Below are 230,686 nucleotides of genomic sequence, written 5' to 3'. Positions count from 1 at the left end.
CCAGCATGAGCGACCGCTGGATCAATTCGGCGTCGGCCATCGTCACCCCGAACCACGCCCGCGCGACGGAAGCGTCCGGATGTTCGACGAATGTCCGCGCGTCCAACATGTCCAGACGACGGGCCAGAACTCCGGCACGGCCGTCGAATCCCAACCGGACTGCTTCGCGGTTCACCAACGCCGCAGCACGCGCCCGGTCGCCCGCGTCGACGGCATGCAGCAATGCTTCGTCGATATCTCCCTCGCGTTCGAGTAGGTCCGCCGCACGGGCTGCCAGTTCCCGGAAACGCCCCGGCATCGAATTGCGCAACCGGGCGCACAGCACATCCCCGAAAAGGTGATGGTAGCGGTGCCAGCAGTGCTGCTGATCGAGGCAGACGAGGAACGGGTTGCCCGATGCCGACATGGACTCCAGCATTCCGGCGGAATCGTCCCGGCCGAGGACGGCATCGAGGTGCTCGGCCGTGAAACGTTCCAGCACAGACGATTCGATGAGAAATGTCGCCGCATCCGGCTCGAGCCGGTCGAGGACCTCCTCCAGAACGTAGTCGACGACGAGGTTGTTGCTGCCGGCGAGCGCCCCGACGGCGGCGCCGTCGCGCAACGCCATCGCGGTCAGGACGACGCCGGCCGCCCATCCCTCACACAGTTCGACGACCGCGGTCACGGTGGCGGGGTCGTGGGCCCCACTCACCGATTCCAGTGCAGCGGCCGCTTCGTCAGCCGAAAAGCGCAGCATCTCCTGGTCGATCTCGACGATGCTCCGCTGCAGGCGGCGACGTCCCATGTTCAATGGCAGCGCATATCGGCCCAGCAGAGCCACGGTCAGTGTCGCCGGTGCCGCGTCGACGAGCGCGCGCAGCGTGTTGATGGACTCGGGGCGGGTGAGCTTGTGCACGTCGTCGAGGAGCAGGACCAGCGGCCCACTGCCCTCCAGCAGCCGGGCTACGGCCGGCAGCAGGTGGGTGGCGGGAAGGCGACCCGGGGCACCGAGGTAGCGGAGGACGTCATGGTCCGGATTCCGCAGGCGCACCACCGCGGTCGCGATATGGAGCATCAGGTGGTTGGGGTCGTCGTCGAGGTGATCGATGCGTAACCAGGCGAACGCTCGGTCATCCTCGTCATCCCAGAGGGCTGCGGCGGTCGTCTTGCCGTAGCCGGCGGGCGCACTCATGACGACGAGGTCTCCGCCCTCCGCGGCCTTGAGGTGCCGCCCGACCTCCGGGCGCGGGATGACGCGACCGGCGATCCTCGGCCGGCCTACCGTGGCGGCCGGGATTATCGGCCGCCAGTCGCCCGCCACCACGCCAAGACCATAGTTCGTTTTCTGGCTGACCGGTCTGCTTCTGCAGAACTTGGTGCGGACGCGAATCGCGCGCCCTCGTCATGAAACGCGCGGTAGCCGGTCGGCGTGAACGGGCGTCAACCACCCTGCGATGTTGCGAACATAGTCGAGGAACACAATCAGCCGGGCAGGATCTTCCTTGATCCCGGAACCGGCGGGTTCGGTGACGAAGGCCGGTGCGCCCCGGTCCACATCCCAGTTGTAATCGGCGAAATGATGAAACGTCGAGCAGGCCAGCGCCCGCCCTAACAACGCGCCGTCGGCGGCACGTTCACCGACCAGCGCCACCGCCAGATTGAAGTCCCGACCCGATGCCTGACTGCGGCCTCGTGCCACCACCTCGGCACCTGGCACATTCGCAGATACCAGTCCCTCGTGCGGATGGGCCGGGAACCAGGCGATGTGGCCACCGGCCGTCGCGGCGGTCCGCAGCAACTCATGCGGAACACCGTCGGAGAGCACCGGCTGGTAGTCGCCGTTGGCGCCGGAATGATAGTTAGGCCAAGAGATGTGGGGGTTGTCCAGGTCATCGCACATCGTGGCCGGGTCGATGCTTGCGTCGTGGAACCGGTTGATCTCCCCCAACGATCCGAGGCGCAGCAGGCAGCTCCCGAGTTGCTGATGGTCCCGGGCGGTGAGCACTCCTCCCCCACCGCGCCGGAATCGCGAGATGGCCTGGCACTCGCGCTCCGTCAAACCGGCGCCGGTATCGACAGCCATCAGCCACAGCTGGTCGTATCCCAGCTCGTCGATCCGGACCAGAACCGGGTCATCGCCGTGGCCGGCGCGATCACGCGCGACCACCTGATGCCCCGCGGCCAGCAGTACGTCGGCCAGCATGGAGAACCGGTCGATCGCCCAATCCTGGCTGTCGAAGGGAATTGTGGTCTGCAGCAGTATTTTCGCCATCGACCTCACGCCTTCACGCGCAGGTGCGCCCGCGCGGCCAGCTCGTCGGTGTCGACCAGCGTCAGCATCGGCGTTCCAGGAACGCAGAACATGGTGACCAGAAATCTGCACGGGATGTCCCTGCGGTTGTTGGCATCCGAGTAGTGGATAACGTCCCCGCCGGGCTCCCAGAACGTCTCCCCGGCGCGCACCACGCGCGGCGCAGAGCCCTCCAACTCGAACAGCACCTCACCATCGAGCACATAACCGAACGCCGGCCCACCGGGATGCTTGTGCGGCGGCGCCCCGGCGCTGCCGGGCGGGTACTCGATGATGACTGTCATCGCGTGTGCCCCCTCGGGTATCGACGGTGGTGTTGCCTCGCCCACCACAGTCAGCGCGTCTTCCCAACCTGGGTCGTACTTCACAGTCATGTCCACTCCTCGTGCACTTAGAGCGCGCTGCCGCCGCCATCGGCATGCAGCGTCGAACCGGTGATGAAACTGGAACGCGGCGAAGCCAGGAACAACACCGCATGGGCGATCTCGGTCGGATCGGCCGTCCGACCCAACGGCATGGAACGCCCCAGCCGCTCGTTGGATTCACCCCATGCCTCCAGCACGCCGTCGGTCTTGGTCGGACCCGGAGCCACGCTGTTCACCCGGATACCGGCCGCACCGAATTCCACGGCCCAGGTGCGGGTCAGTGATTCCACGGCCGCCTTGGACGCGCTGTACGCCGAGGCACCGGCAACGCCCTTGGTGGCGACCATGGTGGTCACGTTGACGATGCTGCCGCGTCCCCGCGCCAGCATCCCTCGGACCACACCGGCGGTGAGGAAGTACAACCCGCGGACGTTGACACCGAAGGTCTGCTCGAAAGAGAGGACGTCTTGATCGACGGTCAACGCGGCCGGGAAGCTCGCCGCCTTGTTGATGAGGATGTCCACGTCCCCCGCCTGCCGCACAAGCCCTTCCACAGCATCGCGCCGGCCGAGGTCGGCCTGCACGAACCGAACACCCAGAAGATCCGCCACCGCCGCACCGCGGTCCGGATCGCGACCGGTGATGTCCACCGACGCGCCGGCGTCGACGAGCAACCTGGCCGAGGCCAGCCCGATACCTGCAGTGCCACCGGTGACCAGCGCGGTCTGCCCTGCCAGTTCCATCACGCCACCCGCTGCGCGGCGGGCGCCAGGACGTCACGCAGACGTCGCCGCGCGCGAGACACTCGCGACATGACGGTGCCCACCGGGATATCCATGATGGCGGCGGTTTCGGCGTAGGTGTGTCCCTCGACGAAGGCGTGGAAGAGCACGTCGGTGAACCCCTCCGGCAGCTTGGCCAGCGCATCGGTGAGCTGAGGGTCGGTCAGCGTGCTCAGCACCTCGGCTTCGGCCGACATGTGCACCGCCGACCGCGCCAGCACCCGGTCCGTGATCTCGTCGATAGCGGCCTCGGCCGGCCGACACTGCATGCGACGGTGGTTACTGACCCACCGGTTGTACATGATCTTGAACAGCCAGGCCTTGAGATGCGTGCCGTCCTGGAAATGCGGATAGCCCGTGTACGCGTGTAACAGCGTGTCCTGCAACAGATCTTCGGCATCGGCCTCAGATCGGGTCAGTCGGCGGGCACCGCGGTGCAGCATGTCCATCAGTGGTTGGGTCTGGGCCGCGAATCGCGCGGCGAGGTGGGCGTCGGGTACCGCCGTCAGCGTCATGTCGGTACTTTCCGGATCAGTGCGCGACAACGGAGTCGGCCAGCCAGTCGGCGAACCGGGTGCCGAAGACCGTCGCCGCGTCGCCGGCCACCAGCGTCTGGTCGTCGAGCACCACGCCGAAGTACGGCGCCGTGCGGTCGGTGACCACCTCGCGGTCGTCGCCGGTCGCCCGCAGCTGAAGGGTCACCAGTTCGTCGAGGCCGATCCGTTCCGGGCCGCCCACCTCGACGATGGTGCTCGCGGGCTCACTCACGGCGGTGCGTGCCACCGCGGTCGCCACATCGTCGGCGGCCATCGGCTGGCTCGGCGCCGAGGTGATGCGTACCGTCTCACCCTCGGTGGCCGAGTCCGCGATGCGGCCAACGAACTCGAAGAATTGGGTGGCACGAACGATCGTGAACGGGATGTCGCCCTCTCGGATCAACTGCTCCTGGGTCGACTTCGCGCGGAAGTAGCCGCTGTCCTGCAGCCGGTCGGTGCCCACCACCGACAGGGCGACGTAGTGCGACACCCCGGCGGCCTTGCCCGCGCTCAGCAGGTTCTTGGCGGCCCGGGTGAAGAACTCCAGCGCCGCTTCGTCCTCGAAGGACGGTGAGTTGGCGACGTCGACAAGGACGTCCGTGCCGGTCAACACCTCGGCCAGCCCCTTGCCGGTGAGGATGTCGACTCCCGATGCCGGGGATGCGGGTACCACTTCGTGGCCGTGCTGGTCGAGCTTGGACACCACCTTCGAGCCGATGAGTCCGGTGCCACCGATGACGACGATTTTCATGAGAATCTCCAGGTCCAAGGGTTGTTCGAGAACCAGCCTGGCCCGTGCGGTGCCGATGCGGACCCTTGGAAGTACGTGGTCTGAGAACTACGTGGTCTGAGAACTACGTGGTCACCACGGGAGGTCGCGCAACTGACGGCGCGATTTGATTCCGAGCTTGACGAAGACCTTGCGCAGATGCCACTCCACCGTGTGCGTGCTGAGGAACAGCTGAGCACCGATCTCGGAGTTGGTCAGCCCGCCGGCGGCCAGCCCGGCGATCTGCGCTTCTTGGGCCGTTAGCTCGTCACCCGCGCCGACCGGCTGCTTGCGCACTTTTTCACCGGTGGCCACCAGTTCGCGGCGGGCCCGTTCCGCGAACGCCTGCGCCCCCATGGTCGTGAACATGCTGTGGGCGATGCCCAGTTGGTGCCGGGCATCGTTGCGACGATTGGCCCGGCGGAGCCATTCACCGTAGGACAGCCGCGCCCGCGACAGATGCAAGGTGATATCGGCCTGCTCCAGCCGCTCGATCGCCTCGATGAACTTCGCCTCGGCGGCGTCGTCGGCAACCAGTGCCTGCGCCGCCGCCACCGCGCCCAAGCCCCACTGGGTGCCGGTGGAGGCGGCGCGTTCGGTGAATCGCGGTAGCGCAGCAGCGGCGGTCTTTCGATCGCCGAGGTGCACGGCCGCTTCGATGAGTTCATAGAGGCACCAGCTGAACAACCCGAGATCCTCGTACTCGCAGCCACGCCGGGCGGCGGTGAGCGCCTCCTCGTAGCGGCCGAGGCCGTTGTGCAGCACTGCGCTGCAGAACGCGGCCAATCCGATGAGTCGGCCTTCTCCGCGAGCCGCACCGTTTGCCGCGGCTGCCTCGATGAGCTCGACGGCCTCGGCGGCCGCACCGCCCCAGGCGGCCAGATTTAAGGTGTGGTAGCGCACCGGCTCCTGCCCCATGGCCGCGGTGATCGCCGCGGACTCCCGGAGGAGCCTTTCCGCCGAACCGAATTCACCTCGATAGAAATGGACCCCAGCCCGGTAGCCGAGGGCCGGCGGAAGCGCAGCCAGGGCTCCGGCGTCGCGGGCACGCCGTACGGTATCGGCGGCGATGCGTTCGAGCACGGCGTCATCCCACATCTCGTGGGCGGCGGACTCCTGGATCACCGGGAACGGCCAGTACAACCACTGGACTGGATCGTGCTCCGCATGAGCATTCCAGAGGTTGAGTGCAGCAAGAAGATCCGCAGCACCGGCGGCGGGGCCATCGATTATCCGCGCAGACATGCCGCCGAGCAACAGATCGATGGGCCGCGCCGGATGACCGACGCGGCGAACGGCCTCAGCACCCGCAGCGGCCACCTCCGCCAGCAGGGTGGGTGCGCCGAGACGCCCCGCGTACATAGCGGCCGCAAGGGCCTCCAGGTATGTCTCCCTTGCCAGTTCATCATCAAGGCCGTCCAATCCGCGCGCCGCATCGAGCAGTTGGGCAGCGGCCTGACCCACCGTCGGCGCGCCGGTCACCCCGGCCCGGCTGCGCACGAAATCCATCTGGGCCCGCATCCGCACCACCTGCGCCTTCTGCAAGGCATCCAGTGGTGCGGAATCCGTGATCGAGAGCAGCGCGTACGCCGAATCCGGCGCCGCGGCCTCACGTTTGGCCTGGGCCGCCGCGATGGCACGCGATCCGCGCAGCTTCGGATCCAGGGTGAGCACGGCCGCGCGTTCCAGAAAGGATGCGGCCGCCGCAATTCCACCCCGCCGTTGAGCGCGGTCGGCCGAGGCCTCCAAGTCGGCTGCCACCGCATCGTCAGGACCCACCGCCGCATTGGCGGCATGCCAGGCTCGGCGGTCAGGATCGGCCTGTGGGTCGGTTGCCTCGGCCAGCGCCCGATGCGCGGCGCGGCGCTCGCTCAGATCCGCGGCGCGGTAGGCGGCCGAGCGCATCAGTGGGTGGTTGAAGCGCATCCGCGCCCCGAACTCGATCAGGCCGGCGTCCTCGGCGGGACCGAGTGCCTCGACAGGCACAGCCAATTGCGCTGCGGCACGGAGAAACAGCGCCGCATCGCCGATCGGTTCGGCCGCGGCCACCAGCAGCAACTGCCGGGTGGGCCCGGGTAACGCCTGGATGCGCGCGATGAATCCGTCCTCGATTGCAGCGGTGGAGGAACGCCGCCCCGAGATCCAGAAGCCGCCTGTCAACTCGGCGGCCGAGACGCTGCGCGGCACATCGATGAGTGCCAGTGGGACACCGCGGGTCTCGGCGACGATACGGTCACGCACCAGTGGATCGATACCTCCGATCATGACCGACTCGAGCAACTCGCGCGCCGCGGCATCGCTCAGCCCCGTCACGGTATGTTCGGGCAGTCCGGCAAGCACGTCGGGGTGACCCTCGCGGAGGGCGAACACCATAGCCACCCGCTCGGCCAGCAGCCGCCGTGCGACGAACGCCAGTGTCTGCAACGACACCTGGTCCAGCCACTGCGCGTCATCGATGATGCACAACACAGGGTTCTCGGCCGATGCGGCGGCCAGCAGGCTCAGTACGGCCAGGCCCACCAGGAAGCGATCAGGTACGGGACCGGCGCCGTAACCGAACGCGACATCCAGTGCGGCGCGCTGCGGCGCCGGCAACGTCTCGCGATGGCCGAGTAACGGCGCGCACAGCTGCTGCAGTCCGGCAAACGCGAGTTCCATATCGGACTGGACGCCGGATATCCGCGTCAACGCGAAGCCAGACGTGTTCTCCGACAGATGGTCCAGGAGTGCGGTTTTACCGACACCGGCCTCACCTCGCAGGACCAGGACCTGGCTACGCCCCGCCCGGGCCTGCGCTGTCAGCTCATCGAGCACCGCGCAGTCGCTGTCGCGTCCGCGCAGCGTGCCTGACATAGCCGTCGATCGTAGCGGGGATGAGTCCCGGCACGGGTGCGCGTTCGACCGTCCGGAAGCGTGCAACCCGCACCTTCGTGAGGATTGGAGTATTCATGAGCGTGGACAACCTGATTCGCGGTGGTCACGGTCTCGACGAGTTGGTGCCGTCGCGGTACGCCCTCAAGGTCGGCGACATCGAGGTGCTGGTGATCAGCGATGGCGTACTACCCATCACGGCCTCGACGATGGCCACCAACGCCGAACCGGCCGCATACTCGGCCTGGCTCAGGGACATGTTCTTGCCCCCGGAAATTCTGGACTGGCCGCTGAACGTCGCAGTGGTGCGCAGCGCTGGCAGGACCATCCTGATCGATTCCGGCCTGGGCACCGAGTTTCCCGACTTTCCGCGGGCCGGTCAACTGGGCGTGCGACTGTCCGCGGCCGGAGTCGAGCCGTCGTCGGTGACCGATGTCGTGCTCACCCACCTGCATATGGACCATATCGGCGGGCTGCTCGTCGACGGACTGCGCAACAAGTTGCGCCCCGACCTGCGGGTGCATGTCGCCACCGCCGAGGCGGAGTTCTGGGAGTCACCGGACTTCTCGTGCACCGTCATGCCGGCGTCGATCCCGCCGGTGCTGCGACGAACCGCCGCCCAGTTCCTGGACCTCTACCGGGGCCAGTTACGCACGTTCGAGAACGAATACGAGGTCGCGCCCGGGGTGCTGCTACGCCGCACCGGCGGACACACCCCCGGACATAGCATCGTGCGCATCGAATCCCGCGGTCAAGCAATGACTTTCGCCGGCGACGCGGTCTTTCAACCCGGGTTCGACAATCCCGACTGGCAGAACGGTTTCGAGCACGACCCCGAAGAGGCCACCCGAGTCCGAATCCAGCTACTGACCGACCTGTCGGCGAGCGGCGAACAACTCGTGGCCACCCACCTGCCGTTTCCGTCGGTGTGCCATGTGGCCGCACTCGGTGGAGCGTTCCGGTTCATCCCGGCAGTCTGGGACTACTGACGGTCTGGGCGGCGGCGCGCCAAACGCCACCGACGCACTCTTGGTGCGTCCGCCGCCCGGTCACCGACCGACACCCGCAACAGTTGCGGCGACTCATCGTGGGTGATTCAACCTGGACGTGTGCGCCTCAGATCGCTCATTGCGTCCACGTTGTCACCCTTCGTCTCCCTTGCCACCTTCTGTCTCCTGTGGTGTCGCTGCTGCGCTAGCCGCGAGAGCTGTTGCGCAGGAGGCGAAAAGCGAGGTCGATGACCTCCTCGGGGGGCGGTCCGTCGGGGTTGGCCAACCACGAGAAGGTCAAGCCGTCGAAGAGCGCGGCGATGAGACTCGCGGTGACGTCGACGTCGAGTTGCGCTCCGCCGGCGTTGAGTTCGTCGACAAGAGGCGCAACGTCGGAGCGGGCCATGTCGTGGTAGTTCTGGTAGAGCTTCTGCGCCATCTCCCTCAACTCGGGGTTACGCAGGGCCATGGCGGTGAGTTCGTAGGCGCCGAGTTGACGGCCGGCCTCATCCTGACGGATCTTCTGAAAAGCCGCTTTCCAGTTGGCGGCTGGGTCGTCGCTGGACTCCGCCGGCGCGGTGGCGGTGGCGGCATCGGCCATGACCGCGTACAGCACGGCTTCGAGGAGTTCGGCCTTGCTGGCGAACCAGTAATGGAATATCCCCTGCGGCAGGTTGGCTTCGTCGGCGATCCGTCGGGTCGTCAATGCCGCGACGCCGTCTCGGGCCATCACCCGGACCGCCGCCGCAACGAAGGCATCACGCTTGCTCGTATCACGTCGCTCGGTGCTTCGTGGTGCAGAGCCCGTCATGGTGGCCAGTCTGCCAGACCATCAAAACTGCTGGTCATGCCTTCGCCCGATCATCCTACGCGACACACATCACAAATTAGGTCACTTGACCTAGTCGAATGACCTAGACATGATGGCGGTGTCACGCAGCAGCGTTCAGCGCCGCGCCAGTCAGAAAGAAGAACCTCGTGTCAGATCTGCTCGACAACATCTCGCTGTGGACGCTTCCGGCGTTCGCCGTGCTGATCGCCGTGGAGTTTCTCGCCTACTACGTCGAGAAGCGCCGGGAGCAGCCACCGCGGCGGCCGATGGCCGGAGTAAGCGCCAAGGACGCGGTGACGAGCCTGTCGATGTCGGGCATCGGCGCGTTCACCGACGTCATTTCCAAGGTCGTCCAGCTGCCGGTGCTGCTGCTCGCCGCAGCGCTGGCCCCGGTGCAGTGGTCAGCGGCGTGGTGGCTGCCCGCGCTGATCCTGGTCGATTTCGTCTACTACTGGGAACACCGAGCTCACCACCGGATCCGGATGTTCTGGATCGGCCACAGCGTGCATCACTCCAGCCGGCACTTCAATCAGACCACTGCGTTGCGGCTGGGCTGGTTGATGCCCACCGACATCCTGTCGTCGTTCCTGTTCTACGTCCCGCTGTTGGTGGCCGGCCTGCCGCTGTGGTTGCTGTTCGTGCTGCAAGCGGTCATCCTCACCTACCAGTTCCCCATCCACACTGAGCGTGTCGGGCTGCTTCCCCGCTGGATCGAGTTCGTGTTCAACACCCCGTCACACCATCGGGTACACCACGGCGTCAACAACCCCTACCTGGACAAGAACTACGGCGGCATCTTCATCATCTGGGACCGCATGTTCGGCACCTACGCCGAGGAAACCGAGCAGGTCTTCTATGGCCTGACCAAGCAGATCACCACCTACAACCCGGTCAAGGTCAACTACTGGGAACTCGCCCGCGCCGCCCGCGACGTCTGGAACGCCAAGACGTGGCACGGTCGCCTCAATTATCTGCTCAAGCCGCCGGGGTGGAGTGAAAAGCCCTCAACAGCAATCACACTCGGCGATCAACCACCCGCCCCGTCACGCGCCGAGGTTCCCACCGGTGCGACTGCGACAATTCAGCAAGGGAGCTGACCCACGATGTCCGCCATAATCCCGGCCGGCCCCCAGGAGCGCTTCGAAGCGATCTTCGACCCCGCCATCCGATCCGACCCGTACCCGGCCTTCCGCGCGGCCGCGCACGCCGCACCGTTCGCGCTCCCCGAACAGAATATGGTCGTCTTCGGCAGCTACGCCGACTGCGACCAGATTCTGCGCCACCCCGACGGAGCTGTTGACCGCCGCAAGTCGACTGTGGTGCGCAACGCCATCGCCGGTGGTGCGGACCCCGCGGGCTTCGACACCCACAGCTTCCTCATCCTTGATCCTCCCGATCACACCCGGCTGCGCAAACTGGCTCAGAAAGCGTTCTCCCCGCGCCGGATTCGACAGTTGCAGCCCGAGATCACCGCGATCGTCGACGGCCTCCTCGACCGCGTCGCCGACAGTGGTGATGTCGTCGAGGACCTCGCCTACCCGCTGCCGGTCATCGTGATCTGCCGACTGCTGGGCGTGCCCGTCGAGGACGAACCGCGGTTCGGACAAGCCTCCAAGCTCATCGCCCAGGGCCTGGATGACTTTCTCCCGGTGGTCGGTGACCTTGATGCGGGCCGCCAGGAACGTCTCGACGCTGCCACGTGGATGTATGAGTATCTGCGCGAGCTGATTCGCGAGCGGCGCACCGCACCGCGGGACGACCTGATGTCGGCCCTGGTCGCCGCCGAAGAGGCCGGTGAGCAGCTCACTGAAGACGAGATCGTGGCCACCTGCGAGCTGTTGTTCGTCGCCGGGCACGAAACCACGGTCAACCTGATCGCCAACGCTGCACTGGCCATGCTGACCCATGGTGGTCAGTGGCACGCTGCCGCCGAGAACCCCGGCCGGTTGCCGTCCGTGGTGGAGGAGACCCTGCGTTGGGATCCCCCGGTACAGCTGTCGGACCGCATCGCTGAACGCGACATGATCATCGGCGACACCGTGGTGCCCGCCGGTGATTCCGCGGTCCTGCTGCTGGGCGCTGCGCACCGCGACCCCGCCGAATACGTCCGCCCCGACGAATTCGACCCCGACCGGGCTGCGTTCCGCCATCTCGCCTTCGGCCATGGCGCGCACTTCTGCCTCGGCGCACCCTTGGCCCGGCTCGAAGCCGTCACCGCACTGACGGCACTGACCGCGCGGTTCCCGAACGCCCATCTCGCCGGCGAACCGATCTACCGGCCGAACGTCAGCCTCCGCGGCATGTCGCACCTTCCCGTCACTTTCAGCTGAGAGCCCACCTCATGACTACCCGACCGCGCATCGACGTCGCACCGGTCAAAGCTGGGTTGCGCGAATGGTCCGCCCTCGCCGTCCTGATGCTCGCCACCGTCCTGCTGGCCATCGACGGCACCGTGCTCTACCTCGCCGTCCCAGCACTGACCGCCGACATCGCCCCATCAGCCACCCAGATGCTGTGGATCGGCGACGTCTACTCCTTCGCCTTGGCCGGGCTCCTGGTCACCATGGGCAACCTCGCCGACCGCATCGGCCGCAAACGGCTACTGCTCATCGGCAGCATCGGGTTCGGCCTCGCTTCGGCGCTCGCCGCGTTCTCCACCACGCCTGAGATGCTGATCGCCGCGCGCGTGCTGCTCGGAGTGGCCGGTGCGACGATCATGCCCTCGACACTCTCGATTGCGCGCAACCTGTTCACCGACCCGGTGCAGCGCACCACCGCGATCGCTGCCTGGACCGCCGGCGCCACCGGCGGTGCCGCGCTCGGACCACTCGTCGGCGGCTTCCTGCTGGAGCATTACTGGTGGGGCTCAGTGTTTCTCATCAACGTTCCGCTGATGGTCCTGGTCGTGATCGCCGGCATCGTCCTCATCCCGGAGTCCAAGAACCCCGCCCGCGGAAGCCTGGACCTGATCTCCGCTGCCCTGTCTGCTACTGCGATCGTGTCGATCGTGTTTGCGGTGAAACACGTTGTCGGCACTGGGCTGGACTGGAGCGTACCGATCACTGTCGCGCTCGGCGTCGGCGCCGGGTGGGCATTCCTGCTCCGTCAACGCACCCTGTCGCAACCCCTGATCGACGTCAGCCTGTTTCGGTTGCCGGCGTTCAGCGGCGCCGTCGCCGCGGACACCATCGCCATCTTCGCCTTCATCGGCGTCATGTTCTTCTTCTCCCAGCACCTCCAACTCGTGATGGGCATGACCCCATTCCAGGCCGGCCTCGCAGAACTGCCTGCGTCCGTCGCGACCGTCGCGGTCGTCGGCATCGTCGGCTACCTGCTCACCCGGCTCGGACGAGGCCGCGCCATCGCCGCCGGCCTCGCAGTCTCTGCCCTCGGATTGGTCACGCTTGCCATCACGGAGGGGTGGTCGACCTACTGGGGAATCGGCCTGTCCCTGGGGGTCATCGGGCTCGGAGTCGGTGCCGCCATGACTCTGTCGACCGATGCCGTCGTCAGCGCCGCGCCTGCCGAACGGGCCGGCGCCGCCGCGTCGATCTCCGAGACCGCGTACGAATTCGGTGTTGCTCTCGGCATCGCCGTCCTGGGCACCCTGCACACCGTCCTCTACCGGGCCCGCCTGCACATCCCCGACAACGTCAGCGCGACTGACCGTGAAGCCCTGCACGACTCGTTGGCTACCGCGACAGGCCAGCTGACGAACGCCCCCGACCTACTCGCAGAAGCCCAACACGCCTTCACTTTCGGGGTCCAAGCCGTTTCGTTGGTCGCCGCAGCTCTTCTTGCCGTCGCAGCACTGGTGGCACTGAAAGTCATTCCGTCCAAGCCAGAGGCACGCACCTAGAGCGCGTGGTCCGAGAATTCAAGGGCCCGCGAGAGCTTTCCTGCCGCTGCCCGCAGAGGGGACGCCCGGCGGAGCCCGCATCGAGACCTCGTGCACGTCGCGTGTGCGCGCACCATTGAAAACGGCCCCCGGAGTTTCCTCCGAGGGCCGTTTCCTTTAGTAGCGGGGACAGGATTCGAACCTGCGACCTCTGGGTTATGAGCCCAGCGAGCTACCGAGCTGCTCCACCCCGCGACGGGTGAACGCTAGGTTACCGGGGCGGCCGCTCAGGCTCCAAATCGCCTGTTCATGACCGCATTGTCGGTGCCGAGCGTGCGCGAACTCAGGTTCTTCGGCGGCGTGGCGGCCGCAGACACGCACGGTCGCGGGAGAAGGGGGCTAGCTCTGTGTGCGGATCACCTGGCCCGTCGCCAGCACTCGCGCCGAGTCGTACCGGTCGGCCAGAGCCGCCAGCCAGTGCAGGGTGTCCTCGGAGTAGACCCGAGACGGTCGGACCGGGTCGTAGGACGGCGCGAAGTTCGGCATCTGCCCACCCGTCGACCATGGGCTCACAGACTGCGTCACCACCGACGCATGCTGCACGACCGCGTCGGCGATCTCGGGCATCAGCACGCCGATCACCGTCAAGGCATACGCGGCGTCTCGCTGGCAGAATGCGCTGCGGTGTCGGGGCTCACGCGCCAGCGCTCCGCCGAGCAGGCGCAGCTCGACAATGACCTGTGGCGAGCCGGAATTCGGCCCGGCAGCCGCCAGCAGCGCATCCACTGACTCCGCCGGAAGCTCGCGCACGAGCGCCTGATCCTCGTACACCGGCATGGGGTCCACCGGGTCGGCGTGGACCGCACCAATCGCTGCGTAGGGCAACACACCGACCGTATCCAGCACCGGCGTCGCAACGGCCCGCATAGGGGCCAGGATGCGCTCGGCCTCGTCGAAATCGCCGACGGCCGTGTAGCGCAGCGCCACCGTCATGCGACCGGCCAAGGGCTCCGGCACCCCAGGCAGCGGGGGCAGCTGCTGGATGGCGATCGAGGTGTTGACCGTCTCGGGGAGGCTCAGACTCCACGCCCGCCACGCGTGGAGCACCTCGGCGGCGTCTGAACCGTCGAAATAGATTGCTCCGCCGTAGAATTCGGCGATCGGGAGCAGGTCGATCTCGACCGCGGTGACGATGCCCAAGGTCGCCTTGCCGCCTCGCAGACCCCAGAACAGATCGGCGTTCTCATTCGGCGTCGCGCGCAGCAGCCGACCCTCACCGGTCACCACGTCGAAGGCACGAACATGATCCGACGACACCCCGACCGTCCGCACCAGCGGACCGATACCTCCCCCGGTGAGGAAACCGACGACGCCGACATTCGGTGCCGAACCACACAGTGGCGCAAGACCGTGCGGGGCGGCCACGTCGATCACGTCCTGCCACCGCGCACCGGCGCCGACCCATGCGGTGCGGTTCAGACCGTCGAGGACGACATGCTTCATCGCCGAGGTCTGTACGAGGAGGGTGTCAGCCCCCACACCGACGGCTCCGTGCCCTGTCGCCTGCACGGTCACGGTGAAGCCGTGCGCCGCGGCGAACCGGATCGTGCCGGCCACATCCTCCGGAGACGTGGCCAGGACCACCGCGGCCGGCGCCACCGACGCCGCCACATTCCAGGGCACACAGCGTTCGTAGCCGGGCTCCCCCGGCAGCGCTACATGGGTCGTCACCTGGTCGCGGAGCGAGCGCAGCGCGTCGCCGCGCGTCAGGTCCGTCGGAATCGTCATTGCAGTCCTTTCACCGCAGCTTCTGTCGACATGCAGAATCGCCGAGCAGGCTTGGCGGACCCTTGGGCCGGGGATTTAAGAATTATCCAAGTCGTCAGTCACGGCGGCCACCGGGGCGCACTGCGGCGGTGACGGCGCGCTCGATCGCCGCGAGCGCGCGGAAATGTACGGACAGTTCGGCGTGCCGCCGTGCAGACACGCGCGCTCGCGGTGCCGACACGCGCGCGGACTCGCAGACACGGACGGGCTTGCGATGCCGACGCACGGACTGGCGGTCAGGGAAGGGTGCGGGCCGCGTGCTGCACACTCGCCGTTCCCACAGCCTCGGCGTCCGCGGCGAGGGCGTGGGCCGCGGCGGAACGCTCCGGCGAGGGCTCCGCCAGCTGCAGCTCCAGCAGCCGGCAGCGCAGCAGCGCCGGCAGGCCAGACGTTCGCTCGGCGATCTGGCGGGCCAGCGCGATGTCGGCGTGCGCACGCTCCCGATCGCCCCGCAGCGCGTGCAGCCGCGCGGTCGCCAGCGCCACCGGACCCGCGATGCCCACCTGACCGATCACCGCGATCCTGTCCCGGAACGGGTCGAGCTCGGCCAGCAGAGGTTCGGCGAACTCCGGGAGTTCGTGATCGGCGGCCAGGTGGGCCAGCAGCGCATGATGACCCAGGGTGGTCCAGATGTGACCGCGGTCGGGGACTCCGGCCCAGGCGCGCAGGGTCGCGAGCGCCTCCTCCCGCGCCTGCGGGCCGGTCAACAGCGTCAGCACCGCGGTGCGGACGACACCCACCATCCCCATGCCGCCGGTCTCCTGGCTGGCACGCAGGTTGTTCCAGCTGGAGTCGACGGGCCCGCCCCTCTCTCGCAGCAGGGTCGCGGTCGCCAGCAACCCGCTGCCCGCCTCGTAGAGCTCGGTCTGTTCGTGCACATGCGCAGCGGTGGCGTGATGACGCTGCGCCTCGGCGAAGTCGCCGACCCACACCGCCAGCACCGCTTCCATCCACCGCAATTGCGCACGCAACACGGGCAATTGGAGTTCCTCGCTGCCGGCGATCCCGGCCTGCACGTGCGCGCGGACACCCGCGACGTCGCCGATATTCATCGCCGCCATCGTCGCCACGGAATGCGCGATCACCGCGTCCTCACGAGAACGACTGTGCTGCAAAGAGTTCAGCCGTGCCACCCAGTCGAGTGTCTGTTCGCTGAGCGTGGAGACCCCCGAGAAGGTGATGAGCCTGCCGACCAGGACATCGGCGATGACGTCGGGGTCACCGGTCGATTCCGCGAGGGCCTCGGCCCTGTCCAGCAATGCCGGCGCGACGGTCGAATCCGGGTTGTAACAGTGCCCTACCGCAAGGGCAGGCAGCACCCGTGCCGCCGACGCCGGGTCCGCCTCCGACAGGGCGGCTGCCCGGGCCAGCAGGTCCAGCAGCTCGCCGGGGTCGTGCCCGGGCGCCAGCCAAGGCCAACCGCCGCTGGCCCGCAGAAGGGCGCTCGCCACCCGGCCGGCCGACGCGATCCGGCCTGCGCGCAGCGCATCGCCGAGGTAGCGCTGGACGCTGTCGAGCACCAGCTGGCCGCGCCCCGCCCGCGAATGCGCCTCCAGCAGCTCCACGGTCAGCGCGTCGCGCTCGTCGTCGTCGCGGGCCGACGCCGGTTGCCGGTCGTAGGCGTCCAGCGCTGCCTGCCACCAGCGGGCGGCGATATCGGAACTCCATTGCGCCGCAGCATGTTCGGCAGCGAGCCTGCACGCCTGCACGACGACGGCGGGTTCGGCCAGCGGCTGGGCGGCCACCAGGTGCTGGGCGCGGCGCGTCAACGCGTCCTGGGCCGTGCTGTCGGCCAGCACCTCGGCGACCTTGGCATGGACCCGCTGTCGGCGCAGCGCCGGCATGCCCGCCAGCAACTGCTCGCGCAGGAGACCGTGGGCGAACTCGTAGCCGTCACCGGCGTGGCCCGCCACGATGATCCGTTCGTCGGCGGCCTCGTCGAGATAGTCCGCCAGCGTGTCGAGATCCAGCCTCGTCGCCTGCGCGAGCACCGGAACCGCTCCGGCGTCGATCGCGTCGCCGATCACGGCCGCGGCGCGCAACACCTGCACCACCGCGGGATCCAGGGCGGCCAGTCGCCGGTCGAGCACCGACCGCACCGCGTGCGGGATCTCGTTGCACGCCCGTTCCTCCCGGGGCAGCCGTGCGTACTCGGAGACGAAGAACGGGTTCCCGCCGGTACGGTCGGCTAGCTCAGCGGCTTCGGCCGCGGTGACCGTCTCCTCGGCCACCTCATTGACGAGCGTCTCGACATCGGCCGACGACAGTGCGGGCACCTCGATGTGCCGGTTGTCCTCCCCGCGGGCGATGGTGCTCAACAGGCGGGCGACCTCCGGTGCGTGCTCGCCGTCGCGCACCGTGACGATCACCAGCACGGGATGGTCCCTCAGCGACCCCGCGATGTAGGACAGACAGCTCGCCGACGCGGTGTCCGACCACTGCACATCGTCGACGACCACCGCGAGAATCCGCGGCGCCGCTTCGAGTAGACCCTGAACCCGTTCGTAGACAAGGAATCTGGCTGTGTCCGGGTCGGCATGCGGCGGCACTTCGAGGATTGCGTCGGCGTCGGCGCCCAGCGCCCGCACCAGATGACGCATCGGCCACCACGGCGGCGTGCCCCGTTCATCCGGGCAGTTCACCCACACCACGTCGCCGCCGTCGCCGGAGACGAGGCCGGCGATCTCTTCGGCGAAGCGCGTCTTGCCGATACCCGGCGGCCCGGACAGGACGAGCCACCGCGCCGCGCCCGCTCTCACCCGAGCCAGGACCTCGCGGGCCCTTACCAACTCGCGACCCCTGCCGATGAGGGGCGCCCGATGCGGCGCCGTCTCCGTCGGGGCCGCCGCCACCGGAGTCGGCTCCGGGGCCTGCGGTACCGCCGCCGCGCCCGTCCACTCCGGGGTCCGCGGCCAGCCCGCGAGTTCGGGCGCCTGACGCAGCACCGCGGTCTGCAGCTCGCGCAGTTCACGCCCGGGTTCGAGCCCGAGCTCGACATCCAGCACGCGGGCGTGCCGCGTGTAGGCCTCCAGGGCCTCGGCCGCCCGGCCAGCCCGGTACAGCGCCAGCATCTGCAGCCGACAGCCGCGGTCGGCCAGCGGATCGAGTTCCCGCAGCCGCGACACCTCGGTCAGCGCCGCGGACACCTTGCCGAGAGCCAGCAGCGAGATCGCCTTGCCGGCCAGGCATTCCACACGCATCTCGGCGATGCGCGCCGACTCCTCCCGTACCCATTCGGCATCGGCCATGTCCTCGAGCAGGCTGCCCCGCACCAGCGACAGCGCCGAGTCCGCCTCGGTGAGCGCCTCGGCCCAGCGCTCGGCGTCGATCGCCGCGGCAGCCCGTACGCACGCCGCGGTGAACACCGTGACGTCGACGTCGTCGGGTTGCGCGTCGAGGTAATAGCCGGGAGGTTGCCGCACGATCGGCGAGGCCATCTGGGACTCCCCGCGCAACGCCCGCCGCAGGTTGGAGATGTACACCTGCAGGCTCGCCGTGGCGCTGGCCGGGACGTCGTCGCCCCAGACGGCGTCGACGAGTCGATCCGTCGACACCACCCGACCCTGGGCCAGCAGCAGCGCAGCCAGCACCGTCCGTTGCTTGCGCGGGCCGACGTCGACCGGCGTTTCCCCGTGGACCACCTGCAGCGGTCCGAGCAACCGATAGCGCACCGCAGTGGGTGACTAGTTGGCGGCCTGGTAGTCGTTCATCGCGTCGTCCAGGCGTTGCAACGCTTCGCCGTATTGCGCGAAGTCACCGCTCTCCTGAGCGCCCCGCAGGGCATCCAGTGCCGCGTTGACGTTCTGCAGCGCAGCCGCTTTGGCCGCCGACAACTGCGTCGGTCCGGTCGGTGGCACCGCCACCGGAACCTCGGGCTGTTGCGCAGGCGGGGTCTGGCCGGGTCGCGTCGGCGGCACTGCGGCCGGCTGCTGACTACCGGTGGGCGGACGCTGCTGCGGCTGCTGACCCGCCGGCGGCTCGTTGGTGGCCGCGGGCCCCGTCGCCGTCGCGTCGGCACCCGGACCGAACAGGTCGGTCAGCGCCTCACGCACCGTGGGCCCGTACCCGATCTGGTCGTTGTACATCATTGCCACGCGGATGAGGCGGGGATAGGTGGACGCCGCATCGGTATTGCCCGGTGACGCATAGATCGGTGCGACGTACAGCAATCCGCCGGCGCCCATCGGCAGCGTCAGCAGGTTGCCCCACCGGATCCGGTTCTGGCCGTCGCGACCAATCTGACCCAGCTCAGTCGAGATCGCAGTGTCGGTACTGATCGCGTTGAACGCCAGCTTCGGTCCGTTGACCTGTCCCGGGACCGTCAGAACGGTGAGCCGACCGTATGTCTCGGGATCCGAGCTGGCGCTGATGTAGGCCGCCAGGAAGTCCCGTCGGAACCTGTTCATCGCGCTGGTCAGCTGGAACGACGTCGAATTGTTGTTCTCAGCAAGGTCTTTGGCCACGATGTAGTACGGCGGCTGGTAGCTGCTGGCCGTCGGGTTCGGATCGAGCGGGACGTCCCAGAAGTCCGAGGTCGAGAAGAACGTCACCGGGTCGTCGACGTGGTACTTGGCGAGCAGCGCACGCTGCACCTTGAACAGGTCCTCCGGATAGCGCAGGTGTTCCTGCAGCTCCGGGGTGATGTCGCTCTTGGGCTTCACCGTCTCGGGGAACACCTTCATCCACGCCTGCAGCACCGGGTCCTGCTCGTCCTGGGCGTACAGCGTCACGGTGCCGTCGTAGGCATCGACGGTGGCCTTGACGGAGTTGCGGATATAGGACACCTGCTTGTCGAGCTGCAGGCGATTCTGCGCCACCTCGTTGGAGTCGGTGGTCACCGACGACAACGTCGACAACTCCGAGTACGGGTAGTTGTCCAGCGTCGTGTAGCCGTCGACGATCCACACGATCCGCTCGTTGACGATCGCGGGATAGACCGACGTGTCGGTGGTCAGCCACGGGGCGACCGCCTCGACGCGGTCGGCCGGATCCCGGTTGAACAGGATCTTGCTGGTGTCGTTGATGACGTTGGAGAACAGGAAATTTCGCTCGGCATACTTCGCGGCGAACACGCTGCGGGTCAGCCAGTTGCCGATCGGGACGCCGCCACTTCCGGTGTAGGTGTAGTTGCGCGTGTCGGTGTTGGTTTCGTAGTCGTATTCACGCGGGGTACCGCTCTCGCCGACGATCGCGTAATCGTCGGCCGCACTGGCGATCACCGGACCGAAATAGATACGAGGCTGAGACAGCGGGGCAGGCCCGGGCGAGACCACCTCGCCGTTGGCGCCCACGACACTGGCCAGGAACTCCGGGTAGCCGCCGTTCTGGTTGGGGTCGTTGGCAATTCCGCGCACGGTGTTCGCCGGCGAGGCGATGAAGCCGTTGCCGTGGGTGAACACGGTGTGACGGTTGATCCAGTCGCGCTGGTTGTCGATCAGGCGGTCCGGATTCAGCTCACGCGCGGCGACCACGTAGTCGCGCAGATTGCCCTGCGCGTCGCGATAGCGGTCCATGTTGAGCCGCTCAGGGAAGTTGTAGAAGTTCTTGCCCTGCTGGAACTGCGTGAACGCCGGGCTGACGATGTTGGGGTCGAGGACCCGGATGTTCGAGGTGGTCGCCCTGTCGGCGGCCACCTGCTGCGCCGTCGCAGTCGCGTTGCCGGCATAGTCGCGGTAGGTGACCGTCTCCTCGGTCAGTCCGTAAGCCTGTCTCGTCGCGGTGATGCTGCGGCTGATGTACTCGCTCTCCTTCTGCGCCGCATTCGGCCGGACGCTGATCTGCTCCACCACCAGCGGCCAGCCGGCGCCGACCACCAGCGACGACAACAGCAGCAGCACGACGCCGATCGCGGGAATGCGAAGGTCGCGCAGCACGATCGCGGAGAACACCGCCACCGCACAGATGACCGCGATGGCCAGCAGGATCAGCTTGGCCGGCAAGACCGCGTTGATGTCGGTGAAGCCTGCACCGGTGAACGGCTTGCCGCCCCGGGTGTGGCTGAGCAGCTCGTAGCGGTCCAGCCAGTACGCGACGGCCTTGAGCAGCATCAGCAGGCCCACCAGGGTGATCAGCTGGATGCGCGCGGCTCGGCTGAGTGCACCGTTGCGGCCGGCCAGCCGGATGCCGCCGAAAAGGTAGTGGCCCAAGAGGTTCGCGACGAAGGCCAGGAAGGTGGCGACGAACAAGTAGGACAGGATCAGCCGGTAGAACGGCAGATCGAAGGCGTAGAAGCCGAGATCGATGCCGAACTGCGGATCAGCGACACCGAAGCTGCCGCCGTGCAGGAACAGCTGCACCTGCTGCCAGTAGCTCTGCGCCACAAAGCCTGCGAGCACACCGATGAATGCCGGCACCCCGATGCCCACGAGCCGCAGCCGCGACATCACCGCGGTGCGGTAGCGCGCGATCGGATCGTTGGGCCCGGCGGTGGGAACGAACACCGGGCGGGTGCGGTAGGCCAGCGCCAGCGCGGCGAACACCACCGCGCCCAGCAGGATCGCCACGACGAAGAAGATGATCACCCGCGTCACGAGCTGCGTGGTGAACACCGACCGATAGCCGAGCTCGCCGAACCACAGCCAGTCGACATAGGTGTCGACCAAGCGTGGTCCCAACAGCAACAGCACCACGAGGGCCGCGGCGATCGCGATCAGAACCCGGCTTCGTTGCGTCAGCTTCGGCATTCGTGCCGCGGGCCGCATACCCACTCAATTACTCCACTCTCGGAAATTCCCAGCAGATTTACAGGTGCTTCGACTCAGCCCTCACTTTACGCATCCGCCCGACACCCCCGCCTTAGCAGCGTGGAGGTTCGCCACCAGCGGAAAGGGTGCGCAGGCCGTCGATGGCGTGCTCGAGAGTGTCGACCTTCAGCAGATCGACGCCGTCGACGTCGGCGGTCTTGGCTTCAGCGCAATTGTCGGCGGGGACCAGGAACGTGGTGGCGCCCGCTTCCTGGGCGGCCACGATCTTGTGGGTGATGCCGCCGATGGAGCCCACCTTCCCGTCGCCGGTGATGGTGCCGGTGCCGGCCACGAACTTGCCGCCGTTGATGTCGCCGGTGGTGAGCTTGTCGACGACCGCGAGACTGAACATCAAACCGGCCGACGGCCCGCCGACGTTGGCCAGGTTGAAGTCGATGGTGAACGGGGCCCACGGCGCGTCGAGGACATTGACCCCGAGGAAGCCCTGCTCGCGCTCCGGGTGCTTGCCGAGCGTGATCTCGGTGGTTCCCGCCGGTTCGTTCTTGCGGCGGTAGTCGATGACGACCGTGTCGCCGGGCTTGGTGGGTTTCAGCAGGGCCTGGAACTGTTCCAACGTGGCGACGGGCGTGTTGTTCACCGCATCGATGGCATCGCCGGCCTGCAGCTTGCCTTTCGACGGGCCGGCGTCGTCGATGCTCTCGACGGTGACGGCCATCGGATACTCCAGGTAGTGCAGCGCGGCGTACTCGGCGCTGTCCTCGGACTGGCGGAAGTCGGCGGTGTTCGCCTCGTCGATTTCCTCTCTCGACTTGTCCGGCGGGTAGACCAGCTCGCGCGGGATCAGCTGATCCCGACCGGACGCCCAGAAGATCATCGCCTGGCCCAGGGTCAGCCCGTCACGCTGCGACACCGTCGTCATGTTCAGGTGGCCGGAAGTCTTGTGAACGTCGGCGCCCTCGATGTCGACGACCTGTCTGCCGTCGACTTCCCCGAGCGTGTCGAAGGTGGGGCCGGGCCCGAGTGCGACGTACGGGACCGTGACCGCAGACAGCAGTATCCCGAAGATCAGGATCGGCACCACCGCGACGATCATGGTCGAAATCCGCCTGTTCACGCCGCCCACAGTAGAGGTCCGTGTCCGCGGCGAGCCGCGAAGACCACCGGGTTCACTCTCAGCGTGACCCGCACAGCCGCACGCCGTGCCCGTCATGAGTACCGTTGGGGGCATGGCTGACCTGCCCTTCGGCTTCTCCGCCGGGGACGACCCCGACCGTGACAAACGTAAGGACAACTCCGGATCCGGACCAGGATCAGGGGGCGACCCCTTCGGCGCGGGCTTCCCGGGCGGCGAGTTCGACATGTCGCAGCTCGGACAGATTTTCTCCAAGCTGGGCGAAATGTTCAGCGGCGCAGGCACGTCGATGGCCGGCGGGCAGTCCGCGGGCCCGGTGAACTACGACCTCGCCCGTCAACTCGCCTCGAGTTCGATCGGTTTCGTCGCGCCCGTTCCCGAGCAGACCACGAATGCGATCTCCGACGCCGTGCGGCTCGCCGAGACGTGGCTCGACGGTGTCACCCCCCTGCCCGCGGGCACCACCCGGACGGTGGCGTGGACGCCGACGGACTGGATCGACCACACGATGGACACCTGGAAGCGGCTGTGCGACCCCGTCGCCGAGCAGATCTCATCGGTGTGGGCGCAGGCGCTGCCCGAGGAAGCCAAGGCGATGGCCGGGCCGCTGCTGGCGATGATGTCGCAGATGGGCGGCATGGCGTTCGGTTCCCAGCTGGGCCAGGCCCTCGGCAAGCTGTCCAAAGAAGTACTGACCTCCACCGACATCGGGCTTCCGCTGGGACCCAAGGGTGTCGCGGCGCTGATACCCGAGGCGGTCGAAGCGCTGGCCGAGGGTCTCGAGCAGCCCCGTAGCGAGATCGTCACGTTCCTCGCCGCGCGCGAGGCCGCCCATCACCGGCTGTTCAGCCACGTGCCGTGGCTGTCGAGCCAGCTGCTCAGCGCTGTCGAGGCGTTCGCCAAGGGCACCAAGATCGACATGTCCGGTATCGAGGAGTTCACCCGCGGCTTCAACCCCGCCTCGCTGACCGACCCGTCGGAGATGGAACAGCTTCTCAACCAGGGCATCTTCGAGCCCAAGGCCACCCCCGAGCAGACCGCGGCGCTGGAGCGGCTGGAAACCCTGCTGGCCCTGATCGAGGGCTGGGTGCAGACCGTCGTCTCGGACGCCCTCGGCGACCGGATTCCCGGAACGTCGGCGCTGAGCGAAATGCTGCGCCGGCGCCGGGCCACCGGCGGGCCCGCCGAGCAGACCTTCGCCACACTGGTGGGTCTCGAACTGCGCCCCCGCAAGATGCGCGAGGCCGCCGACCTCTGGCGCAGGCTGACCGAGACCGTCGGTGCCGACGCCCGCGACGGTGTCTGGCAGCACCCTGATCTCCTGCCCGACGCCGGGGATCTCGACGAGCCGGCGGGCTTCATCGACCGGATGATCGGCGGGGACACCAGCGGCATCGAAGAGGCGATCGCCGATCTTGAGCGCGATTTCCGCCGCGGCGACACCGGTCCCGAGGAACCCACCCCGTAGCCCTGCCGCACCCTGTGGATAACTCCGCTGGGTGTCGGCGCGCCGTGTCAGTGTCGACGCATGACGCGATACGCGCTCAGCCCCACGACCCCGGTGCTGTCCCGACCTGACGGCACCGTCCAGGTCGGGTGGGATCCGCGCCGCGCGGTGGTGGTCCGCCCGCCGACCGGACTGTCGGGCCCCGTGCTCATCGAACTGCTGCGCACTCTGCAGGACGCGGCGACCGCCCCGCAGTTGCACCGCCTGGCGGCAGGGCACGGTGTGGCCGCCGCCGTGGTCGACGAGCTGGTCTCACATCTGGCGCAGAGGGGCGTCATCACCAGCGCTCCCCGTGACCACATCCGCGCCGCCTCGGTACGGGTGCACGGCAGCGGCCCGCTGTCGGATCTGCTCACCGCGTCACTGCGCTGCTCGAACGTGCGGGTCAGCCAAAGCACCCGCACGAACGCCTCGACCGCCCGGCCCGACCTCGTGGTGCTCACCGATTACCTGGTCGCCGACCCCCGGCTGGTGCGCGATCTGCACGAGATCGGCATGCCGCACATGCCGGTGCGGGTGCGTGACGGCACAGGACTGGTCGGCCCCCTGGTGATTCCCGGCAAGACCAGCTGCCTGCGGTGCGCTGACCTGCACCGCAGCGACAGGGACGCGGCGTGGCCGGCGGTCGCCGCGCAGTTGTGCCACACCATCGGCACCGCTGACCGGGCCACCGTCCTGGCCACGGCGGCCCTGGCACTGCACCAGATCGATCACGTCATCCGCGCGGTGCGGGGCGAGTCGACCGAGACCCCGTCGACCATGGACACCACCCTGGAATTCGACGTCGCCCACGGCGCCATCGAGGCCAGGCGATGGTCCCGGCACCGCAACTGCTCATGTTGACAACTGGTGTTTCCAACTGGTTGGTGGAAGTTCAGTTCGGTCGTGGATGATGGACTGGTGAGCGAGATCAAGCGGGGTCGGGCAGCGCGCAACGCCAAGCTGGCATCGCTGCCCGTCGGCATGGCGGGGCGCGCGGCCCTCGGGTTCGGCAAGAGACTGACCGGCAAGTCGAAAGACGAGGTCAACGCCGAATTGATGGACAAGGCCGCACAGCAGCTCTTCACGGTGCTCGGCGAGCTCAAGGGCGGCGCGATGAAAGTCGGCCAGGCCCTCTCGGTGATGGAAGCCGCCATCCCGGAGCAGTACGGCAAGCCCTACCGCGAGGCGCTGACCAAGCTGCAGCGGGAGGCGCCGCCGATGCCGGCGGCCCGGGTGCATCGCGTCCTCGATCAGCAGCTCGGCACGAAATGGCGCGAACGGTTCCAATCCTTCGACGACAAGGCCGTCGCCTCGGCCAGCATCGGCCAGGTGCACAAGGCGGTATGGGCCGACGGGCGCGAGGTCGCCGTCAAGATCCAGTACCCCGGGGCCGACGAAGCGCTGCGCGCCGACCTGAAGACGATGCAGCGGATGGTCGGCGTGCTCAGGCAGCTCTCCCCCGGTGCCGATGTCCAGGGCGTCGTCGACGAACTGATCGAGCGCACCGAGATGGAACTCGACTACCGGCAGGAAGCCGACAATCAGCGCGCGTTCGCCAAGGCTTACGACGGCGACCCGCACTTCGTCGTCCCCCACGTGGTCGCCAGCGCCCCGAAGGTCGTCATCCAGGAGTGGATCGAAGGCATTCCGCTGTCGCACATCATCAGGGAAGGCACGCAGGAGCAGCGCGATCTGATGGCGACCCGGCTGTTCGAATTCTGCAACGAGGCGCCGTCACGGTTGGAGATGGTGCACGGCGACGCCCATCCCGGAAACTTCATGCTGATGCCCGGAGACAAGATGGGCATCATCGATTTCGGTGCGGTGGCCCCCATGCCGGGCGGTTGGCCGGTCGAGCTCGGCCAGATCCTGCGCTACGCGGTAGACAAGAACTACGACAAGCTGCTGCCGACGATGGAGCGGGCCGGCTTCATCCAGAAGGGCCAGCAGGTCTCGACCCGCGAGATCGACGACATGCTCAAACAATATGTCGAGCCGCTGGAGGTTCCCGTCTTCCACTACAGCCGCAAGTGGCTACAGCGGATGACGGCACTCGAACTCGACAAGGCCGCCGGACAGATCAAAACCGCACGGCAGATGGACATCCCGCCCAAGTTGGCGATCCCGATGCGCGTGATCGCGTCCATCGTCGCGATCTCCTGTCAACTCGACGCACATGTCGACACCCGACGCATCGCCGACGAGACGGTGCCGGGGTTCGCCAACCCGGACGAGGTGTGACGGTGGCCCTGCCGCCGCGTGAATCTCACGCGGCGACAGGGTCTTTCGCATCCTTACGGGGCCGTCCGCGCGGCCGCTTGCGGGCGATGACGGTACCCCGGTCGAGGATCTCCCCGCCCCAGACGCCCCACGGTTCCTGACGCTCCAGCGCAGCGTTCAGGCATTCCCGCCGGATCGGGCAGTCCGCGCAGAACGCCTTGGCGCGTTCCAGATCGCTTGGGTCCTCGGCGAACCACAGGTCGGCTTCCTCGACATGACACGGCACTGTCGGCTTCGTCATCTCGCATGTCGGCGAAGACATGTCCGGTCCTCTGCTTCCTGGTCGTTGATTCCTGTCGAACTTCTTCTGTCTGAACTCTTTTCGCGGGATCTGTGACCAGGTCGTCTTCTGTTCGGGACAAACAAGAAGGCCACGGATCCGTGATCGCGGGTCCGTGGCCTGTGGTGGCGGGGGGCTTGTTCCTGGCTAGTACCGGGAGTAGGCCCTCACGGACGCGACGATCGTGCCGGCGGCGGCGCGACGCTTACGCGGCGCAGCGGCGGCGCGGGCTGCGATGGGATGCACGGGGTGCTCGACAGTCGCCGGGGAGGCGACAGGGAGGGTCCAGGGCATGCTGACAGCAGCGCTTACGCCGACGACGTGGTTATTGCTGATCATGATTACGCACCCTCCTCTCACATGGCATCCGTCTGTGTGTTCTGAGGTTAGACGGTAGCAGGAAAAACCCACAACACATTTTTGACCAGCGCTTTTGGCACGATCTTTACGATTTCTGGCGGCCCTTCACCAGGGCCAGCACGTCGGGACCGAACTGCTCGAGCTTGCGCGCCCCGATGCCGGGGATCGCCACCAGCGCGGCGTCGTCGGTCGGAAGGGTCTCGGCGATGGCGATGAGGGTGTTGTCGGTGAACACCACGTAGGCGGGCACGCTCATCTCTTTGGAGATCCGCAGCCGCCAGTCCTTCAGTGCCCCGAGCAGGTCCTCATCGATGTCGGAGGGGCAGGTCTCGCAGCGGCGGAGCATGATCGCCGGCGGTGAGCTCAATGGGGCGTTGCACACCCGGCACCGGGGAGCCGGGCCCCGCGCCTTGCGCGGCTTGCTCGGACCGTCGTCGCGCTGCGATTGCGGCGCGATGCCGTTGAGGAACCGCGACGGCCGCCTGCCCTGCCGGCCCCCGGGATTGCGCGCCAGGGCCCAGCTCAGCGTCAGGTGCACCCGGGCCCTGGTGACGCCGACATAGAGCAGTCGGCGCTCCTCTTCGACCGGCTCGCTGTCGGGGCCGTGGGTCAGCGCATGCGAGATCGGCAACGTGCCGTCGGCCAGGCCGACCAGGAACACCGCATCCCATTCCAGACCTTTCGCCGCATGCAACGAGGCCAGGGTGACGCCCTGCACCACGGGCGGGTGCCGCGAGTCGGCGCGCTGGCGGAGCTCGGCGAGCAGTGCCCGCAGATCCAGCTGAGGTCGCTGGGCCACCTCGTCGTCGACCAGTTCGGCCAGGGCGACCAGCGCCTCCCACCGGTCGCGGGCTTGGGAACCCTGGGGCGGCTCGGCCGTCAGCCCCAACGGCTCCAGGGCGGCGCGGAAGATCTCCGGCAGGGCCCCGGTCGTGTCTTCCTGCATGCGCTCGGCGGTGCGCTGCAGCGCCAGCAGGGCCTGGCGGATCTCCTGGCGGCTGAAGAACCCCTCGCCGCCGCGCACCTGGAACGGGATGCCGGCCTCGGTCAGCGCCTCCTCGTATACCTCCGACTGCGCATTGATGCGGTAGAGCACCGCGACTTCCGATGCGGCGGTGCCGGATTCAATGAGCGTCTTGATGCTACGCGCGACAGCGGTGGCTTCGGCGACCTCGTCGGGATACTCCCTGAACACCGGGTTCGGACCGGGCGGACGCTGGCCCACCAGATGCAGCTTGCTACCTGCCATGCGGCCGCGGGCGGCGGAGATCACGCGGTTGGCCAGCGACACGACCTGCGGGGTGGACCGGTAGTCGCGTTCGAGCCGCACCACCGCCGCATCAGGGAAGCGCCGGGAGAAGTCGAGCAGGTAGCGCGGTGAGGCACCGGTGAACGAGTAGATGGTCTGGTTCGCGTCGCCGACGACGGTCAGGTCGTCGCGGCCACCGAGCCACGCGTCGAGCACCCGCTGCTGCAGCGGGGTGACGTCCTGGTATTCGTCGACGACGAAGCAGCGGTAGCGATCGCGGAACTCCTGGGCGACAGCCGGGTCGCTCTCGATGGCCGCCGCGGTGTGCAGCAGCAGGTCGTCGAAATCGAGGAGCGTCATGCCTTCCCGACGGGTCTTGAGCGCCTCGTAGGTGGAGTACACCGCGGCGATCTTGGCGGCGTCGAACGGGATGTCGCGCGCGGCGTCGGCCACGGCCTTGGCGTAGGTCTCCGGGGTGATCAGTGACGCCTTGGCCCATTCGATCTCACCGGCGAGGTCACGCACGTTCTCGGTGCCCGTCGGCAGCCCTGCCCGGTTGGCCGCTTGCGCGACGACGGCGAACTTGCTGTCCATCAGCTGCCAGTCGGTGTTGCCGACGACCCGGGGCCAGAAATACGCCAGCTGACGCCGGGCCGCGGCGTGGAACGTCTGCGCCTGCACCCCGCCCGTACCGGCACCCTCGTCGAGGGCCCGCAACCGGCCCCGCATCTCCCCGGCCGCACGCTGGGTGAACGTCACGGCGAGAACCTGGCCGGGGGCGACATGCCCTGCGGTCACCAGGTGGGCGATGCGGCGGGTGATCGTGCGGGTCTTCCCGGTGCCCGCTCCGGCGAGCACGCACACCGGACCCCGCGGGGCCAGTACCGCCTCCCGCTGTTCCTCGTCGAGGTCGCCCAGCAGCCGGTCGCGGGAGGCCGTGGGGGACATGGCGACCATCATGTCAGCGCGGCCCGACAAACGCGGTCCTCGGGACGGGCATGTTGGCGACGTCGACTACGTTGAAGGTCTTATGAGCACTGATGACGCCGCCTTGACCATGTACACGACCACGTGGTGCGGCTACTGCTCCCGGCTCAAGATGGCACTGAAGTCGGAGGGCATCGCCTGGACCGAGGTCGACATCGAAGCCGACCCCACGGCCGCGGAGTTCGTCGGATCCGTCAACGGAGGCAACCACGTCGTGCCGACGGTCAAGTTCGCCGATGGTTCGACGCTGACCAATCCGAGCATCAAGCAGGTCAAGGCCAAGCTCGCCGGCTGAGCCGGCGGTTCAGATGGCGATCTGCTCGTCGCCGTCCCCGCGCCACACCTCGACTGCGTCCTGAAGCGCAAGACCCAGGGCGTCGCACAACCCCACGACGGTTCCGAAGCTGGGGCTGGGCATGCGTCCGACCTCGATCTTGCGCAGTGTTTCCGGTGAGATTCCGGCGGCGCGGGCGATCGCCTCGGCGGGACGGCCGGCGCGCGCGGTTCTGATCAACGCGCCCAGCCGACGACCGGCTTGGAGCTGCTCGGGGCTGAGGGGTTCACGCACCATCCAACCAGCTTAGCCCTTTCGGTATTAAAGTACCGGCAGTGGTAGCGTCGGTACGGTATTTAAATACCGAGACCGCGGAGTTGCCGGATGATCGAACTGAAGAGCGCCAGGGAAATCGACAAGATGGCCGTCACCGGCGAGTTCGTCGCGCACACCCTGACCACACTGGCGCGGGAGGCCGAGCCGGGCGTGAACCTCCTGCAGCTGGAGCATCGCGCCCGCGATCTCGTCGCCGAGCGCGGAGCAACCTCCTGCTACTGGGACTACGCGCCGTCCTTCGGTAGCGGACCGTTCCGCAATGTGATCTGCCTGTCGGTCAACGACGGTGTGCTGCACGGACTTCCGCATGACTATGTGTTGCGCGACGGCGATGTGCTCACCATGGACTTCGCGGTCGAGATCGACGGCTGGACGGCCGACTCCGCGGCCACCGTGGTCGTCGGCCAGAACCGCGATCCCGCCGATTTGGCATTGGTCGACTCGACCCGCCGCGCCCTGGCCGCCGGCATCGCCGCCGCGGTCCCCGGCGGGCACCTCGGCGACATCTCGGCGGCCATCGGCGCCGTCGCTGCCACAGACGGCTACGCGGTCAACACCGACTTCGGGGGCCACGGCATCGGCCGGACGATGCACGAGGACCCGCACGTCCCGAACCGCGGAAAGCCGGGACGAGGGCTGCTGTTAAAGCCAGGGATGACCCTGGCGCTGGAACCGTGGTGGGGACGCGGGACGAACCGCCTGGTCGTCGACCCCGACGGTTGGACGTTGCGCTCGGCCGACGGGTCCAACACCGCCCACTCCGAGCACACGATCGCCGTCACCGAGGACGGCCCCCGGGTGCTCACCGCCGGTGTGCTGGCCGAGAAAGGTTGACGCGCAACCTAATCGAGCGCAGCCCAGGACTCGATGATCTCGCGGGCGATCGAGATGGACCCGGGCAGAAGCAGCCGGGAGCTGTTGTCCGATCCCCAATCGCCCTGGGCGAGCGCCTCGCGGATCTCCGCGCGGGTGAACCAGGCCGCCTCGGCGATCTCGCCGTCGTTGAACGCGAACGGCTGCTCCGGATCGCCCAGGGCATGAAAACCGATCATCAGCGACCGGGGGAACGGCCACGGCTGCGACCCCAGGTACTCCACGTCGGTGACGGTGAGGCCGATCTCCTCGGCGATCTCGCGGGCCACACACGTCTCGAAGGACTCCCCCGCCTCGACGAAGCCGGCCAGGATCGAGAACAACCGCGGTGGCCACACCGTCTGCCGGGCCAGCACGGCGCGGTCGTGCCCGTCGTGGACCAGACAGATGACCGCCGGGTCGATCCGAGGGAACTCCTCATGGCCCGTGACGGGATTGATCCGCGCCCAACCGCTCTTGATCGGCGTGGTCGGAGCGCCGTCCACCGGGCTGAACCGGGCGTTGTCGTGCCAGTTCAGCAGTGCGGTCGCCGTGGCGACCAGCTGCGCGCTGACGTCGTCGAAGACGTCGCCCGTGCGGCGCAGATCCAGAACCTGCGTCGGCGCCGACGAATCCTCCGGCGGTTCGAGTTCGGACCGCAATGCCCAGACGTGCCGGCCGTCGTCGAGCTTGCCGAGGAAAACGGCATTCTCCGGTGGCGCGTCCCCGGCTGCGCTCGCCCGGTTGAGCACCGCGCGACCGTCGCAGATCAGCACCTGGTTTCGCCGGTCCACCCGGAGCAACAGCGCGTCCGGCCAGCCGGCGACGGCGGCATCGATGTCGGTGCGCAGGGTGTCCGCACGGTCGGCGCCCACCCGGGACAGCAGCGGGACGTTGCGCAGCCGAAACGCCGTCATCGGTACCTTCTGCTCTTCGCGCAAGCGCTCATCGGTGCTGTCTCCTCTTCGCGCAAGCGCTCATCGGTGCTGTCTCCTCTTCGCGCAAGCGCTCATCGGTCCTCGTCCGCGGATCGGATGTACAACAACCTGTCCCCCAGCTCAAGCGCATCGACTTCCGGCTCGTCGACCCGGAACAGCTTGTTGCTGCGAACCACACCCAGCACGATGTCGCTCTGGTGACGGGGCGACCCGCCGGCCTCCTTCGGGGTGACCTCCCGCTCGGCGATGGCGAACCCCCGATCCGGCGTCAGCAGGTCTTCCATCATCTCGACCACACTCGGCGTCTGGACCGCGATGCCGAGCAGACGTCCGGCGGTCTCGGAAGTGACCACCGTGGAGTCCGCACCCGACTGCTGGAGCAGATGCTGGTTCTCCGCCTCGCGCACCGCAGCAATGATCTTGGCCCTCGGAGCCAGTTCCCGTGCGGTGAGCGTCACCAGGACAGCCGTGTCATCCCGGTTGGTCGCCACGATGATCGACTTGGCGTGCTGGGCGCCGGCCAATCGGAGCACTTCGGAGTCGGTGGCGCTGCCGCGCACGGTGACCAGTCCGGCACTCTTCGCGCGTTCCAGGGACGCAGCGTCCTCGTCCACGACGACGATGTCGGCCGGGGCGACCTCGTCGCCGACCATCGCCGCTGCCGCGGTGCGGCCCTTGGTGCCGTAGCCGACGATGATGATGTGGTTGCGCAATCTGTTCCTCCAGCGCTGGATTTGGTAGACCTGCCGCGATTGCGTCGTCAGGGTCTCGACGGTGGTACCGATCAGCACGATGAGGAATGCCACCCGAAGCGGCGTGATGACCAGGACGTTGACGAGCCGGGCTGACGGGGTGACCGGTGTGATGTCGCCGTAGCCGGTGGTCGACAGCGAGACCGTCGCGTAGTAGAAGCAGTCGAGGAACGACAGCGGATCGTCCGGGTTCGGCGAGCTGTCGATGTCGCGATAGCCGTGCCGGTCCAGGTAGACGATGATGACCGCGGCGAACAACGCTGACAGCGCATAGATCACGCGGACGGTAATTCGCCGCGCCGGGCTGACGAGCGTCGTCGGGATCTGGACGCGGTCGGTGAGCGCGTGGTCCGGCATGTCGGCCAGAGACTGGTCGAAGCGACGCAGCCGTCGCGTCAGGCGTCCCTTAGCCACGAGGGCCGGTCAGAGGGTGAGGCAGCCACACCAGCACAATGTAATCATGTCCTCTTCCTCCTCTGCATTACAGCGCATCTCCAAGTCGTCGCGCGGCGCCAAGATGGGTGCGTGGCTGGTCGGGATGGGAGTGCTGCATTTCGTCGCCCCCAAACCGTTCGACACCATCGTTCCGGAGGAGCTACCGGGCACCCAGCGCTTCTACACCTACGCCTCCGGCGTTGCCGAGATCGGCGTCGGGGCCCTGCTGCTGGCCCCCCAGACGCGCAAGGTCGGCGCGCTGTCGGCCATCGCTCTGTACGTCGGCGTCTTCCCCGGCAACGTGAACATGGTCCGGCTATGGAAAGACAAGCCGCTGCCGATGCGTATCGGTGCGATCGCTCGACTTCCGCTTCAGGTCCCGATGATCACCCAGGCCTGGAGCGTCTACAAAGAAAGCTGACCGGTCCGCTAGGCCGCCTCCTCGTCGCCGCCACCGTCGATGAGCAAAGCTTCCAACGAATCCTCGTCGGGCAACTCCTCCGGCATCAGCGTGCGACCGGGGCGCACGTAGTGGAATGCGGCGCGCACGTCCTCGGCCGGACAGCCGTGCAGCCTCGCCCATGCCAACCGATAGACGGCGAGCTGTAATGCGTTGTCCTGCAGGGCTTCCGGCATGGACGGCACCTCGCCGGTCTTCCAGTCCACCACGGTGAAGGTGCCGTCATCCTCGGCGAAGATCGCGTCGATGCGGCCGCGCACCACGCGTCCGGCGATCGTCATGTCGAACGGCACCTCGACGTCGATCGGAGTGCGCGAAGCCCAGGGCGACAAGGCGAACGCCGCCTGCAGGTCCTCCAGTTCTCCGTGGTCCTGACGGTCGGCGTCCACGGCGCCGGGCAGATCGTCGAGATCGAACAGCTTCTCAGCCTGGAAATAGCGTTGCACCCACTCGTGGAACGCGGTGCCCAACAGTGCATGCGCGTCCGGGCGCCGAGGCAGGCGGCGCTGCAAACGGTGCCTGACCCCGTCGGGATCCCGTCCCAGGTCGACCAGGGCGCTCACCGACAACTGCTGAGGCAGTGGCGGCGCCGGCCGCTCTGTCGCCCGCTGCCGTTCGGCCAGCAGCGCATCGACATCGGTGACCCAGCCGTGGACGTCGGATGCCGTCTCTGTCGGAGCGTTTCCGGACATCGCCGAGGCCACCAACTGCGCACCGCGGTCCACCGGCTCTCGTCGTCCGCCCGCCGGATCGACCGGCCAGACCGCCTCGACCACACGATCGCGCAGCGGGTTGGGTTCACCGTCGGCAGGTGCGTCGGCCCAGACGTCCACGGTGCCGCAGGGCGCGCCCGCCTCGACCGAGGCATCGATGACCTGCTTCAGTTCGGTCAGGAACGTCGACGGCCCCCTCGGCTTGGACTCGGTGGCCCCCCAGTGGTGGCCCGACACCAGCAGGGTCTGCTCGGCGCGGGTGATCGCCACGTACAGCAGACGCCGTTCCTCGTCGTTGCGGCGTTGCTCCAGGCTGCGTTTGTGGTCGTTGATCTTGTCGGACAGACTTTTTCGGTCGCTGACATCGGAGGTGTCCAGCACGGGCACACCGTGGTCGGACACCGTCGCGCAATCTCCCCGCAGCAGAGGCGGCAGGTCGGCGGCATCGGTGAGCCAGGTACGCGGCGACGCGGTCGAGGGGAAGACCCGCCCCGCCAGGTGGGGCACCGCGACGATCTGCCACTCCAGCCCCTTGGCCGCGTGCACGGTCAGGATCTGCACGCGCTCGGTGGACACTGTGACCTCCGCGGGGGCCAGCCCGTTCTCCACGTCCTCGGCGACGTCGAGGTACGCCAGCAGTCCCGAGACCGTCGCGGCGCCCTGCGCCGCGAAATTCGCGACGACATCACCGAAGGCGTCGAGGTGTTCGGTCCCCGACCATCCGGCTGAGACCGGCTGCGCGGCACGGGCTTCGGCGTCGACACCGAGAACGCGACGCACCTCGGTCACCAGATCGGGAAGCGGGCTTGCCAGGTGCGAACGCAGTGCGGTCAGTTCCCGGCCCAGCGCGACGATGCGGGCGTGGCCCGCCTGTGAGTACGCGGCCGCGGGGCCGGGGTCGCAGATCGCATCGGCCAGGCACGCGGTGTCGGACTCCGGCCCGAGCTGGGCGACGATGCCGGCCGCGGTCGACCCAGGATCCGCTACAGACCCGGTGTCCACGAGCGTGACGGCGCGCCGCCACAACGCTGCGATGTCACGTGCACCGAGGCGCCACCTCGGGCCCGTCAGCACACGCACGGCCGCTGCCCCCGCGGTCGGATCGGCGCACAGGCGCAGCATCGCCACGACGTCGGCCACCTCGGGGACCGCGAGCAGTCCGGCCAGTCCGACCACCTCGACGGCAACCCCACGCCGCGTCAGCGCCTCGGCCATCGGCGCCGCGTCGGCGTTGCGACGCACGAGGACCGCTGCCGTCGGTGCACCACCGGCTGTCGCGACCCCGTGGTGCCACATGCCTGCCACCTGGTCGGCGACCCACTCCCGTTCGGTCTCGACGTCGGTCAGCAGCGCGCACCGGACGGTGCCCGGTTCGGCGGCGGGCCGGGGTTGCAGGGACCGGACGGCAACCGATCGGCGTCGCGCGTCCACGGACACCGCGTTCGCCAGATGCAGCACCTCCGGCGGGTTGCGCCAACTGGTGCGCAGCTCCAGCGTGGGCGCCGGGGTGCCGTCCGCGAGCGGGAAGTCGGTCGTGAAGCGCGGCAGGTTCGTCGCCGACGCGCCGCGCCACCCGTAGATCGACTGGATGGGATCTCCGACGGCCGTCAGCGCGAGACCGTCGTCGGCGCCGCCGCCGAACAGGGACGAAAGCGCCACGCGCTGAGCGTGTCCGGTGTCCTGGTACTCGTCGAGGAGGACGACCCGGTAACGCTGCCTCAATTGCTCACCGACCGTCGGGTACTGGGAAGCCAGCCGCGCGGCCGAGGCCATCTGCATGCCGAAGTCCATGACCCGCTCCTCGCGCATCCGCCGATGGAGCGCATCGATCAGCGGGACCAGCATCGTGCGCTCCGTCTGCGTGGACAGCATGCGCAGCAGCCACTGGCTGGGCCCCCGGTCGCGCTGGTATCGACCCGCCGGCAGCGCGTGCACGAGCCGTTCGAGCTCGATGTGGGTGTCGTTGAGCTGCGCAGTGTCGACGAGGTGTTCGGAGAGCTGACCCGCCAGCCGCAGCACCATTCCCGTGATCGATGCAGGAGATTTGTCGGTGTCGAGGGCGGCGGGATGTTCGCACACCACACGGAACGCCAACTGCCACAACTCGGTTTCGCCCAGCAGCCTGGTGTCGGGCTCGACCGGCAGCATCAGCCCGTAGTCACGCAGCAGATTTCCTGCGAACGCGTGGTAGGTGCTGACCGTCACGGGGTCGTCGGCGAGATCAGCGCCGCCGGTGGGGATGGTGAGGCCCGCACCCGACAGCCGTGCCAGCCGCGCACGCACCCGCCGCAGCAGCTGGTTGGCGGCCTTGCGGGTGAAGGTCAGGCCGAGGACCTCGCCGGGACGGGCGTAGCCGTTCGCGACGAGCCACACCACCCTGGCGGCCATCGTCTCGGTCTTGCCGGCGCCGGCGCCGGCGATCACCACCAGCGGCCCGGGCGGTGCGGCGATGACGGCAGCCTGCTCCTCGGTCGGCGCGAAAAGGCCCAGAGCCGAGGCTAATTCATTCGGGCTGTACCGGGGTGTCGTCACGCGTCGCTCCTGGGGTTCTGCGCCGGGCACATCGCGCGCACCGGGCAGTGCGCACAGCTGTCGTTGACCCGTGCCACGAAGTCCGGGCCTTGGGTGGCTGCAGCAGCCTGCTGCACCTGGGCCTGCCATTCGGCACGGCGCTCGGGGGTGAGCGCGTCCTGCTGGCGTTCCGTGGCCCCGCCGGCGGTGGTCTTGCCGAGGTAGACCAGCCGGCCGCCGCCGGGCTCGTCGCCGTCGGCGAGCAGACCTGCTGCCACGGCGAGCTGATACATCGCCAGCTGCGCATGGGCCTGGGCGTCGTCCTTGCTGACCGGGCTTTTGCCGGTCTTGATGTCGACGACGACGAGCCGACCCTCGCTGTCGCGTTCGAGGCGATCGAGCCGTCCGCGCAGGCGTACCCCCGGACCGTCGGGGCTGTTGTCGCCCACCTGACCGTCGACGTCGATCTCGGTGCCCACCTCACTGAGGTGGGCACGCGTCTCGGTGCGCCACCGCAGGAAGGTCTCCACCATCTCGCGATGTCTGGTCAGCTCGTTGTCGGAGAACCACTGCGCCTCGAACGGCAGACGCTCCCAGACTGATTCCAACTCGTTGAGCAGTTGCGACTCCGTCTTCCCGGATTCGGCCACGAGCGCGTGCACCAGGGAACCGAGGGTCGAGCGGACGTCGCGGCCGCGGGCGCCGCCGTGCCGTTCCAGCAGCCACCGAAGGGGGCAGTCCGAGAGCATCTGCAGGGTCGACGGCGACAGGGTGACGACGTGGTCGTCGCCGTCCCAGAGAGGATCATCGGTCGACAGCGTCCGCGTGGCATACCACGAGCCCGGATCGGCGCCGTGCACACCCGCTTCCGCAAGGCGGGCCAATTGCGCTGCCGCACAGAGTCGCTCGCTGTCGGTGATTGCCCCCGGGGCTGCGCAGACGACCGATCGCAGCCGGCCCACCAACGCCGACGGAGCCAGCACGCGGGGCGCCCGGATCGGCGCGGCCTGCTCGGGCGCGCCGTCTGTGGCCGTTGCCTGGAGTTCGTGGCAGAACGCCGACGGCAGCATCGCCGCGTCGCCGGAGTCGCTGTCGACCGCGGTCACCAGCAGGCTGCTGCGTGCCCGTCCCATGGCCGCGATGAGCAACCGACGTTCTTCGGCCAGCAGCGGCGCTCGGCTCGACAGATGCTGCCCGGGTTCGACGACTCCGTCGAGCACATCGACGAGCTGCTGAGTGGCCAGCACACCACCGCGTGGTGAGACGTTCGGCCACAACCCTTCCTGCAGACCGGCGATGATCACGAACTCCCACTGGCGGCCGAGCGCGGAGTGCGCGCTGACCAGCGCAACCGCGTCACCTCCCGGCCCGTCACCGGTGACCGGCGGCAGCGAGAGGCCCCTGACGTGGTCGACCAGTCCGCGCAGCGAGGCGCCCGCGGTGCGGCTCACGTACTGCTCGGCGACGTCGAACATCGCCGTGACCATGTCGAGGTCGCGATCTGCCTGAGCCGCGGCGGTACCGCCACGTTCACTGGCCGCCAGCCAGCGCTTCTGCAGGCCCGAACGGTGCCAGGCCTGCCACAGGGTGTGGCGGGGATCGCTGCCTGCCTCGACACTGGCTCGCGCGGACGCCAGCACCGCACGGACCCGGCGCAGCCCGCGTGCCTGATCCTCGGGCAGGTGGCGATCCGGAGCGGCATCGCCGCTCAACGCGGCTACCAGCAGATCGCCGAACCCGTCGGAGGAACCCGGGGCACCGCGACGCAGGGCCCGTCGCAGCTGCCGCAGCGACACCGGATCGATGCGTCCGATCGGGCCAGTCACCAGAGCGAGAGCGCGTTCGGGATCGAGCCCGTCGGCGGTGGCTACCAAGACAGCCATCAGTGCCTGCACTGCCGGTTGGTCGGCGAGCGGTACCGCGGCCTGCGGCTCGTCGACCGGGACCCCGCTCGCCGTCAGGGCACGCGCCAGCGCAGCCCCCAGCCGCGGGACCGAGCGGACGATCACCGCCATCTGCGACCAAGGCACGCCGTCGACGAGATGGGCACGTCGCAGCGCATCGGCGATGAGCGCCGACTCCGCGTGCGGTGACGCCGCGATGCGGACCGCCACCGAGCCGAGCCGGTCCTCGCCACAGAAGTCGCGCGCCGCATCCGCCCCGGGCAGCCGTCGGGCGACCGCACTGATCGCCTCGGCGATCGGGGCGGCGCAACGGTGTGAACGGGTCAGCGTCAGCGCCGGCCCCTCACTGCGTAGGAGCGCCGGATCGGCTCCGCGATAGCCGAACACCGTCTGATGCGGATCGCCGGCGATCACGGTGAGCTCGGATCCGGCAGCCAGAACGGCGACCAGCCGCGCGGCTTGCGGATCGAGGTGCTGGGCGTCGTCGACCAGGAGGAGCTGAATACGCGCGCGCTCGGCGGCAAGCAGCTCCGGGTCGACCGCGAAGGCTTCCAGCGCAGCCCCGACGAGTTCCGCAGCCCCCAACGCGGGCACGGTGGCCTGCGGAGCCGCCATGCCCACCGCGGAGCGCAGCAGCATGATCTGCTCGTAGGCCTGCGCGAAACGACCCGCAGCCTGCCACTCGGGGCGGCCGCTCGAACGCCCGATACGTTGCAGCGCAACCGGATCGACGCCTCGTTCGCTGCAGCGGGCCATCAGATCGCGCAGTTCGGTCGCGAACCCCACGGTGCTCAGGGCCGGGCGGAGCCGCTCCGGCCACCGAACCGGCGAGGCGTCACCGTCCTCGAGATCTCCGGCGAGCAGTTCGCGGATGATGCCGTCCTGTTCGGCGCTGGTGATCAGCCGCGGAGGCGGGCTGCCGGCGCGCTGGGCGGCGAGCCGCAAGACCCCGAACGCATAGGAGTGCACCGTGCGAACCAGTGGCTCCCGCACCGCTTCCCGCCCACCGGCGCCGAGCAGCGCAGCCGTGATCGAAGCCCGGGCATGGGTGCGCAACCGGGCCGAACCCGTCAGCAGGAGAACAGATTCGGGATCGAGACCGTCGGCGATGTGAGCGACCGCGGTGTCCACCAGCAGGCTGCTCTTCCCGGTGCCCGGCCCGCCCAGCACGCGGACGGTGCCCCGCATCTCCCGCCGGCCCAGGGCCTCGGGGGTCAGTTCGGTGTGTGGCGCGGACATGCAGGCATGACATCACGCGGGTACGACAAGTCCCCCTGACCTGGTCGCAGGCGTACGAGCCTGGCAGCATCGGCACTGTGACCGACCTGTTGTGCACCTACCGCTTCGGACCCGCCGCGCCCGCGAAGGTCCTGGCCATCCACGGACTGACCGGACACGGCAAGCGGTGGGAGAGCCTGTTCGCCCAGCACTTGCCCGACGTGCCGGCCGTGGCACCCGACCTGCTGGGCCATGGTCGCTCGTCGTGGGACGCGCCGTGGACGATCGAGGCCAATGTGTCGGCGATGGCCGCGCTGATCGAGACGGAGGCCGACGGCCCCGTGGTTGTCACCGGGCATTCGTTCGGCGGAGCCATCGCGCTGAATCTCGCCGCGGCGCGTCCCGATCTGATTGCGGGCCTGGTTCTTCTGGACCCCGCAGTGGCCCTCGACGGCCGCTGGATGCGCGAGGTCGCCGACGACATGTACAACTCGCCGGACTACTCCAGCCGCGAAGAGGCACGCCATGAGAAGCTGGGCGGCTCCTGGGGCGAGGTCGCCGAGGAGGAACTGGAGCGTGAACTCGACGAGCACCTCGTCGACTCGGCGAACGGCAGGGTGGCCTGGCGCATCAGCATTCCGGCCATGCTCAGCTACTGGAGCGAGCTGACCCGCCCGGTCCCGGTGCCACGCGACGGCACGCCGACCACCCTGGTCCGGGCCACCCGCACCGATCCCCCGTATGCCAGCGACGAACTGATCGCCGCGTTGGACGCCGGCCTGGGGCCCAACTTCGCCCTGCTGGAATGGGATTGCGACCACATGGTGCCACTCGCCAAACCCGCCGAGACCGCCGCGGCCATTCGGGACCGGCTGGCCTGACCATGGCGGCGATCACCGAAGCGCAGGTCGAGGCGGTGCGTCGACTGGTCGCCTCGATCCCGCCGGGCTCAGTTGCCACTTACGGCGACATCGCCCACGCCGCAGACCTTTCCAGCCCGCGCATCGTCGCTTGGATCATGCGCACCGACTCCGCGGACCTGCCCTGGCACCGGGTCATCAGAGCCTCCGGCCGCCCCGCCCCGCACCTGACCACCCGCCAGCTCGAACGCCTACGGGCCGAAGGGGTGCTGGCCGCAGACGGACGGGTGCCGCTGCAGGAGTACCGCCACACCTTCTGACGCGCCGGGTGGAGGAAGATCTGCCGCGGCTGAGCTGCGCCTGACAGCGCTAAAGCGCGAGGCGCACCAGTGCGGCCGTACGAGCCAGACCCGGGAACGCCGCAGCGGTCGACCTCGGATGCAGCGCATGGACCGCCAGCCGGAACAGCAACGCCCGCAACAACATCTGCGGCCACTCCGGTAGCGCCGACCAACGTTCGATCAGTGCGTCATCGGCGTCACCCCAGGACAGCGCATCGACCACGACCACGCCGGCCGCCCACGCAGGGGGTCGCCAGTACGGCGTGATGTCGGTGATCCCCGGCGCCGCCGTTCCCGCGAAAAGCACTGTGCCGTAGAGGTCGCCGTGCACCAGCTGGCTGGGACTCTTGGTGGGCCGGCGCAGCGACGCCAACTGGTTGATCAGCTCGATGGACTTCTGCCCGTCCGAGGTCCCCGGGGCTACCCGGGCACCCGGGGGCAGGGAATGCAGCGGTCGTTCCTCCCAGGCCGCGCGGTCGGCGGCGATGAACACGTCGACGTCGCCCCACGGCGCGATCGGTGGTTGCGTGAGGAACCGCGGCCGCTCCAGCTTGGCCGTCGCCTCGTGCAACCGCACTGCGGCAGACACGACTTCGTCGTGGCGCGGTTCAGGAGTTCCTGCGACATAGGTGTCGGCCCGCCAGCCCGCAACCACATAGCGGCCGTCGGTCGAGCGCACCGGTCTGGCCAGTCTCACCCCGTCGACGAACAGGGTCTCGCGGACCTTCGCAGACCAGGCGGCCCTGGCGTGGTCGGCAACCATGGACAACACGACCTCACCGCAGCGCCAGCCGCCCTCCCAGCTGGAACCCAGCGGCGCCGGCTGCACCCCGGACAGCCCGAAGGCTGCGAGGACATGCTGTGGCGGGCGCTCTGCGGTCACCGCCACAGCCTAAAGGCAGCAACGCCCAACCTGGCGTTAGTACATGACCATGTCGGGTTCGAGTTGCTTGCCCCACGCCACGATCCCGCCCTGAACGTGCAGCGCGTCGGAGAACCCTGCCTGCTTGGCGATGGCGAGCACCTCGGCGGAACGGATCCCGGTCTTGCAATAGAACACCGGGGTGCGGTCGACCTTGAGCTTCGACAGCGCCTCTCCGGATTCGAACGCACCCTTGGGGATGAGTTCGGCACCCTCGATGTGGTTGATGTCCCATTCGACCGGCTCGCGAACGTCAATCAGCGCCAACGGCTTACCCGAATCCAGCAGCTCGCGCAGCTCGCGGGGTGTGATCGTCGACTCGGCGGCCGCCTCCGCGGCGGCGTCGGAGACGACACCGCAGAATTCCTCGTAGTCGATGAGCTCGGTGATCTTCGGCGTGGCGGGATCTTTGCGAATTTTGATGGTGCGGTAGGTCATGTCGAGCGCGTCGTACACCATCAGCCGGCCCAGCAGCGGCTCACCGATGCCGGTCAGGAGTTTGATCGCCTCGGTGCCCATCACCGACGCGATGGACGCGCACAGGATGCCGAGCACTCCGCCTTCGGCACACGACGGCACCATTCCGGGCGGGGGCGGTTCGGGATACAGGTCGCGGTAGTTCAAGCCCCGCGCGTTGCCGTTCTCGTCGACGGGGGCGTCCTCCCAGAACACCGAGACCTGACCTTCGAAGCGGTAGATCGAGCCCCAGACGTACGGCTTGCCCGCGAGCACGGCGGCGTCGTTCACCAGGTAGCGCGTTGCGAAGTTGTCGGTGCCGTCGAGGATCAGGTCGTACTGCTCGAACAGCTCCACTGCATTGTCGGGTTCGAGGCGCACCTCGTGCAGGTTGACGGTGACGAGCGGGTTGACCTCGAGGATCGAGTCCTTGGCGCTCTGGGCCTTCGAACGCCCGATGTCGGATTGGCCGTGGATGATCTGGCGCTGCAGATTCGACTCGTCGACGACGTCGAACTCGACGATGCCGATGGTCCCGACACCGGCTGCAGCGAGGTAGAGGAGCGTGGGCGAGCCGAGGCCGCCGGCGCCGATGACCAGGACGCGGGCGTTCTTCAACCGCTTCTGTCCGTCCAGACCGAGGTCCGGGATGATGAGGTGGCGGCTGTAGCGCGAAACCTCGTCGCGGGTGAGTTCAGCGGCTGGCTCTACCAGCGGCGGCAACGGTGACGACACCGACAATCTCCTTGGTTGGCTGTCTGACCATCTCAGCAGGTAAGGGTTGCAACAGCAACGAGGCCCATACGCTTCCCGCGCGCTCGGGCGCCGCGAACGCGCGTCGATGCACAGGTTTCGCGGCGCGTCGGTGTGCAGACACGCGCGCTCGCGGTGCAGGCCCGGGGGCGCTCAGGCGATCGGGTACGGCCAGGGGTTGAAACGGCACGTCAGGCCGTCGGGGGTGACGGTGCCCGGGTCGAACTTCGCGGCGTCGTTGTTGTTGGTCGAGAACGTCTGCTGCATCATGATCGGGGCCAGCGCACCGTTCTCCGGGCACTGCTCGTGCCGCTGGTACCCGATCGCGTGGCCGACCTCGTGGTTGATCAGATACTGCCGGTAGGAGCCGATGTCTCCTTGGAAGGGCACCGCGCCACGCACCCACCGCGCCTCGTTGACGAACACACGCGGCTGACCCTCGAAGGCGGGGTTGTAGCAGGACGCTTCGAGCTGGATGTCGTAGCCGCAGCCGTCGCGGATCGTCATGGGCGAGGTCAGCGACACCCGGAAGTCCGGAACGACCCCGGCGGCGGCGTCGATGCGGGTGAAGGCGAACTGCGGGTTGTGCGTCCAGCTCTTCGGGTTGGCCAACGTCTCGCTGACCATGCGGGCGAACCCTTCGTCACCGCCGAAACTCGTGGTGTCGACGCCGTCCTCCACCTCGACGGTGTAGGTGAACACCTTGGTGGTGCCCTGGCCGACCTGGGGCGCGGCCCCCGGAACGACATGCCAGGTGCGCGCGCCGGCCTCGGTGAAGGGCCCGCCCTGGGGCAGGATCCCGGTGGGCAGGCTCGCGTCGAACTGGGTCAGACCCTTGGGCGGCGCGCCGACGATGGATGTGCTCGGCACTCCGATCGTGGGTGGGCCCTGCACCGGCCCTTCCTCTTCCGCCGCCTGGGGCACGCTGGTGCCGGTCATCGTTTGATAGAGGACAACGACGGTCAGCACGACCAGCAGCGGCAGCGCGTAAGCGCGCCAGCCGTAGGTGGATACGAACCGTCCGATCCAGGTCTGTTTGCGCCATCGTTTGCGCTCGTCACGGTTGGATCGGACCCGGCCCGGCTGCTCGGCCAGCGGGTCTCGCTGCGCGCGCAACGGCTCGCGCCACTCGTCGCGCAGTACCGGCGCTTGTCCGGCGCCCCGGTGCTCGGGACCCATTTCTCCGCGCGCACGGGAGTCGTAGGTCACCGAAACAGGATGACACAGCCCGCAAGACTTGCCGTCCCGGCGCGCCACCGAACCGCAGGCGCAGCTGCGGTTTCGCCGCGTCGGCGCTGACCCGCCACCTGTCCTGAGGCGTATGGTCGGCCAACGGTAGTACTGTCATTCGCAGCGAATTCAAGAAGCCGGTCGCGCCGGCAGTAGATCTCGAGGTTCTGATGAGCGAACTGGCCAGGACGGCGCAGCGGCGAGGGGGCCAGCCGGCCAACGGCACCGCCTCCACCGGCGCAGCCCGGCGTGGCAACCGCCTGCCGCGCGACGAGCGCCGCGGGCAGCTGCTCGTCGCAGCCAGCGAGGTGTTCGTCGACCGCGGCTACCACGCCGCAGGCATGGACGAGATCGCCGATCGCGCCGGAGTGAGCAAACCCGTTCTCTACCAGCACTTCTCATCGAAGGTCGAGCTGTACCTGGCGGTGCTGCAACGCCATGTGGACAACCTCGTCTCCGGTGTGCGCCAGGCGCTGCGCACCACGACCGACAACCGGCAGCGTGTGCGCGCCGCCGTGCAGGCGTTCTTCGACTTCATCGAACACGACAGCCAGGGCTATCGGCTGATCTTCGAGAACGACTATGTCACCGAGCCGCAGGTCGCCGCGCAGGTCAAGGTCGCCACCGAATCCTGCACCGACGCCGTGTTCGACCTCATCAGCCACGATTCGGGGCTGGAGCCGCACCGCGCCCGCATGATCGCCGTGGGCCTGGTCAGCATCAGCGTGGATTCCGCGCGCTACTGGCTCAACAACGAACGGCCGATCGAGAAGGACGCGGCCGTCGAGGGCACCGTCCAGTTCATCTGGGGCGGACTGTCACACGTTCCGATGACCAGGTCCTGACCGACCCCGCCGAAATTGCGCTCCCGCGGGGCGGACGCCCGTGTGCCGGAGGGCAATTTCGGCGACGACGTCAGCTCTTGGTGACCTCAGCGCCGACGGTGGTCACGCCGAAGCCCACACGCCGCGAATCCGCCGCGCCGATCTCCACATAGGCGATCCGCGAGGACTGCACGAGGAACCGTCGGCCCTTCTCGTCGGTGAGACCCAGGACGGCCGGATCGCCGCTGAGCGCATCGGTGACCAACTTCTCCACCTCGGCCGGCGTCTGCGCGCTGGCGAAAATCAGCTCGCGTGGGCTGTCGGTGACACCGATCTTGACCTCCACGGTGGGAACCCTTCTGTTCGTGTGCTCGTACGTATTGGAGGCTAGTGGACGCCGGCCTGGCAGGGCGGCTCCGGACCCCCGACCCCGCGCCCGGCGGAACGACTTTCGCGATCGGCGAACGCTCGCCGGGGCGCCATAACGCCGTAGCGATCGAACCGAGTCCCGACCGTGACCGCCCAGGAGCCGCGTCAGCCCCATCTGTCACTCCTGTCTCAGTAGCATCGGGGCGAACGGATAGAGACGACTGGGAAAGCTTCGATGAACAGGCCTTATACCGCGCAATCGCCGTACTCTCTGACGCCCACCGAACGTATCCGCAGCCCGCGCGGCGGCGGACGCGGAGGCAGGTACGGCGCCTACGGGACCCTCGACGACTCGGACCCCTACGGCGATTCGGACACCGATGCGCTCCCGCCGTACAGCCACGACTACGACGGGTCCGACTACAGCGACGACTACGACGGGGCCGAGAACTATGACGACTACCTCGACGAAGCCCGCATCGACCGCCGCTGGATGTGGATCGCCGGCGTGGCCGGCGCGATCCTGTTCGTCGCGGTCATCACCGCCAGCATGATCCTGGGCGGCAGCGACAGCGGATCTGTCTCGGCGACCGTCGCCTCGCCGCTGCCGACCTCCAGCGCCCCGGAACCGTCTGCGGCGCCCGCCCCGCGGGTCGCGGCGCCGGTCACGCCGACGCTGCCGGCAGAGACCGTCACCACCGTGACGCCGACCGCCGAGACTCCTGCCCCTGCGCCCGTCGCCCCGGCCCCGGTGCTGCTCGCGCCGCAGGCCGCCCCACCGCCGGCCGCCGCGGTCCCGGGCACCGTCACCTACCGCATCACCGGCAATCGGCAGCTCATCGACCTGGTGACGGTCATCTACACCGATGCCCAGGGTGCGTTGCAGACCGACGTGAACGTGGCGCTGCCGTGGTCGAAGACGATCGTGTTGAACCCGGGCGTGAGCCTGAGCTCGGTCACCGCGACGAGCGTCGGCGGTCAGCTCAACTGCGCGATCGTCGATGCCAACGGCTCGTTGATCGCGGCGCAGAACAACAACTCGATCATCACCAACTGCACGCGCTGATCGCGCGCGCCGGGACCGATCAGGCCAGGCCGAGCTCCTGCATGCGCCGGTTGTGGGTGTTCTGCAGCCGATCGAAGAAGTCCGTCATCTGGGACAGTCCGCCGCCGGACATCACCAGATCGACCAGTTCGTCGTGGTCGGCCATCACGAACTGGGCCTGGGTGATCGCTTCGCCGAGCAGACGCCGCGACCACAGTGCCAAGCGGTGCCGCTGACGGTCGCTGGCGGTGACCGCGGCGCGCACCTCGGCGACGACGAACTGGGAGTGCCCGGTCTCGGACAGCACCGAGCGGACCACCTCCGCGACCTCGTCGGGCATCACGTCCGCGATCTGCAGGTAGAAATCGGCGGCCATCGCGTCACCGACATAGGTCTTGACCAGCGCCTCCAGCCAGGTGCTCGGCGTGGTGAGGCGATGGTAGTTCTCCAGCGCGGAAGCGTACTTCGTCATCGCCGGAACCACGTCGACGCCGCGCTGATCCAGCGCGTCGCGCAGCACCTCGTAGTGGTTCATCTCCGCGGCCGCCATGCTCGCCATGTTGATCCGGCCGTTGAGGTTCGGCGCCATCCGGGCCTCTTCGGTCAGCCGGTAGAACGCCGCGACCTCACCGTAGGCGAGCAGCGCGAACAGCTCGACGATCCCGGGATGATCCAGAGCCACGTGCGGTGTCGCGGGGCCGCCCGCCTCGCCGGCCGGGACGGATGCGGCGGCGTCGGGCGGCGTCGAGGTCATGGTGCAACCTTAAACGCCGGCGGCGCGAGCGCCGACCCCAGTGGAAATCCGCCAGAGTCCCCGCCGAAGCTCGGCGCCTCGGGCAGGTCAGGGGTATGCGGGCAGCGACGGTCCGTCGCCTCCGATACCGGCCAGGCGCGCGCCGCCGAGCGCGGAAACGGCCCGGCCCACAGGGCCGGCGGCCAGCCGTGCGCCGGCGTGCAACAGGCGAATCCCGCGGTGTGATCGCGGGTTTGCCAACCTCAGCACACGTTCCTTGACGTCGGGAGCTGTGGCGACGAACGGCATCATCGCTCGGCGGTAGGAGTTCAGTGCCGAGGGAACATCCCCCGCGGTCGCGACTTCGCCGGCCAGGATGTAGGCGCCGATCAGCGCGAGGCTGGTTCCCGCCCCGCCGAACGTCGCGTTGCAGAACGCGGAATCGCCGAGCAGTGCGACTCGTCCGTTGCTCCAGCGCCGCGGGCGCACTTGACCGACTGCCGAGAAATACATGGGCGCGCCGTCGTCGATCGCACGCGGGATTCGGGGTGCGGCACCGCCGACATCGGCGAACGTCGCGCGCAGAATCGTCCTCTGCGCCACGGGATCGAGGTCGTCGAGGCCGCGGACGTCTGAGATGAAGGTCAGGATGGCACGCGTGGTCCCGAGGTTGTCGGGCCGCAGGTGAACCGAACGATGGTTGGTCGCGTGCTGCCAGTTCCACCACTGGTCGTCGCCGTCGACGCGCGGAATCGTCGCGTAGGCGAAATACATTCCGAGCTCGTTGACGTCGGCCTCATCGACGAACCGCCGCGTCCGTGAGCGCAACCCCTCGGCGACCACGAGTAGGTCGGCGTCCAGCGTCGCGCCTCCGCTCAGACGAACCTGCACGCGGTCGTCCTGGTCGGTCACATCGACGATCTGCGTGCCGAACCGGTAGTCGGTGTCGAGCTGGGTGCGCTCGACCAGAATCCGGGACAGTTCGCCACGCAGGATCTCCAGCTCGGCAGTCGGGCCGTCCGCCTCGCCGGCCGACCCCACCGGAAAGGACGCCGCGGGCGACCCGTCGGCTCGGAGGAAGCGCGTGCCGATCTCGCCGGTCGTCGCCGCGCGAACGTCGCCGTCGATCCCCATCCGCCGGACAACTTCGCGCGCAGCACCGCGGATGTCGACGTTCTGTCCCTCGTCGCGGCGTTGCGGAAAGCGCTCGATGACCGTGGTCCGCCATCCGCGACTGTTGAGCTGGTGGGCGAGCGCAGGACCGCCGATGCCGGCGCCGGAGATGATCGCGTGCGGGGTTCTGGGGGCGGGTCCTGTGGTCATCGGAGGGAGCTGGTTGCCCCCGGGGCGGCGCCACGAAACCTGCATCTGACCTCGGTGACTACACCGGCCGGCAGCCAACCGGCTACCATGGACGTGGTGTCGGCGCATCTGCCGACGGATCTATCCAGGTCACGCCGGCAATCTCATGCCGCAGACACCTTGGAAATGTGCGTGCACGCGGCGGCCCGCCCCCTCAGCGCAGGGCCCGGCGAAGTTCTCTTCACAACTCGTGCGCGCGTGGAAACGCCATGAGGAACAAGTGAAAGGCTTCGTTTACCGAGCATGACTCCCGTCACCACACATCCCAATCCCACCTTCGCCCAGCTCGGCGTCCGCGACGAGATCGTCCGCGCCCTCGCCGAGAACGGCATCGAGCACGCCTTCGCGATCCAGGAGCTGACGCTGCCCCTGGCGCTGGCCGGCGACGACCTCATCGGTCAGGCCCGTACCGGCATGGGCAAGACCTTCGCCTTCGGCGTGCCGCTGCTGCACCGCATCACCAGCGACACCGAACGTCCGCTCACCGGCATCCCGCGTGCCCTGATCGTCGTCCCCACCCGCGAGCTGTGCATTCAGGTCTACGGCGACCTCGTCGGCGCCTCGAAGTACCTGATGGCCGACGACACCCGCAAGCTGACCGTCACCGCCATCTACGGCGGCCGCCCCTACGAGCCCCAGATCGAGGCCCTGCAGAAGGGTGTCGACGTCGTCGTCGGCACGCCCGGCCGCCTCCTGGACCTGGCTCAGCAGGGTCACCTGCAGCTGGGCGGACTGTCGACGCTGGTGCTCGACGAGGCCGACGAGATGCTCGACCTCGGCTTCCTGCCCGACATCGAGCGCATCCTCAAGCAGATCCCGGCCAAGCGGCAGGCGATGCTGTTCTCGGCGACCATGCCCGACCCGATCATCACGCTGGCGCGCACCTTCATGACGCAGCCGACGCACATTCGCGCCGAGGGCGTTCAAGGGTCGGCCACCCACGACACCACCGAGCAGTTCGCCTACCGCGCCCACGCCCTGGACAAGGTCGAGATGGTCGCGCGCATCCTGCAGGCCGAGGGCCGCGGCGCCACGATGATCTTCACCCGGACCAAGCGCACCGCGCAGAAGGTCGCCGACGAACTCGGCGAGCGCGGCTTCAAGGTCGGCGCGGTGCACGGCGATCTCGGACAGGGCGCTCGCGAGAAGGCGTTGAAGGCGTTCCGCAACGGCGACGTCGATGTTCTCGTCGCCACCGACGTGGCGGCCCGCGGCATCGACATCGACGACATCACCCACGTCATCAACTTCCAGATCCCCGAGGACGAGCAGTCCTACGTCCACCGCATCGGTCGCACCGGCCGCGCCGGCAAGACCGGCATCGCCGTGACCCTCGTCGACTGGGACGAACTTCCACGCTGGTCGATGATCGACAAAGCCCTGGGCCTCGACACGCCCGACCCCGCCGAGACGTATTCCAGCTCGCCGCATCTCTACGAGGAACTCAAGATCCCGGCCGATGCCGGCGGATCGATCGGCCGACCGAAGCGCACCGCCGACAAGGAACCGCGCGAGCCGCGTGAGCCCCGCGAACCCCGTGAGAAGCCGGCCCGCAACCGCAACCGCCGCCGCACGCGCGGCGGGCAGGCAGTCAGCGGCCATCCCGAAGGCTCTGCCGAGCAGGCCGACACCGACGCCACCGATTCGTCAGCGGCCGAGTCGGCCGACGGTGAGGCCCGGCCGGCCCGCCGCCGTCGTCGTCGCCGCCCCAGCAAGCCCGCGGCCGCAGGCACCAACTAACCGACTGCGTTGGTCAAACCCGAACGCCGCACTCGGGCGGACCTGATCGCCGCAGCCGCGATTGCGGTGGTCGTCGCCCTGGTGGCGGCGGTGGTGTGGTGGAACAGCGACGCCAGGGCGACCGTGAGCAGCCCTGCCTCGCAGCCCGTCCCCAGCCTCAAACCCGCTGTCGCCGTTCCGGATTCGCTGACACAACGGTGGAGCGCACGCAGCGCGGAGACCACCCAGCCGCTGGTGGTGGGTGGCGCCGTGGTCACCGGCGACGGTCGCGGGATCCAAGGGCGAGACCCGGCGACGGGCGACGCCGTGTGGAGTTACGCACGCGACCTCGACCTGTGCGGGGTCACCTGGGTCTACAACTACGCCGTGGCGGTCTATCCCGACGTGCGCGGGTGCGGGCAGGTCAGCACCGTCGACGCGAAGACCGGACTGCGCGGCCCGTCGCGCACCAGCTACGCCGACCCGACGGTGACGCTGTCTGCGGACGGCACCACGGTGCTGTCCGCCGGCGAGACCCGGCTGGAGATGTGGCGCTCCGACATGGTGCGGATGCTCAGCTACGGAGCACTCGACGCACCGATCAAACCGGGCATCCCGGCCTCTCCCCTGTGCCGCTTCGTCTCGGCGGGCGCCAGCTCCAGTTCGGTGTCGGTGCTGGAGGCCTGCGACAAGCAGGATCTGCGACTGACGCTGCTGCGGCCGTCCGATGAAGAGGACACCCCCGAGACGAAGTACGTCCAGCAGAAGGGTGTGCCCGACGGTGCGGGCGCCCGCGTGGTGGCAGTGAACGACACGTACACCTCGCTGTACGTGCCCACGCCCAAGCCCCGGCTCGACGTCATCGACGACACCGGCTCCACGATCGACACCACGGTGCTCGACGGGCCCCCGTCGCCGGCGGCGACGATGTCCCGTGCCGGCGAGGTCGTCACGTGGTGGACCGGGAACTCGCTGATGGTGTTCTCCGCCGGCGATCTTCGCTACAAGTACACCGTCGCCGCCTCGGGAACCGACAAGCCCGTCGGACCGGCGACGGTGATGGCGGGCAAGCTGCTGGTGCCGGTCACCACCGGCTACGACGTGTTCGATCCGCAGACCGGAGCCGGCGAGAAGCACATCGAGCTGCAGCGTCCGGCTGTCGACGGTCCCGTCGTGCCCGCGGTCGCCGGCGCCCTGCTGCTCGAACAGCGCGGCGACGAGATCGTCGCGCTGGGCTGACGAACCCGAGCGGTCAGACCTCGGGGGTGAACGTCGCGAGAGGCTTGCCGGTCTTCCAGTGCTTGAGCAGCGCGTCGGCGAATTCGCGGTAGGCCATCGCGCCCTTGTTCTTACGACCGGTCAGCACCGAGTTACCGGACGCGCTCGCCTCGGCGAAACGCACGGTGCGCGGGATCGGCGGTGCGAGCACCGGCAGGTTGTAGCGGTCGACCACGTCGAACAGGACGTCGCGGCTGTGCGTGGTGCGCGAGTCGTACAGCGTGGGCAGCGCGCCGAGCAGGGCGAGGTCGGGGTTGGTGATCGCCTGGATGTCGGACACGGTCCGCAGGAACTGACCGACACCGCGGTGGGCCAGCGTCTCGCACTGCAGCGGTACGACCACCTCGTGCGCGGCGGTGAGTCCGTTCAGGGTCAGCACACCCAGCGACGGCGGGCAGTCGATGATCACGACGTCGAAGTCGGCGCTGATCTTGTCGAGCGCACGTTTGAGGGCATGCTCGCGGCCCGCGCGCATCAACAGCATGGCCTCGGCCCCGGCGAGGTCGATGTTGGCCGGGAGCAGCGACATCCCCTCCGGCGTCTCCACTACCGCGGTGTCGGGTTCGACGTCGCCGAGCAGCACCTCGTGCACCGAGACCGGCAACTTGTCCGGGTCATGGCCCAGCGAGAACGTCAGGGAGCCCTGCGGGTCCAGGTCGACGAGCAACACCTTCTTGCCCTGCTCGACCATCGCCGCACCCAGCGACGCCACCGTCGTCGTCTTGGCGACTCCGCCCTTCTGATTGGCGACCGCCAGTACCCGCGTCACTTTCCCCATCCTGACGACCATAGCGACATTGTGAGTCCTCCCCTGCTGATGTCCACCCGCACCCGCGTTCCACACCGCGGCGTACGGCAGAATCGAACGTTGTGGGCCTTCTGCAGCACCGCCTGATCCTTCTCCGACATGGCGAAACCGAGTGGTCGAAGTCGGGCAAGCATACGAGCCGCACCGAACTCGAGCTCACCGAGCATGGCCGCGAACAGGCCCTGGCCGCGGCAGACACGCTCGAACAGATGCAACTCGACAATCCCTATGTCCTCAGCAGCCCCCGCATCCGCGCGCGGACGACCGCCGAACTGGCGGGCCTGACCGTCGACGAGATCAGCCCGCTGGTCAGCGAATGGGACTACGGCGACTACGAGGGCACCACCACCAGCGAGATCCGCAAGGCCGTCCCGAACTGGCTCGTGTGGACCCACGGGTGTCCCGGCGGCGAGACGTCGGCGCAGGTCTGCGCACGGGCCGATCAGGCCATCGAGGTGGCGCTGGAGCACATGGAAACCCGGGACGTGGTGTTCGTCGGACACGGTCACTTCTCCCGCGCGGTGATCACGCGCTGGGTCGAGCAGCCCGTCTACGAGGGCATCCGGTTCGCGATGCCCGCCGCGTCCATCGCGGTGTGCGGCTTCGAGCACGGGGTCCGCCAGCTCAGCGCCCTGGCGCAGACCGGCCACCCCAATCCCGCCGGGTCGACGTGACCCGCGAACCCACCTTCGTCCTGGCCGGGCCCGACGGGGTGGTCCTCGGTGAGGGCGTGCACACCGCGTTCCCCCAGATCTCCGACGCCCGCGCCGCGCTGGCATCGCACAGCGCCCCGATCGTCGTGGGCGCGCTGCCTTTCGACCCCGGCGGGCCGGCGGCGCTGCTCCGGCCGCAATCGGTGCGGTTCACCGACGCGATTCCCGACTGGCCGCTGCGCGAGCTCCCCACCGCACAGATCGCCGAGATGACACCCGACGCCGACGAGCACCGGCGGCGGATCGGGGTCGCGCTGGCCCGGCTTCGTGACCCGGCCGACGAACTGCACAAGGTCGTGTTGGCGCGGGCATTGCGGGTGACGGCCGACGGCAGGCTCGACGCCAGAACGCTGCTGCACCGCCTGGCGGCTGCGGACGGGCAGGCCACGAAGTTCCTGGTGGACCTGTCGGCGGCCGGGGAAGGTCATTCAGGGACAGCCCTGGTGGGCGCGAGCCCCGAACTGCTGGTCGCCCGCCAGGGAGACCGGGTGCTGTGCCGGCCGTTCGCCGGCTCGGCGCCCCGCCGGCCCGATCCCGAGGCGGACGCCGCCAGCGGGGCGACGCTCGCGGCGTCGCAGAAGAACCGTCACGAGCACCAGCTGGTGGTCGACGCGCTCCGGACCGCGCTGGAGCCCCTGTGCACCGACCTGCAGATCGCCGACCACCCCCAGCTCACCAAAACCGCTGCCGTCTGGCATCTCTACACCCCCATCTCGGGCAGGTTGCGCGAAAAGTCGGTCACAGCACTGGATCTCGCCGTCGCGTTGCATCCGACCCCGGCCGTCGGCGGCTCCCCGACACGAGAAGCGGTCGACCTCATCGAGGGCGTCGAGGGTGACCGGGGCTTCTATGCCGGTGCCGTCGGCTGGTGCGACCAGCGCGGGGACGGTCGCTGGGTCGTCTCGATCAGGTGCGCGCAGCTGTCGGCGGACCGGCGCACCGCGCTCGCGCACTCCGGCGGGGGGATCGTCGCCGAATCCGACCCCGATGACGAATTCGCCGAGACCACAACGAAATTCCGCACCATTCTGTCGGCGTTGGGAGTAGAGCCGTGAGCGAGACGATCCGGCGCGTGCGTGCCGGCGACGAGGCCGAACTGACCGCCATGATCCATGAACTCGCCGAGTTCGAGCAGGCCGCCCGCGAGTGCACGGTCACCGAGACACAGTTGGCCGAAGCGCTTTTCGGCCCCGACCCGACCGTGTTCGGACACCTCGTCGAAGTGGACGGCCGGCCCGCCGCGGCAGCGCTGTGGTTCCGCAACTTCTCGACATGGGACGGCAAAGCGGGCATCTATCTCGAAGACCTGTTCGTGCGTCCGGACTTCCGCAGGCGCGGACTCGCACGCAAGCTGCTGGCAACGCTGGCCCGCGAATGCGTCGACCACGGCTACACGCGGCTGAGCTGGGCCGTGCTCGACTGGAACGTCAACGCGATCGCCCTGTACGACGACGTCGGCGGCGTCCAGCAGACCGACTGGATCACCTACCGGGTGTCGGGTCCGGGCCTGTCGGAGTTGGCCGCGGAGTCCGGCACCTGAGTCATCCATCGCAACCCCGCCGGGCTGAACAGCAGTGCGAGGACGCCGATCGCGGCTGCGGCCACCAGCGCCGCGTAGCCCAGCCGACCTGAGCTGAAGACGTACCAGGCCACCCCGAGCAGGATCAGGTTCGCGAACACCGCGATCCCGCGGCCCCACCGGCGTCCGGTCGTCAGCGCCCAGCCCGCGGCGGCGACACCCGAACCCATGATCGCGAACCAGGCCGCGGTGCCGTAGCCGCTGATCGCGATCTCGTGATGTCCGGCCGCCTCGCGCACGACCAGCACGACTGCCATGCCGATCCCGAGAACGCCCTCCAGAGCGGCGATTCCGCCGGCGATCCGAACGACGCGTGGGGTCACGGCGTCAGCCTGTCCGCCAGGTACTGCACCGCCATCTCGTAGCCCAGCGGGCCCGCGCCGGCCACCACCATGTCCGCGACCGCGGACACGTAGGAGTGATGCCGGAACTCTTCGCGGGCGTGGATGTTGCTCAGATGCACCTCGGCGACGGGAAGACCGACCGAGCGCAATGCGTCGGCGATCGCGACCGAGGTGTGGCTGTAGGCCGCCGGGTTGATGACGATGCCCACGCAGTCGGTGCGCGCCGCATGGATCGCGTCGACGAGCACGCCCTCGTGATTGCTCTGCACCGCGCGCACCTTCAGCCCCGCGGCCGTGGCGACCTCGGTGACCTTCGCCTCGATCTCGGCCAGTGTCGTCGAGCCGTAGACCTCGGGCTGCCGGGTGCCGAGCAGATTGAGGTTCGGCCCGTTGACGAGAAGCAGTCGGCGTTCGGTCACCGTTGTACGGTACCGGCGCGCGGTGCCCAGGTGCGCTTGCACGCAGGGCGCGGCGGCGGCCCCCGGCGGCCCGTTAGGCTCGAACCCCGTGCGCGCCGTGCTGATCGTGAACCCGAATGCGACCTCGACGACGCCTGCCGGGCGCGACCTGCTCGCACACGCCCTGGAAAGCCGGGTGCGCCTGACCGTCGCCCATACCGACCACCGCGGCCACGCCATCGAGATCGCCCGCGACGCCGCCCGCAGCGGTGTCGACGTCCTGATCGTGCACGGCGGCGACGGCACCGTGAACGAGGTCGTCAACGGCGTCCTCGGTGAAGGCGGGCCCGGCAACACCGGACCGGCGGTCGGTGTCGTGCCGGGCGGTTCGGCGAACGTGTTCGCCCGCGCGCTGGGTATCAGCCCCGACCCGATCGATGCGACCAACCAGCTCGTCGACCTCCTCGGCGACTACCGCCGCGGCGGAAAGTGGCGGCGTATCGGCCTGATGGACTGCGGGGAACGCTGGGGGGTGTTCACCGCCGGGATGGGTGTCGACGGTGACGTGGTCGCCGCGGTGGAGGCGCAACGGGCCAAGGGCCGCAAGGTCACGGCGTCGCGCTACATCCGTGTGGCGATCCGCGAGGTGCTCGCCAGCGCGCGCCGTGAACCCCAGCTGACACTGCAGCTACCCGGGCAGGAGCCCGTCTCGGGCGTGCATTTCGCGTTCGTCTCCAATTCGAGCCCGTGGACGTATGCGAACACCCGGCCCGTCTGGACCAACCCCGACACCACGTTCGAAACGGGGCTCGGGGTGTTCGCGACGACCAGCATGAACGTGTGGGCGAACCTCGGTCTGGTACGGCAGATGAACTCGCGCAAGCCCCGGCTCGAGGCCAGGCACCTGATCCGCGACGACAACGTCGACTGGCTCACGGTGAGCAGCGACACCCCGGTCGCCTGCCAGATTGACGGAGATTACATCGGCACGCGCCAAACGATGCGGTTCACGTCGGTGCCCAATGCCCTGGGCGTGGTCGCACCGCTGCCGAAAATGGGCCGATAAGACGTGTGAGCTGCGCAGTCACAGATTGTGACCCACTTCCCAGGCTGGGATCAGGGCGCAGATGGATTGAGTGTAGTACAACGGAGTTAGGGCTCCGGTAACGGACCTCGGTAGTGAGATAGCCCACGTGTTAACGCACTGCTATTGACATCTGTTCAGCCTGTGAAAGCATCGGATGCAACAGCGCAGAAACATTTGGTGCGCTCGCGTTAACAGCCGAAGTAAAGCTTGTGCGCCATAACTGCGCGCGCATGTGACATTGACGAGGAGTTAGATCTTATGGATTGGCGCCACAAGGCGGTCTGTCGCGACGAGGATCCGGAACTGTTCTTCCCCGTGGGAAACAGCGGCCCGGCCCTCGCCCAGATCGCTGACGCGAAGCTCGTCTGCAACCGCTGCCCGGTGACGGCGGAGTGCCTGAGCTGGGCTTTGGAGTCCGGCCAGGATGCGGGCGTGTGGGGCGGCATGAGCGAAGACGAGCGCCGCGCGCTCAAGCGCCGCAACGCCAGGACCAAGGCGCGCACGGGAGTCTGAGCCGGCAACCGGCGTATCAAACAACGGCCCCGACGAAAGTCGGGGCCGTTGTTTTGTGCGCGTAATTCGGTCGCAATTCGGCGCATTAACGGAATTCGCGACGCGCGGTCAGTATTGGCTGACGCGCACGCGTCTGCCGATCGGAACTCGAAGAATCACGTCGGTTCCGCCCGCTTCGCCGTTGTGCATACCCAGCGAGCCGTCGAGTTCGGCGGACACCAGCGTGCGCACGATCTGCAGCCCGAGTCGGTCGGACTTCTCGAGGCTGAAACCGTCCGGAAGACCGCGCCCGTCGTCATGGACGATGACGTCGAGCCAGCGCGCCGAGCGCTGGGCCCGGATGGTGACGCAGCCCTGCGCGGTGTCGGCGTCGAACGCGTGCTCGATGGCGTTCTGCACGAGCTCGGTGATGACCATGGTCAGCGCTGTCGCACGGTCGGCGTCGAGCACACCGAGGTCGCCGACCCGGTTGATCCGTATCGGAGAGTCCACGGTCGCAACGTCGTTCATGATCGGCAGAATCCGGTCGATGACCTCGTCCAGGTTCACCTCTTCGTCCACCGACATCGACAGCGCGTCGTGCACCAGGGCGATCGAGGACACGCGCCGCACGGATTCCATGAGCGCCTCGCGGCCCTCGGGGTTGTTGGTCCGGCGAGCCTGAAGTCGTAGCAGCGCCGCGACGGTCTGCAGGTTGTTCTTCACCCGGTGATGGATCTCGCGGATGGTCGCGTCCTTCGACAACAGGGCGCGGTCCCGGCGCTTGACCTCCGTGACGTCGCGGATGAGCACCGCGGCGCCCACTGCCACCCCGTGCACCCCCAGCGGCAACGTGCGCAGCAGAACGGTGGCTCCGCCGGCGTCGACCTCCATGCGCATGCTCGAGCCGCCGGCGAGCGAATCGCGGACGTGGTTGGCGAGTTCCTGCGCCTCGAAGGTGTCGGCGATCAGGGGGCGGGTGACGCTGACCAGGTTGTGGCCTTCGAGCTCGGCGGACAAGCCCATCCGGTGGTAGGCCGAGATGGCGTTCGGGCTGGCGAACGTGACCACGCCGGCCTCGTCGAGGCGGATGAAACCGTCGCCGACGCGGGGGCTCGAGCGTGACATCGCCAGATCGCCCACATTGGGGAACGTGCCTTCGGACAGCATGTGCAGCAGGTCCCCCGCGCAGTCGACGTACGCGGCCTCCAGCGGGCTGGCCTGGCGCGGCGCCTGCGAGGTCTGATGCGTGAGCACCGCGACGACGTCGCTCTTGTAGCGGACCGGCACGGCCTCCACGTTCAGGCCCGGCGACCCGAGGTGGCCCTCCACACTGGCCCGGCCTATCGCTCCGGACCTGAATGCCGACGCCACGATCGGGATGTCCTCGGCCTCGGCGACAGTGCCCACCGCATCGGCGAGCAGCACGGTCGGCGCGGTGTTCGGCCTCACCTGCGCGACACACACCACCATGCCGTCGTCTCGCTGCACCCACATCAGGTAGTCGGCGAAGGACAGATCGGCGAGGAGCTGCCACTCGCCCACCACCGCGTGCAGGTGGTCGACAGCGTTGCCGGGCAGGATCGTGTGCTCGGCGAGCAGATCACCGAGTGTGGACATGGCCTACGGCGAAGACGGGGTTCGGGATTCCGGACCGATCGGGCGCTAGCTGATGACGGCGATGAGGTCGCCGGCCTGGATGACGTCGCCGACGGACACGCTGACCTTGCTGACGGTGCCCGCGACCTCGGCGAGGACCGGGATCTCCATCTTCATCGACTCCAGCAGCACCAGGGTGTCGCCTTCGCCGATCTGATCGCCTTCGTTCACCACGACCTCCAGCACACTGGCCACGATTTCCGCGCGAACGTCCTCGGCCATCTTCACCCCACTCCGTCACCTGCTGCTGCTGAACGCGTCTATCGAACCACACCCCCGCAGCGGATGTCGCCGGTCACAGGCCGCGGGGAAATTGGTCTCGGCGAAGCGTGCGACAATAATGGCAACTCGACCCGTTTTGCGGGATGACACCCTACGACTACCGGAGGTACACCATGGCCAAGCGTGGCCGTAAGAAGCGTGATCGCAAGCACTCGAAGGCCAACCACGGCAAGCGGCCCAACGCCGGCTCGAAGTCCGTAGGACGCTGACCTTCGTCGGTCCGACGCAAAACCGCCCGGCTCTCTGTGGAGAGACCGGGCGGTTTTGCGTCACGGCGATGCCGGCAGGCGGACGGTGATCAGCCTCCGCGGATGATCGTGGTCTGACTGATCTGGATGCGCAGCCGTTCACGCAGCCCCTCGGGGGCGCGCTCGCCACTGCACTTGGCGGCGATCAGCCGCTTGATCTTCTCTTCGACGCCGTAGTGCCGCAGGCAGGTCGGGCACTCCTCGAGGTGCTGCCTGAGCTTGTCGCGGGTCTCGACCGTGCATTCGCCGTCGAGCAGCGTCCACACCTCGGCGATGACCGCGGCGCACTCCGGGTGCTCGGGGTCGATCGGCCCGATGGGCGGGGTCCAGCGTTCCTCGGACTCGCTCATGACGTGACCTCCTCCGCCGCGTCGAGCTGCTCACCCCGGATGAAGCCGCGGTCGCGGGCCACCCCGGCCAACAACTCGCGAAGCTGGCGTCTGCCGCGGTGCAGCCGCGACATGACCGTTCCGATCGGCGTGTCCATGATTTCGGCGATCTCCTTGTAGGGGAAGCCCTCGACGTCGGCGTAGTACACCGCCATCCGGAATTCTTCGGGCAGTGCCTGCAGAGCTTCCTTGATCTCACTGTCGGGTAGCAGCTCCAACGCCTCCACCTCGGCAGAACGCAGCCCCGTCGACGAGTGCTCGGCGTTGGCCGCCAACTGCCAGTCGGTGATCTCGTCGGTCGGGTACTCCGCCGGCTGACGCTGCTTCTTTCGGTAGCTGTTGATGTAGGTGTTGGTCAGGATCCGGTACAGCCACGCCTTGAGATTGGTTCCCTCGCGGAACGAGCGGAAGCCGGAATAGGCCTTGACCATCGTCTCCTGCAGCAGGTCCTCGGCGTCTGCGGGATTGCGCGTCATCCGCAGCGCACCGCCGTAGAGCTGGTCGAGCAGGGGAATCGCGTCCCGCTCGAACCGGGCGGTGAGCTCCGCGTCGGTCTCCTCCCGAGCCGGGCCCGGGTCAGCATCCAGGGTGGCCTCCGCGGCCAGCCCGTTGGTGTCGGTCATCGTGGGGAACACCGTCCCTTCTGTCGCGGCGCCACCGATCACGTCCAGTAGGTGCACTGAACGCGATGGGGCCTCCATGGCCAAAACTGGCACCATCAATCCCCTTCTGCTGATCCTAAAGGCTGACACCGACGAACGACTCTGACCGGCCCGAAGACCCTCACTGCTGCGGTGAACAACAGCGCAGGCGGGGTTAGTTGTTCCCGCCCCCTACGCTGTGCCGGTGGCACGTGCAGCAACCCCGGCGATCGCCGCCCTCCTGGCTGCGGGCGTCCCGCACGAGGTCCTGCAGTACACGCACGACCCGCGCAACGACTCGTTCGGCGAGGAGGCCGTCAGCGCCCTGGCCGGGGCGGACGGCCTTCAGCCCGATCAGATCCTGAAGACACTGGTCGTCTCTCTGCCCGGCGGGCTCGGTGTCGCGGTGCTCCCCGTGCCGTCGAAACTGTCGTTGAAAGCCGCCGCGGCGGCCCTGGGTGCGGCCAAGGCCACGATGGCCGACCCGGCCGCGGCGCAGCGCTCGTCCGGCTATGTCGTCGGGGGCATCTCGCCCCTCGGTCAGCGCAAGGCGTTACCAACGGTCGTGGACGCGTCCGCCCTGCGGTGGGACCGGGTGCTGTGCAGTGCCGGTAAGCGCGGCTGGGACATCGCGCTGGATCCTCGCGACCTGGTGCGGCTGACCAGTGCCGTGACCGCCGACATCCGCGCGCTCTAGGGTGGGCACATGTCTCTCGCGGGAAAGACCATGTTTATCTCCGGAGCCAGCCGCGGTATCGGGTTGGCGATCGCCAAGCGCGCCGCATCGGACGGCGCCAACATCGCACTGGTCGCCAAGACGGCCGAACCCCACCCGAAGCTGCCCGGCACGGTGTACACCGCGGCCGAGGAGATCGAAGAGGTCGGCGGCCAGGCCCTGCCCATCGTCGGCGACGTCCGCGACGGCGACTCCGTGGCGGCGGCGGTCGAAAAGGCGGTGGAACAGTTCGGTGGCATCGACATCTGTGTGAACAACGCCTCGGCCATCAACCTCGGCTCCATCGAGGACGTTCCGCTGAAGCGCTTCGACCTGATGAACGGCATCCAGGTCCGCGGTACCTACGCGGTGTCGCAGGCCTGCATCCCGCACATGAAGGGTCGGGACAACCCGCACATCCTGACGCTGTCGCCGCCGATCCTGCTCGAGTCGAAGTGGCTCAAGCCGACGCCGTACATGATGGCGAAGTTCGGAATGACGTTGTGTGCCTTGGGTATCGCCGAAGAGCTGCGAGATGCGGGTATCGCGTCGAACACGCTGTGGCCCCGCACGATGGTGGCCACCGCCGCGGTGCAGAACCTGCTCGGCGGCGACGAGTCGATGGCCCGGTCCCGTAAGCCGGAGGTGTACTCCGATGCCGCGTATGCGGTGCTGACCAAACCCTCGAGCTACACCGGCAACACGCTGCTGTGCGAGGACGTGCTGCTGGAGGCCGGCGTCACCGATCTGTCGGTGTACGACTGCGTGCCCGGTTCCGACCTCGGCGTCGACTTCTGGGTCGAGTCCGCCAATCCCCCCGGCTACACCGGGTCCTAGTCTCGCGGTGTGAGACCGAGCCGCCGGCGGCCCTGGGCGGCGGCGAACCGGATGACCCCGGAGAAGATGCGGGTCTTGCCGCGCGAATACGGGTACCAGTTGATCTCGCGCTTCTGCGTGGGCATGCGTGGAGCCGTGATCGCTTGCGGGCGGCAGTATTTCAGGATCCCGTCGGCGCCGCCGTGGCGTGATCCGATGCCGGAGTGCTTCCACCCCGGCATCGGCAGCGCGAAGCTGAAGCCGTTGGACAGCACGTCGTTGAGGTTGACGGCGCCGGCCTCCAGCCTTCGGGCGATGCGCTCCCCGCGGGCCAGGTCCGCGGTCCAGACGCTGGCCGACAGGCCGTAGTCCGAATCGTTGGCCAGCCGGACCGCCTCGTCCTCGTCGGCGACCTTGACCACCGGCAGGGTCGGCCCGAACGTCTCTTCACGGATGCACGCCATCGACTGGTCGACGTCGGCCAGCACGGTCGGCTGGAAGAACGTGCCGACGCCGGTGGTTCGGCCGCCGGTGGTGACGCGGGCTCCGGCGGCGACGGCGTCCTCGACGTGCCGCGCCACGATGTCGCGTTGCGCCGACGTCGCCAGGGCGCCGACGTCGAACCGGTAGCGGTCGTCGTCCTGGCCCTGCCGCAGCTTCGCCACCTCGTCGGTGAGCTTCGCGACGAACTCGTCGTACACCGGCGCCTCGACGTAGACCCGCTCGGTCGACACGCACACCTGCCCGGCGTTGAACATCCCGCCCCACGCGATGCCGGCCGCCGCGCGGTCGAGGTCTGCATCGGCGAGGACGATCGCCGGGTCCTTGCCGCCGAGCTCCAAGGAGTACGGGATCAGCCGTTCGGCGCAGGCGACCGCCACCTTGCGGCCGGTGGCGGTGGATCCGGTGAAGTGCACGCAATCGGAGTGGGCGATCACCGCCGCACCGGTGTCGGCGTAGCCGGTCGTCAACGAAAGTACCGGCGGCGCACCGATTTCGGCCCATCCCCGGGCGAACTCCACCGCGCTGAGCGGGGTCACCTCCGAGGGCTTGAGCAGCACCGCGGCACCCGCGGCCAGGGGCGCCACGCCGTCGAGAGCGATGTTGAGGAGCGGGAAGTTCCACGGGATGATCAGACCGACGACCGGGTACGGGTGATAGACCGTGGTCAGCCGCTTGACCTTCATCAGAGGGCTGTGCGCGGCCGGATGCCGGTCGGCGAGGAACTTCGCGGCGTTGCGGGCCCAGTACTTCAACAGATCCGCGCACAGCGGGGCCTCGATCGAGGCCTCCGTGCGTGGCTTGCCCGTCTCGGATTGCAGGACGTCGGCGAGATGCTCGGCATTGTCCAGCAGCCAGCCCTGCATTGTGAGCAGCCAGTGCGCACGGCCTGTGACGCCCAGCGCCTCCCACTGCGGTTGCGCCTCCCTCAGGGCGCGCGCCTTGGCCGCCACGGTGCCGGCGTCGTCGACGGGAACGGAGCCGGCGACGGATCCGTCCGCCGGATTGCGCACGGTGATGGTCGTGACGTCGGCAGGTGCCTGCAGGTCGGTCATGTTCGCAGTATCGACCCGGCACCGCCTCCCGACAGGAGTTCGGCCAAGTCACCTGTCGACGACGCTGTGCGGCCCCGTGAGCGACCCACCGCGCGCCGCTCTCATGGCACGCTGACGGGCATGGCTTCGACACTCTGGTCTGCCGGACGCTATGACGCCGTGGGCGACCGCATCGCCCCGATCGCCGCCCAGGTCGTCGACGCGGCCGAACAGCGGCGCCCCCTGCGCGGTGCTGCGCTCGTCGACCTCGCGTGCGGCACAGGCAGTGCCGCGCTGGCTGCGGCGGCGCGTGGCGCGTCCGTGACGGGCCTCGACATCACCCCCGAACTGATCGCGATCGCAGCACAGCGGCCCGGCGCCGACGCGGTGACCTGGTGCACCGGCGACGCGTCCGCCACCGGGCTGCCCGCGCACTCCTTCGATGCGGTGGTGTCGAATATGGGCATCATCTTCGTCGACCCCGACCGACAGGTCGCCGAGATCGATCGGCTACTGGAACCCGAAGGCGTGCTGGCCTTCTCGGCGTGGGTGCGCGGTGTCACCAACCCGCTCTTCGATCCTGTCGTCAGCGTCCTCGGTCCCCCCGCGACGTCGGGCTTCTCCCCCGACCAATGGGGCGACGCCGAGACGCTGACCGCCCGGCTGGACCCGTTCTTCGACGGCATCGAGATCCAGCCGGGCCTGCACCGCTGGGAGTTCGAGTCCGTGAGCGCGGCTCAGCGCTTCCTCACCCAGGAGTCGCCCATGCACGTCGAGACGTTCCGACGCGCCGAGCCGACGCAGCGCGAGCAGCTGGCGGTGGAGTTCGAGGCGGCCATGAACGAGCATCGGGAGGCGTCGGGCACGGTGGCATTCACCGCCCCGTTCGTCGTGGTGAGCGCTGTCCGCCGGCCCTGACCCGTCACTCGGCCTGGTAGAGGATCCCGCGTCCGATCGCCTCACGAACGACGGGGAGGGCGGCGGCCGCCAACGCGTCGCTGTCGACGCCGTGGTGCGCGGCGAGGAGATCGATCAGTGTCCCGAGCGGCACCTCCCCGCGGCACCCCGCGAGCAGCGCCCGGGAGACGTCGTCGACGCCGAGGACCGCCGCCGGTCCGCCGGGGCGGCGCACCGCGGCCCCGACCGTCTGCCATCCGTCGTCGCCGGGAAGGGACGTCTCCTCCAGAAACACCGGCGCGGTGGACAGCCGCGCGGCGAGCAGCCGCGCGTCGTCAGTGCGATGCAGGTACTCACGCCGAGCGAAGAACGCCGCCACCTCGGGGCCGGTCAGACCTTCGTCGGCGCCGGTGATGGCCTCCAGGATGTGTTCGGGCGGGCGGTTCTCACCGACCCGGGGGGCACGCAACGTGATCATGCCCATACCGACACCGGCGATGCCCTCGGTGTCGAACCAGTCCAGCCACTGCCCGCCCCGGCGGGCGGCCTCGTCCGGCGGCTCCCCGGCGTCCGAGGTCCACAGCGAGACGTAGCTGACCGGGTCGGCGAACTCACGCTGCACCACCCACGCGTGCAGACCGCTGCCGGCGAGCCAACCGCGGACCCGCTCCTGCCAGTTCTCCGGATCGCGCACGATCCAGTTCGCCATGATCTGCGCGGTGCCACCGGGCTCGAGATGGTCGTGTGCCTGTTCGATCAGGTTCTGGCACAACGCATCTCCTGCCATGCCCGAATCCCGGTAGATGTAGTCGAGCGCACCGGTGCCGACCACGAACGGCGGATTGGACACGATCAGGTCGAAGCGTTCACCGTCGACGGGTTCGAACATGCTGCCGCAGCGCAGGTCCCAGGACATGCCGTTCAATCGCGCGGTCGCCGCGGCGAGGGTCAGGGCCCGCTGGTTGGTGTCGGTCGCGACGATCTCGTCGCAGTGCGCGTCGAGGTGCAGCGCCTGTATTCCACACCCGGTGCCGAGGTCCAATGCGCGCCCGACGGGGTCGCGGACCACGGCGTGGGCCAGCGACACCGACGCGCCGCCGATGCCGAGGACGTGGTCGTGCGTCACCGGCCCGGCTCGCATCGCCGCATCCTGATCGGACACCACCAGGAAGTCGCGGGCACCGTCGCTGGTGGGCCGGATGTCGAGGCCGGCCCGCAGCGTGCCCGGCGCGGCGGGTTCGACGACGCCGTTGTCGATGAGCGCGTCGAGGTCCGCCGTCGGTAGCGCCCCTGCGACCCGGTCCCGGGTCTCCTCGGTGCCCAGCAGGAACAGACGGACGAGCACCGCGAGCCTCTGCCGGGCCGGTGCGGCCCGCTCGGTGATGCGCAGCGCCGACCACCACAGTCCGCGGCTGAACGCCGCGCCGGCATCCGCGCCGAGCAGGTCACCCACCCCGTCGGTGGTGTAGCCGGCCGACCGCATGTCTACCGCGAGGGCGTCGACCACCGCGCCGGAGTGCAGCGGATCGCTCAAAGCAGGGTGCCCTGCTCGGCCTGGGGCTGCGCCGGCTCGATGAGTTCGGGCCCATTGTTGCGGACGCTGTTCACCAGTCGCGACACCTCGCGGATCTCGATGCGGTCCAGATCGCCGTGCCCGCGCAGCAGGCCCTCGTCGATCGGGGCGTCGGGGTCGAGCCAGCGGTCCCAGTCGGGCTCGCTGATCGTCAGCGGCATCCGGTCGTGGATGTCGGCGAGCCGGGCGGCCGCGTCGGTGGTGATGATGGTGCAGCTCAGGAGTGGCTTGCTGTCCCTCGGCGCATCCTTGGGGCGCCACGTCGACCACAGGCCGGCCATGAACAGCGGCTCCCCGTCGCCGGCGTACATGTAGAACGGCGTCTTGGCGCCCTTCTCGCCCCGCCACTCGTACCAGCCGTCCATCGGGACCAGGCAGCGCTTGGCCTTGGCGGAGCTGCGGAACGCCGGCGACGACGTGACCTTGTCCGACCGCGCGTTGATCAGCAGCGGGCCGCTCTTGGTGTCCGGGCTGCCGTCCTCGCTCGCCTTCGCCCACGGCGGCACCAGACCCCACCGCATCAGACGCACGCGCCGAGTCGACTCGTCCTCGGGTTCGTCGTGCCGTTTGACCACGGTCGCGACCGAGGTGGTCGGAGCGACGTTGAAGTTCGGGGACGGAGGGTCGGTCTTCTCCGCGGTGGCCTCGTCGATCGCCTTGATCTTCTCGGCCAGCAGCGCCGGATCTGTCGTCACCGCGAAACGCCCGCACATGGCCTCCATGGTGGCAGAAACACCCGACAGGCAAGAATGGGAACGTGAGCACCTGGCCGGCCCCGTCGACCGCAACCCCCGTCCACGCGACCGTCACCGTGCCCGGCTCCAAGTCGCAGACCAACCGCGCCCTCATCCTGGCCGCGCTCGCCGTCCCGCAGGGCACCTCCACCCTCGGCGGGGCGCTGCGCAGCCGCGACACCGACCTGATGATCGGCGCCCTGCAGACGCTCGGGATCACCATCGAGTCCTCCGACGCCGACGGCACCGAACTGACGGTCGGCGGCGCGTTGACGCCGCAGCCCGACGCCGTGATCGACTGCGGGCTGGCCGGCACCGTGTTGCGCTTCGTGCCACCGGTGGCGGCCCTGGCCACCGAGACCGTCACGTTCGACGGCGACGAGCAGGCCCGCTCGAGACCGATCGCCCCGCTGCTGGACGGGCTGCGCAGCCTGGGTGTGCCCGTTGACGGTGACGGCCTGCCGTTCGCGGTCCGCGGTGACGGCTCGGTGCGCGGCGGCGCGGTGGAGATCGACGCGTCGGGCTCGTCTCAGTTCGTGTCCGGCCTCCTGCTCTCGGGCGCGGCCTTCGTCGAGGGCCTGACCGTGATCCACACCGGCGACGCCGTCCCGTCGGCACCGCACGTGGCGATGACGGTGGCGATGCTGCGCGACGCCGGGGTCGAGGTCGACGATTCCGTCGCCGACCGGTGGCAGGTGAGCCCGGGCGCGGTCCACCCCCGGCACTGGGCGATCGAACCCGACCTGTCGAATGCCGTGCCGTTCCTGGCCGCGGCGGTCGTCAGCGGCGGTGCCGTGCGCATCACGGGCTGGCCCGCGGTGAGCACCCAGCCGGCCGGCACCATCCTCTCGATTCTGGAGAGCCTGGGCGCCCAGGTGCATCAGGGCAATTCGTTCCTCGAAGTGCAGGGCGCCACGAGCTACGGCGGCATCGACATCGACCTGCGCGAGGTCGGCGAGCTCGCCCCGTCCGTCGCGGCGATGGCGGCGCTGGCCGAGCCGGGGGCGGTGTCGCGGCTGCGGGGCATCGCGCACCTGCGCGGCCACGAGACCGACCGGCTGGCGGCACTGAGCACGGAGATCAACCGCCTCGGCGGGCGGTGCGAGGAGACCGACGACGGACTGATCATCACCGCGACCCCCCTGCACTCGGGAACGTGGTCGTCCTACGCCGACCACCGCATGGCGACCGCCGGCGCGATCGTCGGCCTGCGGACCCCCGGCGTCGACGTCGAGGACATCGGCACCACCGCCAAGACGCTGCCGGACTTCCCGCAGCTGTGGTCCGACATGCTGGGCGGCCAGACCGACGACCTCCAGGGCGACGCTTGAGCCCACGTGAGTACGACGAGTCCGATGTCCGGGTACGCCCCGGGCGGGGCTCGCGGCCGCGGACCAAGACCCGTCCCGTCCACGCCGACGCCGAACAAGGCATGGTCGTCACCGTCGACCGCGGCCGGTGGGGCTGTGTGCTGGGCCGCGACCCCGACCGCCGGGTGACGGCCATGCGGGCACGCGAGCTCGGGCGCACTCCGATCGTGGTCGGCGACGACGTCGACGTCGTCGGCGACCTGTCCGGCCGGACCGACACCCTGGCCCGCATCGTCCGCCGTGGTGAACGCCGAACGGTGTTGCGCCGCACCGCCGATGACACCGATCCGACCGAACGCGTGGTGGTCGCCAACGCCGACCAGCTGCTGATCGTCGTCGCGATGGCCGATCCCCCGCCGCGCACCGGACTGGTGGAGCGGGCGCTGATCGCCGCGTACGCCGGCGGTCTGGATCCCATCCTGTGCCTGACGAAGACCGACCTGGCACCGGCCGAACCGTTCGCCGACCAGTTCCGCGAACTCGACCTGACCATCACCGTCGCGGGCCGCGACGACCCGCTCGAGGCCGTGGGGTCCCTGCTCGCCGACAAGGTCACCGCGCTGCTGGGCCACTCGGGCGTCGGGAAGTCCACCCTGGTGAATCGCCTTGTCCCCGAAGCCGAGCGGGCCACCGGCGCCGTCACCGACGTCGGCAGGGGCCGGCACACCTCCACCCAGTCGGTGGCACTGCCGCTGCGGCTCGGCGGCTGGGTGATCGACACCCCGGGAATCCGGTCGTTCGGGCTGGCCCACATCGCGCCCGACGACGTCGTGCTCGCCTTCTCCGATCTGGCCGATGCCATCGACGACTGCCCGCGCGGGTGTGGACACCGGGGCCCGCCGGCCGATCCGGAGTGCGCGCTCGATGCGTTGACCGGTGCTGCCGAAGGCCGCGTTCAGGCTGCCCGACGGCTGCTGGTCGCGCTGCGGGAGGGCTGAGCCGCGGCGGTGCTGCTGACGAACGCATTACCGGTCGGCGAATGCGTTTGCGCTGCGGGCCCGCGGGGCACGCTGGCGGCGAAGGAGGATCGTATGACTGAAGTACCGACTATCGAATTGAACGACGGCGCCCGGATCCCGCAGCTCGGTTTCGGGGTGTTCCAGATCGAGCCCGACGAGACCGCCGGAGCGGTGAAACAGGCGCTCGAGATCGGCTACCGGCACATCGACACCGCGGAGATGTACCAGAACGAGAAGGGTGTGGGCCAGGGCGTCCGCGATTCGGGTATCGATCGCGGCGAGGTGTTCATCACCAGCAAGCTCAACAACGGATTCCACAACCCCGACGATGCCCGGCGCGCGTTCGACGAGACGCTCAACGCGCTCGGCTTCGATTACGTCGACCTGTTCCTGATCCACTGGCCGCTGCCGACCCTGTATGACGGCGACTACGTCTCGACCTGGAAGACGCTGGAGGAGTTCAAGAAAGACGGCCGCGCCCGCAGTATCGGGGTGTCCAATTTCCAGGTCGCGCACCTGGAGCGGCTCGCCGAGGAGACCGGAACGGTGCCCGCGGTCAACCAGATCGAGGTGCACCCGTACTTCGCCAACGACGAGGTCCGCGCCTACGGCAAAGAGCACGGCATCGCGACCGAGGCGTGGTCTCCGATCGCCCAGGGCAAGGTGCTCGACGACCCCGTGGTGACCCGCATCGCCGAGTCGTCCGGCAAGTCGCCGGCCCAGGTCGTGCTGCGGTGGCACATCCAGCGCGGCGACATCGTCTTCCCGAAATCGGTGACGCTGCAGCGCATCAAGGACAACTTCGCGTTGTTCGACTTCGAGCTGGGCACCGAGGACTTCGACGCGATCTCGGGTCTGGACAAGGGCGAGGACGGTCGCATCGGTCCGAACCCGGACACCTTCGACTACATCCCCGATTGATGCAGCCGGGCTGAGCCACAACGAAACTCGCCCGCATCCCTGACGGGGATGCGGGCGAGTTCTCTATCTGGATGGTGTCAGGCCGCGATCTTGGTGGCAGCCTTCTGGGCGAGCTTGGCACGACGGCGCGTCCGCACCGCGGCGATGGCCGACTTAAGGCCCCGCCGCTCGGCCGGGTCCAGCTCGTCGAACATCCGCTCGCTGCGGGTCTCCGGTGCGTCGTCGCGGGTGTCGGTCAGGAACCGGTCCGGCAGCGACAGTTTCGCAATCGTGCGCCACGACTTGCCGTACTGCACCAGGAACTGGCCGGTGGTGTAGGGCAGGTCGTACTTGTCGCAGATCTCCCGCACCCGCAGCGAGATCTCGTAGAGCCGGTTGCTCGGCAGATCCGGGTACAGGTGGTGCTCGATCTGGTGGCACAGGTTGCCGCTCATGAAGCGCAGCACCGGACCGTTCTCGAAGTTCGCGCTGCCGAGCATCTGGCGCAGATACCACTCGCCGCGGGTCTCCCCGACCATGTCGGTCTTGGTGAACTTCTCCGCGCCGTCCGGGAAGTGACCGCAGAAGATCACCGCATTGGCCCACACGTTGCGAATGATGTTGGCGACGACGTTGGCCTTCAGGGTCGATCTGAACGTCGCGCCGGGCGACAGCGAGGTCAGGACCGGGTAGGCGACATAGTCCTTGGCGACCTGGTGGCCCGCCTTGACGCCGAACTCGCGGATGCGGTTCAGCGTGGCTTTGCGGTCGTCACGACCCTTGAAGATCTTGCCCAGCTCCAGATGCTGCAGTCCGACGCCCCATTCGAAGCCGGCGGCCAGCATCGTGTTGAAGAACAGGTTGAGCACGTTCATCGGCTTCCAGCGCTGATCGCGCGTCACGCGGATCAGGCCGTAGCCCACATCGTCGTCCATGCCGAGGATGTTCGTGTACTTGTGATGCATGAAGTTGTGGGTGAAGCGCCAATGCTTGGAGGCCCCACTCATGTCCCATTCCCAGGACGAGGAGTGGATCTCGGGATCGTTCATCCAATCCCACTGGCCGTGCATGACGTTGTGGCCGATCTCCATGTTCTCGATGATCTTGGCCACGCCCAGGGTCGTGGTGCCCGCCCACCAGAATTTCCGGTTGGAGCTACCCGCCAGCATCAGCCGGCCGGCGACCTCCAGGGCGCGCTGAAACGCGATGGTGCGGCGGATGTAGCGCGAGTCGCGCTCGCCGCGGGAGTCCTCGATGTCCTGGCGGATCGCATCGAGCTCGCGTGCCAGTCCCTCGATGTCCGCGTCGGTCAGATGCGCGAACTCAGGTACGTCGGTAATCGCCATGATTCAGCCTCCTCTCTCTACCTACGCTACCGTAACCTACGAAGCCGTAGGTTACTACCCAGTAAAGGCTAGACGTCGAGCACACAATCGCCGGAAGCCGCCGATACACACGTCTGCACGCGACTGCCGGGCTCGTGCTCGGCACCGGTGCGCAGATCACGGACATGCCCGTCCAGCAGCCCCACTACACATGACTGACAGATCCCCATGCGGCAGCCGAAGGGCATTCTGACGCCGACGTCCTCGCCCGCATCCATCAGCGACGTCGCACCGTCGACCTCGGCGGTCCGGTCCGACCGCGCGAAGGTCACCGTGCCGCCACTGCCGTGCCCGGCGGCCCGGGACACCGCGAAGCGTTCCAGGTGCAGGCGCTCGGTGATCCCGGCGTCCTTCCATGTCCGCTCGGCGGCTTCCAGCATCGCCTCCGGCCCGCAGGCCCAGGTCTGGCGCCCGCGCCAGTCCGGGACGACGTCGTCGAGCCGGGCCAGGTCCAGGCGGCCGTCGGTGCGGGTGGCGCGCAACTGGGGGCGGTAGCCCTTGTGCCGGTAGGCCAGCTGGGATAGTTCGTCGGCGAACATCACGTCGGCCTCGGTCGGCGCCGAATGCAGGTGGACGATGTCGCCGATCTGATCGCGCCGGGCCAGCGTCCGGAGCATGGACATGACGGGGGTGATCCCCGAACCGGCCGTGATGAACAGCACCGATGCCGGCGCGGGGTCGGGCATGACGAAGTTGCCCTGGGGGGCGGCCAACCTGACGATGGTCCCGGGCTCCACGCCACCGACGAGGTGTGTCGACAGGAAGCCTTCCGGCATCGCCTTGACCGTGATGGTGATCGTGCGCGAACCCTTGCTGGTGACGGGGCTGCTGGTCAGCGAGTAGGAACGCCAGCGCCAGCGGCCCTCGACGAGCAGCCCGATGCCGATGTACTGCCCGGCTTCGTAGTCGAACGAGAAACCCCACCCCGGTTTGATGACGAGGGTCGCGGAGTCTTCTGTCTCCCGCCGGACCTCGACGACGCGGCCGCGCAGCTCGCGCGCCGACCACAGCGGGTTGGCGAGCTTGAGGTAGTCGTCGGGCAGCAGCGGCGTGGTGATGCGCCCGGCGATGGTGCGCAGCAGGTGCCAGCCCGGCCGTTCCCTGGCGCCGGCGACGGTGGGGCGCACAGTGTCGGCGACCTTCGCGGTCGTCTTGATTGTGGTCTTCGCCATGACGGCTCCTGCCCGGATCGCGCTTGTCGAGGAGCACCCCGAACGCGGCGGGACGCTTACCTACGGTTCCGTAACTTACGGTAGCGTACCCAGTCCTACAGCAGGTCAAGCAGGAACGGAAGCTCCTGTGGCGCGTACCACGCGAGGTCGTGGTCCTGAGCGTCGCCCACAGTGAGCTCGGCGTCCTCGTCTCCCAGATCCGCGGCGTCGATCACCTCCACGGCGGCCTTCACCGCCGTCTCGGCGGCGGCGTTGTCGACGTACGCCGCGATCACCCGCGGCATCGTCACCTCCCCCGACAGCCGAACCACGGCGTCGTCGAGGTCGGGCCGCAGACGCACCTCCGAATCGGTGTCGGCCTCGATGACGACCCGCCGCAGCGGCAGGCTGCCGGCGTCCTCCTGGCCGAGGAGCCGCAGCGACGCCAGCGCAGCTTCGCGCAGTGCCACGTCGGCGAGTTCGTCGTCGTCCCCTTCGGCGTAGGCCTCGCGCAGCGTCGGCGTCACCGCGAACGCGGTCCCGTTGATCGGACGCAGCGATCCGTCGGCGACCATCTGCGCCAGCATGGCCAGGGTTGCGGGAACGTAGACGCGCACGACGCGAGCGTAACCGGCCTACTCTCTGTCGCCCGTCAACGTCGCGACGTGATCGTCGACATAGGTGGCCAGCTCCCGGGGTGGGCGCTGGTAGTCACCGCTGCGGACGGGCCGCCGCGGCAGCTTCACCTTCGGATGGTCGACGTCGAAGTAGTCGATGGTCGAGAGCAGGTGGCTGATCATGTTGAGCCGGGCGTGCTTCTTGATGTCGGACTCGACGATGTACCACGGGCTCAACGGGGTGTCGGTGTGCACCATCATCTGGTCCTTGGCGCGCGAGTAGTCCTCCCAGCGGTACACCGACTCCAGATCCATCGGGGAGAGCTTCCACCGCCGCACCGGGTCGTCGAGGCGGGATTTGAACCGCCGCAGCTGCTCGTCCTCGGACACCGAGAACCAGTACTTGCGCAGGATCACGCCGTCCTCGATGAGCATCTGCTCGAAGATCGGGGTCTGCCGCAGGAACAGCGCATGTTCTGCCGGCGTGCAGAACCCCATGACCTTCTCGACGCCTGCCCGGTTGTACCAGGACCGGTCGAACAGGACGATCTCGCCCATGGCGGGCAGGTGGGCGATGTAGCGCTGGAAATACCACTGCCCGCGTTCACGATCCGACGGTGCGGGCAATGCGGCGATCCGGGCGACGCGGGCGCTGAGGTACTCGGTGATGCGTTTGATCGTGCCGCCCTTGCCCGCGGCGTCGCGACCCTCGAACACGATGACGACGCGGGCGCCGGTCGTGCGGACCCACTCCTGCAGCTTCACCAATTCCGTTTGGAGACGGAACAGTTCGGCCTCGTAGACGTCGCCGGGGATCTTGCCCTTCTTGGGCGCCTTCTTAGCAGCCACTCGACTTCGAACCGTCCCCGCAGTTGGGGTCCTTCTCCACCGAGATGATGAAGTCGTCGCCGTGCTGGGTGACCCCGGAGATCACCGCGCTGTTGACGGCCTCGGCGGCGTATTCGCGACGCACCACCTTGGGATCGTGGCGCAGGTCCTTGACCAGCGCCACGGAGAGACCGACCATCACCAGAAGGAAGGGCAGGGCGGCGATGATCGTGATGGTCTGCAGACCGGTCAGCGCGTCCTCTCCGCCGACCAGCAGCATCACCGCGGCCACGGCGCCGGTGGCCACACCCCAGAACACGACGGTGCTGCGGCTGGGGTGGATCGTGCCCCTCTGCGACAGCGAACCCATCACGATCGACGCGGCGTCGGCGCCGGAGACGAAGAAGATCGCGACGAGGACCATGACGACGATGCTCGCGATCGTCGCGATCGGGTACTGGTCGAGCAGTGTGAACAGCTGCTGCTCGACGCCGCCCTCACCGGCGAGGTCGGTGCCGCCCTGCTGCACGTTGATCGCCGCGCCGCCGAAGATGGCGAACCAGACCAGCGAGACGACGCTGGGAACCAACAGCACGCCGCCCACGAACTGACGGATGGTGCGGCCGCGCGAGATCCGCGCGATGAACATGCCGACGAACGGCGTCCACGACACCCACCACGCCCAGTAGAAGATCGTCCAGGACTGCAGCCACGCGTTGACGTCGGCGCCCTCGGCGCCGGTGCGTGCCGACATCATGTTCAGGTCGGCGAAGTAGCTACCCAGCGACGTCGGCAGCAGGTTGAGGATGAACACGGTCGGACCCACGACGAACACGAACATGGCCAGCAGCAGGGCCAGCACCATGTTGATGTTGGAGAGCCACTGGATGCCGCGGGCGATCCCCGACACCGCCGAGAGCACGAAGCACACGGTCAGCACCGCGATGATGACGACGAGGATCGCGTTGCCGGTCTCGCCGATGCCGGCGACGATCTGCAGGCCACTGCGGATCTGGAGTGCGCCCAAGCCCAGGGAGGCCGCCGAACCGAACAGCGTGGCGAAGATCGCCAGCATGTCGATGACCTTGCCCCACGGCCCGTTGGCGCGTGATCCGAGCAGCGGCTCGAACGCGGCGCTGATCAGCTGCAGGCGGCCCTTGCGGTAGACGCCGTAGGCGATGGCCAGACCGACGACGGCGTAGATCGCCCACGGGTGCAGGGTCCAGTGGAAGAGCGTGGTCGCCATCGCATTCTGGACGGCCTCGGCGTTGCCTTCCGGCCCGGTGCCCGGGGGCGGGGTGGCGAAGTGCGACAGCGGTTCGGCGACGCCGAAGAACATCAGACCGATGCCCATGCCCGCGCTGAACATCATCGCGACCCAGGAGACGCCGTTGAACTCGGGCTTCTCGTCGTCGCGGCCGAGCGGGATGGTGCCGTACCGGCCCAGCGCCAGGTAGAGGACGAACACGACGAAGCCGGTGCTGGTGAGCGCGAACAACCAGCCGGTGTTGTCCATCACCCAGGTGAGCGCCGAACTCGACGCGTTGGCCAGCGATTCGGTGCTCAGGAATCCCCAGGTGAGGAACGCCAAGGCGATGACCGCGGTGACACCGAAGACGACCCAGTCCATTCCCCGGGACCGATTGAACTCGTCGTCGACCAGCGGAACGTCCAGGACCGGGTGCGAGACGGGCTCGGCGGTCGTCCCCGCGGCGGCGGGGACGGCAGCGGCCGTGCGTTCGTCTTCAAATGTCGACATTCGAACCATTCGACTCTGATGACGTTGCTGCGTCAATTCCTGCCGCGCTACGAAACCGTCACCGTGCGGCTTCCACCAGTTCATCAAGGGCTTCCCGCAGCAGGCTGGGCAGCATCTCGACGTCGCTCATCGCGTCGCGGTCGGCGTTGATCCCGAAATACAGCATGCCGTTGTAGGAGGTCACCCCGATGGCCAGCGTCTGGTTGTGCAGGAGCGGCGGCACGGCGTAGGTCTCCAGCAGTTTGGTGCCCGCGACGTACATCTGGTTCTGGGCGCCGGGCACGTTGGTGACCAGCAGATTGAACTGCCGGGCCGAGAAACTGGTGGCCACCCGGATGCCCATGGCGTGCAACGTGGGCGGCGCGAACCCCGACAGCGTGACGATGGTGCGGGCGTCGACCAGTGTGGACGCGGTGGGGTGCGACTCCGTGGCGTGGGCGATCTGTGACAGGCGGATCACGGGATTGGCTTCTCCCACAGGCAAATCCACCAGGAACGGCGTCACCTCGCGGATGGCCTGGCCGGGGCTCGACGAATCGATCTCGGCGTCGGGATAGACCGACATCGGCGCCATCGCCCGCACGGTCGTCGTCGCGGTCACCGGCTCCCCGCGTGAGAGCAGCCAGTTGCGCAGCGCGCCGGCCACCATCGCCAGCACCACGTCGTTGACGTCGCAGTCGTAGCGGGCGCGCACGATGCGGAACTCGTCGAGGCTGCCCGTGGCGACGGAGAAGCGCCGGTTGCGCGACACCGTGGTGTTCAGCGGGCTGTTGGGAGCGGTTCCGCGGGCCACGGTGCGGGCCACGTCGGCGACACGGCGACCGAGATCGAGCAGGTGGCCGGTACTGGTCACGGTCTCGGCCACGGCGTTGCGGGCGGCGGCGATCTGCGCGGTCGGTCGCGTGATCCACTCGCCGACGGCACCGATCAGCAGTTGCCGATCACTGGGTTCACGCCCGGGGATCCAGATGTCCTCGCCGAACTCCGGCGGCTTCTGCGTCCGGTCGGCGATCACATGACCGATCTCGAGGGCCGTCATGCCGTTGACCAGCGCCTGATGTGACTTGGTGTAGATGGCGACCCGGTTCTTCGCCAGCCCCTCGACGAGGTACATCTCCCACAGGGGCCGCGACTTGTCCAGGGGCCGGGAACCCAGCCGCGCGATCAGGTCGTGCAGCTGGGCGTCGGTGCCCGGAGACGGCAGGGCCGAACGCCGGATGTGGTAGGTGATGTCGAAGTCCCGGTCGTCGATCCAGACCGGGCGCGCCAGGCCGAAGGAGACCTCCCGGACCTTCTGCCGGTACCGCGGAATCTGCGGCAGGCGCCGCTCGACAGTGGCCAGCAATGTCTCGTAGCTGAGGCCGTTGCGCGGCTTGCGCAGGATCTGCAGGGACCCGACGTACATCGGGGTGGACGAGTTCTCCAGGCGGTAGAAGGACGCATCGGACGCCGACAACCTGGTCACCATGTGCGGCGCAGCCTCCCTTGATCCCTCAACAAAAGTCAGACCCTGTCACGTTATCCGCAGTTTCTGATCTTCCGCATAACGGGTGCTCTCCAGGGTCTGAGGTGCGTGCGATCATGGTGGGGCTGCGACTCTCCAGCAGCGGCCCGCCGAACGCTGGAGATCCGTCATGCCCTCATCCCCCATTCCCGCCGCGCCCGCGACGAGTGCCGCGTGGACGACGTCGCCGGTCATCGACTACGAACCGGCCCCGCAGCCACTGTCACCACGGTCGTGCCCGGCGCCGTCCGGTCCTGCGCTGCATCGCGCGGCGCGTCCGTCCTCGGGGGCGGGACGACGCCACCGACCGCCGGGCCACGAGGTCGCACCGCCACGCGCTGCGGTCGTGTTCGCCGAGACCGCCCTGCGCCGGGTGTTCGAGGTGATCGACCGCCGCCGGCCGCTCGCCCAGTTGCGGCCGCTGATGACACCGCTGCTGATCGACTGCGTGGTCGCCCGTGCGAGCGCGCCACGCACCGGCAGCGCCACGCTGCGCCGGGTCCGTGTCCGTTCCATCGACCCCGGCGACACCGACGAGGTGACCGCCGCGGAGGTGTTCGCGTCGTTCACCCGCAGCGGGCGGGTGCACGCCGTCGCCGGCCGGATCGAACGCGACCGCGACTCCTGGCGGCTGGTGGCCCTGCAGATCGGGTGATCAGCGCCGCTTGGCGTGCTTGCCGGCCTTCTGCTGCTGACGCGCCGCCTCGCGGCGTTCCTTGCGGGTGCCGCCGCCGGTCGGCGCCGCGCCGCCCTCGCGCTTCACCTCGACCGACCCGTCCTCGGACGGCCCTGAGTAGGTGAGCGGCTGAGCCCGGTCGTCGATCCCCTTGGCGCGCACGGCCGGCGGACGCTCCTTGGTCGCCACCGCACCGCCCTGCTGCGCGGCGGCCGCGGCGAACTCGGCGAGCCCCGAAGGGGTGGCCTGCGCGGACACCGCGGGGGCCGGAGCACGTTCGACCTGCACGTTGAACAGGAACCCGACCGACTCCTCCTTCATGCCGTCGAGCATGCCGACGAACATGTCGTAGCCTTCGCGGGCGTACTCGACCTCCGGACGCTGCTGGGCCAGCCCACGCAGCCCGATGCCCTCGCGCAGGTAATCCATCTCGTAGAGGTGCTCGCGCCACTTGCGGTCGAGCACGTTGAGCAGCACGTTGCGTTCCAGCTGGCGCATCGCGCCCTCGCCGGCGATCTCCTCGATCTCGGCTTCGCGCGCGGCGTACGCGCGCTTGGCGTCGGCGATCAGCGCGTCGAGCAGTTCGGCGCGGGTCAGCTCCCCCGGCTCGCCGACGGCGTCGCTGTCGATGAGGTCGTGGTGGTCGATGCCGACCGGGTAGAGCTGCTTGAGCCCTTCCCACAGCTTCTCCAGGTCCCAGTCCTCGGAGTACCCCTCGGCGGTGGCGCCGTCGACGTAGGCGGTGACGACGTCGACCAGCATCTTCTCGGCCTGCTCGGCGAGGTTCTCGCCTTCGAGGATGCGGCGGCGCTCGGCGTAGATGACCTTGCGCTGCTGGTTCATCACCTCGTCGTACTTCAGGACTTCCTTGCGGATGTCGAAGTTCTGCTGCTCGACCTGGGTCTGGGCGCTCTTGATCGCCCGCGAGACCATCTTCGCCTCGATGGGCACGTCGTCGGGCAGGTTCAGCCGCGTCAGCAGCGTCTCCAGCGTCGCGCCGTTGAAGCGGCGCATCAGCTCGTCGGCCAGCGACAGGTAGAAGCGGGACTCACCGGGATCGCCCTGGCGTCCCGAGCGGCCGCGCAGCTGGTTGTCGATACGCCGCGACTCGTGGCGCTCGGTGCCGAGCACGTAGAGCCCGCCGGCGGCGATCACGTCCTTGGCCTCCGCGGAGACCTGCTCCTTGACGTGCGCGAGCTCCTCGTGCCAGCCCTGCTCGTACTCGTCGGCGGTCTCGATGGGGTCCAGGCCGCGCTGGCGCAGTCGGCGGTCCAGCAGGTAGTCGACGTTGCCGCCGAGCACGATGTCGGTACCGCGACCGGCCATGTTGGTCGCGACGGTGATCGCGCCGAGGCGACCGGCCTCGGCGATGATCCCGGCCTCCTGCTCGTGATACTTGGCGTTGAGCACGTTGTGCGGGATACGGCGCTTCTCGAACTGGCGCGACAGGAACTCCGAGCGCTCCACGCTCGTCGTGCCGATCAGCACCGGCTGGCCCTTCTCATAGCGCTCGGAGACGTCGTCGACGACCGCGATGAACTTGGCTTCCTCGGTCTTGTAGATGAGGTCGGACTGGTCGGTGCGGATCATCGGCCGGTTCGTCGGGATCGGCACGACGCCCAGCTTGTAGATCTCGTGCAGCTCCGCCGCCTCGGTCTCGGCGGTACCGGTCATGCCGGCGAGCTTGTCGTAGAGGCGGAAGTAGTTCTGCAGCGTGATCGTGGCGACCGTCTGGTTCTCGGCCTTGATCTCGACGTGCTCCTTGGCCTCGATCGCCTGGTGCAGCCCCTCGTTGTAGCGGCGGCCGATCAGCACGCGGCCGGTGAAGTCGTCGACGATCAGCACCTCGCCGTTGCGGACGATGTAGTGCTTGTCGCGCTCGAAGAGCTCCTTGGCCTTGATGGAGTTGTTCAGGTAGCTGATCAGCGGGGAGTTCGCGGCCTCGTAGAGGTTCTCGATGCCCAGCTGGTCTTCGACGAACTCGACGCCGATCTCGTTGATGCCGACGACCCGCTTCTTGATGTCGACCTCGTAGTGGACGTCCTTCTCCATCAGCGGCGCCAGGCGCGCGAACTCGGTGTACCAGTTCGAGCCGCCGTCGGCGGGGCCGGAGATGATCAGCGGGGTGCGGGCCTCGTCGATGAGGATCGAGTCGACCTCGTCGACGATGGCGAAGTTGTGGCCGCGCTGCACACAGTCTTCGAGCCGCAGCGCCATGTTGTCGCGCAAGTAGTCGAAGCCGAACTCGTTGTTGGTGCCGTAGGTGATGTCGGCGGCGTAGGCGGCACGGCGCTGGTCCGGGGTGAGCTGGGACAGGATGACGCCCACCTCCAGCCCCAGGAAGCGGTGCACGCGGCCCATCTGCTCGGCGTCGCGCTTGGCGAGGTAGTCGTTGACCGTGACGATGTGCATGCCCTTGCCGGACAGCGCGTTGAGGTAGGCGGGCAGCACCGCAGTCAGGGTCTTGCCCTCACCGGTCTTCATCTCCGCGACGTTGCCGAAGTGCAGCGCGGCGCCGCCCATGACCTGCACGTCGAAGTGCTTCTGGTTAAGCACGCGCCACGCCGCCTCGCGGGCGACGGCGAACGCCTCGGGCATCAGGTCGTCGAGGTCCTCTTTGCCGTTCTCCAACCGGCCGCGGAACTCCTCGGTCTTGGCGCGGAGCTCGGCGTCGGAGAGCTTCTCCATGTCGTCGGACAGGGTGTTGACATAGTCAGCCACCCCCTTGAGGCGCTTGACCATGCGGCCTTCACCGATACGGAGCAACTTCGACAGCACGCTGATAACCCTTTTTCTCGTCTGTTCTCGTCGGATGCGGCATCGCAAGAGACGGGACCCATCGTAGGCGACGCGCCGAAATCCCTGGTTGCGCGTGACGGTCGTGCCGCCTTGCCGACAAAAATCCCCCGGGCGCACTGCCCGGGGGATTTTTCGGTGCGATCGGCTCAGGCGAGCTTGATCAGCCCGTAGTCATAGGCGTGGCGCCGGTAGACGACACACGGGCGATCGCTCTCCTTGTCATGGAAGAGGAAGAAGTCGTGGCCCACCAGCTCCATCTCGTAGAGGGCGTCGTCGACGGTCATGGGGGTGGCCGGGTGCTCCTTGGTGCGCACGATGCGGCCGGGTTCGTGCTCGTCGACGGGTTCGGTCTGCTGGCCGGGCGCCGCGGCGTCGCCGGCCGGGAGCGCGAACCCGCTCTCCAGGTGGTCCAGGGCGGTCGCCTCGTGCAGCGACACCGGTGTCTTGTCGCCGTAGTGGATCTTGCGGCGGTCCTTGCTCTTGCGCAGGCGGGCCTCGAGTTTGCTCACCGCGGCTTCGAAGGCGCCGTAGAAGCTGTCGGCGCACGCCTCGCCGCGCACCACGGGTCCGCGGCCTCTGGCGGTGATCTCGACGTGCTGGCAATTCTTGCGCTGGCGACGGTTCTTCTCATGGTCGAGTTCGACGTCGAACAGGTAGATCGAGCGGTCGAAACGTTCGAGTCGGGAGAGTTTCTCGGCGACGTAGGTCCGGAAATGCTCAGGAACTTCGACGTTGCGGCCCTTGACCACGACCTCGGCGTTGGGAAGGTCGGACGATTCGCTCGTAGGGTCGGAGTCCATCAGCATCGTGCTGTCGGATTTCACGGAATGACTTGTCATACTTGGCAACTCGATTCTCTCGCGTACGCACGTTCACACGTGCCGGCCGGGAAGAAATCGCGCCGACGGGGCATATCTGGTCGCGCCGCTCGCCGGTGCAAGGTGTCGACTGATCACCTCCTACCGCGTAGCGCGATATCGGCGCCCGCATCCGCAGCGCCGCCGTGAAATGTTCACGGATGATTGGTGCCGACGGTAGTCGCTGTTCATCTGCCGTGCCACTAATTCAGCCCACCTGTTTTCAGTTCTTCACGCGTGATTGATCTGGGGGTAACGGATCCGCGGCGCTCACGCGTTCGCCAGCGCGAGCACCGCGACCACCTCGGCACCGGCGGTTTGCAGGACGCGGACCGACTCCGTGGCGGTGGCGCCCGTGGTGACGACGTCGTCGACCACCACGACGGGTCCTGCGACGGCGGCGCCGAGACGGACCCGCCCGGCGACGTTGCGTTGCCGGGCGGCGCTGGACAGCCCGACGGAGTCCCGGGTGAACGCCGAGAGGCGCAGGACGGGGGCCACCGCGATCGGGGTTCCCTGTGTGGCGGACCGGGCGATGCGGGTCACCGGGTCACCGCCGCGGCGGCGGGCGGCCGACCGGCGGGTGGGGGCCGGCACGAGGGTGAAGGGCGCGTCCAGCACGCCCCAGGTCAGCAGGTGATCGAGCGCGGTCTGCAGGGCGGTCGCGAGCGGGCGAACCAGATCGGCGCGGCCGTGCTCCTTGAGCGCGACGATCGCCTTGCGGCGCGCACCGGCAAAGCGCCCCAGCGACAGCACCGGCACGCCGGGATCAACCCGGGGCGTGACGAGGTGTGGTTCGTCCGGCCTGACCGCGAGCTCCCGCTCGCACGCCGCGCACCATGCCGTCGCCGACGCGTCGCAGCCACCGCACTGCAGCGGGAGGACGAGATCGAGCACGCCGCCAGTCTGCGGGCACCCTCCGACACGGGCCGCCCCCGCGGATCAGCTGCGGGGCGTCGCAACTACCCCGCGACGATCGAGTCGCCCTGCACCTGCACCGCCACCGGCTCGAGCGGCCGCTTCGCCGGGCCGTTGACGACGTCGCCGTCGAGGCTGAACCTGCTGCCGTGGCAGGGACAGTTGATGGTGCCGTCGGCGACCTCGTTGAGCAGGCACCCGCTGTGTGTGCACACGGCGGAGAAGCCTTTGAACTGCCCGGCTTCGGGCTGGGTCAGCACGACCTCGCCGACGATGACCCCGGACCCGACCGGCACCTCCGCCGTCGTCGCCAGCGCGTCGCCGCCCGGAGGTGCCGACGACGGGGCATCCGATGGGGCCTGCGGCTCCCCCGCTTCCGACGCGTTGCCGCCGGAGTCCGAACCACCCGAGCAGGCCGCCACCGCGATCGCCGCCAGGCCGGCACCCGCGCCGGCCAGGACTGCTTTCCGAGACACCTCCACAGACATTGCGCACCTCTTCCTGACTGGCCGACGGAGGGCTGTTCCGGCGGCACGTTCTGCGTCAGCCGGGCAGCACCGGGACCGCTCCGGCCGCCATCAGTGCCCGCACTTCGGCCCAGGCCGGGTCCTCGGCAGCCGAGCCGGACAGCTGCAGCACCCCCCGGCCATCGGCGACGTAGACCGCCGACGGGTTGGCCGCGACCGTCTTGACCGGCATCAGGAGATTGCGGCTCGGCCCGTCGGAGTTGACGCCGTCGAGGTTGACGTAGGACACCGGATGCTGCGGATCGGTCCGGGTGACGACGATGTCGTCGCCGGTCCGCCAGGACAGCGACACGGCCGTCTCGCCGAGCCCGTACCCGAGCCGGCGCGGATAGGTCAGCGCGAAGCCGCCGTTCGGGGTCTGCTCGATCCCGGCGAGGATCACCTTGCCGTCGATCACCATCGCCGCGCGGGTGCCGTCGCGGGAGAGCTGGAGGTCGGCGATCCCGCCGGGGAACCGCGTCAGCACCGCGGCCGCGTCGACGGGGATGCGGGCGGGCTGCCCGGAGGCGTCCTGGATGACGCGCACGACGTTGTTGCCGTCCACGACGACCCAGATCGCGTCGTCGAGCGACCAGCTCGGCCGGCTCAAGCTGCGGCCGTCCATCGTCTGAGAGGCGTTGCCGCCCAACGGACCCACCCACAGCGACGAGGTCATGTCCGGTGCGCCGGGCCGCAGCATGACGACGGACGCGACCTCCTGGCCCGACCGCGACAGCGAGGCCGCCACCTGGTTGGGCATCTGGCCGAAGGGTCCTGCGACGCGGGGTGCGCGCTGGCCGTCGAGCCGCACCAGCGACCCGCCGACCAGGGCGTGCAGGCCCGCGGCGGCACCGTCGAGGGCCCCGGGGTCTGTGGCGGCGACGTCTCCGGTGTCCCATCCCTCGGCGAACCGGTCGTCGAGCGCGGCGCCGTCGGCGTTGATCACGTAGGGGCCGTTGATCCCCGAGCGGGACAGCGTCCAGATGAGTTGCGCGGCAAGCAGTTGCCTGCTGTGCGGATCGGTCGTCGACAGGTTCTCCAGGTCGATGCGGGCACCGCCGTAGCCGCGACCGATCCCGGTCTTCCCGCCGTCGGCGCGGGTGACGGGCCCCCGCAGACGCAGCGGCGGGCCGAGCAGATTGCGCACCGTCTTGTCCATCTCGGGCCGCGGCCCGGCGACGAGCTTGCTCACCAGTTCGGTGGCCACCTGGTCGGGTTCGGACACCGCCACGTAGCGCGGATCCGGGACGACGGTCTTACCCGTCGGGTCGGCGAAGTACAGCGTGTGCCGCTTGTAGGTGGCCTGGAACTGCTGCCAGTCCAGGAACACCCCGTTGGGCAGCTTGTCGATACGCCAGCCGCCCGAGGTCTTGACCAGTTCGATGGGGCCGGGGTCGGGCAGCGCTCCAGCACCCGTCTCGAACACACCCATGTCCGACAGCGACCCGAGGATGTCGGCGCGCATGGTCACCGCGACCCGTTCGGGTGACCGGGTCTCGACGAAGACGACGTTGTCGATCAGCAGCGCGCTGCCCGCGTCATCCCAACTGCTGGAGGCGGATTCGGTGAGGAACTGCCGGGCGGCCAGATGCCGGTTCGCGGGATCGGCGGTGGCCTTGAGGAATTCACGCAGCAGGACATCCGGGTCCATCGCGGGCGTCGGCTTCGGCAGGCTCGGAGGCGGCGGCCGGTCGACGGTCCCGATCGCCTGGGGCGACGACGAACTCGGAACCCCCGCACAGCCGGCCAGGACCAGCGCCAGCACCGAGACCAGCGCGGCCAGAACGCGCGTCACACGCTTTCCCCTGCCGGCTCGCGCACGCGGCGGCTCGGCGCACCCGCCGAGCGCTCGATCGGTTTGACCGGCAGCGGGCTGCTGGTGACCTTGTGCCCGCGCACCAGCGGGAGGGTCAGCCGGAAACACGCACCCTTGCCCGGTTCGCCCCAGGCCTCCAGCCGCCCCTGGTGCAGCCGGGCGTCTTCGATGCTGATCGCCAGGCCGAGACCGGTTCCGCCGGAACGCCGCACACGCGACGGGTCGGCACGCCAGAACCGGCTGAAGACGAGCTTCTCCTCACCGGGCCGCAGGCCGACGCCGTAGTCGCGCACCGTGACCGCGACGGTGTCGACGTCGGCGGCCATCCTGATGCGCACCGGCTTGTGCTCGGCGTGGTCGATCGCGTTGGCGATGAGGTTGCGCAGGATCCGTTCCACGCGGCGCGGGTCCACCTCGGCGATGATCTCCTCGGCCGGCACGTCGACGATCATCTCGACGCTGGCGGCGTCGGCGAGGTGGCCGACGTTGTCCAGTGCGCTCTGCACGATGGAGCGCAGATCGACGGCTTCGACGGCCAGCTCGGCGACGCCGGCGTCGTGGCGTGAGATCTCCAGCAGGTCGTTGAGCAGCGACTCGAACCGGTCGAGTTCGTTGACCATCAGCTCGGTCGAGCGGCGCAGGGCCGGGTCGAGGTCCTCGGCGTGGTCGTGGATCAGGTCGGCAGCCATGCGCACGGTCGTCAACGGTGTCCGCAGTTCGTGGCTGACGTCGGAGGTGAAGCGGCGCTGCAGGTTTCCGAACTCTTCGAGCTGGGTGATCTGGCGGTGCAGGCTCTCGGCCATGTCGTTGAACGACACCGCCAGCCGCGCCATGTCGTCTTCGCCGCGCACCGGCATGCGTTCGGTGAGGTGCCCTTCGGCGAAACGTTCGGCGATCCGCGAGGCCGACCGCACCGGCAGCACGATCTGGCGGGCCACCAGCAACGCGATGGCGGCGAGCAGACCGAGCAGCACGATGCCGCCGGTGGCCATCGTGCCGCGCACCAGCGCGATCGTGGAGTCCTCGTTGTTCAGCGGGAAGATCAGGTAGAGCTCGAGGTTGGTGACCGGTGACGAGGTCGGGCTGCCGATGACCAGGGCCGGCCCGGAGAAGCCGTCGGTGTGGACGGTCGCGTACTGGTAGCTGACCTGTCCGGCTTTGACGAAGTCGCGCAACGTGTTCGGGACCTGGTCGATCGGACCGGCCGCGGTGGCCGCCCGGGGCCCGTCACCCGGAACGACGAGCACCGCGTCGAACGTCCCGGCCAGCCCCGGCCCGGAATCGGCCTTGCGATCGATGAGGGTGTTGCGGGCCAGCTGGAGGCTGCTGTCGAGGGAGCGGGTCTCCTCGCCGCCGACGATGCCGCTGACCGTGGTGCGGGCGCGTTCGATCTCCTCGGTGGCCGCACCGACCTTGACCTCAAGGATGCGGTCGGTGATCTGGCTGGTCAGCACGAAGCCGAGAACCATGATGACGGTCAGCGACAGCCCCAGCGTCAGCGTGACGACACGCAGTTGCAGAGAGCGCCGCCACGCCAGGCTCAGCGCCCGGCCCAGCACACCCAGACCGCGGATCAGCGGGGCCGACCGACGGTGGATGCGCCGCCTGGAGCCGAAGATCATGGGCGTGGTGCCGCGATCACGGCGTCGGCGGGCAGGCCGATCACCGTGTCGGCGGGCAGGCCGATCACCGTGTCGGCGGGCAGGCCGATCACCGTGTCGGCGGGCGGGCCGATCACGGCGTCGGCGAGCCGACCAATCACGGAGGTCCGGCCTTGTATCCCACTCCTCGAACGGTCAGCACCACCTGCGGATTCTCCGGGTCCTTCTCGACCTTGGCGCGCAGCCGCTGCACATGCACGTTCACCAAACGAGTGTCGGCGGGGTGGCGATATCCCCACACCTGTTCGAGCAGCACATCACGAGTAAACACCTGGCGCGGTTTGCGTGCCAGCGCCACCAGAAGGTCGAACTCCAGCGGCGTGAGGGAGATCTGTTCACCCTGCCGGGTGACCTTGTGCGCGGGGACGTCGATGTCGACGTCGGCGATGGAGAGCAGCTCTGCCGGTTCGTCCTCGTTGCGGCGCAGCCGGGCACGCACCCGGGCCACCAGCTCCTTGGGCTTGAACGGCTTCATCACGTAGTCGTCGGCGCCGGATTCCAGGCCGAGCACCACGTCGACGGTGTCGGTCTTTGCGGTCAGCATGACGATCGGGACGCCGGAATCGGCGCGCAGCACGCGGCAGACGTCGATGCCGTTCATGCCGGGCAGCATGAGGTCCAGCAGCACCAGGTCTGGTCGCAGTTCGCGCACGGCGGTCAGCGCCTGGGTGCCGTCACCGATGACCGCGGTGTCGAACCCTTCCCCCCGCAGCACGATGGTGAGCATCTCGGCGAGCGAAGGGTCGTCGTCGACTACCAGGATCCTTTGCCTCATGGTGTCCATGGTGTCACCAGATGGCGATAAAGCTCTGTTACCACGCGGGGTGTTTTGCGAGTTGAGCGGCCTCACGTGTGGCCGAGCCGCATCGCGCCCGCGCGGCTAGGTCAGCGGGGCGGCCTCGATGATGTCGCGCTGTTCGGTGATCGACTGCAGGACCTCGTAACCGATCTGCCGGACGCTGGCGATGACCGGGTTCGCACACAGCGGCTTGTCGGGCCCCGGGCCCGCCGCCACGACCCACCCCAGCGACGGGCTGTGCTCCAGCGCGTCGTGGGCGGCTTCGGCCTCGGGGTCGTGCGCCTCGGCGAGGGCGAGCACAAGTTGCTTGCGCGAGTACTCCGCACCGTCGGCGTCCTTGACGACGGGGTTCGTCCACCAGTGGTCGAACGGGATCCGCGAGCCGCTGAAGATCTGGTCGCCGCTGCGGGTGCGGATCGGCACCGGCGGGTACATCGCGAGCTTCGGCACGAACTCACCCGAACCGCGATGGCGGCTGCGGATCCGCATCAGCGTCAGGCCCGCCGTCGAGCACGGGACCTTCGGGTTGGGCACACCGGCAGTGTCGACCCAGGTCAGCGCATCGTGCAGGCCGAGCCTGTCGATCAGCGCCTCCGACCGGTCCGAATGGTGCAGCAGCGTGCACAGATGACCTGCCAGCGACTTGGCCTCCATGTACCGGCCCTGATCGAAACGTTCACTCGCCGACCTGATCGCAATCAGCATGTCGTCCAAGGTCCGTAACGGCGCCGCCGGCGTACGAGTCGATGCGAGCAACGATTCCCCCTCATATGACCAGCCGCCGAAGCGGCCTCCCCGAGGCGGAGCATATCTGCAGAGGTGTCGATTCGCTCGGCTACGGCGCTTTCAGTCGGTCCGCGAGCTCGGCGGCGTCCACCTCCGGCGGGACGACGACCCACGGGCCACCCCACTGTGACGCCGCCAGCTCGCCGTACACCGCACCGGTGCGCCGCTGCAGCCCATCGTCGCGTTCGTAGGCGTCGCGGGCCCGGTCCGCTTTTTCGGCCGCCCGGTTGACCGCACGCTGGGCGGCCAGCTCCGTGGGGACGTCGAGAAGGATCTGCCACTCGGGGTGCGGCAGCTGCAGCCGTCCGTACTCGAGGTCGCGCACCCAGCAGACCACCTCGCCGTCGACTCCCTGGTGCAGCCGCGCGGCGCTGTAGGCGGCGTTGGATGCGACGTAGCGGTCCAGGATCACCACGGAGTACTCCGATGTCAGCCGCGCGATCTCATCCCGCGCCCCGGCCCGGTCCATCGCGAACAGCACCGCCATGGCATAGACCGAGTCCGCGAGGTCGCCGTGCTTGCCGTGCAGCGCCTCGGCGGCGACGTCGGCATGGACCGAAGCGCCGTAGCGCGGAAAGGCCAGCGTCGTCACCGAGCGTCCGTCCGCTTCGAACGACCGACGCAGACCGTCGGTCAGCGTCCGCTTGCCTGCGCCGTCCACACCTTCGATGACGATGAGCACCGGGCGAGCCTAATCCAGTGCCCGGTCGGTCGAGGCAGGCAAACGTTGACTGCCGCAGGGCCGCGCCTCATAGTTCTACAAGAGCGGGGAGGCACAACAATGAGCAAAGGCGCGAATTTCGCTGTCGCGGCGGGGGTCGGCGCGGCGGTGTTCATGGGATTCGGCTGCGGGGTGGCCTCGGCAGACGACACCGGCGCCGACTCGTCAGAACAGCGCGACGCGGGTCCCTCCGCCGAGGAGAGCGACGCCGGCGATGAGCAGACGCCGCCCCGGGCTGAACCGGAGAACGCCGGAGACCGGGACGACGCGGACGCGGGCGAGGAAGACGCCGACGTCGCTGCAGTCGCCGAGGACGTTGACGAGGAAGTCGTCGACGATGCCCTGAACAACGACGCCCGCAACGACGTCGCATACGCCGAGGCGGACTTCGACGGCTCAGAGCAGGACGCGGACGACGACGACACCACGACGGTGGTCGACGTCGCCGACGAGATTTCCGCGGTGTCCCGCGACGAAGAACCCGACCAGGCAACCGCACCCGTCGCGGCGGCGCAGCTGCTCTCGGCCACCGCCGGGTCGCGGCGCGACCTCGACATGCACGTCGACGTCGACGTCGAAACCACCGTCACGACGGGCGCCCTCGCAGCGGCGACGAACGAGGTCGTCTACACCGAGCCGCCCACGTTCTTCGATCAGCTGGTCGTGGCCAGTCTGCGCGTCATGCGCGGCATCTCCAGCTTCATCAGATTCGACCTGTACGGCCTCATCGGGAAGGTCCTCGAGAGCGAGAGACCACCGTGGTTCGTCAAACCCGGACTCGACGTTCGCGGAACGGATTTCGAGGTATCCGACGGCAGCGTCTGGAGGGTCTGGGAAATTCACCCGCCGAACCCGACCGGCAAGACCGTCATCGCCGTCCACGGCGGCGGCTTCATCGTCGAACCGCTCATCACGCACTGGCTCGACTACGCCGACATGGCGCGCGACACGGGTGCGACCGTGATCGTGCCCATGTACCCGCTCGGAACGACGGAAGCGGGGACGGCGGTCACGGTCGTGCCGGCGATGGCGGAGTTCTTCTCGGCGCAGATCGACGAACACGGCGCCGAGAACGTCAGCATCTACGCCGACTCGGCCGGCCCGTCGCTGGCCCTGGCGGCCGTCCGCGAACTCGTCCTCGCCGGCAAGCCGTTGCCCGCCAACATGGTGCTGCTGTCGTTCACCCCCGACGGCTCCCTGTCGAACCCGGACATCTACGACATCGACGACCCGATCATCGATGTCGACAACCTCGACTTCTATACCCGCGAAAACCATTGGGGTGACGGCCTCGATCCCCGCGACCCGCTGCTGAGCCCGCTGTTCTTCGAGGACGAGGTGTTCGCCGCGCTTCCGCCGACGACGGTCTATGTCGGCGAGCTCGAATACGCGCTTCCGGACACGCTGCTGCTGCACGACAAATGGACGGCCGCGGGCGGTGTGGTCTCGACCGTCGTAGGCCGCGGGCAGTTCCACGATTGGGCGCTGGGCGGGCTGGCGGTCAATTCGGCGGCCCCGAAGGTCCGTCCGGACATCTACCGTCAGCTCGGGCTCAACGATGTCGCGGCCGGGCCCGTCACGATCACCACCGAATCACCCTCCTACAGCGACCAATTGGTGGTCGGCATCCTGCGAACGCTGCGCTGGCTCAACGAGACCACCGGCATTAAACTCCTCAGCGGTCTCGCCGGGGCGTCGATCCTCGCCGATCCCCCACCGCTGTTCACGCTGGGCCTCGATGTCACGGAGCGCTCGTATAACGGGTGGAAGGTGTGGGAGATCGCGTCGCCGACCCCGTCGGGCGAAGTGGTCGTCGCACTGCACGGCGGCGGGTTCGAGTCCGAGGCCAATATCCTGCACTGGACCGACTACGCGCAGATGGCCCGCGACACCGGGGCCACGGTGCTGGTGCCGATCTATCCCCTCGCGCCACCCAAGAGCACGGGCACTGCCGAGACGCTCGTGCCGCCGATGGCCGACTACCTGGCGATGCTGATCGCCGAGCACGGAGTCGACAACGTCAGTCTGTACGGCGACTCGGCCGGCGGTTCCTACGCGGTGCTGGCGGTGCAGGAGATGTTGCGCCGCTGCAGGATCGACGTCACCTGCGTGCCCTCGCAGGCTCAGCCGTCGCGCATGGTGCTGGTTTCCCCCGCGTTGCACCTGACCCTGAAGGGCCCGGAGGTCGACGCCATCGACGATCCGATCCTGCCGCGGCACGCGCCCGGGGAAGGCCCGCGGTGGAACGGGAACTGGAGTATGGACGACCCACGGGTCAATCCGATCGCGGGCGAGGACCTGACCGGACTGCCCCCCACGACGGTGTACATCGGCACGCTGGAGAAGCTGTATCCGGGCGCGATCGCGTTCCGCGACAAGCTCTTGTCGCAGGATCCCACCGCCGATCTGACGGTCGTCATCGGCGACGGCCAGATGCACGGCTGGGCGCTGGGCGGCATCGTCGTCAACTCCCAGGCGCAGGTGTGGCGCCCGAATGTGTACCGGCAGTTGGGCCTGTTGCCCACCGACTCGAGGCGGTACGTGACGCTGGCCGTCGCCTAATCGTCGAAGGCGTTGAGCACGAGCTGATTTCGCGCGGCGTCCAGATAAGCGCCGGCCGTCCACCCGTGCGCGCTCATCGCCGCATCGAGCGCCGGTCCGGTGAGGAACGGGCCGTCGGACACCTCCGGGCGTAACGCCTCCGCCACGCTCGGCGTCCTCCCCTGGGCGGTGGGGTCGAGGCCTGTCAGCGTCGCGGTGGTCTGCGGGTTCAGAGTGAGAACGGCGTCGATCCAATAGGTGGTGGGCCCGGGCACCGCTGCGTCCTCTGAGTGCCATGTCACCCACCGGGCCGAGACGGGCGTGCCGATGGCCGGGAAGCGCGTGGTCAGCGGCGCACTGTCCGTACGGATTTCGTGGAAGGGCGAATCGACTGGATCGGGCGTGCAGCCGGCGACCGCCACCGCCACCATGAGCGCCGACCAGGCGCGCGTCACTTGGCGGGACCGGCCACGCTGGACTGGAGGACGACGGTGTTGACCGGAGGGTCGAGGAAGACCCGGGTGCTCCTGCGGGGCCCGCCGAAGAAGATGTTGAGCTCCACTCCGGTGAGGAAGGGCCCGGGCGGCAGCTCGGGTTCGAGAACCTTCTGCACCGCGGGGCGATGTCCGAGGTCTTCGGCGTCGTAGCGCTCCACGAGGCCCACCATCGTCTCGGGCGCCACCTGGACGACGGCGTCGGTCCACGACAGGGCGAGCCGCGTCGGCTCGGGGGTGTCGCTGTTGTCCCAGCTGATCCAGGACGCCGACGCCGGCGTTCCGAGTGCGGGGAACGTGGTGGCGAGCTCGTCGGTGTCGTGACGGATCTGCGGGGCAGGCCTGGTGGCGGTGACCTCGGACTGGTTGTCCATGTCGTCGGAAACCGGCTGGCCCTGACATGCCGTCAGGGCCAGCGCGAGTCCGAGAGTCACCGCTGTGCGCAGGTGTGCCACGTCAGTAGCGGTAGTGCTCCGGCTTGTACGGGCCTTCGACGTCCACGCCGATGTACTCCGCCTGATCCTTGGTGAGCTTGGTCAGCGTGCCGCCGAGTGCCTCGACGTGGATCTTGGCGACCTTCTCGTCGAGGTGCTTGGCGAGGCGGTAGACCTCGTTGTCGTACTCGTCGTTCTTGGTCCACAGCTCGATCTGCGCGATGACCTGGTTGGAGAAGCTGTTGCTCATCACGAACGAGGGGTGGCCGGTGGCGTTGCCCAGGTTCAGCAGGCGACCCTCCGACAGCACGATGATCGACTTACCGGACTCACCGAAGGTCCACTCGTCGACCTGCGGCTTGATGTTGATGCGGGTCGCGCCGGAGCGCTCCAGGGCGGCCATGTCGATCTCGTTGTCGAAGTGGCCGATATTGCCCAGGATCGAGTGATCCTTCATCGCCTTCATGTGGTCGAGGGTGATGATGTCCTTGTTGCCCGTCGAGGTGATGACGATGTCGGCATTGCCGATCGCCTGCTCGACGGTCACCACGTCGTAGCCGTCCATCAGAGCCTGCAGCGCGTTGATCGGATCGATCTCGGTGACCTGCACGCGCGCGCCCTGGCCGGCCAGCGACTCGGCGCAGCCCTTGCCCACGTCGCCGTAACCGCAGATCAGCACCTTCTTGCCGCCGATGAGCGCATCGGTGCCGCGGTTGATGCCGTCGACCAGCGAGTGCCGGGTGCCGTACTTGTTGTCGAACTTGCTCTTGGTGACCGAGTCGTTGACGTTGATGGCCGGGAACGCGAGCTCACCGGCAGCGGCGAACTGGTACAGGCGCAGCACGCCGGTGGTGGTCTCCTCGGTGACACCCTTGACCGACGCCGCGATCTTGGTCCACTTGTCCTTGCTCTGCTCGTAGCCCTTGCGGACGAGCTCCAGGAAGACCTTCCACTCGGCCGAGTCGTCCTCTTCGGCGGGGGGAACCACGCCGGCCTTCTCGTACTGCGCGCCGCGCAGCACGAGCATGGTGGCGTCGCCGCCGTCGTCGAGGATCATGTTGGCCGGCTCGCCGGGCCAGGTGAGCATCTGCTCGGCGGCCCACCAGTACTCCTCCAGCGTCTCGCCCTTCCAGGCGAACACCGGGGTGCCCTTGGGCTCCTCCGGCGTGCCGTTGGGGCCGACGACGATGGCCGCGGCCGCGTGGTCCTGGGTGGAGAAGATGTTGCAGGACGCCCAGCGCACCTCGGCGCCGAGGCTGGTCAGCGTCTCGATCAGCACCGCGGTCTGCACGGTCATGTGCAGCGAGCCAGAGATCCGCGCGCCCTTGAGCGGCTGGACCTCGGCGTATTCGCGGCGCAGTTCCATCAGGCCGGGCATCTCGTGTTCGGCCAGTCGGATCTCTTTACGCCCGAAGTCGGCCAGCGACAGGTCGGCGACCTTGAAGTCGATCCCGTTGCGGACGTCGGCGGTCAGAGCAGTCATGTAGAGCCCCTCTTGTGGTTGAACAGCTTTGTGGTTCGTCAATTGCCTATGAGCGCACAGATGCGCAGCGACAACATCTGTGCAGACACCCATGGGCCTGCGGGCTCGCGGGACAGGCGGTTGAAGCGCTCTGCCAGCCAGGGGCGTCTATGACACCGTAGCGCCTCACGGCGGGTCGAAGCACCCCGCCGTCCCTGCTAGAGGTCGACGACCCCGTAGCGCTCGGCGAACGGTGCCATCAATCGGGCCAGGTCACGGGCCACATCGTGGTCCGCTTCGGGTGGCATGGAGATGTAGCTCATCGCCAGCCGGACGATCGCCCTGGCCAGCACGCCGGCGTCCTCTTCGCTGCAGCGCACCCAGCTGCGCATGAACGCGTCGGTCAGCCGCGACGAGCAGTGGTTGATAATCGGCGCGCTGTCGGTGGTGATCAGCTGCAGCAGGTCGGGCTTCGACGACCCGGTCAGCAGCGAGATCACCAGCGGATCGGCCGCCGACTCCATGAAGAAGTCGCGGAAGCCCTGCAGGAACGCGGCGTAGATGTCGCCGACGTTGTTGCTGATGGCGGCGTTGATCTGGTCGACCAGACGATCCGCCAGGCGCATCGCGTAGCCCTGCGCCAGGCCCTGGCGTGAGCCGAACTCGTTGTAGATGGTCTGCCGGCTGATGCCGGCGGCCTTGGCGACGTCGGACAGGGTGATCGCCGACCAGTCGCGGGTGAGGAGCAGCTCACGCATCCCGTCGAGGATGGAGTCGCGCAGCAGAACTCGCGACGCCTCCGCGTAGGTGATGCGTTTGTCGTTGGGCCCGCCCACAGGCGCGACAATAACGGTTGCCCGGAGCGCACCGCTTGAGGCGACGGTCATGTCCCCCGCCCTCCCGCACCGCGAGCGCGCGTGTCTGCACCGCAGGCACCCGGGCCCGCACCGCGAGCGCGCGTGTCTGCACGCCGCCGGTCGGCGTGTCGCGTGCAGTCACGCGCGCTCGTCGGTAGCGAGTGTGCGTTCACGGCCGGGCGACCTCGACCATCTCGAAGTCGGACTTGGCGGCACCGCAGTCCGGGCAGCTCCAGTCCTCGGGGATGTCGTCCCAGCGGGTGCCGGGGGCGATGCCGTCCTCGGGCCAACCCTTGGCCTCGTCGTATTCGAAACCGCACTGCACACACACGAACAGCTTGTAGTCGCTCATTGCATCTCCGTTCTTCTCCGAAGCGCTCGTCACCGCTTCACTCCTATTTCCTCGAAGTCGACCTTCTCCAGCACCGCGCAGTCGGGGCAGCACCATTCGTCGGGCACGTCGGCCCAGGTGGTCCCGGCCGGAAAACCCTCGCGCGGTTCGCCTTTGGCCTCGTCGTAGACGTAATCGCAGCCGGGGCACCGGTAGGCGCTCACGCTCCGGCCCGCTTCTCCTCGCGGGCGCGCCCCTCGGCGGACCCGTACGTGGCCAGGACCTTGTCGCGCATCCGCGGGTGGATGTTCACCCGGGTGATGTCGCCGTCGTAGTGGTCGAGCACCCGGTGGTCCATCACCTTGCGCCACAGCAGCGGGAAGTAGGTCAGGCCGATCATCGACGCGTACCCGCTGGGCAGGTTCGGCGCCCCGTCCATGCTGCGCAGCGTCTGGTAGCGACGGGTCGGGTTGGCGTGATGGTCGCTGTGCCGCTGCAGGTGGTACAGGAACAGGTTCGTCACGATGTGGTCGGAGTTCCAGCTGTGCACGGGCGCGCAGCGCTCGTAGCGACCGTTGTCGAGCTTCTTGCGCAGCAGCCCGTAATGCTCCAGGTAGTTGACGGTCTCCAGCAACGTGAACCCGAAGACGGCCGAGATCAGGATGTACGGGATCACAGCCCAACCGAACACCGCGATCAGCGCGCCGTAGAGCACCACAGACATCGCCCACGCGTTGAGCACGTCGTTGGACCAATGCCACGTGCTCTTCCCGGCCCGCTCCAGCCGCTTGGCTTCCAGCTCCCACGACGACTTCAGGCTGCCGATCACGCTGCGCGGCAGGAACTCCCAGAACGTCTCACCGAAGCGGGCCGACGCCGGATCCTCGGGTGTCGCGACGCGCACGTGGTGGCCGCGGTTGTGCTCGATGTAGAAGTGGCCGTACAGCGTCTGTGCCAGTGTGATTTTCGCCAGCCAGCGCTCCAAAGAGTCCTTCTTGTGGCCCATTTCGTGGGCGGTGTTGATGCCGACGCCGCCGAGCAGACCCACCGAGAGGGCCACGCCGATCTTCGCCGGCCACGGCAGCGCACCGTCGAAGCCGAGCCAGCTGAGGTCCGACGCGGTGAACAGGTACGCGCCCAGGACGACGCTCGCGTACTGGAACGGGATGTAGACGTAGGTGCAGTAGCGGTAGTACTTGTCGTTCTCCAGCCGCTCCATCACCTCGTCGGGCGGATTCTGCCCGTCAGGGCCGAAGAAGCGGTCCAGGGCGGGCAGCAGGATGTAAAGCAGGATCGGGCCGATCCACAGCGGCACCTGTGCGACGGCGTGCCAGCCGAATTGATTGAACGCCCACACCAGCGGCAGCATCACGAACAGCGCTGTGGGGGCGATGAGGCCCATCAGCCACAGATAGCGCTTCTTGTCGCGCCACTGCTCGACATCCGGAGCCTCGTTCATCTCTTGCGTGGTCACCTCAAATGCCTCCTTGCGTGTGAGTGTGGTCACCTCTTGGGATTGACTATAGGGCCATTTTTGTCGCCCGTCTAGACACAGAAGCTATTTTTGTAAAACTGTTCCCCGCCGCGCGAGCGCGCGTGTCTGCTCCGCGACACGCCGCTGGGGCCGGCATTTTGCGCACGCTCGAGCCGAGAACGCGGGGTGAGGGCACGGCAGATGCCGAGGCCGCGGGTTCACGAACGTGCGTGAACTCCGGGATTTCTACGGCGTGTCAGCCGCAGACACGCACGCTCACGGGAGGAGAAGAGGGTGCGGGCGCCCGCGGGAGGAGGAGGGCCAGAAGAGACCTAGGTGCGGGGGGTGATCCCGCGGGCACGTCGGCCGACCAGCGAGTGCCTGCGGCCGTAGAGGAAGTAGACGACCACGCCGATCGCCATCCAGATCGTGAAGCGGATCCACGTCAGGCCGGTGAGGTTCAGCATCAGCCACACACACGCGATGATCGACAGGATCGGCAGCACCGGGACCCACGGTGTCCGGAAGCCGCGATCGAGGTCGGGCCGCGAACGGCGCAGCACGATGACGCCCGCCGACACCAGGACGAACGCGAACAGCGTGCCGATGTTGACCATCTCTTCGAGCTTGTCGATCGGGAAGACCGAGGCCGTCACCGCCACGACGGCGCCGACGATCAGCGTGATGCGCACGGGTGTGCCGTGTTCGTTGGTCCTGGCGAGCTGGCGCGGCAGCAGCCCGTCGCGTGACATCGCGAACAGCACCCGCGTCTGCCCCAGCACCAGCACGATGACGACGGTGGTCAGGCCGGCCAGGGCGCCGATGGAGATCACCTTCGCGGCCCAGTCCACGCCGTTGAGCGAGAACGCCGTCGCGAGATTCTGCGTTTCGGCGTCGCGCAACTCCTTGTAGCTGACCATCCCGGTCAGCACGACGGCGACGGCCACGTAGAGGACGGTCACGATGCCCAAGGAGGCCAGGATGCCGCGCGGCACATTGCGCTGCGGGTTCTTGGTCTCTTCGGCCGTCGTCGCGACGATGTCGAAACCGATGAACGCGAAGAAGACGATCGAGGCGCCCGCGAGCACGCCGTACCAGCCGTAGCTGCTGCCCTCGGCCCCGGTGATCAGGGAGAACAGCGACTGCTCGGTGCCCGTCCCGCCTTCGCCGGCTTCCGGTGCCGGGACGAACGGCGAGAAGTTCTCCATCTTGATGTAGAACGCACCGACGATCACCACGAGCAGCACCACGGACACCTTGATCGCGGTGATGGCCAGGCTGACCCCGGCCGAGAGCTTGGTGCCCATCGCCAGGATCAGCGTGACCAGGGCGATGATGATCAGCGCGCCCCAGTCCACGTCGAAACCGCCGACTTGCGCGGTGCCGCCGGCAAACCCGAAGACGGTGCCCAGATAGCTGGACCAGCCCTTCGCCACGACTGCTGCGGCAACGGCGAATTCCAGGATCAGATCCCAGCCGATGATCCACGCGACGAACTCACCGAACGTCGCGTAGGAGAAGGTGTACGCGCTGCCCGCGACGGGCACCGTCGATGCGAACTCCGCGTAGCAGAGCGCGGCCAGGCCGCAGGCGATCGCGGCGAAGATGAACGACAGCGAGATCGCGGGCCCGGTGAGGTTGGCGGCGGTGGACGCGGTGATGGTGAAGATGCCCGCGCCGATGACGACCGAGACGCCGAAAACGGTCAGGTCCCACCAGCTCAGGTCCTTGCGAAGCTTGGTGTCGGGCTCGTCGGTGTCGGCGATCGACTGTTCCACCGACTTCACGCGCAGCTTGCCTGCTTGCTGCGCGACGGGCTCCTGAGCCATCAACCGTCCCCTTTTTGTCATCGTTTCAGCGGAATGTACCCACTACCGTGTCATCCAATGGGTCAAAAACACGCGATCGTGATCGGTGCGAGTCTCGGGGGGCTGTGCGCCGCCCGGGTCTTGTCGAACTTCTATGACCGGGTCTCGGTGTACGAGCGGGACACCCTGCCCGATGACCCCGGGCATCGCGCCGCGGTGCCGCAGAGCCGTCATGTCCATCTGCTGATGGCGCGCGGGGCGATGGAGTTCGAAAGCCTCTTCCCCGGCCTTCTCGAGGACATGGTCGCCGCGGGTGTGCCCATGCTGGAGAACCGACCCGACTGCATCCACTTCGGTGCGGCGGGCCATGTGCTCGGGACGCAGCACCGCCTGCAGGACGAGTTCACCGCGTACGTGCCGAGCCGCAAGCACCTGGAATGGCAGATCCGTCGCCGGGTCCTCGACATCGACAACGTCACCCTGGTCAACGAGGGGATCGGTGAGCCGGTCTTCGACGGCCGGCGGGTCACGGGCGTGCGCACCGCCGGCGGGGCGACCGTCGAGGCCGACCTGGTCGTCGACGCCACCGGACGCGGCACCCGGCTGCCGGTGTGGCTGGAGCAGTGGGGATTTGGACGTCCCCACGAGGACACCGTCGATGTCGGCATCAGCTACGCCACCCACCAGTTGCGGATTCCCGACGGTCTGCTCGCCGAGAAGGTCGTCGTCGCCGGCGCGTCCCACGACCAGCCGGTCGGCATCGGGATGCTCTATTACGAGGACGGCACCTGGGGCATGACGACGTTCGGGGTGGGGAAGGTTCCCGCCCCCGCCGACTTCGACGAGATGTGCGAGCTGGCCGACAAGATCCTGCCCGCCCACGTGAGCGCAGCGGTGCGCCAGGCCGAGGTGCTGGGAGACATTGCGCTGCACAAGTATCCGACCAGCCGATGGCGGCGTTTCGACAAGATGACCCGCTACCCCGCCGGCATCCTGCCGTTCGGCGACGCGGTGGTGAGCTTCAATCCGACGTTCGGGCAGGGCATGACAATGACGTCGCTGCAGGCGGGTCATCTCCGCCGCGCACTGCTGTCGCCGGAGCCGGAGGCCACGTTCCTGAAGGCCACCAGCAAGACGACGTGGCCGGTGTGGACGATGAATGCGATCGGGGACCTGGCGCTGCACCGCGCCGAGGGACCCAGCCGGTGGTGGTATCAGCCGGTGGGGTCGCTGTTCGATCAGTTCCTCGGGGCCGCCGAAACCGATCCTGTTCTGGCGGAATGGTTTCTGCGACGGTTCAGCCTGCTCGACAGCCTGTACATGGTGCCGTCCGCCCGCCTGGTCGGCCGGACGGTCCGGCACAACATGACGGCGTGGGCTAAATCCCTACGCAGACCCGGAACAGCTGCGTCTGCTCCCGTGCCATCAGCCTGATCGGCCCGTCGTCGGCCGTCACCCACGCCGCAGCACCGCGCTCCAGCACCACGGCGTCGCTTTTGGCGTGCACGGTGACACCACCTTGGGCGCACAGGAGTATCTGCGGACCTTCATGGCGCGACGGCGCGTCGATCTCGTGTCCGAGGGACTCGCCGTCGATGTGCAGGACTGATACCGCGAACTCGGGAGCCGGTGTGGGATAGACGATCTCGGCTCCGTCACGGATCACCTCGGGAACGACGAGGACGTCCTCGGCCGGGGTGAAGTCCAGCACCCGCAGCAGTTCGGGCACATCGACGTGCTTCGGGGTCAGGCCGCCGCGAAGCACGTTGTCGGAGTTGGCCATCACCTCCACGCCCACGCCCTGGAGGTAGGCGTGCAGATTGCCGGCGGGCAGATAGAGCGCCTCCCCCGGGGCCAGGGACAACCGGTTGAGCAGCATGGAGGCCAGCACCCCGGCGTCTCCGGGATAGCGCTCCCCGAGTTCCAGAACGGTCTTGGCCTCCCGCGCGAATTCCTGCTCGCCGGAACGCACATAAGCGATCGCGCCGTCGATGACAGCGGGCACGAGCACATCGAGGTCGGGCTGCGGACAGGTGATCCACGTGGTGAAGAGCGCTCGCAGGCCGTCCTCGTCGCGCTGGCCGTGAAGCAGGCCGATGTACGGGTCGAGGTCGGCGACGCCGAGGGCCTGCATCAACTGCACGGTCCGCGCGGCGGGCCGGAAACCGGCCAGTGCCTCGAATTGGCTGAGCGCGACGATGATCTCGGGCTTGTGGCTGCGGTCGCGGTAATTGCGATCGGGTGCGTTGATGGGGATGCCCATCCGGTCTTCGCGGGCGAAACCCTCGACTGCCTGCTCGGTACTCGGATGCGCCTGCAGGGACAGCGGCTCGTCGGCCGCCAGCACCTTCAGCAGGAACGGCAGGGTGTCCCCGAACCGGCCGCGCACGGCCGCGCCGAGTTCACCCTCGGGGTCGGCGCGCAGCGCGTCGAGCAGCGATTGCTCGCCGCCCTCGGTCTGCAGGTACGCCGGGTCACCCGGGTGCGCACCGAACCACAGTTCGGCCTCGGGATGCGGTGTGGGACTCGGCGCTCCGACAAAATCGGCGATTGCGGTTCTGGAACCCCAAGCGTAGGTTCGCACCGCACCTCTGAGCAGATGCACTCTCTCACCCTCGAACCAGCCGCTGGTAGACCGCCGCCATCTCGAGGCGAACCGCCATCAGCGCCAATTGTTGTTCGGGACGCGAAGATTCGGGCATCGTGGCTGAGCCCGTCTCGCTGTTCCCCCCGTCTGCCACGACGTCGGGGACGTCGTTGGCGTTGACGACGTAGACGTCGTCGAAGCCTCGTAGCCGCGCCGAGACCGCGGGCCGTTCGGCGTCCGAGGTCAGCACGATGGTGCCGGTGCGCTGCGCCAGCGGCCCGTCGATCTCCTCGTCGTGGAAGATCGACGTCGTACCGCCCGGCGCATCCCGGCCCCAGCCCGAACCGATCGCGGTCAGCGCGTCGGCCAATCCCACGGCGGCGGCGCTGCGGTGGGCGATCCGCAGCATCGCGGTGCAGGCGTGGCGGGCGAGGGCGATGGTCGCCGCCGAGTCCCCCGCGAAGACCACTTCCCGGTCGCGCATCCGCTCGGCCAGGCCCTTGGCCGGATTCGTGAAGACCTCGCGGGCGGCGCTGTTGCGCAGGGCCTCTTCGTCGAGCTCGTCGGCCAGCGCCGCCAGGTCGATCGAGAACCCGGGTGCGACCGCATGCAGCACGGCCAACCCCGCCGCCAGGTAGCGCGCGAGCGTGAAATCGTCGGGAACGGGCAGGCGCGGCGGCATCGCGACCGACCGGCCTGCGGTGGCGTCACGCAAGGGACCTTCGTAGGGCGCCACGACGACGACCCGGGCGCCCCGGCGCACGGCGGTGGCGGCGGCCGAAACCAGCGCCGGGACACCGGGATCGTCCCCGGCGACGACCAGAACGTCCAGCGCGCCGATCCACGGTGGCGCTTCGGATGCCACCACGATCGGCACGCCGATCGATCCGCCGAGCTGGGCGGCGAGCATCGCGCCTGCGGCTTCGGCGTTTCCCTGCCCCGCCACCCAGATGATGGTGCGCGGCGGCGAGTCCGAACGGATGGCGTCCAGATCGCCCTCGTCGAACGCCGCGGCCGTGGCCCTCACCTGTGCGCCCGCCATCGACGCCGCACGCAGCAGCCCCAGACGGTCGGCGGCCAGCAAGCCTTCCGCATCGTCGAGGTCGACATCGGCGGCCGACAACGGGCCCACGCTCACGTCGATCCCTCGGCGCCTGCGGTGATGTGCCCACCGATCTCCTCGACTAGTTCTTTGACCTCGTCGGCGCTGCGCGCTTCGACATTCAGGCGCAGCAGGGGTTCGGTGTTCGACATCCGCAGGTTGAACCAGCGGCCGTCGCCCAGGTCGACGGTGACGCCGTCGAGGTGGTCGATCGCGTGCACGCGAGACCCGAAGGCCTGCAGCACCGCATCGACGACCGCGGGAGCGTTCGTGACGGTGTAGTTGATCTCACCGGAAGCTTCATAGCGCTGGTAGTCGGCCATCATCTCCGACAGCGGCCGATCCTGTTCGGCCAGCGCCGCCAGCACGTGCAGGGCGGCCAGCATGCCGGAGTCGGCGCCCCAGAAGTCGCGGAAGTAGTAGTGCGCCGAGTGCTCCCCACCGAAGATGGCCCCGGTCTCGGCCATCAGTCCCTTGATGTACGAGTGCCCGACCCGCGAGCGCACCGGTGTGCCACCACGTTCGGCGACCAGCTCCGGCACGGCGCGCGACGTGATCAGGTTGTGGATGATCGTCGCGCCGATCTCCCGGTGCAGTTCACGGGCGGCCACCAACGCCGTGACGGCCGACGGGGACACGGCCTGACCGCGCTCGTCGACGACGAAGCAGCGGTCGGCGTCGCCGTCGAAGGCCAGTCCGATGTCGGCGCCGGTCTCCAGCACGTAGGCCTGCAGGTCGACCAGGTTGGCGGGGTCCAGCGGGTTGGCCTCGTGGTTGGGGAACTCGCCGTCGAGTTCGAAGAACAGTGGCGAGAGCGTGATCGACGAAATCTCGCCCAGTACAGCCGGTGTCGTATGGCCGGCCATCCCGTTACCGGCGTCGACCGCGACGTGCAGCGGACGCATCCCGCTGACCTCGACGAGGGAGCGCAGGAAATCGCCGTAGTCGGCCAGCACGTCCCGGTCGGAGATCGAGCCGCGCGGCCCGTCGTGCGCAGGAACGCCGGCGATGACTTCGTCGCTGATGACGGTCAGGCCGGTGTCCTTGCCGACCGGCTTGGCGCCGGCGCGGCACAGCTTGATGCCGTTGTACGCCGCGGGGTTGTGACTCGCGGTGAACATCGCACCCGGGCAGTCCAGCAGGCCGGAGGCGAAATACAACTGGTCGGTCGAGGCGAGCCCGATGCGTACGACATCGAGACCCTGGGCCACCACGCCCTGGGCGAACGCCTCCGAGAGCGCCGGCGAACTCGCCCGCATGTCATGGCCGATGACCACTTGCGTCGCATTCGGCCGGACCAGTCGGGCGAACGCGGCGCCCACTTCCCCGACGAACGCCTCGTCGATCTCCTCGCCGACAAGTCCACGCACGTCATAGGCCTTGATGACGCGCTGTACCGCCTCGGCGGAACGAGACATGGGACTCCTTGGACGACGAAGAGACTGTGTCCCAACCAGCCTAGCCGTCGAGGCCGGACTCCACGGCGACTCACTGCACGCCGTTATGCCCCCGAAATGGCATTGCCGCAGGAAAGGTGTCGGCCGGTGCTAGTCAGTGGGGTCGGGCAGCACGCGGAGGTGCCCGCGGCGCCGGCCGTTGGTCTGCGGCCGAGGGGTCGGCGGCGCCATCAGCGCACCACCGTGGGCGCCGGTGACCGGATCGGAGAACCCCGCGGTGAAGCCGTGGGCGGGTGTCCCGCCCGAGGCGACATTGTCGCGACCTTCTCGAACTGCATCGGCGAGCGCCACCAGGTCATCGTCGTCGGGGTGTGAGGGAAGTGGGCCGGCATGACGGACCAGCTCCCAACCGCGGGGAGCGGTGATGCGGCCGGCGTGCATGACACACAGATCCCACGAGTGCGGCTCGGACACAGTGGCCAGCGGGCCGACGACAGCCGTCGAGTCTGAATAGACGAAGGTGAGCGTCGCGACCGCATAGTGCGGGCACCCAGGCCGGCAGCAGCGACGGGGAACATTCACAGCGGAAGGTTATCGCGCACAAACCCCCGCATCGCGCCGGACACGCGCAGCCGTAAGCGCCCCGAAGCCCAACCGTTACGATCTTTTTCGTGATCAGGCGCCAGCACCGCGGATCGCGGCGGGGCCGGGAGATGCGCGGCCCGCTGCTCCCGCCCACCGTTCCGGGCTGGCGCACCCGCGCCGAGCGCTTCGACATGGCGGTGCTGGAAGCCTACGAACCGATCGAGCGGCGCTGGCATGAAAGGGTGTCGACCCTCGATGTGGCGGTCGACGAGATTCCGCGATTGTCGCCGAAAGATCCCGACAGTGTGCAGTGGCCACCGGAGGTGGTGGCGGACGGCCCGATTGCGCTGGCCCGTCTGATCCCTGCCGGGGTGGATGTCCGCGGGAACTCCACCCGCGCACGAATTGTGTTGTTCCGCAAGCCGATCGAGCGCCGGGCTAAAGACACCGACGAGCTGACCGAGCTGTTACACGAATTGTTGGTGGCTCAGGTAGCCACATATCTGGGCGTGGAACCGTCCGTCATCGATCCGACCCTGGACGACGACTAGCGGTTCGCGAGCGCGGGGCGCGCCCGCGGGTCAGATGATGCCGCGCTTGAGGCGCCGGCGCTCACGCTCCGACAGACCACCCCAGATGCCGAAGCGCTCGTCGTTGGCCAGCGCGTACTCCAGGCACATGTCCTTCACTTCGCAGCCCTGGCAGATGCGCTTGGCCTCGCGGGTGGATCCGCCCTTCTCCGGGAAGAAGGCCTCGGGGTCGGTCTGCGCGCACAGGGCACGCTCCTGCCACTGGTCCTCGTCGGAGATAGCCGAGTCGTCGCTGAAGTAGTCACTGTGGTCGGGCACCAAACTCAAGGTAGGTCGCCCGTTCGCTCCGCTGGGTGCCGGTCCGGTCTGGATGTGCGGGGCACTTCCCACCGAGCCGAGGAGCCTGCTGTCGAACCGAATCGAGTCACCGTAATCGGCCTGTTCAAATGCCATGTTCCCCTCCTCCACTGGTCTCGTAGATCCGTATATGCCAGCCCCACTGTCGAACGTGCGGCCATCCCAATTCGAACAAGTGATCGAATCTCGGTCTGCGACACCGGAACCGGCCGGAGAACCGCGAAATGACACTGGTGTGATTACACACGCGTTAGCTGCGTCGGTCAAGCGCTAGAACAGGATTTCATACCATTCCGTGACTTGATTTCGGCGCGTCGCGCTGTGGCGTGTCTATCACGCTCCCCTCGACGTCGGCTCCGGCCGCCGCAACGCCTAGTCTCGTTCGTTGTGAAGGTCACGGTTCTGGTCGGCGGCGTCGGCGGTGCGCGCTTCTTGCTCGGTGTTCAACATCTGTTGGGGCTGGGGCAGTTCGGCACCAACGATACCAATGAGAATGAAGTGACTGCTGTGGTCAATGTCGGCGACGATGCGTGGATGTTCGGGGTCCGCATCTGCCCCGACCTTGACACCTGCATGTACACCCTCGGTGGCGGCATCGATCCCGAGCGCGGTTGGGGCCACAAGAACGAAACGTGGAATGCCAAGGAGGAACTCGCCGCGTACGGTGTGCAGCCGGACTGGTTCGGCCTCGGCGACCGCGACCTGGCCACCCACCTCGTCCGCACCCAGATGCTGCGGGCGGGCTACCCGCTCTCGGACGTGACGGAAGCCCTGTGCAAGAGGTGGTCGCCGGGGGCCAGGCTGCTGCCCGCCAGTGACGACCGCAGCGAAACTCACGTCGTCATCACCGATCCGGACGACGGAGAGAAGCGCGCCATCCACTTCCAGGAGTGGTGGGTGCGCCACCGCACCCAGGTGCCGACCGACAGTTTCGCGTTCGTCGGCGCCGACAAAGCCACTGCCGCACCCGGTGTCACCGACGCGATCGAGAACGCGGATGTCGTGCTGATCGCCCCGTCCAACCCGATCGTGAGCATCGGTGCGATCCTGTCGATCGGCGGGATCCGCGGAGCATTGCGCTCGACGAAGGCGCCGGTCATCGGCTACTCCCCCATCATCGCCGGAAAGCCGTTGCGCGGCATGGCCGACACCTGCCTGTCCGTCGTCGGTGTTCCGAGCACGTCGGAGGCGGTCGGTGGCTACTACGGTGCCCGCGCCGCGACCGGCATCCTCGACGGCTGGCTGGTGCACTCCGGCGATGACGCCTCGATCGACGGTGTCCAGGTGCGGTCGGTGCCCCTGCTGATGACCGACCCCGCCGCCACCGCCGAGATGGTCCGCGCCGGCATCGAACTCGCCGGAGTGACGTGGTGAACGACCACGGAACCTCGGCCCGGGTCGAGATTCTGCCGGTGCCGGGCCTTCCGGAGTTCCGGCCCGGGGACGACCTGGCCGCGGCCATCGCCGAGGCCGCTCCGTGGTTGCAGGACAACGATGTTCTCGTCGTCACCAGCAAGGTGCTGTCCAAGACCGAGGGCCGGATGGTCGCCGCACCGTCCGACCCTGACGAACGTGACGCGTTGAGACGCAGACTCATCGATGCCGAAGCCGTGCGCGTGCTGGCGCGCAAAGGGCGCACGTTGATCACCGAGAACGCCATCGGGCTGGTTCAGGCCGCGGCCGGTGTCGACGGGTCCAACGTGGACTCGAACGAATTGGCGCTGCTGCCCGTCGATCCCGACGGCAGCGCCGCGACCTTGGTTTCGGCGCTGCGGGACCGGCTCGGGGTGACGGTGGCCGTCGTCGTCACCGACACCATGGGGCGGGCGTGGCGCACCGGCCAAACGGACGTGGCGATCGGCGCGGCAGGGCTCTCGGTGCTGCACGCGTATGCGGGTGAACACGATCAGCACGGCAACGAACTCATCGTCACCGAGATCGCCGTCGCCGACGAGATCGCCGCCGCGGCGGATCTGGTGAAGGGCAAGCTGACCGCGGTGCCCGTTGCGGTGGTCCGGGGCTTGACGTTGCACGACGACGGGTCCACGGCCCGCAAGCTGGTGCGTGCGGGCGAGGAAGACCTGTTCTGGCTGGGCACCGAAGAGGCCCTCGCGCTGGGGCGATCGCAGGCGCAGCTGCTGCGCCGGTCCGTGCGTTCGTTCAGCGCCGACACCGTCGATGGCACGTTGATCGAGGCGGCGGTCGGTGAGGCGCTGACCGCGCCGGCGCCGCACCACACGCGACCCGTTCGATTCGTCTGGGTGCAGGACGATGCTGTGCGCGTGGCCCTGCTCGACTCGATGAAGGACCGGTGGCGCGCTGATCTGAGTGCGGACGGCCGGGATCCGCAGTCCGTCGAACGCCGCGTCGGGCGCGGTCAGATCCTCTACGACGCCCCGGAGTTGATCATCCCGTTCATGGTCCCCGACGGCGCCCACACCTATCCCGACGCGCAGCGGACGGCCGCTGAACACACGATGTTCACCGTCGCCGCCGGCGCCGCGGTGCAGGGGTTGTTGGTGGCGTTGGCGGTGCGTGGTGTGGGTAGCTGTTGGATCGGCTCGACCATCTTTGCGCCCGACCTGGTCCGCACAGAGCTGGACCTTCCCTCCGATTGGGAACCGCTGGGCGCCATTGCGATCGGTTATGCGGCCGAGCCGTCGGGACCTCGCGAGCCGGTGCCGACCGAGGGTCAGTTGGTGCGTCGATGAGCCTGCACCAGTCGACGGTCGACACATTGACCGCGTGGAATCCGCCTGATCCTGCGCAGGATTCGATGCGGCATGCGTATCTGGCGTTCCTGGCCGCGCGCGAGGATGCGTGCCTGCGATCCTGCGTGCCGGGCCACATCACGGGGTCGGCGCTGGTCCTCGACCACAGCGGACGTCAAGCGCTCCTGACCTTGCACCCGCGCTTCGGCCGCTGGCTGCAGCTCGGTGGGCACTGCGAGCCCGAGGACGACACCATCGTGGCGGCCGCGCTGCGGGAGGCGACCGAGGAATCGGGCATCGACGGGCTCAGCATCACGGCGGAACCTGTTGCGCTGCACGTGCATCCAGTCACGTGTTCGCTGGGCGTACCGACCCGTCACCTCGACGTGCAATTCGTGGTGCGTGCGCCCGAGGGCGCGCAGTTCGTGCGCAGCGACGAATCGCTCGACTTGCGGTGGTGGCCGCTGGACAAGCTGCCCGACGAGTGCGACTTCGGCCTCACCCAATTGGCCGCCGCCGCGGCTGCCGCCTCCCCCTCTGCCGCGGAATAGCATTCCTGGCGGTGCACGAGCACTTTTCCACAGCCTTGGCTTCTCGTTCGCGAACGGGCCGCAGCCAGACCCCATGCTCTTGTCATGGGGGATGTCATCGTCGGGTCGGAGTCCGTACGCGCGGGCACCATCACTCGTGCGGCGTTGCGCTGGAACTACCGACCCATCTTCCCGGACGTCTACCTGCCGAAGTCCCTGGAGCCGACGCTGCGGCGACGAACGGAGGGTGCATGGCTTTGGTCACGCCGACGGGGAGTTATCACCGGGCGCGCAGCGGCGGCACTGCACGGCGCACGGTGGGTGCACGATGACGTGCCGATAGACATCCTGTGGACGAACAACCGCCCGCCACCGGGAATCACCACCCGGCGCGAGCCTATCGACCCCAGCGAAATCACTTGGATCGACGACATGCCCGCTGCCAGGCCAGCGCGAGTCGGTCTCGACCTCGGGCGCTATCTCCCCCGGGTGCAGGCCGTCGCCAATCTCGATGCTCTGGCTCGCGCCACCGGTATAGATGGCAACGAGGTTCTCGCGCTCGCAGAGGATTACAAAGGTTCGCGCGGAGTGAGACGCTGCCGGCAAGCGGTCGATCTGATGGACGCCGGTGCGCAGTCACCCCAGGAGTCGTGGTTACGCGTGTTGCTCATCGATAGAGGATTTCCGCGGCCACGGACTCAGATACCGGTCGTGGACAGTGGCTATACGTTTGCCTATCTCGACATGGGGTGGCCGGAACTCCTGATCGCAGTCGAGTACGACGGCGAGCACCACCGCACCAGCGATGACCAGTACCGCCGCGATGCCGCGCGATTGAGAAGACTCGAAGCCCTGAACTGGGTTGTGATCAGGGTCATGAAAGGCGACCGCCCCGAGGAGATCGCACTGTGGGTCAGGCGCGCGTTCGCCCTCCGCGAGAGAGAAGCCACGGCGGTGAAGCACCCCGCGTGAGCAGCCAGGAATGCTATTCCGCGAAGAACTAGACGTCGGTCGAGAAGCGGATGCCGCCATCGGGAATCGAGATCCCCGGCCACACGCGGGCCCCGCGCAGCAGCTCGCACCGGGCGCCGATGTCCGCGCCGTCGCCGATCACGCCGTCGCGGATCAGGGCGCGTGGGCCGATGTGCGCCCCGAATCCTATGATCGATCGCTCGATCACCGCTCCCGCACCGATTTTCGCGCCGTCGAAGATCACCGCGCCGTCGAGTCGGGCGCCGCCAGACACCTCCGCGCCGCGGCCGATCACCGTGCCGCCGATCAGCAGTGCGCCCGGCGCCACGGAGGCCCCGTCGTGCACCAGCTTCTCGCCGCGCTGGTGGGTCAGCGCCGGCGAGGGCGCGATACCGCGCACCAGATCGGCAGAGCCGCGCACGAAGTCCTCGGGCGTCCCCATGTCACGCCAGTACGTCGAATCCACATAGCCGCACACGCGTTTGCCGTCGGCGAGCAGCCCCGGGAAGATCTCGCGTTCCACCGACAGCGCACGGCCCTGGGGGATCTCCTCGATCACCGACCGCTTGAACACATAGCAGCCCGCGTTGATCTGATCGGTCGGCGGATCCTGTGTCTTCTCCAGGAACGCCGTCACCACACCGTCGGAATCCGTTGGCACACAGCCGAAAGCGCGCGGGTCACCGACGCGGACCAGGTGCAGGGTCACGTCGGCGTCGTTCGCGCTGTGCGATTCGAGCAGCGCACGCAGGTCGCACCCGGACAGCACGTCGCCGTTGAACACCACCGCAGTGTCGTTGCGCAGCTTCGACGCCACGTTCGCGATGCCACCGCCGGTGCCCAGCGGCTCGTCCTCGACGACGTAGTCGATCTGCAGGCCGAGCTTGGACCCGTCGCCGAACTCCGACTCGAACACCCCCGCCTTGTAGGACGTGCCCATCACGACGTGCTCGATGCCGGCATCGGCGATGCGGGAGAGCAGGTGCGTCAGGAACGGCAGCCCGGCCGTCGGGAGCATTGGTTTGGGCGCCGACAGGGTCAACGGACGGAGGCGCGTGCCCATCCCCCCGACCAGAATGACCGCATCGACCTCGGCTGGATTCACCACGGTGTCCCTTTCGCCCTATGCCTGACGAGATTTGCGGCGGGAACTGCGTACGACCACATTGGCCCGTGCCCCCAGTGCCCCCCGGAACGCCCAGCGTAACGGTGCCTGCCACCACTTCGGGTACCGATCGGCGAGAAAAGTGTAGGTGCTGACGTGATGGGCAGCGAGGTTGCGGGCCGGGTCGCGGCCAGTGGCGTGCCCCTTGGCGTGCAAAACCTCCGCCGAGGGGACGTAGACGTTCTGCCAGCCCGCCCTGCCGAGACGGTCTCCCAGGTCGACGTCTTCCATATACATGAAGTAGCGCTCGTCGAAGCCGGTGATGCCGGTGAAGGCAGCACCCCTCAGCAACAGGCAACTTCCCGAGAGCCAGCCGACAGCACGTTCGCTGGGGTCGGTGCGCTCCTGACGGTAGGCGGCGGTCCACGGATTCGACGGCCACACCGGTCCGACGACGGCGTGCATGCCTCCGCGGATGATCGAGGGCAGGTGCCGGGCCGACGGATAGATTGTGCCGTCGGGGTCGCGGATGAGCGGGCCCAGGGAGCCGGCACGCGGCCAGCGTTGCGCGGCGTCGAACAGCAGGTCGATGCTGTGGGGGCCCCACTGCACATCGGGGTTGGCGACGATGAAGTACTCCGACGACGCCAGCCCGTACTCGGCGACGGCGCGGTTGACCGCGGTGCCGTATCCGAGGTTGCCGCCGGTGCGGTAGAGCTTCGCGTTCGGATAGCGCTCGACGGCCTCTTCAGGCGCGCCGTCGGTGGAGCCGTTGTCGGCCATGATCACGGTGACGGGACGATCGGTCGCGTGCGCCAGCGTGGCGAGGAAGCGATCCAGATGCGGGCCCGGCGAATACGTCACCGTCACGACAAACAGTTCGTCGCTCACGCGGGCATCACCGTCACGGCGTAGAGAGTAACTAGTGGACGACTGTGGCGAGCGCCTCAGCCAGCGCTTCGCGCCACGGGCGCAGCGGCGTCAGTCCCGCGGCTGCCGACCTGACCGGCGACAGCACCGAGTACGTCGGACGGGGCGCGGGACGGGGATGGCGGTCGCTGCCGACGGGCCGCACGCGTTCCGGGTCCTGCCCGAGTGCGGCGAACACCGCCTGGGCCTGCTCGAATCGGCTGCCGCCGCCGGTGTTGGCGGCGTGCAGCACCGGCTCGCGCACCGAACCCTCGGCGACCTGCAGTAGGGCGTCGCACAGGTCACCGACGTAGGTGGGCGATCCGATCTGGTCGGCGACGACGTCGACCGTGCCGTCGCCCAGGGCGGCGCGCCGCATCACCGCGGCGAAGTCGGAGCCGTCGGCGCCTTCGTAGATCCATGCGGTGCGGACGACGTGCGCGCCGGGCAGTGCTGCCAGGACGGCGTGCTCGCCGGCGAGTTTGGTGCGTCCGTACACCGATAACGGCCCGGTCGGGTCGTCGATGTCGTAGGGGCGTGGGTCGCCGTCGAACACCCCGTCGAAGACGTAGTCGGTGGACAGATGGATCAGTGCCGCCCCGGCGGCGGCGCAGGCCTGCGCGACGTTTCCGGCGCCGACGACGTTGACCTCGTGGGCGCGGTCGGGTTCGGTTTCGGCGGCGTCGACCTTGGTGAAGGCCGCGCAGTTGACGACGACGTCGCCTGCCTCGATGACGCGGGTCGCCATCGAAGGATCGGTGATGTCCCACTCGGCCGATGTGAGCGCCACCACGTCATAGCCGCGGCGGCGCGCCTGACCTGCCAACACGCGCCCCACCAGGCCGCCGGCTCCAGAGATCACCATTCGCCCGGTCACATGAGGAGTTTGGCACGCCGATCCGAGCTCCGAGGAATGCGGCCCGGTCGCAAGTAGCCTGGGCAAATGCCTGCTGCTCACCTGGTCCGCGCCATTTCGGTGGCCGTGGCGCTGGCCGTCGTCATCAGTACCGGCGTTGCGTGGGGCAAGATTCGGTCGTTCGAATCGGGCATCAACCACATCAACCCGATCGCTCTCGGCGGGGGCGGCGAGGACGGCGCGATCGACGTTCTGCTCGTCGGGGCCGACAGCCGTACGGACGCCCACGGCAATCCGTTGACCGACGACGAGCGCGCGATGCTGCGTGCCGGCGACGAGGTGTCGACGAACACCGACACGATCATCCTGATCCGCATCCCGAACAACGGGAAGTCGGCGACGGCGATCTCGATCCCCCGCGACTCCTACGTCGAGGCGCCGGGCATGGGCAAGATGAAGATCAACGGCGTGTACGGATCCGTGCACCTCGAAGAAATGAAGCAACTGGTCGAGCAGCAGGGCGTCGACCCCAGCGTCGCCGAACCCGAGGCGCAGGCAGCCGGCCGCGAGGAACTCATCAAGACGGTCGCCAATCTGACCGGCGTCACCGTCGACCATTACGCCGAGATCGGCCTGCTCGGTTTCGCGTTGATCACCGACGCACTCGGCGGGGTGAACGTGTGCCTCAATGCACCTGTCTACGAACCGCTTTCGGGCGCCGACTTCCCGGCCGGCTGGCAGAAGCTCAACGGCGCGCAGGCGCTGAGCTTCGTGCGGCAGCGCCACGATCTCCCACGCGGTGACCTGGACCGGGTCACCCGTCAGCAGGCCGTCATGGCGTCGATGGCCCACGAGGTGATCTCCAGCAAGACGCTGTCGAGCCCGTCGACACTGGGCAATCTCGAAGCGGCCGTGCAGCGTTCGGTGGTGCTGTCCGAAGGCTGGGACATCATGGACTTCGTCGAGCAGCTGCAGAAGCTCGCGGCGGGCAACGTAGCGTTCGCGACCATCCCGATCCTCGAGGAGGCGGGCTGGAGCGACGACGGCATGCAGAGCGTGGTGCGCGTCGATCCGACCGAGGTCAAGGACTGGGTGACCAGCCTGCTGAACGACCAGGACGAGGGCAAGACCGAAGAGCTGACCTACAGCAATGACAAGACCACGGTCGAGGTCGTCAACGACACCGACATCAACGGACTCGCCGCCGCGGTGGCACATGTGTTGACCACCAAGGGTTTTGCCGAAGGCACCGTCGGCAACAACGAAGGCACCAAGGTCGACAAGAGCCAGGTCCAGGCCGCGAAGACCGACGACCTGGGGGCCCAGGCCGTGGCGCTGGAGCTGGGTGGGTTGCCGGTCGTCGAGGACACGTCGATCCCGCAGGGTTCGGTGCGGGTGGTGCTGTCCTCGGATTACACGGGCCCCGGCGCCGGGCTCGACGGCACCGACGTGACGCTGATGGGAGCCGACCCATCGGCGTCAGGCGTGGTGACCGACACCGGCGAGACGGTGCCCCCGCCATCGCCGATCATCACCGCCGGTTCCACCGACCCGGCATGTGTCAACTGACGTGACGAACGTCAGCTCGGCGATCTTGGATCCGTTGATGGCCGCCAACCCGGCGGGCCCCCGGATCACCTATTACGACGACGCCACCGGCGAGCGCATCGAGTTGTCGACGGCCACGCTGGCCAACTGGGCGGCCAAGACCGGCAATCTGCTGCGCGACGAACTCGGTGCGACGCCGGGGAGTCGGGTTGCGGTGATGCTGCCCGCGCACTGGCAGACCGCCGCGGTGCTCTTCGGCATCTGGTGGATCGGCGCGGAGGTGGTGTTCGGCGGCGAGGCCGACATCGCCCTGTGCACCGCCGATCGCATCGACGAGGCCGATGCGGCGGTCGGAATGGGTGAGGTGGCGGTTCTCTCGCTGGATCCGTTCGGCAAGCCGGTGCCCGATCTGCCGGTGGGCCTGACCGACTATGCGACGGCGGTGCGGGTGCACGGCGACCAGATCGTGCCGGAACGCCAACCCGGACCCGCCCTCGACGGCCGGTCGGCCGGCGATGTGCTGGCGGCAGCGCAGGCCTCGGCGGCCTCTCAGGGCCTCACCGGAGCCGATCGGGTGATGTCGACGGCGGCCTGGCACAGCGGTGACGACATCATCGAGCACCTGCTCGCGTTCTACGTCGTGGGCGCCTCCCTGGTGCAGGTGGCAAATCCGGATGCCGGGGCGATGGTTCGTCGCCGGGATACCGAGAAATTGACACGAACGACACCGTGACCTGATTGTTTCCGTGTCCTCACGGTGCCTTAAAGTTTCTGCCGCACACTGCTACTAACCGGTTCTTCCGGTTGTGGCGAAGCCAGGCCGTTCAGCAAGCAGGGGCCCAGCGAGTGAGGAGGCCCGTCGATGTCGTCGACCATCATCGCCATCGGGCTTGTTCTGATCCTGTCTGCTGTCCACGTCCGGATTCACCGCCACGCCGCCTGGGCGTCGAGCTCCAGGGCCCGGTTCCGCATCCTGCTCGGATACACGTTCACCGCATTCTCCGCCTACTGGATCACGTCGGCATCGCTGATGTGGGAGTGGGCGCTCGCCGGCGCGTGGGCGCTCGCCGCAGCGGCGGCCCTACTGACGGGCTCCTCGACGCTGCGCCGGGTGGCCGCCGACCAGGCCGCCGTCGCGCTCGCGATGGAGACGATCGAACCGGCCACAGGCGCCGTTCCGCGCTGACGCGAACCCGGAGACGCATCGTGCGTCCCTCACGGGATTCGCACGGCCCCCCGCAAGCCGCTGCATTGTCACTCCCGCCCCACTAACGCCAAATTGACGCAGAAGTACTATCTTGGCGAACTATTCGGCACCCACGACAGATAACGCCGCCCCAATGGTTGTTGACGAAAAGGTGAGCTGAACTTATTGTTCAGACAACCCAGACGGTCATCGGTCCGGAAACGCACCGCCGATCACAGCTCTGGCAAATCAGCCCTCGCAACTGGGGAGTAGTCGCGGGCGTCGGTTAAGGGGCCGTCATGCAGTCGACCATCACCGCCGTGGCGACCGTCGCCGCACTCCTCGTCTGGCATCAGCACACCCGCCGCCATCCAGGGTGGCGCGCCTGCGACGGCGGCAGGTTCAGCGTCTACTGCGGATACTCTCTCGTCGCGATCGCCACCTATTGGCTTGTGGAGGCACCCACCACGACCACATGGGAGTGGGCGATGGGCAATGCCTGGGCGCTGGCGGCGATGGTGGCGTTCGTACGCGGATTCGACGCGCTCAATCGTGTGACGGCCCAGCACGCCGAGCGGGCACAGGCACTAGAGGCGCTCTCCTCGTCACCGGACCTCGCCGGCGCCACTGACTGAGGCGGGCAGCGCTCGCCGCGCGGCAGATCTGCGCCATTACGCTCGACGTCGTGCCTGTACCTGACCACCCCGCACTGGACCCCGACGTCGTGCGCGCCGCCGTCTCGGACACCGAGTGGCGGCGCATCGACGTAGTCGAGGAAACCGGTTCGACCAACGCCGATCTCATTGCACGCTCTGCCGGCGGTGAGGACATCGCGGGCTCGGTGCTGCTGTCGGAGTTCCAGACCGCAGGGCGTGGCCGCCACGGCCGCAGTTGGTCGGCGCCGCCGCGCGCGCAGATCTCGATGTCGGTCGCTGTGGACACCGCAGGTGTGGCCCCGGACCGGTGGGGCTGGCTGCCGCTGCTCACGGGCCTGGCGGTCGCGCGCACGCTGCGCGCGGATTACGGCGTCGAGGCAGGGGTCAAGTGGCCCAACGACATTCTGGTCGGGACCGGCAAGCTCGCCGGCATTCTCGCCGAGGTTTCCGCTCCTGCGATCGTCGTCGGCCTGGGCCTCAACGTGAACATGGCCGAGGACGAACTCCCCGACCCCCGAGCGGTCTCGCTGGCCATGCTCGGCCACGAGGTGGACCGCAGTGTGCTCGCGGCGGCCCTGCTGCGCACGATCGGCGACGACGTGCAGCGGTGGCGCGCCGGGGACGCGTCCCTGGCGTCGGAGTACCGCAGCGTCAGCACGACGATCGGCACGCGGGTGCGTGCCGTGCTGCCGGGTGACTCCGAGATCACCGGTGTGGCAACGGGTATCGACGACGCGGGACGCCTCGAGATCGACACCGGCCAGACGACGGTGACGGTGTCGGCCGGCGACATCACGCACTTACGCCCCGCCGGCGTTCAGGGTTCCCCGGAATAGCAGTCCGGGCTGCGATCGCGGTGGCGATCACAGCCCGGAATGCTATTCCGCGAAGAACAGCTGGCTCACTTGAGCAGCGCGCGGCTCATCACGACTCGCTGAATCTGGTTGGTGCCCTCGTAGATCTGCGTGATCTTGGCGTCGCGCATCATCCGCTCGACCGGGAAGTCGACGGTATAGCCGGCGCCGCCGAAGAGCTGGACCGCGTCGGTCGTCACTTCCATCGCGACGTCGGACGCCAGGCACTTCGAGGCGGCCGAGATGAACCCGAGGTTGCCCTCGCCGCGTTCGGCGCGGGCCGCCGCCGAGTAGACCATCAACCGTGCGCTCTCGACCTTCATCGCCATGTCGGCGAGCATGAACTGCACGGCCTGGAAGTCGCTGATGGACTTGCCGAACTGCTTGCGGTCCTTGGTGTATTCGATCGCAGCGTCCAACGCGCCCTGCGCAATGCCGACCGCCTGCGCACCGATGGTGGGACGGGTGTGGTCGAGGGTGGCCAGCGCGGTCTTGAAGCCGGTGCCCGGCTCGCCGATGATCCGGTCGCCGGGGATGCGGCAGTTCTCGAAGTACAGCTCGGTCGTCGGCGAACCCTTGATGCCGAGCTTGCGCTCCTTGGGCCCGACGCTGAATCCTTCGTCGTCGACGTGGACCATGAAGGCGGAGATGCCGTTGGCGCCCTTCTCGGGGTCGTTGACCGCCATGACGGTGTACCAGTCCGACTTGCCGCCGTTGGTGATCCAGCACTTCGCCCCGTTGAGGATCCAGTCGTCACCGTCGGCCTTGGCGCGGGTGCGCATCGAGGCGGCGTCACTGCCGGCTTCGCGCTCCGACAGCGCGTAGGACGCCATGGACTCACCCGAGGCGAGAGACGGAAGCACCTTCTTCTTGAGCTCGTCGGAACCGCGCAGGATCAGCCCCATGGTGCCGAGCTTGTTGACGGCGGGGATCAGCGAGGCAGACGCGTCGACGCGGGCCACCTCTTCGATGACGATGCACGCCGCGACCGAGTCGGCACCCTGACCGCCGTACTCCTCGGGCACGTGCACCGCGTTGAAGCCGTTCGAGACGAGCGCGTCGAGTGCCTCCTGGGGGAAGCGCGCGTTCTCGTCGACGTCCGCGGCGTGCGGCGCGATCTCCTTCTCCGCGAGCGCGCGGATCGCGGCGCGCAGTTCCTGATGCTCCTCCGGCAACTGGAAGAGATCGAACGACGGGTCTCCGGACCAACTAGCCATCTTCATCTCCTTGCTACTCGTCAGTAACTTTAGCGCTAACGCGGCTTCGAAACGAATTCCGGGGGCCGCACTTCTCAGGCGTGGCTCAGGCGTAGGACTGGTTCGCTCTCAGTGTCCCTGGGTACTTTCAGCAGCATGCAGGTGTACATCGAGGGCAAGGCCTTCCGCCGTACTGCGCATTGCGAATGTGGCTGGAACGCTACTCCGCGCTTGTCGCGCGCTTCAGCGGTTGTCGACGCCGGTATCCACGCGGCCCAGACGGGACACATCCAGGCTCCGGCCCCGGTGCAGCACTCCGCGCCGGTCGTCGTCCTCAAAGCGTCGTAACTCGGCAGGCATAACCGCCCAGTGTGACGAACGTCACAATGGCAATTCTCGCGCTTACGCGTCCGTCAACCACGACCTCGGGAAACAGCCTGTAGCAGTTAGCTAGGCAAACACCTCTCAGAAGGGTCTACTCCCCCAGAAGCTTCTGCCGCAACGCCTCGTCCTTCTGCAGGACCATCTGCTCCAGAGACGCCTGAAATGCCGACATCCGTTCCTGCAGCGCTTTGTCCGACGCACCCAGAATCCGGACGGCCAGCAGTCCGGCGTTGCGTGCACCACCGATCGACACCGTCGCGACCGGGACCCCGGCGGGCATCTGCACGATCGACAGCAGGGAGTCCATTCCGTCCAGTCGCGCCAGGGGCACCGGGACGCCGATCACCGGAAGCGGAGTCGCCGAGGCCACCATGCCCGGCAGGTGCGCCGCTCCACCGGCCCCGGCGATGATCACCTCGATGCCGCGGCCGGCGGCCTCCTGCGCGTAGGCCAGCATGCGAGCCGGTGTGCGATGCGCCGACACCACACCCACTTCGAACGGCACGTCGAATTCGGCAAGAGCCTCCGCCGCGTCCGACATCACGGGCCAGTCGCTGTCGCTGCCCATGATCAAGCCCACCCGAGGCGTCATGCGTGTTCGTCCCATCCGTCGGTCCACTGTGCGTGCGACAACCAGTGTGCCGCCCGCTCTGCCCGCTCCCGCAGCGACGCCACGGTCTCGGACGCACCGCCGACGATGTTGACGTGGCCGATCTTGCGACCCGGGCGTTCCTCTTTGCCGTACAGATGCACCTTCGCGTCAGGCATGCGGGCGAACAGATGGTGCACCCGCTCGTCCATCGACATCGACGGGATCTCCGGCGCGCCAAGCACATTGCCCATGACTGTCGGCGCGAGCGCCGACGTGTCGCCGAGCGGGTAGTCGAGCACCGCGCGCAGGTGCTGCTCGAACTGACTCGTGCGCGCACCGTCCATCGTCCAATGCCCCGAGTTGTGCGGCCGCATCGCGAGCTCGTTGACCAGCAGCGCGCCGTCGGTGGTCTCGAACAGCTCGACGGCCAGCACTCCGACGACACCCAGCGACGACGCGATGCGCAACGCCAATTCCGACGCCGCAGAACCGAGTTCGTCCGACAGGTCGGGCGCCGGGGCGATCACGGTCACGCAGATGCCGTCCCGCTGCACGGTTTCGACCACCGGCCACGCCGCGCCCTGCCCGAACGGCGAGCGCGCCACGAGCGCCGCGAGTTCGCGGCGCATCGCGACCCGCTCCTCGATCATCACAGGCACGCCGTCGGCGAGATAGCGCTCGACGACCGTCCGCGTCTCATCGGGGTCGGACGCCATGACCACACCACGGCCGTCGTAGCCGCCGCGGACGGTCTTGACGACCACCGGTCCCCCGACCGTCTCGGCGAACGCGACCGCGTCGTCGACCGAGGACACCTCGGAGAAGCGCGGTACCGGAGCGCCGAGGTCGGAAAGGCGTCGCCGCATCACCAACTTGTCCTGCGCGTGCACCAGCGCTTCGGGCGGCGGCAGGACGTTCACCCCGTCGGCGACCAGCTTCTCCAGCAGCTCCGTGGGGACGTGCTCGTGGTCGAAGGTGAACGCCGTGGCTCCCTCGGCGACCCGGCGGAGCGCGTCGAGGTCGGTGTGTGAGCCAAGGACGACGTCGGGGGTGACCTGGGCAGCGGACTCGTCGTCACGGACGGCGAGCACCCGCAGAGTCTGGCCCAAGGCGATGGCGGCCTGCGCGGTCATCCTGGCGAGTTGTCCGCCGCCGATCATCGCAACAACAGGCTGGCGTGAACGGGCGACATAGGGGTTCAGCGACACGGCATATATGGTGTCATGACCCAGGCCATAGGGTTGACCTGCGGTAACGCAGCGATGCGGCATCGGCCGGGCCGTTTCCGTAGACTCGCTCCTTGTGTCCTTTGCCGATGCGACGATCCGCCGCCTGCCGCGACCGATCCGTCCCTACGCCGAACGGCACCACGAGCTGATCAAATTCGCCATCGTTGGTGCCACGACGTTCGTCATCGACTCGGCGATCTTCTTCACGCTCAAGCTGACGATCCTCGAGCCGAAGCCGGTGACGGCCAAGATCATCGCGGGCATCGTCGCGGTCATCGCGTCCTACATTCTGAACAGGGAGTGGAGCTTCCGCGACCGCGGCGGCCGTGAGCGGCACCACGAGGCGCTGCTGTTCTTCGGTGTCAGCGGCGTGGGCGTGCTCCTGAGCATGGCTCCGCTGTGGGTGTCGAGCTACGTGCTGATGCTCCGCGTTCCGATGGTCACGCTGATGACCGAGAACATCGCCGACTTCGTCTCGGCGTACATCATCGGCAACCTTCTGCAGATGGCGTTCCGGTTCTGGGCGTTCCGCCGGTTCGTGTTCCCGGACGAGTTCGCACGCAACCCGGAGAAGGCGCTGGAGTCGACGCTGACCGGAGGCGGCATCGCCGAGGCGCTCGAGGACGAATACGAATTGCGCCATCCCCACGGCCCGGAGCCGAAGGACAATGTGACGCCCATGCGGCTCTCGCGGCGCCGCCGCTCGCAGCGCCAGGCCGACAGCACCGACCCGAGGGTGTCGAAGACATCCTGAGGGCTTCAGGTCGGCGACCCGGCCACGCCCACGCAGAAGTGCACCAACACCTGCAGCGAGTCCAGCACCGAAGTCAGCTCGTCGTGCCCGGTCGCGGAGTACACCTCGACGAGGTAGCTCCTCGACAGGTCGCTCGCACCCGCCAGCGCAACGGCACGGTGTCCCAGAAACCGCAGGAATGCCTGCTCGGCGGCGTCGGACTCGTCCAGGTCAAGTGACTGGACGCCGGCCGAGCCGGTGGCCATCAGGCGGGCCGTCACCGGGAACGTCGCAAGCTCGTGGGGCCCCGTCACATAGTCGGCCCGGACCACGCACAGCCCCGAGCTCAAGTCGTGGATGTGGTCGGCGCCGCGGTGGATCTGCAGAACGCTGTCGGTGAGATCCCGGAAGGAGACCGCCCACCCGGACCCCTCGATCAGCGCGCACGTCTCGGTCGCGACGATCTCCAACGCGGTGAGAACCGGAAGCGGCCGGTGGCTGTTGATCAGGGTTGCGACCCGAGAGCACAGCGAGTCGGCATCGGTCGATGAGCGCCGCCGTCTGTTCGCCGGTACCGGTGGGAGGTTGAGATCGGTGGTGAACCGGCCGCGGCCCTGCGATTTGGCGCGGATCAGAGCAGCGTCGGCGGCGGCGAGCAAGTCCTGACCGTTCCGGATGGTCAGGCCGGCTTCGGCCGCGCCCCAGGTCATCGAGATCTGCGCATCGGTAGCGGCCGCGATCTCGCGGTTGACGCAGCGCGCGATCTCCTCGGCGACCGCGAGGCCGCCCTGTTCGAGAAAGACGCAGAACTCGTCGCCTCCCAGACGGGCCGACAGGACGTGATCACTGTCGTCGACGCAGCGGCGGAAGGTGTCGGCGACGGTTCTCAGCAGCGCATCCCCGGCGGGGTGCCCTTCGCGGTCGTTGACGTCCTTGAATCCGTCGAGATCACCCAGCAGCAGGACGGGGTCGCAGGCCCCCCAGTCGGCGTCGAGGAAACGTTGTTCCAGGGCCCGCCGGTTCGACATCTCGGTCAGCGGATCCAGATGTGCATCGCGCCAGACGGACGTGAAGAGTTCGCCCCGGCCCAGCGCCACGGACGTGTACGCAGCGATGGCCTGCAGCAGCTGGACGTCGTCGAGCCCGAAGCGCCGCCCCTCGGTCCCCGTGGCCCAGAGCTCACCCCACATTTCGTCGTTGAACATGATCGGTACGGCGATCTCGCTTTCCTTGCCGATCGCGTTCAGGTATTCGAGGGCTGCGGGCGCCGTATCGGGGTTGTCGACGGCGTGGGCGTAGGGCCGGCCTTGTCGCAGCAGCTGGGCCAGGAACTCGTCGGCGGCCACCGGGTAGGTCTCGGATTCCGGCCAGCGCTCCTCGCCGGGCAGCAGTTCGCCGACGTTGATCAAGGTCCGCAGAATGTCGGTTTCGCGCTCCCAGCGGCTGATCGACAGTGACGATGCACGCAGGGCGATCAGGGCCTGCTCGGCGACGACTTCGAGAAGTTCGTCGAAGTAGTTGGCGGTGAGCACCGCATGGGAGATGCGAAGCATGGTCCGCAGCACCGTCTGGTCGTGAGGCACGAACACCTCGTTGACGTCGACGCTCGCGGTGCTGCTGCCCCGCCGGCGACGCATGAACCTCTCAGGCACGCCCACCCCTCCCGCAGCCCGATGCAGTGGACCAAAGTTACTCCGCGTGGCGGCGTACTGCCGGGAGGCCGCTGGTTGCATAACCTTACGACGTGCCGGGGCGACACCGTAGGAGTGATGTGCGGCCCTGGGCGCTCGTGGTCGGGGGCACGATCGGCGCACTGATCCGTTACGGCCTGGCCACGTGGTGGCCGCTGCCGCACCACGTTCTGATCTCGACGACCGTGACCGTGGGATGCGCGTTCCTGATCGCCTCCTACCTGCTGGCGACGGGTTCGTTTTCGGCGACGCGTTCGGTGTTCTTAGGCGTGTGCGTCAGTGCCGCAAGTATGAGCGCCTGGGCGGTGCTGACGATCAGTCAACCGATGAAGCTGTCGCTGGCGTTCTTGGTCGGAACTCCAGCTGCGGCAGTGGGCGGCCTCATCTGCGGATTGGCGGTGGCGCGTGCGGTATCTCGCTGAGTCACCGCTCGTCTGGCTCCTCGTTGCGCTCGGCGGAGCGGCGGGCAGTGCCCTCGGGCTGTTCTTGGTGCGCAAGCCGTCGCCTCGCCGCCTGCTGCTGAGTACCGCGGCGGTATCCGGTTTGTTGGGAGCCTTGAGCGCGTATCCGTACTGGAGAGCTGTGAATTCGGTGGTGGGGGTCGGATTTCTGGGTTCGGCCGCGAGCATGGTTCTCACCGCCATGCCGCCGACGGCGTGGCTGGGAACCAACTCGATCTGGCGGACGACGCTGCGAGTCACACGCAGGTTGGCCGTGTACTGCGCTGTCGGTGTGACCTTCGCGCTCCTCGGTTACCTGGCGCTGCGGGCCGGGATCACCCTGTACGTCAAGCTGCGTTAAGCCGCGTCACAGCCCAAAATCTCGGCCTTGACCCAGCCCCCGTACTGGTACAGATACGTGAACTGCCACTGCGCAACGGAGAACGGGTACGTCCGCGGGACATCGCGCATGATCGCGCGGCGGGTCGGCGAGGTGAAGCACTGGTCGAAGATTTTCCGGGCGCGCGGAAGGTGGTAGCGCCAGCTGACGACGATCACACTGGTCCATCCGTACTTGTCGGCCAGCGCGCGGGTCATCATCGCCTCCCCGCGGGTCGTCAGGGGCGCCGGACGCTGACAGATCACGCGGATATCGCGCCGCGGCGCGCACGCCTTCTTCATCGTCTTGTCCGACGCAGCATAGGGATTCGACAGCAGCACGGTCTCGGCGTAGCCCTGCTCGGCCAATTTGACCCCGTAGGCTTCGCGGCCGTCGTGTTCGCCACCGAGGACCACGATGGCGTCGGCCTTCTTCAGGGGGTCCGCGGTCGCGCGCGCGAACAGAATGGTGCCGCTCGCGCCGTTGAGGAACAGCAACAGGACCAGAAGCGCCATCGATGCGCTCACCAGATACCGTCGGCGCCGCATCTATTGCACGCTAGGCCAGCGACGAGGCGGGCGCAGCCTCAGCTCGGCGATTCCTCCGTACCGAGGGTGTCGAACACCTCGTGGTAGAGCAGCGAGTGGACGCGTTCGACCCGCGGAATGTCCTGGAACTCCAGCGGATCCTGCGACGCGGACTCGATGATCAACGTTCCGGTGCGGAAGATCCGGTCGACGAGACCGTGCCGAAATTCGACGCTGTTGATCCGTGCCAGCGGGATGTCGATCCCAGACCGGGTGATCAGGCCGTGCCGGTACATGACGCGGCGGTCGGTGATGACGAAGTGGGTGGTCCACCAGTTGAGGAACGGCCACACCGCGAGCCAGCCGACGAGGATGAGCCAGATGGCGGCGATCACGCCGAACACGATGTTCTTGGCGTTCTGTTCCCACTCCAAAGTATTGACGTAGCCGGCAACGAACGCAGCAGCGGCCGATGCCACGATGAGTATCAGAGCAGGAATGGCGAGGCGCCCCCAGTGCGGGTGGCGGTGTAGGACCACATGTTCGTCTCTGGCCAGCACGTTTTCCGGATAGCCCACGGCAGCACTGTACTGGCGATCCGAAGGTGGGGCACCGACTTCGCTTTGCGACCTGAACTCTTCGCGAGAACGCTGGTAAACAGCTTGCCATTCGCTGATGGTATTCAGCATCGACCGCGTACATTCATTGCCGTGCAGACGGGGCAATGCCGGTGCGGCCATGAACGCGCGGCTCACGAGCATTACCGCGCCGGCACCGATTGTTCGGTGTGCGAATGTCCCCGCTTCCTTCAGCCGAATTCAACGGCTGGCTCGCCGCTGGGCCGATTGGTGGCACGACTGCGCCGCATCGGCGGCTGACGGCGACGGGCCGCCGGCAATCCGCTCTCTACCGCAGCAGCCCGGTCTCGTGGTAGCCACGGTCGGTGTTGACCCCCCACGGGTCGACGTTCTCGCCGAAGTACCGGGCAACGCTGTGCATTGCGCTCAACATGGCGTGGTCCTGATTGTCATACCGGTGCATGCCGTTTCGACCGATCGGGTGCAGCGTGGGATGCGCCTGGCGCAGATAGTCACGGATCCGCACCACGTTCCGCTCCCGACCGGGGTCATAGATCGGATAGGCGAACTTCGACCGCACGATCATCACGTGTTCGTACGACGTGTTGCCGAGACCCAACGCCTTCAGATCCTGTTCCACGATGGCGCCCAGGCCTTCCTCCCCCGCCACCCAGAGGTCGTCGTCGGGCAGGGTGAAGTACTCGAGACCGAGATACGTACCGCCGAAGTTCTCGGGCGCGAGGCCGGGCGACCACTGGCCGTAGTTCTGGACCCGACCCACGCGGAACCGGGGACCGGGGGTGTACACCCAGTTGAACGGGATGTCGTGATGCTCACGCAGCGCAACCGCCACGGTGATCACCGAGCGGTGCTTCAGCGATTCGGCGATGGCCTTGATGTGTTTGGGCGGTTCGGGTTTGAGGTGGTGAATGAGGAACCGCAACGGCATGCTCGAGAACAACGCGTCCCCGGATGCTATGTCGCCGTTCTGCAGTTCGATGGCCCATTCCCGCCCGTCGTAGCGGATCCCGACCACATCGGAGTTCAGCGAGGGCGCAACACCAAGCTGGGCCAGTCTCGTCGCGGCCGCGTCCCAGAGCTGGCCGGGCCCGAGCCTCGGATATCGAAAGACGTCTTGATGCTCGACATTTCGGACAGCGGCTCGGCGCCAGTCGATCGGCTTGATGCGCTGGTTGGCCCAGTCGCTGGCCAGACGGTCCGGGTCGGCGAGCCAGGTTTTCCGGACATAGCCGTCGAAGAACATCCGATACCAATGCAGGCCGAATTCGTCGATGCCCCACTCGCGGAACGACCCCACCCTGTCGTCGAGCCGGAAGCCGCGCCGGAAGCGGGACCACATCAGGCTGCTGGCACCTCGCAGGCCGCTACGGATCCCCAGTTGCGTCAACAGGTCTCGACCGATGAGCGGATAGGGCACGTATTCGCCCTTGACGAGCATCGCGGACCGCCGCGGCACCGAGATCCACTGATCCGCCGGAAGCAACGAGTTCCACAGATCGAGGATCTCTTCGACCCTGGTGAAGAAGCGGTGACCGCCCGGGTCTACCCGCCAGGCGCCATCGGTCGGAGTACGGGCCAAACCCCCGACGTGCGCCGACGATTCGAATACCCGGGCGGCGACACCTCGTTTCGCCAACTCCAGAGCGGCGGTCAGTCCTGCCGGGCCGGCGCCGATGATGAGCGGACTTCTGGATTCGACCATCCGCGCTACCGCCCCCGCAGCTGCGGGAATCGTCGATACTCCTCGACGATGTCGTCGACCTGCTGCACGGTCAGGTCATTGAGCGGAGTGTCCAGGAACACCAGTTGCGCGTATTGACTCTGCAACGGGAGGAATCCGCTGAGTAGGGGCTCGGCCGTCGTGCGGAGGACTAGATCGACTTCTCCGATCTCGAAGGCGTCGACGATGTCGCACCCGGTTTCGCGGGCGCGGGCGTGCGCGTCACGCAGTTCGTCCCGCGCGTCGTAGGCAGCAAGGATGTTGATGCGGAAGCTGTCGTCGGACTTCGCGCCCTCGAGCTGCTTTGCGGCGTCGACGTAGGCAGCGGGCAGGAGTGCGCGATTGCCGTGTAGACGCACGGTGCACGTGGCCATGTCGAAGTGGGTCGGGATGAGCGTGGTGAGAAAGTGCAGGGACGCCGCGTAGACCGCATCCAGTTCGGCGCTCGTCCGACCGAGGTTGGCACGGCTCAGGTTGTACACCGACACCGTCCGCACACCCTGTCGCTGCAGGCTCAGCAGGATCTCGGTGACCTTCTCGGAACCACGCCAGTACGCCTCGCCAAGAGTCGTTTCGTTGGCGTCCGCCCAGCGGCGCAATCCGTCAGGTATCAGACCCACATGAGTTGGCTTCATGCCGCACCAAGAACCCCCCGCTCAACTACCACCCCACAGCAAAAGTAATGCAGGGACGGCTGCCGCGACAAGCAAATCCAAAAATAATTGCAGAACCTAACTTTTCGCTCGGGCCCACCACAGCGTTGATCTTGTTCCGCTAACCCGGATGCCACGCTGCGCTCTATTCTTCCGGGTTCCGCAGGACAGCGAGAACGGTCAGGACCAGGATCTTGAAATCAAGGATCAGCGACCAGTTCTCGATGTAGTAATTGTCGAACTCGGCCCGGTCGGCGATCGACGTCTGACCCCGGAGACCGTGCACCTGCGCCCACCCGGTCATGCCGGCCTTCACCCGGTGGCGCTGACCGTAGCGCCGGATCCTGGCTTCGAAGAGGTCGACGAACTCCGGCCGTTCGGGCCGCGGCCCCACCAGGCTCATGTCGCCTTTGACCACATTGATGAGCTGAGGAAGTTCATCCAGCGAGGTCTTGCGCATGATCCTTCCGATCCAGGTGCGCCGATCCTCGCCTTCCACTCCCCCGGGCGCCGCGTCCTTGCGTAATTCGAATCCTGGAGTCGAGGCCTCGGCAGCCCGCATACTCCGGAATTTGAGGCAGGAGAACACTCTGCCGTCGCGCCCGATGCGGTCCTGGCCGAAGAAGATCGGCCCGGGCGAGCTGAGTTTGACGGCCAGTGCGAGGCCGAGGAAGAGCGGTGAGATCAGGAGGAGCCCCAGACCGGCCAGAGTCCTGTCCAGGCCGTGTTTCACCGCGAACTGCCAGCCGCGTGGGTCCGTCCGCGCCAACACCATCAGCGGCACTCCGCCGAGATGTTCGATATGGGCGTAGACACCGACGAGGTCGACGAGGCGGGGCACGACCCGGACCCGCAGGCCGAGTTCTTGCGCCCTTTGCGCGGTGTGCGCAAGCAACTCGTCAGAGACTGCCGACGGCGCGATCAACAGCTCCCCCGCCCGCGTTTCCCGTACCGCGTCCTCCAGGTGCGCGGTGGTTCCGAGATACGGGACTCCGAGGAGGTCGGCACTTGCCGGCGCGGTCTCGTCGAGGACCCCCACGGGCTGCAGGCCGTATTCGGGTGTCTGCTGCATGCGCACGATGAGCTGGTGGGCGATCGGGCCGCCGCCGATGATCAGCGCCGACGTCCCGAACAGGTGTGCGCGCCGCAGATAGCGCTGGACCAGCGAACGCATGAGTCGGACCGCCGGGACGAGGACGGCGGCGCACACCCAGAGGCGGACGACGACGTCTGCGGGCCGGACGTACTCCGGAACCGTGGTCCCGACCGGGAGGCGGTCGATGGCCAGCATCAGAACGGTGAGCGTCGCGAGGGCCGAGACCGCGACGGAGGTCTCAACCGGTTCGAAGTCGTCGACGAAGTGGTGACTGAGCTTTCGGCGGTACATCGACCGGGTGACGAGGACGAGCACGAGGATGGGCACGAAGGCCCAGCTCCACGCTGCGATCCCGCGATCTCCGACCGGTCCGGGTGTCCACCAGAGCGCCAACGCGACAGCGCCGGCTGCAGCAGAGATGTCCAGCGCAAGAGTCAGGGTGCGATATCCGGCTTCCGTACGCAGCGGCTGGATGAGTCGAGGGGACGAAGGCCGAGACGGGCCGGTCGAGGATATGTCCCCGCCGGGCCGTGGCGACGTGAGGCGACCGTCCGGTGCTAGCGAAGTCGACTTCAGATCTGCGCGCATCCTCGGTCCTCACAGGATTCCTACAGACCCACCTTAGGTGTGCTGGTGAAGCCGCCGCAGCGTTATGGATGGTGCAAATTTGGCTTTGCCAGCGACCAGGGAGACCACAGACGCCTCAGCGTCGGATTCTGTCCCGCGTTTCGGCGTTGCAGCTCGACGACCCGTGTTCGCGGTCTCATACCGGCAAGTCCCAGGGTTTGCCTGCCGGGAAGACTCCGACGACCTGCCTCCCGGCGATCGAGTTTCCTGAGGAATAACAGCTGACGGAGCAAGCCGGGCTCGCCCGAGGCCGCGCGCTCGGAACGTCTACTCCGTTACCGGTGCGGCTCGTAGGTGGACTCGAAGATGCGCGTGGAGGCGACCTCGGCGAGGTCGCCCAGTATCTGAACGTGCCCCGAGCCCCACATGCGAGGGCCCGGGTCGTACACGAACAGTGCTCCGACGGCGTGGCCCCAGTGATCCGTGAGCGGAACTCCGAGGTAGGAAGTAATGCGCCCCTGCCGGACACTTGCCTGACTGGCGAACAGAGGGTCTCGCCGCGCATCCGCTACGACGATAGGTGCACCGTTGGCCACGACATACTGGCAGAACAAGTCGAGGGACTGGCGTCGTGATCTGGGTACTGCGTCGACCGCGCCCACGAGGACCTGATGATCGGCACCGACGACCGTCAATGCCGCAGACGGAGCAGCCAAGGCCGCCGCAGCTGTTCTGGCCACTCGGTCGTGGTGAGCTTCGGGTCCGGAGTCGAGTAGCCCCGTGGTGTACACCGCGAGTAGGCGACCGGGATCGTTGAGAACAGCAGCCACCCTGCGCTCGTCGACTACCGGACCCCGCTCCCCCGCCCCTGCCGTCGGCGAGACAGAGGGGGTGACGCGCTCACCGGCCTCGCGGTCCGGTTGCCCGCGCCATAGGCGGTTGTGGCCGAAGTGCGGCAAGAAGGATGCCATGCGTAGAGCGTTGACAAACTTCGCCGGCACTACACCTGTTGCACCGTTTTGCGAGGAAGGGCACAGTCTTGTTCGCAGCCGATCTGTGCCAGATTCGCGCGGAGGGGTCAGTACGCTCCGGAGTGCCCGAAGACCGCTTTCACCGTCTTCACCGCGATCAGCAGGTCCGCAATCATGGACCAGTTTTCGACGTAGAAGAGGTCGAGGCGGACCGAATCCTCCCACGACAGGTCGGAGCGTCCGCTGACCTGCCATAGGCCGGTGATGCCGGGACGCACGAGCAGACGTCGCTTGGCGTGGTCGTCGTACGACTTGACCTCTTTGGCCAGCGGAGGCCGAGGACCCACGACGCTCATGTCGCGCTTCAGGACGTTGATGAACTGAGGCAACTCGTCAATGCTGTACTTCCGCAGCAGCTTGCCGATCGAGGTGACGCGGGGATCCTCACGAATCTTGAAGAGCACGCCGCCTTCGCTCTCGTTCTGCGCGGTGAGCTTGTCAACCATCTTGTCGGCACCGTCGACCATGGTGCGGAACTTGATCATCTGGAAAGGAGTGCCGTCGAGGCCTATTCGTTCAGATCGGTAGAACACAGGGCCGCGGCTCGTGAGCTTGATCGCGATCGCAACGGGAATTAGGAGCGGCAGGCCGAACAACAACACGGCACTGGAGAAGGTGATGTCGAAGAAGCGCTTCTGGAAGCGCTTGGCGCCGTGGTACTGCGGCTTCTCCACGTGAATCAGAGGCAGGCCTGAAACGGGACGCATCTGGAGTCGGGGGCCGGCGATGTCGACGACGCCCGGGGCGACGAGGAGATCGATGTCCAACTTCTCGAGCTCCCACGACAGGTCGCGGATGCCGCGACCGTTGAGACGCTCGGTTGCTGCCACCGCTACTGCGTGACTATTTGTGGCCGTCACAGCGCCGACGACGTTCGACTCGTCCCCGAAAGTGGGGATCGCCCCCACGCCTGGCACATCGATCTTCGACCTGGAGAGAGGACCGGGCACGCAGGCACCAACAACCTCGTACTCAGACGCTGGATCGCGCGCCAGAGACGAAGTCAGGTCACGGACCGCAGACGGGCTGCCGACAACCAGGACGCGGGTGATGCAGCGTCCATGCTTTGCGCGTGCCCTGACGACCAGTTGGCGCGCGACCCACCGGAAGAGACCGAGGAACAGCAAGCCGGCCGGCAAGGCGATTATCAAGTATCCCCGGGCAATCTCAAGCTTGAAGAGCATCGAGACAATAGCAACGCCGCCGAACACCGACAACGTCGCGAGCCATACTCGGCGATACTCCTCAGCGCCCGAGCCGATCACCCGAGTGGAGCGCGAATTGTTAATCGACAAAGCGACCATCCAAGTCGCAGCGATTAAGAGCGAGACGACGATGTAATCCAGGTACTGGAACGTGGCCACCTCACCGCCCAGGCCCCCGAAACGTACCCACTGTGCGAGACCGACCGCCGTCAACACTGCAATCAGGTCGATGATGAGGAGCCGACGCGCATAACCCTGCTGCCACGCCGGAACCCTGGTTGGAATCGGAACAATGTTTGCTGCGACTTCCAGCCGCTCATTGACCGCCGTCATGTGTCCCCCCACACGTTGTCCCCCTTGCGCTGCAACTTTAGCCCAAGTGCCACGCTTTCCTCAACCGAATTGACGGGTTCGCTCAGCAACAATAAGAAGCGTTGTGCGAACCTGCTCCTCCACCCGCTCGAAACCCTCACGGCGGACCCGCGTGTCGCCGCACACGGCACAAAGCTGGCCCGCGGTGTCGCCGGATGCCGAGGTTGAACACTATGGCTGCACACTGCCGGGATGTCAGTCATAGAAGGGTAAGAAGGTAACGGCTGCAACCGTCTAGCTCCGGCAGATGCTGCGAATGGACGACGGCAATATTTACGCCGTCGACGGAGAATGGCAGGTCACAGCTCGCAGAAGCAATCGCATTTGAAATGGCTGAGCGTCCTCAGCAGGTGCTTAGACTACCGTGCTCGGCTCTGCCGAATCCCGTCTATATTGGCGCAGCAGATGGATGCGATTTTCTTGTTCGACCGTTACACCACGGCGCACACCCCGACCGCATTCCGCGGCGAACGGGTCGTCCAGGGCCTCAACGGGCGGACAGATCGACGATCGGCGGCAACAAGTTCGCAATTTGAGCTGCGACAGCTCGAAAAACATCGGCGCCCTGACCGATCGGATCCGTGATGTCTCCCCGGTCCGAGGGCTGGAGAAACGGACGAAACTTTACGAGATCGGTCACTGTCTGAGCACGATGCGCCGATACGAGTCTCGATGCCTCCATAAGGGTGAATGTTTGGTTCAACTTGGACGGCGCCAATTCGAGAACGCTATCCCGATGCGCGTTGGTCATAGTCAGGATGAGATCGGCCGTTGAAGCGATCTTCGGTGTGAACTGCCGGGCTGAGAAACGGGCATCATCACCCCCCAGATCACGGAGTGCCGAAGCAGCCTCAGGATGTATCGCATGACCGACCACCGCTCTCGTTCCGGCACTGGAGGCTGACAGGCCCCGCAGCTGAGACTCGCCTGCGTACGCGGACACAAGCCGTTCAGCAGTTGGCGATCTGCAAATGTTGCCTGTGCAAACGAATAGGATGTGCAGAGTTGGGCCTCCGTTATCAATCAAGATCGCGCCCGGAATTGCTTACCGACCGCCAAGAAGACGAAACGTCGACCCACCTTCTGTGGACGGTCTACGTTCACCCGGCGCGATACTAGCCCTTCCTCCGCCATACCCGTGGCGACGCTCCGCGCATCGTCCATATCAGCATTACTGCTGTTGAGGCCACCACACGCGGAGCGCCCTACAGCTTCACTGACCGGCCCCTATGCCACAGTTGCGGAGTGAAACTTTACGCTGCCGTTGCCGTTGCCGTGCTCGTGCTGGCGACGCCCTCGTGCGGACATGAATTGCCGGAGTATCAAACGCGTTTGATTCAGCCGTCGGAGTCATTAGCGCCCCGGACAACTCCTGCAGCGAGTGAAGCGCCACCGCCCCAAGCTTCATTTTTCGACGACTTCAACCGCCCTGACACGGCATTCGGGCTAGGGGACGGGTGGGATCTGCGAGGGGCTGAACCCCCCACCAGCGCGCGTGCACTAATTAATCAAGCGCAAGATGGGTTCATATCGAGCGGTCGGTTCACCTACGCCGGTAAAGACGTGGTGTCCGCCATGCGGCAATTCCGGGGAAAGGTGCTACGCGTTGGCGCTTTTGGGCGCTGGACCCGCGCCCAAAGGGGCGCTGAGAGCACCATGGCAATAGCGATCACTCCAACAGAGCGCCTGACCTACGACATGGTGCACTTGGCCGTAAATCGATCAGTCTGGGAACTAACGGTTCGTCGGCGAGGCGGCCCGCTCGAATCTGTTGCGACGGGGCAATTTTCGCCCATCCTGGCCATTGACCGCGAGTACCAGTTTGAGGTCGAGGCTGACGAGCGCAGCGTTACAGTTCGAGTGCCTGGCCGTGAAATAACACAAAAAGTCGCTTTGAGCGGCCTACTCGGAGACCACGCATACTGGCAGCAATACCCCGACCGGAAGCCGGCGGGGGTCGTATTCGCATTCGATTCAGTCTGGGCGGCCGAAGCGGGCCATACTCTGAGGCCGGTCCACCGATAGGGACGTCGCGCTCTCCCACTAGCAACGAATTATCCTCGTGCGGTGTCATCGCGGAACGCTTAGAGAAGTATGGCACAGTGAAGATGTGAAACGATGCGCCGCTGCGATGGTCCTCGTTGTCTCAGTAACGTCGGCGTGTAACAGCGCTGAAAGCGATCAGCGTTCAACCCTGCCCTTCTTCGATGCTTTCGATAGGCCAGACTCCTCCGAAGGTTTGGGCGATGGCTGGGACATGCGTGGGCCGTATGTAGACGCGTTTCCACTTCCACCCGCTACGGACGGGTTCCTCGAGGACGGGGCGTATACGTACGCCGGAAACGCAGTCGTGTATGCAGTCCGGCATTTCAACGCCCCGGTGCGGCGGGTAGGCGCATCGGGTCGGTGGAGGCAAGCGCGACCGGGTTCAGAGACTACCCTTGCTATGGCCATCACTCCCAACGACAAGTTGGTGGCCGAGATGGTCCATTTCGTGGCTAACCGCGGGGTCTGGAAGCTCACAGTTCGACGTTCCGACGGGGCGTTCGAACCTGTTGCCGAGGGCGCATTCAAGCCAACACTCGCCCTAGACCGTGACTACGACTTCGAGATCGAGGCGTCGGATCACGCTGTCACGGTGCGCGTTCCCGGTGACGTCATTACCACGGAAGTCCAGACGGTCGGGTTAACCGGAGATCGCGCATTCTGGGAGCAGTACCCGACGTCGACCCCCGCCGGCGTTGTATTCGGGTTCGACCAAGTGTGGGCCGAGTGAGACTAATCTTTCACGAAGCTCACTACCAGACAGTCACGTTCCCGAACGAAGGTTTCGCATACGCGAAGTAGACCCGTCAGAATGAGCTTCATTGGAGCAGAATCGATGAGACGACTGCGCCGATACTCTATTTCGTTGTCATCGCTGTATAATGCAGCTTTTAAATTCAGCCGAAACCACGACTCGGGCGTTCGACTCCAAGTACTGCTCATCTGCAGGCCATATACAGCACCCAGCTGAGCCAACGACGCTGCGGTGTAGTGCGCCAGGTGGAACGGGGCAAACCAGCCGCTCACCCAATGCCTTCCGAACACCCTGCGCCAAAAACTTGCGGCATTTGGAACCGCGAGGTGAAGTTCGCCCCCCGGTTTCAGTACTCGGCTCAGCTCCTCCATAAATCGGCGAGGACTTCGAACATGCTCGAAGACCTGCATAAGGTAGACGATGTCAAACGATCGGTCAGAGAATGGAATGTTATCGAAGCTGTCCACTCGGCGAACATTGAGCCCCGCTCGCGAGGAAGCTTCGAGCAGGACATCTGATATCTCCGCCCCCACGATGTCGACACCTCGGGCGTCGAAATAGGCAAGGTACGTTCCACCACCGCTTCCGTAATCAAGAACTCTTGCGCCATCAGGAATTTTCAGGAAATCCCTCGGGTCCACGTCACCGGAAAATCGATGATAGGCACGCCGCAGACCTGGCCTTCGACTCCCAACCCCGGCGCGGACTTCCACCCTGTCCCCTCTGGTGTAGGCGCTGTAGAACTCACCAAGTTCGGCGTCGGAGGGCATCGGATTCATAGACATAGTCCCGCATCTCCGGCAGCGGACGATAGGCCAGCTCCCCTTGAGCCCCTTCCTGCGATCTTCGGGTGTCTCGACAATGTCACGGGGCGAGCTCGCGTCGCACACGGGGCAGCGGAAATTTGAAGCAGAGTCAGTCACTTCCGCTCCCTCATCTTCAATTCTCCCCGGTCACCGTAGACGATGACGCCCGGTGGGATATGACCACTGACGACCGTCCCCGCGCCAACGACCGCGCCGTCGCCGATCTGCGTTCCCGGCAAGACGACGGCATTCGCACCGATCCACACATCATTACCTATTGCGACAGGTCTTTCTTTCCACGCTTGGTAGCGGATCGGAACGCCATTCGATGCAATGCCGTGGTTCGCCGCCACTACAAACACACCGGGTCCCAAAATCGTGTAATCCCCGATAGTAATTTCAGCTTCAAAGCCCGCGATAAGGGCTGAGAAAGCCGACACTTTTACATGATTGCCCAACTTGATGCGCGACCCATTCACAAGCCAGGTCTGGCGGTCCAGCACGCATCCACGTCCCGCCTTCATCTTGCGTCGAGGCGCTGCGTGCAAGCGCTCTACATCGGCGAGCAATTCAGCAAGCATTCGGATTGACCGGCTGATAGTTAGCGGCAGCCGGACAGCGCCCTTGATAAGAACCAGCGCACGGAACAGCCGCTCGCGCCGGCGCAGGCTCGCCACTTCGTCGGATTTCAGAGCCCCGGTATCGGCGCGCCAACGGTCCACGCCGAGTTCGCTAAAGCGCTGACGAGCTAGCGCTGCCCTCAGGTTACCGAGGTTCATCGCGTAAACGTCATTGCCGCCGATACACACCGAGCCGCGTGCACATGGTGGCGCCACCCACGATGCGTGCCGACATTCCGCGGCACTAGGTCCGTCCTCTTCCAGGCAAAAAATCTTTCGACCATGCTCCGATCCTCCCCCACGGCGAGCGCTCTGCAGTCTGAGACGTGGATACGCCGGCGACGGCTTGCATCATAGAAGCAGTACCACTGACTGGCGTCGTACGCCCACAACAACCACACAAGGAGGAACCCCCCCGACGCGGCCCTTGGTATAGGTGGTGTATCCCTCAGCCCGCGCCTGCCTCTAGGCCCATGCCCCCCTGACGCTACCCTCACCACTTGGCAGCGTTGCCACCCAGAGGCGCAGTGAGTACGGTAAACCTTCGGGGCGTAATAGACACAGACATGACACGGGGGGCGATGTCAGAACAATTGCCGGCGCATGTTTCTGCCTCCCGATGTCGTGCATGTTCGCCGGCGCCTCCGCCTGCTGACAGTCGAATGAGGGCGGAGCGTCCTGCCGATGTTTCCTGGGCCGCTGAGCGCACCGACACCCGGCTTTCCGAAGGCTTTGTTCGTATAACCGTTGATAGTTGCTGCGGTCTGCGCCGTCGTTCACGGAGTCAGCTATGGCCGTATTAGGCGTGTCCGCGTTCCTTATTATCCTTTTTGTTGGTTTCATCAATGCGCCGCATGATTGGAAGGGCGCGAAACCGATATTGTCCACCTACGTTGTTGCGCTCATCGCAATAGCGCTATACATAGCTCTCCCTGCAGTTCTGGTGTTGACATCCGGCACCTATACGTGGGCTGTCGGATACTATTCAGAAGATCATTTCGCAAAAGCTATATGGCTGAGTGTGTTGGCGTTACTGGCGTTCCTTTACGGGAATCTACTAGCCCGACCCAGGAAATTCGCCACCATCGAGCATCAAGTACCCCATCCCCGCGATGACGTGGCCAACCCGCCAGGGGAATCGAAAGATTTGCTTCTTTATTCATTGCTGATTGTCGGGCTCGCATTGAAGTTCTACCTCATCATCACTACCGGCGGCTTCGAGAGCTCGGTGACCAGATTCTCGGGATACGCCAGAGAGTTCTCGGGTGTCAGCCACCTTGACGCAGAGGCCATCTTGCTCCGCACCCTTTCGGGCATCGCCGATGGTGCAGCAACTTGGGGTGTAGTACAGGCGCTAAAGCGAGGCGCACATGAAAAGGTGTGGCTGCTCATCCTGTTGGCGACCCTGGTTCTCAGCTACATAACCATGGGCAAACGTCTAGTTCTGCTCCTGCCACTGGTTTGCATACTGCTCGCCTACAACACCTACCGCCGATCCCTCACTACTCGCCTTGTGCCCCTTGTGCTCGCTTTCTCGATCAGCGCCGGTTTTATCACCCTGATGGCGCGCGCATTTTTGCCTGCCTCCGTTCTCGGTTACGATATAAACCTCGAGAACGTTGAATATTCCGGCGGCTCGGTTGTCAGATTTTACCTTTACTCGCTGGAGTTCAGCTCTCTTGAGATGATATCGGTAGCTATGCAGGCCGGCGATCAGATTAATGACTTGTTCGGCGGCGCCTGGAACGCCGTAACCACGACCAATTTTGAGCCGTTCTTCTACTCAGTGCCGCGAGCGGTGTGGCCCGAGAAGCCAACTGTGTTCTACGATCTGTCGTACGGGGTAAGTGCCGTTCTGGGCGATACCTCGTTTGAGGATCCCACAGTCGGATACGCATCGACGCTCATCGGCACCTCCTATATCATGGGGGGAATCATTCTGGTGATTTGCGCGATGTTTGCATTCGGCTATTTGACGGGCCGACTCGACTCAAGCCTTAATCGCCCGTCGCCAACGGAAATGTCTATCGTTCTATACGCGATCGCACTTGTTGTTGTTTTTCACCTATTCCGCCAAGGAACGTTAGGGTGGACTTTCATAGTCTCCGTGGTACAGCAATACGGAGCAATAGGGGCGCTGATCGCGTTAGCGTGGCCGCGCACGGGGGACAATGAACCGCACAGGGCTCGCTTCGCATCAAAAACAGCGGTCAAGTGAACCTGTTCCTAGACGCACCGCTGAAAGCGGAGGCGCAAGTCATATTTTCGTCCTTGGCGACGACAATCTACCGACCTCTCTCAACGTGACGAACTCCAGACCGGGCGCATGACAGGGCATATCGACGGCTACCAGCGTCGCACCTCAGCCCTCACGGTCATATCTTCAGTGACGACTGCCATCACGCTATTCGCAATCTTCCGCTTTACGGCAGAGATACTCGCCGTCACCTGGATCGGTGCATGGTCGCTGCTGCAAGGATTATTTCTTATCGCACGCATCAGCGATTCGGGCGCCGGAAGCAATATATCTCGCGTGATGGCGATGCGCGTAAAAGAAGGTTCACGACTTGACCTGAGAAATTTCGCTGCAGCGTCGCTAGTTATTGCAAGCGCACCATCGATCATCTTCTCGCTGCTGACCGCCCCCATAGTGGGCCTCTACGTTGTACACCAGTTCGGGTTTGAACTCGGTCGAGAAGAGCTTTGGACGCTAGTTTGGCTAGCCCTGTTGAATTCATCCGTATCTGCTTTGGCTACAGTCACGCTTGCCGTATGCGAGGGCGTATTCCAGCTCAATTACAAGAGCATGGCCATAATCGTCAGCAACTTTGTAGGCGTGATCTCATTGGTTCCACTACTCCGCGCTGCTGGGCCCGCAGGTATTGGCTGGACATACGTCGTAATATCCGGTACTCAATTGCTGCTGGCCGCGATCCGAGTTATACGCATCGCAGCACCGGAAGCAAGATTCAGCCTGCCATCGATAAAAAGTCACGTGCGAGAGCTCTGGCGAGAGAATCTGCACCTATCAGGTATTGCCCTGATACGCCTATCGTTTGAACCAGTAACAAAATTTCTGCTCAGTTTGTTTGCACCACTCCTGATCATTGCCCAATTTGAATTGGCTCTCCGCGTCACTACGCAAATTCGCATAGTTGTTCAATCTGCTCTACAGCCACTCGTTGCGCTAGGCGCGCGGTCGGTGCGCGAGACCCACCCAGACATCCACGATATATTTGATCGGAACGATCGATTACTGTGCATTATTTCCATTGGCTTGCTGATGGCTCAGATCCTCGCCGCCCCAGCCATACAGACGGTCGGAATGGGATCCAACAGCACAATTTTCTTGGTCTTTTTCGCAATTCTGGCCGCCGGCAACGCGGTCAACACCATGGGGATAGCAGGATATTACTGGCAATTGACTAGCGGAGCCCTCATCCCCCTCGTCCGGGTACAGGCTGTTATGGCATGCGCAAATATCTTGGTTGGATCGCTAGGACGACTTTTCGAGTCGGCAACCTTGATAGTAACTGCTTATTCAGCCGCCTTCTTAGTAGGAGGACTGGCATCCCGGTCATTCCTGCCTCAATCTTCTTTTAGAAAAATTCTTGCGTGGACGCTAATTGCTTTGACCAGCGCGATGGCGTCGGCCGTACTAGTGCTGTTTGTTGGCCCGACATCCTCCGTCGCCGTAGCCGCCCTTCTCGGTTGTAGCGGCGTGTTCGCGGTAGTTTGTTTGATGATCGTCTATCACGTATCCCGGAGGGGCATTAAATGAGCGTCGTGCGGACAGCAGTACTCGTAACGGTCCACAATCGAGTCGAGACAACTGTTCGAGGACTAACGAAGCTGGCGGAACTCGCGGACGAACTTTCAGATGAATTTGCCTTCGATGTCTTCATGGTAGACGACGGCTCGACAGACGGGACGAGTGCACGGGTGCGGGAGATCCCGTTAAACATATCGATAATCCCGGGCTCTGGATCACTTTATTGGAACCGGGGTATGGCACTAGCATTCGCTACCGCACAAGCGTCGAATAAAAGTTTCGATGCATATATGCTGTATAACGACGATGTTTTGTTGGACGAGAATTTCATCGACTTCGTTCGCGAATATAAATCGATGCGTCGATCGATACTTGTAGGCGCATTCCGCGAGCCGGGAACGAATGAGATTAGCTATTCGGGTTTCGTGCAGCTGAGCCGTCTTCGCCCGACATCATTCTCGAAACCGGAGATCGAAGGCACCCGGGTGCCAGTGGACACATTCAACGGCAACCTTGTGATGATTCCGGCCGATGTCTTTGAAGAGTTAGGCGGCCTCGATCCGAAATACACACATGCATATGGCGACATTGACCTCGGTCTGAGAGCTAGGGCTATCGGAGCAAGGTCATTTGTCTATGGGAGGCCAGTCGGGGTTTGCGAGCGCGGACCGAGCCTGGACAGCCGCATCAGAGCGGCGAGAGGCCGTGCGAGATGGAATCTTCTATTCGGGTACCCACACGGGCCGGGTTCTCACATCCGGTTCACTCGCAAACACGGTGTCCCGCTGCTTGTCCCTATATATGCCGCGGGTGAATTTACGAAACGCGTCAAGAAGCTGCTCTGGCGACGTGGCGCATAGCGCAGCCGCGGAGGATCAATATGTGACGACTAACGATCAATGTCAACTGCGATGCAGTTGTTCGGGCAAGAATAGGACGTTATTGAATGTTCGCCGTGAGACGTACTGGCTCAAATAGGAATCAACGTTCGTAGGCACCGCACCGTCGGCCGAGGCAAGGAACGGGGAATAACCATAAAGTGCCATCTCGTCAAAAACATCTCGCACCGAGTGACCAAATCTATTGATCCACTCTGGCTCAGTTTCGAGGTACACCACGGGCCGACCCACTCGAAGCAAGTTTGACGCCCCCCTCAGCACCTCGAGTTCCGCGCCTTCGACATCGATCTTTATGAACCCAACATCGCCGGGCCGTAAACCGCAGGCGCGCAGATCGTGATCTAAGGACACCATCTGAACCTGCACAACACCGGCTGAAGACACGGCGTCCGGATCAATATGCGTTTTGCCCGTGAGTGGTTCGTCGGCGTCAGTACGCCACCGAAGGTTGATCGTGCGCTCGGTATCTCCAACCGCAACGTCTCTGACACGCACATTGCGGAGACGCAGGATCCGCAGCGCCATTCTCAGCGCTCGTCCGTAATGTGGTAGGGCTTCGTATGCCACCACGGTGCCGTCATCACCGACGCGCGCAGCCAAGTTCGCTGCCCAGTTGCCAGAGTGTGCGCCGATATCGAGCGCGACTCGCCCTCGCAAGTCGAGATCGTCAAGCAGCTTCATCTCCGGTACGTCTGCCTTGCCGCCAGTGAGCCGACGTGCCCATACTGCCGCATGTAGACGCGCAGCGACCCCTGCACGGAAGCGACCGCCAGCCAGCAGATAGTCCAGGACCTTACTCAAATTCGTGCCACTTTCTTGGTCTATCTCCGATGCACATTTCGTCCGCGCTGACTCATCGGAGCCTGCCCACGGCGAACGTCAATGATATGTCGTCCGCGACCGCGCTTGTTGCGTGACTACAAGGACTGGTTATGCACCGATGAACCCCGCGATCTGCATGATGGATGAGCCAAAATAGGTTTCGGTCAATGCGTTTTCGACCTTGGCGTCCCACAGCTTGGAAGAACGCTCCTCCCGCCCGAGGTGTTCACGGATGATGCTTACCCATTCGCCCGGATCATCATTGACGATGCAGCACTCCCTGATTGCAGCCGGTTGCCCCACAAGTCCTTGGGCCGTGGTCAGCACGGGCACGCCGTGAGCTAGTGCTTCACCAACTTTGATCTTCCCTCCAGATCCAGAAGCGGCAGGAATTACCGAGAACATAGCGTCCGCATACAGACCGGTGAGCGAGGGCGCATTGGCCACGACCTGGATGCCCTTTCTCTCCAGATCGCTCACCAATCCAACAGCGGGATTGCGTCCGGCAACGATGAAATCGACTTCAGGCGCCGATTCTTTTAAGGCCGGCCATACGCGAGTTGTGAACCATTCAAGGGCTTGCAGGTTCATATTGACGTTCAGTGATCCCACGTAGAGTACGCTCTTGCGACCCGTCCACGTGGTTGGCTCATACCGGAATAAATTGTTGGGGACTACAAAATGTCGCGTTTGGCTGGAGCACAACCCCGCAACCCATTCGCGGTCACTCTCGGACACCGATACAGTAGCGTCGATATTCGCTGCCGCCTGCTTTATGATTCTTTCCGAAATGGAAGCTTGTCTTCTGATAAATATTGGCTTCGCAAACCCTGCAGTCCTTGCGGCGACCGATTCAAAATATTCGCGCTCATTGTTATGTGTATCGAAAATGACATCAGCGGTTAGGCCGCGCTTACCCCGCACGAATTCGAGAAGGGCAGGGTAATGCACAATTATGTGCGTGAATTCGCCAACATCTGGCACCGCCCAATTGCGCCCATTATATTTTTCGAATAGGTAATGTTTTCGTGTGAACAAGCTGCGGAGCAGCGCTCTACCGTTGGGCAACTCCCGGGCCGGCGCTGCGATGCATTCGGTAAAAACTCCATTTTCAACGCGAAAAACGCCGGCCTCGGTCGCAAGAGTAATTGGCCATATCTTGGATAAGTGTATGGCCTGAAAATGTCCGCGCATTCCGACCCCGCTGTGTGGGTGCGCATACACCTGTGGTGAGATAATAAGAACGCGGGGTTCGGTTTGCGTTGGTCTCGGACCCGTATCTCTACTATCGGAGGACGAGACGAACTCGCGGCTTCTCGGCGTTCCGCTCTCGTTCATGTCCGGAAAAAGACCGCGTCGGCTTGCAGCAGTCGTCCCGTCTGCGGATCCGAAAACACCGGATCGAGACCCATCAGGGTCAAGCCCAGGCTCTCAGCGCGATCGAGCCCTTCCCTATAGGTCATCGCGCCTTCGTACAGAGGAGTTAGGGACAGCTCCAGCTGTAGCCCAAGTATGCAGCCTTGTTCGAATAGCGCAGTAGCGCCATCCAGGACTGCACCTTCGTAACCTTGAACATCTACCTTCAAAAATGTTCGCGCCGACACCACGCCTAATTGCGGCAGCAATGTATCTAAACGGTCTTGTGATGCCGTATAAGTTCCGATGAATCGAGAGTCGGGCGCTACTTCGCGGTGCGCGTCGAGCATTTGAAGCACGGAACTTGACAGTCCCGAATTTCCGGAAATATTGATCTGGACGTCCCGCTTAGTGTCGCCGATCGCATATTGGTGAGTGTTCCAGTTTCCATCTGTAGACGCCTTTTGGCGGAGCGCGCTGAATGGCTCCGGTAGCGGCTCAAATGACGTAATGGCGCCACGGTAACCTAGCTGCCTGATAGCGGCACCAAAGCCACCATCATTGGCACCGACATCGACGATGTGCTGGATGTCGAAGTGGTCGAGCAGACGCGCAGTACGCGCCATCGGATCGTGCAGTGGGTAGCGAACTATATCTATGCCGAACCGCTGGACTAGTCGCCGCACATCATGCCGAATTGCCATTTTCTTCCGGGAACCTGGCTCACTGAGCCGGTCTCCCGATCCCTCCCCCCCAATGCCGACAGCCGACCAAACTAGAGGCTAGCATGATCGGTTGGTCTAGCCCATCGCGCGGCGACCGCGTGTAGCCGCCGAAGCGAACCTCACGCGAGCTTATTCACATCAACTATCGTTCCGGCTTTCAAGTTATAGCGCGACGCTGCCCCTCTCGTATCGATGACCAGATCCCACTCTCTGCTCTCAGCGACTGATTCGCTCACCAGCATCTGTCGAATGAAGGGGGAATTGGACAACACACCGAGATTCTGTCCGATAAGGTTTTGCGGTTCTACATACGGATCAAAGATCGATAGGTCATAGCCTGCGGTGATCAACATACGTGCCATGTCCACGTTTGGACTTTCCCGCAGGTCATCACTGTTGTCTTTGAAAGCAAGTCCAAGCATCAATACACTAGCTCCGTGTTTGAGCCCCTGTGTCGCATGATCGAACAGGAACGACTTATGCGCCTCGTTGCTTGCAATTAGCGAATCAATTAGGTGGGTGAAGCCACCAGATAAGCGAGAAATATGCTGCAGTGCCCTGACATCTTTCGGCAGGCACGAACCCCCAAACGCTCCGCCAGGCCTAAGATAATATGGTGACACGTTCAATTTCGTGTCGGAGACGAAAATGCGGTGAATTTCGGCCGCGCTGATCCCGAGTTGTACGCAGAGGCGGCCTATCTCGTTCGCAAAGACAGTTTTCACCGCATGAAAAGTGTTGTCGACAAACTTTGTGATCTCGCTTTCGCGATACCTAACGTAAAACACGGGCGCGTCGATGCCGCCGTTGATCGTATCGAGCACCTCGCACGGGTCGCCGGTCTTAGTGCCGATCACAATTTTAGGTGGATCAAAAAAATCACGCACAGCAGAGGATTCGCGCAGAAATTCCGGGTTGTATACCAGTTCGACGCGATGTACTTCTTCGCCAAGAATGCTTTCAAAGATTGGTTGTATGAGTTCTTCCGTCGTCCCGGGTCGGATAGTGGAGCGATACGCAACCGTCAATGCACGTTTCGGGTGAGCTTTAATATATTCCGCGAGCTGCCGAGAGACCTCTGCAATATGGGTCATGTTATGGGAGCCGTCGACAGCGCTCGGTGTTCCGACACAGACAATAATTAGTCGTGCATCGGCAATAGCCGGCCCCAGAACAGTGGTGGCTGTGAGCTTAGATTCTTCTCTGGCTTTGCGTATCAGCTCTTCGACGCCCGGTTCAGTGACGGGCGATCTTCCCTCCAAGACGGCTTTCACCTTAGTTTCGTTCGGGTCTACCCCGACCACATCGTGTCCCAGGCTGGCAAGGCACGCCGCGGCCGTGATGCCGACATAACCCAGGCCCATGATCGCGATTTTCACGATTCGTCCCCCTCTCGGATAGCACTCACACCGCATCCGACCAGGCTGCGTTGTTTTCCCACATCTCTTGTCGCGGCAGTAAGGCCGCACGGCGTAGCCGGTAAAGTCTTGGATGCCAACATCATCCGTCCTGTTCGACGGCAGACTCGATCAAACTCGCCCACTTCTGGAGTGCGACATCTTGATCAAGTTGCGTCTCGCGATATCGGCGGCCGTTGCGCCCTAGACGGGAGGCCGTTTCGGGATCCGCGCCGAACATCATGACCGCCTCTAACAGCTGCGCTGGATCCCCCGCTGGTACAACAGTTCCCGCCCCCGCAGCAGTAACCTCGGCTGCCGCAGTGCCACTACGATCGGTAGCCGCGATGATCGGCCTGCCCGCATCGAAATAGGATGTCAGCTTGCTGGGTACCGCCATGGCTGCAACACCCGGCTGCTCATTCACCAACAGCACATCTGCCGCACTAAGCGCTACACGATAGGCCCCGTCATCGAGCGCGGGGACGAAGGTGATTCGAGATACATCCTCCGCCAGTGCTTCCAAAGCTCGTCTTTCGCTGCCATCACCGACGAGCACAAAGTGCGCTGCCGCACCCATTTGATCCGCGAGTCGTGCAGCATCTACGACATTTCGTAATCCTTGCTTGGCGCCCATGTTCCCGGTGTGCACAGCAAGTGTCACACCCGTAGGCCACCCGAGTATTTCCTTGGCACGGTTGCAATCGGTTTCAGGCAATGGGGGGAGATGTGTCCAATTACGTATGACTACTACAAGATGCTCGGGTACTCCAAGATGTCGAACCAGGTATTCCTTGAAGCGAGGGTGAATGACCACCACTTTGTCGGAAGCGCGAAGAGTGAATGACTCGACCCATCGCGTAATGAGACGCACAAGTCGACCGCCCTCGCCAGTTTCCTCCATCCCTAACGAGTAGATGTCCTGAACCCAGGTGATTAACACGGGGCGGCGGACGCCAAATTTCGATCTAGCCACTGCCAGGGCCGACGAGAACAGCGACGGCGATACAACAATGACGACCCTTGGTACACGCCAACGGGATGAGATTAGCCGTATTCCAAAAGTCAATTCGGATACTAGACGCCGAACGCCGCGGGGTGACCGCGGGACATAATGCAGCAGACGGTTAACTTCGACACCGCCGAACACGCCGCGTCGAGCCCACCCGCCGTACCCATCGTGTATTGCCCACTCTGGGTAATGCGGATGGGCGGCCAGAACGCGCACTCGGTGCCCACAGGCGCTCAAACCCGTAGCGAGAGCACCCGTATACGGGGCGATCCCGGTGCGTTCCGGCGGGTAGTTCAAACCAAGAATCAGCACACTGAGAGGCCGAGGCATTGGTCGCCTACCTACTCGGCTCGTAGGGTGTAGTTGAACTCAAGACGTCTCCAGTGGTTCCGATAGCATGGCAACAATCGATTGGTTCGAGTGCTGTGGGCAGGCGGCGAACGGCCGCTCTGATGCTGTCACGGAATACCTTTGGATCTCCTCTGAGACAACGACACTCGTAAATAGGGACCACCGGCCACCAACGCGTCCGAACACGGTTGTGAGCATCTCCGCCTTTCGCCGTCATGAGGCCGCCGCGGCGTCGTTGCGCACAAGGTGTGCATTTTCCCGGTACCAGTCCACGGTGCGCCGAATCCCATCCTCCAAACTGATTTTCGGAGTCCAACCCGCCTCAGCCAGCTTGGATACGTCAAGAAGCTTTTGCGGCGTCCCGTCGGGCTTAGACGCGTCCCAGTGGGTCTTCCCGGTGTATCCGACGACGGAGGAAACGGTTTCCGCGATCTCTCGGATCGTCACATCGGTGCCGCACCCAATGTTGAGATGGTCTGGCCCGTCGTAGGTTTCGAGCAGGTGCAAGCATGCGTCCGCCAGATCGTCTGAATGCAGGAATTCGCGGCGCGGCGATCCCGTGCCCCAATTCGTCACGGACTCACGACCCAAAGTAACCGCCTCGTCGTAACGACGAATCAGAGCGGGAAGTACGTGTGAACCCGCTGAGGAGAAGTTGTCATGGGGCCCGTACAAGTTCGTCGGCATGGCGGAAATCCAGGGCAAGCCATATTGCCGTCGAACTGCTTGAACGTGAAGGATGCCGGCGATCTTAGCTATCGCGTACGCATCATTCGTCGGCTCAAGGTGCCCCGTCAGAAGATACTCTTCACGAATCGGCTGTTCAGCAAACTTGGGGTATATACACGAAGACCCCAAGAACAACAAACGTTCGACACCTTCGCGTTGAGCGGCGTCCAAGACATTTACTTGAATTCTAATATTCTCGCTGAGAAAGTCGACCGGGAACGTACTGTTTGCAAGAATGCCTCCGACCTTAGCGGCTGCCAGAACGACATATTGCGGTGCAGTCGATTCGAAGAATGAAAAGACGTCGTCGCGGTTTTTCAAATCAAGTTCGGCGGAAGTCTTCCCCACAATGTTCGTGAAGCCTGCAGCTTCGAGACGTCGCACGATGGCCGATCCGACCAACCCCCGATGCCCTGCGACGTAGAAAGCCGCCCCGCGATCCAGTTTTTGCGGCAAGTAAGGAACATTCTGGGTCATTGCGCGTACACGTCCGCTGCGTTCGGCGTGATCCAGGAATCCAGTGCGACCTTGTCTATCCAAGGCCTCCCCTCGTGCGAAAGCGCTTCAATATCGGCGTCAACCATCAACCGTGCGAGCGCTCGTCCGTCAACCGAGGGTACCCAACCCAGCCTTTTGCGCGCGCGCGAGGAGTCGCCGATTAGTGCGTCGACCTCGGTGGGCCGAAGGTAACGCTCGTCAAACTTGACGTGATCCCGCCAGTCAAGGTCTGCGTGACTGAACGCGATATCGAGAAATTCTCGGACTGTGATCCCCACGCCCGTGGCGAGCACGTAGTCGTCTGGCTCGTCTGTTTGCAACATTCGCCACATGCCCTCGACATACTCCGCGGCATACCCCCAGTCGCGCACCGCATCCAGGTTGCCCATGTAAACGTAATCCTGCTTACCCGCCTTTATAGCAGCAACTGCACGAGTGATCTTTCGCGTCACAAAGGTCTCGCCTCGGCGAGGGGATTCATGATTGAAAAGAATTCCATTCACCGCAAAGAGACCGTAGCCCTCCCGGTAATTCTTGGTTATCCAGTAGCTATACAACTTTGCGGCGGCGTAGGGCGATCGCGGGTAGAAAGGGGTGTCTTCGTTCTGGGGGGGTGGCGTAGCCCCATAAAGCTCAGATGAGGAGGCCTGGTAGAACCGAGTCTTGATACCGGACAGGCGAACAGCTTCCAGCATCCGTATAGTGCCCGTGCCGGTGGTGTCAGCAGTATGTTCCGGCTCGTCGAAGGACACGCGCACATGCGACTGCGCCGCAAGGTTATACACCTCGTCCGGATCGAGAGCTGCGAGTAGTGTCACCAGCCGCGCTCCATCGCTGAGGTCACCGTAGTGAAGAAATAACTTCGCATCGGGCAGATGGGGGTCGACATAAAGATGATCGATCCTCGAAGTGTTGAAAGTCGAGGCTCGACGAATCAAACCGTGAACTTCATACCCTTTGCTGAGCAGTAGCTCAGCTAGGTACGAACCATCCTGTCCCGTAATACCCGTAATTAACGCACGTTTTGTCATCCGGAAACCTTCGTTGATCGGCAGCCGCCCGCGTATGCGACGTCCTGCGGTTTCAGCTGGCGGACGCGCCGCCGCTTTTGTGAATCGCTTCTTCGGTGGACATGGCGGTCGTGATATCCCGCCGTCAAATCGGCACCCCCACCTGCTGGAACCCCTTCCCCCCGGTAAGTGCGAACAACCCCACCCTGCAGATCAGCTGCACCCCACCTCGTCGATCGTCTCGAGCGCACTGATGCGAACGTGCCACATCAATACAAGATGCACTAAAAGTCGACGTCAACCCCCGGACGATTGCGTGCACCTGTCGAACTACAGGCCTGACCCCCGCCATTCTACTCGGCAAAGAACCCATCGGCATTTGCGGCAAAGCAACCGATGGCTCAATCGACGGGTCGTGAACCGGTTATGATCCGGTGAGCGGGGAAGAAGCGTCGGTGCGCCGCGAGGGGGAGATAGCGATCATGGTCGAAAGCAGTTCGGATGATGAATGTCCAGCGTGTGGAGCAGCCGGAATGCGGGTTGTGAGCCCGCCTCGGCCCCAGTTTGTCAAACAGTGTTCCGGCTGCGGTTCGGCGTTTTTCTACTTCGGGGCCGCCCAACCTGTGAGCCACAACGATCAGTACAACGTCGACTCTAATTACCAGCGCTACCTCGAATCGGCGAACGAACCTTCTCTTACTGTCCGACATCACCAGACTTTGGCGCGATTAAGGACGCTGCTCCCCGAGGTTCAGCAGCCACGCCTTTTCGACGTCGGAGCGGGAGGCGGTGACTTCTTAGCCACGGCTCGCGACTGCGGCTTCTCAGTCGGCGGAAATGAAGTCTCGCAGCCGGCGATTAATGAGTGCAAGAACCGGCACGGCATTGATTTAGTACTCAGTGACGATCTGCGCGTATTAGCAGAAAGCACCGGTAAGTATGATGCGGTCACAATGTGGTGCGTCCTCGCACATGTGGACGAACCCCAAGAGTTGCTGCGGGGCGCACGCGCATTGCTGCGGCCCGGCGGCATTCTTTTCTTTTCTACGCCCCGGTACTGTTCAATTGATCGCGGCGCCCATCTGCTACGAAAGCTGACGAATGACCGCCATCGTCGCGTGTTCGATCGGCGCATTAATCATTTCCATCGTCGGCAGTACACCCGCAATGGGATCGAGGCTCTGCTCACTCGCGAGGGTTTTATACCACTTGCAGCCGAACCGACTATTGGCTACGGACTCAGAATGAGTGAATACCTAACCTCGATTGGACTGCCATCTCGCGCGGCCAGACCCGCAGGCCAACTTCTGGAGGCTTCCGCGAAGGCGGGGATGCTTCCCCGCAACATACTTAGTGTCTATGCGCGAGCGCCCGAGTGAGGTTGTGACGTGACGCCATGCCACCACCTAGGGCGAACCTGACGAACACGGGCAATCGATGCCCATTCGGCTCGCATTCATTCTGGACGGATCAAAGGCATGCTATTGATTGCCTCCGTGGCGCCGCCGTCGGCCACCGGCCGTTTGAGTTCCATCGCCACCTGCCTGTCGCGGCGGCGGTGATTGAGGTTGCTCATTGACGGGACCACTTGGGTCCGATTGAAGGCTCGTATCCTTGCCGTTATCTTTCGGCAACGAATACTCCCCGTAATACCCGTAGCTGTATGTGTATGAAGAGCCGCCCCGCATCGGCGTGAGAGTCAGGACTGCGCCCAATAGCGGCGCACCTACGTTCTGCAGGTTCTCAACCGCGTGCGTCAACTGCTCACGGCGAGTCTGACCATATCGAGCCATAATCAGCACGCCGTCCGCGCCCGCCCCCAGAATTGCGGCGTCCGTCACAGCGAGCAAGGGCGTGGAATCGACCACCACGTAATCGTACTTCGCACGAAGCTCGGAAAGCAGTTTGCGCGCCGATTGCGAGCCCAAAAGTTCACTTGGATTTGGTGGAATTGCACCGGAAGTCAACACCGTGAGCCCCGGGAAACGCGTAAGTTGCAGCGCTTCTTCCAAGGTAGCTTGGCCACTGAGCACAGTACTGAAACCAACAGGACCTACCAGGTCAAGGTACCTATGCAGCGTCGGCCTCCGCATATCTCCGTCAACGAGCACAACCTTGTGCTCAGCCTCCGCAAGGGCAAGCGCCAGATTAATGGCCGTAGTGGACTTACCTTCGCTCGGCATCGAGCTTGTCACTACGATCACCCGAGGCGGATTGTCGACCGCAAGGAATTGCAGATTCGTTCGAAGTTTGCGAAAAGCCTCAGCTATAGCCGAGTTGTCGTTATCAAAAGAAATTGCGGGTTGCTTACGCCTGTCTTTGTCCAATGGAACACTTCCGACAATACCTGAACCCGTAATTCGCTCGACAGTTTCGCGGTCCTTGACTGTGTTGTCGAGCATGTCCCGCACCACAGCGATACCTATGCCTAGAGCTAAGCCGAGCACGACACCAATTCCGATATTTCGGGAAGTCTTTGGCACAACCGGATGGTCAGGGATCGACGCGCGCTGTTCGACCACGACACGAGCGTCCGCGCTCGCACCATCCTCAGGTGTTTCTAGTTCACGTACCATCGATACGAATTCGTCCGAGAGGGTATTAGCAATGTCCCGCGCTCGCACCGGCGAGGCATCTAGAACAGCGACATTGATGAGCACCGTGTCTAGTTTTGCGCTGGCAGAAATATTGGACTGCAGCTCGGCCGCATCCATATTCAAGTTGAGCTTATCGATCGTGCGCTGGGCGAGTGTCTCACCCATAAGCAACTCGGAATATGACTTCACCCGTTCCTGCGAAAACCGGTTGCCCTGATAAGTCTCAGCTAGGGACGATCCCGCGGTAGTCGATACGAACAACCGGGTCGATGCCTGATACAACGGTGTCGTCATAAGCGTCACGGCGACTGCACCCAAAAGCACAATCAACAATGTCACGCAGACGGTAATCCACCGGATGCGTATCAATTTGACGAAGTCTTGCAGATTCAAGCCAACCCCTTCGACGGTACGTCCATGCAGGTGCAGACGATCCTTACTCGGTGCACTCGGGCACCATCACCTTCGGGACAACGGTCTCCACCAAGGGTTGGCTGGGCGCACGCGGAACTCCTGGCACCGAAGGCTCAGAGAGCTGAAACATGATATTCGCGGTTTGGCCGGGTGTGATGATGACCTGAACCTCAAAAACGGGGTGCCCACGCTCGGTGTACAAAATCGCCGGCACTTGTTCACCGTTGAGAATTGCGCTGGACAGTTCCGACCCCGCGGTACCGAAGAGACGCACCGATGTAACGCTAGTGCCCGTCGGCAGCGTGAGACCCAATTCGGGTGAGAGTCCAGCCGCGCCTGCTACATAGTCAGGTAATGGTTCGTTGGGCACCGCGTTTGTCAATTTCACAGTTACAGTTGATGCGCGCGTTTCAGTTCGGCATTGATCTGCTGCGTATTCAATCTGAGTCCTCATGTAGTAGTCGAGTTTGTTTCCCCCGAGATTGTTAATGACTACTCCAGCGTAGGGTCCCACATCATCAGGAAGGACGTGGGCGAGCGGAGTGCTTTCGAGCAATTTTTGGTCCTCTGGAACTGAACTCCATACGGCGATGCGACGCTCGCCAGCGGCCTTTCCGAGCGCGTCAAGCAATTTCCGGGGGGAGGCCACCGGCCCACTCATCTTGGTCACGACCGCGTTAGCGATGTCCTGCAAATATTGCTTGCGTGCAAGCTGGTCGGTCGGAAACCGATTATAGGCGGTCGACTCGGTCAGTTCGACGACATTTTCTTTTGAAACTTTTTCACCGCTCGGCAGGGTAACCGGCCCAACTGCGCCCAGAATATAACTCAGCGCTACGGGGTCTATTGCTATGACGCCGTCAACTTCCATACCGGTTTGTTCTAGCCACATCCCCCTCCAAATCTGCGCAGCATAAGGAAAATGCGGGCTAATATTACTGTTGCGAAAATCTGTGAATGGGTTCTGAAATCCGTACTGCTGGTCGTATTCCTCGCCGAGTTCAACCGGCGCGACAGCATCGGCCAGATCAGTGTTGGACGCTAGGGTGTCTACAGTTGGCATTCCATTATCGAACCGGAGGATCCCGTAGCCACCTAAGAGTCCCCCGGTACCCCGCGCCTCTGCGTTCGTCTGGAAGCCCATGAAGTAGGTACGGGGCCCATCCGCCCCCATCATCGAGGGCGCCAAGCGAGCGGCCAAAGCCGTGTTTTCTATAACTGAAGTGATACTGGAAATCTGACTCTGCAATTCAGAACGCGCATCCGCTAGCAGTGACACGTACCGGGGGTCAGCGATTGCGGCGGCGTCGCCGTTCAGACGCGAAGCGTTCGAAGACAAATTGCGCAGCTGAGGTTCTTGGCTGCGTAGCAAGTCGACGTCCACCCGGCCGTCCCGGTATAGCTGATCTGGCGAAATTGCCAGACCGACGTCCGCGGCGGGACGCAGCACATCAGAGGCAAGGCCTAGCACTACGTCCGTAACCTGCTGGCCGGTCTTGAACGGGCTACCGAGCCACGGGACCGCTGAAAAGATGTTCCAAGCGAGAGAGTGGGTGGCATCGTGAGCCGCCTGTGAGCGGTCCAGCGCTTGGTCTGCAGATATAGACGCTGCTTCTGTGTTTCCGTCCAGCAGGGCTTCTTTGGCATCCTGTGCACTATTGCGGGCCTGTTCCAAATTCGACTTCGCCTGGAAGGCGTTAAACGCTACCCAGCAGCACAATCCGAGCACGATCAGGACCACCACGGCGGTTCCGAGGAGGAAGCCGCGGCGACGGGCGAAAGCGGGCATCAGCCCCCGGCGCCCGCCGTGGTCCGCTTCCGTGTCGTTGCCGTCATCGGCGTCGTTATTGTGGTCAGGTCGGCGTCGAGGAAATCGCACTCAGAACTTCCTTGTACACAATTGAAGCCTGCACGTCGCCGTAGCGACGTGCAGGCTTCAATACCAAGTTGATTGGGGTTGCCCAGCTCTGACTTTCTAGCAGGTGCCCGTCGTGACGGCACCGTACGAGCCGGCGACGATCGAGGTCGAGCGGCCGCCGAAGCAAGCAGACTGGGACACGGACCCATAGCGCGCCAGCTGAGCGTTCAGCTGATTGATACGCCGCTGGTAGAAGGCGGCGAACGGCGAGTCGGGGTTCGCCTCCAGCTTCGACTGGTAGTTCAGGATGGTGAATCGCGTGAAGTAGGTCGACGTCCTGGTGACGACACCGGTGAACTGAACGACGAAGACGCCGATGAGTCCGTTCGGCTGCTGGGCGAGGTCGCCAATGACGTGCGCCGGCGCGGCCGGAACCTGCACGGCAGGAGCAGCATTGGCGGCGATCGGCGCGAAGACAGCGGCACCGCCGACTGCGGCCGCCGCGACCGACACCTTGAACTTGGTAGCGATGGCATTCATTGTGGATTCCCCCCATGAAGGTTCGTAGGCCCCTGTTGTTGCTGGAAGCTTCTCAGACCCCACACACCCTGTCAACCGAAACGCGGGGTTGTTCTTTTCGCGCCGCAATCCTTGAAAAAGCGTTTACCTGCGCCTCAATGAGGCCAGCAAACTACCTCTCGCAACGTGACAGCCCCCCCGAAACCCGGCAGCCGACCCGTCTGCGTCCTGTTTGCGCTGCACCTGGCGCTGTCGGCGGCGTTAAAACCACACAAGTCACCCGCCCAACGTCGCAACTCGGCCACTGACGAGTGGTTTGAGCAACGGGAGCCGACGTTCGTAGCTCCGGTCACACCCGCCCCGCACTTCGCATATTGGCGCGATCCTGTCGCCGCACGTCCCGCGGCGCCCGCCACCCGCCGCAGAACCGCGAATCTAAGGGACTAATAAGGGGCACCTGCGACACCCCTGCACACCGCCGTTAGCATCAGGACCTATGACCAGCGTGACTGAGCCTTCTGCCGAGCACGAGATCGACATCCACACCACTGCCGGGAAGCTGGCCGACCTGCGCAAGCGCGCAGAAGAGGCCCGGCACCCGGTCGGCGAAACCGCCGTCGAGAAGGTCCACGCCAAAGGCAAATTGACTGCCCGCGAGCGCATCCTGGCCCTGCTGGATGAAGGCTCCTTCGTTGAGCTCGACGCCCTCGCGAAGCACCGCAGCAAGAACTTCGGTCTCGAGAAGAACCGTCCCACCGGCGACGGTGTGGTGACCGGCTACGGCACCATCGACGGCCGCGACGTCTGTGTGTTCAGCCAGGACGCGACGGTGTTCGGCGGCAGCCTCGGCGAGGTCTACGGCGAAAAGATCGTCAAAGTGCAGGACCTGGCCATCAAGACCGGCCGCCCGCTGATCGGCATCAACGACGGCGCCGGTGCGCGCATCCAGGAGGGTGTCGTCTCCCTCGGCCTCTACAGCCGCATCTTCCACAACAACATCAAGGCCTCGGGCGTCATCCCGCAGATCTCGCTGATCATGGGTGCCGCCGCCGGCGGACACGTCTACTCCCCCGCCCTGACCGACTTCGTCATCATGGTCGACCAGACCAGCCAGATGTTCATCACCGGGCCCGACGTCATCAAGACCGTCACCGGCGAGGACGTCACGATGGAAGAACTCGGTGGCGCGCATACCCATATGTCCAAGTCGGGCACCGTGCACTACGTGGCATCCGGCGAGCAGGACGCGCTCGACTACGTCCGCGATCTGCTCGGCTACCTGCCCCCCAACAACTACGCCGAGCCGCCGCGCTACCCGGCCCCCCACACCGACGCCGCGATCGAGGACAGCCTCACCGACGAGGACCTCGAGCTGGACACGCTGATTCCGGACTCCCCTAACCAGCCTTACGACATGCACGAGGTCATCACCCGCATCCTCGACGACGACGAATTCCTGGAAGTGCAGGCGGGTTACGCGGGCAACATCGTCGTGGGCTTCGGCCGCGTCGACGGCCGCCCCGTGGGCATCGTGGCCAACCAGCCGACCCAGTTCGCCGGCTGCCTGGACATCAACGCCTCCGAGAAGGCCGCCCGGTTCATCCGGACCTGCGACTGCTTCAACATCCCGATCGTGCTGCTGGTCGACGTTCCCGGCTTCCTACCCGGCACCGACCAGGAATACAACGGCATCATCCGCCGCGGCGCCAAGCTGCTGTATGCCTACGGCGAAGCCACGGTCGCGAAAGTCACTGTCATCACCCGTAAGTCGTACGGCGGTGCGTACTGCGTCATGGGCTCCAAGGACATGGGCGCCGATGTCGTCGTCGCCTGGCCGACCGCTCAGATCGCGGTGATGGGCGCCTCGGGCGCGGTGGGCTTCGTCTACCGCCAGAAGCTCAAAGAAGCCGCCGCCAACGGCGAGGACGTCGATGCTCTGCGCCTGCAACTGCAGCAGGAGTACGAGGACACGCTGGTGAACCCGTACATCGCCGCCGAGCGCGGTTATGTGGACGCGGTGATCCCGCCGTCGCATACCCGCGGCTATGTCGCGACCGCCTTGAAGCTGCTGGAGCGCAAGGTGGTCCAGACTCCGCCGAAGAAGCACGGCAACATCCCGCTCTGATCCTGGTTCGAATCCGCTTCGCAGACAAGGACGTTCAACCATGAATCACGACGCCGACATCGTCGAGGTGTCCGACCCGCGGGACATGACGATCGACGACCCGCCGCAGCCGGATCCGCACTTCCAGGTCGTCAAGGGTGAGCCGACGTTCGAAGAGCTCGCCGCGCTGGTGACGGTGCTTGCCGGCGCCGGTGGCGGCGCAGCCGGCGACCCCGGCCCCCAGGAACTCAATCCGTGGGGCCACCCGGTGGACAAGCTGCGCTACGACGTCACCAGCTGGCAGCGGGTCACGCTGCTGGAGCGGATGCACATGAGGCGCTGATGAGCGCCTGCGCGAAGAAGAGACAGCTTCCGATGAGCGCCTGCGCGAAGAAGAGACAGCATCTGATGAGCGCCTGCGCGAAGAAGAGACAGCTTCTGATGAGCGCCTGCGCAAAGAAGCAACAGCTGCCATGACGCGGGTCGTCCTCGCCTCCGCCTCACAGGGCAGGCTCCGCGTCCTGCGACAAGCCGGCATCGATCCGGTCGTGATCGTCTCCGATGTGGACGAAGACGCGCTCATCGAGTCCATGGACGCCGACACCCCACCCGAGGCAGTGGTCGCCAAGCTCGCCAACGCGAAGGCGCTCAGCGTGGCGGCGAAGTTGCCTAACGAACTGCTCTCCGATTGCCTCGTCATCGGCTGCGACTCGATGCTTTATTTGGACGGGACCCTGCGCGGCAAGCCAGGATCCGCCGAAGAGGCGCTGCGGCAATGGGACTCGATGGCCGGCACCACCGGCCATCTGCTCACCGGGCATGCGCTGCTGCGACTGACGGCCGGCGTCATCACCCATACCGAAGGAGACACCGGGAGCACCACCGTCCACTTCGGACGGCCGTCGGACATTGAGCTGCAACGCTACGTCAAGAGTGGCGAACCGATCGGGGTCGCAGGCGCATTCACCCTGGACGGACTCGGCGGATGGTTCATCGACCGCATCGAAGGTGATCCGTCGAATGTCATTGGAATCAGCCTGCCGTCAGTCAATGCGATGATCCGCCGCACCGGTCTTTCGGTCTCCGACCTGTGGGCAGCAAAGTAAGACCCCCGGCGCGCGCCATAACGCGCTCGCAGACAAGGAACAGTCAGATGCGACGGGCGCACTCCAGCAACATGTGCCCTCGTGCTCGCATCACCAACTGTTGATGTGGTGAGGACGACGGCACGTAAACTTCAGTAACAGTTCTCGTCGCTGAGCCGCTTGACTCCCAGGCCGACATACTTCGACTTTTGCGAGATTGCGACACCCGCTTTCGGTGACTGCCAGCAGACAACCCAGTAGGTCATATTTATCTGCTCGCGGGTGCCCTTCGTGTCGTCGGTGACGATATTGAGTTCCGCACCGCCAGTGACGGTCAGCACCTCATCGATGGCGTTGGCCAAAACCATGCCTTTGACGTCAGGCATGAGCCACTCAGGGGCAGGCGCCGCGGCCACTGGGCCCGCAGCGCCGACCGCTCCCATAGACAACCCGCAAATCATCAACGCCGCCGCAATGCCCTTCGGCATATCCATCCCCCTCGCCGTTTATCTTGCCCACAAATGTTAGCCCTGTTGTCGCCTAGGCCGTCTTATACCCCGCGGAGTGCCAGCGCGGTGTCGGGTCTCCTGACCTACAAACGGGCGAGTAGGGCTAGCATCCGGTCGACGGTCGCTTGAGCGCCAGAGTAACCGACTGCGGCTTCTGCGGGTTCAACTTGACCGTCGATTCCGCCCGCGGCGATTGCCCACAGACAAGCCAGTTCGTGTAGTTGTAGACGACCTGGTTGAACGTACTGTCCACGAGGTTGAATTTAACGTTCCCCTCACCCGCGGCAGATGTCACCGCATCGATCGCGTTCTGGAGCACTTCGCCGCGCAGCGCGGGCATTTCCCACGTCGCAGCCTCCTGCGCCGAGGCGACAGGCGCCACTCCGAGGAGCGAGACAACGGACGCCGCCGTCACCGCGGCCACTCGCCCAAACCTAGTCAGCCCCTTGAGCTCCATGCAGGAAAGCGTAGTGGTGGCTGCCGGTTTCCTGCCAGTCGTTCGATAACAAAATGGCCACGGCGGCCGGCGAAATCACGCCCCGCAGTGCTCGGCGCCGGGGCGCTCGACCAATAACGTCACCGACTTCGTCTTCTGCGCCGACAGCGCGGTGCCGGCTTTCGGGGACTCCCCGCAGACGACCCACTCTTCGAGGTTGTAGACGGCCTCATGGTTCACGGCCTTCGTCTTGAAGGTCACCGGCATCTGATCGACGACGGTCTCGACGTCCTGCTCGGCGCGGAAGAGCACCTCGTCCTTGAGGTCGGGCATCACCCACATCGCGTTGGGTTCCTTGTACTGGATCAACCCGTCGTCGGCGTGCGCGGCCGCGGGTCCTGCGCTGGCGAGGCCGACGGCGAATACAGCACCCGCAGCAATTGCTATCGCGATTGTTCTCTTCACGGTCAGCCCCTTGTCCGGATCGTCAAATCGGCCCGATAGGCGCAGTTCTCAGAGGACCCTGCCGGGCTGACGTCGGGCTGAGCAGCTTTGCTCGCGTTCCCGACGCGGTGTCCAGCCAACTGTAAAGCTGCGAAACCCCTGTAGCAGGCCGCCCAAGCAAACCCCCAGAATCCACGCAGCCGACACGCAGCTGGCGCCCCTCGTGAGCTGCACCGATTTTGAGGGGTGACGCCGTGAGCTCCGACACGGTATCGTTGCAACACGACGTGGATGGGGGAAATCAGCGAACTGCTGACGCATCCGCAGAATGTACGCCGGGGGGACAAAAATGGTTACAAAGCTGGATCAATGGCGCGATTCGTCTGCACGTCGGCGCCGACGTGCAGAACGAGCAAATCATCGACTCGATGTCCAAGGCCTTCGGATGGTCGCCGTGCTAGCTCTGGTCGCTTTTCATCTGACGGGCTGGCCCCGCGGCGGCTTCGTCGGCATCGACGTCTTCTTCGTCATCACCGGATACTTCGTCACTGAAAGTTTGCTGCGAACGACGGCCGAGAGCGGCGCACTGCCGTTGGGCAAGTTCTATCTCGACCGCGTCCGCCGGATTGTTCCGGCCGCGACCGTCGTGCTGGTCCTGACGGTTCTCGCCTCGCTCTATGTCCTGCCCTCGACGGCACTCGCGATCGGCGTCGACGCCCTCTTCGGGTTCCTCTTCGTCGCCAACTGGCACTTCGCCGCGTCAGGGGCGAGCCCCCTGGCGGCCACGGACTCAGCGTCTCCGCTTCTGCACTACTGGCCGCTGTCGGTCGAGGAGCAGTTCCTCATCGTCTGGCCGCTGGTCCTCTTCGGCATCACCGCGATCGCGATTCGGGGCGCCTGGAGCGACGCCCGGTGGCGGGCACGCATCGCCTCGGCAATCGGCGTTGTCGTCGTCGCGTCGCTGACGTGGTCGATCTACGAGACGATGTCCTCTCCGTCGTGGGCCTACCTCAGCACGGTGACGCGTCTCTGGGAGCTCGGCGCCGGCGCGCTACTCGCCACCGCTGTGGGGGCGCTCGCCCGCATTCCGGACCTGATCCGCCCCATCCTGTCGTGGACCGGCCTGACGCTGATCGCCGCAGCCGTGGTCTACGTCGACGGCGCCTCCGGGTTCCCCGGGCCGTGGGCGCTGCTGCCGGTCGCCGGCGCCGCGCTGGTCATCGCCGCCGGCGTCGGTCGCGAACCCGATCTCCAGGGATTCCTGCGCAACCGGGTCAGCACCTACCTCGGCGACATCTCGTACTCCCTGTACCTGGCGCACTGGCCCGTGATTGTGCTTCTCGCGGTGGTCATGGAGCGCAACGTGTACTTCTACGCCAGCGCGGTGACCCTCACGTTCGGGCTCGCGCTGCTGCTGCACTACCTCGTCGAGAACCCGCTCCGGGACTTCAGCCCGACGGCGGTGCGGCAGGCGCGCGCCGACATGCGGCACGGCCTGTTTCACACCGAACTGTCGACGAAGGTCGGCGCGGTCGGCGGCCTCGTCCTCATCACCCTCAGCGTGATCAGCTACGCGATGAGCGGCGACGCCATCGGTGCGCCGACCCTCTAACTGGACACGATTGCGCCCAGAATCTGCAGAGCAGCCCCGGTAGGCTCACACACGTGCCGCTACCTGCTGATCCCAGCCCCGCCCTGCAGTCCTACGCTCACCCCGAGCGGCTGGTCACCGCCGACTGGCTGTCCGGCAATCTCGGTCGGCCGGGACTTGCGATCGTCGAGTCCGACGAAGATGTTCTGCTCTACGACACCGGCCACATCCCCGGCGCGGTCAAGATCGACTGGCACACCGATCTCAACGACCCGAACGTCCGCGACTACATCACCGGTGAGCAGTTCGCCGACCTGATGAACCGCAAGGGCATCGCGCGCGACGACACCGTCGTCATCTACGGCGACAAGAGCAACTGGTGGGCCGCCTACGCGCTGTGGGTGTTCACCCTGTTCGGCCACCCCGATGTGCGTCTGCTCGACGGCGGCCGCACGCTGTGGATATCCGACGGTCGCGACACCACGCTCGACGTACCCACCAAGCAGACCACCGGCTACCCCGTCGTGGAACGCAACGACGCCCCGATCCGCGCCTACAAGGACGACGTTCTGCAGGTCCTGGGCCGGCAGCCGTTGATCGACGTCCGCTCCCCGCAGGAGTACACCGGCGAGCGCACCCACATGCCCGACTACCCCGAAGAGGGCGCCCTGCGCGGCGGGCACATCCCCACCGCGGTGTCGATCCCGTGGGGCAAGGCCGCCAACGAGAGCGGACGCTTCCGCAGCCGCGCCGAGCTCGACGAGCTGTACGGCTTCCTCAAGCCCGAGGACGACACGGTGGTGTACTGCCGCATCGGCGAGCGCTCCAGCCACACCTGGTTCGTGCTCACCCACCTCCTCGGGATGACGGGCGTGCGCAACTACGACGGATCGTGGACCGAATGGGGCAACGCCGTGCGCGTGCCCGTCGCCGTCGGATCAGAACCAGGTAATGCGCCGGGCGACACACCGTGAGCATGCCGGCGGCGCTGGCCGAGGTGGTGTCGGACTTCAAAGAGGTTGAGGGACAAGACAAGTTGGCCCTGCTTCTGGAGTTCGCCGACGAGCTCCCCCCGTTGCCCGCCGAACTCGAAGAGGCGGCGATGGAGCCGGTCCCGGAATGCCAGTCCCCGCTCTTCCTGCATGTCGACGCCGGCGACCGCTCCAGCGTGCGGCTGTTCTTCAGCGCCCCCGCCGAGGCGCCGACCACCCGCGGCTTTGCGGCCATCCTCGCGACCGGCCTCGATGGGCAGTCCGCCGACGACATCCTGGCCGTGCCGGACGACTTCTACTCCGAACTGGGCCTGGGAAAGCTGATCAGCCCGCTGCGCCTGCGCGGCATGTCGGCGATGCTCAGCCGCATCAAGAAGCGTCTGAAGTAGCTCAGACCGCCGGCTGCGGTAATGCCGGGACCGGATTCCCCGGGGCCGCCGGTGTGACTTCGGTGCCGCTCGCGGTGACGATGGCTGCGTCGGTGAGGACGATCGGCGGGGGGCTGCCGGCAGGTGATCGCACGAACTGCTTCTCCGTCTTGCGGTCACCGCCCAACCTGCACGCGTCTGATTTCGCGGCATCGGCGCGTTTCTGCGGCTGCCAGATCAGTTCGACGTTCACGAGCGTGCGCCCGTCCGGAGCATCCGTCACCACCGGCTTGTAGTAGCAGGGAACGGTGAACAGCCGCGTGCTCGACGACGATTGGCTGCTACGAATCCGCTCCGAGAACGCGTTCTCCGGTACTTGGAAGAACACCTCGGCGACGTTGCCGCCCGATTCGGCGAAGGCTCCGACCACAGGCAGCAGGGCCCGCACCTCGGGAGACGGCGGCACGAACGCGGCGTCGGCGGCGGCCTGCTCCTCCGCGGCGCGCTGCTCCTCCTGCTCGGTGCGGCCGTCGCGCATCAGGGCCACGCCGAGAACCACCGACAGCACCACGAGGCCGACACCGCTGAGCCGGGTCATCATGTACGCGGCGTCGCTGGGCTCGTTGGCCTCCGGATTGCGGAACTTCCACGACTCGAACGCCCACCACAGAGCTCGCGGCTTCCACACCATCACACCGCCGACGAGCACCCCTAGAACGAGCAAGACCAGTCCACCGGCACCCATGGGCTGACACTAACCGCGGCCAAAGCCACCTTCGGGCACCAATTTCGGGGCCGAGCCGCTCGTAACGCGGCGGCCCTACTGACGATAAGCAGGTAACCGCGAAGGCCTGGCGCGGCCGACTCCGCCTGTTACTCTCGTCACTACCAGGTGATCAACAGCATTCCTACAGGGAGTGTTCAGGAAGGGTTGGGAATGTCGAAGACCACCACGGGTTGGATGCGTGCACGCAAGGCCGCTGCATGGGCAGCGGTGTTCGCCGCACCGGTCACTCTTGTCGCCCTGTCGAGCGCCACCGCCTCCGCCGAAGAACTGCGTCCCGACCGCACCGTCACCAGTCGGCAAGGCACCGTGTCCAGCGACGCCACATTCGGCGAGGTCCGCTCTGCCGACGACTACCTGCATGCCCAGGGCGAGGTCAGGGGTTCGCAACGAGCAGTGCCCGATCGTCTCAACGGCACCCGGGCGCAGCCGTTCCTACCGCGTTGGTCGGGCGGTCCCGGCATCGGCGGCTGGTGACCTCACTCTGATTCCGCACGCGCTCGGCACCCTGGTGCCGGGCGCGTTGCGTTGGGCCATCGTGCATTTCGACGCGCGACGGCATATCGAACACGACGCTGACGTCGGCCGGGATCTGCTGACAGCAGCCGCGCGCTGCGGCTACGCTCGGCCGAGCCGCTGCCATCGCCGAGGGGGAACTCAGATGGCGGGTCCGGCGAGACATTCGGGGATTCCATGGGAGCGATCAGGCGCTGGTGGCGACAGCCAGACCAGTACGACTGGCTCTCCAGCTATCTCCATGCCCGTGGGTTCTCCCGCCCCACGCAGATCTTCATGGCGGTCGTCTCCGCGTCGGGGACGCTGGTACCGGCCAATGCGCTGTGGGGCCCGACAGCGACCAACCACGTCCTGCTGCTCGGACTGGGCGTGGTCGCCGGAGTGGCCGGCCTCGGGTACGCGGTCCTCTGGCTGACCAAGTGGCCCACCTGGAGCCAGTCGGTCGGCTTCGCCCTCACCATCTGCGTATCGATCGCGCTGGGCAGCTGGACGAACGCCGACCCCGCTATCAGCCTGACCGCCTGCGCAGCGCTCGCCGTGTCCGGCGGTTACCTCGCGTTCTTCCACTCCACGCGGCTGGTCACCGCCAATCTCGCGGTGGCGCTGGGCATCGCAGCCGTGCACGCCGTGCAGCTCGCCGGCGAAGGCGAGCCCGTGCTGGCGCTGTCGCTGTACTTCCTCGTCGTCGAACTCAACGCCGGCGTCCCACTGGCCATCCAGATCGTGGTGCACGCGCTGGGTTTCGACCTGATCCAGTCCGACCGGGACCCGCTCACCGGTCTGCTCAATCGACGCTCCTTCGAACGTGAGGTGGTCGCCGCGGTACTGGACGACGAGCGCCACAGCCGCTTCCTGGTCTTCGCGATGATCGACCTCGACCATTTCAAGGCGCTCAACGACACCCTGGGGCACAGCGCGGGCGACGACGCCCTCGTCGCGGTCGGCCACGCGCTGCGGTCGAGGCTCCCGCAGTCGGCGATCGTCGGCCGGATCGGCGGCGAGGAGTTCCTTGTCGCCGACCTCCTCTCCACACCGATGCCGGGCGATCTCGGCGAGGGCGCCAGAGAGGCGGTGACCCACACGCCCTACGACCTGACCGCCAGCGTCGGCACCGCCACCGTCGCCATCTCGCAGATCGACGCGGGCAACATCGTCGACACGCTGCACCGGCTGACGGCCCAGGCCGACGTCGCGATGTATCAGGCGAAGCGGGGCGGGCGCAATCAAGTGCGCCACCATGCGGCGGACCTCGCGAACGGCGCATACGACCCGGACCGCAACGCCGTCGACTAGCGGTTCGACTGGTCTACGGGTCAGAAGGACGGGATGAGCATGCCGTCGACAAAGAAGTATCCGTTAGGAATCGTCAGGAGCGGCTGACCCAGGAACTGCTGGACGTCGTTCTTGACAGTCCGGAAATTCGGACTGTTGCCCTCGGAAGAGTTCTCGAATGCATTCCCGACGTCCAGATATGTGCCGAGCCCGCCGTGCACCTTCCAGAAGCCGCTGTCCACGAACGGGATCAGCCAGCTCTGGTCGGTGGTGTCGGACGTGAACGTGAACAGTTCATGGTCGTCGAGCGCATCGATATACAGATCGCCGTACCGGGAATGGGTCAACAGCGCGACGTTGTCCCGCGGATCCCAGAGATGGATCGTCGCGTACTTATCGCTACCGGCCTGCACGATAGGTGATCCGAAAGCCACGACGCTGGTGACATCGTAACGGCCGAGCGCCGCGATGTTCTGGGCGTCCATCCCGCCCTGGCTGTACCCGACGAGCATCACCTTCGCCCCAGGGGCCCGCTCCAACGCCGCGTCGATCAGCTTGAGTTGTTCCTCCTTGACCGTTCGCTGGACGAAGGCCGGCACGTTGTCGATCCGGGGTTGATTGGTGCCGAACCAGTCCTCAGTAGTCCCACCCAGGTAGACGATCACCCGGGCGTCGTTGCCCTCGTCGTCGAGCACCGTCTCGATGTGGACCCCTTCTGCCGCGTAGGCGGTCTTGTACCGAAGACGTTGGAAGAGGCCCGCATACGACGAGGGAGCGCTCGTCGCGGGATTCGAGTAGGAGGTTCCGGTCTTGATGATCGTCAGCGATCCCTGACCGACGGCGGAATCGGTGTAGTTCAGGACGTACAGTCGGCTGCCATCGGGACTGAGCGACACCGCCTGCGCGGTGGGCACAACAATTGGCGTACCGACGATCGTGTTGGTCGCGGTGCGGATCACCGTAATGGACCCCGCCATTCCCTCGGTGACGGGATCCGCGTTGGCGCCGCTTTGCACCACGTAAAGCCGCTGACCGTCACCACTGACGATGAGGTCGTCACCGCGGAACGACTGTGCGCCGACGCCGGGGATCGCGATGTGATCCTCGATCGCCATGTCGAGAACGGGATTCAGCACGGTCACCCCGTCCTCGGTGAGGACATACAGACGTCTGCCGTCCGGGGTCACCGCGATCTCGCGCACATCGATGCCCGTCAACGGCAACGACTGCGCGACGATCGCGTTCAAGTCGGTGTCCACCTGAGTGACCGTAGCGACCCATCGGCCGTCGAGGCGTGTGCTGAGGGCGGTGTAGATGTACTTGCCGTCGGGACTGACAACTGTCCGGTCGTAGACGGCGTTGGCGTCCAGTGGCCCGGCACCGCCACCGTTGACGATGACGGACTGGGTGTCGGCTCCGATGATCGTGAACACCTGGCCGGGAGTGGGCGGCGCGGTCGTCGCCGAACCGAGCACATAGATCCGACTGCCGTCCGGGCTCACCAGGAGGTTTCGCGGGCCGCCATAGAGGATCGGTCCGCTGACCACTGTGTCGTTGAGGTGGTCGACGATCGCGCGGCCTCCGACTGTCGTTTTCGTAAGAGTGTCGAAGACTGTCACCGTCCAGCTGTCGGCGGCGGTGTAGATGTATCGGCCGTCGGGCGTGATCACTATTCTGTCGAGCCCTGGGCTGCTGTTGTTTAAGAAGAACGGGCCGCCGGCGACTGTGCCCGTGTCGGGGTCGATTTCGGTGATATAGCGTCCGTAGCCGTCGATGTAGGTGCTCACATACGCGCGGCCCCGATTCGGGTCCATCAGCACCACACCGTTGGAGCCGACCACCTGTACGCGCTTCAGCTCACCGGTTTCGGTGTCCACGAGGGCCACCCCCGCGTCGCCGTAGAAGGTGACGACTGCATGGCCGCCGTCTGGTGTCAGCTTCATGTCGAACGGTCGTGCGCCCACCGGTATGTCGGCGATCACCGGTCGTGCATCGATCATCACGGTGACGGTCTTGTTGACGGCGGCCTCCCCATCACTCACGGCGACGGTGAACTGCACGGTCGATCCTCCGGACACCCATGACGCCATTCGTGCCTCAAAGGTGGGCGTGAACTGCCACGACCCGTCCTGCGCATCGAGTTCGACGGTACCGGTCCTGGAATCGACGTCCGTCACCAGCGCATAGCTCAGCGGACTGCCTTCCGGGTCGACGAAACCCAGGTGCCCGGTGACCGCACCCGTGATCAGGTCGGGCTCCCCCATATCGGCGAACTCTGCTTGCGGAGGCAGGTTCCCGACGCTGGGCGCGATCGGGACCTCCACCGGAATCGACGTGATACCGCCGTGGCCGTCCTGCACCGTGACGGAGAAGCGGTCGACCTTCGCGGCGTTGTCAGCACCCGCTGCACCGGCTGCGACGCGCGCCTGCACCGTCGGGGTGTAAATGAACGACCCGTCCCCCTTGACCTCCACTACGCCCTTACCCGACTCCGTGCCGCGGGTAAAACTCAGTGGATCGCCGTCGGGGTCTGTAGCGGTTACCCGTCCGACGACAACCCCGGTTGCCGAAGCAGGCTGACCTACAGTCGTTCTGCCGGGGCGGGGCGCGTCGTTTCGGGGCAAGATGGGAAGGGTCACCGAGATCGTGGTCACCGCCCCGTATTTGTCTTTCGCGACGACGACGATGGTGTCCGTGGTGTCATCGGGATTACCCGTGGCAGCCGCGTGCCGCGCGGCGGCGGTCGGTGTGTACTTGAACGTGCCCCCCGAATACACGGTCACCCGACCCTTCGAGGTGGTCGACGATCCGGAGTAAGACAGCGAATCACCATCAGGATCGGCGGCATTGACGGCACCGGTGATCGCACCGCTAAACCCGCTGTATCCGCTGAATATAGGAATCCCGGCGACCGGCGCCGAGTTCTCCGGGGCGATGGCGACCCGCGCCGTCAGCGTCCGAACACCGCCGTGATCGTCGTCGACGGTGACCACGAAGCTGTCCGTATCGGAGCGCCACGTCGACCTGGCGTTCAGCCGCGCTGCGTCACTGGGGACATACGTGAATGTGCCATCCGTATTGAAGGTCAGTGTCCCGCTCGACGGATCTGCGGCGCTGTACATCAGGACGTCGCCGTCGCTGTCGCGCGCGGTGATGCGACCGGTGACCACGCCGGTGACGGGATCGGCGGCGGCACGGGTGGCGCGCAGCATTGACGGTGCTCTATTCAGCGGCTTGACCGGCACCGTCACAGTAATCTCGGCGATGCCGCCCCGGCCGTCACTGACAGAGATCACGAACGAATCGCTTCTGGCTGCGGGATCCTCGGCTGCGGCGGCGTGCCGGGCGGGGACGGTCGGGGTGTAGGAGAACGTCCCCCGCTCGTTGATCGTCACCGTTCCTCGTGATGCAGACGACACGGTGTAGGTCACGCGATCGCCGTCCGCGTCTACGACACTGACCCTGCCGGTCACTTTCCCGGTCCAAGCGCTGGGGGAACTCTGCCGACTCAGGGTGGCGGCAGGGGCGGAGTTGACGACGGCGGTCGCCGGTAATTCTGCGCCGGGGTCGTCAGCGGATCCACTGAACTGGCGACGGGCGGCGGCGAGTAACGCCCACGCCAGCGGCGACTCGACAGGGGCCACCGGGCCGTCCAGGAGCGCCGACGTGAGGTCATCGAGAACTCCATGTGAGCCCGCAATCTCGGTGGTCGCTGTACGCGCCTCCTTTACTTCGGAGGGTGCACGCTGCGTCGCGCCATCAAAAAGGGGCTGCTGCACAACCACCGGAAGGTCGTCAGCCTTTGCCTCGGTGTCGACAAGTGTCGAATCCGAATCCGCGATTTCGTCGAATTCTGACGCATCCGACTCGCGCTCGGCCGGCAGCCGGTACTGGTCGTTATCGGAGCCACGGTTGGGCCGATGCCGCGGGGTGTTGAGAGTGGGCGGGTTCTCCGAGTCGCCCGCCCGACTGTCCTCTTCGTCGGAAGGCTCGAAGTCCCCGCCGGCGTCGTCTAGTGCATCGTCGTCGGGCGCCTCGGTGACGCCGTCGGAGTCGGCATCCTCGGCGGCCGCAGTGTCGGCGTCTGCCGGGGGAGCTTCGTCCGCAGAACCAACCCCGCTGCCGGCCGACCCGGTATGCGCCGGGCCGGTGGCGTCCGCAACCGGGGTCACTGACGACTCCGCGCCGCTTTCCTCGGCAACGGCGACGCCGGCACCGGACAATGCTGCAGCCGCGATAGCGAGACTGACCGCGCCTCCCCCGAGCCACGCTATCGGCTCAACCCCGCCACGCGCTGAACGGCGAATGCGGTCACCCCGCATACCGCTGTCAGTAGTGCGATCACCCGACTGTTTGTGCATGTGGTGCATCCCGCCGCTCACGCTGTGGACCGAACTCGGCGAGCTACTTCACGATCGGCCCCCGACACGTTGTTCTTATCACCTCGCACATCACCTCTAGGATTGTTTCGACTCGTGCGTCGAAGCTCGTCCGAACGGACGACAGCAGTATCGACACTGCTCCCAAGGGGGTCGAATGATCTGGGCTCGAAGTCCCGGCGGCGCCGGTGACCCGCGCCATCGCGGTGGGTGCGAAGTCCGAGCAACTCGGTCACGCCGACGCGAGCAAATTTCGAACATCGGAACCCCTGCGGCCGGGCCACCGGCAGGTCGACCGCCGCAATGCCCATTTCCCAAGGTGGCCGCTCCAGTGTGCAGCCATCAAGGCCCACGCCACCGGCGCCCCTGCGTCGGCGTGATACGAGACGGCAGCGGAACCTACTCCGCAGTAACCGAGACCGCCTTGGCGTGGGCTCAACGGTGCCGCTTAAACTGCCCGATAGATTCTTAAAGACGTTTCTTAGAGATGGCCGATCACGGCCAACAGAACCATGCCATCAGGAGGCGCAGTGGCCAGTCATGCCAGCTCGAAGATCTCCAAGGTGCTCGTCGCCAACCGCGGAGAAATTGCCGTCCGAGTGATCCGCGCAGCCAAGGACGCAGGACTGCAGAGCGTGGCGGTCTACGCCGAGCCTGACGCCGACGCACCTCACGTGCGCCTTGCCGACGAGGCGTTCGCGCTCGGCGGCCAGACCTCGGCCGAGTCGTACCTCGTTTTCGAGAAGCTCCTCGACGCCGCGGCGAAGTCCGGCGCCAACGCAATCCACCCCGGCTACGGCTTCCTCTCGGAGAACGCCGACTTCGCCCAGGCCGTCCTCGACGCCGGGCTGATCTGGATCGGCCCCAGCCCGCAGTCGATCCGCGACCTCGGCGACAAGGTCACCGCCCGCCACATCGCCGCCCGCGCCAACGCGCCGCTCGTGCCCGGCACCTCCGACCCGGTGAAGGACGCCAACGAGGTCGTCGAGTTCGCCAAGGAGTACGGCGTCCCGGTCGCGATCAAGGCCGCGTTCGGCGGTGGCGGCCGCGGCATGAAGGTCGCCCGCACCATCGAAGAGATCCCCGAGCTGTTCGACTCGGCCACCCGTGAGGCCGTTGCCGCCTTCGGCCGCGGCGAGTGCTTCGTCGAGCGCTACCTGGACAAGCCCCGCCACGTCGAGGCCCAGGTCATCGCCGACACCCACGGCAACGTCGTCGTCGCGGGCACCCGCGACTGCTCGCTGCAGCGCCGCTTCCAGAAGCTCGTGGAAGAAGCGCCGGCGCCCTTCCTGACCGACGCGCAGCGCAAGGAGATCCACGAGTCGGCCAAGCGCATCTGCAAGGAGGCCGGCTACTACGGCGCAGGCACCGTCGAGTACCTCGTCGGCCAGGACGGCCTGATCTCCTTCCTCGAGGTCAACACCCGCCTGCAGGTCGAACACCCGGTCACCGAGGAGACCGCCGGCATCGACCTGGTGCTGCAGCAGTTCAAGATCGCCAACGGCGAAGCCCTCGACATCACCGAGGACCCGACCCCGCGCGGCCACGCCTTCGAATTCCGCATCAACGGCGAAGACGCCGGCCGCGGCTTCCTGCCCGCGCCCGGCCCGGTCACCCGCTACGACATCCCCACCGGCCCCGGCGTGCGCCTGGACTCCGGCGTCGAGGCCGGCTCGGTCATCGGCGGCCAGTTCGACTCGATGCTGTCGAAGCTGATCGTCGTCGGCGCCACCCGCGAGGAGGCGCTCGCCCGGTCACGCCGCGCGCTGGCCGAATTCCATGTCGAAGGCCTCGCCACCGTCATCCCGTTCCACCGGGCTGTCGTAGCCGACCCGGCCTTCATCGGCGACGGCGAGAAGTTCGACGTGCACACCCGTTGGATCGAGACCGAGTGGAACAACACCGTCGAGCCGTTCACCGGCGGTGACCCGATCGACGAGGAAGACACCATCCCGCGCCAGACCGTCGTGGTCGAGGTCGGTGGCCGTCGCCTCGAGGTGTCGCTGCCCGGCGACCTCGCCCTCGGCGGCGGTGGCGGAGGGCAGCCGCACGGTGCGATCCGCAAGAAGCCGAAGCCGCGCAAGCGTGGCGGCGGCGGCGGTGCGGCCGCGTCCGGCGACTCGGTGACCGCCCCGATGCAGGGCACGGTCGTCAAGGTCGCGGTCGAGGAAGGCCAGACCGTGGCGGCCGGCGACCTCGTCGTCGTGCTCGAAGCCATGAAGATGGAGAACCCGGTGACCGCCCACAAGGACGGCGTGGTCACCGGCCTGGCCGTCGAGGCCGGCGCCGCAGTCACCCAGGGCACGGTCGTCTGCGAGCTCAAGAGCGCCGAATAGTCGACGTCGCACTCGGCCCCGCCTCTCCGGAGGCGGGGCCGAGTCGCGTCATGGGAGGGTGACCGCGTGGAACCTGTCGAGATCAACGCCGGCGCATGGTACCTGCGGGCGCTGCGCGCGGACGACCGCGTCGACGACCGGCCCGCCCTCGCCGACCTCGGGGAGCACCGCCCGGATCACGTGGAAACGCTTGCCGCACAGTGGGAGTCCGAGACGCTGTTGTCGTGGGCGGTGTGTGAACCGACGACCGGCGAGCTGCTGGCCGAGGTGACGCTGGATCCGCACACCCGCACGATCACCACCCGCGTGCGTCCCGGTTTCGACGAGGCGGCGCAGACGGGCGCCGACGCGGTGGCGCGGTTCGCCGAGGCGATGTTCGGCTGACCACCGGGGTTCAGCGCTCGTCGATGTCGCGGCCTGTGGCGAGATCGGCACACTCCACCACGACGACGTCATGGCGGGTTCGGAGGAACGGACCCGCGCCGTCATCGCCGGCGAGGCATCCCAGGAGCGCCGACCAGTGGCGGCGTGCGATGACGACAGGATGCCCCGGCCGTCCGCCGTAGACGGCGCGCGCCAACCCGGACTCGGCATTACCAGCGGCGTCGAGCACCCTGCGTACCACGGCCGCGCCCACGTCGGGGGTGTCGACCGTCGTCAACGCGACGCATTCCGCACCCTCCCCCACCGCCAGGATGCCGGCCCGTACCGAGGCGCTCAGCCCCTCGGCCCAGTCGTCGGCGACGACGCCACGTGCGGGCGCCGGCACGTCGACGACGGCGGCGCCCAGCACCACCACCACGTCGTCGCACCCGGCACCGTGCATCGCAGCGACGCTCAGACGCAACCACTCGCCGTCCGCGGCGAGCACCTTCGGCATCCCGAACCGGGTCCCCGCGCCGGCCGCGAGAATCACGCCTGTTGCCGAAATATGCTGCGACACAATCGGTTACCGTTCACCTTTCGCTCGCGGAAATCTTGCCGCCCCCGACTTGCTGAGTATTTGTTACCAACCTCCCATAATCGTTGTCCAAGATCATCGCCGCGGCGTAGAGTCCAGGTCAGGGTTGAGCTCAACAGCCTTCTGGAAACGTCATCGTCATACGAGACAGAAGGTCCGTCCCGTTCAGGCTTTGAGATGCAGGGCCCGCCTTGACGTGAACCACAGCACGAACATCGCACTCTCGAATTGGAGTCACCGTGCGTCACGTCCCAGAAACCTCGCCGGCCGCGCCGGATCCCTCACCTGACCGTCTCGTCTGCCACACGGCACGCTTCGACACGTCGTGGCCGGAGCCGACGACCGCCATCGTGGCCGGCCACGGCGAACTCGACGCCGCCAACGGCATCCAGTTCGTCAGTTACGCGCTCCGCAACTCGGCGAAGACCCAGTGGCTCGTCGTCGACCTGTCCGGGCTGTCCTTCTTCTCCACCGCGGGGTTCTCTGCCCTGCACACGCTCAATGTGCAGTGCGTCGGCGAGGACATCCGGTGGGCGTTGGTGCCCGGCAGAGCCGTCAGACGCGTCCTGCGCATCTGCGACCCCGACGCGGCGTTGCCGATCTGCGCCGACGTCCCCGCAGCACTGACCGCTGTGCAGCAGGAACCACCCCGGTCATTCCAGTTGGTCGCGGAGACGCGTTAGCGATTTCGCGAGCAGCCGCGAGACGTGCATCTGCGAGATGCCGACTCGTTCGGCGATCTGCGTCTGGGTCATCGATTCGAAGAAGCGAAGCACCAGCACGGTGCGCTCGCGTTCGGGCAGTGCAGCCAGCAGCGGTCGCAGGGCCTCGCGGTTCTCGATCTGGTCCAACGTCAGGTCGACATCGCCGAGGGTGTCGGCGATGGCCGGCGCATCCTCGTTGCCGTTGCCACCACCGCTGTCGATCGACAGCGTGTTGTACGAGCTACCGGCGACCAGGCCCTCGATCACCTCGTCGCGATCCATCTCCAACTCGGCGGCCAGCTCGGTCGCCGTGGGCGCACGGCCCAGCCGCTGAGAGAGCTCGGCGGTCGCAGCACCCAACCGCAGGTGCAGTTCCTTGAGCCGACGAGGAACCTTCACTGACCAACTGTTGTCGCGGAAATGCCGCCGGACCTCACCCATGATCGTGGGTACGGCGAACGACACGAAGTCCGAACCGGCGTTCACGTCGAAGCGGATCACAGCGTTTACCAGACCGACGCGGGCCACCTGCACCAGGTCATCGCGGGGCTCGCCGCGCCCGTCAAAACGGCGGGCGATGTGATCGGCCAGCGGAAGGCAGCGCTCGACGATGCGGTCCCGCTGCCGCTGGAAAGCTGCCGAGCCTTCGTCCAGTCCCGCGAGCTCGCGGAACATGTCGGCAACGTCCGAGTATTCAGAGCTTGACCGCGACGACGAACCCTGGGACGACGACCGGGTCACTGCAACGAACTCGCTCGCCTCGTCGTCATCGAGATTCCGAATACGTCACCCTCGGTGGCCGACTCACCATCGGAGAATGTGGTGACCTCGTCAGTCAGGGAACTCAGAACGTGCCAGCTGAAGCTCCCCGGCGCCAGGATGTCCGTGCTGTCGCAATTGGTCGACGCATGGACCACCAACGCGTCCGGCTGTGGGTCGACCACCACGAGCAGTGTCGAATCGGGCACCGCAGATCTGATCAGACGCGTGCACGCCTCGTCGACGGCCAACCGGAGATCGGCCACGGCGTCGAAGTCAAGGTCCTCGAACGTGCCGATCGCCGCCACAAGCGTGCGGAGGACAGCGAGATTCTCCAGCGTGGCCACCACACGGAGCTCCACCGACTGCGGGCTGTGGCGCTTCCCGTTGATGTGGCTGGCAACATCGGCCATCTGACCTCCTGGAAATGTCGAAGCGAGATTACCCCAGCCTTTGTCCGCGCTATCCATGGGCGCTCCGGGCAGCGGCGAGCGCGTCCGACAACGCCCATCCCGACCCCGGGATCCCGACGGGATGGACGAGTCCGTCGACCGCCCGGTGATACGCGCCGCCCTCGCACCGACCGATGTGGCCGTCGATGTCGTGCTGGTGCATGCGGCGTGGCTGCAGGGACGTGGCGCCGGGTAGGGGTGAGTTCATGGTCCGGGTCCCATACCCTGTGGCCCATGTCGACCAAACCATGTTTGCTGAGTCGGACATGAAAGTCGCGTACCCGGGCACACGCTGGACAAACGCCTGCAAAACCGTTGCCGCCGAGCAGCGTTCACCGAGAGATGCGCGTCACCCGTTTAGGCACCGGAGGCGGCGGGAAGCCTTGCCGTGGCAGACCAGGAGCGGCTTTCTACAAGCCCCGCACACCACGAACGAAAGGCACGGTATGAGCGACAACAGTGGACCCCAAGAAGGCATCAAGGGCGCCGTCGAAGGCGTGAAGGGCAAGGCCAAGGAAGCGGTCGGCACCGTTGCGGGCCGCGACGACATGGTCCAGGAGGGCAAGGCCCAGCAGGACAAGGCCGACGCCCAGCGCGAGGCCGCCGAGAAGGAAGCCGAAGCCGACTCGGCACGCGCCGGTGCCAAGGCTGCCGAGAAGCGCCAGGAAGCCAACCAGTAGCAGATCTTCGTCGATGGGCCCGACCGGGAAACCGGTTGGGCCCATTGCTCTTTCCGTCAGACGCTGCTCCGGGCGCACCCTCACCCGCCTGCGGCGAACGGACCGCCGCGGCTTCCTGACACCGGCTCGCTCAGCTGTTGGGGTGTTGCCTGAACGCCTCGGGATGATCGGCGTACCAGAGCTGTTCGAGCCGCCGGACGCGGTGGTGTTCGACCATCAACCACACGCCGCCGATGCCCAGCCCGGCGAGCGCGAACGCCGCCAACAGGACACCGACATCGTGATGTGAGGTGGCGAACGCCGACAGCGCCGCGACGAAACTGACCAGCGACAGACCGATCATCGCGAGCCCCGGAATGATCTTGTTGTCCGTCATCGACTCTCCGGCATGCGGTCGCGTGGTCCGCACATGGTCGACGGGATCGTTGGGACCCTTCATCGGTAACTCCTTAGAACTACCGTTTCAGTGTCCTACCGCCCGGGCAGCGAGGGAAGACTCAATATCGCGGTCAGCACGGTCAACGCGACCAGCGCCCATCCGGCGCCCTGCCACGCCCACCAGGCGCTGTGCTCGCGGCGCACCCGGAAGCTCTGCACCAGCGACCACACGCCGCCCACCAGCAGCAGCGCCGGCGCACCCAGGGCGAGCATCGCGCGCTGGGGTACCCCGCACCCGGCCGCATCGGCGAGGGAACCGGTACACGTGCCGATCCAGACATCGGCGACGAACAGGAACACCAGGCCGAGCACCGCGAACCCGATTCCGGTGCGGACGGCGTCGCGCACCCCGGCATCGTCGACGCCGGCCCCGCGCCGCAACTCGCGAGTGTGGTGGGACAGGTCGGCCATCGTTCGGTCTCCGTCAGCGCGTCGGTCTGGGGTTTGCGGGGAATTCCCACATACAGATCGTGATAAACCTGAGATGTCGGCGTGACCGCATACGATGCGGCGGTGACAACCCTGAGGTGGAGGCTGTATGCGGCGCTCGGCCTCGCTGCGGGCGGCACCGGCTATCTGGCGGGGGCGTCACCGGCATCGAGTGCACTCATTGCGTTGCTGACCCCGGCACTGGCCTTGGCGGCGCCACGCTTCCTGCGGGCCGTCGTCGCAGGGGCCGCCACGCCCGGCGCCAACGAACTCGCCGTCCGTGACGACATGTCGGGAACCGAGTTCGAGGATTACGTCGCCAGGATCGCCCGAACCTGCGGGGTGCCGGTGATCATGACGCCGCTCACCGGCGACTGGGGCGTCGACCTCATCGTCGGCCACCGGCCGCACCGACTCGCCGTGCAGTGCAAACGCCTCTCCCGACCGGTGGGCGCCGGCGCAGTGCAGGAAGTGGTCGCCGGGGCTCCGATGCAGGACTGCACCAGGACCATGGTGGTCACCAACCACGAGTTCACGCCGGCGGCCCGAAAACTGGCTGAGCGCCACGGTTGCGAACTGGTGGCGGGTTCGGATCTACCCCGCCTGCGCGCGACGATCCGGCGTCTTACGCGACCGGCCGAACCGACATCGCGCTGAGCACCGCACTGACCGATTCCAGTGCTGCGTCGATCTCGGCCCGCGATGCCGTCAGCGCGGGGCGGAAGCGCACACTGTCCACTCCGCACCCGAGCATGATCACTCCCCGATCCCACAGCCCGGCGACCAGATCGTCGCGCTCGCGAGGCGACGGCATGCTGAACGCACACATCAGACCCCGGCCCCTCACGTCGCGCACCAGACCGGGGTATCGCGCGGCAAGTCCATGGAGCCCGTCGAGCAGGTGACGGCCGGTGTCGGCCGCCTTGTCGAAAAGGCGATCGGTCTCGATGACCTCAAGGATGCGGCGGGCCCGCACCATGTCGGTCAGGTTGCCGCCCCACGTCGAATTGATGCGCGAGCTGACGGCGAACACGTTGTCGGCGACCTCGTCGACACGGCCGCCGGCCATCACCCCGCACACCTGGGTCTTCTTCCCGAACGCGACCACATCCGGGGTGACCCCCAATTGTTGGTAGGCCCAGGGACTTCCGGTGATCCCGCACCCGGTCTGCACCTCGTCGAAGATCAGCAGCGCGTCGAACTCGTCGCACAGGCGACGCATCGCGGCGAAGAACTGCGGGCGGAAGTGCCGGTCGCCGCCCTCACCCTGGATGGGCTCGGCGATGAAGCAGGCGATGTCGTGCGGACTCGCCTCGAACGCCGCACGTGCCTGTCGCAGCGATTCCGCTTCGAGGGCGTCCATGTCCGCGCCCGGGCGCTCATACGGCGCGTCGATGCGGGGCCAGTCGAACTTCGGAAAGCGCGCGACCTTGTTGGGGTCGGTGTTCGTCAGCGACATCGTGTACCCGCTGCGGCCGTGGAACGCGCCGCGCAGATGCAGCACCTTCGTCCCCAGCGCGGGATCGCGTCCCTCGGATTCGTTGCGGCGACTCTTCCAGTCGAAGGCGACCTTGAGGGCATTCTCGACGGCGAGGGCGCCCCCATCGATGAAGAAGAGGTGCGGGAGTGCGGGATCGCCGAGCACCCGCACGAAGGTGTCGACGAAGCGTGCCATCGGCACGCTGTAGACGTCGGAGTTGCTCGGCTTGTTGACCGTCGCTGCGGCGAGCTCAGCCCGGAACTCCTCAGCCGCCAGACCGGGGTGGTTCATGCCCAGCGCCGAGGACGCGAAGAACGTGAACATGTCGAGGTACCAGCGACCGGTACGTGCGTCGACCAGGTACGAACCCCGGGAACGGTCGAGGTCGAGCACAAGGTCGAGGCCATCGGCCAGGATGCTTCGGGCCAGCACGGTGCGGACATCGTCCGGAGCGACGGAGGGGGCGGTGGCACGGCGATTGTCCGGAACAACAGCGGTCATAGCGCGATACTAGCGGAATATTTACTTTCTGAGAGCTTCTAACCGGCATTAGTCCGGTATGAACCGTCTATCGCTGTAAAATTTATGTAAGATGATGGTGCTTCGCGTCTTCACGTCGGCCGCCGTGCGGATCCTCTGCAGGAGGAATTCCAGCGCGCGCGCCGACTCGACGTGGACGAGCAGGACATAGCTGTCCTCGCCGGCGACGGAGTAGCACGCCTCGATTTCGGCGATGTGTTCCAGCCGTGCGGGTGCATCATCGGGTTGAGACGGATCGAGAGGAGTGATGGCGACGAACGCTGAGAGCATGCTGCCGACGGCCTCGGGATCGATCCGGGCCGTGTATCCGCTGACCACGCCGCGCGACTCCAGCCGGCGGACCCTCGACTGCACCGCCGACACCGACAGCCCGGCCGTTGCCGCGAGGTGGGCCAGCGTTGCGCGCCCGTCGACCACGAGTTCGCGCGCGAGCACCCGGTCGACGTCGTCGAGCGGCGCGTGCTGGGGGGCTTCCTCGGGATCCGCCATGGCGGCACTGTATCGGAGCGCCGATGACTAGCCCCGTCCAAACATGGCAATTGCGCGCACAATTCGCCGCCGGGCTGTCCCGGATGTACGGCGCCGAGGTGCCCGCCTACCACACCCTCGTCGAGGTCAGTGCCCAGGTGAACAGCGCGCACACCGGCGCACTGCGCCTCGGCTCGCTGGAGCGCGTCACCGCCGAACGCCACGGCGCCGTCCGCGTCGGCAATGCCCGAGAGCTGGCCCAGGTGGCGGATCTGTTCTCTGCATTCGGCATGTATCCCGTCGGCTTCTACGATCTGCGCACCGCGGCCTCACCGGTACCCGTGGTGTCCACCGCCTTTCGACCCATCGATCCAGACGAGCTGGCACGCAATCCTTTTCGCGTTTTCACTTCCATGCTGGCCGCCGCCGACACCCGGTTCTTCGCACCGGAACTGCGCACCCGGGTCGACCACTTCCTCGACAACCGGCAGCTGTTCGACCCGTCGCTGATCGCCTCCGCACGCCGGATCGCGGCGGCCGGCGGGTGTTCGGCCGACGAGGCACAGGAGTTCGTCGCCGCGGCGGTGGCGGCCTTCGCGCTCTCGCGGGAGCCGATCGACCGGGCCTGGTACGAAGAGCTCTCCGCGGTCTCGGCCGTCGCCGCCGACATCGCCGGCGTGTCGACCACCCACCTCAACCACCTGACACCGCGCGTGCTCGACATCGACGCACTGCAACACCAGATGACGGCACGCGGAATCACGATGATCGACCACATCCAGGGTCCGCCCCGGGTCGACGGCCCCCAGGTGTTGTTGCGCCAGACGTCATTCCGGGCGTTGGCGGAGCCACGCCGATTCCGGTCGCCGTCGGGGACGGTGTCCGAAGGAACCCTGCGCGTCAGGTTCGGCGAAGTCGAGCAGCGGGGCGTGGCACTGACACCGGCAGGGCGTCGACGCTACGACGCGGCAATGTCCGCCCCCGACCCGGCCGCCGGGTGGCACGAACACTTCCCCGCCACCGACACGGAGATGGCCGAGGCCGGGTTGGCGTATTACCGCGGCGGAGACCCGTCGAAACCCGTTGTCTACGAGGATTTTCTGCCCGCCTCGGCGGCGGGGATCTTCCGCTCCAACCTCGACGGTGACGCCTCCGCCGCAGAAGGCGGCGACACCACCGACTACAGCCTCGAATGGATGGCCGGCCAGATCGGACGTCACATCCACGACCCCTATGACCTCTACGAGAAAGTCGCCTGCTCATGACCACCGTCCTCACGGCTGCACTGCCCACCTCCGACGCGCTCCGCACCCGGGTGCGTGACGCCCTGGATGCCGTGGGCGCACGCATCGAGCTCGGCGAGCCGGGCGCTCACGGTCTGCCGGCGTCCACGCCGATCACCGGCGACGTGCTGTTCACCGTGCCCGCGACCACCGCTGACGGCGCCGATGCCGCCATCAACGCTGCAGCCGAAGCGTTTTCGACATGGCGGACGACGCCGGCGCCCGTGCGCGGGGCGCTCGTGGCCCGGCTCGGACAACTGCTCGTCGAGCACAAAGCGGCGCTGGCCGCTCTCGTGACGATCGAGGCCGGCAAGATCGACTCCGAAGCGCTGGGCGAGGTGCAGGAGATGATCGACATCTGCGAGTTCGCCGTAGGCCTGTCCCGCCAGCTGTACGGCAGGACGATCGCCTCGGAGCGGCCCGGGCACCGGTTGATGGAGACGTGGCATCCGCTCGGCGTGGTCGGTGTCATCACGGCGTTCAACTTCCCGGTCGCGGTGTGGGCGTGGAACACCGCCGTTGCGCTGGTGTGTGGCGACACCGTGGTGTGGAAACCCTCGGAGCTCACGCCGTTGACGGCCGTAGCCTGCCAGGCCCTGCTGGAGCAGGCGTGCGCCGAGGTCGGAGCCCCCGCCGAGGTGGGTCGGCTCGTTCTGGGCGAACGCGAGGTCGGCGAGAGGCTCGTCGACGATTCCCGGGTCGCTCTGGTGTCGGCGACCGGATCGGTGCGGATGGGCCGCGAGGTGGGGCCGCGCGTGGCGCAGCGCTTCGGCCGCGCGCTGCTCGAGCTGGGCGGCAACAACGCCGCGATCGTGACCCCGGAGGCCGACCTCGACCTCGCGGTGCGCGGCATCGTGTTCTCGGCGGCGGGCACGGCCGGGCAGCGGTGCACCACGCTGCGACGGCTGATCGTGCACTCGTCGGTGGCTGACGAGCTGGTGTCACGCATCGTGGCGGCCTATGAGCAGCTGCCGGTCGGCGACCCGTTCGCCGACGGCACGCTCGTCGGGCCGCTCATTCACGAACGGTCCTACCGGGACATGGTCGCCGCCCTGCAACAGGCCGAGAGCGAGGGCGGTGTCGTCCTCGGCGGAGACCGCGTGGACGTCGGCTCCGAGGGCGGCTTTTATGTCAGGCCCGCGGTGGTGCGGATGCCGCTCCAGTCCGCGGTCGTCCACCAGGAGACGTTCGCGCCGATCCTCTACGTCATGACCTACGAGACCCTCGACGAGGCCATCGCCCTCAACAACGCCGTGCCGCAGGGTCTCTCGTCGTCGATCTTCACGCTCAACGTTCGGGAGGCCGAGCGCTTCCTCGCCGCCGACGGCTCGGACTGCGGCATCGCCAACGTCAACATCGGCACCTCAGGCGCAGAGATCGGCGGCGCGTTCGGTGGCGAGAAGGAGACCGGCGGCGGCCGCGAGTCCGGCTCGGACGCGTGGAAGGCCTATATGCGCCGGGCGACCAACACCGTCAACTACTCGGCGGAACTGCCGCTGGCCCAGGGCGTCCACTTCGGCTGACCCCGCACCCCGCACCGCGCACCGCACCCCGCACCGCGCACCGCACCCCGCACCGCGAGCGCGCGTGTCTGCACATGGACACGCCGCCACCCGCGTGCATCTTGCGCGCGCTCGCGCACCACAATCGGGGCATGGAACTCTCAGGTAAGACCGCCATCGTCACCGGCGGCGGATCCGGCATCGGCGCGGCGCTGGCCGTCGAGCTGGCCTCGAACGGCGTCAGCGTCGTCGTCGGCGACCTCGACGAGGCCGGTGCACACGCGACCGCCGCGTCGGTGCGTGAAGCCGGAGGAACGGCTGCCGCGTTGCGTGCCGACGCGTCCGATCCGAGCGACATTGAAGCGCTGATCACGCTGGCCGCCGACGAGTTCGCCCCCGTCGACATCTACGTCGCCAATGCCGGGATCATCGGAAAGCCCGGACTGGCAGAGGAATCCGACTGGGATGTCATCCTCGACGTCAATCTCCGCGCGCACGTTCGGGCGGCACGGTTGTTGATGCCGCAGTGGCAGTCCCGGGGATCCGGGTACTTCGTCTCCGTCGCGTCGGCCGCGGGGCTGCTCACCCAGCTCGGCGCCGCCGGCTACGCGGTGACCAAGCATGCCGCGGTCGGCTTCGCCGAATGGCTCGCGATCACCTACGGCGACGCCGGCGTCGGCGTGAGTTGCGTCTGCCCGCTCGGCGTGGAGACACCCCTGTTGCAGGCGGTGCGCAGCACAGACGACCCCGACGCGCGGCTCGGCGCGTCGTCGATCGAGCACTCGGCAGGTGTCATCAGCGCCGCCGACGTGGCAGCGGTGACGGTCGACGCGGTCCGTGAGGGACGGTTCATGGTGCTCCCCCACCCCGAGCTACTCGAGATGTACCGCCACAAGGGGGGCGACTACGACCGCTGGATCAGCGGGATGCGCCGCTATCAGCGGACGCTGCGGTCGCTCTGAGCGGCCGCGAGCGCGCGCGAATGTACGCCTGGCACGGAGTGTCGGCGGACAGACACGCGCGCTCGCGGTGCGGTGCCGACGTCGGCGTCAACGCCGCGTCATGGTGAGGTGAAAATCTCTCGGCATCAACGTGAGCCGCTGCGCGATCTGTAGCCGGTAATCGGGGTCGGCGACCAGCTCGTACCGGCGCAGCAACACCGCGAGAAGCAACACGGCCTCGTGCAACGCGAACTGGCGCCCGATGCACGCCCGCGGTCCGGTGCCGAACGGCTTGTACAGGCCCGCCGGGCGTGCCCTCACTCGTTCCGGAGCGAAGCGATCGGGGTCGAACACGTCCGGGTCGTCGCCCCACTGCGGGTCCCGATGCAACGCCACCGTCAGCGCGAGCACCCAGTCCCCCTTGCGCATCGGGTGCACGCCGGCCAGCACCGTATCCGCGCGCGCCTCGCGGTAATAGGCGGGCACCGTGGGCTGCAGGCGCAGCGCCTCGTCGAACACCCTTCGCACGTAACGCAGTTTGGCGATCATCTCGAACCCGGGCCGCTCGTCCTCCCCCCACACCTCGGCGACCTCGGCGCGCGCCCTGTCTGCCGCCGCCGGGTTCTGCGAGAGAAAGTACAGCGCGAAAGACAAGGCGCCCGAAGTGGTTTCGTGGCCTGCGACCAGGAAGTTGATCAGCTGGTAGCGGATGTTGGCCCGGTCGAGGTCGGACACCAGCATGAGCTCGAGCAGGTCGTCGTGACGACCCAGCCCGTCGCGCACCCGTTCGGCGATGATGTCGTCGGCGATCGCGTGCATCCGGGCGGCGTGTTCGCGCACCGGCCGTTCCGCGCGGCGGGCGACGTACTTGGGCAGGAACGTCTCGCGTAGGACCCCGACCTTGTCCGAGCCCTTCAGGCCGGCAACCATGTGCTCGACGAACGGGTGTACCTCTTCAGAAGCGAAGCACCCGAACGGATAACCGACCGCGCACCGTCCGATCGTCTCCAGCGTCACCCGGGTGGTGTCGGACGAGACGTCCACCGTCTCGCCCGTCCCCGCCCGCTCGTCCCAGCGTGCGGTGAGTTCGTCGGCGACGTCGAACATGATCGAGTGATACCGGCGCATCGCCTGCTGACTGAAGGCCGGCATCAGCACATCGTGGGCTTTCTGCCAGTTCGGTTCGTCGTTGTACGCAGTGAAAAGTCCGTCGCCGCCGAGCATTCGCAGCGCATCGATGTCGGGTCCCACGTGTTTGCAGAACCGGCTTTCGTCGTTGAGCTCGGCCACCGCATCGGCGCCACCGGCCACCACGTAGCGTGCTCCGAGGAACCGGAATTCGAAGACCGAACCGAGACCGCCCAATTCCGAGGACGGCTGGGTCAGAATGTCGGGACTGATGCCGAGCACGTCACCCAGGATCGGCACGCGACGCGGCGGGTGCGGAAGTTTCGGGAAGGACCGTCTGTCGCCGACGATGGCCATGGCCTCAGCCTCCGCCGCTGTTGTACATGTGTCAAGTAGTATTGACGCATGGCGGAAGCACGGCGCAGGCTCTCCCCCGACGACCGTCGCAACGAACTGCTGGCACTCGGCGCAGAGGTATTCGGGCAGCGGCCTTACGACGAGGTGCGCATCGACGAGATCGCCGAACGGGCCGGTGTCTCACGGGCCCTGATGTACCACTACTTCCCTGACAAACGTGCGTTCTTCGCCGCGGTGGTGCGGGCCGAGGGTGAACGGCTGTTCCAGGCGACGAACACCGCGGCCCAACCCGGGCAGACGTTGTTCGGCCAGGTGCGCGCCGGGGTGCTGGCCTATCTGCAGTACGACGAGAAACATCCGCACGGCGCGTGGGCCGCCTATATGGGCATGGGCCGATCGGATCCGGTCCTGCGCGGCATCGAGGACATCGACAACGACCGTCAGGCCAACCGCATCCTCGACCGCATCACCGAGGCCGTCGGCGACGTCGATCCCTCGGTGGCACGCGACCTGCGCGCCACCGTCTACGGATGGCTGGCCTTCACGTTCGAGATGTGTCGCCAGCGGTTGATCGACTCGTCACTGGACGCGGATTTCATCGCCGACCTGTGCGCCCACGGCTTGATGGATGCCATCGGGCGCGTGCCCGACATTCCGGCAGTGCTCGTCGAGGCGGTCGCCCACGCGCAGCGCTGATCTCAGGGCTGCAGATGGTGACAGCGCTGACGGAAGTCCACGAGAGGCTGCCGGATTCCGCGTAGCTCCGCGGCGACCTGGGGATTGGCGTCCATGAACTGCGTCACCGCTGCTTCCTTCTCCTCCGGCGTCTTGGTGAACAGCGTGGAGAAGAAGTCGTTGACCGGCGGATGGGTGAACAGGTAGGCCGAGGTGGCGGCACTGACGCCCGTGGCGACACCGGCCAGATCCGCCGCCGTGCACTGTGGGGCGGGTTGGGCCGAAGCGGTCACGGCGGCGGTGACCAGCGCACCGCCGATTCCGAGGGTTGCGGCGAGCATGCGCCGTGCAGGTGGGCATCGCACCCTCGGATGGTAAGCCGTCTCGCCCCTGGTGTTCCGGGAAATCCCTTATCAGAGCGTGTGCGTGTGGCGGCGACGGATTACTTGTCGGTGGGTGGGGGCACCATGGACTCATGTCTGTCGTGACCGATCCGCTCGCGCGCTTCAGCGCGTTGACGCGCGAATGGTTCACGGGCACCTTCGTCGAACCCACCCCGGCGCAGGCCGAGGCGTGGAAGGCCATCGCCGCCGGTGAGAATACCCTCGTCATCGCCCCGACGGGCTCGGGAAAAACCTTGGCGGCGTTCCTGTGGGCGATCGACGGACTGGCTCGGGAGCCGCAGGCCAAGCGCGGCACGCGGGTGCTCTACGTCTCGCCGTTGAAGGCATTGGCCGTCGACGTGGAACGCAACCTGCGCACCCCGCTGACCGGGATCTCGCGCATCGCCGAACGCACGGGAGAAGAGCCCCCGGCCATCAGCGTCGGCGTGCGGTCCGGTGACACGACACCGAGCAAGCGCCGCGAGCTGATCACCAAGCCGCCGGACATCCTGATCACCACACCCGAGTCGCTGTTCCTGATGCTGACGTCGGCTGCCCGCGAGACCTTGGCCGACGTGCAGACCGTGATCGTGGACGAGGTGCACGCCGTCGCCGCGACCAAACGCGGCGCCCATCTCGCGTTGTCGCTGGAACGGCTCGACGCGCTGCTCGACAAGCCCGCGCAGCGCATCGGGCTGTCGGCGACCGTGCGCCCGCCCGAAGAGGTCGCGCGGTTCCTGTCCGGGGCTGCGCCGACGACGATCGTGGCGCCCCCCGCGGCCAAGACGTTCGACCTCACCGTGCAGGTCCCTGTCCCCGACATGGCCAACCTGGAGGACAACTCGATCTGGCCGGACGTCGAGGAGCGAATCGTCGACCTGATCGAGGCCCACAACTCCTCGATCGTGTTCACCAATTCGCGCCGGCTGGCGGAGCGACTGACCGCACGCATCAACGAGATCCACGCCGAGCGCAGCGGCATCGAACTGGGGTCGCACAATCCCGGCGTGGCCGGCGGCGCCCCCGCCCACATCATGGGCAGCGGCCAGACCTACGGCGCCGAGCCGGTGCTCGCGCGCGCCCACCACGGCTCGGTCAGCAAGGAGGCCCGGGCCGACGTCGAGGACGCACTCAAGAGCGGCCGCCTCAAAGCGGTCGTTGCGACGTCCAGCCTGGAGCTCGGGATCGACATGGGTTCGGTCGACCTGGTGATCCAGGTCGAGACCCCACCCTCGGTGGCCAGCGGCCTGCAGCGCGTCGGACGCGCCGGGCACCAGGTCGGTCAGATCAGCCAGGGCGTCCTGTTCCCGAAGCACCGCACCGATCTGATCGGCTGCGCGGTGAGCGTGCAGCGCATGCTCGCCGGGCAGATCGAGACCATGCGCGTACCGGCCAACCCGCTCGACGTGCTGGCACAACACACGGTCGCCGCGTCGGCCCTGGAACCGATCAGCGCCGACGCCTGGTTCGACACGGTCCGGCGCAGCGCGCCGTTCGCGACGCTGCCGCGCAGCGCGTTCGAGGCGACGCTGGACCTGCTGTCGGGCAAGTACCCGTCGACCGAGTTCGCCGAGCTGCGGCCCCGCATCGTCTACGACCGCGACACGGGCACGCTGACAGCCCGGCCCGGCGCGCAACGGCTGGCGGTCACCTCGGGCGGCGCCATCCCCGACCGCGGGCTGTTCACGGTGTTCCTCGCCTCCAGCGCCGACTCCGAGAAGCCGTCGCGCGTCGGCGAACTCGACGAGGAGATGGTCTACGAGTCACGTCCCGGAGACGTGATTTCGCTGGGTGCCACCAGCTGGCGGATCACCGAGATCACCCACGACCGGGTGCTGGTCATCCCGGCGCCGGGAGAACCCGCGCGACTTCCGTTCTGGCGCGGCGACGGAGTAGGCCGGCCCGCCGAACTGGGTGCCGCGATCGGCGCATTCAACGGCGAACTGGCCAAACTCGACCGGCAGAAGTTCGAAGAGCGTTGCGCAACGGTAGGATTCGATGCGTATGCCACCGACAACCTCTGGCAACTCATCGACGAGCAGCGCACCGCGACGGCATCGGTTCCGTCGGACACCACGCTGGTGGTCGAACGTTTCCGTGACGAGCTGGGCGACTGGCGGGTGATCCTGCACTCGCCCTACGGCCTTCGGGTGCATGGCCCCCTCGCGCTGGCCGTGGGCAAGCGGCTCTACGAGCGGTACGGCATCGATGAGAAGCCGACGGCGTCCGACGACGGCGTCATCGTGCGGTTGCCCGACACCGACGACGTCGCACCGGGCGCCGACATCTTCGTCTTCGACGCCGACGAGATCGAACCCCTGGTCACGACGGAAGTCAGTTCGTCGGCGCTGTTCGCGTCCCGGTTCCGGGAGTGCGCAGCGAGGGCGCTGTTGCTGCCCCGCCGCCATCCCGGCAAGCGGTCGCCGCTGTGGCATCAACGTCAGCGGGCGGCCCAGCTGCTCGACGTGGCCCGCAACTACCCCGACTTTCCGATCGTGCTCGAGGCGGTGCGGGAGTGCCTGCAGGACGTGTACGACGTGCCGACGCTGACCGCGCTGATGGGCCGGATCGCCCAACGCCGCGTCCGGATCATGGAGGTCGAGACCCAGACGCCGTCGCCGTTCGCGGCGTCACTGCTCTTCGGCTACGTGGGCGCCTTCATGTACGAAGGCGACAGCCCGCTGGCCGAGCGGCGCGCGGCGGCGTTGGCTCTGGACCCCACGCTGCTGGCCGAACTGCTCGGGCGCGTCGAGCTGCGCGAACTTCTCGACGCCGACGTGGTGGCGACCACCTCCCGGCAGCTGCAGCATCTGACCGAAGAGCGGCTGGCCCGCGATGCCGAGGGCGTCGCGGACCTGCTGAGGTTGCTCGGCCCGCTGACGGCCGAGGAGATCAGTCAGCGGTGTGTGCAGTCCGACGTCGGTGGCTGGCTGGAGGGTCTGCTCGGCGCCAAACGTGTGCTGCCGGTGTCGTTCGCGGGCCAGACGTGGTGGTCGGCCGTCGAGGACATCGGCCGGCTGCGCGACGGTGTCGGCGTCGCCGTGCCGGTCGGAGTCCCCATGGCCTTCCTGGAGCCGATCGTCGACCCGCTGGGCGAGCTGCTCTCGCGATACGCCCGCACCCGTGGGCCGTTCACCACGTCCGACGCCGCGGGCCGCTTCGGCCTCGGGCTGCGTGTCGCCGGCGACGTGCTGGGCCGGCTGGCCGCCGACGGCAAGCTGGTCCGGGGCGAATTCACCGATGTGCCGGCGGATTCCGGCGGGCATGAGCAGTGGTGTGACACCGAGGTGTTGCGCATCCTGCGGCGCCGGTCGCTGGCCGCGTTGCGCGCACAGATCGAACCCGTCAGCACGGCGGCGTTCGGTAGATTCCTCCCGGCATGGCAGGCCCTCGGCAGCGAGACCGTGACCGGCGTGGACGGTCTGGCCGCGGTGATCGACCAACTGGCCGGCGTACCCATGGCCGCCTCCGCCGTCGAACCGCTGATCTTCGGTCAGCGCGTCCGCGACTACCAACCCGGCATGCTCGACGAACTGCTCGCCTCCGGAGAGGTGCTGTGGTCGGGTGTGGGTTCGCTGTCGAGTGCCGACGGCTGGGTGTCGTTCCATCCGGCCGACACCGCGCCACTGTCCCTGGCTCCGCCGGGCGATCTGGACCTGACCGACGTGCACCACCAGATCCTGGCGGCGCTGTCCGGTGGCGGTGCGTACTTCTTCCGTCAGCTCTCGATCGACGGGGTGTCCGCAGAGTCGCTGAAAGCCGCCCTGTGGCAACTGATCTGGGCTGGGCACGTCGGTGGGGACACCTTCGCCCCCGTACGGGCACTGCTCGCAGGCACCAAGGGCGCCGGGTCGCGCAGGGCCGCCGCGCCCGCCCACCGTCACCGCAGGGCACCGCGGTTGAGCCGGTACAGCTTGAGCACGTCGAGCCTCAACGCGCATCGCGATTCGGATCCCACCGTGGCGGGACGCTGGTCGGCACTTCCGGTCGCCGAGGTGGACACCACCGTGCGCGCGCACTATCAGGCCGACCAACTCCTGGCCCGTCACGGCGTCCTCACCAAAGGCGCGGTCGCGGCGGAGAACATCCCCGGCGGGTTCGCATCGATGTACAAGGTGCTGACCACGATGGAGGACGCCGGGCGCTGTCAGCGCGGCTACTTCGTCGAATCCCTCGGTGGCGCGCAGTTCGCGACGGCGAGCACCGTCGACCGGTTGCGCAGCCACGCCGACAGCATCGATGCCAAGCAGCAGAGCCTGCGGGCCATCGCGATCGCCGCGACCGATCCGGCGAACCCGTACGGCGCGGCGCTGCCCTGGCCCACGCGGGGCGCCGAGGGCGACACGGCGCACCGCCCGGGCCGCAAGGCCGGCGCGCTGGTGGTCCTGGTTGACGGTGCGCTGACCTGGTTCGTCGAGCGGGGCGGGCGGTCTCTGCTGAGCTTCACCGACGACGCCGACATCCACCACGCCGCGGGCACCACGCTGGCCGAACTGGTCACCCGCCAACGGGTTCCGGCGCTGCTGGTCGAACGCGTCGACGGCGTCCCCGTACTGGAGACCCGGGAGTCCGCCGTCGTCGAGGCGTTGACGACAGCGGGGTTCTCCCGGACTCCGCGCGGACTGCGGCTGCGCTGATGCCGGAGGGAGACACCGTCTTCCGCGCTGCGGTCAAACTGCGCGAAGCTCTGGAAGGCAAGATGCTGACCCGGTGCGACGTCCGGGTCCCCCGCTACGCCGCGGTCGACCTCAGCGGCCAGCGGGTCGACGAGGTGCTGTGCCGCGGCAAGCATCTGTTCATCCGTGTCGGCCAGGCCAGCATCCACTCGCACCTGAAGATGGACGGCGCCTGGATCATCGGCCGCGTCCGTGCGCCGGCGTACAAGATCCGGATCGTGCTGGAAACGGCCGATTCTCGTGCCTCCGGCGTGGACCTCGGCATCCTCGAAGTCCTGGACCGGGCGGCCGACATGGATGTCGTCGCACATCTCGGGCCGGATCTGCTCGGGCCCGACTGGTCGGCCGAGACCGCGGCGGCCAACCTGATGGCAGACCCGCAGCGCCCGCTGGCCGAGACATTGCTCGATCAGCGGGTGATGGCCGGCGTCGGGAATGTGTACGCCAACGAACTGTGCTTCGTGTTCGGGTTACGCCCCGGCACACCCGTCGGCGAGCTCGCAGATCCGATGCGGCTGGCCACCCGGGCCCAGCAGATGGTGTGGCTCAACCGCATGCGGCTCAACCGCACCACCACCGGGAACACCCGGCCGGGCCAGGACGTCTGGGTCTACGGCCGCGCCGGCTCACCGTGCCGTCGCTGCGGCACCCTGATCGAGACCGACAGGAACACCGAACGGGTCACGTACTGGTGCCCCGTCTGCCAGCGCTAGCGTCCTTCGTCGCGCAGTGCGCTAGACCGTGCAGTCGACGCCGGCGACGTCGCGGGCGATCACGCAGGCCGACGGGTTGGACAGCTTCCAGGTGCCGTCCTGGTCGACCCAGTAGATGTTGTGGGTCTTGGTCCCGAAGATCGGGATCGTGACCGCGATTTGCGCATCGAGCTGATCGCCGTTGAGCACGGGGTTCTGAACCTGCCAGTTCACCATGCCGCCATAGGTGTTGAGCCGGTTGGCGATGTTGTCGGCGGTCGGGACCGCCGCGTCTCCCCCGGCCAGCTTGGCGGCGCGCTCGCTCGTCGAGGCCCCGGTGTTCAGGACCACCCGCAGATCAGACGTCAGCTCGCCGGCACTGGGAACGGCGGGCTGAGCCCAGGCGACACCCATCCCACTCAGGGCACCTGCCGCCAACACCGAAACAGCCGCCAACGCAGCACGCATGAACGCTTCCTTCCGCAAAGATGGTCCGACCCACGCACACCCCACCACGCCGGGGGCGTCGCGACAAGACCTACGTCCGCGACCCCGGAGCGCCGAAAATGCACTCCGCGCGGTCCGGGAAGGCCGGGACCGCGCGGAATGCACTCAGCGATAGGGACCGGAAGCGGTCAGAACGGCAGCGCGAATTTGACGATCTTGCGTACCACCGTCGCGAACTGCTGCGGCAGCGGGCCCTTGTTGTAGGGCACCCCGTAGCGTTCGCAGATCTCCTGGACCTTCGGCGCGATCTCCGCGTGCCGGAACGCCGGAATGTCCGGGAACAGGTGGTGCTCGATCTGGAAGGACAGATTGCCGGTGAGGATGTGGAAGAGCTTGCCGCCGGTCAGGTTCGCCGACCCGAGGATCTGACGGAAGTACCACTGCCCGCGCGTCTCGGCCTTCGTCTCCTCGATGGAGAACTCCTGGACGTCCTCGGGGAAGTGCCCGCAGAAGATGACCATGTAGGACCACACGTTGCGCACCAGGTTCGCGGTCATGTTCCCGGCGAACACCCACGGGGCGAACGGTCCGGCCAGCAACGGGAAGGCCACGTAGTCCTTCATCGTCTGCTTCTTGGTCTTGCGCCAGATGCCTTCGAGGATCTCGCGCTTGTCGGTCAGCGTGATCTCGCCGGAGGCGATCTTCTCGCTCTCCAGCTCGTGCAGGGCCACGCCGTACTGGAAGAGCACCATCAGCAGGAACGCGTAGACCGGGTTGCCGAGGTAGTACGGACGCCACTTCTGATCGGAGCTCATCCGCAGGATGCCGTAGCCGATGTCGCGGTCCAGCCCGACGATGTTGGTGTAGGTGTGGTGCATGTAGTTGTGGGAGTGCCGCCACTGGTCACCGGGGCACGCGTTGTCCCATTCGAAGCCCTTGCTCGAGATCGCCGGATCGCCCATCCAGTCGTACTGGCCGTGCATCACGTTGTGGCCGATCTCCATGTTGTCGATGATCTTCGACAGCGAGAGCAGCGCGGTGCCGGCCAACCAGAACGGCGGGAAGACACCACCGAAAAGCAATGCCCGGCCGCCGATTTCGAGGCCACGCTGGGCCTTGATCATCCGGCGGATATAGGTCGCATCGCGTTCGCCCAGATCGGCGATAACGCTCTCCTTGAGAGCGTCGAGTTCGCGGCCGAACGCCTCGGCCTGCTCGGGGGTCAGAGTCACCGTCTTGCCGGCGACCGTCTTGCTGATGGTCCGCGCCTGCGCGGAGGTGGTGCTCTCGGTCGTGCTGGTGTCCAGAACCTCAGTCATGATTCCTCACCTCTCAGTTGATTGGTCGCCGATTGCCTAGAGCGCGATGTCCACGTCGCCGACCGGAGCCGACACGCAGATCTGCACGTCCTCTTCCTCGGTCGAGGACACCGCGCCGGTGATCACATTGCGCACGGCACCGCTGGTCTTGCGGCGCGTGCAGGAGAAGCAGATGCCCATCCGGCAACCGCTTTCGGGAGTCAGGCCCGCGTCCTCGGCCTGGTTGAGCAGCGGCCGTCCGTCGTCGACGAGGGTCGTGCCGCTTTCGGTGAACTGCACAGTGCCGCCGGAGGCTTCGCCGTCGAAGACCGGTGGGACGAAACTCTCCGACTGTGCGTCCGGGAAGACGCCTCGGACTGCATCGACGAGATCCGGCGGTCCGCACACGTAGACCCCGGCCGGGTCGGCCATCGTCTCGGGCAGGTGCGCGCGGGTGAACCGGCCGTCCAGATCCGAGCCTGCCGCCGTGCGGGTGTACCCGTGCAGCACGGTGATATTCGGCATCGACCGCGAGATCTCGGCGAGCTCGTCGCGGTAGGCGGCTTCGCCCTCCGAGCGCGCATAGTGGACGAACACGACCTCGCCGGTGTGTCGCTGGGCACGCAGCGTGCGCAGCATCGACATGACCGGGGTGATCCCGCTGCCGCCGGAGACGAACAGCAGACGTCCGTCGGGCCGCTCGGGGAGCGTGAACTCGCCGCCCACCGAATCGAGGCCCACGACCATGCCGCGGCGCGCGTTCTCGACGAGGTAGGTCGAGACGAGCCCGCCCTCGTGGTGACCAATCGTCAGCTCGATGTACGGATCGCCCTCGGCGTTGGCCGGCGAGTAGGGGCGGGTCCGGCGGCGCCCGTCGATGTCGACGGACACGTTGATGTGCTGCCCCGCCCGGAAGCCGCTGAAGGCCCGGTTCGGCGCCAAGGTCAGCGTGACGCTGCGCGGCGTGGAGCGGCGCACGTCCACGATCCGGGCGCGGCCCTGACGGCGCGTCCAGGTGGGGTCGACCAGCTCGGTGTAGCGATCGACGCCGTGCGGACCGGTCAGCAGGTCCAGCAGGGCGGAGCGCTTGACCCGCTTCGTCAATGTTTCAGTGAACATATGTACACCGTGCGCGCCACACCAGGGGTCCGTCAAGAGATCGCCGCAGCTTGTGGTAGGTTTCACATAGTGAACAGTCGTACTCCCAGCTCACGATCGGGGCAGTCCGGCCGCTCCCGGTCGAAGGACAGGAGCAGGGAGACCCTCTCGCGCGAGGAGCGCAAAGAGGCCACCCGGCGGGCCATCGTCGCCGCTGCGCTGCAGCTTCTGGCCGAGCGCAGTTTCAGCGCCCTGAGCCTGCGCGAGGTCACCCGCGAGGCCGGCATCGTGCCCGCAGCCTTCTACCGGCACTTCGAATCCATGGAGGCGCTGGGCCTCGTCCTGATCGACGAGTCCTTCCGCACCCTGCGCGACATGTTGCGCGGAGCGCGCGCGGGAAAGCTCGATCCGAACCGGGTCATCGAGTCATCGGTGGACATCCTGATCGACGGGGTTCAACAACGCCGCGAACACTGGCGCTTCATCGGCAGGGAACGCTCGACCGGTGTCACCGTGCTCCGCTACGCGATCCGCACCGAAATTCGTTTGATCACATCGGAGTTGGCGATCGATCTGGCTCGCTTCCCGAACCTGAACACCTGGAGCAGCGAAGACCTGAACGTCCTCGCCAGCGTCTTCGTCAACTCGATGATCGTCATCGCCGAAACCCTGGAAGACGCCACCGACCCCGCCAGTATCGAAGAGGTGCGGCGTATCGCGATCAAGCAGCTGCGGATGATCACCGTCGGCGTGGCGGGCTGGCGCAGCAGTTAACGTGACGGGCATGTCGCCCGTACTCGAAGCAGCCCGGCCCCGGCCCGAGATCACCATTCTGACCCTGAACCGGCCCGACAAGCTCAATGCCCTGTCCTATGAGCTGGTCGAAGCACTGCACTCCGCACTCGACGACATCGCCGCCGACAATGCCTGCCGCGTCGTGGTCATCACGGGCGCTGGGCGCGGCTTCTGTTCCGGTCTGGACCTGAGTGCACCCAATCCCGACGAAGCGGGCGCAGGCACCGAGTTCCCGCGTTCGGGGATGCGGTGGCAGGAACGCATCGCCGACCTGACCGCCAAGATCCACCGCCTGCGCCAACCCGTGATCGCCGCCGTCAACGGCGTCGCGTACGGCGGCGGGCTCGGGATCGTGGCCGCCTGCGACCTTCGCATCGCGTCCCCGTCGGCGCGATTCTGCACCCAGTTCATCAAACTCGGCCTCGGCGGTTGCGACATCGGCGTGAGTTACACGCTCCCCCGGATCATCGGCGCCGGTGCGGCTTTCGACATGATCCTGACCGCACGTCCGGTCGACGCCGACGAGGCGTTGCGGTGGGGACTGGTGACGCGGGTGACCGAATCCGTCACCGACGACGCCGTGCAGATCGCCGAAACTCTCTGTGGCTACGGCAAGTTCGGCCTGGAATCGACCAAACAGGTGCTGTGGGCGAATCTCGAGGCTTCGAGCCTGGAAGCGGCCCTGCACCTGGAGAACCGCAGCCAAATTCTCGCGTCGACGAGCGGAGAGATGCGCGAGGCGGCCGCGAAGGTGCTGCGCAAGAACTGAGGCAGGGTCAGGCCAGCGCGACGCCGAGTTCGCCGGCGAGCACACGGATCATGTGCTGCACTCCGATCTCGTTGCGGCCGATCACCATGTGGTCATGCTGACCTCGGCGCACCCCTTCGCCGCACTGCGCAGCATCACGAAGTCCTCGTCGCGGACCGCCGCGTGGACCTGACGGTAGATCTCGTCGTAGAACGCGCGCTGCGCGTCGTCGGTGGCGGGATAGCGGGCCATCCAACTGTGTCGCACCGTGCACCGGGTCGGCTCGCCGGCAGGCAGGATGTCGATGATCTCCACACCGACCGGACTGTTGGCCAGGATCAGGTTGGGATAGACCCAGTAGATGACACCCATCCGCAGAACGGGATCCCAGTCCTGGGCGGGGTCGGCATTCAGGTCGGCGATGTTGTTGAACGGGAAGCCGATTCGATGGTGCCGACCCCATTCGTCGTAGATGTGGGTGTTGGCCACCGTGTTCTGCCCGATCACGCTCTGCCCGTGCACGAACGGAAAGTGGTAGCCCTCGGCGAAGGCTTCCAGCGCGCCCTTCCAGCTCGTGTCCGACTCGAACTCGCGCTGGTCGTGGTAACCGAAAGATTCGTAGTCCCACTGGGCGAGCTCGGCCGCGAAGTCGCCGAGGTGGGCGTCGAGGTCGATGTCACCCCCGGCCGTCAGCACGGCCCACACGAAACCGAACCGTTCCTCGTTGGGGAGCTCGACCAGCCCATAGCTCCCGAGATCGATCCCGGTGAAGCCCGCCTGGCCAGGCACGCGGACCAGCCGGCCCGAACTGTCGTAGTTCCAGGCATGGTAGGGACAGACGAACCGACGGGCGTTGCCGCTGCCGCACGCCGGCATCGCGCCCCGGTGCCGGCAGTAATTCAGGAACACGTGCGCCCGGCCTGCCGAGTCGCGGGTGATGAGCAGCGAATCCCCCAGCACCGACCGGACCACGTAGTCATGGCTGTCCGGTATCTGGCTGCTCGGCACGATCGCCAGCGGAGTGCGCCGCAGGATCGACGACTCCTCGATCTCGGTGAGCTTCGGGTCGCGGTAGTAGTGCAGGGGCACCTTCAGCACCGATTCCGCCATGTCGGTGGTCCTGTCGTTCACCAGGGCCAGCCCGCGTTCGGTCAACGTCCTGTCGATCGCCATACCGTCACCATACAAATTTCCGAGAGCGTATGGCCACGGTTCGATACGCCTCGTCTAGCGAGGGGTCCCGCCGCCGTCGACGAGGATGACCTGCCCCGTGATGTAGCTCCCGGCGTCCGAGGTCAACAGCAGCGCCGCGCCGACCATCTCGTCCGGCGTCGCCAGCCGCCCGAGCAGGGTGCCTCCGACCATCCCGTCGATCGCCTCCTGCGGGTTCTTACGCATCATGTCCGTGTCGACGGGTCCGGGCGCCAGCGCATTCACGCGGATGCCGTCCCGGACGAACTCCGCGGCCATCGACCGGGTGAAGGACATCATGGCGGCCTTCATCGAGGCGTAGATCGACAGCATCGGCGCGAAGATGAACGCCCCGATGGAGACCATGTTCAGGACCGCCGCGTGCTCGCTGGCCTTGAGGTGCGGCAATGCCTCCTGGACCAGCATCACCGGACCCCGCAGGTTGACGTCGAACGATTTCGTCAGCGCATCGACGGTCATCTGCCCGAACGGCTGGGCCAACGGGTTGGCGGCGTTGTTCACCAGAACGTCGACGCCGCCGAACTCGGCCACCGTGCGCTCGACGAGCGCGCCGAGGTCGTCGACCTCGCCCAGGTGTGTCGGCACGCCGATCGCCTCACCCCCCAGCTCGCGAAGGTGCTCGGCGGCCTGGTCGCACGCCTCGGCTTTGCGGCTCGCGACCACCACTCGGGCGCCGGCCAGCACGTAACCCTCGGCCAGCGCCAATCCGATCCCACGGGTGCCCCCGGTGACGATCACGGTCCGCTCCGACATGTCGAACAGCCCGTCAAACGAGGAACGATCCATCAGCGGGACCTCCCGATGCCGCTGTTCGCCGCCGAAACGAGCCGACTCCTAGGCAAGGCCACCTCCTGGTCCGGGCGGTATCACCGCCGATAGCCTGCTGATTGTGGCAGCCGCCAAACTTTTTTCGCTGACGAACACGCTTAACTGGCATCGCCCCGCCGCCTGAGACGCAGAGGCCGCGAAGGCGGGTGTTCGCTTTGCCGAACCTGCACACCCGCGACACATTCTCGCGAATTCGCACAGCATGTGGGCGCTCCGGCCTCCGGTATGACATATATCGATCCGTAGCCGACCCCCACCCGCCTGCGCAAAGGCCCTATACGATTGACTTGTCGGAAAATTCCCTAGTCAAGACATAGTTTGACGTCCATGTCGAATAGCTCAGCGAACTGTTTGCGGATGCGATACATTTCCCTGCGTGCGGAGTCGGGGCCGCACAGGCACGGAGACGGAACGCCGCCTGAGCGCTTCCGGTGTGTGCTCAGATCGCGATCACGCGTGATCGCCGAGGGGAGTCGCGATCTGAGCACACACTATTCTCCGGTCAGCGTCCGGGCACTGGTGAACGATCGGTGTGCGCCCGTCAGCGGATCGTCGAATTCGAGTGTGTGCGCCAGCAGTCGCAACGGTCTGGTGAAATCAGCCGGATCGACCTCGACGACGTGGGGATACAACGGATCTCCCGCAATCGGCAGCCCCAGGGACGACATGTGCAGCCGCAGTTGGTGGGTGCGTCCCGTCCGTGGCGACAGCCGGTAGTCCCCTCCGCCGAGTGCTTCGACGTACGTCTCGGCATTCGGCTCCCCCGGCTCCTCCACCGCCTGCAGTTGGCCACGGCGCTTCACGATCCGGCTGCGCACCGTCGTCGGCAGTGTCACCTCGGATGTGGCGTGCGAGTGGGCGAGGTAGGTCTTTCCGACCTCTCCGCGCGCGAACATGGTCTGGTACGCCCCGCGCACCTCTCGGCGGACCGTGAACAGCAGCACCCCGGCCGTCAGACGATCGAGGCGGTGCGCCGGGCTCAGCTCGGGCAGATCCAGGTCACGGCGCAACCGCACCAGCGCGGTCTGCGCCACGTGACTGCCCCGCGGCATGGTGGCCAGGAAGTGCGGCTTGTCGACGACGAGCACGTTCTCATCGGAGTGCAGCACCGGGATGTCGAAGGGAACCTCGACCTCGTCGGGTAGCTCGCGATACAGGAAGACCACGGCTCCGGCGGGCAGCACGGTAGACCCGTCAGCCACGGACCCGTTCGCGCAGAACACCTCGCCGGCAAGCACTTTCGCGCCCGAGCCCCACCGACGTTCGAATTCGTCGACCAGGAGCCCGCCGTGCACACGGACCCGCGCCGGCCCGAGACCGTCCCGGACGGGAAGCGGCGGCGGTCGCCTCAATTCAGTGGGACAGGCTCAAGGATCTCCGCCCGCGCCTCCGGCGCCGCGGCGCGCAGCGCATCGGCCGACTCGTCGTCGGGCTGGGTCTGGGACCTCACCTCGGCTTCCACCCGCGCCCGATAGGTCTGCACCTCGCGGTCGACATCCTCGGCACTCCAACCCAGCACGGGCGCAACAACTTCGGCGACCTCACGCGCGCAGTCCACCCCGCGGTGCGGGTATTCGATGGAAATCCGCATGCGGCGGGCCAAGATGTCCTCGAGATGCAGCGCACCCTCGGCGGCGGCGGCATAGGCGGCCTCGACCTTGAGGTACACCGGCGCGTCCGTGATCGGGGTCAGCAGTTCGGGCTGGCCGTCGGCCAGCTTCAACACGTCCCCGATCAACGACCCGTAGCGGTCCAGCAGGTGCCGCACACGGTAGGGGTGCAGGCCGTAATGCGCACCGACGCTTCCTGTTTGGTTCACGAGGGCGAAGTAGCCGTCGGCGCCCATCAGCGGCACCTTCTCAGTGATCGAGGGTGCCACCCGCGTGGGGATGAACTCGGCGGCGGCATCGATCGCGTCCTCGGCCATCACCCGATAGGTCGTGTACTTGCCGCCGGCGATCGCGACCAGACCGGGCGACGGGACCGCCACGGCGTGCTCCCGCGAGAGCTTGGAGGTCTCCTCGCTCTCCCCGGCCAGCAGCGGCCGCAGACCCGCGTAGACACCGTCGATGTCGTCGTGGGTCAGGGGCGTGGCCAGCACCTTGTTGACCTGCCCGAGGATGTAGTCGATATCGGCCTTCGTCGCGGCCGGGTGCGCGAGGTCGAGGTTCCAGTCGGTGTCGGTGGTGCCGATGATCCAGTGCGTGCCCCAGGGGATCACGAAGAGCACCGACTTCTCGGTGCGCAGGATGATCGCGACCTCGCTGACGACCCGGTCGCGGGGGACCACGATGTGCACGCCCTTGGACGCGCGGACCCGAAACCGGCCGCGTTCCTTCGACAATGCCTGGATCTCGTCGGTCCACACCCCGGTCGCGTTGACGACCACGTGGCCCCGCACCTCGGTGACCTCACCGTCCTCGGAGTCTCGCACCCGGACGCCGGTGACACGATCGCCCTCGCGCAGCAGCGCGACGACCTGCGTCGACGTCCGTACGACCGCGCCGTAGTGGGCGGCGGTGCGCGCGACGGTCATGGTGTGGCGGGCATCGTCGACGACGGTGTCGTAATAGCGGATGCCGCCGACCAGCGAGCTGCGTTTGAGTCCCGGCGAGAGCCGCAGCGCGCCCGCGCGGGTCAAATGCTTCTGCGCAGGAACCGATTTCGCGCCGCCGAGCTGGTCGTAGAGGAAGATGCCCGCGGCGATGTACGGCCGCTCCCACCACCGGTTGGTCAGCGGGAACAGGAACGGCAGCGGCTTGACCAGGTGCGGCGCCAGCGTCGTCAAGGACAGCTCGCGTTCGTGCAGGGCCTCGCGGACCAGACCGAACTCCAGCTGCTCCAGGTACCGCAGCCCGCCGTGGAACATCTTGCTGCTGCGGCTGGAGGTGCCCGATGCGAAGTCGCGAGCTTCGACCAGCGCGACCTTCAGCCCGCGGGTGGCGGCGTCGAGGGCGGCCCCGGCGCCGACGATGCCGCCGCCGATGACGATCACGTCGAACTGGTCACCGCCGAGACGTTCCCAGGCACGGACCCGCTGATCAGGACCGAGGAACGTCTGCCCCGTCCCGGGTGCCCTCCCCATCGCGTCGCTCGCCCCTGGCACGTTCCCCGTCGCTTCGCTCGCCCCTGGTGCCGGGATCGGGTCATTCACGCTGGCCGACTCCTCGGTTACTCGTCAGTACGCGTTGTCGAATCCAGGTTAACCGCCGGATGGGCACGCGGCGAGGAACGAGCCCGGGAAACCAGCCGAGAGGTCAGTCCAGGTCGTCGTGGGCCATCAGTCGCCGCGCGGCTTCGACGATCGAACCCGACAGCGACGGATACACCGACAGCGTCTGCGCAAGGTCGGTGACCGAGATGCGGTTCTGCACCGCCAACGCGATGGGCAGGATCAGCTCCGAGGCGATCGGTGCCACCACCACACCGCCGATCACCACGCCGGTGGCAGGCCTGCAGAAGATCTTCACGAAACCGTGCCGCAGCAGGGACATCTTCGCGCGCGCGTTCGTGTTCAGCGGCAGCATCAGCGTGCGGGCCGGCACGCTGCCGTCGTCGATGGCCGACTGCGGGATGCCGACCGCGGCGATCTCGGGCCGGGTGAAGGTCGCCGACGCGACGGTGCGCAGCCGGATGGGAGCCACGCCCTCACCGAGGGCGTGGTACATCGCGATGCGGCCCTGCATCGCGGCGACCGACGCCAGCGGCAGCAGGCCGGTGCAGTCGCCGGCGGCGTAGACCCCGGCCGCCGGGGTCCGCGACACCCGGTCCACCGGGATGTAGCCGCCGGGCTTGAGCTCGATGCCGACGCGTTCCAGGCCCAGGCCCGAGGTGTTGGGCACCGAGCCGACGGTCATCAGGGCGTGGCTGCCGTCGACGACGCGGCCGTCGGCGATCGCGACCCGGACCCCGCTCTCGGTGCGGGTCACGGAGTCGGCGCGGGCATTCTTGACCAACGTCACACCGCGTTCGTTGAATACCTGCTCGAGCGCGGCGGCGGCGTCCGAATCCTCGTGCGGCAGGATCTGGTCGCGGCTGGCCACGACGGTGACCGTGACCCCCAGCTCGGTGTAGGCATTGCAGAACTCGGCGCCCGTCACACCCGAGCCCACGATGATCAGGTGGGTGGGCAACTCCTTGAGCTCGTAGAGCTGACGCCAGGTCAGGATGCGATCGCCGTCGGGAACCGCGTTGGGCAGCACGCGCGGCTGCGCGCCCGTGGCGATGAGCACCACGTCGGCCTTGAGCACACCCACCTTGCCGTCGTTGGTGGTGACCTTCACCCGGTGGTGCGCCATCCCTGCCACGTCGTCGACGAGCTCACCGCGACCGCCGATGATGGTCACACCCTGGTTGAGCAGTGAGCTGCCGATGTCGGCGGACTGCGATGCGGCCAGCGTCTTGGCCCTGTTGTTGATCTGCGGCAGCGAGATCTTGGCTGCGTCGAGGTCGATGTCGAAGCCCATGCCGCCCGCGCGGCGCAGCTCGGTGCGCACGCCCGTCGAGGCGATCAGCGTCTTCGACGGCACGCAGTCGTAAAGCACGCAGGCGCCGCCCAACCCGTCCTCGTCGACGATCGTCACCTGGGTGACGTCGCGTCCCCGGGCGGCGGCCACCAGTGCCGCTTCGTAGCCCGCCGGTCCTCCGCCGATGATCACGATGCGCGTTACCACGGCTCCAACCTAGGGCACCGAGGTGACGATGGTTGGCAGCCGTCACCACACAATGCGTTTAAGCTTCTCGGGTGCCGATCTACGCCGCCTACGGATCGAATATGCATCCCGAGCAGATGCTGGAGCGGGCTCCGCATTCTCCGATGGCGGGGACGGGTTGGCTGCACGGGTGGCGCCTGACGTTCGGCGGGGCCGACATCGCGTGGGAAGGTGCGCTGGCCACCATCGTCGAGGACCCGACGTCGAAGGTCTTCGTCGTGCTCTACGACGTCACCAAAGAAGACGAGGAGAACCTCGACCGCTGGGAGGGCTCTGAGCTCGGCTTCCACAAGAAGATCCGCTGCCGGGTGCACCGCACGTCCTCGGACACCACGACCGACCCCGTGCTGGCGTGGCTGTATGTTCTGGACGCCTGGGAGGGCGGGATCCCGTCGGCACGCTATCTCGGCGTGATGGCCGATGCCGCCGAAATCGCCGGTGCTCCAGCGGAATACGTGCACGATCTGCGCACCCGCCCGGCCGGAAACGTGGGCCCCGGCTCCTAGGCCCGGGCTCCTCTGGCTCGGCCTGGGTGCGGCTCGGCTCGGCCTGGGTGCGGCTCGGCTCGGCACCGCGAGCGCGCGTGTCTGCACACCAACGCGCCGCCATTCCCGACTTTTGGCGCTCGCTCACGCCGCACGAGCGCGACGCAACTGATCACCGATACGCGCAGCCAGCTCCCACCCGCCGGCCTTGAGGTCCCCGGCCACGATCGGGATGACCGTCAGGCCCACCACCATCAGCGCGACGTTGCGGCGCCGATCCCGCTGCATCGCGTCCGGGTCGGAGTGCCAGTCGACGCCGTCGTACTCGGCGGCGACTCCGAGATCGGGCCAGGCGAAATCAAGCCGACGCAGCTCCCCGTTGCCGTCGACGACCTCATACTGCAGCTCCGGTGCGGGCAGGCCACCGTCGAGCATCGCCAGCCGCGCCATGCTCTCGCCCGGCGATTCGGCGCGGGCATCGGTCGGCGGCAACAGATTGCGCACGGCGACGATTCCGCGACGACCCTTCTGCTCGAGAGCCGCCCGCCAAAGGTCGGGCCGTGTGCAGGTCCGGCTGCGCAGCGCGGCATCCAGCGTGGCCAACGCCCTAGGCCGCCGCAGGCTGCGGGCGACCTCCACGGCCGTCCACGCCGGAGCGGTGGCCCGACGCCCGTCGACCACGACGAGCGGTGCACCGTCACGGCGGTGCACGACGAGCCCGTCGGCGTCGCGCAGCGCGCACCCCGGCGGGTTGAGCACATGCAGGTCTGTCGACCCCTCCATGTCGAACCCGTACATCGCGGCCGCCGTCGCAAGACAGACGGCGACTCGCCGTCCTGTCGAGAGGTCCAGTCCACGCAGGCGCAGTTGCTCCGTCGGCTCGCCCAGGCAATAGGTGCCGTGCCAGATTCGTTCGAGCACACCGGTTTCCACCAGTCGCTCGAATCCTCTGCGCGGCACGCAGGCCAGGATCTGGCCGGTGGCGGCCACGCCGTGCTGCTGCGCAAACAGTGCGGCGAGTTCGTCGTTCATGGCGACGATGCTGCGGCGCCTGCGTGTCCCTAGCTAGAGCAGCGGGAGGATCTGGGGATGAACGCGCGCATGTGTATAACTCGCCGGCCGTGAGCGCGCGCCAAATGCCAGCCGCGCCGTTGTGTCACTGTTCAGACACGCGCGCTCGCGGTGCGACTCCACCGCTCCCCCACGGCACCGGCTTCGGGCGCGTGCGCAGCTGCTGCGGCCACCAGAACCAGCGACCCAGCAGCGCGGCGATCGACGGGGTCATGAACGACCGGATGACCAGGGTGTCGAAGATCAGGCCCATGCCGATCGTCGTGCCGACCTGACCGATGATGGTCAGATCGCTGACCGCCATCGTCATCATCGTCAGTGCGAACACCATTCCGGCGGCGGTGACGACCGATCCGCTGCCGCCCATGGTGCGGATCAGGCCGGTGTGCAGACCCGCGTGGACCTCTTCCTTGAGCCGGGACACCACCAGAAGGTTGTAGTCCGCCCCGACGGCCAGCAGGATGATCACCGCCATCGGCAGCACCATCCAGTGCAACTCGATGCCGACCAGGTGCTGCCACACGAGCACCGACAGCCCGAAAGACGCGCCGAGGGAGAGGACCACGGTCCCGACAATCACCGCCGCGGCGACGATGGCGCGCGTCAGGATCAGCATGATGATGAAAATCAATCCGACAGCGGCGATTCCGGCGATCAGCAGGTCGTACTGCGTGCCGTCGGCCATGTCTTTGAACGTGGCCGCGGTACCGCCGAGATAAATCTTCGAACCCTCCAGCGGTGTGCCCTTGATGGCTTCCTTGGCCGCGGACTTGATCGCGTCGATCTTCTTGACACCGTCCGGGGAGAGCGGGTCTCCTTCGTGGGCGATGATGAACCGCACGCCGTGCCCGTTGGGCGAGATGAACTGTTCCATGCCGCGCTGGAAGTCGGCGTTGTCAAACGCCTCCGGCGGCAGATAAAACGTGTCGTCGTTGCGGGCGTCGTTGAACGCGTCACCCATATCGGTTGCGTCGCCGCTCATCTCGGCCGACGCCTTGAGCTGCCCGCCCTGGGTCTGCTGCATCGTCAGCATCATGTCGCGCTGCGACTTCATCGACTCGATCTGCGAGGGCATCAACTCGAGGAGTTGCGGCATGACGGCTGCGAGCCGCTCCAGTTCGGGAACGAGGTCCTGGACGTTGTCGGTGAGCAGGTTCGTGCCGTCGATCAGGTCGAACAGCGATCGCATCGCCGTGCACACCGGGATGTTGTAGCAGTGCGGTTCCCAGTAGAAGTAGTTGCGGATGGGCCGGAAGAAATCGTCGAGATTCGCGATGTGGTCCCGCAATTCGGTGATGTCGGCCGCCATGGTCTTCGTCTTCTCCACCATGCTGGTGGTGATCTCCGACATCTGCCCCATCAGCGACATCATCTTTTCCATCGTGTTGATGGTGTTCTGCAGCGACTCCGCCTGGACAGACATGTCGTCCATCCGATCCAGCATGTACTTCTCGTTGAGCTTCTGCGTTCCGCCCTGCCTGCTCATGATGTACGGGATCGTGGTGCCGTCGATCGGCGTGCCGTCCGGGCGGGTGATGGTCTGCACGCGGCCGATACCCTCGACGGCGAAGAGCGCCTTGGCAATCTTGTCGATCACGATGAAATCGGCCGGGTTACGCAGATCATGGTCGCTCTCGACCATCAGGATTTCGGGGTTGAGCCGCGCCGGCGAGAAGTGCCGCTCGGCGGCGGCGTATCCCACATTCGACTCGATGTCGGCGGGCAGATAGTTCCGGTCGTTGTAGCTGGTCTGGTAGCCGGGCAGCGCGAGCAGGCCGATCAGCGACACCGCGACGCTGGCCACCAGGATCGCGCCCGGCCAGCGCACGGTGGCCGCGCCGATCTTGCGCCAGCCGCGAACTCGCATGGCGCGCTTGGGCTCCAGCAGCCCGAACTTGCTCGCCACGGTCACTACCGCCGGGCCGAACGTCATGGCCACGCAGATCAGCACCAGCATGCCCAGGGCCAGCGGGACACCGAGGGTCTGGAAATACGGAAGGCGGGTGAAGCTCAGGCAGAAGGTGGCACCGGCGATGGTCAGGCCGGAGCCCACGATGACGTGCGCGGTGCCGCCGAACATCGTGTAGTAGGCCGACTCTGGGCTCTCTCCCTTGCCTCTGGCCTCTTGATAGCGCCCGACCAGGAAGATCGCGTAGTCGACGGCGATGGCGATAGCGAGGGTGACGAGCAGGCTCGTCGCAAACGTCGACAGACCGATGATGTCGTAGTAGCCGAGGAACGCGACGGCGCCGCGGACCGTCATCAGGCTCAGCCCCACCATCACCAGGATCAGCAAGGTGGTGACGATGGATCGGAAGAACAGCACCAGCATGATCGTGATGACGAGGAACGTCAGCGCCTCGACCATGCGCATGCTCTCGTGGCCGGCGTTCTCCTGCTCGGCGGCCAGCGCCGACGCACCGGTGACATAGGCGTTCACGCCGGCGGGCGGTTGACTGTCGGCGACGAGGTTCTGCACCGCGGCCACCGACTCGTTGGCCAGGGCCTCGCCTTGGTTGCCGGCAAGGTAGACCTGGAAGTAGGTGGCCTTGCCGTCGGCGCTTTGGGCACCCGAGGCGGTCAGCGGGTCGCTCCACAGGTCCTGGATGTGCTCGACGTGGACCGTGTCGGCCTCGAGCTTCTCGATGAGGCCGGCGTAGTAGGCGCGGGTCTCGTCGCCGAGGGGTTGGTCGCCCTCCAGCACGATCATCACCGAACTGTTGGACTCATACTCTTCGAAAACCTTGCCGATGTGCTCCATCGAGATGACGGCCGGCGCCTCGTCGGGGCTCATCGACACCGACCGCAGCTTGCCGACCGCTTCGAGCTGGGGCACCGCGACGTTGAGGAAGACGGCGAGGGCGATCCAGATCAGGAGAAACGGGATCGAGGCCCGGCGGATGAACCGGGCGATGCCGTAGAAATGCGGCTTGTGCCCATCCACCGTGCGACTCCTCCAGAGGATCTAGCCGAAAGCCGTTACGGCGCTGCCGTGTTCGACGGGGCCAATCTAAAAAGCAAAGCTAGACTAACCACTCGGCTAACTCTACACAAGCCGATCGGCTAACTAGTGGCCTGGCGCGGGATCCAGGCGCGAAGTGATCTGGGATACAGTTCGCCGAACCCGACGGTGCGACATGGAGGGAGGACCATGGCCAAACCGGTGGCAACGCGCGGCTTCGCACGGGAGCGGGTGCTGGAAGCGGCCTTGGAACTCTTTGCCGACCATGGCGTCAGCGGAACGTCGCTGCAGATGATCGCCGACCGCCTCGGCGTCACCAAGGCCGCGGTCTACTACCAGTTCCATTCCAAGGACGACATCGCGCTGGCCGTGGTCAAGCCGGTCTACGACGACATCGAACACCTCCTGCGCATCACCGAGACCCTGCCCACGGTCGAGACGCGGCGCAGCGTGTCGATCAGCGGGATGGTCGAGCTGATCATCCGGCACCGCCGCATCTCGAGCGTCTTCTACGGTGACCCGACCGTGCATCATCTGCTCGAAGAACACGACGAGTACCGCCGCATCGGCGAGCGCATCTCCGACGCCCTCCTCGGGCCCGACCCCGACCCGACGACGCGGGTGGCCATCTCGATGCTCAGCGCCGGCATCCACGGCTGTGTCAACGACCCGATGGTCGCTGATCTCGACGACGCCGACCTGCACAAGATTCTGCTGGAGCTGACCAAGAGGTTCCTGGAAGTCTTCTGACGCGACGCGACGCGACGCGACGCAACGCCCACGCTCGGGCGGGCCCGAGCGCGCAGGAAAGACCGCGAGATGCGGCGCGGCGGCGTGCAGACACGCGCGCTCGCGGTGCAAGGGGCGCGGCGCACGGGGCGCGGTGCGAGGCGCGGGCTACTGGGCCTGCGCGGCGTGCTCCACCAGGTTGACCAACAGCCGGACGCCCACGCCCAGTGCCCGCTCGTCCAGATCGAAGTTCGGCTGGTGCAGATCCAGTTGGGGCCCGCGGCCGTCCCACACGCCGAGGCGTGCCATCGCCCCGGGCACTTCCTCCAGATACCAGGAGAAGTCCTCGCCACCGCCGGACTGCTGGGTGTCGGCCAGCACGTCGGGGCCGATGGCCTCGATCGCGTGGGTCATGATGCGCGTGGAGACCTCTTCGTTGACCACCGGCGGCACGCCGCGGCGGTACTGCACGACGTACTCGATACCCAGAGGCGCCAGCAGCGATGAGATCGATTCCTGAACAACAGCTTCCAGCGTCAGCCAGGTCTCGCGGCTGGCGGTGCGGATGGTGCCGGCCATGGTTCCGGTCTGCGGGATCGCATTGGCGGCGACGCCGGCGTGCACCGCACCCCACACCATCACCGTGCTGTGGCGCGGGTCGATCCGGCGGGACAGGATCCCGGGCACACCGGTGATCAGCGTGCCCATGCCGTAGGCGAGGTCGCCGGTCAGATGGGGCCGCGACGTGTGGCCGCCCGGAGAGTGCAGGGTGACCTCGACGTGGTCGGCAGCCGAGGTGATGGGCCCCGCCTTCACCGCGACCCGACCCACGGCCAGGTGCGGGTCACAGTGCACCGCGTAGATCCGCGAGACCCCGGTCAGCGCTCCGGCAGCGATCGCGTCGATCGCACCGCCGGGCATCAGTTCCTCGGCGGCCTGGAAGATCAGCCGCACGCCGACGGGCAGTTCGGCTTCCGATGCCATCGCCAGCGCGGCGCCGAGCAGCACCGCGGTGTGTCCGTCGTGGCCGCACGCGTGCGCGACGTTGGGCACCTCCGAGGAGAACGGCAGACCCGTCCGCTCGGCCATCGGCAGCGCATCCATGTCGGCGCGCAACGCCACCCGCGGTCCATGGTCGGGCCCGAAGTCACACGTCAGCCCCGTCCCTCCGGGCAGGACCTTCGGATTCAGCCCGGCGTCGGCGAGCAGCGACGCGACGAACTGCGTGGTCGAGAACTCCTGCCGGCCGAGTTCGGGGTGACGGTGGATGTGTCTGCGCCACCCGACGAGGTCGTCATAGTGCTCGCTCAGCCACCGCGCGGCCGCATGCTGCAACACGCTCACGACGCCCGCCTCTGCCACTGCTCCAGCACGCGGTCCCTTTCCGGCTCCGATTCGGCCAGCACCACCACGGTGCGGGCCAGCATGATCGCCCCCTCCACCACCGCGGTGTCGGCGCTGGCGTTGACGGCCGCCGCCGTGAACGCCGGTTGGTGGATCGACGCGCCGCCGGCGTCGATGCCGACGATGGGATGGATCCCGGGCATCACCTTGGTCACGTTGCCCATGTCGGTGCTCCCCAGTGGCAGCGACGCCTCCAGGTCCGCGGGCACCGGTGTGCGTCCCACCCGGATCATCTCGGCGCGCACCGCCTCGGCCAGCCACGGATCGGGGGTCAGCTCGGCGTAGGCCGGCGCGGTCTCGGTGACGACGTGCTCGCACCCCGTGGCGACGGCACCCGCGGCGAAACAACCCGCCATCCGAGTCTCCAACTCCCGCAACGACTCCGAGTTCGTCGCGCGCATCGTGTACCGCAGCTCGGCATATCCGGGAATGATGTTGGACGCCTGCCCGCCGTCGGTCACGATGCCGTGCACCATCTGCCCGGGCACCAACTGTTGACGCAACAGCCCGATGGCCACCTGCGTCACCGTGACGGCATCGGCGGCGTTGACCCCGAGATAGGGCGCGACCGCGGCGTGCGACTCCTCGCCGGTGTAGGCGATCGTGACCTCGGACAGCGCCAGCGAGCGCGCCGCCGCAATGTCGATCGGGCCGGGGTGCAGCATCACGGTCGCGGCGATGTCGTCGAACGACCCGGCGTCGAGCATCAGCGCCTTGCCTCCGCCGAGCTCCTCGGCCGGGGTGCCGAGCAGCACGACCGTCAGCCCGAGCTCGTCGGCGACCTCCGCCAGGGCCAGCGCAGTGCCGACCGCAGACGCCGCGATGATGTTGTGCCCGCAGGCGTGCCCGATGCCCGGGAGTGCGTCGTATTCGGCGCAGACACCGACAACGAGAGGGCCGCCGCCGAACACCGCACGGAATGCGGTCTCGAGCCCCGCGGTGCCGGAGATCTCGAATCCGCGCTCGGCGACCAAGGCTTTCGCCTTCGCGCAGCTGCGGTGTTCGGCGAACGCGAGCTCGGGTTCGGCGTGGATCGAGTGGGACAGCTCGATCAGGTCGCTGCGGCGACGGTTGACTGCGTCTTCGACGCACGTCGACGCGGCGGCAATGGGCATGCAGGCCAGTATCTCACTGCGCACAGCCCCACTAAGCTGCCGCCTGTGGACGATCCGGCAGCCCAGGCCCGGCGGGCAGCGAACGAGTTGCGGGACCGCACCGGCGTCGAGCAGTACGACGTCGCCGTGGTGCTGGGGTCGGGATGGGCACCGGCGGCCGCTCAGCTCGGCGATCCCGCCGCCGCCGTCCCGATGGCCGCGCTGCCCGGTTTCACCCCTCCGAGCGCGCAGGGGCACAGCGGTCAGGCCCTTTCGTTGCGTGTCGGCCCCCACCATGTGCTGGCGCTGCTCGGACGCATCCACGCCTACGAGGGCCACGATCTGCAGCACGTTGTGCACCCGGTCCGGACCGCATGCGCAGCCGGGGCACGGACCGTGGTCTTGACCAACGCCGCCGGTGGACTGCGTGCGGATTTCTCGGTCGGGCAGCCGGTGTTGATCAGCGACCACCTGAATCTGACGGCGCGTTCGCCACTGGTGGGCGCCCAGTTCGTCGACCTGGTCGATGCCTATTCCCCGCGGCTGCGCGCGATCGCCCGCGAGATCGAACCCGCCCTGGCCGAAGGCGTGTACGCCGGGCTGCCCGGCCCCCACTACGAGACACCCGCCGAAATACGGATGCTGCGCACGATGGGTGCCGACCTGGTCGGGATGTCCACGGTGCACGAGACCATCGCCGCCCGGGCGGCCGGCGCCGACGTGCTCGGGGTGTCGCTGGTGACGAACCTGGCCGCCGGGATGACGGGCCAGCCGCTGAGCCACGCCGAGGTCCTCGAGGCGGGCCGTCAGTCCGCGACGCGGATGGGGTCTCTGCTGTCCTCGGTGATCGCGCGGCTCTGATCCCGGGCCAGGCGCCGGCTCGCCCACACCACGCCCCGGGCGAGGAGCGGTGCGGCGAACAGCATCAGCAGGATGCGTACCACCTGCGCCGCGATGACGAAGGTGACGTTCGACCCGGTCTCGACCGCCGTCGCCAGCACCGCGTACACCCCGCCGGGGCTGGTGGCGAGGTAGCCCTCCAGAGGTGTCAGGCCGGCCACGTGGGCCAGGACGACCCCGAGTCCGGCCGTGGCGACCCCGATGAACACGATCAGGGCGAGCGCCGCGGGCAGGAGACGTCCGACGCTGCGCAGCGACTCACGGGTGAAGGCCAACCCGGCCTGCCAGCCGATCAGGACATAGCCGGCCTGCACCAACAGTGTGGGCACCGTCAGACCGAACGACAATCCGCTGATCTCCAGCGCCACCGTCAGCGCGAGCGGCCCCAGCAGCCCGGCGCCGGGCAGCCGGATCAGCCGACCACCGAGCGCGCCGACCACGATCAGGCCGGCCATCATCGCCATGCTGAGATACCAAGGCGCTGAGGCCGTTTCCGTGACCTCGGAAGCGTGATGGCCGCGGTCGGCGTGGTAGATGAGCGTGACGACGACGGGCATGGATGCCGTCACCAGCCCTACCCTCAGGTACTGCACGACGGCGACGACGCGATCGTCGCCACCGAGTTCGCGCGCGATGGCCACCAATCCGGAGGCCCCGCCGGCGACGAGGGCCAGCGATCCCGTGAGGGGCGTGACGTCACGCCGCATCCCGAGAAGGGCGCCGGCGATGACGCTCAGAAGCAGAGTCCCCACGGCGACGGCGAGCACGATGAGCCAGTCGCCGGACAGAGTCGAGAGCGCATCCTGCTGCACCATCGTGCCGATGTAGACGCCGAGAACGCCTTGCGCAGCCAGACCGAGCTTGCGCGGCACCCGTTCCGGGCCCGCCCCCATCAAAGCCAGTGCGATGCCCACCGCCAGGGCGGCGAACAGGGCCGCTGACGGCACGCCGAGCATCGTCAACGGAACGGTGACCCCGACGGTCACAGCAAGAAGAATCGACCACCGAAGTATCTGTCGCCACCATTTCATCGTGATAATAAGTATGCTCTTGGTAATTCAAGATCTCAAACTGGAAAGATGAACGAATATGACAGCCCGATACCAAGCCATAGCTTGGCAATGACGAGGGAGTCCACGTCGTCTGCAGCCACCGAGCTGCGCGAATCGATGATGGCGGTCACCCGTCAGCTGCGCCGGCACCGGCCGGACAACGGGCTGACCGTGAGCCAGATGCAGCTTCTCGGTGAGATCAGCCGCGCCGGCGTCACGACGCCGGCCGAGCTGGGGGTGCGCCTGCATGTGCGGGTGCAGTCGTTGACCGACTCGCTCAACGAGCTCGTGGGCCGCGATTTGATCGCACGCCGGCCCGATGAGACCGACCGGCGCCGCCAGCTGATAGAGCTGACCGCCGACGGCATCCGGCTGCTGGATGCCGACCGCGCCGAGCGCGATGCCTGGTTACACCAGACGATGCGCGACCATCTCTCCGAACTCGAAGTGGACCTGCTGATGCTGGTGGCACCGATCCTGCGCAAGCTCGCCAATGCCGAGCCCATCGCCGAACCGCCGCGCTGATCGCCCCTTTGCGCGCCCGATCCGCGTTTGATGAAGTGAGCAGGTGACTCCGCCTTCCGTGCAGCAGTGGATCGCCCACGATCCCGATCCCCACGCTGCCGCCGAGTTGGCGGCGTGCAGCGACGACGAGCTCGCCGACCGGTTCTCCCACCCGCTGTCCTTCGGCACCGCAGGCCTCCGCGGACCGCTGCGCGCCGGACCCAACGGCATGAACCTGGCCGTCGTGCTGCGTGCGACATGGGCGGTGGCGCGGGTGCTTACCGATCGGGGACGCGGCGGAGCACCGGTGGTGGTGGGCTACGACGCCCGGCACCGGTCCGCCGAGTTCGGCGCGGCTGCCGCTGAAGTGTTTGCCGCCCAGGGTTTCTCGGTCCTTCTGATGCCGGTGCCGGTGCCGACCCCCGCGGTGGCGTTCGCCGTGCGTACCCTTGGCGCCGCCGCGGGTGTGCAGATCACCGCGTCGCACAATCCGCCGGCAGACAACGGGTACAAGGTGTATTTCGACGGTGGCATGCAGATCATCTCCCCCACCGACCGCGACATCGAGGCCGCGATCGCCGCGGCACCGCCTGCCGATGAGATTCCCAGGACAGGGGTCACACCGTCCGGCGTCGCGCACTTACGCGCCTACACCGAGCAGGCGGCGTCGGTGCGCCGCAGCACCGGGTCCGTGCGGGTGGCACTGACGCCAATGCACGGCGTGGGTGGTGAGTTCGCGCTGGACGCTCTGGCTCTGGCCGGCTTCGACGAGGTGCGCGTCGTCGAGAGCCAGTTCGCCCCCGACCCCGATTTCCCGACCGTCCCGTTCCCGAACCCCGAAGAACCCGGCGCTGCAGACGAATTGCTCGCCCTCGCCGCCGACGTCGACGCCGACATCGCGATCGCGCTCGACCCGGATGCGGACCGCTGCGCGATCGGGGTTCTGACACCGTCAGGCTGGCGGATGCTCACCGGTGACGAAACCGGTTGGCTGCTCGGCGAATACATCTTGTCGGGTGGCGAGGCGGATGCAGTGGTCGCCAGCACCGTGGTGTCGTCACGCATGCTGGCGGCCATCGCCGCAGCGCACGGCGCCCGGCACGTGGAGACGCTGACCGGCTTCAAGTGGCTGGCCCGCGCCGACGACGGGCTGGCCGAGACACTGGTGTACGCCTACGAGGAGGCGATCGGACACTGCGTCGATCCGGACGCGGTGCGGGACAAGGACGGCATCAGCGCGGCGGTCCTGGTCTGCGACCTCGTCGCCGCGATGAAGCAGCAGGGGCGCACCGTGCTCGATGCTCTGGACGACCTCGCCCGCCGCCACGGCGTGCACTCGACCATCGGCGTCACCCGTCGGGTCGAAAGTCCCCAGCAGGCAGCCGAATTGATGACCCGGCTGCGCACGAAACCCCCGGCTGACATCGCCGGGTTCGCCGTGGCCGCGGAAGATCTCGCACCCCGGACCGACGCGCTGGTCTTCACCGGGGGTGACGATCAGGCAGCGGTGCGGGTCGTCATCCGCCCCTCCGGAACAGAGCCGAAGGTCAAGTGCTACATCGAGATCCGCTGCGCCGGCGACGTCGTCGAGGCCCGCTCACGCGCCGCCGATCTGCAGGACAGGGTCGCTGCTGCCGTGCGGGAGTGGAATTAGCGCGGACCGAACTGCCGATCACCGGCGTCGCCCAAACCCGGGACGATGTAGGCGATGTCATTCAGGCCGGAGTCGATCGACGCGGTGAAGACCTTCAGCTCGGGTGCGACTTTCTCCAACGCCGCCAAGCCTTCCGGCGCGACGACCACACAGATGACGGTGACGTCGACGGCGTCGCGGCCGTAGAGCAGCTCCAGGGTGTGGGCCATCGAGCCGCCGGTAGCCAGCATCGGATCCAGCACGATGACCGGTTGACGGCTCAGGTCGTCGGGCAGCGATTCGAGGTACGGCGTGGGCTTGTGGGTCTCCTCGTTGCGTGCCACCCCGACGAAGCCGACCCTGGCCTCGGGGATCAATTCGTGGGCCTGATCGACCATGCCGAGGCCGGCGCGCAGCACGGGAACCAGCAGCGGCGGCACCGCCAGCTTCGTCCCGGCAGTCTCGGCCAGCGGGGTGCGCACCGAAACGGTCTGCGTCGGCAGCTCACGGGTCGCTTCGTACACGAGCATCAGCGTGAGGTCGCGCAGCGCGGCACGGAAACCCGCATTGTCGGTGCGCTCATCGCGCAGGGTGGTCAGCCGCGCCGCGGCCAGTGGGTGGTCGACTACGCGCACATCCATGGGTGCCGACTGTAGTGGGAACCTCCGGACCTTTCCCGGCGTCATAACGATATGTCCGCGCGCTTGTCTGTCGACCCCGATTCGCTGCACCGCTACAGTTCCGCCTGCGTCGACCATGCGGCCGATCTGACCGCTGCGGCCGCCCGGTTGCGGGCACTGGGGCCGGGAGCCGACCTGTACGGCCCGGTCGGGGCGCGGTTCGTGGCCGCGCTGACGCGGGCAGCTGAGGGCGACGCCGAGGTGATCGCGACGCTGAGTGGGTCGTTGTCGGGCGGTGCCCGGGCCGCGGCGACGTCGGCGACGGCCTATCAGGTCAGCGACGACGCGGCCGCCACCTGGATCGCCGGCGTCCGCTGATGCCCACTGCGACCGTGGAGGCGCTCGTGGCACCGCTGCGCCGCGTGCAGGCGCTCGTCGGACCCGGATTCCCTGCGGACCCCGCCGCCGGGCCTGCCTCCACGCTCAACGGCATTCGCTCGAGGCTCCTCGATGTCTCTGGCGCGGCCGGCCAGGCCTGGCAGCGCGCCGGTAGCGAGTGGTCCGGCAGCGCCGCCGACGCGGCCTCCGACTTCGCGGCGACGACCGCCGCGGCCATCGACGAAGCCGCTGAGCGGGCGGGCGGGCTCGGCGGGGTGGCCGCGGATGCGGCGCACGCGGTCGCCGGCGCGCACCGTCGATTACAGGACCTCGTCGACGACTTCGAGAACACGGCGGCCGCACTAGAGCCGCGCCTCGATGAGCCGGGGGTGGCGAAGGAGCTGTTGGCCGCCGCGCGCGATGCCCTGGCTCGGGCCATCGCGATCGTCGAGGAACTGTGCGGCGAATTAGACGGACACGCAATAGCATTGGAGGGACGCGCACCGCCCGCATCGGCGGCACCGACGTCGCCGGCCGGATACGGCGCCGGCGCGGGCATAGGTTCCGGAAGCCCGATGGGTCCCCCGGCCGGGGGCGTGGGATCGAGTGGACTCGGCGGCATGGGTGCCGGGTCACCCATCCCCGCGGAACTGGCGTCGTTCACCCGCCCCGACGGCACCGAGGTTCCCGATGCGGCCGAGTTCGGCGACGGTGTGGCGATCCAGCTTCCCGACGGTTCCGTGGTGATGGCACCCAATGCCGTTGCCGCCAGCGCGGTTCGGCATGCCCTGACGCAACTGGGCGTGCCGTATCAGTGGGGCGGGACGACCCCGGGCGTAGGGCTCGACTGCAGCGGCTTGACCCAGTGGGCCTACGGCGAAGCGGGCTTGAACATTCCGCGACTGGCTCAGGAGCAGGACATCGGGGGCGCCGTGGCCTCTGGGTCGCTGCTGCCCGGGGACCTTGCGGTCTGGGACGGCCATGTCGCGATGGTCGTCGGGAACGGCCTCATGGTGGAGGCCGGCGATCCGGTCAAACTGTCGCCGATTCGGACCGCGAACGCGGGTCAGGGTTTTCAGGGATTCTGGCGGCCGACGGCCTAGATAACTCTGCACATTTCGCTGTGTTCAGCGTCGCAGTGACACCAAATGTCGCACCGCGCAATCACTAAAACCGATTGGAGGGTGAATTACTGGATTCAAACAATAGTGGATCCGGAATGCTTTCCTACGCACACAACCGCCTCTGACTTGGTGAGATCGCTGGACGCGCTATCTATCGCGGCTGTAAATTACGCATTGATCTTCGCTTTTATCAGGCAACGCGGTCGGGGGCAATCATGCCGGATAAAGAGTGTCTTCATAGCTCGCCTCTTGACGAAGCACAGCCGCCGCGGAACAGCATGCGTCGACTCCTGGGCGCCTCGATCGCGACGGCTGGTTTGGTTACTTGCGGGTTCATGCTCTTCGCGCCGATCGAACCCGCACCGTCCCCGGTCATGCTGGTGAGCTTTACGACGGAGGACAGCCCTGATGACGGTGGCGACGACAGCACACCGTCCCCTTCGAACGAGGGCGGCGCTGACGGAGATGGCACGACAGATGGCGGTGCCGACCTCGGAGAGTCCGAGAGTCAGGAACCCAACTCCGACGACAGCATTCCCGACTCCTCGGGCGACGGACCTGTTCCGGATCAGGAAAACAGTGGCGGTGGTGAAACCGACGAAGAAGGCACCGATTCCGACGGTGATGGATTCTCCGACGCCGAGGAATCGGCGGCGGGTACTGACGACGCCGACGCGGCCGACTACCCGGGCTCTGAAGACTCGTCGCCCGGGCAGACGGATTCAGACGGCGACGGATTCACCGATGACGCCGAAAACTCTGCCGGAACAGATGCCTGGAATCCTTCCAACTATCCGGGTTCGACAGATTCCTATTACGGCGACTCTGACAACGATGGCTTCACGGATGCCGATGAGGCATCTGCAGGCACCGACCCCTACGACTCGTCCAGCTACCCGGGCTCATACGGCCTTGACTCTGATGGCGACGGCTATTCTGATGCCGACGAAATCGCCTCCGGCACCAGCCCGAACGACGCCTCCAGCTACCCCGGCTCGACGAACTACACCGACGCCGACGGAGACGGCTACAGCGACGCCGACGAAGCATCAGCGGGTACCGACCCCAACGACCCCACCAAGTACCCCGGCTCCGGCACGACGGACACCGACGGCGATGGATTCAGCGACGACGAAGAAAACTCTTTCGGTAGCGACCCTTACAACCCCGCAAGCTATCCGGGATCAGACGACGGTTATTCCGCAGACACCGACGGCGACGGCCACCACGACGGGGACGAGATCGCAGTAGGCACCAACCCCAACGACCCATCGAGCTATCCCGGGTCAGACGCCGATTCCGACGGCGACGGCTATACCGACGGCACCGAAACAGCCTCCGGCACCGAACCTTACGACGCGTCCAGCTATCCAGGCTCGGATACCGATTCCGACGGCGACGGCTACAGCAACGGCGAAGAACTCGTCGCAGGCACCAACCCCGAAGACTCCACCAGCTACCCCGGCTCGGGTGGCTCGATGTACACCGATTCCGACGGCGACGGGTACACCGATGCCGATGAGGCATCCGCAGGTACCGACCCCAACGACCCCGCCAATTACCCGGGCTCATACGGCCTGGACTCCGACGGAGACGGCTACTCCGACGCCGATGAAACCGCCGCCGGCACCAGCCCCAACGACGCCTCCAGCTACCCCGGCTCGACGAACTACACCGACGCCGACGGCGACGGCTACACCGATGCCGACGAAGCAGCCGCTGGCACCAACCCCAACGACCCCACCAACTACCCCGGATCCGGCCTTACGGACACCGACGGCGACGGCTACACCGACAACGACGAAACCGCCGCAGGCACGGACCCCACCAATCCCTCAAGCTATCCAGGCTCCGGCGACTACGACTCCGACGGAGACGGCTTCACCGACAACAACGAAATCGCCGCGGGCACTGACCCCTCCAACCCCTGGAGCTACCCCGGCTCGGGAGGCTCGAACTACAACGACTCCGACGGCGACGGCTACACCGACGCCGACGAAGGCACCGCCGGGACGAACCCCTACGACTCGACGGACTACCCCGGCTCACTTGGCCTGGACTCTGACGGAGACGGCTACCCCGACGCCGACGAAACCGCCGCCGGCACCAACCCCAACGACGCCTCCAGCTACCCCGGTTCAACGAACTACACCGACGCCGACGGCGACGGCTACACCGACGCCGACGAGGCATCAGCGGGCAGCGACCCCAACGACCCCGCCAATTACCCGGGCTCTAAAGGCCTGGACTTCGACGGCGACGGCTACACCGACGCCGACGAGGCATCAGCGGGCAGCGACCCCAACGACCCCGCCAATTACCCGGGCTCAAACGGCCTGGACTCCGACGGCGACGGCTACACCGACGCCGACGAAACCGCCGCCGGCACCAGCCCCAACGACGCCTCCAGCTACCCCGGCTCGACGAACTACACCGACGCCGACGGCGACGGCTACACCGACGCCGATGAGGCATCCGCGGGCACCAACCCCAACGACCCCACCAACTACCCCGGCTCCGACACCACCGGCCCCGACAACACCGACGCCGACGGCGACGGCTATACCGACAACGACGAAACTGCCGCAGGCACCGACCCGTCCAACCCCGGGAGCTACCCCGGCTCGGGAGGCTCGAACTACACCGATTCCGACGGCGACGGCTACACCGATGCCGATGAGGCATCCGCAGGCACCGACCCCAACGACCCCGCCAATTACCCGGGCTCATACAGCCTGGACTCCGACGGAGACGGCTACCCCGACGCCGACGAAACCGCCTCCGGTACCAACCCCAACGACGCCTCCAGCTACCCCGGTTCAACGAACTACGCCGACTCCGACGGCGACGGCTACACCGATGCCGATGAGGCATCAGCGGGCAGCGACCCCAACGACCCCGCTAATTACCCGGGCTCCGACACCAGCGGGCCCGACGACACCGACACCGACGGCGACGGCGACGGCGACGGCTATACCGACACCGATGAGACCGCCGCCGGCTCGGACCCGAACAGTCCGACCAGCACTCCTGGCAGCACAGAAGGTCCTACAGATCCGACGACATCTGAGCCTGAACCCGGCCCCAGCAATTTCTTCGAAAGCCTCGTGGCCGCTTTTCGCGAGGCCGTCTCACGCACCGTGGCCTTCGTCTCGCATCTCGTGAACATGTTCCTCACCTTGTTCGGTCTCCGGCCGAACGCAGGTTGGTGGGCCTGAGGCCCCGTTATCGCTCTCGCATCACAGGGACTCACTCAGCGGCGCGACCTCGCTCAGGCGCGCACCCGTAGGAATTGACCCGCGAGGTCCGAGATCCACGCCTCGGCGGCGATCGGATCGGCCGGCGGGCCCGCAACCAGCACCAGCTCGTCGATGCCGGCATCGGCCAGACGGACGGCGTCGGCCGGCACCGGGTCCTGCAGGGAGACCGCAAGCCTCAGCTCGGTGGGGTCACGCCCTACCTCGCGACACAGCGAACGCAGCTTCGAGGCGCTGTACGCGGCCTCCTCGACGTCGGCCAGGTTGAAGCCGTACCAGCCGTCACCCCATTCGGCCGCACGGCGCAAGGCCGCGTCGGAGTTTCCGCCCAACACGATGGGGATCGACCTGCCCCGCGGCTTCGGATTGACCCGCACGCGATCGAAGGACACGAACTCCCCCGAGAACGAGGCGACATCGTCGCGCCACAGGGTGCGCATCGCCGCGACGTATTCGGCCATCCGCCGGCCGCGCCCTTCGAACGGGACACCCAGTGCGTCGTACTCCTCCCGCGACCACCCGACGCCCACGCCGAGGGACAGGCGGCCACCCGTCATGTGGTCGAGGGACGCGGCCTGCTTTGCCGTGATCACCGGGTTGTGTTCGGGCAGTAGCAACACGCCCGTCGCCAGCTCGATCCGATTTGTCGCCGCGGCAGCGAAGCTCAACGCGATCAAGGGGTCCAGCCAGTCGGCCTCGGCGGAGATCGCGATCCGGCCGTCGTCGCTGTAGGGGTAGTGAGAATCCGACTCGTCGGCCATGACGACGTGCTCGCCGACCCACAGGGTTGCGAACCCGGAGCGTTCGGCCGCCGCGGCCACGGCATCGATCACGGTGCGCTGCGCACCCGCGGCGATGCCGAGCCCATGCAGGCCGAGTCTGATCATTCGGCGATCATGGCAGGCTTGACGAACACTCCGAGCGACGAACGGGTTGCGGTACGGCAACAGTGCGCCGTCGTCGCGACGTGGCCGGACATACCGTGGCCATGCCCTCGGTGCGGCCGAGGCCGGTGGCTAGGCTGTGCCGCATGGCTGCTGACATCGTGCCGATCGGGCTGAAGCTGACCAAGGGCGACGTGTACACGCTGTGGGCGCCGCGGTGGCGTGCCGACGGCGACGAGTGGGAAGCGTTCCTCGGCAAAGACGAGGACCTCTACGTCCTCGAATCGGTCGCTGACCTGGTGGCTTTCGTCCGCACCAACGACGACAACGACCTGGTCGACCATCCCGCGTGGGAGAAGCTGACCCAGGCCAACGCCCATCGGCTGAACCCGACCGACGAGCACACGCACGACCTCGTGGTGCTCGAGGAGTTGCTGTCGCAGAAGCCCACCGAGGACAACGTGCGGGCGCTGCACGGCGCGCTGGCCGTCGTGTCGTCCATGGGTTCGGTGTGCGAGCTGCCCGCAGTCACCAAGTTCTTCAACGGCAACCCGATGCTCGGGACGGTCGGCGGCGGCGCGGAGGCGTTCGCCGGGCGCGCAGGTCGCAAGCGGTGGGCCGAAATCGAGAAGATCATCGCCCGCGGGTGGGACAGCGTCATCGAAGCCCTCGACGAGGTCATCACCACCCCGGAGGTCGACACCGCCGCCGCCGAGAAGGCCCAGGCCGAGCTCGACGAGGACGCCCCCGAGCCCGACGAGGACGACCTCGTGATCGACGACGTCGTCGACACCCCGGAGGAAGCGGACGAGCTTGCCGCCGAGGCCGAGACCAAGGTGCTGGGCAGTGACAAGGACTTCTGGGAGCGTGTCGGCATCGACCCGGTCCGCATCATGATGACCGGCGGGACCTACTTCACCCTGCGGTGCTACCTCAACGATCAGCCGATCTTCCTGGGCCGCAACGGCCGCATCAGCGTGTTCCCGTCGGAGCGAGCGCTGGCGCGCTACCTCGCCGACGAACATGATCACGATCTGTCCGACCTCGCCACCTACGACGACATCCGCACCGCGGCCACCGACGGATCCCTGCGGGTCGACGTCACCGACGACAACGTCTACGTGCTGACCGACATCGTCGACGACCTCGCCGAGGGACCCGACGCCCTCGATCGCGACCAGCTCGAGCTCGCGGTGGAGCTGCTGCGCGACATCGGCGATTACTCCGAGGAGACGACCGTCGACTCGAAGCTGGCGACCGACACCTCGCTGGGGCAGCTGATCGGCCACGTGCTCGACCCCGACACGGTGAAGCGCCCGAACGCGCCGTACGCGGACGCGGTGACGCAGTGGGAGTCGCTGGAGCGCTTCGTCGAGTCGCGGCTGCGTTCGGAGACGTAAGCCCACCGCGCGAGCGCGTGAAGAGACCCGTGCGAGCGCCTGGAGAGACCCGTGCGAGCGCGCGCAAAATGCCGGAGAATGCGGCGCGCCGCTGTGCAGACACGCGCGCTCGCGGTGCAAGTCCGGGGTCGCGGTGCAGGTCCCGGGGCCGCGGTGGTCAGCCGACGAGGACGGCGTAGCGGGGCTTAATCACCTCGTCGATGATGGCCAGCCGCTCGTCGAAGGCGATGAACGCAGATTTCATCGCGTTGATCGTGAACCGTTCGAGGTCGCTCCACCCGTAGCCGAACGCCTCGACCAGGCGCAGCATCTCCAGGCTCATCGTGGTGTCGCTCATCAACCGGTTGTCGGTGTTGACCGTCACCCGGAAGCGCAGCCGGGCCAGCTGATCGAACGGGTGCTCGGCGATGCTGGCTACCGCGCCGGTCTGAACGTTGGAGCTCGGGCACATCTCGAACGGCACCCGCTTGTCGCGTAGCAGCGAGGCGAGCCTGCCGAGCGTCGCCCGGCCGTCGCCGTCCACCTCGATGTCGTCGACGATCCGCACGCCGTGGCCGAGCCGGTCGGCACCGCAGAAGGCGATCGCCTCGTGGATCGACGGCAGCCCGAACGCCTCCCCCGCGTGAATGGTGAAGCGCGCGTTGTTGCTTCGCATGAACTCGAAAGCGTCGAGGTGCCGGGTGGGCGGGTAGCCCGCTTCCGCGCCGGCGATGTCGAAGCCGACCACACCCTTGTCCCGAAATCGGATCGCCAGCGCGGCGATCTCGCGGGAGCGTGCCGCATGGCGCATCGCGGTCACCAGGCAGCGCACCGTGATGGTCCGCCCGTCGGCCGCCGCGGCCTTCTCCCCGTCGGCGAAGCCTGCCAGCACCGCGTCGACGACGGCGTCCAGCGACAACCCGTCGTTGATGTGCAGCTCGGGGGCGAACCGGATCTCGGCGTAGACGACGTTGTCGCCGGCGAGGTCCTCGACGCATTCGCGGGCGACGCGGTGCAGCGCGTCGGGTGTCTGCATGACGCCGACCGTGTGGGCGAACGGCTCCAGGTAGCGCACCAGCGACCCACTGTGCGCGGCCGTGCGGAAGAACTCCGCCAGGCCGTCGGCGTCGTGGGCGGGCAGGTCCTCGTACCCGTGTTGATCGGCGAGCTCCAGCACCGTGGCCGGGCGCAGACCCCCGTCGAGGTGGTCGTGCAGCAGCGCCTTGGGCGCGCGGCGGATGTTCTCCAGCGTCAACGGCGTCGTCACGGGAAACTCCTCACGGGCTGATCCGGTCGATGATGAGCGGGCGCTGCGGCGGCGGGTGGTCCCCGACGCTCCAGGCGCCCTCCAATTCGGCGGCTGCCGGGGCGAGACGTTCCGGCGTGTCGGTGTACAGGGTGAACAGCGCCTCGCCTGCGGCGACGGGCTCGCCGGGGCGCCGGTGGATGCGCATTCCGGCGCCGAACTGCACGCGCTCGCCGGGCGCCGAGCGGCCTGCTCCCAGCCGCCACACCGCCAGTCCCACCGCCATCGCGTCGATGTCACCCATCGTGCCACCGCGAGGCGCCGTCACGGTTTCGGAATGGCCACCGACAGGCAACGCCTCGGCGGACAGCGCGGCGACATCGCCGCCCTGCGCCTCGACCAACGCACGGAACCGGTCCATGGCGGTCCCGTCGCGCAGCGTCTGCGCCGGGTCGACACCGTCGAGGCCAGCCGCGTCGCACGTCTCGCGGGCCAGCGCCAGCGTCAGCTCGACCACGTCGTCGGGCCCACCGCCGGCCAGCACCTCCAGCGATTCGACGACTTCGATGGCGTTGCCGACGGTGCAGCCGAGCGGCGCCTCCATGTCGGTCAGCAGAGCAATGGTGCGCACCCCGTGTTCGGCGCCCAGCTCGACCATGGTGCGGGCCAGCTCCCGCGACTCTTCTTCGGTGTCCAGGAAGGCGCCCGAGCCGACCTTCGAGTCGAGCACCAGCGCGCGGGTGCCCTCGGCGATCTTCTTGCTCATCACCGAGCTCGCGATCAGCGGCAGGGACTCCGTCGTCGCGGTCACGTCGCGCAGCGCGTAGATTTTGCGGTCGGCCGGGGCGAGCTCACCGGCGGCGAAGATCGCGGCGCCGAGATCGCAGAGTTGTTGGCGGACCTGGCCTTTGGAGATCTCGGCACTGAATCCGGGGATGGACTCCAATTTGTCCAGCGTCCCGCCGGTGTGACCGAGGCCACGGCCGGCGGCCTGCGGAACCGCACCGCCGCAAGCCATCACGACCGGCACCAGCGGGATGGTGATCTTGTCGCCGACGCCCCCGGTCGAGTGCTTGTCCACCAGAGCGAGGGGCTTGCCGGGGGCACCGGGACGCCGGAGGTCACCGAAGTCGAGCCGCTCCCCCGACGCGATCATGGCGGCCGTCCACCGCGCGATCTCGCCGTTCGTCATGCCGCGCAGGAAGATCGCCATCAGCAGCGCCGACATCTGGGCGTCGGCGACGCGGCCGTGGGTGTAGGCATCGACGACCCAATCGATCGCCTCGTCGGACAGGACGCCGCCGTCGCGCTTGATGCGGATCACCGACGGGGCGTCAAACGTCACAGTGTCTCCTCGGGGGTATGCGCGCGGGCCAGGTCGTCGGGGCCGAAAGCGTCGGGCAGCAGCTCGCGCAGCGGTTTCGGGCCGCTCGGGTGATCGATCAGCAGCTCGGCCCCGCCGTGTTCGAACAGCACCTGGCGGCACCGTCCACAGGGCATCAGCACCGCACCGTCGGGGCCTACGCACGCCAGTGCGACAAGGCGTCCGCCCCCGCCGGAATGTAGGGCGCAGACCACTGCGCACTCGGCACAGAGACCTAGGCCATATGAGACATTTTCCACATTGCATCCCGTGACGATTCGGTCATCGTCGACGAGAGCGGCCGCTCCCACCCGGAAGCGCGAATAGGGCGCGTAAGCATGGCGTCCGGCCTCAATTGCTCTGCGGCGCAATACATCCCAGTCTATTGCGGTCATCGCGTCACGCCATCCGAGCTGAGTCTGAATGCATTCCGAACACCCCGTCCCGTAACCCGAAGTCCCAGATAGGCGACCCTAACTTGCCCCTCTCGGGGCGGGCATATCGCTTCACGCTAGTTCGTTCAACAGTACAAAGGGGATTAGAGTCGCCCCGAGGTTTGGGTCCCAGGTAAACAGCACCGAGTTCCAAGCCTCCACCGATGGCGTTGGAGGGTCTTATGAGTACGGCAACACCAGCCGATACCGATTTACCGGCACCGCGGTCACGGCCTGCGCGGCGCCGCACTTTCTACCGTGGCGACCCGGGCATGTGGTCCTGGGTACTTCACCGCATCTCCGGTGCCACCATCTTCTTCTTCCTGTTCGTCCACGTGCTCGACACCGCGCTGGTGCGGGTCAGCCCGCAGGCCTACAACGAGATCATCGAGACCTACAAGACCCCGATCATCGGGCTCATGGAGATCGGTCTGGTCGCCGCGGTTCTGTACCACGCCCTCAACGGCATCCGGATCATCCTGATCGACTTCTGGTCGGAGGGTCCGCGCCACCAACGCACGATGCTGTGGGTGATCGCCGGGGTCTTCCTCGTGGTTTTCATCGCCTCGCTCGGCGTCATCGGCATGCACATGGCGGAGAGGTTTTTGTGATGGCCGAGAACCCCTACGACCACATCAGCGACCGCGGCGGTCCGGCGCCCGTCATGCAGCGCAGCTTCGACCGCCCCGCCGGCCTGGACAACCCCCGGGCGCCGCGGCGCGCCGGCGGAATGCCGAACTTCGAGAAGTACACCTGGCTGTTCATGCGCTTCTCAGGAATCGTGCTGGTCTTCCTCGCGCTGGGGCATCTGTTCATCATGCTGATGTGGGAAGACGGTGTGTACCGCATCGACTTCAATTACGTCGCCGAGCGCTGGTCCTCGCCGTTCTGGCAGACCTGGGACCTGCTGCTGTTGTGGCTGGCCCAGCTGCACGGCGGCAACGGGATGCGCACGATCATCGCCGACTACACCCGCAAGGACTCGACGAAGTTCTGGCTGAACACGCTGCTGGCGCTGTCCATGGCGTTCACGCTGGTACTCGGGACCTATGTGCTGCTGACGTTCGACGCGTCGATTTCCTGAAACGGAGAGCCCAATGATTGTTGAACACCGCTACGACGTCGTCATCGTCGGCGCCGGTGGCGCCGGCATGCGGGCGGCCGTCGAGTCCGGGCCCCGCGTCCGCACCGCGGTGCTGACCAAGCTCTACCCGACACGCTCGCACACCGGTGCGGCGCAGGGCGGCATGTGCGCCGCGCTGGCCAACGTCGAGGAAGACAACTGGGAATGGCACACCTTCGACACCGTCAAGGGCGGCGACTACCTCGCCGACCAGGACGCCGTCGAGATCATGGCCAAAGAGGCCATCGACGCGGTGCTGGACCTGGAGAAGATGGGGATGCCGTTCAACCGCACCCCCGAAGGCCGCATCGACCAGCGCCGCTTCGGCGGGCACACCCGCGACCACGGCAAAGCCCCCGTGCGCCGCGCGTGCTACGCCGCCGACCGCACCGGTCACATGATCCTGCAGACGCTGTACCAGAACTGCGTCAAGCACGACGTCGAGTTCTTCAACGAGTACTACGCGCTCGACATCGCTTTGACCGACACCCCGTCGGGTCCGGTCGCCACCGGCGTGATCGCCTACGAGCTCGCCACCGGTGACATCCACGTGTTCCACGCCAAGGCGATCGTCTTCGCCACCGGCGGCTCGGGCCGCATGTACAAGACCACGTCGAACGCACACACGCTGACCGGTGACGGCCTGGGCATCATCTTCCGCAAGGGACTTCCCCTGGAGGACATGGAGTTCCACCAGTTCCACCCGACAGGTCTGGCCGGCCTGGGCATCCTGATCTCCGAGGCCGTGCGCGGCGAGGGCGGGCGACTGCTCAACGGAGAGGGCGAGCGGTTCATGGAGCGCTACGCGCCGACGATCGTCGACCTGGCGCCCCGCGACATCGTTGCGCGCTCGATGGTGCTCGAAGTGCTCGAAGGTCGCGGCGCCGGACCCAACAAGGACTACGTCTACATCGACGTGCGCCATCTCGGCGAGGACGTGCTGGAGGCCAAGCTCCCCGACATCACCGAGTTCGCCCGCACCTACCTCGGCGTGGACCCGGTCAAGGAGCTCGTGCCCGTCTACCCGACGTGCCACTACGTCATGGGCGGCATCCCGACGACCGTCAACGGGCAGGTGCTCTCGGACAACACCACCGTCATCCCGGGTCTGTACGCCGCCGGCGAGTGCGCGTGCGTGTCGGTGCACGGCGCCAACCGCCTGGGCACCAACTCGCTGCTCGACATCAACGTCTTCGGCCGTCGCGCCGGCATCGCGGCTGCGAACTACGCACTGGGACATGACTTCGTGGACCTGCCTGAAAGCCCTGCCGAGATGGTGGTCGGCTGGGTCGGCGACATCCTGTCCGAGCACGGCAACGAGCGCGTCGCCGACATCCGCGGTGCGCTGCAGCAGTCGATGGACAACAACGCCGCGGTGTTCCGCACCGAGGAGACCCTCAAGCAGGCGCTGACCGACATCCACGCACTCAAGGAGCGTTACTCGCGAATCACGGTGCAGGACAAGGGCAAGCGCTATAACAGCGACCTGCTCGAGGCCATCGAGCTCGGCTTCCTGCTCGAGCTCGCCGAGGTCACCGTGGTCGGTGCGCTCAACCGCAAGGAGTCCCGCGGCGGACACGCCCGCGAGGACTACCCCAACCGCGACGACACCAATTACATGCGCCACACCATGGCGTACAAGGAAGGCTCGGACCTTCTGAGTGACATCCGGTTGGACTACAAGCCCGTGGTCCAGACGCGGTACGAACCGATGGAACGGAAGTACTGAGCACATGAGCGCTCCAGCCATTGAGAAGGACGACACCACCACTCCCCCGGTGCCCGAGGGCGCGGTGATGGTGACCCTGAAGATCGCCCGGTTCAACCCGGAGGCCCCCGACGACGCCGGGTGGCAGAGCTTCCGCGTGCCGTGTCTGCCCTCGGACCGTCTTCTCAACCTGCTGCACTACGTGAAGTGGTACCTGGACGGCACCTTGACGTTCCGCCGGTCCTGCGCCCACGGCGTGTGCGGATCGGACGCGATGCGGATCAACGGCGTCAACCGGTTGGCGTGCAAGGTGCTGATGCGCGACATGCTCCCGAAGAACCCCAAGAAGCAACTGACCATCACCATCGAGCCGATCCGCGGCCTGCCCGTGGAGAAAGACCTCGTGGTCGACATGGAGCCGTTCTTCGACGCGTTCCGGGCCATCAAGCCGTACCTGATCACCTCGGGCAATCAGCCGACGCGCGAACGGATTCAGAGCCAGACCGACCGCGCCCGCTACGACGACACCACCAAGTGCATCCTGTGCGCGTGCTGCACCACGAGCTGCCCGGTGTACTGGAGCGAAGGGTCCTACTTCGGCCCGGCCGCGATCGTCAACGCGCACCGGTTCATCTTCGACTCGCGCGACGAAGGTGCCGCCGAGCGGCTCGACATCCTCAACGACGTCGACGGGGTGTGGCGCTGCCGCACGACCTTCAATTGCACGGAGGCCTGCCCGCGTGGCATCCAGGTCACCAAGGCGATCCAGGAAGTCAAACGCGCACTGATGTTCGCGCGCTAGTCCTTTCGGGTTTCATGTCGATCCTGTCCTGGGGGCCCGTCGCCGACGGCCTGGCGCGAGTGTTCGCCCGGGTCGTCGACCCTGCACCGAAACCGGGTGTGCGGTTTCCCGAGATCGCGGGCGACAGCAGCACCGCTGTCGTCGACACACGTCACGGGCCCACCTCGGTGACGATCTACCGACCCCCGGGCGGCACCACACGTCCCGCGGTCTACGTCAACGTGCACGGTGGCGGCTTCGTCGTCGGTCATCCCGACCAGGACGACCCGTGGTGCCGGTACCTCGCGGCGCACGCCGGGGTGGTCGTCGTCAACGTCGATTACGTTCTCGCACCGCAGCATCGGTTCCCCGCCGCGGCGGAGCAGGTGTTCGACGTGCTGCGCTGGGCCGCCGCACCCGACCGCGACTGGGACGGCACCCGGTTGTGCGTGGGCGGTCAGAGCGCCGGGGGAAACCTTTCGGCGGCGGTGTCCCGGATGGCGCTGGAGGAGGGTGGGCCTCGCATCGCCCTCCAGGTATTGCACTATGCGCCCCTGGATCTGGTCACCCCGACGTCTCAGAAGTCCTCTCCGCTCGGGTTGCGCGCGATCCTCAAGCCGTGGATGGGCGAAGTCTTCGACACCGCCTACATCCCCGACCGCGGGGATCGAGCACATCGCCTCGCCTCGCCGGCTTGGGGCTCCAACGCCGACGACATCGCAGGCATCGCGCCGGCCGTGGTCATCACCACGGAGTACGACCGACTTCGAGACGAAGCCGTGCGTTACGCCGAAAAGCTGCGCACCGCAGGGTCACTCGTCCGCCACCATGATGTTCCCGGCGTGGATCACGGATACAACATCATGAGCGACGACACCGACGTGACCCGGCGCATGTACGACCTGATCGTCGCCGACGTCCGGGCTGCGGTGGACTGACGCGCAGCGCGCGGACGTCACGGCAGGCGCCGGGCCAGGAAGTCCCGGATCAGGGCCGTCACCGCGCCGAGGTCGCTTTCGAGCAGGAAGTGGCCGCCGTCGAACAGATGAATCTCCGCGTCGACGGCGTCGGCGGCGAAGGCGCGCGCTCCGTCGGGCCCGAAGAACGGATCCTTGTCGCCCCAGACCGCCAGCAGCGGAACAGCACTCGCGCGCAGATAGTCGTGTAGCGCGGGATAGATCTTCGGATTGGTCGCGTAGTCGAGGAAGAGCTTCAACTGGATCCGGTCGTTGCCCGGCCGCGACAGCAGCGCGTAGTCGTGAAACCACGTGTCGGGGCTGACAACGGACTCGTCCGGAACGCCGGCGACGTACTGCATTCTGGTCGCCTCCAGGGTCAGGATCCCCCGCAGCGCGGCTTCGGTCGCGGGCGTCTGCTCACGCTGGTAATCCCAGGCCGGCGCCCAGCCGTCGGCGACGAACCCGGCGTCGTAACCGTTGCCGTTCTGCGTGATGATCGCGGTAATGGCCCCCGGATCGCGCAGTGCCAGCCGCCAGCCGACGGGCGCGCCGTAGTCCTGGACATAGATCGCGTAGCGGGTGACGCCGAGCTGGGCCAGCAACCCGGCAACCGACGCGGTCAAGGCGTCGAAGGTGTAGTCGAAGTCCTCGACCGGCGGGGCGTCGGAGTATCCGAAGCCGAGGTAGTCGGGCGCGAGAACGTGATAGCGGTCGCTCAGTTCGGGGATCAGGTTGCGGAACATGAACGAGCTCGTCGGGAACCCGTGCAGCAGGACGATGACCGGAGCGCCGGGGTCGCCGGCCTCGCGGTAGAAGACCCGGCGGCCGTCGACGGTGGCGTAGCGGTGGTGGACCTGCCCCATGACTAACTTCCTTTCAACTTTTTAGTGGTTAGACATAGTCAACGCACGATCAGGTAACCTGTCAAGAGCAGTTTGGAGGTTAGTTATGGACGTGTCTGCGACGACAGGCGGTGACGAGGCATTTCTGCTCGACCTGCTCAACACGACGCCGGTCGTGGACGACGTTCCGACCGACGAGCTGTCGGACCTTGCGGCCGCGTCGACCTGGATGACCGCGCACGGCATCGACGCGACCGCCGAGGAGCGCGCGGCGCTCGTCGATGTTCGTGAGGCACTACAGCGGGTGGTGCGCGGCGAGGCGGCCCCGACCGTCCTGGACCGCTTTCTCGACGGCGTGAGCCTCACCCCGGCCGTTGGGGACGCGGGCGTGTCCTGGGAGCTCACCGGCGCCGGCGCGCCGGCACGGGCCGTCCTGGCCTGGGACGGCCTCCGCGTTCACAGCCCCGGCCGGCTACGCCCGTGCGCGAACACCGAATGCCGGCTGTTCCTCATCGACCGGAGCAAGCCGAACACGGCACGCTGGTGTTCGATGGCGATCTGCGGCAACCGGATGAAAGCACGCAGGCACTACCAGCGCTCGAAGAGCTGACCGGGGGTTACGGGACGTCGGCTTTCTCGTCGGCGGTGCCGGCTTTCTCGTCGGTGCCGGCTTTCTCGGTGTCGGTGTTCTCGGCGTCGGCGTTCTCGGCGTCTTCGGACTCGCCCCCCACGCCCTCACCGGCCCTCTTTCCGACCTGTTCGCCGTAGTACCGGATGATGACCGCCGCGGCGGCGGCGACCGGCACGGCCAGGAACGCCCCGATGACACCGAAGGTCGACGCGCCGAGCGTGACCGCGAGCAACACGATGACGGCGTGCAGCTTCATCGACTTCGACTGCAGCCACGGCTGCAGCACGTTGCCCTCCAACTGCTGCACGGCCAGGATGATGCCGAGCACGATCAGCGCGTTCACCGGCCCGTTGGCGACGAGCGCGATCAGCACGGCGAGGCCGCCGGCGACGAAGGCGCCGACGATCGGCACGAATCCACCGATGAACGTGATGATCGCGAGGGCGTAGGCCAGCGGGACACCCAGAATGACCAGCCCGATGCCGATCAGCACCGCGTCGACGAGGCTGACCAGCGCCTGCGTTCGAATGAATCCCCCGAGCGTGGCCCAGACGCGATTCAGCACCTCCGCCAGATGCGGCGCGGCGGGATTCCCGACGGTGCGGCGCAGCCAGGGGATGAAGCCGGGCCCGTCCTTGAGGAGGAAGAAGGTGACGACCACCGCCGTGAACACCGTGACCAGCGCCGAGGTCGCGGCGCCTACGCCGGTGAACACACCCGAGGCGATCTGCGCGCTGCTGGAGTTCAGGCGGTCGGTGATGGCCGCGACGGCCGAATTGAGTTGCGCCTCACTGATGTTGAGAGGCGGTCCGCCGAGCCAGTCGCGGACCTGGACCACACCGGCGGTGGCCTGCTCGGCAAGCTCGGTGGACTGCTCGACGATCGCGGGGGCCACGGCGGCGACCAGTCCCCCGATCACGCCGACGGCCACCAGGAGCGCCAGTAGGACAGCCGCGGCGGGCGGCACGCCCTTGTTCCGCAGCCAGCGCACCGGCGGCCACAGCACCGTGCAGATGACGAGTGCCAGCGCCACCGGCAGGACGATCACCCATGCCTTGCCGATGACCCAGGCCAGTACCCACAGCGCAGCGGCCACGGCGATGAGCTGCGCCGCGGCGACGGCACTCGACCGTAGATGGGCGGCGTAGACCGAGCCGCGGTTGGGAAAAGCCGTCGTGTTGTTGTCCACGCACCCTTCGTACCCGCCGGAGCCCGGTTCAACGTGTCACATGTGAGCGGGTCGTCTCGTCTCACCGATATGACCATCACACGCATCGACCCCCTCCCCCCGCACCGCGCATCGCTCGTCACCCGGCTGATGTGGCGCTATGCCAAACGCCGCTTCGGCGAGGTGCCCGAACCGTTCGCGATCTACGCCCACCATCCGGGCCTCATGATGGCGGGCGCCGCCCACGAGGGGATGCTCGAACGTGCGTCCACCGAACTTCCGGCCAGCGTGCGCGAACTTGCGGTGTACTGGGTCGCCCGCCAGATCGGTTGCTCGTGGTGCGTGGACTTCGGCGCGATGCTGATGCGCCTCGACGGCCTGGATCTCGCCCGCCTCGAAGACATCGACGACTATGCGACGTCACCCAGCTTCACCGACGACGAGCGTGCGGCGATCGCCTATGCGCAGGCCGTCACGACCGATCCGCACACCGTCACCGACGCCCAGGTCGCCGACCTGCGCGACCGGTTCGGCGACAAGGGTGTCATCGAGCTGACCTACCAGATCGGCGTGGAGAACATGCGTGCCCGTGTGAACGCCGCGCTGGGCATCACCGAACAGGGCTTCAGCTCCGACGCCTGCCGGGTGCCGTGGGCGACGTGACACCCCAGCCCCGAGGGCGACCACTCCCGCCGGCAGACACAGGGTTTCCCTGACGGCCCACCGGTGCTAGGTTACGAGGCCAGTGGAATCGTAACTACGAGGACGGGGCATGCGGATCTTCGCAACGGCGGTGCGGCCTGACGCGACCGCGGTGAAGGTGATCGCCTTCAGCGTGTCGATGCTGCTCGTCTTCGCCGCGCTGGTCACCGTCTTCGGCCAGTTCCGATACACCTCGGGCAACACCTACTCCGCGATCTTCGCGGACGCGTCCCGAGTGAAGTCGGGCCAGGATGTCCGGATGGCCGGAATGGCTGTCGGCACCGTGCAATCCGTCGAACTGCGGGCCGACAATACGGTGGCCGTGGCCTTCGACGTCGATCCGCGGTACCGGCTGTACGAGTCCACCCAGGCGCACATCCGCTACGAGAACCTCATCGGCGACCGCTACCTCGAACTCACCTTCAGCCCCGGCGAACTCGTCGAGCTGCCCCCCGGGTCGACCATCCCCGCGCAGAACACCAGGGCCGCCCTGGATCTCGACGCACTGCTGGGCGGGTTGCGCCCGGTCATCAAGGGCCTCGACGGCGACAAGATCAACGCGATCAGTGACGCGGTGATCGAGCTGCTGCAGGGAAATAACGGCGCGCTGTCCGAAATGCTCTCCAGCACCAGTGCTTTCACCCAGGACCTGGCCGCCCGCGATCAGGTCATCGGCGACGTGATCTCTCACCTGAACACGGTGCTGAGCATCGTCGACGACAAGGGGGCCCAGTTCGACGCGAGCGTGGACACCCTGCAGAAGCTGATCTCCGTTCTCGCCGCAGGCCGCGACCCCATCGCCGGTGCGATCGCACCGCTGGCATCGGCGGAGACCGACCTGACCGAAATGCTGGAGGGCAGCAGACGCCCCGTCCAAGGGGTGATAGAGAACGTCCGGCCGTTGGCCCAGCGCCTGGATGAACGCAAAGACGACATCAACAAAGTCATCGAACCCCTGGCAGAAAATTACCTGCGCCTCAACTCCCTTGGCGCATATGGCGCTTTCTTCAACATCTACTTCTGCTCGACTCGAATCAAGATCAACGGCCCGGCGGGCAGCGACATCCTCATCCCGT

Annotated in this window: 214 protein-coding genes, 1 tRNA gene and 1 pseudogene (2 of these 216 cut by a window edge); 88 read left to right on the top strand and 128 right to left on the bottom strand. The window is 66.8% G+C overall.

Annotated elements, in window-relative coordinates; all coding sequences use genetic code 11:
• The 7 genes from FHR72_RS14335 to FHR72_RS14305 form a co-directional block, all read right to left on the bottom strand.
• A protein-coding gene (locus FHR72_RS14335) for a winged helix-turn-helix domain-containing protein (RefSeq protein WP_183469054.1) crosses the window boundary here: on the bottom strand, nt 1-1,306 show its 5' portion. 893 nt of this gene lie to the left of the window's left edge; the window shows 1,306 of its 2,199 coding nt (coding positions 1-1,306); its start codon is at nt 1,304-1,306; its stop codon lies off the left edge, out of view.
• Nucleotides 1,307-1,384: 78 nt separating this feature from the next.
• Nucleotides 1,385-2,254: a hypothetical protein gene (locus FHR72_RS14330; RefSeq protein ID WP_183469152.1), complete on the bottom strand. Its 870-nt coding sequence runs from the start codon at nt 2,252-2,254 to the stop codon at nt 1,385-1,387.
• Nucleotides 2,255-2,259: 5 nt separating this feature from the next.
• A complete protein-coding gene (locus FHR72_RS14325) occupies nt 2,260-2,667 on the bottom strand; it encodes a cupin domain-containing protein (protein WP_183469053.1) in 408 nt (135 codons plus the stop codon).
• 17 nt (nt 2,668-2,684) lie between these two features.
• Nucleotides 2,685-3,401 carry an SDR family NAD(P)-dependent oxidoreductase gene (locus FHR72_RS14320; RefSeq protein ID WP_183469051.1) on the bottom strand — a complete coding sequence of 239 codons (717 nt, stop codon included), beginning with the start codon at nt 3,399-3,401 and terminating at the stop codon, nt 2,685-2,687.
• Nucleotides 3,401-3,955: a sigma-70 family RNA polymerase sigma factor gene (locus FHR72_RS14315; RefSeq protein WP_183469049.1), complete on the bottom strand. Its 555-nt coding sequence runs from the start codon at nt 3,953-3,955 to the stop codon at nt 3,401-3,403. The genes FHR72_RS14320 and FHR72_RS14315 overlap by 1 nt, the downstream gene beginning before the upstream one ends.
• A 16-nt stretch (nt 3,956-3,971) precedes the next feature.
• Nucleotides 3,972-4,727, bottom strand: a complete 756-nt coding sequence (locus FHR72_RS14310; RefSeq protein ID WP_183469047.1) for an SDR family oxidoreductase — start codon at nt 4,725-4,727, stop codon at nt 3,972-3,974.
• 111 nt (nt 4,728-4,838) lie between these two features.
• Nucleotides 4,839-7,598, bottom strand: a complete 2,760-nt coding sequence (locus FHR72_RS14305) for an AAA family ATPase (protein ID WP_183469045.1) — start codon at nt 7,596-7,598, stop codon at nt 4,839-4,841.
• 95 nt (nt 7,599-7,693) lie between these two features.
• Here FHR72_RS14305 and FHR72_RS14300 point away from each other — a divergent pair, with 95 nt between their 5' ends.
• On the top strand, nt 7,694-8,605 hold the full coding sequence (locus tag FHR72_RS14300) for an MBL fold metallo-hydrolase (protein WP_183469043.1): 912 nt from the start codon (nt 7,694-7,696) through the stop codon (nt 8,603-8,605).
• Between the two features lie 205 nt (nt 8,606-8,810).
• Here the strand turns inward: FHR72_RS14300 and FHR72_RS14295 are convergent, their stop codons facing one another.
• Nucleotides 8,811-9,416: a TetR/AcrR family transcriptional regulator gene (locus FHR72_RS14295; RefSeq protein ID WP_183469041.1), complete on the bottom strand. Its 606-nt coding sequence runs from the start codon at nt 9,414-9,416 to the stop codon at nt 8,811-8,813.
• 167 nt (nt 9,417-9,583) lie between these two features.
• Between FHR72_RS14295 and FHR72_RS14290 the strand changes: the two genes are divergently transcribed.
• Genes FHR72_RS14290 through FHR72_RS14280 form a run of 3 tightly spaced genes read left to right on the top strand, consistent with a single transcriptional unit; the run spans nt 9,584 to nt 13,296 of the window.
• Complete coding sequence (locus FHR72_RS14290; protein ID WP_183469039.1) at nt 9,584-10,534, top strand: sterol desaturase family protein; 951 nt, start codon at nt 9,584-9,586, stop codon at nt 10,532-10,534.
• 6 nt (nt 10,535-10,540) lie between these two features.
• On the top strand, nt 10,541-11,767 hold the full coding sequence (locus tag FHR72_RS14285) for a cytochrome P450 (RefSeq protein ID WP_183469037.1): 1,227 nt from the start codon (nt 10,541-10,543) through the stop codon (nt 11,765-11,767).
• Between the two features lie 11 nt (nt 11,768-11,778).
• Nucleotides 11,779-13,296 carry an MFS transporter gene (locus FHR72_RS14280; protein WP_183469035.1) on the top strand — a complete coding sequence of 506 codons (1,518 nt, stop codon included), beginning with the start codon at nt 11,779-11,781 and terminating at the stop codon, nt 13,294-13,296.
• Nucleotides 13,297-13,456: 160 nt separating this feature from the next.
• Here the strand turns inward: FHR72_RS14280 and FHR72_RS14275 are convergent.
• The 5 genes from FHR72_RS14275 to FHR72_RS14255 all read right to left on the bottom strand — a co-directional run bounded on the left by FHR72_RS14275 (nt 13,457) and on the right by FHR72_RS14255 (nt 22,920).
• A tRNA-Met gene (locus FHR72_RS14275) sits at nt 13,457-13,530 on the bottom strand.
• A gap of 144 nt (nt 13,531-13,674) precedes the next feature.
• Nucleotides 13,675-15,063 (bottom strand): FAD-binding oxidoreductase, encoded by a 1,389-nt coding sequence (locus FHR72_RS14270; protein ID WP_183469033.1) that lies wholly within the window; start codon nt 15,061-15,063, stop codon nt 13,675-13,677.
• 275 nt (nt 15,064-15,338) lie between these two features.
• On the bottom strand, nt 15,339-18,773 hold the full coding sequence (locus tag FHR72_RS14265) for an ATP-binding protein (RefSeq protein WP_183469031.1): 3,435 nt from the start codon (nt 18,771-18,773) through the stop codon (nt 15,339-15,341).
• A gap of 12 nt (nt 18,774-18,785) precedes the next feature.
• Nucleotides 18,786-21,809: a UPF0182 family protein gene (locus FHR72_RS14260; protein WP_183469029.1), complete on the bottom strand. Its 3,024-nt coding sequence runs from the start codon at nt 21,807-21,809 to the stop codon at nt 18,786-18,788.
• An 88-nt stretch (nt 21,810-21,897) separates the two neighbouring features.
• The gene (locus FHR72_RS14255; protein ID WP_183469027.1) at nt 21,898-22,920 is read right to left on the bottom strand and encodes a YlbL family protein; all 1,023 of its coding nucleotides are present in this window, start codon (nt 22,918-22,920) and stop codon (nt 21,898-21,900) included.
• A gap of 112 nt (nt 22,921-23,032) precedes the next feature.
• Between FHR72_RS14255 and FHR72_RS14250 the strand changes: the two genes are divergently transcribed.
• From FHR72_RS14250 to FHR72_RS14240, 3 genes are read left to right on the top strand one after another with little or no spacing between them, the layout of a single operon-like run.
• Nucleotides 23,033-24,406, top strand: coding sequence for a zinc-dependent metalloprotease (locus FHR72_RS14250; RefSeq protein WP_183469025.1), 1,374 nt, complete (start codon nt 23,033-23,035; stop codon nt 24,404-24,406).
• 60 nt (nt 24,407-24,466) lie between these two features.
• The gene (locus tag FHR72_RS14245) at nt 24,467-25,288 is read left to right on the top strand and encodes a bacteriocin biosynthesis cyclodehydratase domain-containing protein (RefSeq protein ID WP_183469023.1); all 822 of its coding nucleotides are present in this window, start codon (nt 24,467-24,469) and stop codon (nt 25,286-25,288) included.
• A 42-nt stretch (nt 25,289-25,330) separates the two neighbouring features.
• Nucleotides 25,331-26,668 (top strand): macrolide-binding ATPase MABP-1, encoded by a 1,338-nt coding sequence (locus FHR72_RS14240; RefSeq protein WP_183469021.1) that lies wholly within the window; start codon nt 25,331-25,333, stop codon nt 26,666-26,668.
• A gap of 25 nt (nt 26,669-26,693) precedes the next feature.
• Here FHR72_RS14240 and FHR72_RS14235 read toward each other — a convergent pair whose 3' ends face one another.
• The 3 genes from FHR72_RS14235 to FHR72_RS14225 all read right to left on the bottom strand — a co-directional run bounded on the left by FHR72_RS14235 (nt 26,694) and on the right by FHR72_RS14225 (nt 29,556).
• Complete coding sequence (locus FHR72_RS14235; protein WP_183469019.1) at nt 26,694-26,969, bottom strand: WhiB family transcriptional regulator; 276 nt, start codon at nt 26,967-26,969, stop codon at nt 26,694-26,696.
• Between the two features lie 165 nt (nt 26,970-27,134).
• On the bottom strand, nt 27,135-27,326 hold the full coding sequence (locus tag FHR72_RS14230; protein ID WP_183469017.1) for a hypothetical protein: 192 nt from the start codon (nt 27,324-27,326) through the stop codon (nt 27,135-27,137).
• Between the two features lie 106 nt (nt 27,327-27,432).
• The gene (locus tag FHR72_RS14225) at nt 27,433-29,556 is read right to left on the bottom strand and encodes an ATP-dependent DNA helicase UvrD2 (RefSeq protein ID WP_183469150.1); all 2,124 of its coding nucleotides are present in this window, start codon (nt 29,554-29,556) and stop codon (nt 27,433-27,435) included.
• A 70-nt stretch (nt 29,557-29,626) separates the two neighbouring features.
• On the opposite strand from FHR72_RS14225, the gene mrx1 reads away from it, so the two are divergent.
• Nucleotides 29,627-29,878, top strand: coding sequence for a mycoredoxin Mrx1 (gene mrx1 / locus FHR72_RS14220; RefSeq protein ID WP_183469015.1), 252 nt, complete (start codon nt 29,627-29,629; stop codon nt 29,876-29,878).
• A 9-nt stretch (nt 29,879-29,887) separates the two neighbouring features.
• On the opposite strand, the gene FHR72_RS14215 is transcribed toward mrx1, so the two are convergent.
• Entirely contained in the window at nt 29,888-30,154 is a 267-nt protein-coding gene (locus FHR72_RS14215; protein WP_183469013.1) for a helix-turn-helix domain-containing protein, read from the bottom strand.
• Between the two features lie 87 nt (nt 30,155-30,241).
• On the opposite strand from FHR72_RS14215, the gene map reads away from it, so the two are divergent.
• Nucleotides 30,242-31,027, top strand: a complete 786-nt coding sequence (map, locus tag FHR72_RS14210; protein ID WP_183469011.1) for a type I methionyl aminopeptidase — start codon at nt 30,242-30,244, stop codon at nt 31,025-31,027.
• Nucleotides 31,028-31,035: 8 nt separating this feature from the next.
• On the opposite strand, the gene nudC is transcribed toward map, so the two are convergent.
• Both nudC and FHR72_RS14200 read right to left on the bottom strand, forming a co-directional pair.
• Entirely contained in the window at nt 31,036-31,962 is a 927-nt protein-coding gene (nudC, locus tag FHR72_RS14205; protein ID WP_183469009.1) for an NAD(+) diphosphatase, read from the bottom strand.
• A 92-nt stretch (nt 31,963-32,054) separates the two neighbouring features.
• Entirely contained in the window at nt 32,055-33,149 is a 1,095-nt protein-coding gene (locus tag FHR72_RS14200; protein ID WP_183469007.1) for a potassium channel family protein, read from the bottom strand.
• 46 nt (nt 33,150-33,195) lie between these two features.
• On the opposite strand from FHR72_RS14200, the gene FHR72_RS14195 reads away from it, so the two are divergent.
• Complete coding sequence (locus FHR72_RS14195) at nt 33,196-33,591, top strand: DoxX family protein (protein WP_183469005.1); 396 nt, start codon at nt 33,196-33,198, stop codon at nt 33,589-33,591.
• Nucleotides 33,592-33,599: 8 nt separating this feature from the next.
• On the opposite strand, the gene FHR72_RS14190 is transcribed toward FHR72_RS14195, so the two are convergent.
• Together FHR72_RS14190 and FHR72_RS14185 are read right to left on the bottom strand one after the other, a co-directional pair.
• A complete protein-coding gene (locus FHR72_RS14190; protein ID WP_183469003.1) occupies nt 33,600-36,875 on the bottom strand; it encodes an ATP-dependent helicase in 3,276 nt (1,091 codons plus the stop codon).
• Nucleotides 36,872-39,997 carry an ATP-dependent helicase gene (locus tag FHR72_RS14185; RefSeq protein WP_183469001.1) on the bottom strand — a complete coding sequence of 1,042 codons (3,126 nt, stop codon included), beginning with the start codon at nt 39,995-39,997 and terminating at the stop codon, nt 36,872-36,874. The genes FHR72_RS14190 and FHR72_RS14185 overlap by 4 nt, the downstream gene beginning before the upstream one ends.
• 77 nt (nt 39,998-40,074) lie before the next feature.
• Here FHR72_RS14185 and FHR72_RS14180 point away from each other — a divergent pair, with 77 nt between their 5' ends.
• A complete protein-coding gene (locus tag FHR72_RS14180; protein WP_183468999.1) occupies nt 40,075-40,857 on the top strand; it encodes an alpha/beta fold hydrolase in 783 nt (260 codons plus the stop codon).
• 2 nt (nt 40,858-40,859) lie between these two features.
• Nucleotides 40,860-41,156 (top strand): MGMT family protein, encoded by a 297-nt coding sequence (locus FHR72_RS14175; protein ID WP_183468997.1) that lies wholly within the window; start codon nt 40,860-40,862, stop codon nt 41,154-41,156.
• A gap of 49 nt (nt 41,157-41,205) precedes the next feature.
• On the opposite strand, the gene FHR72_RS14170 is transcribed toward FHR72_RS14175, so the two are convergent.
• From FHR72_RS14170 to FHR72_RS14160, 3 genes are all read right to left on the bottom strand, one after another.
• Nucleotides 41,206-42,060 (bottom strand): TIGR02569 family protein, encoded by an 855-nt coding sequence (locus tag FHR72_RS14170; RefSeq protein WP_183468995.1) that lies wholly within the window; start codon nt 42,058-42,060, stop codon nt 41,206-41,208.
• A gap of 36 nt (nt 42,061-42,096) precedes the next feature.
• Nucleotides 42,097-43,290 (bottom strand): adenylyltransferase/sulfurtransferase MoeZ, encoded by a 1,194-nt coding sequence (gene moeZ, locus FHR72_RS14165; protein ID WP_183468993.1) that lies wholly within the window; start codon nt 43,288-43,290, stop codon nt 42,097-42,099.
• Nucleotides 43,291-43,461: 171 nt separating this feature from the next.
• Nucleotides 43,462-44,487, bottom strand: coding sequence for a DUF3152 domain-containing protein (locus FHR72_RS14160; protein ID WP_183469148.1), 1,026 nt, complete (start codon nt 44,485-44,487; stop codon nt 43,462-43,464).
• Nucleotides 44,488-44,708: 221 nt separating this feature from the next.
• Between FHR72_RS14160 and FHR72_RS14155 the strand changes: the two genes are divergently transcribed.
• Entirely contained in the window at nt 44,709-45,383 is a 675-nt protein-coding gene (locus FHR72_RS14155; protein ID WP_183468990.1) for an HTH-type transcriptional activator FasR, read from the top strand.
• 70 nt (nt 45,384-45,453) lie between these two features.
• Here the strand turns inward: FHR72_RS14155 and FHR72_RS14150 are convergent, their stop codons facing one another.
• The gene (locus FHR72_RS14150) at nt 45,454-45,708 is read right to left on the bottom strand and encodes a DUF3107 domain-containing protein (protein WP_183468988.1); all 255 of its coding nucleotides are present in this window, start codon (nt 45,706-45,708) and stop codon (nt 45,454-45,456) included.
• A 258-nt stretch (nt 45,709-45,966) separates the two neighbouring features.
• Here FHR72_RS14150 and FHR72_RS14145 point away from each other — a divergent pair, with 258 nt between their 5' ends.
• On the top strand, nt 45,967-46,797 hold the full coding sequence (locus tag FHR72_RS14145; protein WP_183468986.1) for an MmpS family transport accessory protein: 831 nt from the start codon (nt 45,967-45,969) through the stop codon (nt 46,795-46,797).
• A gap of 19 nt (nt 46,798-46,816) precedes the next feature.
• Here FHR72_RS14145 and FHR72_RS14140 read toward each other — a convergent pair whose 3' ends face one another.
• Together FHR72_RS14140 and FHR72_RS14135 are read right to left on the bottom strand one after the other, a co-directional pair.
• Complete coding sequence (locus FHR72_RS14140) at nt 46,817-47,530, bottom strand: ferritin-like fold-containing protein (protein ID WP_183468984.1); 714 nt, start codon at nt 47,528-47,530, stop codon at nt 46,817-46,819.
• A gap of 87 nt (nt 47,531-47,617) precedes the next feature.
• A complete protein-coding gene (locus FHR72_RS14135; RefSeq protein WP_221193525.1) occupies nt 47,618-48,832 on the bottom strand; it encodes an FAD-dependent monooxygenase in 1,215 nt (404 codons plus the stop codon).
• Between the two features lie 282 nt (nt 48,833-49,114).
• On the opposite strand from FHR72_RS14135, the gene FHR72_RS14130 reads away from it, so the two are divergent.
• A complete protein-coding gene (locus FHR72_RS14130) occupies nt 49,115-50,611 on the top strand; it encodes a DEAD/DEAH box helicase (RefSeq protein ID WP_183468982.1) in 1,497 nt (498 codons plus the stop codon).
• Nucleotides 50,612-50,620: 9 nt separating this feature from the next.
• Nucleotides 50,621-51,829, top strand: coding sequence for an Rv3212 family protein (locus FHR72_RS14125; RefSeq protein WP_183468980.1), 1,209 nt, complete (start codon nt 50,621-50,623; stop codon nt 51,827-51,829).
• Between the two features lie 13 nt (nt 51,830-51,842).
• Here the strand turns inward: FHR72_RS14125 and FHR72_RS14120 are convergent, their stop codons facing one another.
• A complete protein-coding gene (locus FHR72_RS14120) occupies nt 51,843-52,646 on the bottom strand; it encodes a ParA family protein (protein ID WP_183468978.1) in 804 nt (267 codons plus the stop codon).
• A 92-nt stretch (nt 52,647-52,738) separates the two neighbouring features.
• On the opposite strand from FHR72_RS14120, the gene FHR72_RS14115 reads away from it, so the two are divergent.
• From FHR72_RS14115 to FHR72_RS14105, 3 genes are read left to right on the top strand one after another with little or no spacing between them, the layout of a single operon-like run.
• On the top strand, nt 52,739-53,350 hold the full coding sequence (locus tag FHR72_RS14115; RefSeq protein WP_183468976.1) for an acid phosphatase: 612 nt from the start codon (nt 52,739-52,741) through the stop codon (nt 53,348-53,350).
• Nucleotides 53,347-54,444, top strand: coding sequence for an isochorismate synthase (locus FHR72_RS14110; RefSeq protein ID WP_183468974.1), 1,098 nt, complete (start codon nt 53,347-53,349; stop codon nt 54,442-54,444). Before FHR72_RS14115 ends, FHR72_RS14110 begins: the two co-directional genes overlap by 4 nt.
• Nucleotides 54,441-54,929 carry a GNAT family N-acetyltransferase gene (locus FHR72_RS14105; protein WP_183468972.1) on the top strand — a complete coding sequence of 163 codons (489 nt, stop codon included), beginning with the start codon at nt 54,441-54,443 and terminating at the stop codon, nt 54,927-54,929. Before FHR72_RS14110 ends, FHR72_RS14105 begins: the two co-directional genes overlap by 4 nt.
• Here the strand turns inward: FHR72_RS14105 and FHR72_RS14100 are convergent.
• Together FHR72_RS14100 and aroQ are read right to left on the bottom strand one after the other, a co-directional pair.
• Nucleotides 54,875-55,291 carry a hypothetical protein gene (locus FHR72_RS14100; RefSeq protein WP_183468970.1) on the bottom strand — a complete coding sequence of 139 codons (417 nt, stop codon included), beginning with the start codon at nt 55,289-55,291 and terminating at the stop codon, nt 54,875-54,877. The two genes, FHR72_RS14105 and FHR72_RS14100, sit on opposite strands and share 55 nt — an antisense overlap.
• Nucleotides 55,288-55,731, bottom strand: a complete 444-nt coding sequence (gene aroQ / locus FHR72_RS14095; RefSeq protein ID WP_183468968.1) for a type II 3-dehydroquinate dehydratase — start codon at nt 55,729-55,731, stop codon at nt 55,288-55,290. The genes FHR72_RS14100 and aroQ overlap by 4 nt, the downstream gene beginning before the upstream one ends.
• 88 nt (nt 55,732-55,819) lie before the next feature.
• Here aroQ and FHR72_RS14090 point away from each other — a divergent pair, with 88 nt between their 5' ends.
• Both FHR72_RS14090 and whiB1 read left to right on the top strand, forming a co-directional pair.
• On the top strand, nt 55,820-56,776 hold the full coding sequence (locus FHR72_RS14090) for a diacylglycerol/lipid kinase family protein (protein ID WP_183468966.1): 957 nt from the start codon (nt 55,820-55,822) through the stop codon (nt 56,774-56,776).
• Between the two features lie 279 nt (nt 56,777-57,055).
• The gene (whiB1, locus tag FHR72_RS14085) at nt 57,056-57,310 is read left to right on the top strand and encodes a transcriptional regulator WhiB1 (RefSeq protein ID WP_003929142.1); all 255 of its coding nucleotides are present in this window, start codon (nt 57,056-57,058) and stop codon (nt 57,308-57,310) included.
• 108 nt (nt 57,311-57,418) lie between these two features.
• On the opposite strand, the gene FHR72_RS14080 is transcribed toward whiB1, so the two are convergent.
• Both FHR72_RS14080 and FHR72_RS14075 read right to left on the bottom strand, forming a co-directional pair.
• The gene (locus FHR72_RS14080) at nt 57,419-58,909 is read right to left on the bottom strand and encodes a two-component system sensor histidine kinase PdtaS (RefSeq protein ID WP_183468964.1); all 1,491 of its coding nucleotides are present in this window, start codon (nt 58,907-58,909) and stop codon (nt 57,419-57,421) included.
• Nucleotides 58,910-58,954: 45 nt separating this feature from the next.
• On the bottom strand, nt 58,955-59,170 hold the full coding sequence (locus FHR72_RS14075) for a biotin/lipoyl-binding carrier protein (RefSeq protein ID WP_014208824.1): 216 nt from the start codon (nt 59,168-59,170) through the stop codon (nt 58,955-58,957).
• A 173-nt stretch (nt 59,171-59,343) separates the two neighbouring features.
• Between FHR72_RS14075 and FHR72_RS26560 the strand changes: the two genes are divergently transcribed.
• Nucleotides 59,344-59,439 carry a 50S ribosomal protein bL37 gene (locus FHR72_RS26560; RefSeq protein WP_006245863.1) on the top strand — a complete coding sequence of 32 codons (96 nt, stop codon included), beginning with the start codon at nt 59,344-59,346 and terminating at the stop codon, nt 59,437-59,439.
• 89 nt (nt 59,440-59,528) lie between these two features.
• Here FHR72_RS26560 and rsrA read toward each other — a convergent pair whose 3' ends face one another.
• Together rsrA and FHR72_RS14065 are read right to left on the bottom strand one after the other, a co-directional pair.
• Entirely contained in the window at nt 59,529-59,828 is a 300-nt protein-coding gene (rsrA, locus tag FHR72_RS14070) for a mycothiol system anti-sigma-R factor (protein WP_183468962.1), read from the bottom strand.
• Nucleotides 59,825-60,490: a sigma-70 family RNA polymerase sigma factor gene (locus FHR72_RS14065; protein WP_183469144.1), complete on the bottom strand. Its 666-nt coding sequence runs from the start codon at nt 60,488-60,490 to the stop codon at nt 59,825-59,827. The genes rsrA and FHR72_RS14065 overlap by 4 nt, the downstream gene beginning before the upstream one ends.
• Nucleotides 60,491-60,713: 223 nt before the next feature.
• Between FHR72_RS14065 and FHR72_RS14060 the strand changes: the two genes are divergently transcribed.
• Both FHR72_RS14060 and FHR72_RS14055 read left to right on the top strand, forming a co-directional pair.
• Nucleotides 60,714-61,205 carry a YbaK/EbsC family protein gene (locus FHR72_RS14060; RefSeq protein WP_183468960.1) on the top strand — a complete coding sequence of 164 codons (492 nt, stop codon included), beginning with the start codon at nt 60,714-60,716 and terminating at the stop codon, nt 61,203-61,205.
• A gap of 9 nt (nt 61,206-61,214) precedes the next feature.
• A complete protein-coding gene (locus tag FHR72_RS14055) occupies nt 61,215-62,060 on the top strand; it encodes an SDR family oxidoreductase (RefSeq protein ID WP_183468958.1) in 846 nt (281 codons plus the stop codon).
• Here the strand turns inward: FHR72_RS14055 and FHR72_RS14050 are convergent.
• On the bottom strand, nt 62,057-63,595 hold the full coding sequence (locus FHR72_RS14050) for an aldehyde dehydrogenase family protein (protein ID WP_183468956.1): 1,539 nt from the start codon (nt 63,593-63,595) through the stop codon (nt 62,057-62,059). The two genes, FHR72_RS14055 and FHR72_RS14050, sit on opposite strands and share 4 nt — an antisense overlap.
• A gap of 120 nt (nt 63,596-63,715) precedes the next feature.
• Between FHR72_RS14050 and FHR72_RS14045 the strand changes: the two genes are divergently transcribed.
• Nucleotides 63,716-64,492 carry a class I SAM-dependent methyltransferase gene (locus FHR72_RS14045; protein WP_183468954.1) on the top strand — a complete coding sequence of 259 codons (777 nt, stop codon included), beginning with the start codon at nt 63,716-63,718 and terminating at the stop codon, nt 64,490-64,492.
• A 4-nt stretch (nt 64,493-64,496) separates the two neighbouring features.
• On the opposite strand, the gene FHR72_RS14040 is transcribed toward FHR72_RS14045, so the two are convergent.
• Nucleotides 64,497-65,954, bottom strand: coding sequence for a DUF7782 domain-containing protein (locus tag FHR72_RS14040; RefSeq protein ID WP_183469142.1), 1,458 nt, complete (start codon nt 65,952-65,954; stop codon nt 64,497-64,499).
• Nucleotides 65,955-66,001: 47 nt separating this feature from the next.
• Entirely contained in the window at nt 66,002-66,757 is a 756-nt protein-coding gene (locus FHR72_RS14035) for an SOS response-associated peptidase (protein ID WP_183468951.1), read from the bottom strand.
• A gap of 44 nt (nt 66,758-66,801) precedes the next feature.
• On the opposite strand from FHR72_RS14035, the gene aroA reads away from it, so the two are divergent.
• The 3 genes from aroA to FHR72_RS14020 all read left to right on the top strand — a co-directional run bounded on the left by aroA (nt 66,802) and on the right by FHR72_RS14020 (nt 70,028).
• Complete coding sequence (aroA, locus tag FHR72_RS14030) at nt 66,802-68,109, top strand: 3-phosphoshikimate 1-carboxyvinyltransferase (protein ID WP_183468949.1); 1,308 nt, start codon at nt 66,802-66,804, stop codon at nt 68,107-68,109.
• Complete coding sequence (gene rsgA, locus FHR72_RS14025; RefSeq protein WP_183468947.1) at nt 68,106-69,086, top strand: ribosome small subunit-dependent GTPase A; 981 nt, start codon at nt 68,106-68,108, stop codon at nt 69,084-69,086. Before aroA ends, rsgA begins: the two co-directional genes overlap by 4 nt.
• A gap of 93 nt (nt 69,087-69,179) precedes the next feature.
• On the top strand, nt 69,180-70,028 hold the full coding sequence (locus tag FHR72_RS14020) for an aldo/keto reductase (protein ID WP_183468945.1): 849 nt from the start codon (nt 69,180-69,182) through the stop codon (nt 70,026-70,028).
• Between the two features lie 77 nt (nt 70,029-70,105).
• On the opposite strand, the gene FHR72_RS14015 is transcribed toward FHR72_RS14020, so the two are convergent.
• From FHR72_RS14015 to FHR72_RS13990, 6 genes are all read right to left on the bottom strand, one after another.
• Nucleotides 70,106-71,353, bottom strand: a complete 1,248-nt coding sequence (locus FHR72_RS14015; protein ID WP_183468943.1) for a fatty acid desaturase family protein — start codon at nt 71,351-71,353, stop codon at nt 70,106-70,108.
• Nucleotides 71,354-71,421: 68 nt separating this feature from the next.
• On the bottom strand, nt 71,422-72,564 hold the full coding sequence (locus tag FHR72_RS14010; protein ID WP_183468941.1) for a ferredoxin reductase: 1,143 nt from the start codon (nt 72,562-72,564) through the stop codon (nt 71,422-71,424).
• Between the two features lie 95 nt (nt 72,565-72,659).
• Nucleotides 72,660-73,160 carry a DUF6912 family protein gene (locus tag FHR72_RS14005; RefSeq protein ID WP_396888443.1) on the bottom strand — a complete coding sequence of 167 codons (501 nt, stop codon included), beginning with the start codon at nt 73,158-73,160 and terminating at the stop codon, nt 72,660-72,662.
• 18 nt (nt 73,161-73,178) lie between these two features.
• Nucleotides 73,179-74,009, bottom strand: coding sequence for a polyphosphate kinase 2 (gene ppk2 / locus FHR72_RS14000; protein ID WP_183468939.1), 831 nt, complete (start codon nt 74,007-74,009; stop codon nt 73,179-73,181).
• Entirely contained in the window at nt 73,999-75,747 is a 1,749-nt protein-coding gene (locus tag FHR72_RS13995) for a BCCT family transporter (RefSeq protein WP_183468937.1), read from the bottom strand. Before FHR72_RS13995 ends, ppk2 begins: the two co-directional genes overlap by 11 nt.
• Before the next feature lie 58 nt (nt 75,748-75,805).
• The gene (locus tag FHR72_RS13990) at nt 75,806-77,215 is read right to left on the bottom strand and encodes a WS/DGAT/MGAT family O-acyltransferase (protein ID WP_183468935.1); all 1,410 of its coding nucleotides are present in this window, start codon (nt 77,213-77,215) and stop codon (nt 75,806-75,808) included.
• Nucleotides 77,216-77,381: 166 nt separating this feature from the next.
• Between FHR72_RS13990 and FHR72_RS13985 the strand changes: the two genes are divergently transcribed.
• Nucleotides 77,382-77,906, top strand: coding sequence for an Rv3235 family protein (locus tag FHR72_RS13985; protein ID WP_183468933.1), 525 nt, complete (start codon nt 77,382-77,384; stop codon nt 77,904-77,906).
• Here the strand turns inward: FHR72_RS13985 and secA are convergent, their stop codons facing one another.
• The 10 genes from secA to FHR72_RS13935 all read right to left on the bottom strand — a co-directional run bounded on the left by secA (nt 77,907) and on the right by FHR72_RS13935 (nt 88,751).
• Entirely contained in the window at nt 77,907-80,705 is a 2,799-nt protein-coding gene (gene secA / locus FHR72_RS13980; protein ID WP_183468931.1) for a preprotein translocase subunit SecA, read from the bottom strand. It lies immediately after the preceding gene.
• A gap of 167 nt (nt 80,706-80,872) precedes the next feature.
• Nucleotides 80,873-81,565: a ribosome hibernation-promoting factor, HPF/YfiA family gene (hpf, locus tag FHR72_RS13975; protein ID WP_183468929.1), complete on the bottom strand. Its 693-nt coding sequence runs from the start codon at nt 81,563-81,565 to the stop codon at nt 80,873-80,875.
• A 288-nt stretch (nt 81,566-81,853) separates the two neighbouring features.
• Nucleotides 81,854-82,480 carry a ComF family protein gene (locus FHR72_RS13970; RefSeq protein WP_183468927.1) on the bottom strand — a complete coding sequence of 209 codons (627 nt, stop codon included), beginning with the start codon at nt 82,478-82,480 and terminating at the stop codon, nt 81,854-81,856.
• Nucleotides 82,481-82,545: 65 nt separating this feature from the next.
• Nucleotides 82,546-82,989 carry a QcrA and Rieske domain-containing protein gene (locus FHR72_RS13965; protein ID WP_183468925.1) on the bottom strand — a complete coding sequence of 148 codons (444 nt, stop codon included), beginning with the start codon at nt 82,987-82,989 and terminating at the stop codon, nt 82,546-82,548.
• 55 nt (nt 82,990-83,044) lie between these two features.
• Nucleotides 83,045-84,802 (bottom strand): MtrAB system accessory lipoprotein LpqB, encoded by a 1,758-nt coding sequence (gene lpqB, locus FHR72_RS13960; protein ID WP_183468923.1) that lies wholly within the window; start codon nt 84,800-84,802, stop codon nt 83,045-83,047.
• On the bottom strand, nt 84,799-86,445 hold the full coding sequence (gene mtrB, locus FHR72_RS13955) for an MtrAB system histidine kinase MtrB (protein WP_183468921.1): 1,647 nt from the start codon (nt 86,443-86,445) through the stop codon (nt 84,799-84,801). The genes lpqB and mtrB overlap by 4 nt, the downstream gene beginning before the upstream one ends.
• On the bottom strand, nt 86,442-86,585 hold the full coding sequence (locus FHR72_RS13950; RefSeq protein WP_183468919.1) for a hypothetical protein: 144 nt from the start codon (nt 86,583-86,585) through the stop codon (nt 86,442-86,444). Before FHR72_RS13950 ends, mtrB begins: the two co-directional genes overlap by 4 nt.
• Nucleotides 86,582-87,268, bottom strand: a complete 687-nt coding sequence (gene mtrA / locus FHR72_RS13945) for a two-component system response regulator MtrA (RefSeq protein WP_024448556.1) — start codon at nt 87,266-87,268, stop codon at nt 86,582-86,584. The genes FHR72_RS13950 and mtrA overlap by 4 nt, the downstream gene beginning before the upstream one ends.
• A 96-nt stretch (nt 87,269-87,364) precedes the next feature.
• Nucleotides 87,365-87,988 (bottom strand): hypothetical protein, encoded by a 624-nt coding sequence (locus tag FHR72_RS13940; RefSeq protein WP_183468917.1) that lies wholly within the window; start codon nt 87,986-87,988, stop codon nt 87,365-87,367.
• 130 nt (nt 87,989-88,118) lie between these two features.
• A complete protein-coding gene (locus FHR72_RS13935; RefSeq protein ID WP_183468915.1) occupies nt 88,119-88,751 on the bottom strand; it encodes a dTMP kinase in 633 nt (210 codons plus the stop codon).
• Nucleotides 88,752-88,850: 99 nt separating this feature from the next.
• On the opposite strand from FHR72_RS13935, the gene FHR72_RS13930 reads away from it, so the two are divergent.
• Nucleotides 88,851-91,352 carry an alpha/beta hydrolase fold domain-containing protein gene (locus tag FHR72_RS13930; RefSeq protein WP_260156029.1) on the top strand — a complete coding sequence of 834 codons (2,502 nt, stop codon included), beginning with the start codon at nt 88,851-88,853 and terminating at the stop codon, nt 91,350-91,352.
• On the opposite strand, the gene FHR72_RS13925 is transcribed toward FHR72_RS13930, so the two are convergent.
• The 8 genes from FHR72_RS13925 to FHR72_RS13890 form a co-directional block, all read right to left on the bottom strand.
• A complete protein-coding gene (locus FHR72_RS13925; protein ID WP_183468913.1) occupies nt 91,349-91,786 on the bottom strand; it encodes a hypothetical protein in 438 nt (145 codons plus the stop codon). The genes FHR72_RS13930 and FHR72_RS13925 overlap by 4 nt on opposite strands.
• A complete protein-coding gene (locus tag FHR72_RS13920) occupies nt 91,783-92,280 on the bottom strand; it encodes a hypothetical protein (protein ID WP_183468911.1) in 498 nt (165 codons plus the stop codon). The genes FHR72_RS13925 and FHR72_RS13920 overlap by 4 nt, the downstream gene beginning before the upstream one ends.
• 1 nt (nt 92,281) lies before the next feature.
• On the bottom strand, nt 92,282-93,742 hold the full coding sequence (ahcY, locus tag FHR72_RS13915; protein ID WP_183468909.1) for an adenosylhomocysteinase: 1,461 nt from the start codon (nt 93,740-93,742) through the stop codon (nt 92,282-92,284).
• Between the two features lie 197 nt (nt 93,743-93,939).
• Nucleotides 93,940-94,557, bottom strand: a complete 618-nt coding sequence (gene alkX, locus FHR72_RS13910; protein WP_183468907.1) for a TetR family transcriptional regulator AlkX — start codon at nt 94,555-94,557, stop codon at nt 93,940-93,942.
• 190 nt (nt 94,558-94,747) lie between these two features.
• Nucleotides 94,748-94,930, bottom strand: coding sequence for a rubredoxin (locus tag FHR72_RS13905; protein ID WP_009978741.1), 183 nt, complete (start codon nt 94,928-94,930; stop codon nt 94,748-94,750).
• 29 nt (nt 94,931-94,959) lie between these two features.
• Nucleotides 94,960-95,133, bottom strand: coding sequence for a rubredoxin (locus FHR72_RS13900; RefSeq protein ID WP_183468905.1), 174 nt, complete (start codon nt 95,131-95,133; stop codon nt 94,960-94,962).
• Nucleotides 95,130-96,368: an alkane 1-monooxygenase gene (locus tag FHR72_RS13895; protein WP_183469136.1), complete on the bottom strand. Its 1,239-nt coding sequence runs from the start codon at nt 96,366-96,368 to the stop codon at nt 95,130-95,132. Before FHR72_RS13895 ends, FHR72_RS13900 begins: the two co-directional genes overlap by 4 nt.
• Before the next feature lie 347 nt (nt 96,369-96,715).
• Nucleotides 96,716-98,212, bottom strand: a complete 1,497-nt coding sequence (locus FHR72_RS13890; protein WP_183468903.1) for an APC family permease — start codon at nt 98,210-98,212, stop codon at nt 96,716-96,718.
• Nucleotides 98,213-98,269: 57 nt separating this feature from the next.
• Here FHR72_RS13890 and FHR72_RS13885 point away from each other — a divergent pair, with 57 nt between their 5' ends.
• Nucleotides 98,270-99,625 carry an FAD-dependent oxidoreductase gene (locus FHR72_RS13885; protein WP_183468901.1) on the top strand — a complete coding sequence of 452 codons (1,356 nt, stop codon included), beginning with the start codon at nt 98,270-98,272 and terminating at the stop codon, nt 99,623-99,625.
• Here the strand turns inward: FHR72_RS13885 and manA are convergent.
• The 4 genes from manA to FHR72_RS13865 all read right to left on the bottom strand — a co-directional run bounded on the left by manA (nt 99,570) and on the right by FHR72_RS13865 (nt 103,859).
• Nucleotides 99,570-100,796, bottom strand: a complete 1,227-nt coding sequence (gene manA, locus FHR72_RS13880; protein WP_183468899.1) for a mannose-6-phosphate isomerase, class I — start codon at nt 100,794-100,796, stop codon at nt 99,570-99,572. The two genes, FHR72_RS13885 and manA, sit on opposite strands and share 56 nt — an antisense overlap.
• A gap of 4 nt (nt 100,797-100,800) precedes the next feature.
• Complete coding sequence (locus FHR72_RS13875; RefSeq protein WP_396888442.1) at nt 100,801-101,916, bottom strand: TobH protein; 1,116 nt, start codon at nt 101,914-101,916, stop codon at nt 100,801-100,803.
• Nucleotides 101,913-103,298 (bottom strand): phosphomannomutase/phosphoglucomutase, encoded by a 1,386-nt coding sequence (locus FHR72_RS13870; protein WP_183468897.1) that lies wholly within the window; start codon nt 103,296-103,298, stop codon nt 101,913-101,915. The genes FHR72_RS13875 and FHR72_RS13870 overlap by 4 nt, the downstream gene beginning before the upstream one ends.
• 129 nt (nt 103,299-103,427) lie before the next feature.
• On the bottom strand, nt 103,428-103,859 hold the full coding sequence (locus tag FHR72_RS13865; RefSeq protein WP_183468895.1) for a DUF3499 domain-containing protein: 432 nt from the start codon (nt 103,857-103,859) through the stop codon (nt 103,428-103,430).
• 131 nt (nt 103,860-103,990) lie between these two features.
• On the opposite strand from FHR72_RS13865, the gene FHR72_RS13860 reads away from it, so the two are divergent.
• A complete protein-coding gene (locus FHR72_RS13860; protein WP_183469132.1) occupies nt 103,991-104,413 on the top strand; it encodes a metallopeptidase family protein in 423 nt (140 codons plus the stop codon).
• Between the two features lie 30 nt (nt 104,414-104,443).
• Here the strand turns inward: FHR72_RS13860 and FHR72_RS13855 are convergent, their stop codons facing one another.
• Entirely contained in the window at nt 104,444-104,713 is a 270-nt protein-coding gene (locus FHR72_RS13855; protein ID WP_183469130.1) for a WhiB family transcriptional regulator, read from the bottom strand.
• 423 nt (nt 104,714-105,136) lie between these two features.
• On the opposite strand from FHR72_RS13855, the gene cofD reads away from it, so the two are divergent.
• The 4 genes from cofD (at nt 105,137) to FHR72_RS13835 (ending at nt 108,962) form a co-directional block, all read left to right on the top strand.
• On the top strand, nt 105,137-106,123 hold the full coding sequence (cofD, locus tag FHR72_RS13850) for a 2-phospho-L-lactate transferase (RefSeq protein WP_183468893.1): 987 nt from the start codon (nt 105,137-105,139) through the stop codon (nt 106,121-106,123).
• On the top strand, nt 106,120-107,460 hold the full coding sequence (locus FHR72_RS13845) for a coenzyme F420-0:L-glutamate ligase (RefSeq protein WP_183468892.1): 1,341 nt from the start codon (nt 106,120-106,122) through the stop codon (nt 107,458-107,460). The genes cofD and FHR72_RS13845 overlap by 4 nt, the downstream gene beginning before the upstream one ends.
• Complete coding sequence (locus FHR72_RS13840) at nt 107,457-108,011, top strand: NUDIX hydrolase (protein WP_183468890.1); 555 nt, start codon at nt 107,457-107,459, stop codon at nt 108,009-108,011. The genes FHR72_RS13845 and FHR72_RS13840 overlap by 4 nt, the downstream gene beginning before the upstream one ends.
• An 84-nt stretch (nt 108,012-108,095) precedes the next feature.
• On the top strand, nt 108,096-108,962 hold the full coding sequence (locus tag FHR72_RS13835) for a putative endonuclease domain-containing protein (RefSeq protein ID WP_183468888.1): 867 nt from the start codon (nt 108,096-108,098) through the stop codon (nt 108,960-108,962).
• Between the two features lie 28 nt (nt 108,963-108,990).
• Here FHR72_RS13835 and manB read toward each other — a convergent pair whose 3' ends face one another.
• The 3 genes from manB to rfbD are packed head-to-tail and all read right to left on the bottom strand — an operon-like array spanning nt 108,991 to nt 111,853.
• On the bottom strand, nt 108,991-110,070 hold the full coding sequence (manB, locus tag FHR72_RS13830) for a mannose-1-phosphate guanylyltransferase ManB (RefSeq protein WP_183468886.1): 1,080 nt from the start codon (nt 110,068-110,070) through the stop codon (nt 108,991-108,993).
• A 15-nt stretch (nt 110,071-110,085) separates the two neighbouring features.
• Entirely contained in the window at nt 110,086-110,958 is an 873-nt protein-coding gene (locus tag FHR72_RS13825) for a glycosyltransferase family 2 protein (protein ID WP_183468884.1), read from the bottom strand.
• A gap of 31 nt (nt 110,959-110,989) precedes the next feature.
• Nucleotides 110,990-111,853, bottom strand: coding sequence for a dTDP-4-dehydrorhamnose reductase (gene rfbD, locus FHR72_RS13820; RefSeq protein ID WP_183468882.1), 864 nt, complete (start codon nt 111,851-111,853; stop codon nt 110,990-110,992).
• 66 nt (nt 111,854-111,919) lie between these two features.
• Between rfbD and FHR72_RS13815 the strand changes: the two genes are divergently transcribed.
• From FHR72_RS13815 to FHR72_RS13795, 5 genes are all read left to right on the top strand, one after another.
• The gene (locus tag FHR72_RS13815; RefSeq protein ID WP_183468880.1) at nt 111,920-113,401 is read left to right on the top strand and encodes an LCP family protein; all 1,482 of its coding nucleotides are present in this window, start codon (nt 111,920-111,922) and stop codon (nt 113,399-113,401) included.
• A gap of 1 nt (nt 113,402) precedes the next feature.
• Entirely contained in the window at nt 113,403-114,113 is a 711-nt protein-coding gene (locus FHR72_RS13810; RefSeq protein ID WP_311736140.1) for a TIGR03089 family protein, read from the top strand.
• A gap of 129 nt (nt 114,114-114,242) precedes the next feature.
• Nucleotides 114,243-114,566 (top strand): hypothetical protein, encoded by a 324-nt coding sequence (locus tag FHR72_RS13805; RefSeq protein ID WP_183468878.1) that lies wholly within the window; start codon nt 114,243-114,245, stop codon nt 114,564-114,566.
• A gap of 299 nt (nt 114,567-114,865) precedes the next feature.
• Nucleotides 114,866-115,201, top strand: coding sequence for a hypothetical protein (locus tag FHR72_RS13800; RefSeq protein ID WP_183468876.1), 336 nt, complete (start codon nt 114,866-114,868; stop codon nt 115,199-115,201).
• Nucleotides 115,202-115,251: 50 nt separating this feature from the next.
• Nucleotides 115,252-116,058, top strand: coding sequence for a biotin--[acetyl-CoA-carboxylase] ligase (locus FHR72_RS13795; RefSeq protein WP_183468874.1), 807 nt, complete (start codon nt 115,252-115,254; stop codon nt 116,056-116,058).
• Nucleotides 116,059-116,123: 65 nt separating this feature from the next.
• On the opposite strand, the gene FHR72_RS13790 is transcribed toward FHR72_RS13795, so the two are convergent.
• The 3 genes from FHR72_RS13790 to FHR72_RS13780 form a co-directional block, all read right to left on the bottom strand.
• Nucleotides 116,124-117,293 (bottom strand): acyl-CoA dehydrogenase, encoded by a 1,170-nt coding sequence (locus FHR72_RS13790; RefSeq protein ID WP_183468872.1) that lies wholly within the window; start codon nt 117,291-117,293, stop codon nt 116,124-116,126.
• 454 nt (nt 117,294-117,747) lie between these two features.
• On the bottom strand, nt 117,748-118,248 hold the full coding sequence (gene purE, locus FHR72_RS13785; protein ID WP_183468870.1) for a 5-(carboxyamino)imidazole ribonucleotide mutase: 501 nt from the start codon (nt 118,246-118,248) through the stop codon (nt 117,748-117,750).
• Nucleotides 118,245-119,408, bottom strand: a complete 1,164-nt coding sequence (locus tag FHR72_RS13780) for a 5-(carboxyamino)imidazole ribonucleotide synthase (RefSeq protein WP_260156039.1) — start codon at nt 119,406-119,408, stop codon at nt 118,245-118,247. Before FHR72_RS13780 ends, purE begins: the two co-directional genes overlap by 4 nt.
• A 142-nt stretch (nt 119,409-119,550) precedes the next feature.
• Between FHR72_RS13780 and FHR72_RS13775 the strand changes: the two genes are divergently transcribed.
• Nucleotides 119,551-120,231 (top strand): GtrA family protein, encoded by a 681-nt coding sequence (locus tag FHR72_RS13775; RefSeq protein WP_183468868.1) that lies wholly within the window; start codon nt 119,551-119,553, stop codon nt 120,229-120,231.
• Between the two features lie 5 nt (nt 120,232-120,236).
• Here the strand turns inward: FHR72_RS13775 and FHR72_RS13770 are convergent, their stop codons facing one another.
• On the bottom strand, nt 120,237-121,862 hold the full coding sequence (locus tag FHR72_RS13770) for a GGDEF domain-containing protein (protein ID WP_183468866.1): 1,626 nt from the start codon (nt 121,860-121,862) through the stop codon (nt 120,237-120,239).
• A 119-nt stretch (nt 121,863-121,981) separates the two neighbouring features.
• Between FHR72_RS13770 and FHR72_RS13765 the strand changes: the two genes are divergently transcribed.
• Nucleotides 121,982-122,323 (top strand): chromosome condensation protein CrcB, encoded by a 342-nt coding sequence (locus FHR72_RS13765; RefSeq protein ID WP_311736139.1) that lies wholly within the window; start codon nt 121,982-121,984, stop codon nt 122,321-122,323.
• The gene (locus FHR72_RS13760) at nt 122,307-122,702 is read left to right on the top strand and encodes a hypothetical protein (protein WP_183468854.1); all 396 of its coding nucleotides are present in this window, start codon (nt 122,307-122,309) and stop codon (nt 122,700-122,702) included. The genes FHR72_RS13765 and FHR72_RS13760 overlap by 17 nt, the downstream gene beginning before the upstream one ends.
• Here the strand turns inward: FHR72_RS13760 and FHR72_RS13755 are convergent.
• From FHR72_RS13755 to FHR72_RS13720, 8 genes are all read right to left on the bottom strand, one after another.
• The gene (locus FHR72_RS13755) at nt 122,699-123,268 is read right to left on the bottom strand and encodes a YdcF family protein (RefSeq protein WP_183468852.1); all 570 of its coding nucleotides are present in this window, start codon (nt 123,266-123,268) and stop codon (nt 122,699-122,701) included. The genes FHR72_RS13760 and FHR72_RS13755 overlap by 4 nt on opposite strands.
• Before the next feature lie 38 nt (nt 123,269-123,306).
• Nucleotides 123,307-123,825 (bottom strand): PH domain-containing protein, encoded by a 519-nt coding sequence (locus FHR72_RS13750; protein WP_183469124.1) that lies wholly within the window; start codon nt 123,823-123,825, stop codon nt 123,307-123,309.
• A gap of 328 nt (nt 123,826-124,153) precedes the next feature.
• The gene (locus FHR72_RS13745; RefSeq protein ID WP_183468850.1) at nt 124,154-125,548 is read right to left on the bottom strand and encodes an NAD(P)/FAD-dependent oxidoreductase; all 1,395 of its coding nucleotides are present in this window, start codon (nt 125,546-125,548) and stop codon (nt 124,154-124,156) included.
• A 5-nt stretch (nt 125,549-125,553) separates the two neighbouring features.
• Nucleotides 125,554-126,186, bottom strand: coding sequence for an undecaprenyl diphosphate synthase family protein (locus FHR72_RS13740; protein ID WP_311736138.1), 633 nt, complete (start codon nt 126,184-126,186; stop codon nt 125,554-125,556).
• Nucleotides 126,187-126,364: 178 nt separating this feature from the next.
• On the bottom strand, nt 126,365-127,903 hold the full coding sequence (locus FHR72_RS13735) for a sugar transferase (RefSeq protein ID WP_183468846.1): 1,539 nt from the start codon (nt 127,901-127,903) through the stop codon (nt 126,365-126,367).
• 314 nt (nt 127,904-128,217) lie between these two features.
• Nucleotides 128,218-128,853 carry a GAF domain-containing protein gene (locus FHR72_RS26835; RefSeq protein WP_183468844.1) on the bottom strand — a complete coding sequence of 212 codons (636 nt, stop codon included), beginning with the start codon at nt 128,851-128,853 and terminating at the stop codon, nt 128,218-128,220.
• A 107-nt stretch (nt 128,854-128,960) separates the two neighbouring features.
• Nucleotides 128,961-130,451 (bottom strand): sugar transferase, encoded by a 1,491-nt coding sequence (locus tag FHR72_RS13725; protein WP_183468843.1) that lies wholly within the window; start codon nt 130,449-130,451, stop codon nt 128,961-128,963.
• Between the two features lie 526 nt (nt 130,452-130,977).
• On the bottom strand, nt 130,978-131,517 hold the full coding sequence (locus tag FHR72_RS13720) for an arsenate reductase/protein-tyrosine-phosphatase family protein (protein ID WP_311736137.1): 540 nt from the start codon (nt 131,515-131,517) through the stop codon (nt 130,978-130,980).
• A gap of 1,419 nt (nt 131,518-132,936) precedes the next feature.
• Here FHR72_RS13720 and FHR72_RS13715 point away from each other — a divergent pair.
• Entirely contained in the window at nt 132,937-133,266 is a 330-nt protein-coding gene (locus tag FHR72_RS13715) for a hypothetical protein (RefSeq protein ID WP_183468841.1), read from the top strand.
• A 2-nt stretch (nt 133,267-133,268) separates the two neighbouring features.
• Here the strand turns inward: FHR72_RS13715 and FHR72_RS13710 are convergent, their stop codons facing one another.
• Together FHR72_RS13710 and FHR72_RS13705 are read right to left on the bottom strand one after the other, a co-directional pair.
• Entirely contained in the window at nt 133,269-134,069 is an 801-nt protein-coding gene (locus FHR72_RS13710) for a class I SAM-dependent methyltransferase (protein ID WP_183468839.1), read from the bottom strand.
• Nucleotides 134,070-134,209: 140 nt separating this feature from the next.
• The gene (locus FHR72_RS13705) at nt 134,210-134,875 is read right to left on the bottom strand and encodes an acyltransferase (RefSeq protein WP_260156028.1); all 666 of its coding nucleotides are present in this window, start codon (nt 134,873-134,875) and stop codon (nt 134,210-134,212) included.
• A 631-nt stretch (nt 134,876-135,506) separates the two neighbouring features.
• Between FHR72_RS13705 and FHR72_RS13700 the strand changes: the two genes are divergently transcribed.
• The 3 genes from FHR72_RS13700 to FHR72_RS13690 all read left to right on the top strand — a co-directional run bounded on the left by FHR72_RS13700 (nt 135,507) and on the right by FHR72_RS13690 (nt 139,348).
• Nucleotides 135,507-136,934, top strand: coding sequence for a hypothetical protein (locus FHR72_RS13700; RefSeq protein WP_183468837.1), 1,428 nt, complete (start codon nt 135,507-135,509; stop codon nt 136,932-136,934).
• Between the two features lie 168 nt (nt 136,935-137,102).
• Entirely contained in the window at nt 137,103-138,497 is a 1,395-nt protein-coding gene (locus FHR72_RS13695; protein WP_183468835.1) for a hypothetical protein, read from the top strand.
• Nucleotides 138,494-139,348, top strand: coding sequence for a glycosyltransferase family 2 protein (locus FHR72_RS13690; RefSeq protein WP_183468833.1), 855 nt, complete (start codon nt 138,494-138,496; stop codon nt 139,346-139,348). Before FHR72_RS13695 ends, FHR72_RS13690 begins: the two co-directional genes overlap by 4 nt.
• Nucleotides 139,349-139,390: 42 nt before the next feature.
• Here the strand turns inward: FHR72_RS13690 and FHR72_RS13685 are convergent, their stop codons facing one another.
• The 7 genes from FHR72_RS13685 to gmd all read right to left on the bottom strand — a co-directional run bounded on the left by FHR72_RS13685 (nt 139,391) and on the right by gmd (nt 147,308).
• A complete protein-coding gene (locus FHR72_RS13685) occupies nt 139,391-140,068 on the bottom strand; it encodes an FkbM family methyltransferase (RefSeq protein ID WP_183468831.1) in 678 nt (225 codons plus the stop codon).
• A 249-nt stretch (nt 140,069-140,317) separates the two neighbouring features.
• Entirely contained in the window at nt 140,318-141,403 is a 1,086-nt protein-coding gene (locus FHR72_RS13680) for a glycosyltransferase (RefSeq protein ID WP_183468829.1), read from the bottom strand.
• Nucleotides 141,404-141,543: 140 nt separating this feature from the next.
• Entirely contained in the window at nt 141,544-142,191 is a 648-nt protein-coding gene (locus FHR72_RS13675) for an FkbM family methyltransferase (protein WP_183468827.1), read from the bottom strand.
• Between the two features lie 218 nt (nt 142,192-142,409).
• Complete coding sequence (locus FHR72_RS13670) at nt 142,410-143,669, bottom strand: nucleotide sugar dehydrogenase (RefSeq protein WP_183468826.1); 1,260 nt, start codon at nt 143,667-143,669, stop codon at nt 142,410-142,412.
• 121 nt (nt 143,670-143,790) lie between these two features.
• Nucleotides 143,791-145,029: a glycosyltransferase family 4 protein gene (locus tag FHR72_RS13665; RefSeq protein ID WP_183468824.1), complete on the bottom strand. Its 1,239-nt coding sequence runs from the start codon at nt 145,027-145,029 to the stop codon at nt 143,791-143,793.
• A 234-nt stretch (nt 145,030-145,263) separates the two neighbouring features.
• A complete protein-coding gene (locus FHR72_RS13660) occupies nt 145,264-146,256 on the bottom strand; it encodes a GDP-L-fucose synthase family protein (protein ID WP_183468822.1) in 993 nt (330 codons plus the stop codon).
• Nucleotides 146,253-147,308: a GDP-mannose 4,6-dehydratase gene (gene gmd / locus FHR72_RS13655; RefSeq protein WP_183468820.1), complete on the bottom strand. Its 1,056-nt coding sequence runs from the start codon at nt 147,306-147,308 to the stop codon at nt 146,253-146,255. Before gmd ends, FHR72_RS13660 begins: the two co-directional genes overlap by 4 nt.
• A 413-nt stretch (nt 147,309-147,721) precedes the next feature.
• Here gmd and FHR72_RS13650 point away from each other — a divergent pair, with 413 nt between their 5' ends.
• Nucleotides 147,722-148,666 (top strand): class I SAM-dependent methyltransferase, encoded by a 945-nt coding sequence (locus tag FHR72_RS13650; protein ID WP_183468818.1) that lies wholly within the window; start codon nt 147,722-147,724, stop codon nt 148,664-148,666.
• Between the two features lie 102 nt (nt 148,667-148,768).
• Here FHR72_RS13650 and FHR72_RS13645 read toward each other — a convergent pair whose 3' ends face one another.
• The 3 genes from FHR72_RS13645 to FHR72_RS13635 form a co-directional block, all read right to left on the bottom strand.
• Nucleotides 148,769-150,277: a tyrosine-protein kinase domain-containing protein gene (locus FHR72_RS13645; protein ID WP_183468816.1), complete on the bottom strand. Its 1,509-nt coding sequence runs from the start codon at nt 150,275-150,277 to the stop codon at nt 148,769-148,771.
• Nucleotides 150,278-150,320: 43 nt separating this feature from the next.
• On the bottom strand, nt 150,321-152,087 hold the full coding sequence (locus FHR72_RS13640) for a DUF4012 domain-containing protein (RefSeq protein ID WP_183468814.1): 1,767 nt from the start codon (nt 152,085-152,087) through the stop codon (nt 150,321-150,323).
• Between the two features lie 186 nt (nt 152,088-152,273).
• Complete coding sequence (locus FHR72_RS13635; RefSeq protein ID WP_311736136.1) at nt 152,274-152,669, bottom strand: hypothetical protein; 396 nt, start codon at nt 152,667-152,669, stop codon at nt 152,274-152,276.
• A 502-nt stretch (nt 152,670-153,171) separates the two neighbouring features.
• Between FHR72_RS13635 and FHR72_RS13630 the strand changes: the two genes are divergently transcribed.
• From FHR72_RS13630 to FHR72_RS13620, 3 genes are all read left to right on the top strand, one after another.
• Entirely contained in the window at nt 153,172-154,800 is a 1,629-nt protein-coding gene (locus FHR72_RS13630; protein WP_183468810.1) for an acyl-CoA carboxylase subunit beta, read from the top strand.
• Between the two features lie 40 nt (nt 154,801-154,840).
• Entirely contained in the window at nt 154,841-155,122 is a 282-nt protein-coding gene (locus FHR72_RS13625) for an acyl-CoA carboxylase subunit epsilon (protein WP_183468808.1), read from the top strand.
• A 130-nt stretch (nt 155,123-155,252) separates the two neighbouring features.
• Nucleotides 155,253-155,885 (top strand): Maf family protein, encoded by a 633-nt coding sequence (locus tag FHR72_RS13620; RefSeq protein WP_183468806.1) that lies wholly within the window; start codon nt 155,253-155,255, stop codon nt 155,883-155,885.
• A gap of 131 nt (nt 155,886-156,016) precedes the next feature.
• Here the strand turns inward: FHR72_RS13620 and FHR72_RS13615 are convergent, their stop codons facing one another.
• From FHR72_RS13615 to FHR72_RS13605, 3 genes are all read right to left on the bottom strand, one after another.
• Nucleotides 156,017-156,358, bottom strand: a complete 342-nt coding sequence (locus FHR72_RS13615) for a hypothetical protein (RefSeq protein WP_183468804.1) — start codon at nt 156,356-156,358, stop codon at nt 156,017-156,019.
• 118 nt (nt 156,359-156,476) lie between these two features.
• Entirely contained in the window at nt 156,477-156,830 is a 354-nt protein-coding gene (locus tag FHR72_RS13610; protein WP_183468802.1) for a hypothetical protein, read from the bottom strand.
• Nucleotides 156,831-156,905: 75 nt separating this feature from the next.
• A complete protein-coding gene (locus tag FHR72_RS13605; RefSeq protein ID WP_183468800.1) occupies nt 156,906-157,274 on the bottom strand; it encodes a hypothetical protein in 369 nt (122 codons plus the stop codon).
• Nucleotides 157,275-157,507: 233 nt separating this feature from the next.
• On the opposite strand from FHR72_RS13605, the gene FHR72_RS26555 reads away from it, so the two are divergent.
• The 4 genes from FHR72_RS26555 to FHR72_RS13590 are packed head-to-tail and all read left to right on the top strand — an operon-like array spanning nt 157,508 to nt 160,225.
• Nucleotides 157,508-157,714 carry a hypothetical protein gene (locus tag FHR72_RS26555; protein WP_260156027.1) on the top strand — a complete coding sequence of 69 codons (207 nt, stop codon included), beginning with the start codon at nt 157,508-157,510 and terminating at the stop codon, nt 157,712-157,714.
• A complete protein-coding gene (locus FHR72_RS13600; RefSeq protein ID WP_260156026.1) occupies nt 157,699-158,865 on the top strand; it encodes an acyltransferase family protein in 1,167 nt (388 codons plus the stop codon). The genes FHR72_RS26555 and FHR72_RS13600 overlap by 16 nt, the downstream gene beginning before the upstream one ends.
• Nucleotides 158,866-158,918: 53 nt before the next feature.
• Nucleotides 158,919-159,818, top strand: a complete 900-nt coding sequence (locus FHR72_RS13595) for a sulfurtransferase (protein WP_183468796.1) — start codon at nt 158,919-158,921, stop codon at nt 159,816-159,818.
• The gene (locus tag FHR72_RS13590; RefSeq protein ID WP_183468794.1) at nt 159,815-160,225 is read left to right on the top strand and encodes a SufE family protein; all 411 of its coding nucleotides are present in this window, start codon (nt 159,815-159,817) and stop codon (nt 160,223-160,225) included. The genes FHR72_RS13595 and FHR72_RS13590 overlap by 4 nt, the downstream gene beginning before the upstream one ends.
• Before the next feature lies 1 nt (nt 160,226).
• Here the strand turns inward: FHR72_RS13590 and FHR72_RS13585 are convergent, their stop codons facing one another.
• Nucleotides 160,227-160,949, bottom strand: a complete 723-nt coding sequence (locus FHR72_RS13585) for a DUF6199 family natural product biosynthesis protein (RefSeq protein WP_183468792.1) — start codon at nt 160,947-160,949, stop codon at nt 160,227-160,229.
• 192 nt (nt 160,950-161,141) lie between these two features.
• Between FHR72_RS13585 and FHR72_RS13580 the strand changes: the two genes are divergently transcribed.
• Nucleotides 161,142-161,465: a hypothetical protein gene (locus FHR72_RS13580; RefSeq protein ID WP_183468790.1), complete on the top strand. Its 324-nt coding sequence runs from the start codon at nt 161,142-161,144 to the stop codon at nt 161,463-161,465.
• 216 nt (nt 161,466-161,681) lie between these two features.
• Complete coding sequence (locus FHR72_RS13575) at nt 161,682-162,797, top strand: GGDEF domain-containing protein (RefSeq protein ID WP_183468788.1); 1,116 nt, start codon at nt 161,682-161,684, stop codon at nt 162,795-162,797.
• Nucleotides 162,798-162,817: 20 nt separating this feature from the next.
• Here FHR72_RS13575 and FHR72_RS13570 read toward each other — a convergent pair whose 3' ends face one another.
• The gene (locus FHR72_RS13570) at nt 162,818-166,948 is read right to left on the bottom strand and encodes a YncE family protein (RefSeq protein ID WP_183468786.1); all 4,131 of its coding nucleotides are present in this window, start codon (nt 166,946-166,948) and stop codon (nt 162,818-162,820) included.
• 737 nt (nt 166,949-167,685) lie between these two features.
• Here FHR72_RS13570 and FHR72_RS13565 point away from each other — a divergent pair.
• Entirely contained in the window at nt 167,686-169,491 is a 1,806-nt protein-coding gene (locus FHR72_RS13565) for an acetyl-CoA carboxylase biotin carboxylase subunit (protein WP_183468784.1), read from the top strand.
• A gap of 66 nt (nt 169,492-169,557) precedes the next feature.
• Nucleotides 169,558-169,875 (top strand): hypothetical protein, encoded by a 318-nt coding sequence (locus FHR72_RS13560; RefSeq protein ID WP_183468782.1) that lies wholly within the window; start codon nt 169,558-169,560, stop codon nt 169,873-169,875.
• A gap of 10 nt (nt 169,876-169,885) precedes the next feature.
• Here FHR72_RS13560 and FHR72_RS13555 read toward each other — a convergent pair whose 3' ends face one another.
• A complete protein-coding gene (locus FHR72_RS13555) occupies nt 169,886-170,407 on the bottom strand; it encodes a nucleotidyltransferase family protein (protein WP_396888440.1) in 522 nt (173 codons plus the stop codon).
• A 284-nt stretch (nt 170,408-170,691) separates the two neighbouring features.
• Between FHR72_RS13555 and FHR72_RS13550 the strand changes: the two genes are divergently transcribed.
• The gene (locus FHR72_RS13550; protein WP_183468777.1) at nt 170,692-171,135 is read left to right on the top strand and encodes an STAS domain-containing protein; all 444 of its coding nucleotides are present in this window, start codon (nt 170,692-170,694) and stop codon (nt 171,133-171,135) included.
• On the opposite strand, the gene FHR72_RS13545 is transcribed toward FHR72_RS13550, so the two are convergent.
• From FHR72_RS13545 to FHR72_RS13535, 3 genes are all read right to left on the bottom strand, one after another.
• Nucleotides 171,106-171,831, bottom strand: a complete 726-nt coding sequence (locus FHR72_RS13545) for an RNA polymerase sigma factor SigF (protein WP_260156024.1) — start codon at nt 171,829-171,831, stop codon at nt 171,106-171,108. The two genes, FHR72_RS13550 and FHR72_RS13545, sit on opposite strands and share 30 nt — an antisense overlap.
• A gap of 62 nt (nt 171,832-171,893) precedes the next feature.
• Nucleotides 171,894-172,328 (bottom strand): ATP-binding protein, encoded by a 435-nt coding sequence (locus tag FHR72_RS13540; RefSeq protein ID WP_183468773.1) that lies wholly within the window; start codon nt 172,326-172,328, stop codon nt 171,894-171,896.
• A 49-nt stretch (nt 172,329-172,377) separates the two neighbouring features.
• On the bottom strand, nt 172,378-172,575 hold the full coding sequence (locus FHR72_RS13535) for a VOC family protein (RefSeq protein ID WP_183468771.1): 198 nt from the start codon (nt 172,573-172,575) through the stop codon (nt 172,378-172,380).
• Between the two features lie 238 nt (nt 172,576-172,813).
• On the opposite strand from FHR72_RS13535, the gene mbp1 reads away from it, so the two are divergent.
• Nucleotides 172,814-173,047 carry a microaggregate-binding protein 1 gene (gene mbp1, locus FHR72_RS13530; RefSeq protein WP_183468769.1) on the top strand — a complete coding sequence of 78 codons (234 nt, stop codon included), beginning with the start codon at nt 172,814-172,816 and terminating at the stop codon, nt 173,045-173,047.
• A 130-nt stretch (nt 173,048-173,177) separates the two neighbouring features.
• On the opposite strand, the gene usfY is transcribed toward mbp1, so the two are convergent.
• Together usfY and FHR72_RS13520 are read right to left on the bottom strand one after the other, a co-directional pair.
• Nucleotides 173,178-173,486, bottom strand: coding sequence for a protein UsfY (gene usfY / locus FHR72_RS13525; RefSeq protein WP_183468767.1), 309 nt, complete (start codon nt 173,484-173,486; stop codon nt 173,178-173,180).
• A gap of 32 nt (nt 173,487-173,518) precedes the next feature.
• Nucleotides 173,519-173,896 (bottom strand): hypothetical protein, encoded by a 378-nt coding sequence (locus tag FHR72_RS13520; protein WP_183468765.1) that lies wholly within the window; start codon nt 173,894-173,896, stop codon nt 173,519-173,521.
• Nucleotides 173,897-173,998: 102 nt separating this feature from the next.
• Between FHR72_RS13520 and FHR72_RS13515 the strand changes: the two genes are divergently transcribed.
• Nucleotides 173,999-174,571: a restriction endonuclease gene (locus tag FHR72_RS13515; protein ID WP_183468763.1), complete on the top strand. Its 573-nt coding sequence runs from the start codon at nt 173,999-174,001 to the stop codon at nt 174,569-174,571.
• On the opposite strand, the gene lat is transcribed toward FHR72_RS13515, so the two are convergent.
• A complete protein-coding gene (lat, locus tag FHR72_RS13510) occupies nt 174,540-175,895 on the bottom strand; it encodes an L-lysine 6-transaminase (RefSeq protein WP_183468761.1) in 1,356 nt (451 codons plus the stop codon). The genes FHR72_RS13515 and lat overlap by 32 nt on opposite strands.
• A 48-nt stretch (nt 175,896-175,943) precedes the next feature.
• Nucleotides 175,944-176,423, bottom strand: coding sequence for an Lrp/AsnC family transcriptional regulator (locus FHR72_RS13505; protein ID WP_183468759.1), 480 nt, complete (start codon nt 176,421-176,423; stop codon nt 175,944-175,946).
• Between the two features lie 23 nt (nt 176,424-176,446).
• Here FHR72_RS13505 and hglS point away from each other — a divergent pair, with 23 nt between their 5' ends.
• The 3 genes from hglS (at nt 176,447) to FHR72_RS13490 (ending at nt 180,149) form a co-directional block, all read left to right on the top strand.
• The gene (gene hglS / locus FHR72_RS13500; protein WP_183468757.1) at nt 176,447-177,667 is read left to right on the top strand and encodes a 2-oxoadipate dioxygenase/decarboxylase; all 1,221 of its coding nucleotides are present in this window, start codon (nt 176,447-176,449) and stop codon (nt 177,665-177,667) included.
• Complete coding sequence (amaB, locus tag FHR72_RS13495) at nt 177,664-179,208, top strand: L-piperidine-6-carboxylate dehydrogenase (protein WP_183468755.1); 1,545 nt, start codon at nt 177,664-177,666, stop codon at nt 179,206-179,208. Before hglS ends, amaB begins: the two co-directional genes overlap by 4 nt.
• Nucleotides 179,209-179,339: 131 nt before the next feature.
• On the top strand, nt 179,340-180,149 hold the full coding sequence (locus FHR72_RS13490; RefSeq protein WP_183468753.1) for an SDR family NAD(P)-dependent oxidoreductase: 810 nt from the start codon (nt 179,340-179,342) through the stop codon (nt 180,147-180,149).
• An 87-nt stretch (nt 180,150-180,236) separates the two neighbouring features.
• On the opposite strand, the gene FHR72_RS13485 is transcribed toward FHR72_RS13490, so the two are convergent.
• Entirely contained in the window at nt 180,237-181,613 is a 1,377-nt protein-coding gene (locus FHR72_RS13485; protein ID WP_183468751.1) for a cytochrome P450, read from the bottom strand.
• A 48-nt stretch (nt 181,614-181,661) separates the two neighbouring features.
• Here FHR72_RS13485 and FHR72_RS13480 point away from each other — a divergent pair, with 48 nt between their 5' ends.
• A complete protein-coding gene (locus FHR72_RS13480) occupies nt 181,662-182,309 on the top strand; it encodes a TetR/AcrR family transcriptional regulator (RefSeq protein WP_183468743.1) in 648 nt (215 codons plus the stop codon).
• Between the two features lie 2 nt (nt 182,310-182,311).
• Here FHR72_RS13480 and FHR72_RS13475 read toward each other — a convergent pair whose 3' ends face one another.
• Complete coding sequence (locus tag FHR72_RS13475; protein WP_183468741.1) at nt 182,312-182,629, bottom strand: heme-binding protein; 318 nt, start codon at nt 182,627-182,629, stop codon at nt 182,312-182,314.
• Between the two features lie 134 nt (nt 182,630-182,763).
• Between FHR72_RS13475 and FHR72_RS13470 the strand changes: the two genes are divergently transcribed.
• Together FHR72_RS13470 and nei2 are read left to right on the top strand one after the other, a co-directional pair.
• Nucleotides 182,764-187,308 carry an ATP-dependent helicase gene (locus tag FHR72_RS13470; RefSeq protein ID WP_183468739.1) on the top strand — a complete coding sequence of 1,515 codons (4,545 nt, stop codon included), beginning with the start codon at nt 182,764-182,766 and terminating at the stop codon, nt 187,306-187,308.
• Nucleotides 187,308-188,060, top strand: coding sequence for an endonuclease VIII Nei2 (nei2, locus tag FHR72_RS13465; RefSeq protein ID WP_183468737.1), 753 nt, complete (start codon nt 187,308-187,310; stop codon nt 188,058-188,060). Before FHR72_RS13470 ends, nei2 begins: the two co-directional genes overlap by 1 nt.
• Nucleotides 188,061-188,081: 21 nt before the next feature.
• On the opposite strand, the gene FHR72_RS13460 is transcribed toward nei2, so the two are convergent.
• The 3 genes from FHR72_RS13460 to FHR72_RS13450 form a co-directional block, all read right to left on the bottom strand.
• The gene (locus FHR72_RS13460; RefSeq protein ID WP_183468735.1) at nt 188,082-188,507 is read right to left on the bottom strand and encodes an MTB12 C-terminal domain-containing protein; all 426 of its coding nucleotides are present in this window, start codon (nt 188,505-188,507) and stop codon (nt 188,082-188,084) included.
• 167 nt (nt 188,508-188,674) lie between these two features.
• The gene (locus FHR72_RS13455) at nt 188,675-189,805 is read right to left on the bottom strand and encodes a fatty acid desaturase family protein (protein WP_183468733.1); all 1,131 of its coding nucleotides are present in this window, start codon (nt 189,803-189,805) and stop codon (nt 188,675-188,677) included.
• A 36-nt stretch (nt 189,806-189,841) separates the two neighbouring features.
• Nucleotides 189,842-190,903: a ferredoxin reductase gene (locus tag FHR72_RS13450; RefSeq protein WP_183468732.1), complete on the bottom strand. Its 1,062-nt coding sequence runs from the start codon at nt 190,901-190,903 to the stop codon at nt 189,842-189,844.
• A gap of 69 nt (nt 190,904-190,972) precedes the next feature.
• Between FHR72_RS13450 and FHR72_RS13445 the strand changes: the two genes are divergently transcribed.
• A complete protein-coding gene (locus FHR72_RS13445) occupies nt 190,973-191,656 on the top strand; it encodes a TetR family transcriptional regulator (protein ID WP_183468730.1) in 684 nt (227 codons plus the stop codon).
• A gap of 10 nt (nt 191,657-191,666) precedes the next feature.
• Complete coding sequence (locus tag FHR72_RS13440; RefSeq protein ID WP_183468727.1) at nt 191,667-192,446, top strand: enoyl-CoA hydratase/isomerase family protein; 780 nt, start codon at nt 191,667-191,669, stop codon at nt 192,444-192,446.
• Between the two features lie 7 nt (nt 192,447-192,453).
• Here FHR72_RS13440 and FHR72_RS13435 read toward each other — a convergent pair.
• The 5 genes and pseudogenes from FHR72_RS13435 to FHR72_RS13415 form a co-directional block, all read right to left on the bottom strand.
• Nucleotides 192,454-193,598 (bottom strand): annotated as a pseudogene (locus tag FHR72_RS13435) (aromatic ring-hydroxylating oxygenase subunit alpha).
• A gap of 54 nt (nt 193,599-193,652) precedes the next feature.
• Nucleotides 193,653-194,423 carry an SDR family NAD(P)-dependent oxidoreductase gene (locus FHR72_RS13430; protein WP_183468724.1) on the bottom strand — a complete coding sequence of 257 codons (771 nt, stop codon included), beginning with the start codon at nt 194,421-194,423 and terminating at the stop codon, nt 193,653-193,655.
• A gap of 533 nt (nt 194,424-194,956) precedes the next feature.
• Complete coding sequence (locus tag FHR72_RS13425) at nt 194,957-195,817, bottom strand: pseudouridine synthase (protein ID WP_183468721.1); 861 nt, start codon at nt 195,815-195,817, stop codon at nt 194,957-194,959.
• Complete coding sequence (locus FHR72_RS13420) at nt 195,814-197,550, bottom strand: glycerol-3-phosphate dehydrogenase/oxidase (RefSeq protein WP_183468718.1); 1,737 nt, start codon at nt 197,548-197,550, stop codon at nt 195,814-195,816. The genes FHR72_RS13425 and FHR72_RS13420 overlap by 4 nt, the downstream gene beginning before the upstream one ends.
• 172 nt (nt 197,551-197,722) lie before the next feature.
• Nucleotides 197,723-199,138 carry an NAD(P)H-quinone dehydrogenase gene (locus tag FHR72_RS13415; RefSeq protein ID WP_183468714.1) on the bottom strand — a complete coding sequence of 472 codons (1,416 nt, stop codon included), beginning with the start codon at nt 199,136-199,138 and terminating at the stop codon, nt 197,723-197,725.
• 71 nt (nt 199,139-199,209) lie between these two features.
• Between FHR72_RS13415 and FHR72_RS13410 the strand changes: the two genes are divergently transcribed.
• On the top strand, nt 199,210-199,683 hold the full coding sequence (locus FHR72_RS13410; protein WP_183468711.1) for a gamma-glutamylcyclotransferase family protein: 474 nt from the start codon (nt 199,210-199,212) through the stop codon (nt 199,681-199,683).
• Nucleotides 199,684-199,806: 123 nt separating this feature from the next.
• Here the strand turns inward: FHR72_RS13410 and FHR72_RS13405 are convergent, their stop codons facing one another.
• Nucleotides 199,807-200,694 (bottom strand): type IV toxin-antitoxin system AbiEi family antitoxin domain-containing protein, encoded by an 888-nt coding sequence (locus tag FHR72_RS13405; protein ID WP_183468708.1) that lies wholly within the window; start codon nt 200,692-200,694, stop codon nt 199,807-199,809.
• A 124-nt stretch (nt 200,695-200,818) separates the two neighbouring features.
• Nucleotides 200,819-203,698, bottom strand: a complete 2,880-nt coding sequence (locus FHR72_RS13400) for an MMPL/RND family transporter (protein ID WP_183469118.1) — start codon at nt 203,696-203,698, stop codon at nt 200,819-200,821.
• A gap of 186 nt (nt 203,699-203,884) precedes the next feature.
• Here FHR72_RS13400 and FHR72_RS13395 point away from each other — a divergent pair, with 186 nt between their 5' ends.
• The gene (locus FHR72_RS13395; protein WP_183468705.1) at nt 203,885-204,445 is read left to right on the top strand and encodes a TetR/AcrR family transcriptional regulator; all 561 of its coding nucleotides are present in this window, start codon (nt 203,885-203,887) and stop codon (nt 204,443-204,445) included.
• A gap of 147 nt (nt 204,446-204,592) precedes the next feature.
• Here FHR72_RS13395 and FHR72_RS13390 read toward each other — a convergent pair whose 3' ends face one another.
• The gene (locus FHR72_RS13390; RefSeq protein WP_183468702.1) at nt 204,593-205,768 is read right to left on the bottom strand and encodes an amidohydrolase; all 1,176 of its coding nucleotides are present in this window, start codon (nt 205,766-205,768) and stop codon (nt 204,593-204,595) included.
• Nucleotides 205,765-206,943, bottom strand: coding sequence for a M20 family metallopeptidase (locus FHR72_RS13385; RefSeq protein WP_183468699.1), 1,179 nt, complete (start codon nt 206,941-206,943; stop codon nt 205,765-205,767). The genes FHR72_RS13390 and FHR72_RS13385 overlap by 4 nt, the downstream gene beginning before the upstream one ends.
• Before the next feature lie 45 nt (nt 206,944-206,988).
• Between FHR72_RS13385 and FHR72_RS13380 the strand changes: the two genes are divergently transcribed.
• Entirely contained in the window at nt 206,989-207,783 is a 795-nt protein-coding gene (locus FHR72_RS13380) for a purine-nucleoside phosphorylase (protein ID WP_183468696.1), read from the top strand.
• Here FHR72_RS13380 and FHR72_RS13375 read toward each other — a convergent pair.
• A complete protein-coding gene (locus FHR72_RS13375) occupies nt 207,729-208,853 on the bottom strand; it encodes an AbrB family protein (RefSeq protein WP_183468693.1) in 1,125 nt (374 codons plus the stop codon). The two genes, FHR72_RS13380 and FHR72_RS13375, sit on opposite strands and share 55 nt — an antisense overlap.
• A 90-nt stretch (nt 208,854-208,943) precedes the next feature.
• Between FHR72_RS13375 and FHR72_RS13370 the strand changes: the two genes are divergently transcribed.
• Together FHR72_RS13370 and FHR72_RS13365 are read left to right on the top strand one after the other, a co-directional pair.
• Nucleotides 208,944-209,399, top strand: a complete 456-nt coding sequence (locus tag FHR72_RS13370; RefSeq protein ID WP_183468689.1) for a MarR family winged helix-turn-helix transcriptional regulator — start codon at nt 208,944-208,946, stop codon at nt 209,397-209,399.
• 43 nt (nt 209,400-209,442) lie between these two features.
• Nucleotides 209,443-211,032 (top strand): phospho-sugar mutase, encoded by a 1,590-nt coding sequence (locus FHR72_RS13365; RefSeq protein WP_183468686.1) that lies wholly within the window; start codon nt 209,443-209,445, stop codon nt 211,030-211,032.
• Here the strand turns inward: FHR72_RS13365 and upp are convergent.
• Entirely contained in the window at nt 211,029-211,652 is a 624-nt protein-coding gene (upp, locus tag FHR72_RS13360) for a uracil phosphoribosyltransferase (protein ID WP_183468684.1), read from the bottom strand. The two genes, FHR72_RS13365 and upp, sit on opposite strands and share 4 nt — an antisense overlap.
• A 51-nt stretch (nt 211,653-211,703) precedes the next feature.
• Between upp and FHR72_RS13355 the strand changes: the two genes are divergently transcribed.
• From FHR72_RS13355 to FHR72_RS13345, 3 genes are all read left to right on the top strand, one after another.
• Nucleotides 211,704-212,009, top strand: a complete 306-nt coding sequence (locus FHR72_RS13355; RefSeq protein ID WP_183468681.1) for a type VII secretion target — start codon at nt 211,704-211,706, stop codon at nt 212,007-212,009.
• A complete protein-coding gene (locus FHR72_RS13350; RefSeq protein ID WP_183468678.1) occupies nt 212,009-213,112 on the top strand; it encodes a C40 family peptidase in 1,104 nt (367 codons plus the stop codon). The genes FHR72_RS13355 and FHR72_RS13350 overlap by 1 nt, the downstream gene beginning before the upstream one ends.
• Nucleotides 213,113-213,513: 401 nt before the next feature.
• Complete coding sequence (locus FHR72_RS13345; protein ID WP_183468675.1) at nt 213,514-216,351, top strand: hypothetical protein; 2,838 nt, start codon at nt 213,514-213,516, stop codon at nt 216,349-216,351.
• Nucleotides 216,352-216,404: 53 nt separating this feature from the next.
• Here FHR72_RS13345 and FHR72_RS13340 read toward each other — a convergent pair whose 3' ends face one another.
• Entirely contained in the window at nt 216,405-217,274 is an 870-nt protein-coding gene (locus FHR72_RS13340; RefSeq protein ID WP_183469116.1) for an LLM class F420-dependent oxidoreductase, read from the bottom strand.
• Nucleotides 217,275-217,420: 146 nt separating this feature from the next.
• On the opposite strand from FHR72_RS13340, the gene satS reads away from it, so the two are divergent.
• Nucleotides 217,421-218,674: a protein export chaperone SatS gene (gene satS / locus FHR72_RS13335; RefSeq protein ID WP_183468672.1), complete on the top strand. Its 1,254-nt coding sequence runs from the start codon at nt 217,421-217,423 to the stop codon at nt 218,672-218,674.
• A gap of 157 nt (nt 218,675-218,831) precedes the next feature.
• Here satS and FHR72_RS13330 read toward each other — a convergent pair whose 3' ends face one another.
• The 3 genes from FHR72_RS13330 to FHR72_RS13320 are packed head-to-tail and all read right to left on the bottom strand — an operon-like array spanning nt 218,832 to nt 221,657.
• Nucleotides 218,832-219,920: an adenosine deaminase gene (locus FHR72_RS13330; protein ID WP_183468669.1), complete on the bottom strand. Its 1,089-nt coding sequence runs from the start codon at nt 219,918-219,920 to the stop codon at nt 218,832-218,834.
• Nucleotides 219,921-219,930: 10 nt separating this feature from the next.
• Complete coding sequence (locus FHR72_RS13325) at nt 219,931-221,244, bottom strand: thymidine phosphorylase (protein ID WP_183468666.1); 1,314 nt, start codon at nt 221,242-221,244, stop codon at nt 219,931-219,933.
• The gene (locus FHR72_RS13320; protein WP_183468663.1) at nt 221,241-221,657 is read right to left on the bottom strand and encodes a cytidine deaminase; all 417 of its coding nucleotides are present in this window, start codon (nt 221,655-221,657) and stop codon (nt 221,241-221,243) included. The genes FHR72_RS13325 and FHR72_RS13320 overlap by 4 nt, the downstream gene beginning before the upstream one ends.
• 221 nt (nt 221,658-221,878) lie before the next feature.
• Between FHR72_RS13320 and sdhC the strand changes: the two genes are divergently transcribed.
• The 5 genes from sdhC (at nt 221,879) to FHR72_RS13295 (ending at nt 226,246) form a co-directional block, all read left to right on the top strand.
• Nucleotides 221,879-222,307 carry a succinate dehydrogenase, cytochrome b556 subunit gene (gene sdhC, locus FHR72_RS13315; protein ID WP_183468630.1) on the top strand — a complete coding sequence of 143 codons (429 nt, stop codon included), beginning with the start codon at nt 221,879-221,881 and terminating at the stop codon, nt 222,305-222,307.
• Nucleotides 222,307-222,780 (top strand): succinate dehydrogenase hydrophobic membrane anchor subunit, encoded by a 474-nt coding sequence (locus FHR72_RS13310; RefSeq protein WP_183468628.1) that lies wholly within the window; start codon nt 222,307-222,309, stop codon nt 222,778-222,780. The genes sdhC and FHR72_RS13310 overlap by 1 nt, the downstream gene beginning before the upstream one ends.
• A gap of 13 nt (nt 222,781-222,793) precedes the next feature.
• Nucleotides 222,794-224,548: a succinate dehydrogenase flavoprotein subunit gene (gene sdhA, locus FHR72_RS13305; protein ID WP_183468626.1), complete on the top strand. Its 1,755-nt coding sequence runs from the start codon at nt 222,794-222,796 to the stop codon at nt 224,546-224,548.
• A 4-nt stretch (nt 224,549-224,552) separates the two neighbouring features.
• On the top strand, nt 224,553-225,329 hold the full coding sequence (locus FHR72_RS13300) for a succinate dehydrogenase iron-sulfur subunit (RefSeq protein WP_183468624.1): 777 nt from the start codon (nt 224,553-224,555) through the stop codon (nt 225,327-225,329).
• A gap of 98 nt (nt 225,330-225,427) precedes the next feature.
• On the top strand, nt 225,428-226,246 hold the full coding sequence (locus FHR72_RS13295; RefSeq protein ID WP_311736142.1) for an alpha/beta hydrolase: 819 nt from the start codon (nt 225,428-225,430) through the stop codon (nt 226,244-226,246).
• A gap of 17 nt (nt 226,247-226,263) precedes the next feature.
• Here FHR72_RS13295 and FHR72_RS13290 read toward each other — a convergent pair whose 3' ends face one another.
• Nucleotides 226,264-227,130, bottom strand: coding sequence for an alpha/beta fold hydrolase (locus tag FHR72_RS13290; protein WP_183468620.1), 867 nt, complete (start codon nt 227,128-227,130; stop codon nt 226,264-226,266).
• Between the two features lie 85 nt (nt 227,131-227,215).
• Here FHR72_RS13290 and FHR72_RS13285 point away from each other — a divergent pair, with 85 nt between their 5' ends.
• On the top strand, nt 227,216-227,719 hold the full coding sequence (locus FHR72_RS13285) for a CGNR zinc finger domain-containing protein (RefSeq protein WP_183468618.1): 504 nt from the start codon (nt 227,216-227,218) through the stop codon (nt 227,717-227,719).
• 7 nt (nt 227,720-227,726) lie between these two features.
• On the opposite strand, the gene FHR72_RS13280 is transcribed toward FHR72_RS13285, so the two are convergent.
• Complete coding sequence (locus FHR72_RS13280; RefSeq protein WP_183468616.1) at nt 227,727-228,929, bottom strand: AI-2E family transporter; 1,203 nt, start codon at nt 228,927-228,929, stop codon at nt 227,727-227,729.
• Nucleotides 228,930-228,998: 69 nt separating this feature from the next.
• Here FHR72_RS13280 and FHR72_RS13275 point away from each other — a divergent pair, with 69 nt between their 5' ends.
• Together FHR72_RS13275 and FHR72_RS13270 are read left to right on the top strand one after the other, a co-directional pair.
• Nucleotides 228,999-229,571: a carboxymuconolactone decarboxylase family protein gene (locus FHR72_RS13275; protein WP_183468614.1), complete on the top strand. Its 573-nt coding sequence runs from the start codon at nt 228,999-229,001 to the stop codon at nt 229,569-229,571.
• A gap of 109 nt (nt 229,572-229,680) precedes the next feature.
• Nucleotides 229,681-230,686 carry the 5' portion of an MCE family protein gene (locus FHR72_RS13270; RefSeq protein ID WP_183468612.1) on the top strand. 50 nt of this gene lie beyond the right edge of the window, so the window shows 1,006 of its 1,056 coding nt (coding positions 1-1,006); the start codon lies at nt 229,681-229,683; its stop codon lies beyond the right edge, outside the window.

The organism is Mycolicibacterium iranicum (genome assembly GCF_014190915.1).
Taxonomy (GTDB): Bacteria; Actinomycetota; Actinomycetes; order Mycobacteriales; family Mycobacteriaceae; genus Mycobacterium; species Mycobacterium iranicum_B.
The sequence above is the reverse complement of the archived record's forward strand: the minus strand, read 5'-3'. Positions and strand labels throughout refer to the sequence as shown.

Bases quoted from the DNA above. Each gene is read 5' to 3' on its own strand.
- purE (WP_183468870.1), bottom strand. From the start codon at position 118,248: ATGACGCCTCGGGTGGGCTTGATCATGGGCAGCGACAGCGACTGGCCC.
- FHR72_RS13375 (WP_183468693.1), bottom strand. From the start codon at position 208,853: ATGAAATGGTGGCGACAGATACTTCGGTGGTCGATTCTTCTTGCTGTG.
- FHR72_RS13995 (WP_183468937.1), bottom strand. From the start codon at position 75,747: ATGTCGACATTTGAAGACGAACGCACGGCCGCTGCCGTCCCCGCCGCC.
- FHR72_RS14010 (WP_183468941.1), bottom strand. From the start codon at position 72,564: ATGGCGAAGACCACAATCAAGACGACCGCGAAGGTCGCCGACACTGTG.
- FHR72_RS13805 (WP_183468878.1), top strand. From the start codon at position 114,243: ATGTCGTCGACCATCATCGCCATCGGGCTTGTTCTGATCCTGTCTGCT.
- FHR72_RS13485 (WP_183468751.1), bottom strand. From the start codon at position 181,613: ATGGCCATCGTCGGCGACAGACGGTCCTTCCCGAAACTTCCGCACCCG.
- FHR72_RS13480 (WP_183468743.1), top strand. From the start codon at position 181,662: ATGGCGGAAGCACGGCGCAGGCTCTCCCCCGACGACCGTCGCAACGAA.
- FHR72_RS13665 (WP_183468824.1), bottom strand. From the start codon at position 145,029: ATGCCTCGGCCTCTCAGTGTGCTGATTCTTGGTTTGAACTACCCGCCG.
- FHR72_RS13800 (WP_183468876.1), top strand. From the start codon at position 114,866: ATGCAGTCGACCATCACCGCCGTGGCGACCGTCGCCGCACTCCTCGTC.
- FHR72_RS14135 (WP_221193525.1), bottom strand. From the start codon at position 48,832: ATGACCACAGGACCCGCCCCCAGAACCCCGCACGCGATCATCTCCGGC.
- FHR72_RS13475 (WP_183468741.1), bottom strand. From the start codon at position 182,629: ATGCTCGCCGCAACCCTCGGAATCGGCGGTGCGCTGGTCACCGCCGCC.
- FHR72_RS13575 (WP_183468788.1), top strand. From the start codon at position 161,682: ATGGGAGCGATCAGGCGCTGGTGGCGACAGCCAGACCAGTACGACTGG.
- FHR72_RS13640 (WP_183468814.1), bottom strand. From the start codon at position 152,087: ATGCCCGCTTTCGCCCGTCGCCGCGGCTTCCTCCTCGGAACCGCCGTG.
- FHR72_RS13580 (WP_183468790.1), top strand. From the start codon at position 161,142: ATGTCGAAGACCACCACGGGTTGGATGCGTGCACGCAAGGCCGCTGCA.
- FHR72_RS14310 (WP_183469047.1), bottom strand. From the start codon at position 4,727: ATGAAAATCGTCGTCATCGGTGGCACCGGACTCATCGGCTCGAAGGTG.
- FHR72_RS13460 (WP_183468735.1), bottom strand. From the start codon at position 188,507: ATGCGTGCTGCGTTGGCGGCTGTTTCGGTGTTGGCGGCAGGTGCCCTG.
- sdhA (WP_183468626.1), top strand. From the start codon at position 222,794: ATGATTGTTGAACACCGCTACGACGTCGTCATCGTCGGCGCCGGTGGC.
- FHR72_RS13615 (WP_183468804.1), bottom strand. From the start codon at position 156,358: ATGGATATGCCGAAGGGCATTGCGGCGGCGTTGATGATTTGCGGGTTG.
- FHR72_RS14160 (WP_183469148.1), bottom strand. From the start codon at position 44,487: ATGGGTCCCGAGCACCGGGGCGCCGGACAAGCGCCGGTACTGCGCGAC.
- FHR72_RS14285 (WP_183469037.1), top strand. From the start codon at position 10,541: ATGTCCGCCATAATCCCGGCCGGCCCCCAGGAGCGCTTCGAAGCGATC.
- FHR72_RS14330 (WP_183469152.1), bottom strand. From the start codon at position 2,254: ATGGCGAAAATACTGCTGCAGACCACAATTCCCTTCGACAGCCAGGAT.
- FHR72_RS13440 (WP_183468727.1), top strand. From the start codon at position 191,667: ATGTCGCCCGTACTCGAAGCAGCCCGGCCCCGGCCCGAGATCACCATT.
- FHR72_RS13610 (WP_183468802.1), bottom strand. From the start codon at position 156,830: ATGGAGCTCAAGGGGCTGACTAGGTTTGGGCGAGTGGCCGCGGTGACG.
- FHR72_RS13870 (WP_183468897.1), bottom strand. From the start codon at position 103,298: ATGTCTCGTTCCGCCGAGGCGGTACAGCGCGTCATCAAGGCCTATGAC.
- gmd (WP_183468820.1), bottom strand. From the start codon at position 147,308: ATGACAAAACGTGCGTTAATTACGGGTATTACGGGACAGGATGGTTCG.
- FHR72_RS13505 (WP_183468759.1), bottom strand. From the start codon at position 176,423: ATGGCGGATCCCGAGGAAGCCCCCCAGCACGCGCCGCTCGACGACGTC.
- FHR72_RS13725 (WP_183468843.1), bottom strand. From the start codon at position 130,451: ATGACGGCGGTCAATGAGCGGCTGGAAGTCGCAGCAAACATTGTTCCG.
- lat (WP_183468761.1), bottom strand. From the start codon at position 175,895: ATGACCGCTGTTGTTCCGGACAATCGCCGTGCCACCGCCCCCTCCGTC.
- FHR72_RS14055 (WP_183468958.1), top strand. From the start codon at position 61,215: ATGTCTCTCGCGGGAAAGACCATGTTTATCTCCGGAGCCAGCCGCGGT.
- mrx1 (WP_183469015.1), top strand. From the start codon at position 29,627: ATGAGCACTGATGACGCCGCCTTGACCATGTACACGACCACGTGGTGC.
- FHR72_RS13430 (WP_183468724.1), bottom strand. From the start codon at position 194,423: ATGGATCGTTCCTCGTTTGACGGGCTGTTCGACATGTCGGAGCGGACC.
- FHR72_RS14080 (WP_183468964.1), bottom strand. From the start codon at position 58,909: ATGTCCACACTCGGTGATCTGCTCGCCGAGCACACGATCCTGCCCGGC.
- FHR72_RS13700 (WP_183468837.1), top strand. From the start codon at position 135,507: ATGGCCGTATTAGGCGTGTCCGCGTTCCTTATTATCCTTTTTGTTGGT.
- FHR72_RS13940 (WP_183468917.1), bottom strand. From the start codon at position 87,988: ATGCTGATTGCGATCAGGTCGGCGAGTGAACGTTTCGATCAGGGCCGG.
- FHR72_RS13300 (WP_183468624.1), top strand. From the start codon at position 224,553: ATGAGCGCTCCAGCCATTGAGAAGGACGACACCACCACTCCCCCGGTG.
- FHR72_RS13675 (WP_183468827.1), bottom strand. From the start codon at position 142,191: ATGGCGCGTACTGCGCGTCTGCTCGACCACTTCGACATCCAGCACATC.
- FHR72_RS14175 (WP_183468997.1), top strand. From the start codon at position 40,860: ATGGCGGCGATCACCGAAGCGCAGGTCGAGGCGGTGCGTCGACTGGTC.
- FHR72_RS13620 (WP_183468806.1), top strand. From the start codon at position 155,253: ATGACGCGGGTCGTCCTCGCCTCCGCCTCACAGGGCAGGCTCCGCGTC.
- FHR72_RS14305 (WP_183469045.1), bottom strand. From the start codon at position 7,598: ATGTCAGGCACGCTGCGCGGACGCGACAGCGACTGCGCGGTGCTCGAT.
- FHR72_RS14250 (WP_183469025.1), top strand. From the start codon at position 23,033: ATGGCTGACCTGCCCTTCGGCTTCTCCGCCGGGGACGACCCCGACCGT.
- FHR72_RS13680 (WP_183468829.1), bottom strand. From the start codon at position 141,403: ATGCGCGGACATTTTCAGGCCATACACTTATCCAAGATATGGCCAATT.
- FHR72_RS13705 (WP_260156028.1), bottom strand. From the start codon at position 134,875: ATGAACCTCGGTAACCTGAGGGCAGCGCTAGCTCGTCAGCGCTTTAGC.
- FHR72_RS14140 (WP_183468984.1), bottom strand. From the start codon at position 47,530: ATGACCTCGACGCCGCCCGACGCCGCCGCATCCGTCCCGGCCGGCGAG.
- FHR72_RS14245 (WP_183469023.1), top strand. From the start codon at position 24,467: ATGACGCGATACGCGCTCAGCCCCACGACCCCGGTGCTGTCCCGACCT.
- FHR72_RS13450 (WP_183468732.1), bottom strand. From the start codon at position 190,903: ATGTTCACTGAAACATTGACGAAGCGGGTCAAGCGCTCCGCCCTGCTG.
- FHR72_RS13625 (WP_183468808.1), top strand. From the start codon at position 154,841: ATGAATCACGACGCCGACATCGTCGAGGTGTCCGACCCGCGGGACATG.
- FHR72_RS13715 (WP_183468841.1), top strand. From the start codon at position 132,937: ATGGCCATCACTCCCAACGACAAGTTGGTGGCCGAGATGGTCCATTTC.
- FHR72_RS14185 (WP_183469001.1), bottom strand. From the start codon at position 39,997: ATGTCCGCGCCACACACCGAACTGACCCCCGAGGCCCTGGGCCGGCGG.
- FHR72_RS13290 (WP_183468620.1), bottom strand. From the start codon at position 227,130: ATGGGGCAGGTCCACCACCGCTACGCCACCGTCGACGGCCGCCGGGTC.
- FHR72_RS14035 (WP_183468951.1), bottom strand. From the start codon at position 66,757: ATGTGCGGGCGTTTCGCGGTGACGACAGATCCGGCGCTGCTGGCCGAG.
- FHR72_RS14130 (WP_183468982.1), top strand. From the start codon at position 49,115: ATGACTCCCGTCACCACACATCCCAATCCCACCTTCGCCCAGCTCGGC.
- FHR72_RS13790 (WP_183468872.1), bottom strand. From the start codon at position 117,293: ATGGCTAGTTGGTCCGGAGACCCGTCGTTCGATCTCTTCCAGTTGCCG.
- mtrA (WP_024448556.1), bottom strand. From the start codon at position 87,268: ATGGACACCATGAGGCAAAGGATCCTGGTAGTCGACGACGACCCTTCG.
- FHR72_RS13490 (WP_183468753.1), top strand. From the start codon at position 179,340: ATGGAACTCTCAGGTAAGACCGCCATCGTCACCGGCGGCGGATCCGGC.
- ahcY (WP_183468909.1), bottom strand. From the start codon at position 93,742: ATGACTGCTCTGACCGCCGACGTCCGCAACGGGATCGACTTCAAGGTC.
- FHR72_RS13600 (WP_260156026.1), top strand. From the start codon at position 157,699: ATGGTCGCCGTGCTAGCTCTGGTCGCTTTTCATCTGACGGGCTGGCCC.
- FHR72_RS14040 (WP_183469142.1), bottom strand. From the start codon at position 65,954: ATGCGGTCGGCCGGCTACACCACCGACGGGGTGGGTGACCTGCTCGGC.
- FHR72_RS13350 (WP_183468678.1), top strand. From the start codon at position 212,009: ATGCCCACTGCGACCGTGGAGGCGCTCGTGGCACCGCTGCGCCGCGTG.
- FHR72_RS13930 (WP_260156029.1), top strand. From the start codon at position 88,851: ATGAGCAAAGGCGCGAATTTCGCTGTCGCGGCGGGGGTCGGCGCGGCG.
- FHR72_RS14015 (WP_183468943.1), bottom strand. From the start codon at position 71,353: ATGGCGATTACCGACGTACCTGAGTTCGCGCATCTGACCGACGCGGAC.
- FHR72_RS13690 (WP_183468833.1), top strand. From the start codon at position 138,494: ATGAGCGTCGTGCGGACAGCAGTACTCGTAACGGTCCACAATCGAGTC.
- FHR72_RS13395 (WP_183468705.1), top strand. From the start codon at position 203,885: ATGGCCAAACCGGTGGCAACGCGCGGCTTCGCACGGGAGCGGGTGCTG.
- FHR72_RS13885 (WP_183468901.1), top strand. From the start codon at position 98,270: ATGGGTCAAAAACACGCGATCGTGATCGGTGCGAGTCTCGGGGGGCTG.
- satS (WP_183468672.1), top strand. From the start codon at position 217,421: ATGGCTGCTGACATCGTGCCGATCGGGCTGAAGCTGACCAAGGGCGAC.
- FHR72_RS13420 (WP_183468718.1), bottom strand. From the start codon at position 197,550: ATGGGGAGGGCACCCGGGACGGGGCAGACGTTCCTCGGTCCTGATCAG.
- FHR72_RS14300 (WP_183469043.1), top strand. From the start codon at position 7,694: ATGAGCGTGGACAACCTGATTCGCGGTGGTCACGGTCTCGACGAGTTG.
- nudC (WP_183469009.1), bottom strand. From the start codon at position 31,962: ATGACGGCGTTTCGGCTGCGCAACGTCCCGCTGCTGTCCCGGGTGGGC.
- FHR72_RS14315 (WP_183469049.1), bottom strand. From the start codon at position 3,955: ATGACGCTGACGGCGGTACCCGACGCCCACCTCGCCGCGCGATTCGCG.
- FHR72_RS14320 (WP_183469051.1), bottom strand. From the start codon at position 3,401: ATGGAACTGGCAGGGCAGACCGCGCTGGTCACCGGTGGCACTGCAGGT.
- sdhC (WP_183468630.1), top strand. From the start codon at position 221,879: ATGAGTACGGCAACACCAGCCGATACCGATTTACCGGCACCGCGGTCA.
- nei2 (WP_183468737.1), top strand. From the start codon at position 187,308: ATGCCGGAGGGAGACACCGTCTTCCGCGCTGCGGTCAAACTGCGCGAA.
- FHR72_RS14045 (WP_183468954.1), top strand. From the start codon at position 63,716: ATGGCTTCGACACTCTGGTCTGCCGGACGCTATGACGCCGTGGGCGAC.
- FHR72_RS13660 (WP_183468822.1), bottom strand. From the start codon at position 146,256: ATGACCCAGAATGTTCCTTACTTGCCGCAAAAACTGGATCGCGGGGCG.
- hglS (WP_183468757.1), top strand. From the start codon at position 176,447: ATGACTAGCCCCGTCCAAACATGGCAATTGCGCGCACAATTCGCCGCC.
- FHR72_RS13310 (WP_183468628.1), top strand. From the start codon at position 222,307: ATGGCCGAGAACCCCTACGACCACATCAGCGACCGCGGCGGTCCGGCG.
- FHR72_RS13545 (WP_260156024.1), bottom strand. From the start codon at position 171,831: ATGTTCCGCGAGCTCGCGGGACTGGACGAAGGCTCGGCAGCTTTCCAG.
- FHR72_RS13470 (WP_183468739.1), top strand. From the start codon at position 182,764: ATGTCTGTCGTGACCGATCCGCTCGCGCGCTTCAGCGCGTTGACGCGC.
- FHR72_RS13540 (WP_183468773.1), bottom strand. From the start codon at position 172,328: ATGGCCGATGTTGCCAGCCACATCAACGGGAAGCGCCACAGCCCGCAG.
- FHR72_RS14050 (WP_183468956.1), bottom strand. From the start codon at position 63,595: ATGACCGACCTGCAGGCACCTGCCGACGTCACGACCATCACCGTGCGC.
- FHR72_RS13745 (WP_183468850.1), bottom strand. From the start codon at position 125,548: ATGGTCGAATCCAGAAGTCCGCTCATCATCGGCGCCGGCCCGGCAGGA.
- FHR72_RS13385 (WP_183468699.1), bottom strand. From the start codon at position 206,943: ATGCCCATTGCCGCCGCGTCGACGTGCGTCGAAGACGCAGTCAACCGT.
- FHR72_RS13455 (WP_183468733.1), bottom strand. From the start codon at position 189,805: ATGACTGAGGTTCTGGACACCAGCACGACCGAGAGCACCACCTCCGCG.
- usfY (WP_183468767.1), bottom strand. From the start codon at position 173,486: ATGAAGGGTCCCAACGATCCCGTCGACCATGTGCGGACCACGCGACCG.
- FHR72_RS26835 (WP_183468844.1), bottom strand. From the start codon at position 128,853: ATGGCATCCTTCTTGCCGCACTTCGGCCACAACCGCCTATGGCGCGGG.
- FHR72_RS13355 (WP_183468681.1), top strand. From the start codon at position 211,704: ATGTCCGCGCGCTTGTCTGTCGACCCCGATTCGCTGCACCGCTACAGT.
- FHR72_RS14295 (WP_183469041.1), bottom strand. From the start codon at position 9,416: ATGACGGGCTCTGCACCACGAAGCACCGAGCGACGTGATACGAGCAAG.
- FHR72_RS13895 (WP_183469136.1), bottom strand. From the start codon at position 96,368: ATGAACGAGGCTCCGGATGTCGAGCAGTGGCGCGACAAGAAGCGCTAT.
- FHR72_RS13320 (WP_183468663.1), bottom strand. From the start codon at position 221,657: ATGACCGCAATAGACTGGGATGTATTGCGCCGCAGAGCAATTGAGGCC.
- FHR72_RS14270 (WP_183469033.1), bottom strand. From the start codon at position 15,063: ATGACGATTCCGACGGACCTGACGCGCGGCGACGCGCTGCGCTCGCTC.
- FHR72_RS13405 (WP_183468708.1), bottom strand. From the start codon at position 200,694: ATGAACGACGAACTCGCCGCACTGTTTGCGCAGCAGCACGGCGTGGCC.
- FHR72_RS13585 (WP_183468792.1), bottom strand. From the start codon at position 160,949: ATGGGTGCCGGTGGACTGGTCTTGCTCGTTCTAGGGGTGCTCGTCGGC.
- hpf (WP_183468929.1), bottom strand. From the start codon at position 81,565: ATGACAAGTCATTCCGTGAAATCCGACAGCACGATGCTGATGGACTCC.
- FHR72_RS13630 (WP_183468810.1), top strand. From the start codon at position 153,172: ATGACCAGCGTGACTGAGCCTTCTGCCGAGCACGAGATCGACATCCAC.
- FHR72_RS14065 (WP_183469144.1), bottom strand. From the start codon at position 60,490: ATGACCGACACCAACGGGCTGGCCGCGGAGGCCACCCTGGATGCTGAC.
- FHR72_RS13835 (WP_183468888.1), top strand. From the start codon at position 108,096: ATGGGGGATGTCATCGTCGGGTCGGAGTCCGTACGCGCGGGCACCATC.
- amaB (WP_183468755.1), top strand. From the start codon at position 177,664: ATGACCACCGTCCTCACGGCTGCACTGCCCACCTCCGACGCGCTCCGC.
- FHR72_RS26560 (WP_006245863.1), top strand. From the start codon at position 59,344: ATGGCCAAGCGTGGCCGTAAGAAGCGTGATCGCAAGCACTCGAAGGCC.
- FHR72_RS13285 (WP_183468618.1), top strand. From the start codon at position 227,216: ATGGACGTGTCTGCGACGACAGGCGGTGACGAGGCATTTCTGCTCGAC.
- rsrA (WP_183468962.1), bottom strand. From the start codon at position 59,828: ATGAGCGAGTCCGAGGAACGCTGGACCCCGCCCATCGGGCCGATCGAC.
- FHR72_RS14235 (WP_183469019.1), bottom strand. From the start codon at position 26,969: ATGTCTTCGCCGACATGCGAGATGACGAAGCCGACAGTGCCGTGTCAT.
- FHR72_RS13990 (WP_183468935.1), bottom strand. From the start codon at position 77,215: ATGGTGACCAGGTTGTCGGCGTCCGATGCGTCCTTCTACCGCCTGGAG.
- FHR72_RS13965 (WP_183468925.1), bottom strand. From the start codon at position 82,989: ATGTCTGTGGAGGTGTCTCGGAAAGCAGTCCTGGCCGGCGCGGGTGCC.
- FHR72_RS14155 (WP_183468990.1), top strand. From the start codon at position 44,709: ATGAGCGAACTGGCCAGGACGGCGCAGCGGCGAGGGGGCCAGCCGGCC.
- FHR72_RS13755 (WP_183468852.1), bottom strand. From the start codon at position 123,268: ATGCGGCGCCGACGGTATCTGGTGAGCGCATCGATGGCGCTTCTGGTC.
- FHR72_RS13520 (WP_183468765.1), bottom strand. From the start codon at position 173,896: ATGGCCGACCTGTCCCACCACACTCGCGAGTTGCGGCGCGGGGCCGGC.
- FHR72_RS14225 (WP_183469150.1), bottom strand. From the start codon at position 29,556: ATGATGGTCGCCATGTCCCCCACGGCCTCCCGCGACCGGCTGCTGGGC.
- FHR72_RS13275 (WP_183468614.1), top strand. From the start codon at position 228,999: ATGACCATCACACGCATCGACCCCCTCCCCCCGCACCGCGCATCGCTC.
- FHR72_RS13985 (WP_183468933.1), top strand. From the start codon at position 77,382: ATGCCCTCATCCCCCATTCCCGCCGCGCCCGCGACGAGTGCCGCGTGG.
- FHR72_RS14230 (WP_183469017.1), bottom strand. From the start codon at position 27,326: ATGATCAGCAATAACCACGTCGTCGGCGTAAGCGCTGCTGTCAGCATG.
- FHR72_RS13860 (WP_183469132.1), top strand. From the start codon at position 103,991: ATGCGCGGCCCGCTGCTCCCGCCCACCGTTCCGGGCTGGCGCACCCGC.
- FHR72_RS13710 (WP_183468839.1), bottom strand. From the start codon at position 134,069: ATGAATCCGATGCCCTCCGACGCCGAACTTGGTGAGTTCTACAGCGCC.
- FHR72_RS14195 (WP_183469005.1), top strand. From the start codon at position 33,196: ATGTCCTCTTCCTCCTCTGCATTACAGCGCATCTCCAAGTCGTCGCGC.
- FHR72_RS14145 (WP_183468986.1), top strand. From the start codon at position 45,967: ATGAACAGGCCTTATACCGCGCAATCGCCGTACTCTCTGACGCCCACC.
- FHR72_RS14280 (WP_183469035.1), top strand. From the start codon at position 11,779: ATGACTACCCGACCGCGCATCGACGTCGCACCGGTCAAAGCTGGGTTG.
- mbp1 (WP_183468769.1), top strand. From the start codon at position 172,814: ATGAGCGACAACAGTGGACCCCAAGAAGGCATCAAGGGCGCCGTCGAA.
- mtrB (WP_183468921.1), bottom strand. From the start codon at position 86,445: ATGATCTTCGGCTCCAGGCGGCGCATCCACCGTCGGTCGGCCCCGCTG.
- map (WP_183469011.1), top strand. From the start codon at position 30,242: ATGATCGAACTGAAGAGCGCCAGGGAAATCGACAAGATGGCCGTCACC.
- FHR72_RS13905 (WP_009978741.1), bottom strand. From the start codon at position 94,930: ATGAGCGACTACAAGCTGTTCGTGTGTGTGCAGTGCGGTTTCGAATAC.
- FHR72_RS13840 (WP_183468890.1), top strand. From the start codon at position 107,457: ATGAGCCTGCACCAGTCGACGGTCGACACATTGACCGCGTGGAATCCG.
- FHR72_RS13735 (WP_183468846.1), bottom strand. From the start codon at position 127,903: ATGCGCGCAGATCTGAAGTCGACTTCGCTAGCACCGGACGGTCGCCTC.
- FHR72_RS14215 (WP_183469013.1), bottom strand. From the start codon at position 30,154: ATGGTGCGTGAACCCCTCAGCCCCGAGCAGCTCCAAGCCGGTCGTCGG.
- FHR72_RS14120 (WP_183468978.1), bottom strand. From the start codon at position 52,646: ATGGGGAAAGTGACGCGGGTACTGGCGGTCGCCAATCAGAAGGGCGGA.
- FHR72_RS13815 (WP_183468880.1), top strand. From the start codon at position 111,920: ATGCCTGCTGCTCACCTGGTCCGCGCCATTTCGGTGGCCGTGGCGCTG.
- FHR72_RS14020 (WP_183468945.1), top strand. From the start codon at position 69,180: ATGACTGAAGTACCGACTATCGAATTGAACGACGGCGCCCGGATCCCG.
- FHR72_RS13890 (WP_183468903.1), bottom strand. From the start codon at position 98,212: ATGGCTCAGGAGCCCGTCGCGCAGCAAGCAGGCAAGCTGCGCGTGAAG.
- whiB1 (WP_003929142.1), top strand. From the start codon at position 57,056: ATGGATTGGCGCCACAAGGCGGTCTGTCGCGACGAGGATCCGGAACTG.
- FHR72_RS13685 (WP_183468831.1), bottom strand. From the start codon at position 140,068: ATGAAGCTGCTTGACGATCTCGACTTGCGAGGGCGAGTCGCGCTCGAT.
- FHR72_RS14325 (WP_183469053.1), bottom strand. From the start codon at position 2,667: ATGACTGTGAAGTACGACCCAGGTTGGGAAGACGCGCTGACTGTGGTG.
- FHR72_RS13370 (WP_183468689.1), top strand. From the start codon at position 208,944: ATGACGAGGGAGTCCACGTCGTCTGCAGCCACCGAGCTGCGCGAATCG.
- FHR72_RS13780 (WP_260156039.1), bottom strand. From the start codon at position 119,408: ATGATCGGCGGCGGACAACTCGCCAGGATGACCGCGCAGGCCGCCATC.
- FHR72_RS13535 (WP_183468771.1), bottom strand. From the start codon at position 172,575: ATGAACTCACCCCTACCCGGCGCCACGTCCCTGCAGCCACGCCGCATG.
- upp (WP_183468684.1), bottom strand. From the start codon at position 211,652: ATGGATGTGCGCGTAGTCGACCACCCACTGGCCGCGGCGCGGCTGACC.
- FHR72_RS14075 (WP_014208824.1), bottom strand. From the start codon at position 59,170: ATGGCCGAGGACGTTCGCGCGGAAATCGTGGCCAGTGTGCTGGAGGTC.